Genomic DNA, 229,117 nt, shown 5'->3' on the forward strand with positions numbered 1-229,117 from the left:
TCGGGAACGAGTGGAACGACCACGTGAACGCCTTTGCCTCCGGACAGCAGCGGCCAGGATTGAAGGCCGAGCGCTTCCAGAACGCCCCGGATGTCGAGGGCTGCCTGCTTGACGTCGTTGAAACCAAGGCCCTCGTCGGGATCGATATCGAAGATCATGCGATGCGGCAGTTTCGGCTGCTGGCGCAGGCTGCCCCACACGTGGAATTCCAGCACGTTCATTTGGACGCCGGCGATCAGCCCCGCCAGATCGTCGACCCAAAGGATGCGTCTTTCCTTGCCGGACATCTTCTCCAAATGGCCGTCGTGGATGGCCTTGGGCATGCCTGGCAGCTTGTGCTTCTGAAAAAAGGTCTGCCGCAGATCGCCATCAGTGTCGCGCACCAGTGACAGCGGCCGATCCTGGATATGCGGCAACATCTTCTCAACGACCGCGGCGTAGTAGGCGGCGAGCGTAGCCTTTGTAACCTTGGTGCCGGGATACCTAACCTTGTCCGGATGCGTCAGCTTGACGCCGACCGCGACGGCGACCTCCTTGCCGATCGCCGGATCGAGATTGGCGGCGCCAGGCGTCGCCGGTGTCTTCGGCATTTCCATCGCCACCTGATCGGCTCGCTTGTCTTCGCGCATGCCCTGAAAGCTTGGATGTCGCAGGCTGCCATCTGGTGTGACCTCCGAATACGCAACCTCGGCAACAAGCTCGGGCTTGACCCATCTGGCTCGGCGCGCGATGTCCCGCGGTACGGAGGCGAAGGCCGGCTTATCGAGGCGACGCTTCTCAAGTTGCTCGAGGATGTTCTTGCGCATCGGCTGGGTGAAGCCAGTGCCGACGCGGCCACGATAGATCAGCTTGCCGTTCTCATAGGTACCCAAGATCAGCGATGCCATGCCGCGTCCGGTGTCGCTTGGGCGGTAACCGCCGACCACGAACTCCTGTCGTCTTGTGCACTTGATCTTGAGCCAGGTGGGGGCGCGGTCGCCGACATACCGGCTGTCCGCGCGCTTGGCGATGACACCTTCGTGGCCGCCGGCGCACATGGTGTCGAAGACTTTCTTCCCATTGTCGGCGATATGACTGGAGAATTGCAGGCTGTCGCCGGGCTCCCGCTTGCCCAGAAGGACCTCAAGTCTTTCCTTGCGGTCGAGGAGTGGACGGTTCGACAGATCGTCGCCGTTCAATTCGAGCAGATCGAAGGCATAGAACTTGAGCGGCATGCCCGCGGCGATGCCGGTTTTCAGCATGGAGAAATTGCTGCGACCCTGGCTGTCGATGGCCACGATCTCGCCATCGATAAGCGCGGAGCCCTTGGTCAGCGACCTCAGCGGCGGCACGATCACCTTGAACTGGCGGGTCCAGTCGTGGCCGTTGCGGGTATAGACCACGACCTCCGAGCCGGAGATCGCGGCCTGCGCGCGATAGCCATCGAACTTCATTTCGAAGAGCCAGTCGGCGCCCACCGGTATGTCGTCTGTCAGCGTGCAGAGCTGGAATGGGCGAAACTTGGGAAGCGCGTATGGAGGGATAGATTCCGAGTCCTTGCGCCGTGCGCGCTTCTTGCTGAGAGCGGCCTCTACGGCCGACATAGGGAACTCGCATACATTGTGCGATTCAATACTCTGACCTGAGATTCAGTTCCACTCCGCGCGTCTATCGATTGAACCGGAAGAGCCCGACCGCGTTGTTGGGAACTGCACGCAACCCCTTGGAGGAAGAAATGGCCACTACTCAAACAACTCGCGGACGTAGCCAGGACCGCGCGAAAGTCGCTGGTGGGCAGGATCATGAGGTGAAATACGAGGCGGGCAAGACTGGGGCCACCAAGGCTGGTGTCAAGTCGGCTGTGAAATCGGTCGGCAACAGTCGCAAGAAGGTCGAGGAAAAACTGGGCAAGAAGTGAGCCTCGGCCGCGAGGACAGATGGTCCGCATCGCCACCTTCAATGTGAACGGCGTCAATGGCCGGCTGCCCGTGCTCCTCAAATGGCTCAGGGCAAGGGACTACGACATCGTCTGCCTGCAGGAACTGAAAACGTCGGACGAGAAGTTTCCAGCCGACGCGATCCGCGAGGCGGGATACGGCGCGGTCTGGCATGGCCAGAAATCCTACAATGGAGTGGCCATTCTATCTCGGGGAATGGACCCGGTGGAACGCCGGCGCGGTCTGCCGGGCGATCCTGATGATACGCACAGCCGCTACATCGAGGCCGACGTGGACGGGCTTGTTGTCGGCTGCCTTTACCTGCCGAATGGGAATCCAGCGCCTGGTCCCAAGTTCGACTATAAGCTACGCTGGTTCGACCGTCTGATCAGCCACGGCCAAGTCCTGCTCAAAGAGGGAGCACCAACTGTGCTGTGCGGAGACTACAATGTCGTTCCAACCCCAATTGACGCTGTGGTGCCGCGACGATGGCTAGGCGATGCGGTTTACTTCCCCGAGAGCCGGCGAGCCTATGCCGAGATGCTTGAGAATGGGTGGATCGATGCGGTTCGACGCATTCATCCGGAGAAGGGCGTCTACACCTACTGGAATTTCTCCTACGGCGGTGGCTACGATAGGAGCTCTGGCTTCCGAATGGACCATCTGCTCATTAATCCCTCAGTTTCCGACAGGCTCCGCAACTCCGGTGTGGATGTCGAGTTGCGTGGTGAGGAAAAGCCGAGTGACCATGCGCCGGCTTGGATCGAACTTATCTAGCCCACGAGGCTGCGCGGGGTGCAAATAGCGCATTCCAGGCACCCCGAAGCTAACACCGGCTGAACTCATTAGTTGTTGTATGCTTGCACACGCCCAGGCAGGCATGAGGCCGCTTCATTGACAACGAGCGAAAGTAAAGAACTCCATTTCGACGATGTGGATAACAGACTCTACGGTAAGCTGCATGCTGCACGCCACGACTTGGCTGCTGCTCACAGCTACGGGCTGTTTATCTTAAAGAAGGGGTGGAATGGTCACCCGTATGGGCGCGCGTTCGGAGGGAGCAGGGGGTGGCCACAATTTCCCAAGGAGCTTCTGGATACCTACGACACAGCAGAAGCTGCGCTGCACATGAATGTCATTCGCCTGCGTCACCAAGTTTACGCTCATTCTGACTCCCAGAGCTACTATGTTCGACCCTGGCGATCCGACTACCATAGCGATATCGAGCAGGTGCCGATCTTGGAGTTCGATGCGGCGAGTACCCAAACGCTGGTTACGATGTCCCAGAAGATGATGGCGGCCATTGGCACGGCGATGCATCAGATAAAGGCTCGGTATCCTTAGATCGGTCACTGCGATGCAACCCCACGTCCGACATCCTTGCTGTCGACCCCAGTTGTAATCCTGCACCGATCCATCTGATTCGCGGCTCATTTCGCCTGTCGCCTTCCATGGCGAGATACTGGTATAGAATTTCTATTCGCGGGTTGGGGGGAGGGAGCGTGTTCTTTACAGTATTGCCTGTCGGCGGGCGGCCGCCGAGCAAGGCTCGATCGCGAGCATTTCTAATCAGCGACAACTGGGACGATTGGTTCGCATTCTCGACCATGTATTTCCTGACCTACATCGATGCCGATGGTGAGAGTCGGGACATCGGGTCCGTGAAAATCGGCCAAGTCGGGATGGAGAAACCTCAGCGGCGTCCCGACATTCCAGAGCGCTTCGAGGCCTTGGAGGAGCAATTTTTCTCTTTGGGCCAGGACGATACCTATTATGCCGCGCTGAACGAAATCGGGCCCGAGCTACGCGACCGAATCCTCGAAGGCCTCAGGGACCTCGCTTTCGATTCGGATCTTTTTGAGCGCGCGCTGCAGGAGCGTGTCACGGGACTATCGCTGCTTCGTTCCGTGTCGACGCAGGCGGTGCGTGGGCAGTACCGCCGCATGGCACGTGGTGGGGCTCGCGTCACACCCTTCGAATTCTCATACAGGATGCCTCGCGATCGCAGGTCGATTACGCAGCGGGTGGAATTGACGTTTGGGGTGTTTCCCGAAGTTCAGCCACCGACCAACATCCATGTCATCACGGGGCGGAACGGTGTGGGCAAGACCTACCTGCTAAACTCGATGACAGAAGCGTTCTTGGATGACAACGATCGCGCAAAGGGGCGCTTCGTCGTCAGTCACGACGACGAAGACGCCGGCTCATTTACAGGGCTCGTGTCGGTCAGCTTCAGCGCGTTTGACGATTTCACTCCAATCAGCGTTCCGAGGGACAAGTCCTCTGGTCCGCAATACTCAACCCACTCCCCTGTCGTGTTGCAGGAGGTGCCAATGAGTTGCGTCTGGAAGATTCGACGCAACGGACGCACTGTCGTCGCCGAACGTCCAGAAATTGAGACCTTTGGTGAGAACGTGGAAATTCTGACCCGCGAGGTCTTCGGCTTGGAGGTAACAGGGTCCGGCTTCCATAGGATGCTGCGAGATCAGGTGGCGGCGGGTGGCGACTTCGATGAGATCGTCGAACACTTCGTCGGTCAACTTGGCCTCGAAGGCCAGGCGATCGTTCGAGGCCTTATCGCTGCACGCGACGCGAATGGCGATGACTGATGTGGAAATTGCCAAAGCCCGAACAAACGGCCGAAGATGTGTTCACCACGACGATCAGCAAGGTGGCAAATGAGGACCTCAAACAGCGCCTTGTGAGCGTAACCGCTGCAATCGTTGGCGCCTCGATCGAGTTCGATGACGCGGCCTCCAACAATGAGATCCACACCATTGCACCGAGTGCGAACATCGACGGTATTGTAACAGTCAAGGAAATGTCGAGGGTCTACACTGGCAGATTGGCCGCGAAGGGGGCCCCTGGCCGGACCGTCTATGATGAACTAATGGCCGCTCCGAAGCACGGCCGATGCCCGCTCTGTGGCCAACACGTGGTCTCAACCCTCGATCACTATTTACCGAAAACTCAGTTTCCTGCGCTCGCGGTAGCCCCGTGGAACCTGATTCCGGCCTGTCATGACTGTAACAAGGCCAAGTCGGATGTCCGGCCATTGACGGCGAGCGAAGAGACTATCCATCCCTACTATGACGATATCGAAGGCGAGCCCTGGCTTGTCGCTGAAGTCGTCGAAGGTACGCCTGCGGCTCTGCGGTTCCTCGTTTCCCCACCAGCCGGCTGGAGCGAAATCTTGACCTCCCGGGTCCAGCGCCAGTTTAAGATGCTCAATCTGGCGAGCCGATATGCGGCAAAGGCCGCACAGGAACTTACCGAACTAAGCGATCTGATGAACACAAACTATGCAGATGGCGGCGCGGACGATGTGCGCTCACTTCTGCAGAGCACGGCGAACAGCTGTCGGCTGGTAAATGTGAATGGTTGGCGGACGGCCTCCTACCAGGCGTTGGCCGACAGTGACTGGTATTGCCGAGGCGGCTTCGCGGCGGGTGTAGCATGAGGAGGATTATAAACGGGGTCGTGTACGATACCGAAACCTCCGAGCGATTAGCCCGAGGCGACCACGGCGACGACAGGTCGGATGCCTCCTGGACGCTTTACCGGACACCAAGCGGCGTGTTCTTTGAGCTGCTGGCAGGTCATGATGGTGTGTTGGAGGGGTTCTTCCCCCTGACGGACCTGGAGGCGCGAAAGTTCCTAGAGCGCCATGCCAATGATCGGGTCGAGCAGTATTTCGGGCCCGCTCGCGAGGCGACGCGCTCGCTGTTTTCGCGCCGGACGATTATTGCGGCGGCTGACGTTCTGGAGAACCTGACGCAGGCTGAAATCAGTGCGCTGCTCACCGACTTTGGGCCCAGCGTTTACGAGAATATCGGAGGTGGTAGCGCAAAAGCACGGATGGTTGAACTGAAGCAGTTCATCGATAGAAATCCGAGACATCCCGTTGACGATGGACTACTTGAAAACGCGCTGGTTGAACGCGCGGCTGCGCGTCTTCCCGCCGTCAAGCCAGTATATGAATGGTCGAAGCCGACCGTTGAGAAGCCCGAGTTTCAAAGGCTCCGCTACGGACTGGAGCAAGACGGGTTCACAGTATCGGATGGCATTCTCCGGCGCAGCCTTCCCACGGACATTGGGCTCCCGCAAACCGATTCCGAGTTGCTGTTGCTTCTAAAGCAGCATCGGTTTGAGGTGTCGCGTGGTCACCTTGTTCAGGCACGGGATGCTCACGCCCGGGGAAATTGGGCGTCCGCAAACGCTGCTGTCGAATTGTGTAAGTTCGTTTGTGCTTGGGGGCCAAACGGGAAGCGATGCATACCCAAACTGAAGCAACCGCTGTCCTGTGCCGGTTTTGCGTACGGCGTCCGCCACAGCCGGCCAAACGAAGTGCGCCTTGGGCGCCGCAAAGGCGCTGACGGAAATGATGTAGTCAAAAGAATGCATGCCGCGACAGCGACTACATTGTTGTAGCCTTTTCAACAGCGTAGGAATCCGACGGTATTTGGAACGGTATTATCGAACTCATTGATAGAAATTATATAATAAATTCAATTCGTTGATGCTCCAGTTGATCATCGAGTGGGAGTAGGAGAACGGCGACAATGGCGTAATTCGGCGGCGATTTTCGCTGCCGTGCGAGTTGCCTTCCTGTCCATATCTGACTCCTATTCGACTGAGAATCTCCATCTCCGATCTGGCAGACGCGATCAGCGCCCACATCCCGGATCAAGTAAAGTGCTTTCGAACGGCGCGAGCGCTGCGGCGTAGAAAGGCGTGCGTAAAGGCGTGTCCGCTTTGCGCCTCATTCAAGCCCATGCGCACCGCATTGATCTCCGCCGAAAGCGGTCATTCGATTCGCGGGCGGAGATCGACAGTTCCGCACTCCATTTGAGATGTACAACTGGACAGTGAATGCGCATCAACCTTCGTCGGTCATGGGAAGGGGGGCGCCCTGCGCAATCAATCCGCTATCTCTGAGGTCGGTCCACAAACTGGATGGGATATCCTCGCCTAGGTAGGCCAGGTTCTGCTTGAGCTCTTCCGCCGACCGGGCGCCGGGAATGACGCTCGACACCAACGGATGGCCGAGTGGGAACTGCAGCGCCGCCGCCGGTAATGAAACCTCGTGGCGGGCGCAGACCGCCTCGATGCGGCGCACGCGCTCCAGCACCGGTTCGGGCGCCGGCCGGGTGTTGAAGGTCGCGCCCTTGACCGCGCCCGTCGCAAGGATGCCGGAATTATACGGTCCACCGATGATGATCCTGGTGCCGCGCTGCTCGCAGAGCGGCAGCAAAGTCGCCAACGGCTCCTGCTCGAGCAGCGTGTAGCGGCCGGCGAGCAGGAAATAGTCGAATTCCCCTGCGACGACGAAATCGGACAGCATCTGCCATTGGTTGATGCCGACGCCGACCGCCTTGATGACGCCCTGCGATCGTAGCTCGTCGAGAGCCGGATAAGCGCCGTCCATGGCTTCGCGAAAACGGCTCCTCGCATAAGGATCTTCGCCGGGGCCGAAATGGATCGCCTCGTCCGGATCGTGGATCGAGACCATGTCGACATAGTCGGTACCGAGCCGCTTCAGCGTGCCTTCGAGCGAACGCATCACGGCATCGCGCGAATAGTCGAACTCGGCGCGGAAGGAGCCCGGCTGGTCCCACAGCGCAGGCTTCAGCTCCTCGGGCGGGATCGGCACGAGGTCGTAACCGATCTTGGATGAGATGACGATGTCGGCGCGGGGTAGCGATTGGATCGCAAGGCCCAACCGCGTCTCGCTGACGCCGAAGCCGTAGACAGGGGCGGTGTCGAAATAACGGATGCCGCTGTCATAGGCCGCGTGCACGGTGTTGACCGCGGCATTCGTATCGACGGCGCGATACATGTTGCCGAGCCCCGTGCCGCCGAGTCCGATCGTGGTCACCTTTAGCCCGTTCTTCGCAACAGCCCTGAACTCGATTTCAGCCATTTTTCTTCCCTTGCTCTCGATCCTGCTGGCCAAGCTCCAACTCCGCATCGCGACCGGCCGCGACAGGTCCGCCGTCGATGCGGGGTCGAAAGGCCATTGACACCTAAGTTGTCATATAACAATGTAACCAGATGACACACAAGCGGGCAACGCCTGCAAATGAAAGGGAGGAACAGATGGACGACGAAACGAAGAATGAGATGGCCATGAGCCGGCGCGGCGCGTTCGCGCTGGCCGGCAAGCTCGGCCTCGGCGCTGCCGGGCTGGCGACAGGGCTGACGGGCGGAAGCTTGGCCGGCATCAGCGCGGCAAGAGCAGCCGATTCATCGGCCGGCTTGCCGAAGAAGCCGTATAAATTCCATTTCGTCTGCCATGTGACGCTGGACCAGTTCTTCACGCCGACTGTCTACGGCATCCAGGACGCCTGCGCCGCCTTCGGTTGCAGCTACCAGTGGACCGGTTCGCAGAAGAACGTCGTCTCCGAAATGGTCAGCGCCATGCAGACGGCGATCGCGCAGAAGTCGGACGGCATCGCGGTGTGCCTGGTCGATCCGACGGCTTTCGACGCCGCCACCGAAATGGCGGCGCAGGCTGGCATCCCGGTCGTCGCCTTCAATGCCGACGTGCCGGTCGGCAGCCCCAACAAGCGGCTCTCCTATGTCGGCCAGCCGCTCTACCAGTCGGGCTATAACTCGGCGCTGAAATGGCTGAAGCTGATCCCCAAGGGCGGCCACGTCATGCTGTCGATCGGCGTGCCTGGCTCGCTCAACACGCAGCCGCGCCTCGATGGCTACATCCAGGCGATCAAGGACTCTAACAGCGGCGTCACTTACGATGTCGTCAACACCGGCCCGGATCCGGCAACGGAAATCTCGCGCGTCGAGAGCTACTATCTCAGCCACAAGAACGTGAACGGCATGTTCGGCACCGGCGGCTCCGACACCTATGCCTGCGGCTTCATCTCCAACAAATATGGGCTGGTCAAGAACGGCGGCGCGGTCGCCGGCTTCGACCTGTTTCCGCAGACGCTGGACTTCATCAAATCCGGCGACGTCAACTTCACCACGGACCAGCAGGCCTATCTGCAGGGCTTCCTGCCGGTGCAGCAGATGTATCTCTACAAGCTCTCCGGTGGCCTCGTCGGCCCTGCCAACAGCGACACCAGCCAGGCCTATGTGACCAAGGACAATGTCGACGCCTATGTCGGCAAGACGCGATTCGAGGGCCGCAGCGACGCCGAGCCGACCTGAGCCCTAACGGCTTCCCTGCCACCGCCCTCGCCATCTCATCTCGCGATGGGCGGCGACGGCGTCGGCCGCGGATGCATAGCCCGCTACCGTTGAACTTGCCTCGCATTGAAACCAGGAAGACAAGCTTGCCGCCCACCGCAATACAGCCAGCGAAGAAGAACGCCGTTGGCGTCAAGGTCCCCCGGACAATGCGGGAGCAACTGCTCATCCTGTTGTCGCGCTACCGCGAGGCCAGCATCGCCGTCGTCGCCATCGTGCTGGTGATCTATTTCCAGCTCGGCAGCGACGGAGGTTTCCTGTCGCCCTCGTTCATGAGCGTGGTGCTGCGCGACACCGGCCGGCTGGGCTTGATCGCCGCGGCCGAAGTCATGCTGATGATCACCGGCGAGATCGACCTGTCGCTCAGCGCCATCTTCTCCATCGCTCCCTATGTCATGGCGCTGCTGTCGGTGACCTACGGCGTGCCTTTGGCCGTCGGTGCGGTGATCGGCGTGCTGATCGGCATCCTCGTCGGCGCCATCAACGGCATCATCACCGTGCGCTTCAAGGTGCCCTCGTTGATCACCACGGTCGGCACGCTGTTCTTCCTGCAAGGCATCGTGGTGTCGATCTACAACAGCCAGCCGATCGTGGCGCCGGTCGAGCAGCCTTTCAACGCGATCTTCGGCCAGAGCCTCTACCAGCCGACGGATGCGCTTTTGTCCTGGCACGGCGTCACCGCTTTCACGCCGTTCCTGTGGGCGGTGCTGGTCGTGCTGGTGCTGGCCCTGGTGCTCAACCGCACCACCTTCGGCCTGCACACGATTGCGACCGGAAGCAATATCATCGGCGCGCGTGAGATCGGCGTGCGCACCGATCGCATGAAGACGTACAATTTCATGATCGCCGGCGGCTGCGCCGCCTTTGCCGGCATCATCAACACGGCGCAATTCACCTCGGCCGACCCGCAGGCCGGCAGTCCGTTCCTGACGTTGCAGGCGATTGCGGCGGCGGTCATCGGTGGCACGTCGCTGCTCGGCGGCTCGGGCACCGTGATCGGCGCGCTAATCGGCGCCTTCGTCGTCGCCTCGCTCAACAACGGCCTGGTTATGATCGGCGCCCAGGCGACCGTCTCCGACATCTATCTCGGGGCGGCCATCATCGCCGCCATGATCCTTTCGATCCAGGTCGACCGGCTGCGCACACGGAGGCGCGTATGAACACGCAAACTGTTCCGCCGCTGGCGCCCGATGCGCCTGTCGTGCTGGAGATGACCAACATCTCCAAGAGTTTTGGCGCCGTCACCGCGCTGGTCGACGTCTCGATCAGGCTGCGCCAGGGCGAGGTTCTGGCGCTGGTCGGCGACAACGGCGCCGGCAAGTCGACGCTGATCAAGATCTTGTCCGGCTTCCACCAGCCCGACACAGGCACGATCGTCTCGCAGGGCAAGGAAGTGCGTTTCGCCTCGCCGCGCGACGCCCGCGCGCAAGGCATCGAGACCGTCTATCAGGACCTGGCGCTGATCGGCGACCTCAGCGTCTACCACAACATGTTCCTGGGACGCGAATACCGCAAGCGCGTGCTCGGACTGAACCTGCTCGATAACGGGAAGATGCGCGAGCAGGCGCAGCTTTATCTCGACACGCTGGGCATCTCGATCCCCTCTGTCAACAGCACTGTCGACCTTCTGTCCGGCGGTCAGCGCCAGTGCATCGCGGTTGCCCCTCGATCTATTCGTCACCAAAAATCCTGGTGCTCGACGAACCGTTGGCCGCGCTCGGCGTGCGCGAGAGCGCGCATGTCTTGGGCCTGATCCAGAACCTACGCCAGCAGCGCCGGGTCTCGGTGATCCTGATCGTGCACAACTACAACCAGATCTTCGAGGTCTGCGACCGCATCAACTTTCTGCATTCGGGCGAGATCGCGCTCGACGCCTCGACGGCCGACACCAGCGAGGAGGAACTGATCCGCATCGTCAAGTCGGGCCTCGGCCGCAAGGCGATCGATGCCGCCGCGGCGCAAGTGCGGCCGGGCTTCGTATGAGCCGCCGACAAGGCACCGCTAGAACAATCCCAGCCGGCTCGACCCCACCCACCGGCCCTTCGCATGGAGCACTCGCTTTGACCTCCTCTCCGACCGAACTGATGAAATCCCTTGGCCGCGGACTGCTGTCGTTCCCGCTAACTTTTTTCGACAAGAACGGCGCCTTCAACGAAGACGGCTACCGCGCCCATGTCGCAGCCCAGGGCGCTGCCGGAGCGAGCGGGCTTTTCGCCGCCGGCGGCACCGGCGAGTTCTTCTCGCTAACGCTCGAGGAGTACGAACGCGTCGTGCGCTCGGCCTCGCACGAAGTGCCCAAGACCCTACCGCTGCTCGCCGGCGTCGGCTATGGCACGCATATGGCGGTGGAGTTCGCCAAGGCGGCCGAGGCCAATGGCGCCGATGGCCTGCTGGTGCTGCCGCCCTATCTGGTCAAGTCCGAGCAGGAGGGCCTGCGCCGCCATCTCACCGCCATCTGCCGTTCGGTGGGTATCGGCGTCATCGCCTACAACCGCGACAATGCCATTCTGGCGCCCGAGACGCTCGAGCGCGTGGCGCAGGATTGCCCTAACTTGATCGGCTTCAAGGACGGCGTCGGCGACATCGAGCTGCTCACCGCCACGCGCTATCGCATGGGCGACCGGCTGGTCTTCATCGGCGGCATGCCGACGGCGGAGGTCCATGCCAGCGCGGCGGCCGCCATCGGCATGACAACCTATTCGTCGGCCATCTACAACTTCGCGCCCGAGGTTGCGCTGCGTTTCTTCAACGCCCTGCGGGCCGGCCGCAAGACCGAGGTCGACGATCTCATCCGCTCGTTCTTCCTGCCCTATCTCGCCATCCGCAACCGGCGCGCCGGCTATGCGGTATCGATCGTCAAGGCTGGCGCGCGCATTGCCGGCATCGACTGCGGACCGGTCCGCTCGCCGCTGCTCGATCTGACGGCGGATGAGGAACGCCAGCTCGCCGCCCTTATGCAGGTCTGCAAGATGCCGGTGGCCGAGATGGCTTAGGTCCGATGGATCCTGTGTTACCGCCTTGCCGGACCGTCGACCATGCGGCGATAGCGCTCGCGGCCCGCTTCCAGATGCTCGCGCAAGGTGAAGCGGGCGGCTTCGACATTCTGCCGCTCGATGGCCTGGTAGATGCGGCGGTGCTCCGTCTGGACCTGCTCCAGATACAGCCGCCGCTGCTCCGGCGTTTCGTCGCGCGGGCGCATCAGCTGGCGCGGAATGATGACGGGTCCGAGGAAATGCATGAAGCGTTCGAAATAGGGGTTGCCGGTGGCGGACGCGATCGCCCGGTGGAAGGCGAAATCCGGCTCGATGGCGCTCTCGCCCGCCGCGATCGAGGCGTCGATGGCATCGAGGCAGTCGCGCATGCGGGCAAGATCGTCGTCGCTGCGCTTCTCGGCGGCGATGCCGGCGGCTTCCTGTTCCACCGCCAGCCGAAGCTGCAGCACGTTCTGCACTTCGGTCAGCGAGGTGAGCTCGTCGGAGATGATGCGGAAGGTGGTGGCGGCCTGATGATCGGCGACGAACACGCCCGCCCCCTGGCGGCTGACAACAAGCCCTTCCGAGCGCAGCGAGGCCATGGCTTCGCGGATCACCGTGCGGCTCACGCCGAATTGCGCGATCAACTCCTGCTCGGTCGGCAGTTTTTCGCCGCTCGTCAAGTGACCGGCACGTATTTGGCGCGCAAACCAGTCCGCAACCTGCGCAGTGCGGCTGATCTGCGGGGGAAGGCCAAAGGAACGTTTCATCGTCGCCAAGCAATAAACGAACCGCATTTGCTGGCAAGTCATAATTTGTCTGGTGATATGATGAGATTTTCAACGGCCGTGCCGAAGGCAATCTGCGCGGTCCTTGCGGGTGCGCGCAAGTATCGGCGTAGCGACCGGGAAAGGGCAGGGCATGATGCTTTCCACAAAACCTGTGTTGTTGACCGGGGCGTCCGGCACGATCGGAAGGCTGCTCTCGGCCAGGCTGGCTTCACTGGGCTGGACGTTGCGGCTCACCGATGTCGCGCCCTTGGCGATCCCGTTGCCGGACAGGGCAAGCTTCACCCTGGCCGATCTCGAGGACCAGAAGGCGGTGGATGAACTAGCCGAGGGCTGCGGCCTGATCCTGCATTTCGGCGGCATCTCCACCGAGCAACCCTTCGAGACCGTGCTCGGCCCAAACATCCGCGGCGCCTACCACATCTACGAGGCGGCGCGCCGGGAGAAAGCGCGCGTCGTGTTCCCTTCCTCGGTGCATGCGGTCGGCCTCTACGAGCGGACCGAGATTCTCGACCAGGATTGCCTGCTCAGGCCGGACGGCTATTACGGCCTGTCCAAGGCCTATGGCGAGATGCTGGCGCGGCTCTATTTCGACAAGCATGCGGTGGAGAGCGTGCTGATCCGCATCGGTTCCGTGCTGCCGGAAGTGCCCGACGAGCGCATTCTCTCGACCTGGATATCGCATGACGATTTCGTGCGCCTGATCGCACGTTGCGCTGAAGCGGAGCGCGTCGATTGTTCCGTGATCTGGGGCCAGTCCAACAACAGCCGCGGCTTCTGGCGTAAGGATGCCCGCAAGAAGCTCGGCTGGACGCCGCAGGACAGTTCCGACGGCCAGGCCGAGCGTGTGCGCGGCAAGGTGACCGACAACCCGGTGGTCGAGCGCTACCAGGGCGGCAAGTTCATCGTCGTCGACTACAGCCGCGCGGATTTTCCGCCACGCGAGATGTTCGAGGACGAGTGAGCTATGCCGCTGGTGTCTTGCCGATGATCATATCCGCCGCCTTCTCGGCGATCATGATCACCGCTGCGTTGGTGTTGGAAGAGACGATGCGCGGCATCACAGAGCTGTCGCAGACGCGCAGGCCGGCAAGACCGCGCACACGAAGCTCGGGATCGACGACGCTGTCGGCATCGCCGCCCATGCGGCAGGTGCCGACCGGATGATAGGCGCTGCGGCCATGCTGGCGGGCAAAGGCTTCGAGCGCCGCGCGGCCCTTCGTCGCCGCTCCGGGCAGATGCTCACGGCTGATGTATTTGGCGAAGGCCGGCTGCGAGAGGATTTCGCGGCTGATCTCGATGCCGTCGATGGCGCGTTCGAGATCGTAGCGCTCGGCGAAAGGATTGGGATCGATGACCGGCGCATCGCGCAGGTCCGCCGAGCGCAGCGCCACGCTGCCGCGCGAACGCGGCCGTACATGGTAGGAATTCAGCGTGCAGCCATTGCCGCCGGGAACCGAACCGATGCCTTCCTCGACACCGGCGCCGGGCAGGAAATGGAACTGGATGTCGGGCGTCCTCTCGGCGCGATCGCCCCACCAGAAACCGCCGGCCTCGACGATGTTGGAGGCAACCGGTCCCTTGCCGAACAGCGCGTATTCGAGACCGGCAAGGGCCTGCCAGCGCTTCTTCTTGTAGCGGTCGATGCCATGTGGGCCGTTGAGTTCGGCGACGACGTCGACATCCATATGGTCGTGCAGGTTCTGGCCGACGTTTTTCAGATCATGCACCACCTTGATGCCGTGCCGCGCAAGATGCGCGGCCGGGCCGATGCCGGACAGCATCAGGAGTTTCGGCGAGCCGATGGCGCCGGACGTGACGATCACCTCGCGTTCGGCACGTATCAGCTCGGGGCGACCATTGACGATGATCTCGACGCCGACGGCGCAGCCATTCTCGACGACGACGCGGCTGACCGTGGCGTCGGTGCGCAGCGTCAGATTCTTGCGGCCCAGCGCGGGCTTGAGATAGGCGACCGCCGTGCTCGAGCGCTTCCCGTTGCGCGTCGTCGTCTGGTAGAAGCCGGCGCCTTCCTGCTCGCCGGCATTGAAGTCGGCGCGGAAAGGCAGGCCGGCCTGCTGCGCCGCCTTGACGAAGATCCTGGTCAGCGGATGCGGCGCGCCGCTGGAGACGCCGAGCGGACCCTCAATGCCGTGCTGCGGGCCGGCAAAGGTGTCGTTGCCCTCGGACCTGACGAAATAGGGCAGCACATCGGCGTAGTTCCATCCGGCGCAGCCGAAGTCGGCCGCCCAGCCGTCATAGTCCTGCGGGCAGCCTCGCGTGAACACCTGGGCATTAATGGACGAGCCGCCGCCCAGCACCCGTGCCTGCGGGTAGACCATGACGCGGCCATCGATCTCCTGGCCGGGCGCCGCGTCATAGCCCCAGATCAGCGGGCCGGACGTCATCTTGAAGAAGCCGACCGGCATGTGGATGTAACGGTCGGTGTCGGGCGGGCCGGCCTCGAGCAGGACGACCGACAGGCCTGGATCCTCGCTCAGTCTCGCGGCAAGCACGCAGCCGGCCGAGCCGCCGCCAACGATGATGTAGTCCGGCATTCTCGCTCCCTAGCCGAGGCGAAGTCAGTGCCTCGCTCTTCATGCGCGTGACGATCTCAAGTCGCTTGTGCCGCGTCAAGAGAAAGAGTATGGTTGCCGTGTTGAAGGGTTGTCATACAAGTAGAGGAGACCGATAACCCTCGCTGGAGGATCCGGCCGCGCCCTGCGCAAGCGCCGGGCGGCAAACAAATTCAATCGGGAGGTTCGAAATGAAGGACAGCAATGGTCTTGTTTTTTCCGGCAGCGTGAGCCGCCGGACGCTGATGCTGGGCGCCGCCGCCGGCGCGGTGACGCTGGCGATGCCGAACATATTGCGCGCGGCCGACAAGCCGACGCTGGTGACGTCGATCCGCTCGTTGTCCAATCCCTATCACGCGGTGTGGAAGACCGGCGCCGAGGCCTATGCCAAATGGGCCGGGCTGGAGCATGTCACGCTGGTTTCGGAAGGCAATAGCGAGAAGGGCATCGCCGACATCAAGGCGATGCTGGCCAAGACCAACGGCAATATGGTGCTCAGTTCCGATCCCAACGACACGCCCGACGCGCGCCCGATCGTCGAAGCCTGCGCCAAGGCCGGCGCCTATGTGGTGACGCAGTGGAACAAGCCGGCCGACCTGCACCCCAAGGACTTCAATCCGAACTATGTCTCGCATATCGAGTTCGACGGCATCGCCAGCGGCAAGACCATCGCCGAGATCCTGTTCAAGACCATCGGCGGCAAGGGCGGCATCGTCGCGCTCGGCGGCCTGATCTCGACCACGGCTGCGATTGAACGGAAGAAGGGCCTTGATGCAGCGCTTGCAGCCAATCCCGACATCAAGCTGCTCGACTTCCAGGTCGCCAACTGGAAATCGACCGAGGCCTTCGACCTGATGGGCAATCTGCTGACCCGCTTCGGCGACGACATCAAAGGCATCTGGGCCGCCAATGACGACATGGGCTCCGGCGCGCTCGAAGCGCTGCGCGCCGAAAACCTCGCCGGCAAGGTGCCGATCGTCGGTGTGGACGGCATCAAGACGGCGGTCGACGCGGTGCGCACCGGCGAGTTCGCCTGCACCGTCACCTCCGATCCGTTATGGCAGGGCGGCATGGGGCTCGCCATCGGCTACAACGCCAAGATTGGCAAGTTCGACCCGGCCAAGGAGCCGCCGGAGCACCGCGAATTCTATGGCAAGGCGGTGTTGATCTCGCACGACAATGTCGAGGAATATTACAAGACCAATGTCGAGTCGAAGCCCGAGATTGACTGGAACGATCTGTGGGGCCGGGTGACCGGAGCGATCCGCGCCTGACCCGTTGGGGCGGGCCGGCTTCTCCCTGGCAGCGGCCCGCTCCCTTTTTGCCGGCGTCTTGCGCCCGTGGCCACGAGCCTGTTACCAGCTGACGGGAAGCGGTTTCTTGACAATCCAGACAGAACCCCTGAAGTCCGTTTCGGACATCGAGCGGACGACGCTTATGACATTCCTCCCCGGCCGCATCGCCACTATGCTCGGCGGCAGGCGCTGGCGCAGGCTCGCGCCGCTGGCGGTGCTGGTCGTGCTGTGCATTCTGATCACCATCGCCAATCCCAATTTCATCGAGCTGCGCAATCTTGTGCGGCTGGCGAACTCCGCCGCGGTCCCGCTGACACTGGCGATGGGGCTGACATTCATCATTCTGATGGGCAGCATCGACCTTTCGGTCGAGGGCACGCTGTCGGTGGCGGCGATGGTGGTGGTGCTGCTGGCCGCCAATGACAGCAACGGCAACGATTATGGCTGGTGGGCGGTGCTGGCGGCGATCGCCTCGGGCACGATCATGGGACTGATCAGCGGTCTCGTCCAGACGATGCTGCGCATCCCATCTTTCATGGCGACGCTCGGCATGTGGTTCATCGGGCTTGGCCTGTCGGTCTATATGCTGGGCGGCTCGGCCATCCGGCTCAACGACGCCTCGATCCGCGACCTCGCCTTGCATCGTTTCCTCGGGCTGCCGCTGGCGGTCTGGGTCGCGATCGGCGCGTTCGCCCTTGCCGCCGTCATCCAGTATTACACAAGGCTCGGCCGCCACATATTGGCGATCGGCGGCGACGAGGACGTGACCAAGCTCTCTGGCGTCAATGTCACGCGCGTACGCATCGCGGCGTTTGCGCTGGCCGGCTTCTTCTTCGGCATTGCCGGCGTGCTTGCCGCCGCCCAGCTCGGTCAGTCGCACGCCGTCATCGGCGACGGCAGGCTGTTTGCCGCGGTCACGGCGGTGGTTGTCGGCGGCACGGCACTGACCGGCGGCGAGGGTGGCGTCGTCAATACGCTGATCGGCGTGCTGATCGTCACCGTTTTAGCCAACGGCATGATCCTGCTCGGCATCTCGCCTTACATCCAGCAGACGGTGCAGGGACTGATGATTATCGCCGCCGTGGCGCTGTCGCTCGACCGCGTTCGCCTCAAGATCGTGAAGTGACCGCCATGCTGCAGGCGTCGAACATCATCAAGAACTTCCCCGGCGTCCAGGCGTTGCGCGACGTCTCCATAGAGGTGCGTCCAAACGAGGTGGTGGGGCTGATCGGCGAGAACGGCGCCGGCAAGTCGACGCTGATGCGGCTGCTGGCCGGCGGCTACCGGCCGGATGGCGGTTCACTCACGCTGGATGGCGAGCCGCTCAAGCTGCGCAACGCCCGTGACGCTGCCAGGCACGGCATCGGAATGGTGTTCCAGGAACAGTCGCTGGTGCTCAATCTCACTGTCGCCGAAAACATCTATCTGGGTGAAGAAGACCGTTTCACCCGCTTCGGCCTCGTCAATTGGCGTGCCATGAACGCCGCAGCGCGACGGCAGCTTGCCAAGATCGGCGTCGACATCGATGTCACCGCGCGCACCTCCGAGCTGACCTTCGCAGCGCGCCAGATGGTCGAGCTCGCCAAGGCGCTGACGCTGGAGGAGATGGTCGAGCGTCCGTTGCTCATCCTGCTCGACGAGCCGACCTCGGTGCTTAACGCCGCCGATATCGAGGTGCTGTTCGCGCGGGTTCAGTCTTTGAAGTCTCGCGCCAGCTTCGTCTTCGTGTCGCATCGGCTCGACGAGGTGCTGTCGATTTCCGACCGCGTCTACACGATGAAGGATGGCGCGGTCGTGGCCGAGCACCGCGCCGCGGAAGTCACGGCGCCGGAGCTGCACGAGATCATGGTGGGGCGCGGGCTGCAGGCCGAATATTACCGCGAGGCGCGCCAACAGCCGCCGGGCGACAAGGTCATGGTCGAGGCCAAGGGGCTGGGCGCCAACGGGTTCTATCACGGGGTCGATCTTTCGATCCGTGCCGGCGAGATCGTGGGCATCGCCGGCGTCGTCGGCTCCGGCCGCGAAGAGGTGACCCGCACCATCGGCGGATTCCTGCCGCATGATGAAGGCGAGATGAAGATCGCCGGCGAGCCGGTGCGCTTCAGTTCGCCGGAACCGGCGGTGCGCAGGGGAATCGGTTATGTCCCGCGCGAGCGCAGGCTCGAAGGGCTGGTGATGTTCCTGTCGATCGCCGAGAACATCTCGCTGGCGGACCTCTCGAGCGTCATGCGCAACGGCGCCATCGATTACGGCAAGGAGCGGCGGCTCGCCGCCGACTGGATCAAGCGGCTCAGCATCAAGGCGCCGGGACCGGACGCCGCCTGCCGCAAGCTTAGCGGCGGCAACCAGCAGAAGGTGGTGCTGGCGCGCTGGATGACGGCCGGCTCGCGCATCCTGGTGCTCGACCATCCGACGCGCGGGCTTGATGTCGGCGCGAAGGAAGAGGTCTACGAGCTGGTGCGCGACCTCTCGCAGCAAGGCGTGGCGATCCTTCTGATCTCCGACACGCTGGAAGAGACGATCGGCCTGTCGCACCAGGTGCTGGTGATGCGCGACGGCGAGATCACCGCGCGCTTCGATGCGAGCCCAGGCAACAAGCCCAAGCAGGTAGACCTCCTGCGAGCGATGGTGTGAGCCGATGAACGAAGGTTTTTCCATCAGGCAGGTGTTCGAGGGCAAGTGGACGCAGGGCGCCATACCGCTGGTCCTGCTCGTCGCCTTGCTGCTGATCATCGAGATCGCCGCGCCCGGTTTCCTCACTGGCGAGACGCTGGCGCTGCTCTTCGCCAACACCGCCGTGCTGTTCATCCTGGCGACCGGCGTCACCTTCGCCATCCTGCTCGGCGGCATCGACCTGTCGATCCAGGCTGTGGCTTCGCTGGCAAGCGTCATGCTGGCGCAATTGCTGCCCTCGCTCGGCTTCGCCGCCTTTCCGGTGGCGATCCTGTCCGGCCTCGCCTTCGGGCTGCTGAGCGGCATCGTCCATGTCAAGCTGCGCGTGCCGTCCTTCGTCGCGACCTTGGCCACCGGCGGCGTGGTCACCGGGCTGGCACTCTGGGTTTCCAACGGCCGCGCCATCACCATCGAGGAAGCAGGCCGCGAAAAGACCGCCTGGATCAACGCCACGATTTTCGGCCTGCCGATGGTGGTGCTGATTTCAGCGCTGATCGGCATCGTGAGTTTCCTGGTGCTGCGCTATACGCGCTTCGGCCGCCAGGCGATCGCGGTCGGCGCCGGTGAACCGGCGGCCTGGGCGGCGGGCATCAATGTCGACCGCACCAAGATCATCGCCTTTGCCGCATCGGGGATGCTGGCGGCCATCGCCGGCGTCGTGCTGGCGGCCAGGCTGTCAAGCGGCTCGCCGGTGCTCGCCAACCAGCTGCTGCTGCCGGCCATCGCCGCCGTCATCGTCGGCGGCACCGCCATCACCGGCGGCTTGGGCGGGGTAGCGCGCACCGCGGTCGGCGCGCTGATCATCTCGATCGTGCGCATCGGCATGACCTTCGTCGGCGTCAACATTTTTCTGGAAAACATGGTGTTCGGCGCGGTGCTGATCGCCGCCGTCGCCATCACGATCGACCGCAGCAAGATCGCGGTCATCAAGTGACGAACTCACCCGCACCGCCTCCCAAGCAAGCGCGGACGGAAAGGGACCGCATCGGCGCGAGGCCGGTGCGGTCCGGTCCAGGATTACTGCATCGTGTCCAGGCCGATCAGCTCGATCTTGTAGCCGTCCGGGTCCTCGACGAAGGCGATGTGGGTGGTGCCGTGCTGCATTGGTCCCGGTTTGCGCGGGATCTTGGCGCCGCGCTTTTCGAGTTCGGCGCAGACGGCATAGATGTCGTTGACGCCGAGCGCCAGATGGCCGAAGCCGGTGCCGATCTCATAGGGTTCCTCGCGGCCCCAGTTCAGCGTCAGCTCGACGACCGCTTCCTTGTCCTCCGGCCCGTAGCCGACAAAGGCATTGGTGAACTTGCCGCCTGGATAATCCTCGCGGCGCAGCAAGGTCATGCCGAGCACCTCGGTGTAGAAGGCGATCGACTTGTCGAGGTCGAGCACCCTGATCATGGTGTGCATATAGCGAAAGCCCGGGGCGTCGCTCATTGGGAAAGTCCTCCGAATTCAGTGATTTGCCAGTCTGACCATCCGCACCAAACGGCTTCGGGAAGCATGCTATCGCTTGATGTTCTCAATCAGGGTTGTATGATAACACGACAAGATTGGTGGTTGTCCAGTCGTTTTCCGGAAGGGTCCAGGTTCAGTTCATGAATGCAGTGCCGCCCAATTCCGCATCGCTGATCGCCGCCCTTGCCGGCGTGCTGTCGGACGGCGGGCTGCTGACCGAGGCAGAGGACATGGCACGCTACAGCCGGGACTGGTCGGGCGACCATTTCGGCCGCCCGCTGGCGGTGGCGCGGCCCAGCTCCGTGGAAGACATGTCGGCGCTGATGCGGCACTGTCATGCCGAGAGGATCCCCGTCGTGCCGCAGGGCGGGCTGACCGGCCTTGTCGGAGCGGCGGTGGCGGCTGACGGCAACGAGGTCGTCGTCTCGTTGGAGCGCATGAACCGGATCCGCTCGATCAGCCCGATCGACTTCGCCATGGTGGTCGAGGCCGGCTGCATCCTCGAGGATGCCAAGCGCGCTGCCGAGGAGAGCGACTGCATCCTGCCGATCACCTTCGGCGCGCAGGGCAGCTGCCGCATCGGCGGCAATGTCGCCACCAATGCCGGCGGCTTCAACGTGCTGCGTTACGGCATGACGCGCGACCTTGTGCTCGGCCTTGAAGTCGTGCTGGCCGACGGCCGGATCTGGAACGGACTGAAGGTGCTGCGCAAGGACAATCGCGGCTATGATCTGAAGCAGGTCTTCATCGGTTCGGAAGGCACGCTCGGCATCGTCACCGCCGCTGCGCTGAAGCTCTTCCCCAGGCCGACGCAGATTGAAACGGCGCTCGTCGGCTTGCGTTCGGTCGAGGACGCGATGGCGCTCTATGCGCGGGCGCGGCGCGGCTGCAGCGACCTGCTCACCGCCTTCGAGCTGATCCTGCGCGGCGGCATCGAGATCACCATGCGCGAGGGCAAGGATTTCCACGAGCCACTCGGCAAGCCTTACCCTGCCTATGTGCTGATCGAGGTTTCGTCCGGAGGACTGATCGACCTTAAGGATATGCTGTTGAGTTTTCTCGCGGGCGTCGAGGATCTCGTCGAGGACGGCATCGTGGCATCGACCCGGGCGCAGGGCGAGCGACTGTGGCTCTACCGCGAGATCATGGTCGAGCGGCAGGGCCGCGGCGGCCGTTACCTGCGCACCGACGTCTCGGTGCCGATCTCGAAGCTTGCCGATTTCGTCACCGACGCGCTCTTCGAGCTGGGACGGGCACGCCCCGACGCGCTGCCGGTCACCTACGGCCATGTTGGTGACGGCAACATCCATCTCAACGTCGTGCCGCCGGAGGGCATGGCGGCCGAGGCGATCGAGCATCTGTTCGAGGAGGCGGAAGCGGAGATTTTCGCCGTCGTCGACCGCTATGGCGGCTCGATCAGCGCCGAGCACGGCATCGGCCGGGTCAAGCAGCGGGCCTTCCTCGACCGCATCGATCCAGTGACGCTCGATCTCGCGGCAGGCATCAAGGATGCGATCGATCCGCGCCATATATTGAGCAACGGCCGCATTCTGGCGTCCGCATCCGCGCTCGACTATAGGTGAGCGATGACGCTGAAGCTCGACAAGGTCAATCGCGGTCCGCATCTCTCCACTCTGGTGGCGAGTTCCATCTCGCGCGAGATCGCGCAAGGGCGCCTGAAGCCCGGCGATCAGCTGCCGACCGAACAGGCGCTGGCGACCACCTTCGGGGTCAGCCGCAACGTGGTGCGCGAAGCGATCGCCAGGCTGCGCTCGGAAGGCCGTATCTGGTCGCAGCAGGGCAGGGGCGCCTTCGTCGCCGACGCGACCAACGCGACGGTGCTGACGATCGACTATGAGACCTTGCAGCGGGCGGATTCCTTCCGCAACCTGTTCGAGCTGCGCGGCATGCTTGAAGTGCAGATCGCCGCCCTGGCCGCGACCCGCCGCTCCGATGCCGATATTGTGGCGATGGAACAGGCGCTCGACGGGATGCGCACGGCTCCCTATGGCAGCGTCGCCTGGCTGAAGAACGATCTTGGCTTCCACCGCGCCGTCGCCGAGGCGACCCAGAACCCCTATATGGGCCAGTTCCTTGTCTTCGTCTCGGAACGGGTGCGCGAGAGCATCCTGGCCGCCGGCAACCAGCAGAAGTCGGACGACATGGCGCGCACGACATTGGGCGAGCACGAGCGCATCCTGGCGGCGATCAAGGCCGGCGACGCGAAGGGCGCGAGCGCTGCCATGACGCGGCATCTTGCAGGTGCGGCTTCTCGCGTAGGACTCCCTGGAGGGAACGCTGCGGCTAAGCCAGCATCGTCGGCGCGGCATTCGAGGCTGAGGAAGGCCGTGCGCGGGCAGGCGGCGGGGTAGGCGGCGGCTCAGCTCTGTCGGTCAGCGCGAGCCGAGACCGAGGGGGTGCGCCCTGTGCGAATTCACTCAGCCGCCGGCACCACCAGCGACACCCCATTCAGCTCCGCAACGATATCCGACAGCGCCGGCACGAACTTCTCACCGTGCCCTGTTGCCACCGCCGTCGCAAAACCGTTGCGGACCACGGCGCCGACCGGGTTGGCGATGCCGGCGGCCTGGGCGAAGGAGGCGAGATAGGTCATATCCTTCAGCGCATTGGCTATGGCAAAGCGCTGGGCGTTTTCGTTGCGGTTCAGCACGAAGTCGAAGAAGGCCTGGTAGAAGCCGCAATCCATGCGGCTGCCGGAGATGACGCTGTTGAAGACCTGCGGCGTCAGCCCGGCCTTGGCGCCGAGCGTCAGCGCCTCGGAATAGATCGCCGAATAGCCCATCGAGACGAAATTGTTGAGCAACTTCATGGTGTGGCCGCTGCCGGTCGGGCCGGTGTGGACGATGCGCGCGGCGAAGGCTTCGAGCACTGGCCGCGCGCGGGCGACCACTTCCGCCGCGCCGCCGACCATGACGTCGAGCTTGCCCTCGGCGGCTTCCTTGGGGGGTGCGCGCCAGTGGCGCGTCGATCAGCGTCATGCCTTGAGTTGCAAGTTCGGCGGCGAGCGCGATCGTCGAGGACGGGTTGGAGGTCGAGCAATCGACGATCAACAGCGGCTTGCCGGCGGCGGCCAGGCCGTCAGGACCCTTCACCACCGCCTCGACCTGCGGCGAGCCGGTGACGCAAAGGAGAACGATGTCGCAGCCTTCGGCGAGCGCGCGCGGCGTCGTCGCCTGGCGGGCGCCGGCGGCGGCCAGCTTCAGCGCCGCCTCTTGGTTGCGATGCGCCCAGACCGTCAGCGGCCAGCCCTTGGCCAGAAGGTTGGCCGCCATGCCCGAGCCCATCGCGCCCAGGCCGATAAAGCCGATTTGCTGCTTCATATTGGTCTTCCCTTGCTGTTGGGCTCAAACAAACGAAAGATTGCCGTTGCAACCAAGCGGTGCGATCCTTGGCCCAAGAATCGATTCAAGGGGCCGGTGTTCCGATGACGGATCGCGAGGGAGCAATGTTCGGCGCCATTCGCCAGTCCCCCAACCTCAGGGGCGAGCTGGTCGACAAGTTTGCCGCGCAGATCGAAGCCGGCGATCTTGCGCCTGGCCAGAGGCTGCCCACCGAGCAGGAGATCGTCAACGCGACGGGTGTGAGCCGGACGGTGGTTCGCGAGGCGCTTGCCTCGCTTCGTGCGCGCGGGCTGATCACGACACGGCAGGGCCTCGGCGCCTTTGTGGCCCAGGAGCCACCGCCTAAAACCTTTTCGATCGTCCCGACGGATGTCGAATCGATCGACGAGATCCTGGCGGTGCTCGAGCTGCGCATGGGCGTCGAGGGAGAGGCGGCGGCGCTGGCAGCCACGCGCCGGACCGCCAAGGACCTTGCGCTCATTGCCAGGCAGCTCGACGCCATCGACCGGGCGATCGCCGAAACCGGCCTTGCCGCGACCGAGGATGCGGCTTTCCATCGCGCGATTTCGCTCGCCTCGCACAACGCCTATTTCAGCCGGCTTTTCGACACGTTCGGCACCGCGATGATCCCGCGCCAATGGACGCAGTTCGATCGCCTGGAGCCCGACGAGCGCGAGCGGCATTTCGAGCGCACGCGGCGCGAGCACCGGGCGATCCACGACGCCATCGCGGCCCGCGACGCCAAGGCGGCGCAGCGTGCAATGCGGCTGCATCTTTCCCGTTCCTACAAGCGCTTCGAGCAGCTGCGCGACAGCGCTGGGAAATAAATCGGGCAAGGTCGCTCGATCGGTTCGTGGCTTGTATCGATCAGCGGCGGCTGCGGCTTGACGGTCCAAATCGGGTTGGCATCGATCGGCGCCACGCTCCGATGCCAGGAACATCCCATCGCCCTCCAGCCTGCCGGTAGATCCAAAACCGCCGCTTTTCGCCATCACCTTTGCATGCTTACAGGGTTGTCATACAACTATCCGATCTGATATTCCTGCGGGCACGACCCGTCAAGACGACGTCGGCTTTCAGGAGTGGTTTCTATGCATCAAAGGCGATTTGGCCGCACCGGCTGGCAAGTGTCGGAAATCGGCTTCGGCAGTTGGGCGATCGGTGCCGACTGGGGTGACGTCGAGGAGAAGGACGCCATCGCGGCGCTCAATGCAGCGCTCGATTCAGGCGTGACGATGATCGACACGGCCGATGTCTACGGCGACGGCCGGGCGGAAAAACTGATCGCAAAGACGCTGAAGGGGCGTGGCGGCGTCAGGCCTATTGTCGCCACCAAGGCGGGCAAGCGGCTGAACCCGCATGTCGCGTCAGGCTACAATCGGCAGAACCTGACCAGCTTCGTCGAGCGCAGCCTGCGCTATCTCGAGGTCGACGTGCTCGACCTCGTCCAACTCCACTGTCCCATGACGGAGGTTTTCTACCAGCCCGAGACATTCGAGGCGTTGGAGAGGCTGGTCGAGGAAGGCAAGATCCGTCACTACGGCGTCAGCGTCGAGAAGGTCGAGGAAGGCATCAAGGCGCTGCAATATCCCGGCGTCGTCAGCGTCCAGATCATCTATAACATGTTCCGACAGCGCCCGGCGGAGCTGTTCTTCGACATGGCGCGCCAGAAGGACGTCGCCATCATCGTCAGGGTGCCGCTGGCCAGCGGGCTCTTGTCCGGCAAGTTCAAGAGCGATTCCAGCTTCAGCGCCAAGGACCACCGCAGCTACAACCGGCAGGGCGAGGCCTTCGACGTCGGCGAGACATTCTCCGGCGTGAATTATGAGGAAGGCCTGCAGGCGGTCGAGGAATTGCGGCCGCTGCTGCCGCCAGGCGCGACAATGGCGCAATGGGCACTGCGCTGGATCCTGATGAACCCGGCCGTGACGGCCACCATTCCGGGCGCCAAGTCCGTCCGGCAGGCGCAGGAGAACGCCGCCGCGTCCGACCTGCCGGCGCTGTCGCCGCAGGTGATGGAGCGCATCGCCGACATCTACGAGCGGCGCATAAAGGCCGCCGTGCACCAGCGCTGGTGAGCGCCATGGTGATCGACGGCCATCAGCATTTCTGGGACCCAGCGGATGGCTCCTGCGGCTGGATGACGGAGGATTACGCCGCCATACGCCGCGTGTTTTCGCCCGAGGACCTTAGGCCGGCCCTTGCCGCTGCCGGCGTGGACAAGACGATCCTTGTCCAGACATGGCATTCGCTCGTCGAGACGCGGGCGTTCCTGTCGATGGCGAGCCGGACCGATTTCGTCGCAGGCGTCGTCGGATGGGTCGACCTCACCGACCCCGAGGTTGCGGCCACATTGTCCGAGCTGAAGGCGCGGCCGGATGGCCCTTACCTGGTCGGCATCCGTCACCTCGTCCACAACGAGGCGGATCCGAACTGGCTCTTGCGCGAGGATGTCCAGCGCGGGCTGGGGGCTGTCGGCGATGCCGGCTTGGTCTATGACCTGCTGTTGAAGGAGCCGCAGATTCCGGCCGCCCTGGAGACTGTGGAGCGGCATCCTAACCTGCGTTTCGTGGTGGACCACATCGCAAAACCGCGCATTGCGCAGCACGCGATGGAGCCGTGGGCCGGATTGATGCAAGGCTTCACGGCGCATCGCGACCATGTGTGGTGCAAGCTGTCCGGAATGGTCACGGAAGCCGATTGGCGGCACTGGAAGCAACAGGATCTGCAGCCCTATGTGGACGAGGTCCTTTCCATTTTCGGCCCATCGCGATGCCTGTTTGGCTCGGACTGGCCGGTCTGCCTGGTCGCCGCCGACTATCAATCGGTCAAACGCGCCCTCGACGATTGCCTCTCCGGGCTGTCAGAAGAAGAACGGTCGCAAATTTTTGGCACTTCCGCCATCGAGGCGTACCGCTTGACCATACCGTCGCCGTGACGCCGTGACACGGCTCTGATCGCTTCCCGTCTTTGGCGGCCGAGCCATCCCGGACGCGTCGAGGGCGGTCCCGATCCCAACCAGTTACCCGATCCGCAAGCCGGGCGAGCCTCTCGCCTGGACCCCGACTCACACAGGTCCAATCTGAGTCCGCTGGCACCTCGCCGCAGCTCGCCTCGTGCCGGAAGTCACGTTGACAACCTTGTTACATGGTAATAGGGTTGTATGACAAGTTGGTCATGTAACGGGAGGAACATGCATGAGACAGCTAGGACTTGGGTTAGCAGTGGTGGCCGCGGGGCTCGCCATGGCTTTGCAGACGGCACGTGCCGACGAAGAACTGCCCATCGGCGTCATCGCCGCGCAGTCGGGCTCGTTCGTTTCGGCCGGCAACACCATCGTCGGTGCGGCCAATCTGGCGGCGCAACAGATCAACGACGCCGGCGGCATCAAGGTCGGCGACAAGACCTACAAGATCAAACTCTATATCCGCGACAACCGGACGGATGTGAACGTCACCATCGCGGCCGCGCGCGAGCTGGTCAACGACATTGGCGTAAAGGCGATCTGGGGCACCGAGACGCATGACTTCTCGGTATCCATGGCCAAGATCACCGGCCCGGCCAAGGTCCTGCAGTTTTCCGGCAACAGCTCGCTCGGCGCCGTGCTCGACGACAAGGCGGTCGCCGAGGACGGCTGGCTTCACTACACGTTCCAGAGCGAGCCGCAGGAATGGCAGCGCAGCGGCAGTACCGCCAAGGGGGTGCTGTCGCTGCTCACGCCGCAGCTGAAGTCGCCGCCGAAGCATTCGGTGGTGTTCGTGGGCAATGACGCGACCGGGCAGTATCTGTCGTCGCACTATGTCAAGGCGCTCGAGGCGGAAGGCCAGAAAGTCGACCTCGTGCAGTATCCGCCGGATACGACCGACTTCTCGCCGCTGCTCACCCGCATCAAGGGCATGAAGCCTGATATCGTGCATTTCTGGTACAACGGCGATTCAACCCTCACAGCCTTCCCGCAAGCCCTCAAGCTCGGCGTGGCCCCGTCCTATTTCCTGTTCGGCGTCGATCCGGGCATCTATCAGGAGCGTAGCCTGAAGGCGGACGTGCCGGTGACGATGAGCTGCGTGCCGGTCTGCTGGGGTTCCTCGCCATACCCCGAGGTGAAGCAGTATTTCGACAAGTATTTCGGCCTCGGCGCCGCCAAGGGCCCGCAGTCCTCCGTTTCGCTGCTCTATTACGATTACTTCTTCTGGTACGCTAAGGCGCTGGAGAAGGTCGGCAAGATCGATGATCCGGACGCGGTGGTCGCAGAGCTCCTGAAGTCGGACTACAAGGGCGTCGTGTCGCCTGTGCCGCTTGTGTTCAACAAGCATCATCAGGTCACCTTCGCGACCGAGGTCTGCATGGTCGAACCCAACACATCCGACAAGTTCAAATGCGCGGTCGAGCAACCGCCGGCCGCACCGCCGCCCGGCGACAACGGCGGCTGAGCCGGCCCGCGACAAAATCCAAAATCGGGATGGGCGGCTATGTTCCGCCCATCTCCTTCCCTGCAGGTTCGCCACCCGGATTTGATTATGGACATTTTTGTGCAGCAACTGGTGAACAGCCTCTCGGTTGCCAGCGTCACCATTCTCATCGGCATCGGCATCACGCTGATCTTCGGCCTGGCCGGCATCGTCAATTTCGCGCATGGCGAGTTCCTGATGGTCGGGGGCATGGCGACCTGGTTCATGGTCGGCACCGGCATGAACTTCTTCGTCGCGCTGGTGTTGGCCGGCCTGCTGGTTGGAGCGCTCGGCTTTGCCGCCGAAAGATGCCTGTTCCGCTTCACGCTCAACCGGCCGATGAACGGCTTCATCATGTCGATCGGCCTCAGCGTGATCCTGCAGCACGCCGTCATCCGCGTCTTCAACGAGTTCCAGAAGAGCATCACCGACCCGGTCGGCCTGGTCTGGACGATCGGCGGCGTAGACATCATCGCCATGCGCGCGATCGTCGTCGCGATAACGGCCGTCATCGTGGCGATAACCTATTTCGGCATCTCCCGCAGCCGCTATGGGATGGCGTTGCGGGCGAGTGTTTCGGACCGCGACACCGCCGAGCTGATGGGCATCCCGGTGCGCCGCTATGTCACCGGCGTCTTCATCTATGGCAGCCTGCTTGCCGGCATAGGCGGCGCGCTGATGATCTCGCTGTTCCCGATCACGCCCTTCACCGGCAGCGTCATCATCATCCGCGGCTTCGCGGTCTCGCTGATCGGCGGTCTCGGCAATGTCGGCGGCGCCGTCGTCGGCGGCCTGGTGCTCGGCCTCGTCGACGGCCTCAGCGCCGGTTACGGATATCCGGAATGGACCGACGCCTATTCGCTGGTCGTGATGATCCTGATCCTGGTGCTGCGGCCCCAGGGGCTGCTCGGCGGCACCCTCGGGCCGAAGGCATCGTGAGATGTCGATGCCAATGATCGACCAGAGCGCCGGCAAGACAGGCGGCGCGCCAGAAGGCGTCAGGCCACGGGATCGGCTCGCGCTTCTGACGGCGGACAACGCCGCCGTTCCGCTGCCGGCCGGCGTCCAGGCGATCACGGCAATCCTGCTGGCGGGGCTGCTCATCGCTTTGCCCTGGCTCGGCCTCGGCTACCGCTTCCTGTCGATCGCCATCACCACGCTCTACACGGCGATCGGCCTCTACGGCCTCGGTCTGCAGTTCGGCCAGGCCGGCATCATGTCGGTCGGCCATGCGGCGCTGATGGGGGTCGGCGCCTATGCCTCGGCCATCCTTTCCGTGCAGCTCGGCTTGGGCTTCTGGACCTCGCTGCCCTTCGCCATGGCCTTGTCGGCAATCGTCGGCGGCGTCATCGGTCTGCCGACGCTGCGGGTGGGCGGACAGCACTACATCATCATCACCTTCTGCTTCTGCGCCCTCTTCGTCATCGTGCTCACCAATGGCGGCACCTTCACCGGATCCGCGACAGGCCTCGATGTCGGGTCGGTGACGCCCTTGCCCGGCATCAATTTCGACAAGCTCTCCAACAACTATTACCTGGTCTTGGCGGCGCTCTTCCTGGCGCTCGCCGCGACCTATCTCATCGGCATTTCGCGCTACGGCCGGACGTTGCGGGCCATCCGCGAGAACGAGCAGCTGGCGCGTTCGGTCGGCATCAATGTCGACCTGCACAAGCTTGGCGTGCTCATGGTGTCAGGCCTGTTCGCCGGCCTCGCCGGCGTGCTGCAGCTCTATTACCTGCGCCACATCTCGCCGACGCTGTTCGGCGCCTTTCCCAGCCTTTACCTGGCGCTAATGGTCATGCTGGGCGGCGCCCGCTATCTCTACGGGCCGCTGATCGGCGCCATCATCGTCAACTTCCTGCCCGAGGTGCTGAACCTCGAGCCGGTCGATGCCCGCATCGCCTATGGGATCTGCCTGCTTTTGGTGATCCTCCTTCTCCCGGGCGGAGTCGGCGCCGGCATCAAGAACATCTATTTGGCGATTCGAGGCGGGCTCGAGACGCAAGGCGGAGGCTCGAATGGCCGCGCTTGAGGTGAGGGGTCTGCGCAAGCAGTTCGGCGGCGTCGTCGCGCTCAACGGCATCGATCTCGACATCGACACCGACCGGGTCGTCGGTATCGTCGGACCCAACGGCTCCGGCAAGACGACCTTGTTTAATGTCGTCGCCGGCGTCCATCCGGCCACCGGCGGCACGGTGCGTTGGCAAGGGCAGGACATAACCAATATCGGCGCGCACCGCATCGCGCGAAAGCGGCTGGTGCGGACGTTCCAGCAGGCGATGTCGTTTCCCGGTCTGACCGTCGACGAAAATGTCCGCATCGCCTGGGAGCAGGGCAGGAGGGACGACAGCCGGTGGGCGTCGCCCGGCATGATCCTGGACTTTGTCGGCCTGGCGCCGCTCGGCAGGGCGATAGCGGGATCGCTGCCCTTCGGCAGCCTGAGACGCCTTGGGCTGGCCGTCGCGCTCGGCGTCTCGCCTGAACTCCTACTGCTCGACGAACCCGGCGCTGGGCTGAACGACAGCGAGGCGCAGGCGTTCGCGGCGGTCATCGCGCAATTGCCGCCGCAAGGCATTGGCGTCTGCCTCATCGACCATGACATGGACATGATGGCCGACCTCTGCGACCGCCTCGTCGTGCTCGATTTCGGCACCAAGATCGCCGAAGGTCCGCCGGGAGAGGTGCTTTCTGACCCCAAGGTGCGCGAGGTCTATCTCGGTCCCGACAAGAAGGCGGCCGCGTCATGAACCTGCTTGCCGTAGAGCATGTCGACACCGGCTACGGGCCCGTCTCGGTCAATCGCGACGTCTCGCTCGCGGTCGGCCAAAATGAGATCGTCACCATCTTGGGGCCCAACGGGGCCGGCAAGACGACCCTGTTGCGTTCCATCGCCGGTCTGGTGAAGCCGCGGCGCGGCACGGTGACCTTCGAGGGCCGCAATGTCACCGCGCTGCACGCCGATGAAAAAGCTGCGCTCGGCGTCGTGATGGTGCCCGAGGGCCGCCATGTCTTCGCCGACATGAGCGTGCGCGAGAACCTTTTGCTTGGAGCCTACTGCCGCCAGGACAGGGATGCGGTCGAAGCCGACATCACCCTGATGGAGAACTATTTCACCATCCTTGCCAAGAAGCGCGGCGCCAAGGCCGGCACGCTCAGCGGCGGCCAGCAGCAGATGCTGGCCATCGCGCGCGGCCTTATGGCCAGACCACGGATCCTGTTGCTCGACGAACCCTCGCTCGGACTGTCGCCATTGCTGGTGTCGGAGCTGCAGGGCATCATCATCGACGTGCGCGAGAAGTTTGGCGCCGCTGTGCTGCTCGTCGAGCAGAACGCCGGACTTGCACTCTCGGTGGCCGAGCAAGGCTATCTGATGAATTCCGGCCGCATCGTGGCGTCTGGCGGCATCGAGCAATTGAAACTGTCGCCGGTCATGCAGGAGCTCTATCTCGGCAAGAGGGCCCGGCAGAGTTCGTAATCGCTCGAGGACGACGCGCCAGCGCGAGCAGGGGGGCAGTTCGATAGCCTTTCCCAGCGTTCAGATGTCCCTCGGCGGCCCCTGGATCGAGGTGCCTCGACCACCACGGCCGACATGACCGGTATCAGACAAGGGGTCCCCTATGTCCTGAAAGGTCTGGCTGGTGCAGCAGGAGGATGGCGCCGAAACTGGAAAACAACGCTGCAAGGACGAAGGCTGCCGCTGTCACCAGTCGATGCACACGTCAGCAAGAAACAGGGCTCGTCGCGAATTGCCGAGCGCATAGTTCTCGCGCGGGCGGACTTCCGAGGAGCGACGTTCACCGCGCCGATAGACTCTGACGGCGCTTTTTTCTTTCTGACCCGTATCGAGGGCCTCGATCTTTCCAAATCGGCGGGTCTGTCCCAATGGCAGCTCAACATGGCTTGCTGAGTTGCCTTCTGGCTTGACCAGGCCAGAAAATTGGCCCTGTCAATTCCAGCAGAAATAGCGAGCCTCGTTGGAGTAGGATGCGTCGAGGCGGCCGAGGATCCGGCCGTTCGAATCGAGCATGGGCGCGGCCGTGGCAGGCGAAATAATGCTCGCGCCCGTAGAGGCAACGGCCGCCTTGCCGGCCGCTGCCAGTTCCAAGCGCGTTGGTGCCGTAGCGAGCGACCCTATCTCCCGCCGCTCTCTCTCATCCGTGCGATGATCTCGGCCATCAGCGCAAGGTCGCGTCGTGAGTCCGCCAGGTCGGTGACCGGCTTTGTGCCCTCCATAATGTGGCGGTGGAATGTCTCCAGTTCGTTAGAGAAGGCATCGCCATAGAGCGGTCCGAAGGCCTTCGTCACTGGGCCAAGCGACCCGGCCTCCGTCACCTCCAGGCGCGTCGGCAGGCTGCGGATATAGGGCGTGTCGTAGATGATCCGTACCCGTTTGGTGTTGGAGCGAACCTCGATCATGGCGTCGAACAGGCCGAGATCGTCGACCACCGCGTCATAGAGGCAGGCGAAGTGGCCATAGTCGAAGGTGACGCTGGTATTGGCGCCGCCATTGGTGCGGTGCGCCGCCACCACGCGCCGCGGCTCGCCGATCAAGCCGCGCATGGCCGAGATGTGGTGCGAGGAGAGCGCCGTCAGGCCGCGATAGGCGCGCACGAGGTCGGCCGATGCGTCTTTTCCGACCACCTCGCGGATCAGCGCGTCGCGCTCCTCGGCACCGCGCGAAAGGATCGTAGCGTCGATATCGGCGGGGTAGAGGACGTTCTGGCTTTTCTTGAGAAAATGCCGGCCTTCCGAGATCAGGTCGAAAATGCGCACATGGGTGATGTCTCCGTGTGCCGGCAACTCGTCTCGCGCCGCCAGATAAGCCGGCGCGTAGCGGCGCATGTAGCCAACGAAGATCGTCTTTTTATAATCCTTGCTCAGCGCCATCAGCTCGTCGATCTCGCGCACCGTCAGGCAGGCCGGCTTTTCGAGCAGCACATGCTTGTTGGCTGTGATCGCGGCGCGGACGAAGCGGCTGTGCGTGTCGTCCGATGAGAGCACGAAGACCGCGTCGATGTCCGGCGAATTGATCAGCGCCTCGGCGCTTTCATGGGCCTTGGCGGTTGGGTATTGCGAGGTGATGAGTTTCACCAGGCTCGGTGATACGTCATAGGCGCCGGCGATGACCCAGCGGTCGCGCTGGTCGGCCAACACCGGCAGATGGATCGATTGCGCGACCTCTCCAAGACCCACAAGCCCGACACGGATCAGCGCCACGCCAAACTCCTTTGCTAGTTGTTTCAATCTCCAAGCGCGACGCGGCGTTCACGCCGCGCCGGTCACCATCGCCACGAGCTCGTTGCCGGTGGTTTCGGATGAGCGCACCGTCGCTACCATCTTGCCAGCACGCATCACCCAGATCTGGTCGGAGAGCCGTCGCACCTGATCAAAATTATGGCTGATCAGGATGACGCTTACACCTTGCTCGCGCAGCTTGCGGATAAGGGCCTCGACATTTGCCGTTTCCTGCACGCCAAGCGCCGCCGTCGGCTCGTCCATAACCACCAGCTTGGCGCCGGACCCAGCCGCGCGGCAGATCGAGATCGCCTGCCTCTGGCCGCCCGAGAGACGCCGGACGCGCTGGGTCACGGACGGCACGTTGATCGACAGCCGTGACAACATGGCGCGCGCCTGGTCTTTCATCGCCTTGCGGTCGAGTAGGGCGAAAGGGCCGATGCGGCGCACGATCTCACGGTTGAGGAAGAGGTTCTGCGCCACAGTCAATTCGTCGATCAGCGCCAGGTTCTGGTGCACGGTCTCGATGCCCGATTTGCGCGCCTCGTCCGGATTGGAGAACGGGTGCTGGCGGCCGTCGAAATAGATCGTGCCGCCATCGGGCACATGCACGCCGACCAGGCATCGGATGAGCGTCGACTTGCCGGCGCCATTGTCGCCGATGACTGCAGTGACCTCACCTCGCCGGGCTTGAAACCCGACATCGGTGAAGGCGCGGATGCCGCCGAAATGCTTGCTCAGGCCTTGGCAGGCGAGGATCGCCTCGGAAGGCGCGATGTGATTGACGGTGCTCATTTCTGATACCGCATGATAAGCGCCGCCAGGACCACGATCACGCCCACGGCAAGTGGTTGATAGAAGGCCGAGACGCTGAGCAGCGTCAGCCCGTTGACGAGGGCCGTCAGCATCAGCGCGCCGATGGCCGGTCCCAGGATGCTGGCGCGTCCGCCGAACAGGCTGACGCCGCCCAGCACCACGGCCGCCACGGAGTTCAGGAGCAGGCTCGTGTTGATCTGCGGTTCGGCCGAGCCGATGCGCGCCACCAGAAGGATCGACGCGATGCCGGCGCAGAAGCCGGAGATCGTATAGGCGGCGATCTTGACCCGGTTCGTGCGAATGCCGAGCGCGCTGGCGCTCTCGGCCTGGCCGCCGGTGGCAAGCAGATGCACGCCGAACCGCGTGTGGTAGAGCGCGACATGCGCGACAAGGACGGCCGCGATCGCGACCCAGACCGGATAGCCGAACGGCCCGAGATAGCCTGACGCAAGCTTGAGCAGGAACGTCGAGCCCACCATGGTCGGCTCGCCGCCTGACAGGATGAGGCCAAGACCAGTGATGCCGGAGAGCGTGCCGAGCGTCACGACGAAATCGGGAATACGCCCGGCGGTGATCAGCACGCCGTTCATCAAGCCTATGGCGCTGGTGGCGAGCACCGCGAGCACGCAGGCGGCGAAGATGCCAAGACCTGCCGCATTGACCAGGCCGAGGATGACCGCGCCGAGCATGACGGAGGCTGCGAGCGAAAGGTCAATGCCAGACGTGGCGACAACGAAGGTCTGACCGATCGACAGCACCACCAGGATCGCCGCTGCAAGCAGCATCGCCTGCATGTTGGCGACGGTGAGGAAGACCGGCGAGGTGAGGCCGAACAGGATGAGGAGACCCACCAGGCCGACGACGGATGCCCAGTCGGCCCAGAAGGAAGGATCGATGAGGAGAGCCGTCAGGGAGGGGCGGCTCTCCTCGTGGACGCCCGCCTGTCGAGAGGCGGGCGCGTTGTCGGCTGGAAGGCTCACTTCAGCATCTCGCGCAAGGGATCGGGATAGTCGCCGCCTGGACGCGGGAAGTTCTTCAGCGAGGCCTCCGCATTGTCCTTGTTGATGAGGAGCACCGGCGCAGGCACGTTGGCGGGAAGTTCCTTTCCCATGGCGGCAAGCTTGCACGCCTCGACGCCCATCGCGCCAACCACATAGGGGTATTGCGCGACGGTGGCCGAGAGTTCGCCGGCGGCGACCGATTTCAGCGCGTCGACAATGCCGTCGAGGCCGATCACCTTGACGTCCTTGCCGGACGTCCGCACGGCCCGCTCGACGCCGAGCGCCATGATATCGTTGGCGGCAAAGAAGCCGGCGAGATCAGGATGCGCGGCCAGGATGTCGGTTGCAGCAGTCAGCGCCTTCTCGCGATCCCAGTCGGCGCTCACCATAACCACCACTTCCAGCTTACCCTCGACCGCCTGCTTGAAGCCCTTGATGCGGGCGTTCGAGCCGACGTCGCCGACGATACCGGCAATCAGCGCCACCTTGGAGCCTTTCGGCACCAGCTTCAGCATCTCCTCGCCGGCCAGCGCGCCGGCGGCGACGTTGTCGGTGCCGATATAGGTTGACACGGCGAAGCCCGCGGCCTTGGCCTGCTCGGCATCTATGGTCGAGTCGATGTTGACGATCGGCTTCTTCTTCTGGGCGACCGGCACGAGCGCCTGTACCAGGTTGGAGACGCTGATCGGATTGACCAGGTAGCAATCATAATCCTGCAGGGCCATGGCCGTCAGCTTGTCGGCCTGCCCCGTCGCATCGCCCATATTGGCGGCGGCCTGCACGATGACACCGACGCCGTCGGCCTTGGCCTGTTCCTCGATGCCCTTCTGCATGGTCTGGAAGAACGGATTGTCGAGGCCTTTGACGATCGCCGCGACCTTGGCCTCTTCGGCGTGCGCAGGCACGGCGAGCGGCGTGACAAGCAGGCCAGCGCCGAGCGCCAGGCAATTGAACATGCGCATATATCTTCCTCCTCCGGATTTTTGATTGTCGGCTCGTTGTTCTGCGAACGGCATGGCTGACGAAACATACGCGAGCCCGGCGCTTGCGTTGGAAAGACAAGCTGGTGCGCGCATAAGGCGCCCGGATCGGGTTTCTTTCATATCAGGCGTTGCTCCTCCCAGAGCGCTGACGATATCACCTCAGCGTTATCGCATGTTTGGAAATAATTTTACGTACGTCAAGAATTAAAATGGAATACCGTGCATTTTAGGTCTGAGATGTGGGGAAGGCGCCCTTCGATGATCTTCGCCGATCGATAGATTTGCACGCCCTGTGCAACTTCAGCTTCGGCCGGACTTACCGCCCTCGGGGCGGCCGGGCTTCTCCGGCGAGCTCCCGGTTCAGTCGTTCTGCACCATGGCCAACGCCGTGCCCGGCTCGCCTTCCCACAGGATCAGGCTTGCCGCGCCGACCAGCCCGGCGCGGTCGCCGAGCTCGGCCGGCACGATCGGCACGTCGCGATAGGCCTGCATGGCCCGCTCCTCGATCGTTGCCCTGATCCTCGGCGCCAGCAGGTCGAAGCCGTTGGCCAGTCCGCCGCCCATGACGATCACCTCGGGCGAATAAAGATGCAGAAGATTGGTGAAGCCGACGCCGAGCCATCGCGCCTCGGCCTCGACCAATTCGCGGGCGCTGGCATCGCCGGCCCGAGCGGCTTCGACGACATGCCGGGCGGAGACATCGCCGTCATTGGAAACACGTCTCAGCACCGATCCGTCGCCAGGCGCGGTGAGCCGCGTTGCCCGGCGCCCGAGAGCGGTGCCCGAAGCGACAGCCTCGAAGCAGCCGACATTGCCGCAGAAGCAGCGATCGCCTTCTCCGGTGATCGTCATGTGGCCGATTTCGGCCGCCAAGCCGCGCCTGCCGTGATAGATGTGGCCGTCGGCGATCACGCCGCCGCCGATGCCGGTCGACACGGTGACGAAGACCAGCGAGCCGGCGCCTCGGCCGGCGCCGAAGCGCCATTCGCCGAGCGCTGCCGCATTGGCATCGTTCTCCAACCGCACCGGCAGCCCGAACTGCCGGCTCAAAATGTCGATCATAGGCACGTTGTGCCAGCCGGAGAGCGTCGGCGGTCCGATGACGATCCCTGCCTTGGGGTCGAGCGGACCAGGTGCGCAGGCGCCGATACCGATCACTTTGGCCTGCGGGTGGTCGTCCAGCAGCTTTTCGGCGAGCGCGATGATCCGGCCGATGACCGCCTCCGATCCCGCTTCAGTCATCGTCGGTTCCGAGACGCGCGCCACAACCTCGCCGCCGCGCCCGATCAGCGCGCCCCGCAGCTCGGTGCCACCTAGATCGAAGGCAAGCGCAAGCGTGCTCATCAGGCGGCGGCCCTCAGCCCGTGCAACCAGGCCATGCGCTGCGCGAGGTCGGGGTCGCCGAAGGCAAGCGAGCCGAGCACCACCGTTTCGGCGCCGGCGGCGCGCAGCAGCGGCACCGTCTCATGGCGGATGCCGCCATCGGCTGCCAAAATGATGTCGGCCTCGCGGCCGGCTTTTCGCATCAGCGCGCGCGCCTCGATCAGGCGTGGGCAGGCTTTTTCGGACAGGCTCTGCCCCTTGACGCCGATCGAGGTGCCGAGCAGCGTCACAAAGGCGACGTCAGGCAGGAACGGCGCGATCGCGGAGATCGGCGTTTCTAGCCGCAGCACCACGCCCGCCTCGGCGCCGAGCTCATGCGCCAGCTTGACCGCGCGCAACCCGGCCTCGCCGTTTTCGGCGTGGATGGTGACAAGGTCGGCGCCGGCCTCGATGAACTGGCGGGTCTGTGCCTCGACGATTTCCGCCTCGACCATCAAATGCACGTGGATCGGTTTGGCCGTCAGCTTGGCGATGCGCGCCACCAGATCCGGGAAGAACAGGAAGCCGGGCGTGAAGCGGGCGTCCGCCACGTCGATGTGGTGCAGGTCGGCATGGGCTTCGATCCGCTTCAGGTCGCGCTCCATGTTGGCGAGATCCGCCGACCACAGCGAGAATTCACCGATGAGCCGGTTGCGCGGCAGGCCGGCTATGGCCGCGGGTCCGGAGAGAGGTTTGGCGATCATGACGGAATGAGGCTCCGGGCTTTCGAGTGGGAATGAAGGAACAAGCTGATCTGCTCGTGCAGTTCGGCGAAATGCTTCGCGCTGTCGCGCGCCTTGGGCGTGATCTCGGCAAAGGTCGAGTTCGGTATCGCGACGGCCAGTGCATGTGCGGTCGACAATGGGTGCACGGCATCGATTTCGTTGCCGATGACCAGCGCCGGTATGTCGAGCCTCGCGGCATCGCTTTCGGAAACACCGGGTCCGTCGGCCGAAATATTGGCAAGCACCTGCGCGAAGGCTTTGGCGTCGGGCCGGTCGAAATAGCCAAGCAGCGAGGAGAGATTGTCGGGCGCCTCGCGATAGAGCCGTGCAGCAGTGTCCGATCGTGCGAAGATCGTCCTTGCCTCGTCGGCGCTATGTTCGAGGAGGAGCTCGGCGACCTCGGCGATCGGCTGCAGGTTCTGCGGCGCTGGCGAGAACGTCCATGCCGGCCGCACCAGGATGAGGCCGGCGACGCGCTCCGGATGGCGGCAGGCGAGGCGCAGCGCGATTCCAGCGCCCATCGAAACGCCGCCGGCGACGAAGCGGTCGAGGCCGGCCCGGTCGGCTGCGGCAAGCACGTCGTAGGCGAACATTTCGAACGAGAACGGCCGCCCTTCACCGAGGCTGGAGCCGCCATGGCCGCGGCATTCCAGCGTGATGCGGCGGAAGCCGGTGGGGAAAGTCTGCGCGACCTGCGCCTCGCCGCCGCCGAGCCCGTGCTGGAACACCACCGCCGGGCCTTCGCCCGTGTCGGTGCCTAGCAGCGTCGCGCCGTCGCGAAGAAGCGCCATCGGCCCCGCCATCACACCAGCTCCTTGAGGAAACGCGCTACCCCAGGTGCTTCCTCGGCTGATAGCCCGTGTGTCACCAGCGGCCCGTCGAAGCCTGTGGCCTTCAGGCGAGCGATGAAATCGGGGAAGTCGATCACGCCCTGTCCGGCCGTGACAAAGCGGCCGTCGGCGAAGCGATCCTTAGCATGCGCAAGCGCGACATGATCGGCGGTGCGCTCGACCGCCTCGGCAACGATGGCGCGCGCCTCGTCGAGATTGGCCTGTTCGAACAGATTGGCTGGATCGAGCACGATGCGCAGCCGCTGCGAGCCCATCTCGGCGATCAGCCGCACGGCGTCTTCGGCCGAGGTGACGATGTTGGCCTGCTCCGGCTCGATGCCGAGATCGACGCCGTGGCGCTCGGCGATCAGCAGGGCCTTCTCCATCTCGAGCGCCATGTCGGCCCAGGCTGATGGATCGGTGTTGTCGGGGTGGTGTGCCCACTGGTCCTCGGCATTGCGCGTTCCTGTGCAGAGCGTGACAAGCGGAATCGAAAGCCTGGCCGCGGTTTCGATGACGACCGCCAGCCGTCGCAGTCCATCCCCGCGCATCCGGCTGTCCGGATGCGCCATGTTGTAGGTGCCGGAGAGAGCGACGAGACCGATCCCGGTCGCCTTGGCAGCAGCACCGATGGCGTCGATTGCCGCGTCCGGAACCGCGTCGGGCATCGACGGCAGGCCGGCGCAGGCGAGGTTGAACTGGGTGACCGCGAAGCCCGCATCTCGGACAGCGGCAAGCACGCCGGTCGGCTCGCTGCCCGGGAAAGTCTTGGCAAACACCCCGACCTGCATCAGACCGCCCCCGTCACATTGGCGAGCTCGACGCGTGCGCCGCTCTCGACCGAACGGGCGATCGCCACCATGGCGCGGATGGAAGCGAGCCCGTCCTCGACCGTGGCGCCGCGCTGCGGCGCGCCGTCGAGCACCGCGTCGGCGAGCCCTTCCAATTGGCGACGGAAGAAATGGCCGTCGGCGCCAAGCGGCTTGCGCGAGGTCGCGTCCTTCTCGTGAAAGATGTCGACCTCGCTGGCGCGGAAATACCAGGGATTGAAGGTCTTCGCGATCACCGAGCCGTTCTGGCCGTAGAGCTGGAAGCCCTCGTGCCAGTCCATGCGCACGGCGACGGTGAGATCGAGATGGCCGAGCGCGCCATTGGCGAATTCGGTCTCGACGAACCAGCAATAGGCGCCGAAGCGCTCGTTGAGGCGGGCGCGAACGGCGGTAATCTCGCCGCATAGAAAGCGCGCCGTGTCGACGAGATGCGAGCCATGCGCCAGCATGAAATACTGCCGCAGGTCCGCCTTCGGATTGCCGCCCGGCTTCCTCGCCAGCTTGCTTGTGACGGGCAACGGCTGCACCGCGTCGGTGTTGGTGTAGCGATGGGTGGAATCGCAATACCAGGCCTTGAGCGCCAGGATATCGCCTATCTCGTCACGCACGAAATCGCGCGCCGCCTCCAGCGCCGGGTCGAAGCGTTTCATGTGCCCGACCTGCAGCACCTTGCCCGAGCGCCTGACTGCCTCGGCAAGCTTCTCGCCTTCCGCGACTGACACGCCGATCGGCTTCTCGCACAGCACATGCTTGCCGGCTTCCAGCGCCTTGATTGACATCGGCACGTGATAGGCGTCAGACGTGGCGACAATCACCGCCTCGAGCTGTGGATCGGCGAGCATCTCGTCATAGTCGCCATACATCTTCCGCGGCTCGTAGGTGGCGCCCATGCGCGCGAGCAGATCGGGCGCCGCATCGCAGATCGCGTAGAGGTCGGCGTTGCTTGCCTTCACGCAGGATTCCAGATGCGCGAATTGCGCGATCGGCCCGCAGCCGAGCACACCTACGCGAAGGCGACGGTCTTTCTTGGCGATCATCGTCAGGCTCCGTAGCCGCGCATGGTTTGGCGATTGGTCTTCACCGCGCCGGCCGGATCGGCGGCAGCGGTCTCGGACTCCTCTTCCAGAATCAGCCAGCCGTTGAAGTTGGGGGCGGCGCCGGCGATCTCGATCACTTTTGCCGTGTCGCAGACGCCCTTGCCAAGCATCGCCCAAGTGCCGTTCGCGTCGACATCTTTCAGATGCACGTAGCGGATGCGGTCGCGATAGGTCGTGAGCGTGTCGGCCATGTCCTTGTGGCCGCGCAATATGTGCCCCGTGTCCGGCACCCAGCCGACCAGCGAAGCGTCGATCAGGGCGAAGATGCGGTCGTAATCGGCACGGTCGAACAGCAGCGTGTTGTGGTGCGAGCTCGGATGCACCGCGACCTGGACGCCGGTCTTGCGGCCGAGTTCGCCGGCCTTGTTGTAGACTTCCGCGGCGATGGCGAACTTGTGCTCGCGCGGCCCGTCCGACACGACGGTCGCCGAGCCCATCGACACCAGCGCGCCCGGAAAGGCGGCGGCGAAGTCGATCCAGCGCTTGGCGGTGTCGATATCCTCGCCGATTTTCTCTTTGAGCGTAAAGCCGCTCCTCGAGCCGAAGGCGAAGGAAACCAGCGTCAGGCTGGACGACTTCAGCGCGGCGGCGAATTCCGATGGCTTGCTGGCGTAGCGGCCGATCATCGTGTCGGTGATCTCGATGCCGGCATAGCCGCCATCGGCGATCGCCTTGATGAGATCATCGGGGCCGCCGGAGAACCGGTCTCCCAGCATTTCCCAGGTGAAGGTCTGGCAGCCGACTTTGAGGTCTTTCACGTTCATCCTTTCAATCCTTGGTTCTCCGCGGGGCGTGCCTATTTGACCGAGCCAGCGGTCATGCCGGCGAGGAAGAACCTCTGGGCAATGAGGTAGATCAGCAAGAGCGGCAGCGAGCCGAGCACGCTCATCGCCATCATCTGGTTCCATTCGAAAGCATGCTGCCCCATCAAAAGCTGGATGCCGATCGGGACGGTGCGCATCGACGTCGACTTCGTCAGCGTCAGCGCGAAGAGGAACTCGTTCCAGCACAAAAGGAAGGTGTAAACCGACGTCGCCACGATGCCGGGCAGCGAGATCGGCACGATCACCCGCCAGAGAGCTGTCCAACTGGTGCCGCCGTCGACGGCCACCGCTTCGTCGAGATCGCGCGGCAAGGTGTTCAGATATCCGGTCATCAGCAGGATCGCGTAGGGCAGGGTGAAGACCAGATAGGTGAGGATCAGCGCGGTATAGGTGTCGAAGATGCGATACGAGACGACGAGCCCGAAGAATGGGATCAGAAGCGTGATCGGCGGAATCGTCTGCGTGCTGATGATGAGTGTGTTCAGGCTGCCCTTGCCTCGGAAATTGAAGCGGCTGAACCCATAGGCCGCGAGCAAGGCGATCAGCACCGTCAGCACGGTCACCGCGAAGGCCACGAAGTAGCTGTTGAAGAAGAAGCGCAGCTTGACCGGGTCGCCAAGGATCGCTGCATAGGCTTCCAGCGTGAAGGCCTTCGGCAGGATGGTTGGCGGCAGGGCGAAGATCTCGGTGTTCGATTTGAACGAGCTGCTCAGCATCCAGTAGATCGGGAAGGCCGCGAAAAACAGCCCCGCGACAAGCGCGATATGCAGCGCGACGGTGATCAGCCTGTCCTTCGTCGTGTGCCTTTTCCTCATGGTGATTACCGGGCCTTTTGATAACGGATGTAGAACAGCGTCAGGCCAAGCGAGATCAGCAGGATGACCACGGCGCTCGCCGACGCCTGGGACAGGTTGTAGCTCGAGAACGCCAGCTTGTAGGTGTAGGTGCTGAGCACCTCGGTCGAGTAGATCGGACCGCCGCCCGTCGTGATCCAGATCAACGGGAAGACCTGCATCGTCCAGATGAAATCGAGCAACGAGATGCTGATGATGATCGGCATCAGCTGCGGGATGGTGATGAAGATCAGCTTCTGGTAGGCCTTCGCCCCGTCGATATCGGCGGCCTCGTAGAAATCCTTGGGAATGCCCTGCAGGCCCGCGAGCAGGCTGACCATGAAGAGCGGGTAGCCTGCCCAGATATTGGCGAAGGTGACGGCATGCAACGCGGTCTCAGGCGAGGAAAACCACTCGATCTTGGAACCGATGATGCCCAACTGCATGAGAATGCTGTTCACGACACCGTTGGGCTCGAGCAGCAGGCGCCAGATCACCGCGATGATCACCGCGGTGAAGAGCCAGGGCAGTATGTAGAGCACGCGCAGGATGTTGCGCAGCGTCGGATTGATGCGGTCGCTGTTCAGCATGAGCGCGAAGATCATGCCGATGGTCATGTGGAAAATGACGCTCATGCACGTGAAGTAGAGCGTGTGCCATAGCGAGGCCCAGAACACGGGATCGGCAAAGATCGCCTGGTAGTGTTTCAGTCCGGCAAAGGATGAGTCGCGACGCAGCACCGCGCTGTTCTGGAACGAATAGGAAATCACCGTCACCATCGGCAGCAGCATCAAAAGGCCAATGATCACCAGCGAGGGCGACAGATAGAGATAGGGTGCGACCGTTCTTTTCAGTCTGTGACGGGAGCGCTTCTGCCGGGTCATATGCCAACCTTGGATACACCTTCGAGAGAAGGTGAGCTTCGCGAACACTCGCGTTGCCGGTGCGTTGCTGCCGGGAGGCCTGCCCGAAGCCAGGCCTCCCGGTCGAAGATCGTAAAACAGGCTAATCAGAATTTCGCCGTCCATCCTTTTTGAGCGTTGGCCGCGGCCTGTTCCGGAGACTGCTCGCCGGCCAGCATCTTCTGGGCTTCGACGTCGAACTGGGTCATCAGGTCTTCAGCCACCGGCAGACCCGTGAACTCGTTGGCGAGGTAACCGGTCTTGAAGATTTCGAAAGCCTTGCCGAAGGCCTTGTCCGAGGTCACGAAGTCGGGCTTGGCGTTGACGTTGCCCGGAAAGGCGTTGGCCAGCGACACCAGCTTGGCGTTGACCTTCTCGCTCATGAGATATTGGACGAGTTTCCAGGCCTCTTCCTGGTGTTTCGAGCCGGCGGAGATGCCGATGCCCCAGGAGGCATAGGGAAGGCCGCGCTTGCCCGTATAGCCCTCTACGATCGGGACCGGGATGAGGTCGAAGTTCAGCTTGGGATTGCGCTTGCGGATGAGGTTCACATGCGCGAGCGAGTCGATCATCATCCCGACGCGGTCGTTGACGAATTCCTCGACCTTTTCCTGTTCGGTCTTGGTGGCGATGCCGGGCGAGATGGTGCCTGCGTCATTGAGCGATTTGACGAAGGTGAGCATGTCCACCACCGGCTTGCCCTCGAGGGCGGGCTTGCCGTCAGCCATCATCGACTGGCCCGACGCCCAGACCCACGACATCATGTCGTTCTGGACGCCGGACGGCGACTGCATCGACAGCGGCAGCACCCAGCCATACTGGTTCTTGTCGGCATGGGTCATCTTCTTGGCGGCTTCGAGGAACTCCGCGCGTGTCGACGGCAGCTTGGTGACGCCTGCCTGGGCGGCAAGGTCCAGATTGACGAACACCGGATAGACGAAGGAAGCGACCGGAAACATCACAGCCTTGCCGTCCACCTTGATGATGTCAGCGACTTGGGCTTTGTCGAAGCCGCTCGCGTCCATCATCGGATTCATGTCGGCGAGCGCGTTCTGTGCGTTCAAATTGTTCACCCAGGCGCCGTCGAGACCGACGACGTCGCTGAGCGTTCCGGTTGCCGCGCCGACCGAGATCTGATCCCGCGTTGCTGCGTAGGGGCCGCTGACCAGCGTCACCTTGATGCCGGGATTCGCGGCCTCGAATTCGTCCATGATCTTCCGCAGCGAGCCTGCGGGCAATTCGGGTTCCCACCATTGGGTGAATTCCAGGGTCGTGTCCGCCATGGCGCTGGTCGCGCCAAGCAGCCATGCGGCCGCGGCCATCTTCAGCATCGCGGGCTTTATCCGAAACGTCATTTTCTCCTCCTTCTTTGAGATCGGCCGCACAATGCGGAAGATCGTCTGGTTCATTCAGCAGTCTTCATTCGCAGGCGCCTCGCTCCCGCCTGCTGGCCTTGCCGCAAATCTTCAGATCGCCAGATGCGTCTCGGGATCGAAGAAATGGAGCTTGGTATCATCCAGGGCCAACCGGATTTCCGAGCCGGAGCGGACTGCGCTTTCCGGCTCGAATTTCGCCACCGCGTTCGACGCCATGCCGAAATCCTGCACTGCGTCCGGGTCGCCGGAGTCCACCCGGACCGCGTCGATATTGAGATGGACGATGTGTTCGGACCCGAGCTCTTCGATCGAGGTCACCTTTGCCGGCACAGTCTGGTACTTGCGGCCGGATTCGAGGCTGCTGTCATAGAGATGCTCCGGCCGGATCCCGAACACGATTTTGCGCCCCGCATACGACTTCAAGCCCGGCCTTCGCACGAAGGCTGCATCCTGCAGCCGGATGGCAAAGGTGCCGGCTGTCAGTTCGTCGCCCGTCAGTTTCCCTTCGAAAAGATTCATCGAAGGCGAACCGATGAACCCGGCCACGAAGGCGTTCACAGGCGATTCATAGAGCCGCTTCGGTGTGTCGACCTGCTGCAGCACGCCCCCTTTCAGCACCGCGACCCTGTCTCCCATGGTCATCGCTTCGGTCTGGTCGTGGGTCACATAGATGGTCGTCACGCCGAGCTGCTTCTGCAGGCTGGTGATTTCGGCGCGCATTTGCACGCGCAGTTTCGCGTCCAGATTGGAGAGCGGCTCGTCCATGAGAAAGGCAGCCGGCTCGCGCACCATGGCGCGGCCCATGGCAACCCGCTGGCGCTGCCCGCCGGAAAGGTTGGCGGGCTTGCTGTCCAGCAGCGACGTCAGTTGAAGGGTCCTGGCGATCTCGTCCACGCGCTTCTTGCGCTCGGCCTTCGGCTTGCCCGCCAGCCGCATCGAGAAGGCGATGTTTTCGAACACCGTCATATGCGGGTAGAGCGCATAGCTCTGGAAGACCATCGCGATGTCGCGGTCCTTGGGCGGCATGTCGACGACGTCGACGCCGCCAATGCGAAGGCTGCCGCTCGTGATGTCCTCCAATCCCGCGATCATCCGCAAGGCGGTGGATTTGCCGCAGCCGGATGGGCCGACCAGGATCAGGAACTCGCCGTCCTCGACCGACAGGTTCAATCGGTCGATTGCACGGAAACTGTTCCCGTAGGTTTTGCAAATATTCTCAAGAATGACTTCCGCCATATTCCTCCCTCCACAAGTCAAGCCGATGATTTTTGTTTTTAACCTTGGCTATTTTGCTTGTGAATATTTCCTCGGATAGTTCCAGCCTATGTTCCGGTGCCGAGTTGCGCGTATTTCAGTTCGACCGCCGATGGCGCGCTCGCCGATGCCAGCAGTTCCGTGACCTGGCTGTTGGTCGGAAGAGCCTCGCGTCCGCCACGCCCGGTTATCGAAAGCGCCGCCGCAGCAGCAGCGAATGCCACCCGGCCCGCGGTGTCGGTTCCGCTCGCTAATGCATGGGCATAGGCGCCGTGAAAGCAGTCGCCGGCCCCGGTCGAGTCGACGACGGCAACCCGGTGCGGAGGCAGGTGCCAGAGGCCTCTCTCTTCGCTTCCACGATAGTAGACGCCTCGGCCGCCATCGGTCAGAACCACGGCGGACCGCGACGGTAACCACAAGGCATCGAGCATCTCGGCGGGCGATCTGCGACCCGTTGCGGTCCGCGCAAAGCCGAGCGGAAGAATGAGGTGGCCGCAGAGCGCCATCAGCCTATCTGTGGCTGGGCCGGCGCTCCATTCGATATCGCCGAGGATCGCGAGGCCGAGATCGCGAGCCCGGGCCACGACATCCAGTGAGCGGATCGCGTAGCTGTCTACGATCAGGACGCTCGCGCGGCCGAGGATCTCGTCCGGAAAGTCCGGTGCGGTGCCCAGCATCGCGTCGTCATCATAGGCGATGAAGCGGTCTCCGTCCGAGCCGACGGTGATGCGCGAGCGTACCGGGCGCGCATCGGGATGGCGTGGCGCGAACGCGGTTTCGACGCCGCTGGCGACGAGGTCGCACAACACGGCGTCGTCACCGGCGTTGCCCAGCCACCCGATGAAGCCGGCGCTCCCGCCGAGCCGCGCGACGGCGGCAAGGGCCGTCGCGACATTGCCGCCGAAAGCGCGCGTGCTTTGCAGGACCTTCCCCTTGCCCGCCGACAACGGCTGATCGACATAGACGATGTCGTCGATCGCAATGGCGCCGAAGCCGAGGATCGAGGGGACCGGAGGCATCGTTCAGGCCCCCGCCTTCGCAAGCGCTTCTTGCGCCGAAAGCCCGTCATGGATGACGCCCCGAAAGGCAAGCGCCGCCTTCTGAGGATCGCCGTGCCCCCAGAGATTGCGGCCCACCACGGCGCCGCGCGCGCCGGCGCGGATGGCGTCCGCCGTCTGCTGCAGCGCGCCAAGTAGCGTATCGGTCTTCGGCCCGCCCGCGATGACGACCGGCACCGGGCAGGTCCGGACGGTCTCCCGGAATGACTCGAAATCGCCCGTGTAGCCGATCTTGATGACGTCGACGCCGGACTCGTAGCCGATGCGCGCCGCATAGGCGATCTCGTCCGGGGTGAAGACGATCTTTGCCCCGTCGGTGAAATCGCGGGGGTAGATGTGCGCCACCACCGGCATGCCGTAGCGGGCTGCCGCGTTCACGGAATCGGTCAGCCAGCGAATGTATTTGCCTTCAGTCGCACCGCGCACCGGAATGGCCACGGCCAACGCGTCGGCGCCGGCGCGCACCGCGTCCTCTGGCGTTGCAATCAACTCGCTGATGCGGTCGTCCGGCGTGAAGCAGCCGGCCTGGATCACCAGGGCAGCCTTGCCCGCATATTGCGCCCACAGATGGCGCGCGGCGCCAGGCTGGATGCTGACATAGTCGGGCTTTCCCGCCATGACGCGGGCCAGCGCGCCGGGCAGATCGGCAAGGCCGCCTTTGCGCACGTCGCCATAGCCGACGAAGTGGTCGACCGCGCCGCCAAATAGGTTCCCCGATGGATGCGAAAAGAGGCGCGCAAGGCGCACTTTGGTCCCTAGACTCATAATTCCCTAATCTCTTGATTTACAAGGCCGGCGGCCCGTGATGCTGGGCCAGCGTTTTCATATGCTCTATAAAAATTTTACGCGCGTCAAGATTTAAAATGCGCTATAGCGAGTCACGAAAATTGTCCGTCGCTGTCGCGATGGCTTGTCTCGGGCGTCGCCGATTGGGAGGTCGAAAGGGAAATGCAAGCAAATTCAGGAGCGAAGCTCGGTATCGGCGTCATCGGATGCGGTAACATATCGATGACCTATCTGCGCAACGCGGCACTTTTTGCCGGTGTGGAACTGCGCGCTTGCGCCGATATTTCCGCCGAGATGGCTGTCTTGCGCGGGAAGGAATATGGCATCCGCGCGCTCGGCGTCGATGCATTGCTCGCCGACCCGGAGGTCGATCTCGTCCTCAACCTCACCATTCCCGCGGCGCATTTCGACATCTCGTTTTCGGCGCTCTCGGCGGGAAAGCATGTCTTCACCGAAAAGCCGCTCGCCACCTCGGCCAGCGATGGTCGCAAGCTGGTGGCGGAGGCGGCGAAACGGGGATTGCTGCTGGGCTCGGCTCCCGACACTTTCCTCGGCGCCGCCGGACGCCGCGCGCGCCGCCTGATGGACGAGGGCGCGATCGGCCGCGCCGTGACCGGCACCGCCTTCATGATGGGGCGCGGCATGGAGCACTGGCATCCCAACCCGCAATTCTACTATCAACCAGGCGGCGGCCCGGTCTTCGACATGGGGCCGTACTATCTGACGATGCTCGTCAATTTGCTCGGCCCCGTCGCCCGTGTCATGGCAATGGCGACGCGCGGCCAGGAGGAGCGGCTGATCACCGCCGACGGCCCTTACAAGAACACCAGCTTCAGGGTCGGCACGCCGACCAACATCCTGTCGCTGCTCGAATTCCGCTCCGGCGCCACCGTAACTTTCGGTGCCTCGTGGGACGTCTTCAAGCACTCCAACCACCCCATCGAGCTGCACGGTACCGAAGGGTCGCTCAGGCTGCCAGATCCCGACACCTTCGGCGGCACCGTCTCGCATTCCGCGCGCGGCGCCGACTGGAAGGATTTCGCCAGCGAAAGCGAGCTCTACGGCGCGCGCAACTGGCCCTATGCGGCGCCGAATCGCGCCAATTACCGCATGCTCGGCGTCGCTGATCTGGCGCGTTCATTGTCGCAGAAGAGAAAGCCGCGCGCGTCCGGCGATCTGGCTCTGCATGTGCTGGAGATCATGGAGGCCATCCTCGCCTCGGGCGAAAGCCGCAACTCGGTCGCCATCGCCGGCACTGTCGACCAGCCGCCGCTGCTTGGCGAGGACGAGGCTGCGAGCCTGCTGGCCTGAGCGCCCGTGTTGTCCCCGCTCGATCCGCAGGCGCGGAAGGTTCTCGAACTCGGCCGCCAGGCGCATGAGCCGCCTTTCGAGACAGGCACGCCCGAGCAGGCGCGACGCGCCTACGACAACGGTTTCCCCGGGCTGCAAGGCGAGCGCGAGCCCGTCGCTTCGGTGTGCGACCAAGCCATTGTCGGGCCGGGTGGCCCTCTCAACCTTCGAGTTTATCGAGGGCGGGGCGCGCCGACGGCCAATGCGCCGGCGCTGCTCTATCTGCACGGTGGCGGCTGGGTGATCGGCAATCTCGATTCGCATGACGAGATCTGCCGCTGGTACGCCAACATCGCCGCCTGCGTCGTCGTCTCGCCCGACTACCGGCTGGCGCCGGAGCACAAGTTTCCGGCGGCGGTCGAGGATTGCCGTGCCGTTCTCGCCTTCATGCGGGACATGCCCGGCGGGCTTGGCATCGATGCCAGCCGCATAGCCGTTGCCGGCGACAGCGCCGGCGGCAACCTCGCCGCGGTGCTGGCGCTGCTCGCCAGCGATGACAAATGCCCTTTGACCGCGCAGCTCCTGTTCTACCCCAACACCGACGCCGACCAAACGGCGGACAGCTATCGCCGCTTCGCCGAAGGTTTCGGCCTGACGGCCGCGACCATGGCCTGGTTCCGCGACCAATATGTCCGTGACGCCGCCGACATCGACGACTGGCGCGTCTCGCCGCTCAAGGCCAAGAACCTTGCCAGGGCCGCTCCCGCCTTTGTCGCCATCGCGGGCCACGACATTCTCGCCGACGAGGGCGAAGCCTATGCAAGGCGGCTCGAAATGGACGGCGTCCCGATCGTGGCCAAACGTTGGCCAGGGCAGATCCACGGCTTCGTCTCGATGGGCCGCCACGGTCCGGCGTCGCGTCAGGCGGTCGAGGCTGCTGTTGCGGCCTGGCGCGAATTCGATCCGGCGTTTGACAGAGTTTAGGCCGACTGACGCATCACCAGCGTTGCGTCGAGGCTGACCTTCGGCGTCACGGCGGCCGCATCCTCGTCGAGCATTGCAAGCAGCGTCTCGACACTGCGGCCGGCCATGGCGGCGAAATCCTGCGCCATGGTGGTGAGCGCCGGGCAGGTGTAGCGGCTCAGCGGATGGTCATCATGCGCTGCGACCCGCAGGTCGCAGTCGGTCTTGCGTCCCACCTTCAGGCCCTTCGAAAAGGCCGCCGCCATCACGCCGAAGGCGAGGCGATCGTTGGCGCATAGAATGGTTTTGCCCGGCAGGCCGCCATTGCCGATTAGCTTCTCGGTCTGCTCGTAGCCGATGCGCTCGAAGTCCCAAGTATAGTCGCTGGTGTCGCCGAAGACGGTCGGCTCGAACCCCAGTCGCTGCATCGAGGCGACATAGCTGCTCAATCGTTCCGCCGAATTGTGATTGACGTGTGGGATGTCGAAATAGACCGGGGCGTCGCCGGAACGGCAAAGGTAATCCACGATCGTCGCGACGCTCTTTTCGTTGTTGTTGCCCACGAATGGCGTGTCACCTTCCAGGAAAGTGTCGAAATAGACAATCGGGATGGTCTGCGTGAGCTTTTCCAGGGTTCTCTGATCGGATCGTTTGCCCAGCGGCGCGATCAGCGCGCCCGATACCTTCAGGGACAGGATGGTTCGGGTGGCTTCGATCTCGAGTTCGGTCGAGCCATGCGAGGAAATGACGACCGGCCAGTAGCCTTCGTCGCGTAGCCTGAGTTCGATGCGGCTGACCATCTCCGAATAGAACGGGTCGGTCACCGTCGGAACGACAATGCCGATGCTGCGCGTGCGTTTGCGGTTGAGATTGCGCGCGAAGAGGTTCGGCTGGTAGTCGGACGAGCGCAACGCATCCTCGATACGTTTGCGCGTTGCCGGCTTGACGCTGGTCGGATCGTCGAAGAATTTCGACAATGTCGGTCTGGAGACGCCGCAGGAGCGGGCGAAATCCTCCATGGTCTTGTGCGTCATCGACATTCAAAGCCCTTGCGGCGTGGAACTTCCAAATCGCCGTGTTCCTGTGTTGCCCCGGCGCCATCACTACGGTGCGCCGGCGCGCGAACGCAAGTTGAAATTTTACAGGAAGATTTACAAGTTTCAACGCGTCGAAAGAAATTATTGCATGCGTAAAACTAATTAATTGACGCGAAAAATTTCACACCATATTGAATTTGCGGACGGAGCACGCTGTGCGGCGGCGAATGCCGGAGGTCATGGATGAAGAAGCTGGTCTGCGCCGGTGAAATCCTCGTCGAGATCATGGCTGAACGCATCGGCCAGAGCTTTCTCGCGCCTGGACCGCTGGTAGGTCCGTTTCCGTCCGGCGCCCCCGCGATCTTCGTCGGCCAGGCAGCGGCGCTTGGGCAACCGGCGGGCCTCATCGGCGCCGTCGGCGAGGATGATTTTGGTCAGCTGAACATTGACCGGCTGCGAGCGTTCGGCGCCGACGTTTCGGCAATCACGTCCCACAAAGGCCATGCCACCGGCACTGCCTTCGTCACTTATCTGGCCGATGCCTCCAGGCATTTCGTCTTCAACATCCGCAACAGCGCGGCGGGCCTGATGGCCATCGATGATGCCGCAAGACACTTGCTTGCCGACGCCGACCACTTGCATGTCATGGGCTCGTCGCTGTTCTCGGACAAGGCGACCGACGTTGTGCTCGCCGCGACCGCGGCCGTGAAGGCCAGGGGCGGCACCGTGTCCTTCGACCCCAACGTCCGCCGCGAGATCCTACAGGTTTCCGGCATGCGCGCCGCGCTGGACAAGGTGCTGGCGGAAACCGACGTCTTCCTGCCCAGCGGGGACGAATTGTTCCTGTTCTCTTCGGGCGGTGACGAGAAGGGCGCAGTTGATGATCTGTTGGGCCGAGGCATTTCCTGCGTCGTGTTGAAGAAGGGCGCAGACGGTGCCGCCTATCACGACCGGCAGGGCGCGGTCGCTTTGCCAGCTTTTCCTGTCGAGGAGGTCGACCCGACCGGAGCCGGCGACTGCTTCGGCGCCGCCTTCGTTTCAATGTGGTTGCGCGGCGCCGCACCTGTCGATGCCCTGCGCGTCGCCAATGCCTGCGGCGCGCTTGCCGTTACCCGCAAGGGACCGATGGAAGGCATCCATCGACTCGCCGAGGTCGAGGCCTTCATCCTCAACGCCGGGGCGCACGCATGACGAGCGCCACCGCCCGTTTTGCCAAGATCGCTGCGCGCCGCGCCGCCGGCGGCAAGAGAGGCATCGCCTCGATCTGCTCGGCGCATCCGCTGGTGATCGAGGCGGCGCTCCGCCATGGCGCGGCGCATGGCGCCGATGTGCTGATCGAGGCAACCTGCAACCAGGTCAACCACGAGGGCGGCTACACCGGCATGACGCCGGCCGCCTTTCGCGGCCTCGTCGAAACGCATGCCAGAAGGGCTGCTCTTCCCCTCGATCGTCTGATTCTCGGCGGCGACCATCTTGGACCCAATCCCTGGAAGCACAACTCCGCTGCCGAGGCGATGCGGAAAGCGGCCGCGATGATCGACGCCTATGCGGCCGCCGGCTTCACCAAGCTGCATCTCGACACCAGCATGGCCTGCGCCGATGATCCGGTGCCGCTCCCCGACGAGACGATTGCCGCCCGCGCGGCCGAGCTTGCCAAGGTCGCCGAGGCGGCCGTCGCGCGTACCGGCGGTGAGAAACCCGTCTACATCATCGGTACCGAGGTGCCGGTCCCCGGCGGTGCCCTGGAGCCGATCGAGCATATGCAAGTGACCGAGCCGGCCGACGCGCTCCGTTCCGTCGAGCTCCACCGCCAGGCCTTTGCAAGCGTTGGGCTCGACGAGGCCTTTGACCGGGTCGTCGGCGTCGTCGTCCAGCCCGGTGTCGAATTCGGCAATGCCGATATCATTGCCTATGCGCCGGAGAAGGCGATCGAGTTGGTCGCTGTGCTGGAACGCATGCCGCAATTCGTTTTCGAAGCGCACTCGACCGACTACCAGCCGGCGGAAGCGCTGGGCATGCTGGTGCGTGACGGTTTCGCCATCCTCAAAGTCGGCCCATGGCTGACCTTCGCGCTACGCGAGGCGCTCTACGGCCTCAGCCTGATCGCCGATCAGATGGTTCCCGACCCGTCCCGGGAAAACCTGCAGGCGGCGATGGAGCGGTTGATGCTCGCCTCGCCCGAGAACTGGCGCAACTACTATTCCGGCACATCGAACGAGCAACGCCTGCAGCGGCATTTCTCCTTCAGCGACCGCATCCGTTACTACTGGCTGACGCCGGAAGCGCAGCGCGCAACCGCAGCGGTGCTGGCCGCGCTTGGCGACACGGAGATTCCCCGCCCGCTGATCAGCCAATTCATTGGCCATCTCGATGTCGAGGTCGGCGCGGGCCGCATCAGACCGACCGCGCATGGGCTTCTGCTCGGCAGCGTGACACGCGTGCTCGACATCTATCGCAACGCCACGAACGAGTAAGCGGTCTTCGCTTCCGGACTTCGGATTTGACTTAGCCCGCGTGGATCTCTCATGGAGGGATACGATGATGACCATAGGTCGCCGCGGCCGGGACGTGGTCAAATAGCGCGTCGACTGACGATCGTGATCGATCAGCGCTTGTCGGCTGGAAGCAGCCACCCGGATCAGTTTTCGCAATAAAGGGGCACATACCATGGTCCCCAGGATGTCGAAGTGCCTAACGCCTTACTGGAGCCGTGCTTTCCCTGACGATCAACCTGATCGCCAACTCGCGTTGCCTCAAATGCAGCCGCTGCGAGGGCGATGCCAGAACGTAATCTGCGGCGATGCGGCCCATATCTCGCGCCGGCACCTCCAGCGTGGTCAATTCCGGCGAGGTGAGTTCCGCGATTTCCAGATTGTCGAAGCCAACGATCGAAACCTGCCTGGGGACCGCAATCCCGGCGGCGTGGCAGCATTTGATGGCGCCGGCTGCAAGGATATCGCTGCCGCAAAACACCGCCGTCGGCCTTGTGCCTTCTTCCATCAGCCGCTCCATGCACCGCCGTCCGTCATCCAGCCTGTAGGCCCCTTCGACAACCGGAACGGTTGCGCGGTCGATGCCTGACCGCTCGAGTTCATTCAGGAAACCGTCGCGGCGGCCAGCTGCGCGATCATTGTCCTGGGTTATGCCTGCGATCATCCCGAATTGGGCGTGGCCGAGGTCGAGCAGGTAGCGCGCCGCCGTGCGCCCAGCCTTCTCATTGTCGAACCCCACCGCGGCGCCCGACTCCATCGCTTTCGACGTGTAGGTATAGACATAGTCGATACGTTTTTGCTCAAGCATCGCAAGCGTGGCCGGCAGGTGCGTGGACCCTACCAGCACCACCGACTCGACGCCGCGCTCGACCAGCAGGCGCGCTTGCTCGTATTCGAGATCGATGTCGTAGCCCGAGGTGTTGATGATCAGCGAAACGTCCTTTTCGGACAGCCTGGCCTGAAGCGCGTCGACCATTGTGGCGTAGATCGCGTGGTCCAAGGTCGGAATGATAGCTCCGACCAGCCTTGTTCGCGTGGATCGCAGCGCCCTGGCGGAACCGTTGGGGACGTAGCCAAGTTCCCGCGCGGCTCGCACCACGCGATCTCGGACGATCTCATTGACGTTCGGGTTGCCATTGAGGACGCGCGAAACGGTAGCCGGCGAGCAGTTCGCAAGCCGGGCCACGTCAATCAGTTTGGCGCTGCCGTCTTCGATATCCATTGAGTATGGCCATTGCCAAATTGAGAAACCGTTTTCTAGATCGCACAAATTCTTTCAGGTCGCCACATGTCTTTTTCGACGAAAAGTCCGGAAAACAGGATTGACAGCGCTCTGAAAAGTTGTGAAAACGATTTCACAAAGAGCGTAAGTGAAAGCGCTACATCAAGGGAAGAGACATGCTCAGCGGGATCAAGGTCGTCAGCTTTTGCCATTTCCTGCAAGGTCCCGCAGGCGCCCAGTATCTGGCCGACATGGGTGCCGACGTCATCAAGGTCGAACCGATAGATGGGGCTCACGAGCGTCGGTGGTCCGGCGCGGATGTGTATGTCGACGGCGTCAGTGGCTTCTATCTCTGCGCCAACCGCAACAAACGCTCCATCGGCATCGATCTGAAAAGCCCTGAGGGCAAGGAAGTCGCGCGCCGCCTGATCGCCGAGGCCGACGTGGTCATGGAAAATTTCCGGCCTGGCGTGTTCGCCAAGCTGGGTTTCGACGACCAAGCGCTTCGCGCGATCAATCCTACACTGATCTTCGCCTCGGCAAGCGGGTTCGGCTCCACCGGACCGATGGCGCTGAAGCCTGGTCAGGACCTTCTCGCCCAAGCGCGGTCAGGTCTCATGAGTGTCACCGGCACGCCCGATCGGGGCCCGACGCCCGTTGGGGCGGCGATCGTCGATCAGCATGGCGGCGCGCTGCTGGCGATGGGCATCCTGGGCGCGCTGGTGCGCCGACTTCGTGATGGCAAAGGCACGCGCGTTGAAGCCAGCCTGATCAACTCGGCGATCGATCTGCAGGGGGAGCCTCTCGTCAACTACTTCGCGGGTGGAATGAGCCGCGAAGTCCTGAAGCGCGAGAAGAACCTGGCTACGTGGTTCCACGCTGCGCCCTATGGCGTCTATCCCGCTACCGACGGCCATGTTGTGATCTCGCTCTGCGATCCCTCGGTGCTGGCCGAAGCGCTCGGCAGCGATGGTCTGCGCGAAGTGGCGGACGTCGACCGATACGCGGATCGGGATGAATACGCTCGCCGCCTGGCCCTGGCCACGGCGATCTTTTCTGTAGCGGACCTTGCTGACCGCTTCGATCGCCACGGCATTTGGTGGGCGCCGATTAACTACTATGACGATCTGCTGGCTGATCCGCAGCTGAGCCACGCTCAGGTGTTCCGCCAAGTCACCGTGCGGGGCCGCACCATCTATCTGGTCAATCATCCCAACCGCTATGACGGCGAGGTGCCGGCACTGCGTTGCCTGGCCCTCGAGATCGGCGAGCACACCCGCGAGATCCTGCACGAGCTCGGTTATGCCGAGGGCGAGGTCAAGAGCCTGTTGGCCTCGAAGGCAGTGGTCGCCGCGAGCGTTGTCGGCGCTGCCGTGGAAAGGAAGGCATCATGATGCTGAACCAGACTGCTCCAGCGGTCCGGGACCTGGCTGAACGGCAGTCCCCCGGCGACCGCGGTCTTGCGGTTGTCACAGGCGGCCGACGCGGCATTGGCCGCGCCATCTGTTGCGAGCTTGCACGGGTGGGCTTCGATATAGCAATCGTCGATATTGTCGATGACGAGAATGCCAGCGAGACTGTCGATCTTGTGAGCAGGCTCGGGCGCAACAGCGCTTTCTACCGCAGGGACATCTCCGAGACGTCGGGCAACGCGACCTTTGTCGAAGGCCTTGAACGCGACCTGGGCGAGATCACGTGCCTGGTGAACAATGCCGGCGTGCAGGTGAGCGTGCGCGGCGACCTTCTCGATGTCACCGAGGAAAGCTTCGACCGGCTGATCGGTGTCAACCTGCGTGGCACATTCTTCCTCACCCAAGCCGTCGCGCGCGCGATGCTCTCAAGGCCGCAGACCGCGTCGGAGCGATCGGTCGTGACGATCACCTCCGCCAATGCCGGCCTCGTCTCGCCGGAGAAGGGCCCATATTGCATATCGAAGGCCGGGCTCTCGATGGCGTCGCAACAGTTTGCGATCCGCCTGGCGGACGCCGGCATCCGGGTACACGAGATTCGCCCCGGCTTGATCCAGACCGACATGACCGCAGACGTCTACGAGAAGTATTCCTCGCAGGTCGAGGCAGGTGAGTTGTCGGCGATCCGGCGATGGGGCCAGCCGGACGACATTGCTCGCGCAGTCGCGACCTTGGCCGCAGGCGGCCTGCCGTTCAGTACCGGAGACATCTACCACATCGGCGGCGGCATGCAGATCCACCGCTTGTGAGCTTTTTTGAGCATAGCGTGAAAACGATTTCTTGAGGCTCAGTATGAAAGACGCAGTTCTCGAGATGCGCGGCATCCACAAGCGCTTTCCCGGTGTGTACGCGCTGAATGACGTCAGCTTTGCCGTGCGCAAAGGCAGTGTTCATGGCGTGATCGGCGAAAACGGCGCCGGCAAGTCGACGTTGATGCGCGTCCTCTCCGGCGCCTTCCTTGCCAACGAGGGCGAGGTGGTCATCGATGGCACCGTCGTGCCGACGCCGACGCCGGAGCGGATGCTCGAACTGGGTATTGCGGTCATCTACCAGGAACTGGCCCAGGCGCCCCATCTGACGGTTGCCGAAAACATCTTTCTCGGCCGATTGCCGAAGACCGTGCTCGGCAGCGTCGACTGGCGCAAGACCCAAGCTGCGGCTCGCGAGGTGTTGGACAGGTTGGGTTTCCGTGTTGATCCGGCCGCCCGGATCGATGCGATAAGCGTGGCCCAGCGTCAAATGGTGGAGATCGCCAAGGCGATTGCACGCGAAGCGCGCATCGTGGTCCTCGACGAGCCGTCCGCTGTCCTGGGCGACGCCGAGCTGGAACACCTGTTCGCGACGATCCGGCGGCTCAGCGCCGAACAGGGGGTATCCTTCATCTACATTACGCATCGTCTCAAGGAACTCTACGAGATCTGCGACGAAGTCACCGTGCTGCGCGACGGGCAGGTTGTCGCGTCCATGCCGCTGGCGCATACGACAACCGCCGACCTCATTCGTCACATGGTCGGACGCGAGCTCAAGGACGTGTTCCCGCCCCGTCCGAAACCGGGCCCGAATGTGCGCCTTGAAGTGCGCAATATCTCGCGAGCCGGCGTTTTAAAAGATATTTCTTTTGATGTCAGGCAAGGCGAGATCGTCGGCATCTGCGGTCTCGCCGGGGCCGGTCGGACGGAGGTGCTGCGGGCAATCGCCGGCGCCGACGCGATCGACAGCGGCGAGATCAGGATCGATGGCAAGGCGATCGCTGTCGATGGGCCACGTGCGGCGCTCGCGCATGGGATCGGCCTGTTGCCCGAGGACCGCAAGACCGAGGGCCTTTTCCTCGAACAATCGGTTGCCTTCAACGTCACCGTTTCCGAACTTGCAGCCATCGTCCAACGCGGACTGATCAGCCGCAGACGCGAGCAGGAGCAGGTTTCCCGCTTCATTCGGCAGATGCGCATCAAGACGCCGGGCACCGGCGCCAAGGTGCGAACGCTCTCGGGTGGCAATCAGCAGAAGTGCGGCATAGCCCGGCAGTTGCATGCCGGGACCGAAATCCTTCTGGTGGATGAGCCGACGCGCGGCGTTGACGTCGCCGCCAAGCGCGAGATCTACGACCTGCTTGTTGAGCTGACCTCCACGCGCGGTGCGGCCGTCGTGATGGTCTCGTCCGAACTCCCGGAAATTCTAGGCCTCTGCAACCGCATCGTCGTCATGCGGGAAGGCGCCGTCTCGGCAGTCTTGGATGGGGAGGGCGCGACCGAGGAAACCATCATGGCCCATGCGGTCTGGCAGTAGGAGCGAGATGGGCATGCGCAGCTACCAACAATTCATCGGCGGGCGGTTCGTCGCCGGCACGGGCACAGGATCAATTGAACGCAGAGCGCCAGCAAGTGGCGAGCGGGTCGCCACTTATGCGGAAGGCTCGCCGACGGATGTCGATCTGGCTGTCGAGTCGGCGCGGATCGCTTTCGAGGAGGGGCCCTGGCCGCGCTTGAGCGGCATCGAGCGAGCCGAAGTGCTCAACCGGTTCGCCGACCTCATCAGCGCCAATCGGGAGCGGCTGGTGAGGATAGAGGTGGAGGAGGTTGGCAAGCCGATAAGGTTTGCTCGTGGCGACATCGACGGCGCGATCGGCCTGACGCGCTACGCCGCTTCTCTTGCAATGCAGATGGCGGGTCTATCCTACACCAACATTGGCGAGGGCAAGACGGCGCTGGTCACGCGTGAGCCTGCCGGGGTCGTGGCACTGATAACGCCATGGAACTTTCCCGCTCTCATCCTGTCACAAAAGGTGCCGTTCGCGCTTGCCGCCGGCTGCACGGTCGTGCTGAAGCCGTCCGAGCTCACATCCGGCTCGGCCTTTGAGATCGCGGCGCTGGCGAGCGAGGCGGGGCTGCCGGCCGGCGCCTTCAATGTCGTCAGCGGTTATGGCGCCGCGGTCGGTGATCACCTGACCGCGCATCCTGGCATCGACTTCGTTTCCTTCACTGGGTCGACCCGCACCGGCAGCCGCGTCGTCGCCAACACATCGCGCCACTTGGTCAAGTCCTCGGTCGAGCTTGGCGGCAAGTCGGCCAACATCGTCTTTGCCGATGCCGATCTCGATGCGGCCACTGACGGCGCGCTGATGGGTGTCTTCTTCAACAATGGCGAATGCTGCGTCTCAGGTTCACGGCTGTTCGTTCAATCGTCTGTCGCTGACGAGTTCATCGCCAAAGTGGTCGCACGGGCGCGCACGATGAAGGTCGGCGACCCGTTCGACGACGACACCGACATCGGGGCGCTGATCGACAGCAATCACCTGGAAAAGGTGGCGGGGTTCGTTAGGGGTGGGATCAAGGATGGAGCCGAGCTCGTCCTGGGCGGCAACATTGCAAACGGAACGCCCGGACACTTCCACGAGGCAACCATCTTCGATCGCGTCGAGCCGCGCATGGCGATCTTCCGCGAAGAAATTTTCGGCCCCGTTCTGAGCATCACCCGGTTCGATACGGCAGACGACGCGGTGCGGCTGGCAAACGATACCGCCTATGGTCTGTCGAACTACATCTGGTCGAAGAACATCGACACCGTGCTGACTGTGGCTAAACGCCTGAGGAGCGGCTGGGTCCAGGCCAATACGATCATCGATGGTGCGCCACAGGTTCCGCTCACCGGCGTCAAAGGATCCGGTTTCGGCTACGAAATGGGCCAGGCCGGCTTCGAGGAATTCACGCAGCTCAAGACGCTTCTCATCCACACCGGTCCTCGTGCCCCGGTGTTTCCGATCCGAGGCGGTCAATGATCATGCCACGCCTCATTGTTTCCGACGTCGACCGGACCCTGCTCACCCACGACTACGTGCTGCCGCAGCGGGTCGCCGATGCCGTGCGCGCGGCTCAGGACAGGGGAACCGTGGTCGTTCTGGCGACCGCACGTTCTCCGCTCGGGGTCAGGCCCTTTGCCGAACGGCTGGGAATCGCCGATCTCGTCGTCGCGTTCAACGGCGGCTGGATCGGCAATGTCGCAACCGGGTCCACGCTCTCGCAGCAGCGGATCTCACGCTCCGACGCGCTGCACGCCATGGCGACCGCGCAAGCAGCGGGCGCGCGGCCTATGTGGTTCACCGGCGATGCTGTTTTCGCACTGATGAACGACCCGCTCATCGCACGCGAAGCCGCGGTGACGAGGGAGCCTCTGTTCGTAGCCGAAACGATTGAGGCGCTCCCGGGCGAACCCGGCAAGATCATGTGCGTGGCCGGCCAGGCTTCCGACCGGGAGGCCTTCGCACTGCTCCGCGAAACGCTTGGCGAACGGCTCTCCGTTTCGGGATCGCATCCGCGCCTGCTCGAGATTGGGCCGCCGGGGACATCGAAAAAGACCGCGATAAGTCTTGTCGCCGCCAAGCTTGGTATTGCGGCTGATGAATGCGCAGCCGCCGGCGATGCGGAAAACGACGTCGAAATGCTGGCCTGGGCGGGAATCGCCATGACCGTCGCAAATGCCGTGCCGCCGGTCATCGAGCTTGCGCATTTCGTCGGACCGTCCTGTGACGAAGGCGGGCTGGCCGATGCCATAGCCTGGCTGATGCAGAGCCAGCAGCCGAGATCCACTGCCGCGCAATTAATGGGAGGAAGGGATGGTTGAGATGACGACAAGACAAGCATCGGCCGCGCTTCAGCCGGGGTCGATCGGACGCCTGCGCGGATGGGCGCAGAGCCTCGGGCTGCTCTGGGTTCTGATCGTGCTGTGTGCGTTCGCCATATACCTGTCGCCGAGCTTCGTTCACATGGGCAATGTGCTGAACGTCGGTCGTCAGATCGCCCTGTTCGGCATTGTCAGCGTCGGCATGACCTTCGTCATTCTGACACGCGGCATTGACCTTTCGGTCGGCTCGATCGTCGGTGTCGTGGCTGTCTCGACGGCGCTGATGATTTCGGACGGCGTCTCAATACCGCTGGCCATGATCGCCGCGCTCGCCATCGGCGCCTTGTTCGGCGCAGTAAATGGCGCCGGCGTTGTCTTCTTCGGCATGCCGCCTTTCATCATGACCTTGGGCACATTGGTCATGGGCCGTGGCATAGCCATGACGATCGCCAATGGCGAACCGAAGGCGCTCGGCGAGGCCGCGGACGCCTTCGCTTACCTGGGCAGCGGATTTCTGCTCGGCATCCCGGTTCCGATCTGGCTCTTTGCCGCCATCGCCGCCGTGGCCTTCGTCGTCCTTCGCCATACGCCGTTCGGGCGCCAGGTCTATGCTGTCGGCTCCAACACCGAGGCCGCGCGGCTGGCAGGGATAAGTGTGTCTCGCACCTTGATGTCGGTCTATGTGATTTCTGGCCTGCTGTCGGCGCTGACCGCCCTGGTTTTCGTGTCGAGGTTGACCGTCGGCGAGCCGACGGCAGGAACCAATCTTGAGCTGGAGGCAATCTCGATCGTCGTCATCGGCGGGACCAGCCTGTTCGGCGGGGAGGGCGGCGTGATCGGCACGGTTATCGGTGCCGCGATCATTGCCGTGATGGCTAACATCCTGAACCTGCTCGGTATCTCGCCCTTCACGCAACAAATCGTCAAGGGCGCCATCATCATCGCAGCGGTGATGTTCGAGGTCTACCGCCACCGCGTGCGGTCCTGACATCCAAGCGTTTCCGGTCCCGCCGCGGCGACCGGTTGGGGCGCTTGGAACACCTTAACTTGAAGTCCAACGGAGGAGTTAACAATGACAAATCGCAGACATTTCCTACGCACGACCGCACTGGCCGCGACGCTGCTGGCAGGGGGCATGCTGTCCGGCGCCGCCTTCGCCGAGGAGAAGATCAAGATCGGTTTCAGCCAAGGTACGATGAACCACCCGTGGCGCGTGGCCATGGTGGAAGGCAACAAGAAGTACGCAGCCGAACATTATCCGGACGTCGATCTCATCATCACCGACGGCAACAACGATGCCTCCAAGCAGGTGGCCGACGTCGAAAACCTGATCGCTCAGGGCATCAAGGTGCTGATGATCTCGCCGCTGACCGAGCAGGCGCTGACACCCGTCGTCAAGGATGCCATGGATGCAGGCATCAAGGTCGTCACGCTCGACCGCAAGGTGAATACGCCGGTGACGGTCCATGTCGGCGGTGAAAATCTTCCGCTCGGCGTCGGAGCGGGCGAGTTCCTCGCCAAGAAGTTGAATGGGAAGGGCAACATCATCGAGCTTCAGGGCACCGCGGGGGCTTCCGCCACCATAGACCGCAACAAGGGCTTCGCCGAAGCGATCGCCAAGTTTCCGGACATGAAGGTCGTCGCCTCGCAGAACTGCGACTATACGCGTGACAAGGCGGTCAAGTTCATGGAGGACATGGTTCAGCGCTTCGGGCCGGGCCAGATCCAGGCCGTTTACGCGCACAATGACGAGATGGCGCTCGGCGCCATCCAGGTGCTTGAGGCAGCCGGCAGGCTGAACGAGGTGGCTGTCGTCGGCATCGACGGCCAGGAAACCGCGTTCGAAGCCGTCAAGCAGGGCAAGCTGGCGGCGACCTTCGTCTACCCATTCGTGGCCCCGGAAGGCATCGAGACCGCCTACAAGGTCGCCAAAGGAGAACAGGTCCCGCCGACCATCACGCTGCCCACAGTTTCCGTCACCGCGGACAATATCGCGCAGATGATCGGAAAGGGCTTCTGAGGCCACGATTCATTGGGACGCCGCGACTTGCGGCGTCCTGCCATTTCTGAAGGGAATCCGATGATGAGCGAGAAGAGACAATTTGTTGCCAAAGGCGTCATCCCAGCCTGCCTGATGCCGTTCAGCGCCGACCTGGCCGTCGACGAGAGCGCCTATCGCCGGCATCTTGGCGACGTCGGGTCTGTGGAAGGTATCTCGGGTATCACCATCAACGGACATGCCGCCGAAGTGCACGCGCTCACGATCGAGGAACAATTCCGCGCGATCGTCGTGACCAAGGATGTCCTGCAAGACAGGGTCCCGACCATCGTCGGCATCTATACCAATTCGAGCCTGGAGGCCGCCCGCATCGCTGCCTATGCGGAGCATGAAGGCGCCGATGCTCTGCTGGTGTTTCCCCCTGACTTCATGACGCTTGGCGGGCATCTCAGGCCTGAGATGATCTACGAGCATCTGCGGCGCATTACGGACGCATCGGGGCTGCCGATCATTCTTTTCCAGTATCCGCTCGCCTCAAATCTTGCCTATCCGTTGCCGACTTTGCTGGAGCTTTGCCGCCGCTTCCCATCCATTGTCGCCATCAAGGACCAATGCGGTGACGGCAACCTGCACGAACGTCAGATACGGGAACTGAAGGCGCTCGATCGGCCAGTAAATACGCTGACCACCCACAGTGCCTGGCTGCTCGGGTCCCTGGCTCTCGGTTGTGACGGGCTTCTTTCGGGGGCCGGAAGTGTGATCGCCGATCTTCAGGTCGCGCTTTACCGTGCCGTGCAGGCGAATGACCTGAAGACTGCCAGGGCAATCAACGATCGCATTTATCCGACAGTCAGGGCTTTCTATGACGCGCCGCTTCTCGATATGCACAATCGCATGAAGGAGGCACTTGTGATCCTCGGCCGATTGGACGAAGCCCATGTCAGGCCACCACTGATGAAGCCTGGTGTTGCCGAAATCGAAAAGATCCGCGGGCTGCTGGCTGAAGCTGGTCTCAGCGCGGGATGCAGAAAGGTCGCCTGATCGATGATCGAGGCCCTGGTGCTTACCGAGGAGCCGTCTCCCGGCATCCGCCTGCTGACACTCAATCGGCCCGAAAAGCTGAATGCGCTGTCAAAGGAATTACTCGGCGAATTGCGCGATCTGCTCGCGATCCATGATGCTGATGCAAGCGTTGGCTGCGTGGTCTTGACGGGCGCTGGACGCGCCTTTGCGGCGGGGGCGGACATTTCAGACATGCTGGAGCGGGGTGTTGCCTCCTACGGCGATCCGGAGCGGCTGACCTGCTGGCGCGCGATCGAGGGCTTTTCCAAGCCGATCATTGCCGCTGTGAACGGCTACGCTCTGGGCGGCGGCCTCGAACTTGCCCTGCTGTGCGACATAGTCATCGCTTCCGATGCCGCGAAATTCGCCACGCCTGAAATCAAGATCGGCTCCTTTCCCGGCGACGGCGGCACGCAGCGCCTGCCGCGCCTGGTTGGTAAGTCATTCGCCATGCAGATGGTGCTGACCGGAGAGATGGTCGACGCGGCTCTGGCGGAACGCAAAGGGCTGATCAGCGAAGTGGTCGCGCCTGAAAGGCTGTTGCCCAGGGCGCTGGAAATCGCAGCCTCGATCGCTGCCAAGTCGGTCGCCATCACTCCGTATGCCAAGAGGGCAGTGCTGGCGGCGTTCGAGACCGACCTGAAATCCGGGCTGGAGGTCGAGCACCGGCTGACGGTCGAGGCATTCGCGAAGGAAGACCGCGTCGAGGGCCTGCGAGCCTTCGCCGAAAAACGACCGCCTGTGTTCAAGGGCAGGTAGGCCCTTGCGATCTGGCGCGAACTAGGGTGGAGAAGTCTATGTGGGATTACATCATCGTCGGCGCCGGTTCGGCGGGCTGCGTGCTGGCCAACCGCTTGTCGGAAGATCCTGAGGTCAAGGTGCTGCTGCTGGAGGCCGGCAGTCGTGACTGGAATCCGATGATCCACATTCCCGGCGGCATCGGCAAGTTGTTTGGTCCCGGCGTCAACTGGCGTTTTCATACTGTCCCTCAGACGAATCTCGACAACCGCTCCATCTGGTATCCGCAGGGCAAGACGCTTGGCGGGTCGAGTTCCATCAACGCCATGATCTACATCCGTTGCCAGAAGGAGGACTATGACAATTGGGCGGCTCTCGGCAACGAAGGGTGGGCCTATGAGGACGTCCTGCCATATTTCCGGAAGTCTGAGGACAATGACCGGCTGGCCAATCGCTATCACGGCCAGGGTGGTCCGCTATGTGTTTCTGACCAGGTCGGCCCACACCCGCTGACCCGGGCCTTCGTGCGCGCGGTGCAGCAGTATGGCCTGCCGTACAATCCGGATTTCAACGGCGAAACGATGTATGGCGCCGGCTTCTATCAAGTTACTTGCCGGGATGGGCGCCGGCGTTCGTCGGCCGTCTCCTATCTGCATCCCGTCAGCAAGCGCGCCAACCTAACGGTCAGAACACATGCCTGGGTCACTCGCGTGGTGGTCGAGGGCGGACGCGCGGTTGGTGTCGAACTGGCGCAGGGGCGGTCGCGGCAAGTCCTGCGCGCTGGTCGGGAAGTGATCGTCTCCGCAGGCGCAATCAATTCGCCGCGCCTGCTGCTCCTGTCCGGCATCGGGCCGGCCGACGAGCTGAAAGCGCTTGGGATTTCTCCGGTGTGCGATCTTCCGGGCGTTGGCCGCAACCTGCAGGATCATCTATGCACCAACGTCCATCTGACGCTGAAGGACCCGATCAGCTATGACGGTCAGGACCGCTATCCCAAGGCACTTCTGCACGGCATGCGCTGGCTGCTCTATCGCGACGGCCCGGCTGCTTCGGTCATTGTCGAAGGCGGCGGTTTCTTTCGGACAGAGGGTGCGAACCGACCCGACCTGCAGATCCATATCGCGCCGGCCATGGTGGTGCGCGGCGGTCAGACGAGGCTTGATGGGCACGGCTTTACGATCAACTCGACGTTTCTACGGCCGCGCAGCATAGGTTCGGTCAAGCTTCGCTCGGCCAACCCCGGGGACGAGCCGCTGGTCGATCCTAACTATCTTTCGGACCCATACGATCGAGCCATGGCGCTGAAGTCGGTCCGCATCATTCGCGAAGTGTTGGCGCAGAGCGAGATCGCCAAATTCATCAAGGTCGAGCGGCTGCCTGGGCCTTCCGCGAAAAGCGATGAGGAGATCATGTCTTATATCAGGCAGTATGCCTGCTGCGACTACCATCCCGTAGGCACCTGCAAGATGGGCGTCGACGAAATGTCGGTCGTGGATCCGCAATTGCGGCTGCGCGGGATAGAGAGATTGCGGGTGATCGATTCCTCGATCATGCCGGTGCTCATCAGCGGCAACACGAATGGGCCGACGATGATGATCGGGGAAAAGGGCGCGGATCTCATAAGGGGCGTCCGATCCGCCCGCTCGCATCCCGCAATGGCGGCGGTCGCCTGAGCCTGGGGACCGATCCGTGCAATTCCTCGTTCTGTCTCGACGACGGTCTGACCAGCTCAATGACGCCAACTTCGAACATTTGGTGGTCGGCGAGGGTGCCCGGGGCCCTTTATCTGTATGGCATCGGCTTCACAAGGCAAATCTGGCATCGCAGCGATATCCCCGGCACTCGCCAGATCGTTGAAGCAAAGGATCTAAGCGAAATTCGCGAGAAATTAGCGACGCTCCCGCTGGCGAAAGCAGGAATGCTTCTCCGGCCATCGCGACCGCACCGCAGCTGTTGATTGGCGGTTACCTTGTTGGGGGGTGCGCCAGCACGAAATCATACTCGACGTCCCAGAACGGCCCGGCGAACTCGAGCTCCTTCGATCTCCCCGGGTCCACGACCCGTTTGAATTCGGCGAGCAGGCTTTCCTTCACGCCGAAGACCGCGTCCGAATTGATATAGGGGTCGTCGGGGTCGAAGATGTGCGTGGTCAGCGTCTCGAAGCCGTCTGCTTTGAGGATGAAGTGGAGATGCGCCGGCCTGTATGGGTGGCGTCCCAACGCATGCAGCAACTTGCCGACCGTGCCGTCGTCGGGGATCGGGTAGTATCTCGGCTTCACGGCGCGGAACCAGTACCGGCCGTCAGCGCCGGTGCGGAACACGCCGCGCAGGTTGAAATCCGGCTGGATGCCTTTCTGCTGTACGTCGTAGAAGCCTTCATCATTGGCCTGCCAGACGTCGAGCACCGCGCCGGCCACAGGTCTGCCTTCGGTGTCGAGGATGCGGCCATGGATCACCATGTCCTCGCCCTTGCTGTCGAGGCAGATGTTGGCGCCCATGGGCAGTTCCGGCGCGTCCGCGATGTGGAATGGGCCGAGCACCGTCGATTCCGACGCGCCGGACGGCTTTCGGTTGTTGATCGCGTCGACCAGCATCGACACGCCGAGCACGTCGGAAAGCAATATGAACTCCTGCCGCCAGTCGGTGCAGAGCTGTCCGGTCCTGGTCAGGAACAGGATCGCCTGCATCCATTCGTCCTGCGTCGGCTCAATCTCCTTGACCGCCTCGTGCAGCTTGCGGGTGATCACCTCCATCACCTGTTTCAGCCGCTCGTCCCTGGCGTTCTTGTTGCGGCCGGTGACGACCTCGATCGAGTTCGCCTCGGTGAAGAAACCCTTTTCGTGTGCGTCCATCATGCACCTCCTAAGGCCAGAACGGATTTCAGCGCGCGGCGCAGCTCCGCAACCGGATCGACCGCGATCGTCTCGCGCCGCCAGCAGACATGCTGGTCGGGTCTGGTCAGCACGATGCCGCTGTCGCGAACCTGGCGCAGATTGGCCCAGTCGCCGGTAAGGTCCTGCCAGATCTGCCGCGGTCCGATGACATGCGCGTTGATGTCGACGCCGAGCTCATGGGCGAGCAGCTTGGCGGCGTCGACCCAGCCCTTGCCGCCGATGCCGGTGAAGACGGTGAAGCGGCCCTTGCCGCAGAGGTCGAGCGTCGAGGCCTTGGCGCCGCCTTCGCCGAACACCCAGGCATGCGGCAGCCGGGCGCCCGGCCACGTCGTCGGCTGGTAGTGCAGCTCGGCGTCTTTCTCGAAGGCCGGCTCCTTCTGCCCATCGGTCAGCACCGCCCCCGAACGGTAGCGCTGGTTCATCTCGACGCCATGCGCGTCGAACTCGTAGACCTTGAAGGCGATGGTCTCGCGGATCCTGCGCCGCTGCTCCTCGGCCGCGGGCGTGTCGTCGCAGCGCGCGTCCATGTTCTGCTGCATCTTCACCGGATCGATCGAATCCAGCAGTCCCAGCGCCTTGAAGATCGGCCCGAACTCCTCGATCGACTTGTTGGCGCGCGTCACGATCTGCTTGGCGACCGGCGCCCGTTCGATCTGGAAACTGTCGAGCAGTTTCGCGCCCGCCTTGCCGCCAAGGACATAGGCGAGTTTCCACGCGAGGTTGAAGGCGTCCTGGATCGAGGTGTTGGAGCCGAGCCCGTTGGACGGCGGATGCCGGTGGGTCGCATCGCCCATGCAGAAAACGCGGCCGTTCTGCATGGTGGTGGCGTACATGTTGTTCACCGTCCAGGTCGAGACCTGGAGGATGTCGATATCGAGCTCCGGATCGCCGACCAGATCGCGCGCGACCTTGGTGGCGAAGGCCTTGTCGACGATCGGCGCTGGCTGGTTGATGTCGTAGCCCCAGACGATCAGCCACTCGTTCCAGGGCCGCACCATGCGCACCAGGCCCATGCCGATGCCGCCGACATCGGCGCCCGGCTGCACCACCCAGTAGAGCACCGAGGGGCGGTGCGCGACATATTTGGAGAGGTCCGCCTTGAACAGGATGTTCATCGAGCCGCCGACGCCCATCTTGCCTTCGAAGGTGAGGCCGGCGTCCTCAGCGACTTTCGAATTGCCGCCGTCGGCGCCGACCAGATACTTCGAACGGATGGTGAAATCCTTGCCGGTCAACCGGTCGCGGCAGGTCGTCGTCACGCCGTCCGCATCCTGGACATGGCTGAGATACTCGACCGACATGCGCCCCTGCGTGCCGCGCGAGCAGGCGGTCTTGTAGAGCAGCGGCTCCATGAAGGTCTGTGGCAGGTCGTTCATCCGCGAAGGCGAGGAAAGCTGGTGCTCGGCGCGCGAGTTGGGATGCTTGCCCCAGGTCTTCAGCCGACCGATCTCCTCGCCGGCCAGCGACGTGCAGAACACGTTCTCCCCCATCAGGTCCTGCTCGGCGGCGAACATATAGGCCTCGTCCTCGACCTCCCGGCCGAGGTCGCGCAGTACCTCCATGGTGCGCTGGTTGGTGATGTGCGCTCGTGGTGTATTCGCGAGCCACCGGTAGCGGTTGATCACCATGTTCTCGACGCCGTAGGTGGCAAGCAGCGCGGCACAGGCCGAACCGGCCGGCCCGGTGCCAATGATGAGAACGTCGGTGGTGATATCAGCCATGCGTGCCTCCCGTGATGGTCTTTGTCGTCGATGCGCCCGTCAGCATGCGACGGACGGGAAAGAGCTGGATTCCGGTGCGGTCCGTAAACAGGCCCCACAAGCCGCGTGGCGCCACCAGCATCACCAGGATGCCGATCAGGCCGAGGATGAGCAGGTACCAGGAGCCATAATCGGCCAGCACGTTGCGCAGCACGAAGAAAACGATGACGCCGACGATCGGTCCCTCGATCGTGCCGATGCCGCCGATCACCACGATGAAGATGACATAGGCCGTCCAGTCGGTGACCGAGAACGCGGCGTCGGGCGAGATGCGGGCCTTCTGCACATAGATCAGCGCGCCGGTGACGCCGCTGACCAGACCCGCCAGGAGATAGACCGTCGACTTCATCCAGCGCGGATCGACGCCTACGGCGCGCGCCGCTTCCTGATTGTCGCGCACGGCGGCGAGGCCGAGACCCTGGCGGGAGCGCAGAAGCCTGTGGATGAAGAGGATGGTGGCGGCGGCCAGAGCAAGCGCCAGCCAATAGCAGAGCACATCGGTCGCCTGCGAGGCGCGCCAGCCGAACAGATCGGCGATCCATCGCACGCCGAACATGTCGCGCGTCGCGCCCGAGGGCAGCGAGGTTCCGGTGCCGCCGCCGAGCGCCTTCCATTGCGCGAAGGAAAGCCGCGCCACCTCGGCGATCACCCAGGTGCCGATGGCGAAATAGGCGCCTTGCAGGCGGAAGACGAAGAAGCCGGTGGGCACAGTGAGCAGGGCCGCCAGCAGTCCGGCGAGCACGATGCCGACCAGCGGATCGAGGCCGAGCAGGATGACGGCGGCGAACATCGTGTAGGCGCCGAAGCCGACAAAGGCCTGCTGGCCGACGGAGACGAGGCCGGCGAAGCCGGCAAGCAGGTTCCAGCATTGTGCCAGCACCAGCATCGTCAGGATGAAGAACAGATCCTGGATCACCACGCGCGAGCTGAACAGCGGCGCGGCGAAGCCGATCGCCAGCACGGCGATTGCAACCACGAGGAAAGCCGACGACAGCCGCGTGCGCGTCTCGACCCTGAAGCTCTGCAGCGCCTCGACCGCCATATTAATCCACCGCCCTTGGAAACAGGCCGCGCGGGCGCGCCAGAAGCACCAGCAGGAAAGCGATGTGCCCGGCGAGGATCTGCCATTCCGGATTGATCGAGGCGCCGGCGGTCTGCGCCACGCCGATGATGATACCGCCGGCAAGCGTTCCCCAGAACGAGCCGAGACCGCCGATGATCACCGCCTCGAAGGCGTAGACCAGTCGCGCCGGGCCGATGGTCGGATCGAAATTGGCGCGCGTGCCGAGATAGAGCGCGGCGATCGTCACCACCACCATGGCAAGGCCGGTGGCGATGGCGAAGATGCGGTCGGGCCGGATGCCCATCAGGCCAGCGGTGACGCGATCGTCGGAGGTGGCGCGGAAGGCGCGGCCGAGCGACGTGCGGTAGAAGATGAGGTTCAAGCCCACGATCACCGCGATCGCGGACAGGAAGGTCAGAAGCGGCATCGTGCCGATATTGATCGGGCCGAGTTGCAGCGATGCGGTTTCCAGCGCGCCGGCCGAGACGCGGCGGCTGTCGGCGGAAAAGCGTTCGAGCAGCGCGTTCTGGATGACGATCGACAGACCGAATGTGACGAGCAGCGGCGGCAGGATGTCCGGGCCAAGCGTGCGGTTGAGCACCAGGTACTGCAACGCGAAGCCGAGCGCGAACATCACCGGTATGGCGACCAGCGCCGCCACGAACGGATTGAGCCCCAGCGCCGTGACCAGAACCAGGATCAGGAAGGCGGCGAGCACGATCAAGTCGCCATGCGCGAGATTGACCAGCCGCATGATGCCGAAGACCAGGCTCAAGCCGGCGGCGAACAGCGCATAGAGGCCGCCAAGCAAGATGCCCTGGACGATGGTGTCGAGCCACATCATGGCGTCTTCGTCCCGAAATAGGCGGCGTGGATGTCGTCGCGACCGATCTCGCTCGGACGACCGGACAGCGTGATGCGTCCTTCCATCATGCAGTAGACGCGGTCGGCGACTTTCAGCGCTTGGCCGATATCCTGCTCGACAATGACGATCGAGGCGCCGGCGGCGCGAATTCTCGGGAAGGCGGCATAGATGTCCTTGATGACCACCGGCGCCAGGCCGAGGCTGATCTCGTCGCACAAAAGCACGCGCGGGTTGGACATCAGCGCGCGACCGATCGCCACCATCTGCTGCTGCCCTCCCGACAGTGCCGTGCCTGGATTGCGCCGGCGCTCCTTCAGGATCGGGAAGAGATCGTAGACCCCCTCCAGCGACCACGCGCCGGCGACTGCGCGGCCATATCGGCCGATCAGAAGGTTTTCCTCCACGGAGAGCGACGGGAAGAGTCTACGGCCCTCCGGCACCATGGCGATGCCGAGCGCGACGATCTCCGGCGCCGGCAACGCGCCGACCGGCCGGCCCTCGAACAGCACCTGGTCGGCGCCATTGGCGAGCACGCCGGAGATCGAGCGCAGCAAGGTCGACTTGCCGGCGCCATTGGCGCCGATGATCGCCACCGTCTCGCCGGCGTCGAGCGCCACGTCGACCCCGAACAGTGCCTGGAAGTCGCCGTAGAAAGCCGTCAGCCTCCTTGTCTCGAGCAGCGCCATCAGACTTCTATCCCGAGATAGATCTCGCGCACCGCTTGCGAGGCCATGATCTCGTCCGGCTCGCCGATGCCGATCACCTTGCCGAAATTGAGCACCAGCAGCCGGCTGACCACCGAATTCAGCGCGTTGAGCACGTGCTCGATCCAGATGATCGAGGCGCCGCGGCGGTGGATCGCCTGGATGGTCTCGACGAGCTGATGGCATTCCGCTTCGGTCAGGCCACCGGCGATTTCATCCAACAGCAGCACTTTGGGCTGCGTGGCGAGCGCGCGGGCAAGCTCCAGCCGCTTGCGCTGCAACAGGCTGAGGCTGCCCGCCGGCTGGTTGGCGCGGCCAAGCAGTCCGGTCTCGGCAAGGATCGAGGCGCAATCATCCGAGACCTCGCCTTCGCGCTTGCGCGCACCGAAGGTCGCCGCCACCAGGAGGTTCTCGAACACCGTCAGTTTCTCGAAAGGCTGTGGGATTTGAAAGGTGCGCCCGATGCCGGCGAGGCAGCGCGCCATCGGCGGCTGCCGGGTCACGTCGGCGCCGTCGAACGTCACCTGGCCGGCATCGACACGGATGTTGCCGGTGATCAGGTTGAACAGCGTCGACTTGCCGGCGCCGTTCGGCCCGATGATGCCCAGCGCCTCGCCGCTTTGGAGCGCGAACGAAACCTTGTCGGTAACGGTCAGCGCACCGAAGCTCTTCGAGACGTTGTCGAGGGCGAGGATGGGCATGGTCAGCCTTTCTTCTCCCCGTTTACGGAAAGAAGATGCCGGCAGGCAGATGAGGGGCAGCACAAACCTATGGGACGCCGGCGCCGCCCCTCATCCGGCGCTTCGGGCCACCTTGTCCCCGTGGGCCGGGAGAAGGAAAGATCGGCGAGCGCGCTCACGCGATGGCTTCCATCTTGCCGCCGGTCGGGATGTTTGGCGCCGTTTTGTTGTCGGTGATGACAAGGTCGTAAGCGCCGCTGTCCTTCAGCCGCCATTGGCCGCCGACCAACGGCGTCTTGGCGACGTTCTTGGTCGCGAAGGGCGGCAGATTGGCGCCGTTCCAGGCGATCGGGCCGACGATGGTGTCGAGCTTGGTTGCGGCAATGGCATTGATCACCGCGGCGTTGTCGCCGGCGTCGGCCCGCTTCATCACATCGGCGGCAAGCTCGAACAGCGCATGCACGAAGCCGATCGGCTGCGTCCACGGCCTGCCGGTCGCCTTGGTGAAGCCTTCCGCCAGCTGCGCCGAGCTGTCGCCGGTCAGCGACGACTTGAACGGATGGCTGGGCGTCCACCAGACTTCCGACGACAGATTGTTGCCGGTCTTGCCGAGCGCCTCGACCGCCTGCGGGAACAGGATCGCCTTGCCGATCGAGGCGACCTTCGGCTTGAAGCCCTGCTGCTGCGCCTGGTTCCAGAAGGTGGTGAAATCGGGCGGGATCATCACGCCGGTGATGATGTCGCAGTTCGCCGACTTGAACGCGTTGATCTGCGCCGAAAAATCGTCGGTGAGGTTCTGATAGCGGCCGGGATCGTTGAGCGTATAGCCGCCCTTGTCGAGCACCGGCGGGAAGCCGACCACCTTGTCGCCCCAGGCGTTGCCGTCGCCGTCGTTGGGAAACAGCCCGCCGACATGTCTGTTCGTTTCGACCTGCGCCCACATGTTGGTGTAGACGGCGATGACGTCCTCGAGCCCCCAGAAGAAGTGGAAGGCGCTTTTGAACGGTTTCCAGGACGCCGGGTCAGCCGGATTGCCTTGCTGGCCGATGAACCATGGCTGCCAAGGCGCGACGGTAGAGATGCAGGGAACTTCTTCCGCCTCGCAGGTGGTGGTGACCGGATTGGTCGTCTCCGGCGTCGAGGCGACCAGCATCAGGCTGACCTCGTCGTCGACGATCAGCTGCTTGGCGACTTCCGCCGCGCGGTTCGGGTTGGACTGGCTGTCCTTGACGACGACCTGGTAGTCGAGCCCCGCAGCCTTTGTCGCGGCCAGGAAACCGTCGATGATGAATTTGTCCGCTTCGGCGAAGGCCGCAAGCGGTCCGGTCTGCGGGCTCACATAGCCAAGCTTGATGGTGGCGGCCCGGGCGATCGACGGCATGGCCAATCCGCCAGTGCCGGCAATGAGGCCGGTGGCGGCGGCGGTCTTCAGCAATTCACGTCTGGTAATCATCTTGTTCTCCTCCCGATAGAACTCAATGTGGTGGACGCTCTCCTTGCCATGCGCTTTGCAACAGCGAGCGGATGGCCGCGCGGTCGAAGGGCCGCGGATTGGGGTAGGGGCTTTTCGTGGCGATCTCGGCCGCGCGGTCGAGGTCGCTCTCCTTCAGCCCGAAATCGCTGAGCGCCAGCGGCGAGCCGATCGATTTGGCGAAATCGTGAAGCGCTTGCCCGGGCGAGCCGCCGAAGATCTCGGCCACCGGCCGGAGCAACTCGGGCACGGCAACGGCGTTGAAGCCGATCGTGTGCGGCAGCATGATCGCGTGCGTTTCGGCATGCGGCGTGTCGAAGCTGCCACCCAGCGTGTGGCAGATCTTGTGATGCAGCGCCATGGCGACCTGGCCGAGGACCGTGCCGCAAAGCCACGCGCCGTAGAGCGCCTTGGCCCGGGCTTCCGCGTCGTGCGGGCTGGCAACGATGACCGGCAGCGCCTCCTTCAGCGCGCGCATGCCTTCGGCCGCCATCATCGAGGTGATCGGGTTGCGGTCCTCTGCGTAGAGGCCTTCGGCGGCATGGGCGATGGCATTGAGGCCGCTGGTCACGCTCATGCCGACCGGCAGGCCAAGGGTCAGTTCGGGGTCGTAGATCACCACTTCAGGCAACACCCTGGGACTGCGCAACGTCGTCTTGGCGCCGCCTTCGGTCTGGCCGAGGATCGGCGTCACTTCCGATCCGGCATAGGTGGTCGGAATGACGACCTGGGTGATGTCGGTACGATAGGCAATCGCCTTGCCGAGTCCGGTCGTCGACCCGCCGCCGAGCGACACCACGCAGTCGGCCTTGACCTCGGCGGCCCTGGCGACGGCGCGCTCGGTGACCTCGACCGGCGTGTGCATTGTGGCGCCGGAAAACGTGCCGACGCAGAGCGCGCCGAGTCGTTCGGCCAGCGCTTCGCCGTCCTTGGCCTGCTGCGGCGTCGAGAGCACGAGCGCGCGGCGGCATCCTAGAGCTTCGATGTGGTCGGCCGCATGCGCCGACGCGCCGTTGCCGAAGACGATGCGGGCGCTGCTGCCCTGATAGGTGAAACCCAGAGTCATGCCGCCCGCCGTTCTTTCCTGGCCCGCACCATCACGAAAGTAAAGTCGAGCGCCCAATGTGCATCCTGCTTGCGGAAGGCGCCGAGCAATTCCTGCTTGACGCCGAACAGCGCGTCTTCGGCAAGCAGCGGGTCGCCGGCATCATAGACATGCGTGCTGATGGTCTCGAAGCCGTCGGCCTTGACGATGAAATGCAGATGCGCCGGCCGCCTGAGCGGATAGCCGATGCCGCCGAGCATCTGGCCGACAGGCCCGTCAGCCGGAACGGCATAGCCGCAGGGCCTGATGGTCCGGTAGTGGAAAGACCCGTCCTTGCCGGTCTCGAACACACCTCGCAGGTTGAACTCCGGCTGCAGGTCGGGCTGCTGGTTCTCGTAAAAACCCTGGGCATTGGCCTGCCAGGTCTCGATCGTCGCGCCGGCAACCGGCTCGCCGTCGAGATCGGTGACGCGGCCACGCACCTGCAGGGTTTCCCCTTTGCCGTCGAGCGAGATGTTCGCGCCGAGTGGCAGGCGCGGCGCGTCGGCGCGGTAGAACGGCCCGCGCACGGTGTTGGGGGTGGCGCCTTTCGGCCGGCGCGAGTTGATCTCCTCGATCAGTGCGGTGACGCCTAGCAGGTCGGAAAGCAGTACCCATTCCTGCCGCCTGTCGTCGCTGGCATGGCCGACGTTGGTGAGGAATTTGATGGCATGCCGCCAGTCCTCGGCGGTGGGACGCGTTTCGCGCACGGCAAGATGCAGATGCTCGACCAGCGAGGCGAGGAATTTCGGCAGCGCCCCGTTGGCGCGCCGCTTCAGCCGCTCGACGACGAGCTCGGCCGAATTCGTCTCGTTGAACCAACGGTCTGCCATGCTTCCTCCTGCGATGAAGCTAGCAGGTTGATGCGTAGCACTTGATGATTTCTTGGAGAGTTAATATAGCAATTTGCTATGAAGCTCGATGAACGGCATCTGGTGCAACTCGCTGCCGTGGTCCAGGCCGGTGGCGTCACCGAAGGCGCTGCCCTGCTTGGACTGACGCAGCCGGCGGTTTCGCGCACCTTGTCGATGCTGGAGAAGCGGCTCGGCGAGCCGCTGTTTCTGAAGGGCCGGCGCCCGTTGCAGCCGACGCCGCTCGGGCGCGCGCTGGCCGATCACGGCCAGGCCATGCTGGTGGCCTCGCGCAAGGCGTCGACGCTGGTCGAGCGTTTTCGCCAGGGCCGCACCGGCCTGGTCCGGGTCGGCGGCACGCCCTTCTTCATGGATGCGCTGATCTCCGGCATGATCGCCGAGTTCCAGAACGCCTCGCCGGATGTCCGCATCGACCAGAGCTACGGCTACCTGCCGGATTTGCGCGAGGCATTGAACGCCGACCGCATCGACCTCGCCATCTGCCCGATCGACATGCTCGACGAGGGCTCGGGCATGCGCTTCCAGGAAATCCTCCCGGGTCGCAACATCGTCGCCTGCCGCTCCACTCATCCGTTGCTTCTAAAGCGCCGGCTCAACGCTGTCGAGCTGCTCGACTATCCCTGGATCGCGCCGCCGCCAGGCAGTCCGCTGCTTGCTGACCTGCGCAGCCTTGCGTTGTCGCTAGGCGCGACCGAGATCAAGATCCGCTATGCTGGCGGCTCGCTGACCAGCGCCATCAACTACATGAAAGCGAGCGACGCGCTCACAATCCTGCCGCACAGCGTCGTCTTTGCCTTCCGCGCCGAGAAAGCGATCACCGCGCTGCCGGTCAACATCCCGCATCCCGAACGCGCGCTCGGCCTGCTCTACCGCACCGAGGATCTGCGCGCCCCGGCGGTCGAGGCCTTTTCAGCCCATATCCGCAAGAGCTTCGAAAATCTCAAGCATCTGATCAAGCGCCATGAGCAGGCAGTGGTTTGGGGGTTGTGATCCCTTGTCTCTGACACGATGGTCTCTGACACCATATTACAAGCTTCGGCGAGGCCCGATTGGAAACGGAATGACTGTTCTATTCAAAGATTCTAACTCCGGTCGAATTGACAGCCTCGTCTTGAAGGCTAACGGCTAGACCACCGTTTCTCCTCCATCGACAACCAGAATCTGACCCGTCATATACGAGGAGCGGTCAGACACCAGAAATAGCACTGCCTCCGCGATTTCCTCGACGCTTGCCCAACGGCCAAGCGGTACCCTTTCGCGGATGTAGGCTTCGATGGCTTCTCGGCCTCCCATCTGGGCGATGAAAGGAGCATTGAAGGGCGTGTCCACCCAGCCCGGGCAAAGCGCGTTGACGCGAATGCCGAAGCGGCCATAGTCGCCGGCCATCTGCCTTGTCATCGCGATCACCGCGTGCTTGGTCGTCGTATAGGCGATCATCTCGCGATCGTAGAGCACGCCGGAGCTCGACGATGTGTTGAGGATGACGCCGCGGCCTGCCTTCTTCATGAATGGCATCACGATGCGGGCACCCAGGAAGTGAGCCCGCACATTGAGAGTCCAGGAGGTGTCGAAGCCTTTCACGCTCACACCGAGCACGTCGCCTTCGACCTGTACGCCGGCATGATTGTGCAGGATGTCGATCCTGCCCTGAGTGTGGATGAAATCGTGAAAGCCGGCTTCAAGCGCCTGATCGTCGGTCAGGTCGAACACAAGTGCCTTTGCCCGGCCACCTGCGGCAAGAATTTGTTCGACGGTCGCGTTGGCGCCGTCGGTGCTCCGATCCGCCACGCCGACCACTGCACCCTCGCGCGCGATGATCAGCGCCGCAGCCCTGCCGATGCCGGATCCCGCGCCGGTGACGATTGCGGTCCTGTCCTTCAGGATCATCCCTCTTCACCCTTTCTCGCCGGCTTGTAATCCTGCATCATCCGGCGGGCGAGCCTCGGCCGCTCCGGTGCGCGCGCGTCAACCTTGAGGACAAGACAGGCATGTACGACTTCGGCCCCTTCGAGTTCGAGTCGAAGCAGGATTTTTTCGACAAGGCAATGCGTTTCTGGAATCCTGACAAGACCAGGTTCTGGCAGAAGGCCGGGATCGACCTGGTGATCGGGAGGCGGGAGGGTTATTTCCTCTACGACATGTCGGGGCGTCGCCTGATCGACCTGCACCTCAATGGCGGCACCTACAATCTCGGTCACCGCAATCCGCAGCTCGTAGAGACGCTGAAGAGCGCACTCGACTATTTCGACATCGGCAACCATTGGTTCCCTTCCGTGGCGCGAACGGCGCTAGCCGAATCCCTCATCAATGTCTCGCCCGGCATGAAATACGCGATCTTCGCGCCGGGCGGCGCGGAGGCGGTGGACATCGCCATCAAGAGCGCTCGCTATGCTACCAAGCGGCGCAAGATCGTGTCGATCATCAAAGGCTATCACGGACATTCGGGGCTCGCGGTAGCGACCGGCGACGATCGCTTCACCAAGATCTTTCTCTCCGACCAGCCGGAGACGTTCATCCAGGTGCCCTTCAACGATATCGACGCCATGGCGCAGGCGCTCGAGGGCGAAGACGTAGCGGCGCTGATTATGGAGACGATCCCCGCCACCTACGGCTTCCCGATGCCGAAGGACGGCTATCTCAACGCCTGCAAGGCGCTGTGCGAAAAACATGGCGCGATGTACATCGCCGACGAGGTCCAGACCGGCCTGATGCGGACCGGCAGCATGTGGGGCTGGCAGGCCTATGGTGTCCAGCCGGACATCATGGTGACGGCAAAGGGCCTATCCGGCGGCCTCTATCCGATCAGCGCGGCGCTGGTGAACGACAAGGCCGGCGGCTGGCTCAACGAGGATGGTGCGGCCCACATCTCGACCACCGGCGGGGCCGAGCTCGGCTGTGTCGTTGGCCACAAGGTCATCGAGATGCTGCAGCGGCCTGAACTGGTGGCCAATGTCGGCACCGTGACCGAGTTCATGACGCAGGCCATGCGCGAGATGCTGGCTCGTCACGGCGATATCTTCACCGGGGTGCGGCAGAAGGGCGTGATCCTCGGTCTGGAATTCAGCAATCACCCGGAGGGCGCCGTCTTCGCGTCGCGTGCACTCTACGAGCAGGGCGTCTGGGCGATCTTCTCGTCGCTCGACAAGCGGGTGCTGCAGTGGAAGCCTGGCGTGCTTCTGGATCCAGAAACCTGCCGGGACATCATGGATCGCTTCGACGCGGCAATGCCGCGCGCCCGAGAGTTGCTGCATCAGGCAGGCAAGGCGAGTTGACATGTCCCGAACCTGGTTGAAACTGCCAAGCGTCCGGTTCGAGCTGGCGGCCGGGCTTGCCGTGATCGCGCGGATTCTGACAGGGGACAAGGGTGCAATGATAGGGCAGGGCGGACAGTGACGGATTTCGACGCACTCACCCACGACCAGCAACTCGGCATCCTGCAGGAGACGGCGGAGGCGGCCACCGCCAACTACGATCTGCCGGCGGACGTTTCCGTCGAGATGATCAACCTGTCGGAGAATGCGACCTACAAGATTGCGGCTCGCGACGGCCGGCGGTGGGCGCTCCGGATCCATCGCGACGGCTACCATTCAAGGACAGCCATCCAATCAGAACTGGCCTGGCTGGCCGATCTGCGCCAGACCGGGATCGTCCCCACACCCGTGCCGGTGGCGGGGAAGGACGGTGAGCAAATCCAGCTTGTCGGCCATGCCAGACTGGCGCAACCCCGCCATGTCGTGTTGTCGCAATGGGAGACCGGTTCGGAGCCGGGCATAGGCGAGGCGCTTAGCGAACCTTTCGAGGTGCTGGGCGAGGTAACGGCCCGCATGCACATCCACGCCCGGCAGTGGCGGCGCCCTTCGTGGTTCAGCCGCCACGTGTGGGATTTTGAGACGAGCCTCGGCGAGGAGAGGCCGCATTGGGGACGCTGGCGGGACGGCATGGGCGTCGACGCCGCGAAAGCCAAGCTCTTTGGCCGCACCGCGGAGCTGATCGGCCGCAGGCTCGCTGCCTTCGGCAAGGGCCATGACCGCTTCGGCCTTATCCATTGCGATCTGCGGCTCGCCAACCTTTTGATCGACGGCAAGACAGTGAAGGTCATCGACTTCGACGACTGCGGCTTTGGCTGGTATATGTATGATGCCGCGACGCCCATCTCTTTCTACGAGCACGAACCGCAGGCTGCCGATCTTATCCAGTCGTGGACGACCGGCTATCGCCGCGTGCTTGATCTGCCCAAGGCGGACGAGGACGAGATCCCGACCTTTGTGATGCTGCGCCGTCTGCTGCTGGTTGCGTGGATCGGCTCGCACGCGGAGACGGACCTCGCCAGGTCGGTGGGCCTGCCCTATACCGAAGGAACGGTCGGGCTGTGCGAGGCGTATCTGAGCAAGTTTTGAACCACTCTATGCCAGCGCTTCCAGGCTCTCCGGCAGGATTTGGCCGCCGTCGACGATGATCGTCTGCCCTGTCACGTAGCCTGCTTCTTTCGACGCAAAGTAGAGCGCGGCGTAGCCGATGTCCTCCACCGTTCCGAGCCGCTTGAGCGGGATCGAGGCGGCCATGGTCTTCTGATAGTCCTCGCCCAGGCCGGCAAGGCCTTCGGTCACGATGTTGCCCGGCATGACGGCGTTGATGGTGATGCTGTATTTCGCCAGTTCGATGCAAGCCGTTCGCATGAAGCCGAGCTGTCCCGCTTTGGTGGCGCCGTAGTGCGACCAGCCGGGAAAACCGGTGATCGGGCCGGTGATCGACGACGTCAGCACGATGCGGCCCTGGTCGGATGTCTTGAGATAGGGAACCGCTGCCTTGACCGCGTGGAAGGTGCCCTTGAGGTTGGTGTCGACAACCTCGTCCCATTGCTGCGAGGTCATGTCTTCGAGCCGCGCTTGCGGAAAGATGCCGGCATTGGCGCACAAAACGTCGATACGACCGTTTCTCGCGGCTGCCACTGCAAGCGCGCTCTCGATGCTGGCGAGCGCGGTAACGTCGCCAACCACACCAAAGGCGCCATGGCCGATCTCGGCGGCCGCGGCTTCGGCCTGGTCGGGATGGCGCGCAACGATCGCGACCTTGGCACCCGAGAGTGCGAACACCCGCGCTATGCCCTTGCCGATGCCTTTCGATCCGCCGGTAACGACGACAGACCGACCCTTCAAGGACTGGGTCATGACTTGAAGCTCCAAGATGTGACGGGGACAGAGCGGATGCCCTGTCGCCGCTGTCGCAAGGATTTCTGGGCCGTAGGCGCCCTAGCCCTCGTTCACCATGTGACCGATGTTCTCATATGCCTTGGGGTTGGCCGACTTCAGCACGAAGCCCCAGATCAAGCCGACGATAAGGATAGCAAGCCCGACATAGGGGATGCTCCTGGCAAAGCCATTGGTGCCGCCCAGGGTGGCGAGATTGGCAACAAGCGTGTAGACGAGGACCAGTTGGACAATGAGTGAGATCAACGGCGCGATGACAGTCGTCAGCATGCTGCCGCCGCCGTTCTTCTTGAACCACATGTAGATCGCCAGCGAGACAACGGCTTGCAGCACCAAAAGCAGTCCGGTGCCAAGCACAGCAAACAGCGTATAGACGCCAAGCCAGGCCTGTCCGGACGGATCGTCGAAGCCGTAGGCCAGACCGTAGAGCAGCACCCATACCGCCGCCAGCACCGATTGCAGCGCCGAGGCCTTGTGTGGGCTCTTGTGGTGGTCATGCGTCTCGGCGATCGCCTGCGGCAGGACGCCTTCGCGCGCCAGCGAATACAAATAGCGGGAAGCAGTGTTGTGGAAGGCCATGCCGCAGGCGAAGGAACTGGTCAGGATGAGCAGCGACATCAGCTGGTAGCCCCAGCCGCCGACAAAAGTCTGAATGGGCGTCAGGAAGAAGTTCACGCCGTCGGAGAAAGCCTTGGCTACCATATCGGCCTCGGTCGGATAGGCCGCCACCGCGCACCAGCTGACGAAGGTGTAGAACAGGCCGAGGCCAATGACCGAGATCAGCAGCGATTGCGGAATGATGCGCTTGGGATCGCGGGATTCCTCGGCATAGTTCGGCGCCATCTCGAAGCCGACCCAGGACCAGAACGCCATGAAGATGCCGACGGCCGCCGCGCCCGCCGGGATAGCCACGGTTCCGACTGTCTGTTCGGCGACTGGCGTGAACACCTTGAACACATTGAGCGAATCGCCGGAAAAATTCGTTGCGCCATGGGCAAAAATCACGCCCAGCGAAAAGATCAGAAGCATGATCACCTCAAGAATGAGGGCTATGCCGAGCAACCGCGCCGACACCTTCACGTCGCGGTAGGCAAGTGCCGCGATGACCACGATCATGACCAGGGCAAGGACGATCCACGGTACGTTGATGCCGAAGTGCTGGGAAATCCACAAATTGCCGAAAAATGCGAACAGTCCGGTAAGGGAAGCTTCGAACAGCGAGTAGCAGGCGAGCGAGCCGATGCCCGCCGACATGCCGACCTCACGGCCGAGCCCCTGGCTGATAAAGGAGTAGAAGCCGCCGACGGAGGAGACCCGCGATGCCATCGCGGCATAGCCGACCGAGAAGATGGTCAGCACGATCGTCGCCATCAGGAAGGCTGCCGGCGTGTATTTGCCGATGCCGTAGCCTGCCGCGAACGGGACATTGCCCAGCATCGCCGACATCGGCGCCGCGCCGGTGACGGCGAGAAACAGCACTCCGGCGAGCCCCACGGCCTTCGAGTGCAAAAGATTGATGCTGTTACTTTTCGAGACGTCGATCGTCCCGCGTGCAGTTTCCATGGTCATGAAGCCCTCTCCATTCGTGACAGCTGTATGCCGTTCCCCGCACATGGCGGCCGATGTGTCCCGGCCTGCTCGTGCAGCCACGACACTACGGACGCCGCGTCACTTTGCCAAGGCCATGATTTCGCAAAGCTCGCCGCTCGACATCACGTGGCAGTAGATCATGTTGATGATTTCGAGCTCCTTGCGATGAAGCTCGTCGGTCGCCGCCGCGCAGCAATCCTCGAGCACGATGACGGCATAGCTTTCGTCGGCCAGGCTGCGCACAGTCGAAGACACGCACTGGTCCGTGAAGATACCGCAGCAGATGACATTCCGGATGCCGAGATTGTGCAGGATCAGGCGCAGATTTGTTCCCGTCAGCGCGGAATCGGTGGTTTTGGTCACCACGATTTCGTCGCCGACCGGCTGAAGTTCTGGAACGAGCTGCGACGGCGCGTCGTTCTTTGGCAACAGCAAATTGTTCCAGCCTGGCATTTTCTGCGAAAGCGAGCGGTCGCGCCCGTCCTGCGTGTGACAGGCGATGCGGGCAAAAAGGCATTCGATGCCGTTATGCCGTGCCAGCGCCAGCAGTCTTGCCGTGTTCGGTATGACCGTGCTGTGCATGCGCTCGTGGAACGGCGTCCACAGATCGTAGCGTTGCTGTTCCTGCGGCGAAAGTGACGCGCGGTCCGGCCGCTCCAGGTAGGTGTTCTGAACGTCGATGACCAGGATGGCGGTTTGCGCCGGAACCAGCACCGGATCATCCGGCTCGGGTGCGCCGAGATAGTAGAGCGAACGGAATCCGGTTTTCCAGCTCATGCGGTTCTTTCAGAAGCGGAACGTGAAAAGGCCGCGCGCCGCGTAGGTCTCGGCGGCTTCTTCGATGAAACGGGCGATGCGTTCGGCCTGATAGGTGCCGCGCATCGTGGCGGCGGCCTCGAGCAATTCTTCCTTGGACTTGGCGCGTCCGGGGCGCAGAAGTTCATAGACCTGCATGATGAAATCCTGCGGCACCTCGACAAGCTCTGCCCCACGCTCGAAGTTGAGTGCCAGTGTCGGCCGGCCGACATCGCGCGCGATGTCGGCCTGTGCCTGCAGCGCTTGTGGTGTGATGCGAAGGTCTTCCATCGTCACGTCGCCCGCAAGCACCGAATCCAGCGTTATCTCAGGAAGCGACTTGCCGCGCTTGCCCGCAACAGTGCCGGGCTGTGTTTCGGCGAGCGGATAGTCGGCGCGCGTGAGGGTCACGATTTCACCTCCGTCAGGGTGACGTCGACCTCTTCGGGAGCCGCACCGGCCTCCGTCAGTCCGGTTTCGATGGCGTAGATCAGGGCGACGCGGGCGTGGTAGCGAGACCCCATGGCCTCGCCCCGCTGCGGCACAACGATGGGCTCTGGCATTTCGCCCAGCGCATAGGCCGCCGCATTGGCACCCAGCGCGCGATAGTGCTCAAGCCTGGTGATCGGCGCATTGGAAAACAGTTCGAGGTTGTTGTGCGGCTGGCGGTCACGCTGGTGAATGACGGCCGTGCCCTTGGCCTGGATGCCGATGCCGATGCCGCTGCCGGCAAGCCGCGCAGCGGACAGGCCGAGGAAGGACGTATCGGCCGTATGGCGAAAGCGAACGACGCGCGCCTTGAGCCCGCGTGCGCGGATCGCATCCAGCATGGCGCCAAGCACCTCGGACAGCCGATGTCCGGCCGTCGTTCGGTAAAGCTTCAAGCCGAAGGCCGGGCTGATGCCGATCACCACGTCGTCGTTTGCTGGCCCGTTCGTTGCCGGCCCAAGGTTGCGATAGCGGATGTGCCTTGCCTCGTCCTTCTCGTGCAGGGCTTCCGAGCGCAGCACTTCCTTCTGGTCCAGCACATCTCGGATGTCATTGAGCTGCAGGCGCCGTTCTTCGGACACGCGATAGCCGGAGCCGGGACCGAGATAGTCGTTCGGATCGTTGACCGCACTCACGATCCGCCCCTCGCGGATCATGGCTGAGGTCTGCAGATAGTCACCGGAGAGGCGCAGCTTGACCACGTTGAGGAGGTTCTCCGCCTCTTCTCGGAACCCACGCTTGGCCAGCGCCTTGACGACGTCGATCACGGTGATGCCGCGCTCCTTGATGGCTTCGCTGATAAAGCTGACGTCGCGTGGCATCAGGCTGCGCGTGTCGTCGGAACCGGAAGCGTAGACCACGCTGCTCTTCATGTCCTCGGTCGGTGAGGAAAGGTCGAGTTCCTCGAACACGGCGGCGATCGCTTCCACCGCCCGCTCGCGCAGCTCGATCGCGCGCGACTCGGGCAGCGGCGTCAGCCCGCCATCGGCCTCGAAATCGCGCTGCAGCACAAGATAATCTTCCAGTTCCTCGCCGTTGATCAGCGACGGGTTGAACGAATTGTCGTATTTCAGGATCGACCCCATGCCGGAGCAGATCAGATCCGAGCCGGCAATCAGGTAGGGAAGGATCTTGGCGCCGACGCGAATTTCCGATTCGGTCGAGCGCGCGTCATTGCCCGAGGCGCATTCGAGATCGAGCCAGACGGCGATGAGGTTCTCGGCCATCAGCTCGCGAACACCGCCGGGTATAGTGGCGGTCAAAGGCGCTCCGTCGATACCGCCATTTTGCGTGCCTTGCACCCCCATGCCGCGCTGCAGGCAAAGGCAGCGCGCCTCAAGGTAGAGCAGCGATTTTGCTTCATGGAAGCCCATCAGCAATTCGGAGCCGGCACCCGACGTACAGCGCATCTTGACGCCGCGCGAGGCGTAGGCGGCGGCGAGAAATGCCTTGGACCACGGCGTGTCGTCGCCATCGGTGAACGACTTTTCAGTACCGTAGACGGAAACGGTTTCGGCGTAGGAGGTAAAGCCGGCCATGGCGATGCGCAGCTCTTCGGCCTCCTCACTGGAGCATTGGAACAGCGTTCCCCAGCGACCGACCGCGCCGCCTACCGCGCACGCCACCGCGTTGGACCAGGCGTTGCGCGACACACGCATCGTTGTCTCGATCTCGTCGAAGCCAAAGGCGACGGCGGTTGCGGCGTCTGCGGCGAGCTGGAGCGGGTCGTCCTTGGCGTTGGTTACATGCGCCTGGTTGCCTGGCGTCTTGCGGGCTCGCATCTTCGAGTAGGCGAAGGCGATCTCCAGCGCGTTGAGCTGCGACACGACCTCAGCGAGTTTCGCAGGCGTCATGCCGTGGGCGAGCCGCACGAGCTTTTCGCGCGGAACGTTCATGTCGACCAGCCAGCGCGCAATGGTCGCTGACTCCAGGGCCATCGCTTCGGGCGCCACTTCCGGGTCGATGTGATGGCGGGCAATGAAGCGGTCGATCATGTCGTAGTCGTGTTCGAGCACCCCATCGAGGGATACGACGCGCCCGTCCTTGATGCCGATGCCAGGCTGGGGATCGGCCGGACTGGAGAAAGCGGAGAAGCCGTTGGCAGGATCTTCCGCCGCAAACTTGTCCAGACGCAACGGGCGCTCGTCCCAGTCGGCGAAGCGCTTCCAGCGGTTCAGTTTCGGCGTCATGCGTGCGATCCTCGGCCCAGCCGAAAGACTAGTGAATGCTTACTCGCCACACAATGACCCTGGATCGACCGCCGGCCAAGGGGGTGCAGGCCACGGGCTCAAAAGCTCCTCGCCGCTGTTGGCACGGTGACGGTACTTTGAAAGACCACGCTATCGGACGCCGCAAGCTGCGAGAAATCGTCCGATTGGTCTCGATAGTTGGTGAAACGTCGAAAATATTCTCGAGTCGATTTTCCATTTAAAATCAAAAGCATAACGTTTTGACGGTCTTGATGCCGGTGTTTGGGCAGCGGCAAGAAGTATTTTGGGCGCTCTTCTCGCGGCGTCTACAACAAGGCGGAATACGAGATCCAGCGTCGCCACATGATGCAGCAGTGGTCAGACGTGGTCGAAGCTTGGGTCGAGGGGAGAAGACGCTCCATCGCGCTAATGCCCCGACGATGACGGCCTTTGAGCCCGATCCAGCGCTTTGACAGGACCGGTCTTTCGCAAACTTGCATCGCGAGCTTGGCGCGCCTGATAGGTACCGCCCGGCGAGCACGCAACCAGGCCTCGACCTCGGCCAGATCCCAAACGACGCGCTCTACAACGTGTCGAGCTCCGAGATGCTCGGGATGGTGGAAGGTCCGCGCATGCGGATGGGCCAGATCAGCGCCCAGCAAAAAAGCCCGGGCTGATCGAGCGAGCGGCCCGGGCATTTCAAATGCTGTCGAACAAAGGCCTAAATTTCTCGAACCACTATTTTCCGGTTTGGCCGGGAGGGCCGATGTGAATGTGGTTCTTGTCCCCCCAGCCGTTGCCCGGCCATCCGCCCGATTTGGCGATTGCCCTGGAGTTCAAGCTCGTGCCGAGCAGAAGCGTGATGGCTGGCGGGGTGACCGCCGCGAAGCGTCCCGCCTTCTTGAGAAAGTCACGACGCGCCTGAGCTTCGGAAACGAGAATCTCCGGTTTCCCTTCCGAAGGTTTATTTTCGATCGCCATGTCAAGGCCCTCTATTTCTGGAAAATTACTTTACAGATTGCAGAAAAATAAACCAGTACGTCAAAAGGCCTAGGCTTCGCGCGAGAGAAAACAACGCGACGTCCTTGGTCTTCTCACTCATTGCACGTCAGCTGGGCTTTTCCCATCCGCCCGGACGATCGCTGTCTCTGCCGCCGACTGCGGACCGTCGGCCGTCTGGCTGACGGTCCGCTCGACTGTGACAATGTCGCCCGGTTCGATTGGAGGGTCGCGGCCGTCATCAAACGTGAGGATACTCTGCCTGCGTCTGATCGTGAATCGAATAGCGCTTGCCGTGTGCAATGGGTTAGCGATTGCTGCCTGCGCTTGGCCCATAATGTCGCTGAGCGTCTGGATGCGGTTCACGGCCTCATGCAGGCTTGCCTCTGTCGCCTGCATATCTGCGAGAACTTCCTGCTGCTTGGAGGATTGCAAGTCGAACATGTCCTTCTCGATTTTGGAGATCTGTTCGCGCACAATGAAGATGCGGCCATTGATATCAAGCTGCTGCGACTGCAACTCAGTGTGTGCTTGCTGGAGAGTCAAGATCTGTGCCGCCGTGATCAGGCCGTTCTGGACCAAGCCCTTCGTGCGTTCGACTTGGGCCTCAATCCTTTGAGACTGATCTGCGTTCACGTCAATGCGCCCTTGAAGTGCCTTCACCTCCTCTTCGTTCAGCGCCTTCTGGCTCGCAAGTGAGTTGAGACCCTGGCGCAATGCGTTGCGCCGCTCTTCAAAAAGCTGGCGCTCTCTTTCCACGAGAGATTTCGAGTTTGCACCGAGTTCGGGTGGGAAGGAGACTGCGGACTCACCCGCAAGTTCAGCGCCAAGCCGCGCACGTTTTGCCTTGAGTTCGTCGATTCTTTGCGACAGCGTACGCGCATCGCCCGCCGCCGAAAGGAGGTCGTGCGCCGGCTGCCACACCGTTGCCCCCTGCATCAACCGGGACCCGCCGGCGATACTGTAGGCCTTCAATGCCGTGAGCCCCGGTTTGAACGCAAATTCACCGGGGTGATCGACATCGCCCATAACGTAATAGGGCCGGTACTCTGCAACATCGACGATGACACTGGGCTTGGCGATGAGGCCGACTTGGGCCTGCAGTCTGTTCGCAACATCGGCGGCGATTTCCGGCGCGCTGCGCGACGCCGCATCGACGAGCCCGATCAGCGGCAACTCCACCCGCCCATTGCTTCCGACAACGAACTCTCCATTGAATGCAGGCCACTCGCGCAATGTCCCATCCGCCTGCTGCCAGTCATAGACGCGAACGCTCAGCTTATCCTGCGGGCTGATCGTTAAGTTGAGGCCATCCTCGGCCCGCGCCGCCGCCACAGTCAAAGCCATAGCAGCGGTCAGTGAAACATAAAGCGGAACATTGCGATGCATGAACTCACCCGTTTCCAACAGAGCAGCTCCAAACAATCAGAACGAGCGACAGGCCACGGCGTCAATGCCTGATTGTGACGGCGAGATTACTTGAGGGTGAGTTTATCAACACCAGCCGCGGGTGAGGTAGTGCGCATCGGATTAAACCGGTCTACCTCTTTCGGAGTATTGTGAGGCGCATAATCAGCCAATTGGAATAGCTCGAGCCGTGCGGCTCTAGGGCTGCACCGCTGTAGACGGTTTCACGTCTTTGCCGTCCCGCTTAGTCGCGATCTTTTCGACTTGATCGGTCGCCTGATTGTGGGGGCGTATTACCTGAACCGTATTGTCGCGGCTCAATATATTGAAATAGGCGTAAGAGATTGCCATCCACAATGGGATCGACAGCAAGAGCCCAATGGCTATCCCCTTGAATGCATGTGAGGAACTCATCTCCAACTCTCGTATCTCTGCAAGTCTTGCAATACTAGTGTTTGTCGCTCAGAAGTGTGCAGCCGTTCTGGGACAACGACACGCATCAAAACAAAGGCTTAAGGCGCATCGCTTGGATCCGTTTCAGCGCGACGCACTTTAATACCAGCTACCCACAACGGAGCATGCCGCTTACCCACAACGGAGTATACCACATACCTACGACGGAGTAATGGCCTAAACGACTTTTGCAAACAATTCACTGCCCAGAGTAATTACTCCCCTTCCGAGGTTTGGCGGCAGAGTGGCTTATCGGGCTGCCGCTATTTTCATCCTGAACCGAGAGGCAAGTGCGGCATCTGTGACGTCAAGGACAAATTCGTCCGGATCGAACTCGTCGCCGAACTCTTCGACGCGTTCGGCGTGTTGGGGATGGCTAGGATCCGCCAGGATGGCCAGCAATTTCCTGACAACCCCAGACGCCGCCGCAATCTTCCGGCGGACAATTGCGCTTACCCGCGATACAGACCGGATAGACTTCCTCCTCGACCGCCGGCTCGCTTCTTTCGAATGCGCTGCCAGTTGTCTCTGAAGTCGTAAATATAGGTGAAGCGAACGACAAGAGATCTCAGCAGGCCGTTTAGGCTCACTCGATTTTCGTCGGCGACGTCATCGACACTGTGCCGATCGCCAAATTGGTCGCCCCCCGAGGTAGGTCTTGCCGTTGGCGTTGTGGGCGATCGGGTGCTGATTCCTCTCGAACTCCTCCCAGGAAATATATGCCTCATGATGGCCGCGGATCGAAACCTCCCAGTCCTTCCAGTTGCGGCGGCCATCCAGTCCGGAAGATGGAAGGTCCGCTGTGCGGCTGCCGTATAAAGAGGTGGCGGATGCCGTCAGTGATCATGCTCACCGACCACGGCAAAGTTCTGCCCGCCCAACGGATGGAATGGATGAGTGACGACCACGTCGAAGCCTGGATTCCCTCCCGGACCTTGACCCGCATCGCACGGCTGGCCCGCATTCGAAATCGACGCGACCCAAGCCTTGGACCTTCAAGACAGGCGCTATCAGCTAAGCGCTTGCGTTGGACGGAAGCCGCCAAAAGGTCCCGTTGTCGCGAGCGCGCACCGAGGGGCTGGAGACGGAAAGAGCGCCTACTGCGAGGTGTGCCTGGTCTTGCTGAGCAGAGCCCAAGTGGCGATTAGGTTGGTCGTGGCGTAGCGGACCAACAGGCGCCTTGGTTCGAGATACAGCCGGTGCGCCCACTCGAGACCGGCCGACTGCATCCATTGTGGTGCCCGCCTGTGGGCGCCGGACAGAAAGTTGAACAACCCGCCGCTGGTCTTCATCACGCCAACATTGGTCAGCTCTTGTCGCCAGCGATGGCAGAACTCGAGCTCGCGCGGAAAACCCATCGCTACCCACAGTATATCTGGTCGTAAGACATTGATCTCCTGCACTGCCAGCAGCTCTTCATCCGTGGACGCAAAGTAGCCGTTCCTCCGTCCCACAATTCGAAGGCCGGGATAGCGGGCGCGGACATTGCCAACAGCGGATCGATTCTCATCTTCCGAAGCGCCGAGCATGTAGAAGCTCGCGCCTTCGGCGGCAGCGAGCTTCGCCACATCGTGGAACAGATCCGTGGTCGCGGAGCGATCTCGCAGCGCGCCGTTTCCCAGCAACCGGGAAGCGAAGACAAGCGGCTGGCCATCGGCGCTCAGAACATGCGTGCACGCAAGGAGCTGCTGTGTGCGATGACGGTTCCGGCCAACGTATAGGTCGGCCAACACCTGTCCGTTGACTGACGAACAGATATAGGGGGCGAGTCCGCTGCCCCTGGCCTTTAGGGCCATGTCAACCACGAGTCTTGCGGTCTCAACACGGCTGAGGGTGGCAATGCTCACGCCACCAATGATCTCCGTGGGTAGCGCCTGGGAAGCGGTGCGCCCACGCATTTGCATTCGTGACGACTTACTGACGGTGTCCGCACGCATCATCGAATCCCTTTGCCGGTTGGTGCGCTGTGCAGTTGGCGGGATTTTACCAGCGCACAGGGAGTGCCGCGGGAGCGCAAAAGGTCGATGGGTCTCACTCAAAGGAGGTAAGCCGGCTAACCCGCAAGGCCCAATAACGCTGCTGTCAGATCCATGCTAGCAACTGGGGCCAGTGGTAGATTGCAGAACCGCCATCGCCGGTTTGACGTCTTAGACTCAGTTATAGTGTGTGGATGGCTATGAATCAGGTTCTAGTTCCAGGGACGTTGAGCCTCGAAAGCAAAGGTCAGAATGAGAAAGCCGTAATCCGCAGACTTTTCAGCGAACTGGACACGGCAAGGATTTCCTATTGCCATTGGAAGAGCAACTGCCGTCTTGAAGCGACCCTTGCCGGCGAGGAAGACATTGACATTCTTGTGGACCGCCGACAGGCCGCGAAGTTCCAAGGGGTGCTGAGCGTCTCGGGGTTCAAACTGGCGCAATCCGCTCTTGGAGGCGGCCACCCCAGCACATTTCACGCGATTGGCCTTGACGGTCACACGGGCGAGCTTGTCGACCTTCACGTCTGCCACGAAGTCTATAGCGGCGACAGCCTGGTGAAGAACTACCGCATGCCGATCGAGGGCGAGCTCCTTGCCAACACCCGTGAACTCTTGGGGGTGAAGGTGCCGGACGCGGCCTGCGAGTTGGTCTATTTTGTGCTGAGGATCGCGCTGAAACATCTGAGTCCCATCGAATTACTGAAATCAAACCGTCATCGCAGCAAACACGCCGACGAACTTGCCTGGCTACAACAGGCGGCCAGTCGAAGCATCGTGCCGCCCCCGGCCATTTGCGACAGGCTGTTTCCCGTTATTGGTGCTGAACTCTTTTCCGATCTCGTCAATGCTATCGCCAGACAAGAAGCAATTTTCCTCCGTATTCGGCTTGGCTGGAAAGTCGCATGGCGGCTGCGCGGCACGCGGCGGCTTTCAGCATTTGGCGCTGCTGTCTCGCGGCTCTGGCGCTTTGGCGATTTCGTCAGGGGCAGGCTGAGTGGCGCGAAGAGTTTGCACCTCGTGAGCGGCGGCGGCATTGTGGCACTGGTGGGCCCCAAGGCGACGGGCAAATCAACGACTGCGAATGAACTCGCCCGCTGCCTCGGCCGGCACCTAAACGTTTGCCGCATCCACGCTGGCAAACCGCCGCCAACGTTGATTTCCTGGATTCCGAACTGGTTCGTTCCGCTGGCGCGTCGCCTCCTGCCGCATGAACGGATGGCGGTCTATGAAGACCCCGCGCGCCGCGAGCGTCGCGATTTCTCCCTCTTCCATGTCGCACGGATGGCATTGCTCGCACACGACCGCCGCCGTCTGCTGCAGCGCGCTTTGCGCAAAGCGGCAGCGGGCGCAATTGTCATATCTGACCGATATCCCTCGTTGCAGCCCGGCACCATCGACAGCAGCAGCTTCGACAGTGTGGCCCTTGCCAGTTGCGATTCATGGCTGAAGCGCAAGTTGATGCAATACGAACGCTACTGCTACTCCGCGATACCCCGTCCCAATCTCGTAATAAAACTCACAGCGCCGATCGCTATCGCCATCGCGCGCGATGCCACACGCGACAAGGCAGGAGGACCGGACGAGGCCGCGGTACGTCGGCATTGGGAACTCGAACGTAAGACGGATTTCGGATCGACGCCTGTCGTCACCATCGACACAACCGGACCTCTGGAAGAGACGGCCAGACAGGCGGTCAATGCGGTTTGGGCGGTCTTGTGAAAAAGAAGGGTTGGATCCTTGGTGCACGATCTACGGGATGGCAACACACAGGACCCAATGCCCTGTCCGCGGCACCTCGATTCCGCCTTGCAGGTGCTCTCTGGCGGCCAGTTTGGCATGCTCCAAATGAGCCCCGCAGGCAAGGAGAACGGCTACAAAGTCCTTGAGCGCTATGCGGTATTCCCCGGGCTCGATGATCCCCGTGTGCTTATCCCACTCACCGGTGGTGCTAAGGCCCGCACTGCGGTCCTCGCGCAGTATGGGAAGGGAGCGGGTTCGCGCGTGTCGCGCCTGGCCGCCCAGATGTTGTCATTCGAAAGCCGTCTCGGTCTGCCGCTGTTGTCCTGGGGCAATCGCGTCTCCGTCGTCACAGATTCGCTTGGAGCCAAAGACACTCCGGTCCACGGCTTTCTTGCGGATGTGCTCGGAACGGGGGACTTCGTGATGAGTCTAAGGCTTGCCCCGGGCCGGCCCAATAGCAAGCCCGTCATTCAAGCGGTATCACCGCGAGGCCAGGTTTTGGCCTATGCGAAATTCGGCTGGGATGAGTTGACTCGCCGCCTGGTTCGCCATGAAGCGCAATTTCTCAGAAAACTGGCTCCGCTCTGCCGCGAGAGCGCCGTGGCCATTCCGGCGGTGCTCGGCAGCGGACCCTGGCGCGGTCTCGAGGCGCTGATCGTCCACCAGCTTCCCGGCCGGGGGCGGTCCCCCATTGTGCACACGATGTTGCCGGCCGCTGCTGCCATCGCCAGCCTCGCGCCGTCACCACCCAAAGCCCTGGCTGAGACCCGCTTCTGGCAGGAGATTCGCACATTGGCCAGCCAATCAAGTCCTCTGCTGTCTGCCAGTGTCGCCGCCGCTGTCGAACATGGTTGGAAGACCGTGGAAGCGCGCTGGGGCGGGATCGTCTTCCCGCTTGGTGTAAGCCACGGTGATTGGATCCCGCCGAATATCCAGGTTCTTGGAGGTGGCCGTTTCAACGTGTGGGACTGGGAGCGTGGCAAAATCGGAGTTCCACTCGGCCTCGATATCATGCAGTTCGTGATGTTCATTGAAATGCGCCGTTTGACCAAGCTGCCGCTGATGCCGCGCATCATCCACGTTGGCCGCGCTGCCTTGCAAAGCACGGGCTTCAATCCGGACAATGCGCAGCCGCTCGCGGCGATCAGTCTGCTGCGCTCACTTTTGTGGTTTGTTGAATCCAGGTTTGCCGGCCGTGAAGAGAGCAACTGCAATGAATTCGCGACCGCCCTCGCGTCCTGCCTTCATTTTGGCGCGGCCGGAGGCGCCTTTGAAACGGATCTTCAGAATAACGATCACGACGAGAAGACCGAGAGATATCAAGTATCATGATCAATGAGAACCCGATCGCCGAAACAAGTCGCGAAGCCACATTCAGCGACCTCTTGGCTATTTTGCGCAAGCGCACTCGGACCATCATCACCACGATGCTCGTCATCACCATGGCATCTGCCGCGTTTGCCATATGGCGCGGCCCCAGCTACACGGCGACGGTGCTGGTCGTCGTCGACCCGAACAAGAGCATCACCGGCGCCCCTGTTGAGACACAGAGTCCCACCCCGGATCCCTCACTCATGCAGACCCAGGTCAACACTGTGCTGGGTAATCCTCTTGCCAACCAGACGATCGATGCACTGGACCTCCTCAATGATCCAGAATTCCAGATCAGCGCACATGGCCGGTTCCTTGCGCGGTCCTCAAGCAAAGATGAGGAAGAGAGCGCCACCGAAGAGTTGCGCGGATATGCACTTTACATATTTCAGCGGAACCTCGCCGTCTCCAATCCCCCGGAGTCACGCGTCATTCAAATTTCGTTCACTTCCATCGATCCCGGCAAGGCGGCAGCAATTGCAAATCAGCTGGCCAACTTCTACGTGGCCAATCTTCTCGACCGCAGAAATGCTGACATCAGTGCTTGGCGGGCACGCGCCCTGAAGTCGCTTGATGCCCAGAAGGGCCAGGTGATAGAAGCCGAAGGCAGGGTCGCTGACCTGCGTGCGAAGGGCCAGATATTGACAAGCAGCAATGTCACGCTCGCAAATTCCGATATGCAAGAACTAAATAAGCTGCTGATCGAGTCGAAGGCTGACGAAGCCAATCTCCGATCGAAACTATCCGCCATCGATCAGATCAAGTTGTCCGGCGGTTCTACCAACGCGATCAATGAGGTTCTCGCCTCCCAAGCCGTGTCGCAATTGCGCACGCAGGAACTGGATCTGATGCGCCAGATTGCCGAGAACTCAGCTATCTACAACGACCACAACCCGCGTACTGCAATCCTGAACGGCCACCTTGCCGACGTCAGGCAGCGCATTTCCCAAGAGATTGACCGCATCGTCACCGGCGTTCGCAACGAACTCGCCGCGGTCACAGCGCGGTCGGCAGCGTTCGAAGAGCAGTTAAAGGGAGCCGCAGACCAAAACGGACGCGCCGAGATTTACTCCGTGCAATTGCAGGTAGCTGAGCGCGACGCCGTAGCAAGGCGCTCGGTCTATGAGGATCTGCTGCGCTCCGAACAACAAGCCGATGCAATGCTCGGTTCTGCGGATGCGGGCGCTTGGGTCATGTCGCCGGCCGAGATTCCTATCAAGCCATCGAGCCTTAGTGTCTTCATCATCGCCGCTGCTGCTGGGGTGCTATCGACTCTGCTCGGGGCCGCGATAGCACTTGCGCGCGAATCCTTGGACAAGCGGCTCGTCGGTTCACGCGAGGTCGAGGAAGCGCTAGGGGTGCCCTGCCTGGCTCTGCTGCCCAAGCCTGATCGCATCGCCGGTCAGATCCGCCACCGCTCGGCCCTCGCCCGGAAAGCGAACTCCCTCTATGCCCACGCGGTTGGCGCTCTGGAGGCGCGACTGGCCGTTGCCTCACCGCGGGCCAGGACCATTGTGGTCACCTCACCCCTGCCGAGTCGCGAAAAGGCGCAGCTCGCTGTCGATCTCGCAGTCTATTCTGCCCAGGCCGGCAGGCGCACGGTACTGGTGAATTTCGACAAGTACCAACCGGTACCAATGCGAGATTTTGGCCTGCAAGTGCCGGCCGAAGCAACCAAGCTGTTGAGCTCAAATCTGAGTTCCGACACCTCGATCGACGTGGCGCTGACCCTCGATCAGGCAACGGGCCTCGACATCTTGTCCCTCGACGGCGAGCCCCAAAGTGACGCCCATGTTTCTGCCCCCCACAACAACATCGTGACGCTGATCAAGATGCTAGCCAAGCGCTACAAATATATCATCGTCAATGCGCCGCCGCTGCTAGGGGTAAGCGACTGCCACGCCCTCGCAAGCCATGGGGATTGCGTCCTCATCGCCCTGGAATGGGGCAGGACCGAGCGCTCCGACGCCGAGGCTGGTGCCGGAGTATTGCGGCGGCTCACCACCCGTTTGGTCTTTGCCGTCATGACCGGCGTCGAAATCCGGGGCCAACAAGTCCAGTCGTCAGGCCTGCTCACACAAAAGCGTTTCCGGAGACTCTATGAGGGATGAAGACCAAGGTGCCGCGCCATCCAACCGGAGGCGCTTCCTCCTTGCAGGTCTTGCTGGAGCAGGTGCTGCGCTGCCGGCGGGGGTGAGTGCCAATGCGTCCGACGCAGGCGCGGAATTCAGTCTTGCGGCACCGGGAAGTGTTAGGCGCCGCATTGAAGATAAACTGCGGGAATTGCCGTCGCTTGACGATTTCGGTGCGCGCGGCGATGGCGTCACCGACGACTCTGAGGCTCTGCAGGCAGCACTTGACTGGGCAGGGCAAAGGCCCGGCACGCGGCTGCGTGTACCGCCTCGCGTGTTCGGTCTCGCCCGCCCAATCGCCGTTCCGCAGTCGATCGAGCTTGCTGGCGAAGTGCCGGGGGACGGCAATTCTCCGCTGAGCGGTTTTCGGGCCCTGAAGGGATTTGAGACGCCATATGTCCTACACTATTCAAGCGTTGAAGGTGTGGCTCCACTGCCGCTTGCCGCATTGCTGGTCAGCCGTGAATGGGTGGAGGGGCAAGATTTTGCAAGACGCCTTCACATGCGCGACTTGTACTTCGACGTCGATGCCGTAACAGCGCAGGGCGGTGTTCCAGTCCACGGGCTTATGCTCGCCAATCAACAGCTCGACATTCATAACATTTGGATCCGGAGCGCCACCGGCTTTGGCCTGTGGATTAATACCCAGCGCCCCGACGGTACCTTTATGGCTGCGCTCGTCGACAACCTACTCCGTCGCGTATGGGTCAAGGGCGCGGGGGTAGGCGGAGCCAGTTTCACAGGACCACATGGCGAGATGAATTTCGGCGGCATCCTGATCGGCGCTTTGCCGGGAGCCCGAGACCCCACAGGCGCGGCTGAGCCGCCATTGGCGACTGACGGCATCTTGGACTATTGCACCGTCGCCGTCGGCCCCGAAGCACTTCTGGGTTGCCGTGGTAACGGCATTCACATCACCCGATCCGCAGGATGGCGCGCCACCGGTTGCCACCTAAACGGCGCGGGGCGTAATGGCATGGTCTTCGAGCATGCCTTCCAGACGGAAATTTCAGGTTGCTACATTGATGGTTGGGGCGTCGGCGCGGGAGAGCGCGAAGGGGTTCTCTCAGCCATATCTTGCAACTCCGTCGTCGCGCTCGGCGACGGCGCCGATGGCTCGCTCATTATCTCATCCAATCGTATCGCCTGCCGCCCTGTTGCGGCCACTGCCGGAAATGATTATGTGGCAATCAGCCTCCGGGGCGGATCGATGCCCACAGCGCGTGCCGTCGTCATCGGCAACACGATTGTCAGGCGGGGCGCTGCCACCCATGCCTTTTCCACATTCGATTTCGGAAAGGCGGGGGGCGGCGAATTTGAAGCGCTAGTCATTGGAAACTCCGCCCCGGGAACCGTTACTCCCTTCTTGCGGCCTTGGGACGAAACAGCGGTCCGGCCCCGCTTCACCGGCAACAGTTTTCAGTTTGCAAGCGCTCCACCGTCACTGGGGTGGCACCCTGCGGGCCTCCGCATCGACAACGATGCACCTACTCCAGGTGCCGCGGCGGCATGGTTCTGTGTAATGCGCGGAAGCCCAGGCAACTGGCGGAGTTGCGGAAGGATCGACTCCTGAAGATGTCCGTGAATGCTGCCCCATCGCGCCTCTTTGCCGCCAGCCGCAGGCGGGAGAAGGGCTATGCTCACCTTACCGAAACAGCTTTTTCGATTTTTCTGCTCGGGCTACCGATTTGGTGGGCCTTGGGCATCGGCTTCGTGATGCCGATGTTACTCGCCCTCATCTTGTTGATCATGCGCCCTTCGGTAAACCTGCATTTCACTTTGGGGGACTGTCTGCTCGCCTTCGTCATCGTTGCGCTCACCGGATCCGCATTCGTCAATGGCTTCGTCATCGCGCAGGAACCGCTGAGATTCGCCGCGGCCATCTACAATGCGGCAATCTGGGCGAGCGCCCTCATCATCGTCCAGCAGTTTCGCGCGCTCCTCAAAGATGCCGGCGATGGGCGCCGCCGCATTCTTCATCGTGCCTTCTGGAGCTTTGTGGTTCTCATCCCCCTGACCTGGGGCGCCTTCGTGTTCGCCTATGCAGTCAGGCGATTCGACTGGCAATTCCCAAGTCTCTTTGGCGCCATCGCCGGTAACAGGATTCCAGATTCGGCTGCTCTCATCCGCCAGTCCACAACAATCACCCTCACTATTGCCGACTGGGGCTTGCACGGAACTCCGATGCCACGCATCGGCATCTATGGCCCCTATCCAAACGCCACTGCCATCATCATCGCCATCCTCGGTGTCCTGGCGCTTCTGCACCTGCATAACCGTGGAGGCCGGCGAGCCCAGCTCGCGCCATTGCTTGAGGGCCTCATCACGGCAACACTCGCCATTTCGTTAAGCCGTTCAGTTCTTGCAGGCTGGTTGGCGGGGCTCGCGGTGGCGGGAATAGCTTTCGGTTCGCCATTTCGACGCTTTGCAAGCATTGCGGCGGTTGCCGCGGCCCTTCTCCTGCCGCTACTCGCGGACTTATCGTCGCTCACGACTTATCGGGAATACAGCACCAACAGCCGCACCGACAACTACGTCCGAGCCGTCGTCGAAACGCTCGACAACAATCCCGTCTTCGGCCTCGGCATAAAGCCGCGCGAAGAAATCAGCCATATTGCCTTGGGTTCGCACTCGACTTTCATCTCCGCTTTTACAAAGGGAGGCGTTCTCGGTCTGTCGCTGGTGGCAGCCTACCTGCTGGTTCTTCCGATCATACGCTGGCTCGGTCTCGCGGCGGCCGCCAAGAGGCTGCCAGTCGTTGCCAGAACGCAGCTCCGGCTGTTGTTGACGCTTCAGATCACTTTGTGGGCGTGGCTCGTGTTCGAGGATATTGACGCACCCGCGATCGCCTCGATACTGATTTTCCTCTTCATCGCCTACAGCGAGTTTCTCGCAGCCAGCTTGCAACCCGCCCGGACGGTGGCGCTGCAGTCCCCGATGCTGCAGAGTCCCCGGTCATGACCTTCCTCCCGTCGGCGTGGCCGGAGACCGCCAATGCCGGCGCCGCTTTGCGCCGCAAGTTGAACGGGCGCATCCTGCGGGTACTCTTCGTACGCAGCGCCGGCGTTGCTGCCCTGTTCGCGCTCGAAATCGTTTTGGCCCGGTCACTTGGCGCAGCGGATTACGGCGCGTTCAATGTCGCCTTGGCGATCGCCACAGTCGCAGCGCGGCTTGCTCCGATGGGCTGGCTCAACGCTTCGACGCGGCTGCTGAGCGCTTATACCAACGCGCAACAGTTCGGTCTCATCAAGGGGGTGCTGCTGCAGGCTTATGCGACGACTATCGCCGGGCTCGCCGTATTCCTCGGGGCGCTGGGCTTCGCACGCTTCATGTGGCCAGGTATCGCGGGCAACATGGTTCCGGCCTATATGGCATTACTTGCCACAGCACTGACACTGCTTGAACTCAATCGTTACCTATTGCGCGGCTTCCACGCGGGCGACCTCGGTGAGGCTTTGCCTACCCTGATGCTGCCAATGGGCGTCATTGGCTTGGTGTTGGCACTGGGGCTCCACGATCCAGGCCGTGCGGTGGTCTATTATGGCGCCAGCTGCGTTCCGCTCCTTGCGATTTCAGCGGTTGCAGTCGCGAATTTTTCGCCGCCCGGCACCTGGAAGACAGCAGCCGAATGGCGTGTGGGCGAATGGGCTTTTGCAGCCGCCGCCATGCTGGTCGGCAGTCTTAGTGACGAACTCGTATCACGCACCGCCGTGCTGATCTTGGGCTTTACCGGCGACAACCATGGTGCGGGACTTTATCAAGCCGCGTCGCGGCTCGCGCTGATGAACGTCTTCATGCTGCGGATCATTACGCCGGTTGCGGCGCCGTGGATTAGCGTGATGTTCAACGATGGCCGCCTCGAGGAACTGAGGACGTCATATTTGCGCCTTTGTCTGTTGTCGCTCGCTGGTGCACTGCCGCTTGCCATGGCGTTCTGGGCAGCGCCAAGTCTTGTGCTCGGCTGGTTCGGCAACGAGTTTATTGGAGCGGCCGCTATCCTCCGTCTCCTTGGTCTCGGCTACCTGATCTCTGCCGCCGTGGGCCCTTGCGCCACGGCACTGATGATGGTTGACAAGGAGCGGACCTACGGCAAGCTGGCACTGGGCTTCGCGGTATTCAATTTCGCAGCAACCTTCATCCTTTCGGCACTTTACGGTGCCGATGGCGCCGCCGTTGCGACCGCGGGTACCCTAATCGCTGCCAACATCACCTATTTCATATGTTTCTGGCGAACGATCAAACCTTGAGCACTTGGTAGCCGTCCCATTAGCGCCGTCCTCAATTGATCGTGAAGGGAAACACCGGCAAGCCGGAATTGGTGGAGCCGCGCATTGCAATCGCTTTTGACGATCAGCCGGTGTGCGCCAGAGGCAGCGCCCACTCCCGCAGGAACTCATGACGGGCCAAAGCTTCCCGCGGCCTCTACAATCGTGACGCCAGCAATCCCGTTGTGGAAATCAGCATCGCGCAGGGCGATCGAATGGGTCTGGGCCACCGGCTTCTCCCACCACCGGCGAATAGGGCGTCTAACAAGGGAGCCCGGCACTGGCTGGCGCAGGCTCACTTCGCAATGGCGGGTGACGTCATCCTGCGGTTTTCCATTATCGATGTAAGTCTGGGGGAGGGGCCGCAGACCGGCTCAGTAGGCGGAATCTGATTCGAACACCTCACGGAGCGTCTGAAGGAAGATCAGGCAATCGACTGGCAAACTGGCGTTCTCGATATACTCCAAATCAATGTCCACACGCCGCCGCATGTCCTGTATTCGCGGGGTGCCCCCGCGCGCGCCGCTGATTTGCGCAAGCCCAGTCAGGCCTGGGCGAACTTCAAATCTCCGCACATAATGTGGGATGCGCGCCATATAGAATCGGTCATGCTCAACGGCATGTGGCCGCGGGCCGACAAGTGACATCTCACCGCGCACCACGTTGAAGAGCTGTGGAAGCTCATCGAGGCTCGTCGCCCGGAGGAACCGGCCCAATGGGGTGACTCGTGAATCCCCCCGGATCGCTTGCTCGACCGTTCCCGCCCGCGTCTCCGCCCAATACATCGTACGGAACTTGAGGAGCATGAACGGCTTCATGCCTATTCCGCTCCGCCGTTGCCGGAAAAGGATTGGTCCAGGCGATGTTATTGAAATACCGACGGTTATGAGCCCTATCACCGGGATCAGGGCAACCAACAAGAGTACAGCTACCAACGTATCCAGCGAGCGTCTGAACCGGCTGTTAAGATAACTGCGGGATAGATCTATAATAACCCGATCAGTAGTTTGTTCTAACACACCCATGCCGACCCCTACAAACGACATGGCTTCATTGCAATAAGAACAACGTTCCAGACTAAACACACCGTCTGGTGGGTATCGCTGCGTCCTTTTTACTCAGCATCGCCGAGATAACTAGCGCATCTCATACACCGCCGTGCGTCCAGATTGCAACTGCGCCTCCGGGAAGATTTACTGCAAATAATTTTACAAAATTTGGATTAAAGAGTCGAGCGAAATTAACTCTCGCAACGCGACTGACGTTAGCCTGCCGATGCGAAAATGGGCCGGACGATATTGTAGTCGCGGAGCCGTTCTTCAAGTGCGGCGCACCTGGGCGAGTGAGGTGAACAGGGTCTCGTTCAGGAACGCGTCGCACGGCTGGTCACTGAAGTTTTCCATCAAGGGGTCGGAACAAGAACTGTTCCCACCGACACCCTAGGACCGGAGGAGCACGAACTTGCGTGATTGATCTGTAGATGAAGCTGCCGGCCGGTTGAAAGCATTTGGCTGATGGCGACCAATTTCCCCTTGAAGTCCGTGTGTGCCAAGGGAGAAGGCGAGTGGGTGGAAGAAGGCTCGTCAGCTCAAGGAAGCTGCGATACTCGTGGGTATTGCGACGGACGAGGATAGCCCGGTCGGTCACTTTACACTGGACCCGGCAGATCGTTTGGAATGCGAACTCCGCCGCCGACCGCAGTATAAGCTGGGCTTCGCGGTTCGGCCTTGCACTATGCGCCAGACGGGGACGTTCGCCGGCAACGGACACGGATCTACGGAATTCCTTGCGCCCCGGTACTCCTTTAGGATGAATCTAAGGCTGGCACTCGAAGTGCTAAGGTAAATATTGTCCCTTTGAAGTAAACTTGTCGGTTTTTGGGAGTTGTCATCATGGCATCAGGAAACACAAGCCGCTCGAAGAACAAGTCCGAGGGCATTGTCTCCCATGCGCCGCATAAATAAACCGCCTCGAAGGTGGGCGGGCGTTTATCACTGGTTAAAGCGCGTCGCGTGAATTTGTCAAACGCGACGCGCTTCAAGGGAGCTTCGTACGATCTACCAGCACGACGCTGGCTTACGCACGATCCCGAGGTTCGATGAATTGGCTGGCGGGACGACAATCCGATGAAGCAGGACCAGGCAGTTGATGGAACCATGGCGGCAGGTCGTGTCGACTGCAGCCCGGCCAGCTTGGTGATCGAGGGTCGGCTGGCGCGCGTCGGGGGGCAGAACATCCTGTTCGGCTCGTCCGGGCAGGCCATCTTTGCCGTCAACGATACCGCTGCCGACATCTGGTGCTCTGTGGAAGAAGGCATGCCGCCGTCGGCCATTGCGTTCGAGATTGCGCGCGGCGGCATCGATAGGCATGAGGCAAACAGGTATGTCGAGGCAGCCCTCGAGGACTGGGAACGACTGGGTCTGATACGGCCCCGTGCGCCTTTGTCTCCGCCGTCGGCATACGACCATGTGAGTCGGGTGGTCGCCATTGCTGGCCTTCATATACGCATCGCCTATCCGGCGGCCTGGGCCTTTCCGGCCATCGCCGTATTTCGGCATCTCGAAGTTCAGACAGATGCTGCAGATATTCTGTTACATCTGGCCGAGCACCGCGGACGGATTCATCTGTTCCGGGATTCCGACTGGATCCAGTCCTGCTCGCCCGACGAACTTCCCGTCATGCTGAAAGGGCACTTGCTTACAGAGATTCTCGAGCACGGCGCCTATGAACTTGCCGTCCATGCGGCTGCACTTCTCGGAAGAGAACGCGTCGTGCTCCTCTGCGGAAATCCGGGCGCGGGCAAGACGACGTTGACCATGGCATTGGTCCATGCAGGCTTCGGCTTCGCCGCGGACGACGTGACGCTTTTGGACTCGAAAGGGCTCTGCGTGGGTCTTCCGTTTGCTCCCGCTGTCAAGGCGGGAGCATGGCCGCTTCTGGCCGAATACTGCGCCGATCTCCATGCCATTCCAATCTTTCGCCGTCCGGATCGCCGACGCGTGCGGTTTGCCGTGCCGAGGACGTTCGCACCGCATTCTCCTCATTCCGTCGGCAGTGTGATCCTGCTCCGTCGAGGTCACGACGCGAAAGCCTGCCTGGCGCCGGTCGATCCGGCGAGCGCTTTGCGCGGCCTGCTCAACGGCGCTTTTGCGCCCGGCAGGGAAGTAACCGGAGCCGCGTTTGATGCGCTGAGCAAAATCATCGGATCGGCGCAGGCCTACTGCCTGACCTATTCCAGACTCGACGACGCGGTGGAACTGATCGCGAAGGCATGCCGATGATGCGCGCCGGCGCCACGCTCGATGCGTTGATCGCGGGACTTCGCGGCCGGCCACCCGCCGGCGCCGACTGGCAGGCGGTGATCGCGCTTGCGAACCATACTCTGCTCACACCCGCCTTGTTCTCCTCCCTCGCGCATGCCGGCCAGATCCACGGCCTGCCGCACGACGTGCGCGAGTACCTCCGGTTCGTTCACGACTGCAACCGGGAACGGAACCTGCGCTTGCGCGCCCAACTGGCTGAAGCCGTCGCAGCGCTGAACCGGCGCGAGATCGTTCCGCTCCTGCTCAAAGGGGCAATACCCTTGTTTCTTTCCGTCCCTGAGCGCGTCCCCAGCAGGATGACCAGTGACCTCGATTTGGCTGTGGAGCCGACCGAAGAGGCGAGCGCCCAAGCTTGCCTGGAAGCGCTTGGCTACGCGCCGGTGGCGAGCGGTCGGGGCTTGGCCCGCCGGCAGGACGCTGGAATGCTGGAATTGCGGACCAGTCAGACAAGCGCATTCGGCCCGTCCAGTCCCGTCGAAAGAAATGGTTTGCGCGTTAAAATTCCTCCGGCACATTCTCGCGCCCTGCACTGGATGATGCATGACCTTCTCAAGGAGGGGGACTACTGGCGCGGACGGATCGATCTCAGGCACCTTCATGATCTGGCGCAACTGGCCGAAAGCGACGACATGGATTGGACGGCTTTGGGGGCAGCCATGTCGGATCGAGGCGCCCGCAATGCGCTCGACACCCAACTCCTGGCCTTGCACCATTTCTTCGGGACGAGGATCCCGACGAGCGGCGCACCGCGCCCGATGGTTCGCTTCCAGCACTGGAGGCGGGTTTTCACGGCGAGACATCCCTTCCTCGGCGCCCCCTTGCGTTTGGCCGCCAATCTGGCGTGGGGCACATGGCGGTTCTCGCGTGCCGACGATTTGGCGCGGCGCGGTCCGTCTGATCTCGGACGTCGTGTTATTCGCACTCTTTTTTTCTCTGGCGCGAAAGTCTAAGCCTTTGGGTGGCGTACTAGTTTATTTTTCTGCAATCTATAAAGTAATTTTTCAGAAATAGAGGGCCTTGACATGGCGATCGAAAATAAACCTTCGGAAGGGAAACCGGAGATTCTCGTTTCCGAAGCTCAGGCGCGTCGTGACTTTTCTCAAGAAGGCGGGACGCTTCGCGGCGGTCACCCCGCCAGCCATCACGCTTCTGCTCGGCACGAGCTTGAACTCCAGGGCAATCGCCAAATCGGGCGGATGGCCGGGCAACGGCTGGGGGGACAAGAACCACATTCACATCGGCCCTCCCGGCCAAACCGGAAAATAGTGGTTCGAGAAATTTAGGCCTTTGTTCGACAGCATTTGAAATGCCCGGGCCGCTCGCTCGATCAGCCCGGGCTTTTTTGCTGGGCGCTGATCTGGCCCATCCGCATGCGCGGACCTTCCACCATCCCGAGCATCTCGGAGCCGGCCACCATGACATGTGGCCGTGGTGTGGTTGGAATTCTCCCTACGCAAGCAGCAGACTGCTCACGAAATTGTCGTTCTGGAACTGCTCAACATGAGTCCAGTTGTCAGGACAGCAGCCAGTCCGAGCCCAGATGGATTTCGAACAACCGGCCATCAGCGACCTGGTCGACGCCGTAGTCGGCGACATAGAGGCTCATTTGCTGTCCGTCGTTCGGGTCGGAACTTGGTGCTAGCTCCAGACCCTTAGGCCTCACCGCCACCCCGGTAATCGGGTTTGTGTAGGCCGGCGAGTTGAGGACGCTGATTGTCGAGATGATGTCGCCGGCCTGATCCATCTCCCAGATATTCGGGCTCAATCCGGAGGCGACGAAGAAGATGCCGTGAGTTGGATCGTAGGCCAGTGCCTCCGCGTCATGCATCACCGAGGGGAGATTTATGGTTCTCACCAGTGCCCCATCGCCAGTCAATTCGTACATCAGTTTCTGGTGGCCATCGAGCTCGAAGATGTGGCCGGTCGTCGGATCGAACCGCAAGTCCTCGCTGTCGTCCTGCCCCAGGGATGCCGTGTCGAATGATCCAAGCTTGACCGTTGGATTGGCCGGGTCGACCCAGAACACCTCCAGCTGATCGTCATCGGAGATATACATATGACCGTTGGACGGATTGATCCCGAGGCCGGTGGGCTCGAAGGTGAATGACTCCAGGCTGTATCCCTGAGTAGCACCGGTGGGACCGATCGAGAACAGGTTGGTCTGGCTGAACCACGGTCTCTCATCATGTTCCGAGTCGGCAATGAACAGCTTGTGAGAGACCGGATCATAGGCCAGGCCGGAGGGATCGCCGATACCAGCCCCTGCCGCATCGACATCGCGGAAAGGGGCCGTGGTGAGGTCGGTCACGGCGACGACACTGGCTTGAATGACGGGGTTTGGATCATTGTCGTAAATCGTACCAGTCGCCGTATTCTCTGCGATGAAGGCACCGTTTGCGGAGTTCAACTTGAGGCTAAAGGATTCCGTGTTCTCGGTGAACGTGTCGTCCTTGAGCGTGAGCGCAAGATCCAAGGAAGTCTGGCCGGCAGAAATGGTCACTATACCGGTCGCGGGGCCGAGCAGGTCATTGGCGACGGTGGCGGTGCCGTCGATGATCGAGTAGCTGATCGGAATGTCTTGAGACGCAGCGTGGTCGAGACTGAGGTGGAAGGTAATATTGGCGCCCGGGCCTTCGGTTTGCGCGGCATCGGAAATGCCCAGGACCGGCATGGAACTGGTGCCGATCAAGTAGGTCACGGCGAGCTTCGGGTGCACTGAACCCTCGGAGGAGTCAAACCTCCAGGCGTCGGTAGAACCTGTGCTGATCAGCCAGCCCTGATTTGCAGCATTGAGTTCAGCAGCAGTCGTACCCGCGGTTGCCCAGGCGCGCAGGCTTGCGGTGACATCAACCGTGGTTGGTCCGATAGCGGTCTGCCCCACAGTCACGTCCGCCACGGACAGGGCCTCGACGCCATTGGCCTGGACGCCTCCAACCATCGAGTTCCAAGTCGCGCTTTCGGTCCAGTCAACCAGCATGCGATAGAACGCACCATTGGCCGCCGACGCAGATTCGTTGTTCGTCTGTAAGGTGAGGGTTGCCGAGGTGATGGTGGCACCCACTGGGATCTGCCCCGGGCCCGAACCAAACAAATTGTCGAAACAGAGCAGCGCTTGCTTGGCATTGGCGACGCCGGCATCGGCTTTGTCGACACTCACTGCGATGTCGGAGCCGAAAGACGTCGTGGGCTTTGCCTGATCCAAGGTGGTGTCCAGGGTGGCCGCATAGCCGTTCAATCCATCCTGGAATACTACGGTCGTGGGGGTGGGAATGGCGTTCACCGTCAGTTCGGCCGATGCCGCTGCGCTGTAGTCGTGGCCATCGAATGCCCGGTAGGTAAAGCTGTCGGTTCCGGTGAAGCCGGCAATGGGCGTGTAGGTGAATGAGCCGTCCGCGTTGAGCGCCAACGTGCCCTTGCTGGGGCCGACGAGCAGCACCGCCTGCAGCACGTTGTTATCGGCATCGCTGTCATTGGCGAGGACGCCATTGGCAGCGCTCTTCGTCAGGGTCGAGCCGGCATTCAAGCTGTAGACATCGTCACTGGCTACTGGAATGGCGTTGGGCGAACTGACCACCAGACTGACAGTTGCCGTGTTGCTATAGGCTGTCCCGTCGAAGGCCTTGTAAGTAAAGCTGTCGGTTCCGGTGAAGCCGGCAACTGCCGTGTAGATGAACGAACCATCGCTATCGAGGGTCAGGCTGCCATTGGCAGGCCCCGTCTGCAGGACGGCCTCGAGTGGGTTGCCGTCGGCGTCGCTATCATTGGCGAGGACGCCCCCCGCCCTGACGACGCTAAAATCCGTCCCGGCCGTGACATTGTAGCTGTCATTGGCGGCAACAGGTGGCGTGTTGCCGGACGTGACCGAGAGCGCGACGGCGGTAGCGGCGCTGTACGCAGCCCCATCGAAAGCCTCGTAAGTAAAGCTGTCCGGGCCAGTGTAACCGGCGGCGGCAGTGTAGTCGAAGGACCCGTCGTCCAGCAGATGGAGCGTCCCGTGCGACGGGCCTGAAATCAACACGGCATGGAGGGCGCTGCCCTCTGCGTCGTGATCAGTGGCTAGGACGCCTTGCGCCACCGACACATTGAGTTGCACGCCGGCTTCGGCTGCATAGGCGTCTGCGCTAGCAACCGGCGCGTCGTTGGTGCCGGTGATGGCGACATTGATTTGCTGGGTGGCCGACCCGCCATGACCGTCCGACACCGAAATCGTGTAGGCGATGGTCAAGACCTGGCCCTGTCCCAGGAAGTCAAAGGCTTGCGATCCGGAGTTGAATTGCCAGCCGAGGTTATGCGAGTCGCCGGCGTTGGCAGCAAGCCCCGTGGCCGGAGTGAGCGTCAACAGTCCTTTGACATCGGCTTCGACGAGGCCGCCGGTCGCGCCAGTCAGAACCGCCTTGGTCACAGTTGAACTGACGGTGTCGGAGGTATCGACATCGGTCACCGTAAGGTTGCCGGCAGCCGTAAGCGTGGCATTGGTTTCGGTCAGGTTGGCGCCTGCACTGTCGCCGCTGCCGATCGAGATCACCGGATTATCGTTAACGCCAGTGATGGTAAAGGTAAGCGTGCTGCTGCTGGTATTTCCGAGTTGATCGTTAGCCGTATAGCCGAATCTCTCGGTTACGACCGCTCCCGCGGCCAAGGCCTCGGCCTTCGCCAAGTCGGCTGTGTAGCTGTAGCTTCCATCGGCATAGACCGTAAGGGTCCCGTAGAGGCCCTGAATGGTAGTCGTCGAGCCCACCAGCTTGGAGGTGTTGCCATACTTGATCCACTTTAACGCGAATGTTCCCGTGTCGTTGGCAAGCAAGTTACCATTGACCGTGGTATCTTCGAGAAGACTTGCGGTGTCCGCCTTGGCTTTTATTGTCATTTACCCTCACCCCTCGGGATTGAAGCCACGCGGTTGATAAGTTTAATCCTTATCCGAGCCGGTTTAAAGGCAGCGTGCATCCACCAAAGGAGGTATGGCAATTGGACTGGGGTTTCCGAAACTGTCATCAGCCGACCAAGTCATTATTGCAGCTGTAATTTTTGAACCTCTGCAAACTCTACAGGTCCTGCAACTGCCTTTAGCAGCGTTTGTGCAGCCCCCGATGCTCTGTCCTGCACAGTCGGGAAAACCCTGCACAAGCAGTTGTCGGGGCATGCCGCAACGCCCGCGACTCCACCCGGCTATTCAAGCCGGCGCGGCCTCGTCCGGCCGGCCGTGAACGTGCGATGCAAATCGTAAGACCCAAGCCGCGCGCTTGAAGATCCAGCAATGGTTGGACCGGCTGAGCATGAATTCGACTGTATGTCGAACGGTGACGTCATCCGAACGAGCGACCGTCGCGGTCGGCGATTGCGCATTGTTCCCTACGTGAACCCGACCCACCCACGCAGCTTGCAAAGAGCGAGGCAGACGTAATTCAGGCAACGCATCTAAAAGCCGTGGGCACGCGAATTACAAGCATCGCTCCTCCAAAAGAAGTACCTGCAGGCACATCCTCGGGCGTAGCAACAGGTATGGATTTATGCACAAAAATTAGCTAAATCTATATTAGGGTCGGCGACAATGTAGACAGGGTGGGTCGGATGTCGACCAACAAAGGCGGCATGTTCAATTTGCTGCTGTTGTGGTTGTGGCCAATGGCACGATCAAGGTCCCGGTGATCCAGTTCAGCGTCCTGCAGGCGTTCGTGCCGCAACCGCTCACCATGAACCTGACGGCGACTCTCACCGATGGCGATAACGACACCAAGTAGGACCCGTTCTCGATCACTCTCGCCTGACGGTGCACTCTCCGCGGCCGGGCACTCGCCCGGGCCGCCCTGCTCGTAGAACTGGGGGTGGGCAATGGACGCGGTACCGGAAACCTTTGTCGACGCGTTTGGCGAGATCTCGTTGAAGCACGGCATGATCCGTATCGAGCTGGTCTCGCTGTCGGGCTCCGAGCCGCGCGTGACGCAGCGGCTGATCACCAGTCTGCAGGCCTTTTCTCAAATGCTGCAGGCGCAGAACGGCATGCGCGAACAGCTCGAGAAAGCGGGCGTGATCCGGTCACTCCAGCCATCGCCGGTAGCCGAGCCGGGCTCCCAGCCCACGTCTCCCCCGCCAGCGGGGGAGGAAATGGGCGGAACTGGAGCGACGTTAGTAAGGCTGATGCCGCAACAGGCATGGCCTGCCGCGGCAACGCCCGCGGCGCTGCAGCTGCCGAAGTCGCCAAATTTTAGCGACGAGCAATAGCCGAAATGCGTCAGTGCCTCATGCCGAACAGAGCTGCTCTCCGCCTTTCATGGCGCGGCGGAAGCACGCCGAGGCCCGTTAACGTCACGGCGCCTGTTCACGCGCCGACCAGCCAGCACGCCGCGGAGCGAGAGCTATGAACGATCTCTACGGCGAACTGAATAGCTGGTTGTCCGATGCGCTCGCCACTGTCGTTGCCGCCGGGCACGGGCCGATCGCCGAGTGGCTCCACAAGCCGAGCCCCCCGGTTCAGTTCCTGCTGTCTACGCTGCTGGTATGGCTCGTCCTCACCTGGATGACCCGAACGCGCTCCTCCACCCTCCGCGCCGCCAAGGCTGACAATCTGCGCGGTACCGTGGAAGGATCTCCAGTCGAAACAGCACTGCAGTGCCTTGTCGCCATCGGGCGGCATTACGGCATCGATCTTTCCCCCGAGCGCATCAAGCACGACTTTGCCCTGAGGCCGGACGACGACATCGACCGGCTGCTGCCGAAGATCGCCCGCAGCAGCGGCATGCGCAGCCGCAAATTGAAAGTCGGCTGGGATGATCTCCAACGCCTCGGCGAGGCCTATCCGGCGATGGCCCGGCTCACAAACGGCAACAGCGTCATTCTGCTCGGATACAACGAGAACAAGGTTGGGGTCCTCGACCCCCTCGCCGACCGCCTGGCGGTATTGCCCCTCGACCAGGCGACGTTCTGCAGGAAGTGGACCGGCGAGCTCCTGCTGCTGCGCCGCTCATTCGCGCTGACGGATGAAAGCCGGCCCTTCGGCTTTACCTGGTTCCTCCCGGAAGTCGTCCGCAATGGGGCGATGTTCCGCGACATCGCGGTCGCGGCGGTCGCGCTGCAAGTACTGGCGCTTGCCCTGCCGATCTTTATCCAGATCACCGTCGACAAGGTGCTCGTGCACCAAGCCTATACGACACTCGCAGTGCTCGCCATAGGGGTCAGCGCCGCGGTCGTGTTCGACGCGATTTTCAACTATCTGCGGCGTATCCTGCTGGTCTACGCCTCGGCGCGGATCGATGTGCGCACCTCGATCCGCACCTTCGCGCGCCTGCTGTCCTTGCCGATCGATTTCTTCGAGCGCGCCTCGGCCGGCGTCATCACCAAGCACATGCAGCAGGTCGAGAAGATCCGGGAATTTCTGACCGGCCGCCTCTTCCTGACGTTGCTCGACGCCACCTCGCTGCTGGTCATCGTGCCGCTGCTGTTCCTCTACAGCGGTCGCCTCGCCACAATGGTGCTCGGCTTTTCCGCCCTCACCGCTTGTGTGATCGGCGGGCTGATCCCGCTCTACCGCCGCAAGTTGCGCGTCCTTTACGAGGCCGAAGGGCAGCGTCAGGCCTATCTCGTCGAGACCATCCACGGCATGGAAACGGTCAAGGGCTTGGCGACCGAGCCCTTGCGCCAGCGCGACTGGGACGCCCTCTGCGCCCAGGCCGCCGAGTCGCGGTTCGACGTCGGGCGGATTTCGACCTCGGCGCAGGCGGTGATCGGGCTCCTCGAAAAGCTGCTGACGGTCGCGGTCGTCGGCTTCGGCGCCCTGCTGGTCTTCGACAGACAGATAACAATCGGCGCGCTGATCGCGTTCAACATGCTGTCGGGGCGGGTCACCACGCCGCTCTCACAGATCGTGGGGTTGGTGCAAGGCTACCAGGAGGCCGGACTCTCGGTGCGAATGCTCGGCAACATCATGAACCGCAGTCCCGAGCGGCCATCGAATGTGCGCGGCCTGCGCCCGCCGATCGCGGGCACCGTCGAGTTCGAACATGTGATCTTCCGCTACAGCGAAAGCGCTCCGCCGGCCCTGAACGACGTGTCGCTGACCATCCCGGCCGGTTCGGTTTTCGGCATCGTCGGGCGCAGCGGCTCGGGCAAGTCGACATTGACGCGGCTGATGCGCGGCACGTACCCGATCCAGCACGGCTCGGTACGGGTCGACGGTCATGAAATTCGCGAGCTAGACCTCCCGCATTTGCGCAGCAACGTCGGCGTCGTGATGCAGCAGTGCTTTCTGTTCCGCGGCACCGTACGCGAGAACATCGGGGCGACCAAGCCGGATGCGACCCTGGAGGAGATCGTCGACGCCGCGACGATGGCGGGCGCCGACGAGTTCATCAAGCTTCTGCCGCAGGGCTACGACACCTTGCTCGAGGAGGGCGGCACCAACCTGTCGGGCGGCCAGCAGCAGCGCCTATCGATCGCCCGTGCCTTGCTGCGCCAACCGCGCATCCTCATCCTGGACGAGGCGACCTCCGCGCTTGATCCCGAGAGCGAGGCGATCGTCCAGGCAAACCTTGCCCGCATTGCCGAGGGGCGAACCGTGGTCATGGTTTCGCACCGTCTGTCCTCGCTCGTCGCAGCGGACGCCATTGTCGTGCTCGATCGCGGCCGGATCGTCGATCACGGGAAACATGGCGAACTTCTGTCCCGCTGCATGACTTACCGACAGCTGTGGAACCAGCAGAACAGGCATCTTGCCCGATGAGCACGCTCCTTCCAGCGGTTAGAGACTTTCAAAGCGACGCTCGCAAGATCGACGAGCGACGCGTGCCCTGGGTCGTGGGGGCCACGCTGTACGTACTTGTCGCGCTCATCATGGTCGCAGGCATCTGGGCGTCGGTGGCCAAGGTCGACCAGATCGTGGTCGCACCAGGCAAGCTGGTGACGACGGCCTCGACGATTGTGGTGCAGCCACTCGAGATCTCGACCGTGCGCAGCATCGACGCCAAGGTTGGCGGCATCGTGCGGAAAGGTGACGCATTGGCGACCCTCGACGCCACTTTCAGTGAAGCCGATGCCGACCAATTGCGGGGAAAGGTCGCGAGCCTCGCCGCGCAAATCGAGCGGCTCGAGGCCGAACTCGACGACCGCCCGTACAAGCCCCAGAACCTGGATGACGAAGCGCGCCTGCAGTCGACGATATGGATCCGGAGGATCGAGGAGAACAAGGCTAAGCTGGCTTCTTACGATCGGCAGATCCGTAATGTTCAAGCCCAGATGGCGACCAAGAGCGCCGATCGGGAGGCATTGGAGGTACGCCTTGGCGTCGCGAAGGATCTTGAGACGATGCGCGACGTTCTGCTGAAGAGGGAGGTCGGCTCGAAGGTCGACTATCTGTCTGCCAAAGGTCAGCGGCTGCAGGTCGAGCAGGAAATGCTGCTTGCGGGCAACAACATGGCTGAGCTCGAGGAGAATGTGGAACGCTTGAAGGCCGAGGAAGCGGCTTACCTCGCAGAGTTCCGCCAGAAGACCGCCGAGGAACTGGTCCAAGCGCGCCGCGATCACGATGCCGCGGCGCGGGACCTCGACAAGGCGGTGCGGCGGAAGGCTGTCACGGTGCTAACCGCACCCGCCGACGCGATCGTGCTCGAAGTGGCGCAGCGCTCTGTTGGCTCGGTCGTGAAAGAAGCTGAGCCGCTCTACACCCTCGTTCCTCTGGGCTCCCCGTTGGAGGCGGAAGTCTCTGTCGAGGGGCTCGATGTCGGACACGTCGAGCCCGGCAGTGAAGTTCGCCTGAAACTCGAGGCGTGGCCCTTCCAGAAGCACGGTACCCTGTCCGGCAAGGTTCGAACCGTCTCGGATGACACCTTCACGCCGGATCCGAAGATTGGTGGGCAGCAGCGTCCTTACTACAAGGCACGGGTGGAGTTGACCGCGACCGACCTGCGTGATGTGCCGCGCAGTTTCCGCTTGATCCCCGGCATGGCAGTGACCGCGGAGATCAAGGCCGGCGATCGCACGATCTTGTCATATATCCTCTATCCGCTCCTGCGTGGTCTCGACGAAAGCATCCGCGAACCCTGAGTCACGAAGCTAACGCGAACCGACGTCCGCCGGAGTCGAATTGGCGCGCGCTGCCGTCGCCCGTGGGAGAAAGACGCGACCCTGGGTCAATATTGAGGTTAACTTTTTGCCATCCGGGGTTAAAAGACGAAATGCCCAGATTTTTCTTCGATCTCTGCGACACTGGAGATGTCTATTACGATGCACGCGGGGCCTGCTACTTGGACCCGAAACGGCGAAGGAACGAGCGCTCGAGATGGTTCGCAAACTAGTGGCTGGCCCACCACCCACTAACTACCGCAACCTAGTTTCCACAGTCCGGGATTTCGACGGGACTCAAATCATACAACTCAGATTTGAGTTCACCAATCAGGCGATAATGGCAGAGCAGCGCCAGACCTGGGCGCCTTGCCTTGAGTCGCAGTCGTGCCTGGCTCAATCTTTAACGGACTACAAAATACACCATTAACGGTGCTCGGTAACGGTTGATTCAACCATTGCTAGTATACAGAAGGTGGCGGCTTCGACCGTGGCGCGGGGTGTGCTATACGTGCCGAAGCCGCCTGCGCGGGCGGGTGGCCCCGCGCTGTCTCAGAATAGGACAGCGTGGTCTACAATTAGTTAAGGCTAAAATGACGAGGCGGTGATCAGCGCCGATCTTGTGCGTGCCAGCGGGCGAGCGATGGTCAGATTTGAATGGCTGCCTGTATGTCTCGGGCGGCCCAGCAAGCATGGGTGTGACTTGGATCGCCGCTGGGCCTAACCGGCGTGTTGGCGGCACCGGCTGGAACAACAGGATACTCCTGTTCCGGGAGTTGCTGATTCAGCAAAAAGGGGATGCTCCAGAAGCGTTAGCCACCCAGTCGACTGCGGCTGAACGACACTGAGCGGTCGTCGCTGTGAGGCTGGGTTTGCGAGATCGGAGCAACGCGCTCTGGACAGACGTCCACGGGTACAGTCCGCGACAAATGCGGAGACAATAGCGTGCAGGCAGCCAAGTGCGACGGATTGGCCGTATCACGCGTAGACGCGTCTGGCCGAGAACTTGCCCGTTTCCGAAACGGGCGGTCGGAACGGTTCGACCTGTCCGCCGATCTTTTCCAAATACTGCATCAACGCGGTCAGCAGATGATAGAAGATGCTTGCAGGAACTTCGGTCGCCACCGATCTTTCGATCCACAAGCCGACCGGCGCCGGATCGATATGCCATCTGAAGAGGCGGGCGACGCGAGTTTCGATCTCGGCTTTCGGGTCCGGGCCCGCGAATGCCGTCCAAGGCGGCGGCAGCCTTGATCGCCTCACATTGCTTCGGGAGCCGCAAAGCGTCCCGATGAGCGCATTGGCGCATGGGCAAGCGCGAGCAGCACGCAGGAATGGTCACCAGAAACCGGCCATCAAGGCTATATCGGCTCGGTGATGGTGCCGATGCTGCTGCGTGCGGGGCATTCGCTCTGCGGCTATGACAGCGACCTCTACCGCCCCTGCACCTTTGCCTCGGGAGACGAGCAGGTTGCCAGGAGCGGGTGGGCCTCGTCGACCACGGGTGGTGATGTCCTGCGTGGGCGACGCCGCGGCCCCGGCCTACAAGCGCAGCCGTCGCGGCGAGCAATTCTAGGAATGTGGGAACGGTTTTGCGCCGGGAATTGCGTAGAAACAAGAGTTAGAGCGGGTTACTGTTTACGTGAAACGGTGAACCGCACTAGGAACGCAGGTTCTTCAGCAGCGGCCAGTTTAAGTCCCTTTCCGACATTGCGGTCGGCATCAAAGGCCAGTTTATCGAGAAGGCAGGGTCGTTGTAGCGCAGGCCCGTCGATGCATGCGGCGTGTAGAACTGAGATATCAAGTAGGAGACTTCGGCATCATTCGTGAGGGTCTGAAGTCCATGGGCGAATCCGGTAGGGATGTAGACCTGACTCATATTCTCGGGAGTGAGCTCGAAGGCGAGCCAATTGTGGTGTGTCGGCGAGCTCGGGCGCAGGTCGACCACGACGTCGAAGATCGCGCCGCGGACACAGGAAACCAGCTTCACCTCCGCGTATGGATCCTGCTGATAATGCAAACCGCGCAACGTGCCTCTTTTGACCGAATGTGACCGGCTGTGCTGGACAAAGCGTGTTGCAAGCCCGCAATCGGCCATCTCCTTTTCGCAGAACAGGCGCGTGAAGGAACCGCGGTCGTCGACAATGGGCGTTGGCTCGATCAGCCAGACACCGCTCAGCTTCGTCTCTGTGAATCGCATGTCGACCTTGGCTTCGAGGTGGCAAAGACAGCCGATCGGATTGTCGATAGCGCGTGCCTGGGCTGGAAGAGCTACCAAAGCCTTATCGGAACCTCCGATCGCGGTACGCCTGGCCAATCGCACTACCCCTTCGATGGGTTGGCCAGGGCGATGGCCCGCGCGGTTTCTCCATAAGGCTTAGGGCGCCCAACGGATTGGCAAGTCGAAATCTGCAACCAGTCATCTAAGTTGTTTTTATCCAACTGGGGAGACGCGGCAGGCGCAGGTTCATAGTCAGGCCACCGCGTTTCCTTCTTCAATTCAATCGGGCCGGAGCAGGAAGGAACATTCGCGCGATCGAAGTCGTCCGCGATCATGACATGGGGCGCCGGCCGGTCGGCTGCCGGCTCCGCGGACCGCATCTGCGCCACACGCCGGTCGACGGGCTTCTCAGCGAGCACTTCGGGACGCAGCGCTCCAAGGACTGGTTCGACCGCGAGACCTTCTTCGGGCTTGCCAGGTTGCGCTGTATGGAATGCCGGGCACCGGAGCATTTCGCGGAGGCCTTCACGCTCCGAAAAGCCAGAATTTTTTAGCGGAACGCCCACCAGAAAAACCAACGGTGGATGACGAGCGAAAGGGCCTTGAACGTACCCGGCGATCTGCTAACAACCTTACCGTCGTCCCAATTTGGACGACGTTTGCAGCAAAGACGGACAAAAAAGACCCTATTCAAGCCAGACGCATTTCTTGCCGTGCGTGTCGAGTTCGGAGGGGACTCTTCAAGGTGAGCCAAGCCGCATTTGCTCCTGGATTTTCGCTCGACGAAGCTCGAATCGCAACGGTCGCGGGCGGAGAATCCGGTGTTCTGGTCTGGAAGTTCGGCCAGCTGGTCGCAATCCTCACCGAGATCGATGAGGAAGCCTATTCAACGAAAGGCAAATGGTTCCTCGAGACAGGTTTCGGACTGCTGAGCGGACTGCATAAGAATTTTGATACGATCGAGGAAGCCGTAAGTTGGGTGGGTCAGCACACCTTTCCTGACCTAATCCGCTCTTCGGATTGATCGGCGGACCCGGCGGCGGCGCCGTCCAAAGGTCTCAGACTCGCTTGTGGGTGCGGAAGATTCCGCTCCAGCGAGAGGCCAGCATGATCTGATCTGCGCGGAAATCGCTGGAACGGAAATCGTTTGGTTCACTTCTCGGCCGGAGTCCCTTCCGTGAAGAGATCGTTGACCTTATAGGCGACTTCCGTGCGATTGGTCGCCTTCAGCTTCTTCATGATGTTCCGGATGTGCACCTTCACGGTGCTCTCACGCAGGTTCAGTTCGTAGGCGATGATCTTGTTCGCCTTCCCACGCCGGAGCGCCTGGGCGACCTCGGTTTGCCTCATCGTGAACAACCTCGACAAGGGCTGCGTGTCGCGGTTGTCCGAGCCGATCAGATGCCGCATGGAAAGAACGCTGCTTGCCGGCACAAAGATGCCGCCGGCCGCCGCAAGGTTGATCGCCTCGACGCATACATCGATGCCGACCGAGGTCGGAATGTAGCCTCGTGCGCCGCATTCGAGAGCTGCCAGTATCTGCGCAAGGTCTTCATTGTCGGCCAGGAGAACCACGGGAACCGACTGGAACTCAGATGATATGCGCCTGATCTCGTCTGCCGTGGGGTGATCAGTGACCTTCCGGCCGCCGAGGTTGAAGAGTATGGCGACCAGCGGCGGTGCCGAACTCTTCTTTATGCGCCATTCTTCGATAGAGCCCATGGCGGCGACCGCCATGCCCAGTTTGTGATCTACCAGGGCCGACGCTAGACATTCTCGGTCCAAGGCCCGACCGTCCAGTATGAGAAGGCATTCCTTATCAGGAGCTGTTCCGTTGCTCGGAACGCTTGGCTGACTTGAAGACGCGTAATTAGGTAGTCCTGCTGAAGAACTCATATTACCCACCCTTTTGCACACGTGCCGCGTTCCGGCGGCCGCCATCCCTCTTATTTCACGAGTTGGAAAAAATCCCGCGCCGTCTTAGGCTGGATCGTTCATTCCCCAAAGCGGTCCTGCCTACCCCGACAAGGACCCGCCAACCCCAGTCTAAGGCTGAATTATTAGGGGTCGCTAACTTAGGTTAATTTTTGGTAAATTTGAATAAAAGGGGAAGCGGGCGGCAACGCGGCACTTGTTCGCGGACACGCCCAGTATTTGTCGCCTGACGCCGGAAGCGATCACGGTCCTGAACGATCAATCTAGCTGAGATATTCCTTTTCGAACCCCGCCAGTTTGACAAGGTTCTTGCGGTTGAGCATCTCCACGTGGCCGGTTTTGAACGAGACGAGTTCGGCCCTGCGGAGCTCGCGCAATGTCCGGTTCACGTGAACGGGGGTCATGCCAAGAATGTCTGCCAGCTCATTCTGGGTTAGTGGACAATCATATCCCCCCTCGGCCGAAAGGCCGACTTTGGTGAGTCTTTCCTCCAGCTCTAGCAGGAAATGAGCGGTCCGGCTCATGGCATTACGCCGCCCGACGTTCACGAGATGCTCGGCAACAATGGCGTTTGTCCGCGCCAGGGAGCGGGCGATCTTCCTGCCGAAACTTCCTTCCGACAAGATGAGATCAGTCAGGGCCTTCCTTGGTATTGGGTAGACAGCAGCGTCGGTTATAGCGGCTAGCGAAGCGAAGCGAGGTCCGGGCACGGAACGGAAGCCGACAATGTCGCCTTGAAGAGGCGTGTCGATGATCTGACGATCTCCGTCGGGCAGTCCGCGATAAAGTAAGGTCCAGCCCGACTTGATAATGAATATCGTGTCGTCTTCGTCATCCTGACGGCATAAGATTGAATGGGGTTTGTAGGGTCTTGCGGCAACCCCGAGGATATTGTTGATGCCCCATATAGCCTGTGATGGCGTCCCCCCAAGGGGACGCGGCGCTGGGTACTGCGACAGCGTTTGCATGGAGACCGCCCGAGTTTCTCCAAATCCACCACAGCCTACAATAATTAACTTTTGAAAGCCAGATGTGAGCCGGCTCACAGAGAAGTCCCTTATGATTGAAATCGACAGAAGTTTGTCCTCAATGCTGCAACGAGTCGAAGTTCCGTTTCGGGCGCCCAAGAAATTGAACGCCGACGTCCTCCCCGAAGAATCGCGTGGGCTGTTCAGGCTAAGAGCAATTCCAGGAAAAATGTCAGCAGTTTTCCGTCCGGAATTGCGTAAAAACAAAGGGATAGAGCGGTATCTATCTCCGCACTTTCGCGTGCAAGCGGTTCTCGGCCGCTTGTTGAAGGCCGCTACCGGATTCGTCCGCAAGGCCTGAGAATGCGAGACACAAAGGAATGGGTTCATTTCATCCGCTGCCTTTGCGCGCGCATGATGACGTTCGGCCTTCAGGCGTTCCCCCGGGGGGCGGCCTTGCTCAGCCATTGAGGATCGACTTCCGTATCTTCGGGGTCGTTTTCGGCTTCGAACGCATCGATCAGCGTTTTTGCGGCTCTGCTCGCGATGTGTGACTCCGAGCACTTGGCTTGAACGGCTCGGGCCCGGTCGTAAACTTCCTTGAGCTGTTTTATCTCCTTGTGCCCCAGCGTTCCTCGCGTAGCATGCTTAGTCATATCGCTCCTCCTTGTGCTGGAACGCCAACCAATCCCCCGCCTGGGCCAGAATTACGAATGCGCGATTGTGATCGCCCTCGATTAGTTCAGCCACGCACGGGTGGGGACCTATCCCGGGGATCGCCGCACCTGCGCAAGCGATGAGGCAGATCACTTGCGCCGCGGCCTTCATTGACGGACAAAACCAACGCGTTCGGTTTTTTCGGTTAGTTGCTCCCGGATTTTGCGAGCACATTCAGCACTGGCATCCAGAGGGCCGACCCGAGTCAGGAATCGAGCTTACATCGGAGCGAGGCCGTCAGTACACCCGTCCTCATTAAGCTCTATTGGGTACCGCCGGGGCGATCCTCCACAAAGTCCTTCGGAAGGGGGCTTGCCGTCATCCTACCGCTGCCGGAGGATCGGCTACTTCCTTTGGATCAAGCGGAGCATCGATTGCCGTCCCCGAACGGGGCGTGCGAAGCCCACTCTTTCGGGGTCAATCATAATGCCACCGTCTTTATTTGTATCTGATCTGCTGATACATACGCCGTGTGACGAGTGCGGGGCGATATGTCGAATGAAATCATGGTTGTCGATCCGCTTGAGCGGCTCGACTTATTGAAGAGCCTCGCGAGCGAGGTCCGGGTCCGGATTCTCGATCTGCTGCACCGCAAGGGGCCGAAAAACGTCAATCAGGTGGCCGAAGAACTGGGGCTGCCGCAATCGACGATTTCCGCCAACATCCAGGTTCTTGTCGATGTCGGTTTGATCGAGACGAAATCACAGAAGGCGCGCAAGGGAAGCCAGAAGGTTTGCTATTCGACCTTCTCTGAGTTGGTTGTCGTCTTTAAGGACCGCGCCCCGGCGCAGGATCTCGGCGTCATAGAAGTGGCGATGCCGCTTGGACTCTATACGAGATGCGAAGTCTCCGCTCCCTGCGGCCTGTGTTCAAAGGACGGCGTCATCGGACTTCTCGATGTGCCCGACACCTTCCTTGATCCTGACCGTATGCGGGCAGGGCTGCTGTGGTTCACGCGCGGCTTCGTCGAATACCAGTTTCCCAACAATGCGACGCTTGCCAATGCCAAAGTCGGCGGGTTGGAACTAGCGATGGAGCTTTCGTCAGAGGTGCCGGGCACGTCGAAGGATTGGCCATCAGACATCACCGTAGCGATCAACGGACACGAGATAGATACCTGGACCGCGCCAGCCGATTATGGGGACAAGCGCGGCAAGCATACGCCCGGCTGGTGGAAGCTGGCCGGATCGCAATATGGCGACCTCGCACACTGGCGCGTCACGAACAATGGCACCTATCGCAACAATGAGAAGGTTTCCAAATGCTCGCTGGCTGATCTTGAGCTCGGGCGGCACCGCTCGATCCGGATCAGAATCGGCGTGAAGGAAGATGCGCGTCACCCCGGCGGCATAAATATCTTCGGCAGCGGCTTCGGCAACTACAGCAAAGACATCGTTCTGCGCCTGCTGAAGGCTTGAGGCATCTTAAAGCGCGTCACGCTGAACCGGATTCAGGCGACGCGCTTTAAGTCATTTGTTTTGATGCATGTCGTTGTCCCAGACCCGCGCACACTTCTGGGCGACATGCTTTAGGCCCTTGACGGGCGAACGAACTCCGCCATTAACTGATCCAGAGACCCGGATATAGACCGGACAGTCGGATTGAAAATCCGCAGTGGGAGGGATCATGAAGGCCAGAGTCACGGCGAACGCGGCCTATGCCGTCGCGGATATCGACAAACGTCTTTACGGCTCGTTTCTCGAGCATCTTGGCCGGGCGATCTACACGGGCATCTACGAGCCCGGACATCCGCAAGCGGACGCGCAGGGGATGCGCAAGGACGTGATCGAGTTGGTGCGCGCGCTCGACACTCCGATCTGTCGCTACCCGGGTGGCAACTTCGTGTCGGCCTACAATTGGGAAGACGGCATAGGCCCAAAGGAGAACCGCCCGCGGCGGCTCGATCTTGCCTGGCGCACCACGGAGCCGAACCTGGTTGGAATCCACGAATTCGCCGACTGGGCCGAAAAGGCCGGCACCCAGACGATGCTTGCGGTCAATCTCGGTTCCCGCGGCCTCGACGAGGCGCGGGCCCTCGTTGAATACGTCAACCACCCGGGCGGCAGCTACTGGTCCGACCTCAGGGCCAAGAATGGACGCGCGCAACCCTGGAACTGCCGCCTCTGGTGTCTCGGCAATGAAATGGACGGTCCCTGGCAGGTCGGCCACAAATCGGCGAGCGAATACGGCCATCTCGCCAACGAGACCGCCAAGGCGCTGCGCGGCCTCGACCCGACGGTGGAACTGGTCGTCTGCGGCTCGTCGCACTCCAATATGCCGACCTATCCGCAGTGGGAAGCAACCGTGCTGGAAGCGACCTACGAGCAGGTCGACTACATCTCCCTCCACATGTATTTCGAGAACTACGAGAAGAACACGGCCGAATATCTCGCTCTTCCAGCCAAGCTCGACCGCTACATCGGCACGGTCTCCGGCATCATCGACTACGTGAAGGCCAAGACCCGCTCGAAGCGGGATGTGAAGATCTCCTTCGACGAGTGGAACGTCTGGTACCATCAGCGCAAGCAGGACGCGGAGCGCATGCGTGGCTGGGACTGGCCGGAAGCGCCTAGGCTTCTCGAAGACATCTACAATTTCGAGGACGTGCTGCAGGTTGGCTGCATCATCAACACCTTCATCCGACGGTCGGATATTGTTCGCATCGCCTGCATTGCGCAGTTGGTGAACGTTATCGCGCCTATCATGACCGATCCCGGCGGCAGCGCCTGGCGGCAGACGATCTACTGGCCCTTCATGCTGGCCTCCAGGCACGGCCGCGGCACCGCGCTGCAACTCGCGGTCGAGGTACCCACCTATGACGCAGCCGCGGCCGACAAGGTGCCGTGGCTCGACATTGCAGGCGTGCACGATTCGAACGCCGGCACGCTGACCTTCTTCGCCATCAACCGACATGGATCCGAGACGATAGAGGCCGAAATCGCCCTCGAGCGGTTCGCCGCCAAGTCCATCGAGCATACGATTATCCGTCACGACGATCTCGAGGCCTGCAACACGAAAGACGCGCCGGACAACGTATCGCCGGCCAAAGGCAACGGGGCAGCGCTCAGCAGCAAGGGAATGACACTGAACTTGCCGCCGCACTCCTACTCGATGGTGCGTGTGACGCTCTGAGTTAATATCCGATTGTCAGATATATACCGTAAAATCCGTTGCGGGCGGATGGGTTTGGTGTAGCATTGAAACGTTCAAGGCGGATCTAACCGCCGTGCTCGGGAGGAAGCTGAGATGAACTTTCGCAGGATGATAGCCGTAGCGGTGGTTGCGGCCGCAGGATTCTGGGCCGTCGCGGCCCAGGCCGAGGAAACCGTCATATGGTGGGATTTCCTCGGCGGCGGTGACGGTGTGCGCATGAAGCAGATGATCTCCGACTTCAACGCCGCCCACGCCGGCAAGATCAAGATCGACGCCACGACGCTGGAATGGGGAACGCCCTTCTACACGAAGGTGCAGACCTCGGCCGCGGTCGGTGAGGCGCCAGACGTCATGACCTATCATGCCAGCCGTATCCCCTTGGCGGTGAGCCAGGACATTCTCGAAGAAATCACCGCCGACGACATGAGCAAGATGGGCCTCTCGGCCTCGGACTTCAGCAAGACGACGATGGACGCCGTGACGGTCGACGGCAAGCAATACGCAGTGCCGCTCGATACCCATCCAATCGTCCTTTACTACAATCGCGACCTCCTGAAGAAGGCAGGCGTGCTCGGCGCGGACGGCCGTCCCATGGGCATGAAGAACAAGGAGGAATTCACCGCGACACTCAAGAAGTTGAAGGATGCCGGCGTAGAGTTCCCGCTGGGCAGCGTCACCGCCGACGGCAACTTCATGTACCGCACCATTTATTCGCTGGTGTGCCAGCAAGGCGGCGAGCTTCTGACGGGCAACGAGTTCCTCGCCGGCGACAACCCTGAAAAGCTGGAGAAGGCGCTAGCGGTTCTGCAAGGGTGGACGAAGGCAGGGCTGCAGTCGACCTACACGGACTATCCCGCAACCGTCGCTCTCTTCACCTCGGGCAAGGCCGCAATGATGATCAACGGCGTCTGGGAGGTTCCCACGATGACCGACTTGGCCAAGCAGGGCAAGCTGTTCGACTGGGGCGCCGTCGAGATCCCGGTGATCTTCGACAAGCCATGCACCTATGCGGACAGCCACTCGTTCGCAATCCCGAAGAACAAGGGCAAGGAGATCAGTCCGCAAAAGCGTGCCGCTGTCCTCGAGGTGATCTCATGGATGGACAAGCACTCGCTGTTCTGGGCCACGGCAGGCCACATCCCGGCCTACAAGCCAGTCACTGAGACGGCCGAATACAAGGCAATGGAGCCCAATGCGACCTACTCGACGCTGACGGCCAACATGATCTTCGACCCGAAGTCGACCAAGGCCGGTGTCGCCGGGCCGATCTTCGACATCATGTCCAATTATTTCGTGCCGACCCTCAACGGAGAGATGGACCCGGCCGACGCGGTGAAATCCATCAAGGAAGAGCTGAACAGCATGTAGAAGCTCAAAGGCTGGGACAATCCCGCCCGGAACGGTCCCAGCCTGTTTGAGGAAGAACCATGCTTCGCAACTCCCGCACTGAACGTCTTGTCGCGCTGGTGCTGGTCGCTCCCTTCCTGGCGATCTACCTGCTGGCGTTCGTCTATCCGACGGTTCAGATGTTCCGGATCTCCTTCACCGATGCGCCGCTGATCGGCGCGGGCCAGTGGGTTGGTCTCGACAACTACCTGCGGCTCGACAACGACCCGATGTTCCGGCGCGCGCTCTGGAACACCGCTTACTTCGTGCTGATGACGGTCGTCCCCGGGACGCTCATCGCGCTGTTGATCGCGCTTGGCGTGTCGCGCCTCAAGGGCCGCTTCCAGTCAATCGTTCTGGCGCTTTTCTTCCTGCCCTATATCCTGCCGGTATCGGTGGTGTATCTGATCTGGGACTGGACGCTGAACTTCCAGTTCGGAATCGCGATGCATGTGCTGGACTGGCTGGGCATCCCGCGCGTGCCGGTCTTCAAGTCGCGCGTCTGGTTCTTGCCGGCTGTGGCCGGAGTGACGATCTGGTGGACCGCTGGCTTCTCGATCCTCCTCTTCCTCGCCGGACTGCGGTCCATACCAGCGGAGATCTACGAAGCCGCGGCGCTCGACAACTCAACGCGATGGACCACGTTCCGGCGTATCACCTGGCCGCTGCTGTGGCCGGTCACCTCGCTGGTGTTCACCATCCAACTGATCCTGCAGCTCAAGATCTTCGACCAGGTCTATCTGTTCTCGATCGGCGGCCGACCGAACGACAACATGGTGCTCGTCTACTACGTCTTCCAGAAGGCCTTCCAGCAGAACCAGGGGGGCAGGGCGGCGGCCGTCGCCGTCACCCTCTTCATGCTTGTGGTCGTCGTCTCGGTCCTGCAATTCCAGCTGCTCCGGTTCGCCGAAAGGCGGCGCCGATGAAGGTCATGGCTGCGCAACGCTGGAACTTTTGGGGCGGGATCATCACGGCGCTGACGCTCGTCTGGGCCGTCCTCTGGGCGTTCCCTCTCTACTGGGGTGTGATTTCATCGCTCAAGCCGGACGACGAGGTCGTTCGGCCGTACATCGAACTCTGGCCCCAGACGCCGACGCTGGAGAACTACATCAGCGCCGTGACCACCACGCAGATCGGCGCCTGGTACGTCAACTCGGTGGCGGTGGCGGTCGGCGTAACGGTCATCACCATCTTCATATCGACGCTGTGCGGCTACGCGATCTCGCAGTTGCGGTTCCCGGGGCGGATCGCGCTATGGTGGCTGATCCTTGCCTCCTTCATGGTGCCGATCTCAGCGCTTATCATCAATCACTTCGTGCTGGTGGCCAACCTTGGCCTGATCAACAGCTGGGCCGGAATCATGTTGCCGCAGCTTATCCACCCCGTCATTATCATCGTGTACAAGCAGTTCTTCGATCAGGTCCCGAAGGACTTCCGGGAGGCCGCGGTCATGGACAACGCGTCCGAATTCGGGATACTCTTCAAGATCTACATGCCAATGAACTGGGGGGTAACGACGGCGCTGTCGATCGTTTGCTTCATCTGGACGTGGAACGCTTTTCTGTGGCCGTTCCTTTCGGTGACCCGCACCGAGATGATGACGATCACCGTCGGCATCACGCAGGTCAACGACGCCTTCGGTGTCTACTACGCGCGCCAATTGTCGGCAGCTGTGCTGGCCGGCCTTCCGGTGGCACTGGCCTACCTCTTCTTCCAGCGCCGAGTAACCGAAGCGATAACGCTCTCTGCAGGCATCAAGGGTTAAAACGCGTCGCGCAGAACCGGATTCAGCCTGGTGGGCTCAGGCCCCGCCAGCATGCGCGTGCCAGGTCGATCCGTCCGCAGCGAACAGATGCAGGGCCGTGGTGTCGAACTTCAGCCGGACGGCGTCGCCCGGTTTGACGCTCGAAAGCCCGCGATCCTGTGCCGTCACCTGCGTCCCATCCGCGAGCCGCGCATAGACGAGCGTTCGCTCGCCAAGGCGCTCGACAACGGTGACCGTGGCGGATGCGTCCCCGCCCTCCGCGACCACAGTCAGCGATTCCGGCCGCACTCCGAGTTCGCGCCAATCCATGTCGACCGGCGCGCCAGGAAGTCCGACGAGCGATCCATCCGTCAAGCGCGCACTGAGCCTGTCGCCCGAGCCCGAAACCGTAACAGGCAGAATGTTCATCGCCGGAGACCCGACGAAGGCCGCGACGAATCGCGACGCCGGACGCGTATAGACCTCGACGGGTTTTCCCATCTGCTCTATCCGGCAATTGTTGAGGATCACGATGCGGTCGGCGAGCGTCATCGCTTCCACCTGGTCGTGGGTGACGTAGATCATCGTCGACTTCAAGCGCTGATGCAATTCGGCGAGCTCGACGCGAGTGCGGGCCCGAAGTGCTGCGTCCAGATTGGAGAGCGGCTCGTCGAACAGGAATGCCTTGGGCTCCTTGACGATCGCCCGCCCAATGGCAACGCGCTGGCGCTGCCCGCCGGAGAGCTGCGACGGCCGCCGGTGGAGCAGCGCTTCGATCTCCAAGACACGCGCAGCCTCAGCGATCCGCTGGCGTATGACATCCGGCGCGACCCGAATGTTCCTTAGCCCAAAGGCCATGTTCTCCGCGACGGTCATATGCGGGTAAAGCGCATAGTTCTGGAACACCATCGCAACGTTGCGCCTGCCCGGCGCAAGGTTTTCCGAGCGCACCCCGTCGATCGTCAGCGTGCCCTCGTCAATGCTTTCGAGGCCGGCGATCATCCGCAGCAGCGTCGTCTTGCCAGAACCGGACGGACCGAGAAACACGACCAGCTCTCCTGGCTCGATGTCCAGGCTCACGTCGCGGATCACCTGGACCGCGCCAAAGTGCTTTGATACGCCCGATAGCGCGATTCCCGTCATGCTTGCGATCCTTCTTTCCTGCATAATTTCGGATAAATACCCGATGTCAAGGAATGTGGAGCTACGGCACAATGGGCGCGGTGCCGGCGCCCGGATACTCGTAACCATCATCGAGGCGGTGAAGGCTCAGGGCATCCCTCGGCTATCCCTTGAAACTAACAGCGGTCCATCATTCGAGATGAGGAATGGTTGAATTTGGCTACGAAACACAATCCAGAGTCTTCTGATCCGAAACTGTCCTAACCGGTGCGATCGAGCCGGTCCCGCAGCATGCTCCAAGGCAGCAGCATGTTGGGCGCGTAGCGCAGCAGGCCGTGAAAGGGGATCGGCGCCGGTGGCGAGAATGGCAGCGGCAGGTCGCGCGCTTCTGTCCCCGCCGCCCAGTCGGCCAGCACCTTGCCCATGGCCGTGGTCATGGCGATGCCGCGTCCATTGCAGGCGCGGGCCGCCATCAGACCTGGGCCGAGGTCGATCAGGTGCGGCAAGAAATCCGGCTCGACGGCGGCGATCCCCGACCAGCCGTATTCAATCGGCGGCAGGTCGGGGAGTTCCAGGCGCTTCGCCAGCCGCCGCCAGATTGTCCGCGGCACGCGCCACTCGGCGCCCGCGCTCACGACATGCATGCCGCCGCTGATCAGCCGGTTCTGCGCATCGAAGCGGAAGGTGAGGAGATTGCGTCTGGTGTCGGAGAACCCCTGGCCGCCGGGCAGCAGGCGCTCACGCGTCTTCGACGGCAGCGGCGCCGTCGCAATCTGGAAAACCCTCAGCGGAAAATAGGTGCGCTGCAGTGTCGGGTTGAGCGCTCCGCCATAGGCGTTGGTGGCGATCAGCACCTTGCCGGCACGCAATGAACCCGACGGCGTCGTCACTGTCCAGCCGTCGGACGAACCGTCGATCGATGTGACACGCGTGTGCTCGAAAATCCGCGCGCCGGCCCTTTCGGCCGCATCGGTCAGTCCGCGCGCGAATGCGACCGGATTGAGCACGCCGCCTGAGCGGTCCATCCAGCCGCCGGCATAGCCTCGCGCGCCGGTCAGCGCCTCGGCCTGCTGGCTGTCGAGCATCACCGCCGGCCTGCCGCGCTCCAGCCATTGCCTGGCGCGGGATCGGATTCTTTCGAGAGCAGCCGATGAGTGCGCCGCTTGTATCCAGCCGTTCTGGACGGCGTCGCAGGCGATGTTATGCCGGTCGATCAGGTTGAACACGAGGTCGGCGCTACCCGCGGCGACCCCGATCAGCCGCTCGCCGCGCTCCGCGCCGAGATGGGCCACTATGGCGTCCGGATCCATCTTGGCGAAATTTGGCACGACGAAGCCCGCGTTGCGGCCCGTGGCGCCCCAGGCAATGATCTCTGCTTCGAGCACAGCCACCGAAAGGCCTTTGCTGGCCGCATGCAGTGCGGTCGACAGGCCGGCAAAGCCGCCGCCGACGACAGCAAGATCGACATCGATGCTATCTTCCAGCGCCGGTCGGAGGCCGTGGTCGCGGCTGGCCGCGTGCCACAGGGAAAGCGCTTCATGCCGCGCCATCGCGCTCAGGATCCGCTTTCGCTGGCTGTGGCTTTCGTCCGCTTGCCGAAACGCACCCGTCGTGGCCGCTCACCGAATATGCCGTTCGGCCGAACCAACAGGATAACGCACAGCATGACGCCGATGGCGACGATCTGCAGAGATGCGGCTCGCGCCTGCTGTTCCGGCGCGAAAAGCACGCTGGTGAGCGCGCCCGAGCCCGCCCATATCGCCCAGACCAGTACGCTGCCCGCAATGGCGCCGGCGTTGCTCCCGGAGCCGCCGACGATCAGCATCACCCAGACCTGAAAGGTGAGGATCGACAGGTAGTTGTCGGGAGCGATGAAGCCGATGAAATGCGCCTGCAGCGCGCCGGCAAGCGCCATGATCGCGCCGCCGACGGCAAAGGCCTGGACGCGATAGAAACGCGCGCTCTTGCCGAGCGAGATCGCGGCGCGCTCATCTTCGCGCAGCGCTTTCAGGACCCGGCCCCACGGACTGCGCGTCAGATGTTCGAGCGCCAGATATGCGGCGAGCGTCACCGCCGAGACAATGGCCAGGTTCGACAGGTTGAAGAGCAGCGGCGTTTCGGCGAGGCCGCCGAAGGGTCGCGGGATGAAGCCGATGCCGAACGGGCCGCCGGTCAGCTTCTGCGCGTTGAGCGCGACCAGTTGCACGACGACCGCGACACCGAAAGTAGTGATTGCCAGATAATCCGATCTGAGCCGCAGCGTGGCGATGCCGGTCAGCGCGGCGGCAACCCCGCCAACGAACATCGCCCCCAGCCAGCCGATGAGGATCGGCAGGCCGAAGCCGCCCAGCCGGGCGGGGTCGTCGGGGGTGGTGAGCAGCGCCGAGGTGTAGGCTCCGATGGCGACGAAGCCGGCGAGGCCGACATTGAACAGCCCGGTCAGCCCCCATTGCAGGTTGAGGCCCAGCGTGACCAGCGAGAAGATCAGTGCCGTCGTCAGGAAGAAGGCGCCGTAGCCCACCAGATCGATCATCTTTCACGCACCCCGAAGAGCCCGATGGGGCGCACGACCAGAACTGCCATCAGGGTGACGAAGGAGACCGCGGCGCGCCATTCAGCGCCGATCAGCTGTACCGCGCCGGCCTCGGCGAGCCCGATGATCAGGCCACCCAGCACCGCGCCCGGAATGCTGCCGATGCCACCCAGTATGGCGGCGGCGAACATCGGCAACAGCATGTCGAAACCCATCAGTGGACGGATCTGGACCAACACGCCGATCATCACGCCGGCGACGCAGGCCAGTGCCGCGCCGATGACCCAGGTTACGCGCACGACGCTGGCGACGTCGATGCCGGCGATGCGGGCAAGCGCCGGGTTCTGACTCATCGCCTGCATGGAGCGGCCGGTCTGGGTGCGTGTCGTCAGAACATGCACGCCCAGCACCAGCGCCGCGGTCAGAATGAGGAGCGCGATCTGATCGGGCGTGATGCGGATGCCGAAGCCGACCGGCATCGCGATCTGGATCGCGCGGCTGAAATAGGTCGGGCGCGAGGTGAAGATGAATTCGAGCAGGCTTCTGAGCGCCATCGAGGCGCCAAAACTTCCCATCACCGCGATGATCGCCTGCTCCTGCTTGCGCAGCCGCGAAAACAGCACCTTGTCGAGCAGCAGCGCGAGCAGGGCCGTAAACGCCGCGCCGACGACCAGCGCGACGATGAGCGGCCAGCCGAAGGACAAAGGCGCGATCGGCGCCACCTTGCCGAACATGGCGGCAATGGCGCCGACGACGGCCAAGGTCGCATACGTGCCCCAGGCCATGAAATCGCCATGGGCGAAGTTCGAGAAGCGCAGGATGGAATAGGTCAGCGTCACGCCGATGGCGCCAAGTCCGATCATCGAGCCGGTGAGCAGCCCGTCGACGACGAATTGCAGGCTCATGCCGCGCCTCCCGTCTCAGTATGCCGGGCGCTGTCCTTACGGAGCGGCCGCTGGCCGAGATAGAGCTCCGCGATGACCGGATCGTCCCATAGCGTGGAGGCGATGCCCTCGTGCCGCTCCTTGCCCTCGACCAGCACGTAAGCGCGATCGCCGATGGCGAGCGCTGCCTTGGCGTTCTGCTCGACCAGCAGGATGGTGACGCCGGACTTGCGGATGGCCGAAAGCATCTCGAACACCATCGACACGAATTTCGGCGACAGTCCGGCCGAGGGCTCGTCGAGCACCAGCACCTTCGGATGGACGATCAGCGCCCGCGCCACCGCGAGCATCTGGCGCTGCCCGCCCGAGAGGTTGCCGGCAGGAGTTCGCCGCTGGCGCAGAAGGTCGGGGAAGGCCGCGTACATTTCTTCGATGCGGGCAGGCGCCTGGCGCCGTTCGAGGATGCCGCAGGCGACCTTCAGATTGTCCTCCACCGACATCCGGGGAAAGACGTTTTCGGTCTGCGGCACGAAGGCAAGGCCGAGGCGGACCATGGTGTGGGCGGGCGCCCCGGTGATGTCCTTGCCATCGAGCAGCACCTTGCCCCGGCTGATCGGGACAAGGCCGGCGATGGCCTTGATCAGGCTCGATTTGCCGGCGCCGTTTGGCCCGAGCACGACGACGATCTCACCCTTGTTGACGGTGATCGAGGCGCCGCGCACGATCGGCACGCCAGGCTCGTAGCCGGCTTCGAGGTCGCTGACGTCCAGCACGGTTTCGGTCATGCCGTGCCCCCGAGATAGGCCTCGATGACACGCGGGTCCCGCGCCACCTCGTCGGCGGTGCCCTCGCACAAGAGCTCGCCGCTGGCCATCACCAGCACGCGGTGGCAAAGCCGCGTCACCATGTCGATATTGTGCTCGATCAAGAGAAAGGTGATGCCACTCTCGTTGATGTCGCGGATGCGCTCGATGATAACCTCGAGCAGCGTGGCGTTGACGCCGGCCGCCGGCTCGTCGAGCAGGATGATCGCGGGATCGGCCATCATCACGCGGGCGAGCTCGAGGAGCTTGCGCTGGCCGCCGGAAAGCACCCGCGCCGGCTCGTGCGCCAGGCGGGTCAGCGAGACGAGCTCCAGCAGCTCGGCGGCTTTCTTCGCGGCGGCTTTCTCTTCGGCGGCGACCCGCCACGGCGTGAGGAAATTGGCAAGCAGCCGCTCGCCGGTCTGCCCTTGCGCGGCAAGCATGACGTTCTCGATCAGCGTCAGGTTGGGGAGCGGCCGTGGGATCTGGAACGTACGCCCGAGGCCGCGTCCGATGCGGCGGTGCGCGGCCTCGCCGGAAACGGGCACGCCGCCCAGATAGATCTCACCGCTGGATGGCAGAATGCTGCCGGCCAGAAGGTCGAACATTGTCGTCTTTCCCGCGCCGTTCGGACCGATCAGGCCCAGTATCTCGCCAGGGCGGACGTCAAACGAGACATTGTTCACGGCAACGAGCCCGCCGAAGCGCCTGACGACGTTTTTTGCCGCCAGCACCGGCTGCTGGGTCTCAGCCCCATGCCGTTTCACTGCGTCTCCCATCAGTCCCTCGGGCCGGAAGCGTTTTTCGTTTCCTGATTTTGATATGTGATCACACTTGCTTTGATCACGCTAATCAGCTTTAATTTTCTCCGCAAGCCGAAAACGGGCAGGTCGGCCAAAAAAGGTCGCCAGAAAAAGGGCTGGAGTCGGGAGCGCATGCACAAGGCAGCCGTGGAGCGGACCAATGACGTTTTCGCCGCGCAACTTGCGCCGGTCGGCCGCGAGACCGTGCAGGACCGCGTCTATTCGGAGCTGCGCCGCGCTCTGATCGGCGGCCTGTTCGAGCCAAGCCAGGTACTGACCATTCGCGGCCTTGCCGACGCGCTGGTCACCTCGACCATGCCGGTGCGTGAGGCGCTCGGACGGCTGATCACCGAAAAGGCGCTTGAGGCGCTGCCCAACCGCTCGGTGCGCGTGCCGCCGATCACGCTGGAGCGGATCGACGACCTGCTGCGCGCGCGCATCCTGATCGAGGGGGAGGCGATCTCGCTCGCCGCAACGCGCATGGGGCCGCGTGGAATCGCGACCGTCGAGGCGCTGCTGCGCGAATGGGACGAGGTCCGGGCGCTGAAGCAAAAGAAGGATGTCGATCGCGAGGTCACGCTCAACCAGAGCTTCCACTTCGAGATCTACCGTGCCTGCGGGTCAGCCGTGCTGATACCGATGATAGAGAGCCTCTGGCTGCAATCCGGCCCATGCATCCGCGTCGCCATCTACGCCTTTTCCGAAGCCGGCGAGGTGGACACCGCGCATTACCATCGCAGCATCGTTGCCGCGCTTGCGGCGCAGAACGCACAGGCCGCGCGCGAGGCATTGGTGGCCGACATCAGCCGGCCCTTTGCCTTTCTTCGCGACAAGCTGCAGTCCAAGGCTCGAACGGAGTGACATGACAAAGGCCGCCATAAAAATCACCGAGCCGCGTTCCGGCCTGTCGGCGACGGCGCTGCTGCTGCCGGAAAAGGCGCCGGACAATGCTGCCTTTCTCTGGAGCTATCTGGAAGCGCCGCGCGTGGTCGCCGGCATCCACGCGATGTGGACCGGTCCTGAAATCTCCTGTCCGGTGCCGTCGTCGCATCTGGAAGGCCAGGCCTATGCCCAGCCGTTGCCGGCCGAGAATGCGACGCTGACGCCTCAGCCCGGCGACATCGTGCTCTCCTATGTGCCGCCGCGCATGTGGGGCGGCAATACGAACGCGATCTTCGACATCGGCCTGTTCTACGGGCAGGGCGCGCGGCTCTTGTTTCCGATAGGCTGGCTCGCTGGAAGCGTGGTCGCGCAGGTGCTGCCGGAGCAGCGGGAACAGCTCGCCGCCGCCTGCGGGGTCATTCGCCGCAATGGTGCCTGCGACGTCACCTTCACGCGGGCGGAGTTCTGAGATGGCCGAGCGCGACGACAGTTTCGAGCTCTTCGATCTCCGCGTCGAGGCGGTCATTCCCGAGGGCAAGCCGATCTATTGCGGCGCCAAGGCCGGCGACTATTTCGAACTGAAGGGCGAGATGCTGTCGCTGCCGGCGGGGCAAGGTCTTTCGATCTATTCCATTGCCGCCGTGCTGCCGCTGCTGGCGGCCAAGCAGCGGCCGACGCACGCCAATGACTGGATGACGTCCGACGCCGAGATCGCCTGTCCAGATCCCAACTGCGCCAGCCGGCTCAGGATCGTCAGGGTGGCGACGCGGCGGTTCAGCCATGCCGAAACGACGGCGGTGCCGTTGCCGGCGGAAGGTCAAGAGAAATGACGACCGCCGAACTCAGCCCCGGCTATACGATCTCGCGCGTCATCCGCGGCGGTTGGCAGCTCGCCGGCGGGCACGGCGCGATCGATCGCGAACAGGCGGTGAGCGATTTGATCGCGACCTTCGATGCCGGCATCTTCACCTATGACTGCGCCGACATCTACACCGGCGTCGAGGAGCTGATCGGCGCCGCGCGTCTGCGGCTCGGCAACGAACGCGGCCTCGATGCCGCCGCCCGGATGAAGGTGCATACCAAGCTGGTGCCCGATCTTGAGCGGCTGGCCGGCATCAGCCGCGACTATATCAGGGGCATCATCGACCAGTCGCTGCGCAGGCTGAAGACCGAGCGCATCGACCTCGTGCAATTCCACTGGTGGGACTATGCGCAGCCTCGTTATGTCGAGGCGATGGGCTGGCTCGACGAGCTCCGCCGCGAGGGCAAGGTTCGCAATCTCGGCACCACCAATTTCGACACCCAGCGGCTTGCCGAAATCCTGGCGGCGGGCATTCCGCTGGTCAGCCAGCAGCTGCAATATTCCGTGCTCGACCAGCGCCCTGCCCAAGGCCTCGCCACGCTGGCGAAGCAACATGGCATGCATTTCCTATGCTACGGTTCGGTTGCCGGCGGGTTCCTCAGCGATCGATGGCTTGGTGCTGCCGAACCGGCGACGCCGCTCGAAAACCGCTCGCTGGTCAAATACAAGCTCATCATCGACGATTTTGGCGGCTGGGACCTGTTCCAGCAATTGCTGCAGGCATTGAAGACGGTCGGCGATCGCCACGGCGTCGACATAGCCACCATCGCCAGCGCCTGGGTGCTGGAACAGCCGCAGGTCGCGGCCGTCATCGTCGGCGCCCGCAACCAGTCGCACGCGCTTGCCAATGCGGCAATCATGGACGTCCAACTGACCCGTGACGACAAGGCGGCGATCGGCGCCGTGATCGCGCAAAGCCCCGGTCTCGAAGGCGACGTCTACACGCTTGAGCGTGACCGCCATGGCCGCCACGGCTCAATCATGCACTACAATCTGAATGCGGGCCGGGTGTGAGCGCCATGAACCAGGAGACCTCGCTGTTTTCCCGCGCCAGCACCGAGATCGTCGATCTGCACCGCTTCTTCGTCGACTGGTTCGTCGCCGCGCGCGCCGATGCGGTCGACTTCGGTCGCTTTGAAGCCGCCATGGGTGAAGGCCTGACCATGATCGCGCCGAGCGGCGCGGTCCTCGGTCGCGATGCGGTCGTCGACCATGTCAGGCAAAGCCGCGCCACCTGCGATGACGGCTTTGCCATCGCGATCGAGGACATCAGGGCCGGCTGGCAAACCGACGACACCATCGTCGTCCTCTATGTCGAGGCGCAGCTGCGCGGTGGCAAGCTCAGCCGCCGCCAGTCGAGCGCCGTCTTCACCACCAGTTCATCGGCGCCCAACGGCGTCGAATGGCGGCATCTGCATGAGACCTGGCTGCAGGTGCCGGAACGCTGAAACAGGCTCAAGAGATCAAAGCAAAGCCGAGTAACTCAAGGGGAACAACAATGAGAAACACGATCCTGAAATTCACCACCGCGCTCGCTCTCGTAACGCTGGCCGGCGCAGCGCATGCCGCCGACTGCAAGATCACCGTCGGCCTCGTCATGGAGTTGACCGGCCCGGCCGGCGAATACGGCCAGGCGGGTGCCAAGTCGGTCGAGATGGCCTTCCGCGATATCAATGCCGCGGGCGGCGTGCGCGGCTGCGATCTCGCGACCGACACGCGCGACAGCCAGAGCCAGGGCAATGTCGCGGTCGACGCCGCGACCCAACTCGTCCAGGTCAAGAAAGTGCCGGTGATCATCGGCGGCATCATCTCTTCGGTGTCGATCCCGATCCTCACCTCGGTCACCGCGCCGGCCAAGATCGTCCAGGTGTCGCCGGCGTCCTCTTCGCCGACGCTGACCGCGCTCGGCCGCGACGGCAAGACCAACGGCATCTTCTTCCGCACCATCACCTCGGATGCGCTGCAGGGCGTGGCCGCCGCCAAATACGCCATCGACAAGGGCTTCAAGAAGCTGTCGATCATCCACGTCAACAACGACTTCGGCGTCAACATGGTGGCGGAGTTCTCGCGCGCCTATAAGGCGCTCGGCGGCACCATCGTCTCCGACACGCCCTACAATGAGAAGCAGTCGAGTTATGCCTCGGAAGTGACGGCGGCGATGGCCGGCGAACCGGATGGACTCTATCTCGTCAGCACGCCGGTCGACGGCGCCACCGTCGCCCGCACCTGGATCTCGCAAGGCGGCGTGCAGAAGTTCCTGCTCAATGACGGCATGAACAGTCCCGACTTCATCGAATCCGTCGGGGCCGATTATCTCAAGGATGCCTATGGCACGTCCTCCGGCACCAGCCCGACCGCGTCGACCGACTATTTCAACAAGAACTACAAGGAATTCTCAGGCATCGAGCCATCCAACCCGGCCGCCGACCGCTCCTATGATGCGGGGGCCATCGTCGGGCTTGCCATCGCCATCGCCGGCTCCGACGATCCGGCCAAGATCAAGGACGCCATGTACAAGGCGGTCGATCCGGCAGGTACGCCGATCTTTGCCGGCAAGGAGGAATTCGCCAAGGCGCTCGGCCTGATCAAGGACGGAAAGCCGATCCGCTACGAAGGCGTGATCGGCCCGGTCTCTTTCGACAAATTCGGCGATATCACCGGTCCGTTCCGGCTGTGGAAAATCGTCGACGGCAAGGTGACGACCGACGGCGAGATGACGACGGATGACGTCAACGCGCTGCAGGCGAAGCTGCAGTAACGTCGAAATACTCGCCCGGCGGCGATCCTTTAGGCTTGGATCGCCGCCGACCAACAGGCAATGACTGCGCGCCGCGCTATGCCGAGCGGCGCTATCTCGTTCCGTCTAGACTGGCTTGAAGTGCATCGCTCCAAGTCACGATGGTTGCCTTCCTTCGTTGGCTTGGCTCCGCTAACGCCTCGTTTTGCGCCACGCCTCATATTCTCCGCGAGCATCGTCGTGCAGCGGATAGTAGCGCTGCAAGGGCGCGCCCTGCATGAGCTTCTCTCGGGAAAACTCTTCCCAATCATGGTGCTTCTGCGCCTCCTCGATCACCATGGGCGCCATCGAGACGGGAACCACCACGGCGCCGTCATCGTCGGCGACGATGATATCGCCGGGAATCACCGTGACACCGCCGCAGGCGATCGGCACGTTGACGGCATTGGGATAGATGCTGGTCTGCACATGATAGTTGGGCGTCCAGCCGCGCAGCCATAGCGGCAGGTCGAGCTTCTCGACATTGGGCCGGTCGCGCATGCATCCGTCGATGACGATGCCCGCGCCGCCCCGGCCCTTGAAATAGGTCGACATCATATCGCCGAAGACGCCCGACCTCATGTCGCCGCGCGCATCCACTACGACCACATCGCCCTCCTGCGCGTGGTAAAGCACATGCCGGTGCAGCTGTGTTTCCGGATCGGCATATTCGCCTTCGTTGAAGAGGTCGGGCCGCTGCGGCAGGAACTGCAGCGTCAGCGCCGGCCCGACGACCGACTTGCCGTGGTTCTGCGCCACCGGGCCGACCATATGCGGGCTGCGGAAGCCCATATGGCCAAGCGTGCCGGCAACCGTCGCGGCGCCGATCTCCTTCAGCGCGTCGATCAGGTCCTTGGGCGGCCGGGTGATGTCGGTTGTATGCGTCATTGTCGGGACTCCGGATGAGATGGAATTACCAGTTGGTGACGGAACCGTCGCGGCGCTTGAGATGCGGCGCTTCCCAGAAGCGAAAGCTCTGCGCCTGGATCGCCGCCTCGTTGACCTCGACGCCCAGTCCCGGCAGATCGCCGACCAGGTAATGGGTGCCGTCCAGGCGAGGCTGCACGGGGAAGAAGTCTGAATTGTCGAAGCCCAGCTTCCTTTCGGGCACCCTGGTTTCGAGCCAGGCGAAGTTCGGCACCGCGGCGCCCAGATGGATGGTCGCGGCCGTGCAGACCGGGCCAAGCGGATTGTGCGGCATCAAGTCGACATAATGCGCCTCGCTCCAGCCCGCGACCTTCATCGCCTCGGTGAGTCCGCCGAGATTGCAGACATCGAGCCGGTTGAACTGGTGGATGCCGCGCTCGATGTAGGGCAGGAACTGCCACTTGCTGGCGAACTCCTCGCCGATGGCGAAAGGGATGTCGGTCATCCTCCGCAGGCTCTCATAAGCCTCCGGCGTCTCGTCGCGGATCGGCTCCTCGAGGAAATCGAGCACGCCGCGGCCGAGCTTGTTGCAGAAGCTCGCCGCCTCGGCCACCGACAGCCGGTGATGATAGTCGATGCCGAGCACGACCTCGTCGCCCAGCGCCTCGCGCGCCTTATTCAGCATGGCAGCGGTGGGACCTATGGACTCCCGCGGCTCGAAAATGTCCTTGCTGCTCTGCCCGGTTGGGAAGAAGCGGATCGCCTGCCATCCTTCAGCGCGCAACTCGCGCGCCCGTTCGACTGCGGCGTCGCCCTCGGCCTCGTCTCCGGTCGAGGCGAAGGTCGGAATGCGGTCGCGCTGCTTGCCGCCGAGCAGCTCGTAGACCGGCACCCCCAGCGCCTTGCCCTTGATGTCGTGAAGGGCGATGTCGATGGCGGAGATCGCCGCCTGCAGAACCCGCCCGCCTTCGAAATACTGGCTGCGATAGAGTTCCTGCCAGATGCGGCCGATCTGCATGGCGTCGCGGCCGATGAGAAATTCGCGATAGTGCTCGACCGCGCCGGCCACCGCCTTCTCGCGACCGCTCAAGCCGCTCTCGCCCCAGCCGAAGATGCCCTGGTCGGTCTCGACCTTGACGAGCATCTGGTTACGGGTCCCGACCCATACCGGATAGGGCTTGATCGCGGTGATCTTCATCTTCGTCGTCATTCCCCCCTCATGTTCCATGCGCTCACTGTCTCAGTTGGCCTCGAGCGCCATTTGCGTTTCGCTGTCGAACAGGTGCATGCGCTCCTGGTCGAACTCGAGCCAGATCTGCTCGTCGGGTGCGACGGCGACATTGGGGGAGACGCTGATGTTGACGATCGCGCCGGAGAGGAACGCCTGCACGAAGGTGACGTCTCCGGTCGGCTCCACCGTATAGGCCTTGGCCGGAATGGCGCCGGCAATGGCACTCTTGTGCAGCTTGATCGTCGAATGGCGCGCGCCGAGCACGACCTTCCTGGTCGTTGCTCGCGCGACCTTCTGGGCGTTGCGCGGCGAGAGCGCGAGGCTCCAGCCTTCCGCGCTCGTCAGAACGGCGCCGCCGTTTGCCGTCGATGCCTCCAGCGGGATAAGGCTCATCGCCGGGCTGCCGACGAAGCTTGCGACGAACATGTTGGCGGGGTGGGCGAAAACCTGCGCCGGTGAATCATACTGCTGCAGGTAGCCGCCATTCATCACCGCCATCCTGTCCGCCATGGTCACGGCCTCGAGCTGGTCGTGCGTCACATAGATGATGGTTGCCTTGAGGTCCTGATGGAAACGCTTGATCTCGGACCGCATCTGCACCCGCAGCTTGGCGTCGAGATTGGAGAGCGGCTCGTCCATCAGGAACACCGCCGGATCGCGCACGAGGGCGCGGCCGAGCGCCACGCGCTGCTGTTGCCCGCCCGAAAGCTCGCGCGGCTTGCGTTCGAGCAGCTGCGTCATGTCCAGCACGCGCGCCGCTTCCCTGACCTTCCTGTCGATCTCGTCCTTGGGCAGCTTGCGCATCTGCAGCGGGAAGGCGAGGTTCATATAGACCGACTTCTGCGGATAGAGCGCGTAGTTCTGGAACACCATGGCGATGTCCCGGTCCTTGGGGTCGAGGTCGTTGACCACCCGGTCGCCGATGACGATGTCGCCCGATGTGACCGAGATCAGGCCCGCGACGAGATTGAGCGTGGTCGTCTTGCCGCAGCCGGAGGGCCCGACCAGCGCAACGAACTCGCCGTCATTTACCGTCAGCGAAACGTCGTTGACGGCTTTGAAGCTGCCATAGGTCTTGACGAGATCTTTGAGGACCACATGGGCCATGCAGGCAGCTCCCTAGTGCTTGACCGCGCCTTCCGTCAGGGCGCGCACGAAGTATCGTTGCAGGAGGAGGAACAGCACCACGACGGGCACGCTCATCATGAAGCTGGCCGCCATGAGGCCAGGAAAGTCCGTCGTGTTCTCCGAGAAGAAGCGCTGGATGCCGACCGGCAGCGTCAGCTGTTCGTTCTTGGAGAGGAAGGTGTAGGCATAGATGTACTCGTTCCAGGCGCCGATGAAGGAATAGATAGCGGTGGCGATGATGCCCGGCGCCGAGAGCGGCATCACGATCAGGACGAAGGCCTGGAACCGTGTTGCCCCGTCGATGCGCGCCGCTTGCTCGAGCTGCACCGGGATGTTGTCGTAGAAGCCCTTGAGCAGCCAGATCGCCAGCGGCAGGCCAAAGGTTAGGTAGGTCAGCACAAGCGACCCGTGCGTGTTCACCAGCCCGATCGCACGCATCAGGATGAAGAGCGGCACGAGGAAGATCACCGCCGGGAACATGTTGCGCAGCAGGACGGCGAAGAACAGGAAGTTGCGGCCCGGGAAGGTGAAGCGCGAGAACGCGTAGGCTGCAGGCACCGCCACGATCACCGAAAGGATGGTCGTGGCGGTCGAGACGATGAGACTGTTCCAGAAGAAGCGCAGGAAATCCTGGCCGACGCTGTTCTGCGGATCGAGCAGCTTCTGGTAGCTGTCAAGGGTAGGCTGGTCGGGCCACCATTGCGGCGGAAACTGCATCGCCGCGAAGCCTGATTTGATGGAGGTGAGCAGCATCCAGATCATCGGCAGCGCCGTGTAGAGCAGCATGAACACCAGGAAGGCGCGCCCGCCCCACCGCCATCCATCGATGCGCACGCGGCGGGCCGAACGGCCCCGTGAGATTGTCTCGGAAACCGTGCTCATGCGCCGCCATCCTTCCGTTCGTTGCCGCTCAGCGCGCGGACGTAGAAGTAGCCGAGCGTCATCAGGATGATGAACAAAAGCACCGAATAGGCCGATGCCACGCCCCAGCGCTGGCGGCCGAAGGCGAGCTCATAGATGTGGGTGATCCAGATGTGCGAAGCGTTGGACGGGCCGCCGCCAGTCATGATCCAGGGGATGATGAAGGAGTTGAAGTTGGCGACCGCGAGCAGCAGGATCGTTACTGTCGAGACATTGCGCAAATGTGGGAAGGTGACGTGCCAGAAGCGTTGCCACGCGTTGGCGCCATCGACTTTGGCGGCGCGCAGCAACTGCTCGGGAACGGTCTGCAGGCCGGCCGTCATCATGATCATGGCGAAAGGGAACTCGCGCCAGATGTTGACGACGATCAGCGAGGGCAGCACCGTTGAGACGCTGTCGATGAAGTTCGGTGGTCGCTCGGCCCATCCGAGCTCGACCAGCACCGCGCCGATGATGCCGAAATCCGAATGGTAGATCCACTTCCAGATATAGGAGGCGGCGACGGCGCTGATGACCCAGGGAATGATCAGGATGGCGCGCAGGACGCCGCGGCCGATGAAATCGCGATGCAGCGCCAGCGCCGCGGCAAACCCCAGGACGAAGGAAAAGAAAGTGGATGCGATTGTCCAGATCAGGGTGTTGAAGGTGACCTGCCAGAACACCCCGCTGGTCAAGATGGCTGTGTAGTTGTTGAAACCGACGAAGATCTTGTCGCGGAGCTGCAGGCCGGGCGGCGTGTTGAAGAACGACAATTCGATTGTGTAGTAGATCGGATAGGCGATGACGATGAGCATCACGGCGATCGCCGGAAGCACATAGGCATAGTCGGCGCGATGCTCCCACATCTTGCGAAGCACATCGGACCTGGCGGATTGCAATGTTCGGCGAGCCTCGGCCTTGCCGCTCACGATCGTCACTTTGGCGTGCCCTTGTTCATCGGAACGAACCGGCTGCGTTGTCGGCGCAGCCGGTGAGATCGCAGGTCGGGCTTTGCTTAAAGACCGCCGCCCATCAGGTCCTTGACCTTCTTGGCCGCGTCATCCGCCGCCTGGTCGACGGTCATCGCTCCGGTCAGGGCATTCTGCAGCATGTCCGGGACGATGATGTTCATGATCTCGGGCGACTGCGGCAGGGCCGGGAAGGGGATGCCGTATGGCAGCATCGACGTCGTGACATCGAGGAACTTGATGCTGTCCAGACGCTCCTTCATCCATTTGGTCTTGAAGCCGTTGAGGTTGCCGGGGTTCGAGCCGGCATAGGCCATCTTCAGCGACCATTCGGGGCTCGTCCACATGCAGATGATGGCCTTTGCCGCCGGCTCGTCCACCTTGCCGCCCTCGACATATTCGGGCTTCAGGATGTGAATGTTCGAGCCGCCGAAGACGACGGCGCGCTTGCCGTCGGGACCGGTCGGAATGAGACCGTAGCGCATGTTGTCGATGACGGTCTGCGCCTTGTCCTTGTCGGTGCCCGTCGCCTTCTTCTGCAGGTCGAGCATGACGTTGTAGTCGGATGGATGCGAGATCATCATGCCGAGCTGGCCGGCCAGGAACAGCGGCTGGTTGTCGGCCTGCTGGTTGGTGAGCGCAGAAACCGGAACCGATTTGTCGCGGACATACATGTCATAGGAAGCCTGCAGCGCCGCCTTGCTCTGCGGGCTGTTGAGCTCGATCTCCTTATAGGTCGGGTTCGCCTTTGCTTCGTCGAAGACGCCGCCGCCATAGGCCCACAGCTGCGGCATGAAACGGTAGGGCGTGTTGCCGGCATTCTTGCGCGCCACGAGGCCGTAACCGGCAATGCCGAGCTTGTCGTGGATCTGCTTGGAATATTTGACGACGTCGTCCCAGGTCGCCGGAGGCTTGTTCGGATCGAGGCCGGCGCGCTTGAAGATGTCGGCGTTCCAGATGAAAGCCATCGTCTCGTTGTTGGTCGGAATGCCGTAAGTCACGCCGTCCCAGGTCACCGCCTTCATGGCGCCGGGCCAGAAATCCTCGGTCGAATAGCCGACGTCCTCGGGCTTCAGCGGCTGCAGATAGCCCTTCGAGGCGAACTCGGTGCCGCCCAGGATCTGCAGGCGGACCGCCATCGGCGCCGCATTGCCCAGGAGCGCGGTGCGGAACTTGTCGAGCAGGTCGTTGTAGGTGAGGGCCTGTTCCTCGAGCTGGATGTTCGGATAGGTCTTGCGGAAGGTCGCGAAGAAATCCTTGTAGTATTGGCGCAGGAGGTCGGGGTCGCCCTCGAAGACACCCTGGTACCAGAATGTCAGTCGCCCCTTGTAGTCAAGCGGGGTGACCTTGGCGCAATCGCCGGCTGTGTCGAAATCCTGCGTGCCGGCAATCGAGCGCACATATTCCGGCGACCACTTGCTCAGGTCGACCGGGGGCGCGGCAAGCGCCGAACCCGACATCAGCGATATCGTCAATGCAGTGGAAACAGCGCCGCGCAGGGCGGCACCGCCGACTGTGATCCTCCTCATAGGTCTCCTCCCAGGTTGTCCTATGCCGCTCTGCGCCTAGGCAAGCGGTCCTTGGTCGTTTCGATCGCGGGGATATTTCTCCGCCCTAATGTATCCCTTCGATCACTTTATACGTTTTCAGATCGCAGAATAGCTGTCAACGCAACAAATCGTACATTGTTTGTCGAAGATGTGCATGATATCGGTCGGATTGTGTATTGGACTAGGGGGACGGCCTTGGCGGAAACGAACGATTTCAAAGCAGAGCCACCGGAGGGGATCGACGCTCTCGGGGCATCGAGCGAGGGCGCCTCGCTTTACGAGCAGATAAGGGAAGACATCATCGAGGGGCGGCTGGCCGCAAACGAGCGGCTCGTGGTCACTGACCTCGCCCGCCGTCACGGCACCTCGACCAATCCCGTGCGCGAGGCGCTGCAGCTGTTGCGCGGCGAGGGCTTCGTCACCTTCGTTCCCAACCGGGGCGCGCGCGTCCGGCCCATCGATCAGGATTTCGTGCGCGATATCTACGAGATCGGCGTTCTCATCGAGCCCGCCCTGACGCGCTGGTTTGTGGGAATGGCGACCGAGGAGGACATTGCCGAGCTCGAACGTCTCCAGGGCCTGATCGAAGAGAACAACTTCGCCGACACGTTCAGGCACAGCGAGCTGGATACCGCGTTCCACACCGTGATGTACCAGCGGCACTACAACCGCCATGCCGCCGAGCTCTGGTGGAAGCACCGCGAGGTGCTTCGGGCGGTCAGCCGGCGTTTCAACTTCACGCTCGCCCGGCGCGCCGCGATCATCCGCGAGCACCGCGAGCTCATCGCGCTCGTGAAATCGGGAGAGGCCGACAAGGCGGCCGAACTTATTGCCCGCCATGTCGAGGGCTCCGGCCGGCACGTCCTCGAACACATGCGCGCACGCAGCGCCGCCCGGGCAGGGTAGCGAATCCGCAACATCGTCAGCCTGGCCGTTTCAGGGAGGATAGTCCAGATGAAAATCACGAGCATTCGGCCATGGCTGATCAAGTCCGACGCTTCCTACTGGGGAGAGTATCTGTTCGTCGAAGTGACGACTGACGAAGGGGTCAGCGGCTGGGGCGAGATCACCACCACGACGAAGCTCGCCAACCGCGCGCTGTGCACGATCCTGCGCCAGATCGGCGCCGCCGTGACAGGCGAGGATCCGGCGCGCATCGAGCATCTGTGGCACAAGATTTTCCGCAGCTTCACCTATATGGGCAGCCGCGGCGCCGCCGTGGAATGTGTGAGCGCCATCGACATCGCGCTTTGGGACATCCGCGGCAAAGTGCTGGGCAAGCCGATCTACGAATTGCTGGGCGGACCGGTGCGCGATGAAATCGCGCTTTACACCCATCCCAACCAGGCCAAATTCACCAGCAAGGAAGCCGTGGTCCGCGAAATTCGCGACATCGTGGAGTCCGGCCACACCGGGCTCAAATTCGATCCGTTCCCGCACCAGGGTCCGAGCGTCGATGGCGTGGCCCGCGAAAGGCGGGACGGCTATCTCGACGGCAGCATGACCCGCAAGGACGAGCGCGAAGCCGCCGAACTGACGGCGCTGATCCGCGAGACGGCGGGGCCCGATGTCGACATCCTCATCGACGCGCATGGGCGCTTCGACGTGCCGACCGCCATCCGCCTCTGCCGCAGCCTCGAGGAAGCAGGCCAGATCGACTGGTTCGAGGAGCCCTGTCCGCCCGAGAGCCTCAACGCCCTCAAGCAGGTGCGCGACAAGGTCAGCGCTCCCATCTCCTGGGGCGAGCGCGGCCACACGAAATGGGATTTCGTGCCGGTTCTCGAAGACAAGCTCGCCGACTACATCATGCCCGACGTCACCTGGACCGGCGGCATCACCGAGCTCAAGAAAATCTCTGCCTTGTGCGAAGCCTATTACGTCCCGGTCTCGCCGCATGACGCCGCCGGACCGATCAATGTGGTCGCGGGAGCGCAGGTGATGATGACCGTTCCCAATTTCTACAAGCTCGAAACATCGGAGTGGGACCTCTCCAAATACGATCACCTCATCGACAGACCGCTCGATGTTTCGAACGGCAGCCTCAAGCTAACGTCGAAGCCCGGCCTCGGTGTCGAGATGAACCGCGACTACCTGCAGGCCCACGAGATCGAACTGGGCTAGCGCTGCTTAAAGCAGGCCGGCGGGCGGGGCCACTCCCAGCGGAACGAGGACAAATCATGCCAAAGACGGATGGAGCCGACGAGGCTCTCAATCGCATCAACACGAATTCCAGGCCATCCGACCTGCGCATCACCGACATGCGTGTGGCCGAGATTGTCGGCGCGCCGTTCACATCGGCGCTGCTCAAGATCTACACCAACCAGGGCATTGTCGGGCTCGGCGAAGTGCGCGACGGCGCCAGCGCCACCTTTGCGCTGGTGCTGAAGAGCCGGCTGCTCGGCGAAAACCCCTGCGATGTCGATCGCCTGTTCCGACGCATCAAGCAGTTCGGTGGCCATGGGCGGCAGGGCGGCGGCGTGTCGGCGGTCGAGATCGCGCTCTGGGATCTCGCCGGCAAGGCCTATGGCGTGCCGATCTACCAGATGCTCGGCGGCAAGTTTCGCGACCAGGTGCGCGTCTATTGCGACACGGACGCCGAGAAGCCGAGCGGCACGGAGACCGGCAAGCGCCTCAAGGCGCGCATGGAGCGCGGCTTCACCTTCCTCAAGATGGATCTGGGCCTGATGCAGATCGCCCACATTCCGGGCGCTGTCACGGCGCCCGCCGGCGCGCTCGAAGGTTTTCACGCCAATCCGCGCGGCCGCGGCGGGACGTTGGAGGAGCGCAAGGCCCGCAATCTTGCCTACGATGCGCAGAATGTGCAGCACCCATTCACGGGCCTGCATTTCACCGAGAAGGGCATCGACCTGCTCGAGCAATATATCCACGAGGTCCGCGAGGTCATCGGCTACGAGATCCCGTTGGCCATCGACCATGTCGGCCACATCTCGCTGCAGGACGGCATCCGCCTGTCGCGCCGTATCGAGAAATATGTGCCGGCATGGCTAGAGGACGTGATCCCCTGGCAGTACACCGAACAGTACCGGCAATTGCAGCAGGCGACGTCGGTGCCGATCTGCACCGGCGAGGACATCTATCTCAAGGAGGGCTTCGAGCCGCTGCTGAGGAGCGGCGGTCTCTCCATTATCCATCCGGACCTGCTTACAAGCGGCGGCATCCTCGAGACCAAGAAGATCGGCGACATGGCGCAGGATCACGGCGTCGCCATGGCGATCCACATGGCGGAAAGCCCGATCGCCGCGATGGCTGCGGCGCATGTCGCGACGGCGACCGAAAACTTCATGGCGCTCGAATACCACTCCGCCGATGTCGACTGGTGGGACGATATTGTCACGGGTCTTCCCAGGCCGCTCGTGAAAGACGGCTTCATCACCGTGCCCGATAAGCCGGGGCTGGGCATAGATGATGTGGTCGACGAGGTGATCTCGCAGCATCTGCAGCCCGGTGTCACAGGGATATGGCAATCCACCGAGCATTGGGACAATGAACATAGCTGGGACCGGACCTGGAGTTAGTCCAGGCCCTCTGCTCTCATTCCCTCAGGCTCACAGGGCCAACAACCGACCATTCGTGTCGACCTCTCCCGAGGGAGAGGCGAAGAAAGAAACGGACGAAACGATGATCTACGAACTGCGCATCTATGACTGCCTGCCGGGCAGGCTGCCGGCCTTACTCAAGCGCTTTTCCGAGCAAACGCTGGCCATCTGGGAGGGGCATGGCATCCGCCAAGCCGGGTTCTTCACCACGGTGATCGGCGAAAACAACAATCGCCTCACCTATTTCCTCGCCTGGGAATCGCTGGCCGAGCGTGAGGCGAAATGGACGGCTTTCGTCACCGATCCGGCATGGCACAGGGCCCGGGACGAGTCTGAGCGCGACGGGCAGATCGTTGCCAATATCAGCAGCCAGCTGCTCACGCCGACAGCTTTCTCGTCTGTGAAATAGGACCGCGCCATGAAGATCACCGACCTGCGCTGCGCCGTCATCGGCAAGCACCCGATCGTCCGCATCGTTACCGACGAGGGCCTTCATGGCCTGGGCGAGGTCGAATACACAAAGACCTACCTGAAACCCTTCGTGCTGCATTTCCGCGAGGCGCTGATCGGCGAGGATCCGACAGATGTCGAGCGGGTGATGCTGAAGATCCGCCAGCGCGGCTCGTTCAAGCCCTATGGCGCGGCGGTGAGCGCCATCGAGCACGCGCTGTGGGACATTGCCGGCAAGGCCGCGGGCGTGCCGGTCTACAAGCTGCTTGGCGGCAAGGTGCGCGACAAGGTGCGCGTCTATAACGGCTCGATCCGCCGCAAGCGCACGGGCGACCGTCCGGAGGATTACGCCGCCGACGTCAAATGGATGATGGAGCAGCCGCAGAACTTCTTCATGGTCAAGCAGGGCATCTCGTTCCACTCCAACATGAAGGACAGCGTCGAGGGTTTCCATTACGGCCTGACGCAGAAGAAGGCCGGCTATCACGGCGCCATGGATCAGGGCGTGATCAGCGAGCGCGGTTTCAATCACATGCTCGACTGTGTGGCGGCGATGAAGGAGGTGCTGGGCGACAAGGTCAGCCTGGCGCTCGACTGCGGCCCGGGCTGGATGCTGCCCGATGCGATCAAGTTCGCCCGCGCCGTCGAGACGTACAATCTGATGTGGCTCGAGGACATGCTCACCGGCGACTATGTGCCCTGGGTCAATCCGCAGGCCTATCGCGAGCTGACCACCTCCACCTCGACGCCGATCCATACCGGCGAGCAGATCTACCTGCGGCACAATTTCAAGGAGCTGATCGAGACGCAGGCGGTGCGGGTCATCGGCCCCGATCCGGCCGATATAGGCGGCATCGCCGAGCTGAAGTGGGTCGCCGAGCACGCCTATATGCACTCGATCCTGATGGCGCCGCACGGCACCGCGAACGGCCTGCTCGGCCTTGGTGCGCTGATCAACGTCTGCGCCACCTTGCCCGCCAACTACATCGCCTTCGAATATCCGAGCGCCTCCGACCCTTGGTGGGAGGACCTCGTCATCGGCTTGCCGAAGCAGATCGTGAAGGACAGCATGGTGGATCTGCTGGAAGCGCCGGGACTCGGCCTCGATATCGACGCCGAGGCGGCGAGAAAATATCTTAAGGAAGAGGATGCTGGCTTCTTCGACTGAGCTTCCCAGCTGCCCTCCCTTTGGGCGCCGGCATCAGGACGACTGTGAGCTCGCCGATCGGCTCACTGTGTCCGCCAGTCATGTTCTTGCCGGAACCCAAGGACGTCGCGCAGCTTCCGGTTCGAGATCGGTCCCTCGAATGCGTCCATGGCGCGGGTGACCGGTATGTTGGGCGCATGCTTCCTGAGGAACTCCGCCGTCGGCAATTCAGACACGATGTTGTCGTTGACGGCGTTGAATATCTGGAACCCCAGGCCGTCCTTTTCGATGCACAGGTCGACGATCTGGCCGAGATCGCGCGCGTCCATATAGGTCCAGGCGTCGCGCCGCCGCTTCGAGGGATCGGCCAGGAATTCCGGAAAACGGGCATAGTCCTTCGGTTCCACGACGCCGCCGATCCGCAGCGCATAGATGTCGGCTCCGGTGCGAGTGGCGAAGGACCGCGCGATCTTCTCGCCCAGAAGTTTGGAAAGGCCGTAGCTGTCGGTCGGATCGACGTCGTACTCCTCATCCACCGGGAACGACGAGAAGTCGCGTTCGCCTTCGGCAAAACAGATGCCGTAGACCGTCTCGCTGGAGGCCGTGACGATCTTGCGGATGCCGAGCTTGGTGGCGGCCTCGATCACATTGTAGGTCGACTGCACATTGGCGGCGAACATGGCGTTGTCCGGCCGCAGGAATATGCGTGGGAGCGCAGCGAAATGGATCACGGCGTCGACCGGGGCGCGGCCCTTGCCGCCGAAATACTCACTGAACCCGAAATGCAGCGTCAGCGCATTGTAGGCTTCGCCGGCATCCGCAAGGTTGGTGATGACTGTGTCGACGCCTGGCACGTCCAGCGGCGTCAGGTCGAGGTTGAGAACCTCATGCCCGCGCTTGAGAAGGTAAGGTATGACGTGACGGCCGATCTTGCCGCTGCCGCCGGTGAAGACGATCCGCTTGCCCATGGCTTCCTCCGAGCGAATTTGGGTGATCGGGCGGCGGATCCCGCCAGCCGGCTGGTCATCCGCTATTCAAAGATGCCGTAGCCGGGCACGGCGTGCTTGCGCACACCCTCCATGTCGAGTTCGACGCCGATGCCGGGCACGTCGGACACCGCGATGTGGCCGTCTTCCACGATGGACCTGGCGCCGTTCGGCAGGCGCACGTAACTGTCCCAAGCGTCGCGCTCTTCCAGCGCGTGCCATTCCAGCACCAGGAAGTTCGGAACGCTGGCGCAGACATGGCATGTCGCCATCGTGCCCAGCGGTGTCGACACCAGATGCGGCGCGAAGGGCACGTAGTACATCTCGGCGAGGTTCGCGATCTTGCGGCTCTCGGCAAGGCCGCCGCATTTTGGCACGTCGGGCATGACGACGTCGGCGCCGTAATTCTGGAACAGCTCCCGAAAACCCCAGCGCAGATAGAGATTTTCACCGACACAGATCGGCGTCTTGGTCCGCATCCGGATCTGCTTCAGGGCCTCGACATTTTCCGCCGGGATCGGCTCTTCGAGCCACAGAAGATTGAAGCGCTCCATCTCGGCGGCGATGCGACTGGCGCTGAGCACATCATAGCGCGCATGCAGATCGATGCAGAGATCGACGTCGGGACCAACAGCGTCGCGCACCGCCGCCACACGCTCCACCATGAAGCGAAGTTCCGCGCCGTTGATGGTGTGGTTCATCCGGTCGAATTTTGTTGGATGGTGCAAATTGTCGATATCGAACTTAAGCGCCGTGAATCCTTCCGCCACCATGCGGCGCGCGCGGGCGGCACAGCCCTGCGGCGATCCCGATTCGTCATCGCCGTCGCCGCAATCGGCATAGAGCCTTATCCGGTCGCGGAACTTGCCGCCGAACATGCGGTAGAGCGGCTGGCCGGCGGCTTTTGCCGCGACGTCCCACAGCGCCATTTCGAGCCCGGTGAGGGCGATGAGAAAGATGCCGGCCTGCGCGCCGGAAAACACATGATCGCGGCGGATCTTGTCCCAGCAATATTCGACATTGCGCGGATCTTGGCCGATCAGTTCCGACTTCAGCTCCGAGATCAGCCCGACGATCGCGGCCGCGCCCGCGTCGGGATTGGCTTCGCCATAGCCGGAAATGCCTTCGTCAGTGTCGATCCGGATCAGGGTCGCCTTGCCGTGATAGGCGACGACCGCCGTCTTGATGTCCACGATCTTCATCGGACCCTTCTCCCCGTGATGGCGCAACGCTTACAAGCGCGGATCTCTGCCTAACGGCAAACTTGTCTAATAAGCATACAAGATTGAATAATGTGCCGTAAACCCCTTTAGGTGGATTTTGCATGGGATGGACGCTCAATGGATCGCCGATCCTTGTTTTGTTTGAGAAATTCCGAGTCGCCGATCAGGTATCGCAAATCTCGAAGAACGCACTTGTTAGACGAGTATATAAGCGTATAAATTGGGTGACCGCAGAGCTATGGCTCATGCGTGTCGTCAATCGGGAGGAACAGGATGCAACAGCGACAGCTCGGATCGTCGCCGGTGAAGGTATCGGAAATCGGCCTCGGGACTTGGGGGATGTCGGGCGCGTTTTGGGGGGCGGCCGACGACGAGGAGTCGATCCGGGTGGTCAGACGCGCGCTCGAGCTCGGCATCACGCTGATCGACACCGCCGAGGCCTATGGACACGGCCATGCCGAGGAGGTTGTCGGTCAGGCGCTGGCCGGCCGCCGCGACAAGGCCGTCATCGCGACCAAGGTCGCGCCCAATCATCTCGAACCGGCCGCGATCGAGGCGGCGCTCGATGGTTCGCTGAAGCGCATGCAGACGGACCATGTCGACGTCTATTTCGTCCACTGGCCGAACTCGGATTTTCCGATCGGCCCGACCATGGAGATGATGGAGCGGCTGCGCTCATCAGGGCGCATCAAGGCCGTCGGCGTCTCGAATTTCAGCATCGCCGACATGGACAGCGCCCGTCAGCATGGCGTGATCGACGTGCTGCAGCCGCCCTACAACATGCTATGGCGCGAGGTTGAGGCCGAGACGCTGCCCTATTGCCGCAAGCACAATATCGGCGTCATGCCCTATAGCGGCCTGGCACAGGGACTGCTCACCGGCACGCTGTCACCGGACACCAAATTCGTCGAGGGCGATGAGCGGCGCACAACGGTGCTGTTCCAGCCGGGCACCTATGAGCGGGCGGTAAGCGCCGTCGACCGCCTCAAGCCGATCGCGGCGCGCTACGGCAAGACGGTTCCCCAGCTTGCGATACAGTGGCTCACCAGCAGGCCAGGCGTCAGCTCGCCGCTGGTCGGCGCCCGCACCGTCAAGGAGCTGGAGGAAAACGTCCAAAGCGCCGGCTGGACGATTTCGGACGCGGACATCGCCGCCATCGACAGGATCACCGCGCCGGTCTGGGCGGAAATCCAGGACAAGGGCGACATGTTCGGTTTCCGCGCACGCCAACGCCAGGAACAACAAGCGAAAAGAGCCTAGCTCAAGCCGTGTCCTCCCGGCACGCAGCGGCGCGGCCAGCGCGAATGCTGGCTGCGCCGCTCCTTCAGCGAGGCAGGCCAACCGCGGTGGTTTTCTTGAGGTGCCGGCGCATCGCTTCCTCGGCTCGCTTTTCGTCGCGCGCCACGAGCGCCTCGTAGATCGCCCTGTGCATTTCGGTCGCGGAGGGAAGCGCATGAGGCATCTGGTTGCTGATGCGCCTGCTCGCCATCTGCCACCACCGGGACGAATACATGAAACGGTCGAGGATCCTGTTCTGCGCCGCCCGGCAAATCTCCATGTGGAAATCCAGGTCGAGCTTCAGATAGGCGTCCGGATTGTCCTCGCTGGCCGACATCGCCGCCAGCAACGTGCCAAGGCGCTCGAGATTTTCCTTGGTCATGTGCTTGGCCGCGATGGCGGCGATGGCCGGTTCGATAATGATCCGCGTCGCGTGCGCTTCGGCCAGGATCTCGCGCATCTGTTCGTGCGGCAGCCAGTCGATGAGCAATGGGCTGAGATAGTCCCACTCCTCGGCTGGGCGCAGCACCACGCGCCGTCCCTGTGCGATCTCGATCATATCCAGCGACGCCAGGATCTTCAGCGCCTCTCGCGCGACCGCGCGCGAGACCCCGAATTCCTGAAGGATCTGCTGCTCCGACGGCCCCTGGGCGCCGGCGACACCGCTGCCGGCGATGCGACGCGCCAGCACACCCGCCACCTGCTTGGGCAAAGTTTGAAGCTTGACCTCAACCGTATCCATCATTAACATCCACTTGTCTGATAAGCTTATAGGCTGATAGCTAGATATGCAGTCAACTTATCTCATAAAAACGCTCACTAGCCTATAACACGGCGTGCGGGAAGGGAGGATCGAGCGGTGTCCAGCCGCCGTGCCCCGTTGCCGCCGTCCGAGATCACGATCGATACGCCCTCGCAACCGAGCGAGGCGTGTTGGAGCGCAAGTGCCCGATCGCCCGGAGGCTCGCAAGCGTCGTCCGGGAACCAATCCAGGCAGTCTCGCGGCGGGAGGAGCACGCCGGTGGACTGCCGAGGCTGAAAGTCGTCGGCCGTCTCTGGATGGACCGACCAGTCAAACCAGGAGGAGATTGTGATGTCCGGAAGTTTATCGAGACGCAAATTCCTGGCCGCGAGCGCAGCGGTGACGGCCGGCTCGCTTGCCGCGCCGTGGGTTGCCAGGGCGGACGCCCAAGAGATCACCGCCTTGCTGATCACCGGCGGCCCGCTCTATCCCAAATATTGGGAGAAGATCGTTCAGGATTTCACCGCCAAGACCGGCATCAAGGTTCGCTACGACCTCCTGGAATTCACGCCCTTGACGGCGAAAGTGGTCACGCTGAGCGCGGCGCGGTCGAGTCAGTACGACGTCTACAGCACCCACACGGCGCAGATCGATTCCTACTTCAACCATTTCGCGCCGCTGAACAGCTATTTCAGCGACTCCGAACTGGCGGACTTCTATCCCGTCGCGGTCAAATATTTGCGCGATCCCAAGACCGGAAATCTGGCGGCGATTCCGCGCAACATGGATGCGCGCGTTCAGTATTATCGCAGCGACATCTACCAGGAAAAAGGCCTGAAGCCGGCCGAGACCTGGGAAGAACTGGTCGATGTCGGCCTGAAACTCACCGGCAACGGTCACTATGGCCTTGTCGTGCCGGGGCAGGGCGATCCTGCCCAGCGCACCTTCAGCGACCTGCTTTGGCAGGCTGGCGGCGACTGGGTCGACCAGGCCAACAAGCCGGCCTTCAATTCCGAAGCCGGCATCAAGGCGCTCACCTTCTATCGCGATCTGATCCAGAAGCACAAAATCGTGCCGCCCGACGCAGTTGGCTATCAGTGGAACGAGAACTCGACCGAATTCTCGTCCGGCACGGTCTATGCCACTTTCGATTGGCCGGGCGCCTTCGCCACCCTGTCCAATCCGGAAACCTCGCGCGTCGTCGGCAAATGGTCGACAGCGCCCTATGTGCGGGACAAAGCGGCGATCTCATGCGCCATCTCCCATGCCATGGCGCTGAACGGCCAGTCCGGACGCAAGGAAGCCGCCGTCGAGTTTATCAAATACACGGTCAGTACCGACGCCCAGCGGCTGCAGTTCGACCAGTTCACCAACTTTCCGAGCAGCCAGAGCCTGGCCAAGGAAGTGATCGCCGCGGCGAAGGGCCCGCAGGCGGCTTGGCTGCAGCAGCTGGAGACGACGATCGCCAACGGCAAGGAATGGCCGAAGCTTGCCGGCTTCTCGAAGGTCTGCACCTTGATGTTCTCGGCCATCGAGCAAGCCCTGTCCGACCAGGCTTCACCCGCCGACTCACTCAATCAGGCGGCGACCGAGGCGGAGGACATCATGCGCCGGGCCGGAGCTTACGACTGAGCATGGCGCCCGCTGCGCAGGCTCCGGTGTTGGGGCGCCGGCGGCGTTCGCCGCTGCCCTACACCTGGCAGAGAGGATACCTGCTGGCGAGCCCGGCGCTTCTAGTCATGCTGGCCATCCTCATCTATCCGCTCGGCTACTCCTTCATCATGAGCTTCTTCCGCTGGGACCTGAGCGGCTCGGCGCCATTCATCGGGACGGGAAACTACACCGACGAGCTCTTCGGCCGCCAGTTCAACCAGGCGCTGCGAAACCAGACCATTTTCAGCGTCGTTTCCATCACGATCGAAGTTGTGGCCGGCATGGCGATCGCGCTGCTCGTCAACGGCAAACTGCGCGGCATGCGCCTTGCGCGCACCTTGCTCCTGGTCCCGCCGATGATCGCGCCCGCCGTCGTCGGGCTGAACTTCCGCTGGCTGTTCAACACACAGTACGGGTTGGTCGACGCGCTGCTGCGCATGTTCAACCTGCCCGACATTCCCTGGCTCAACCATCCGGCCTGGGCGCTCGTCTCGGTGATTATCGCCGATGTCTGGCAGAACACGCCGCTGATGGTGCTCCTGTTCCTTGCCGGCCTGCAATCCTTGCCGCAGGAGCCGCTCGAGGCGGCTACCGTGGACGGCGCCACGCCATGGCAGCGCTTCTGGCATATTGTGCTGCCGTTGATGCGTCCGGTCATCATGATCGCGCTGATGCTGCGCATCATCGACACGTTCCGCACCTTCGACGTCGTCTGGCTGATGACGCAAGGCGGCCCGGGCGGTGCCACCAACCTGCTCACGGTCTATTCCTATCTGCTGGCGTTTCAGGCGGTGGATTTCGGACACGCGGCGGCGGTCTCCTACATCGCGCTGGGCATGTCGCTGTTCGTGCTCGGCCTGCTCTACGGGGTGCCGTGGCTCGTTGCGAAACGGAGGGCGATATGACCGAGGCCGTCATTGTCGGCGCACGTCCCATGCCAAAGCGCCGGCGCCGCCGGCTCACGGCGGGGATCGCCAGTCAGTATTTGGCGCTGGTCGTGACCGTCGCGCTCACCGTCTTCCCACTGGTTTGGCTGTTCCTGACCTCGATCCGCAGCTCGGCCGACATCTTCTCGGTTCCGGTGCATATCATCCCCGAGACCGCGACGCTGACGCAGTATGTCGCGGTCTTCGCCCAGTACGACACCATGGGCTATGTCTGGAACACCGTCATCGTCTCGGTGGCGACAGTCATCCTTGTCCATCTGCTGGCCATACCCTGCGCCTATGCGCTGTCGCGCTTCAGGATACCGGGCGCCATGCTGATCTTCGGGCTGCTTTTGATCATGCGCATGATCCCGGTCATCGCGCTGGCGATTCCGCTCTTCGCGGTGTTCGCCGCTTTGGGCCTGCTCGACACCGTCTGGGCGCTGATCCTCAGCCATACCGCAGCCAAGCTGCCGGTCGCCATCTGGCTGCTTCTGGGCTTCATCCAGGATGTGCCGAAAGAGATCGAGGAGGCGGCCCAGTCGGATGGCGCCGGCACCGTGCGTACGCTGGTCCAGATCGTGGCGCCGCTGATTGCGCCCGGCATCGGCGCCAGCGCCGTGATCACCTTCCTCTTCACCTGGAACGACCTCTTGCTCGCCTTGACCCTGACCTCGAGCAAGGCCGCGCAGACGCTGCCCGTCGGCCTCACCAATTTCGTCTCGCAGTACGGCATCGACTGGGGCGCCATGTCGGCCGCGGGCGTGCTCATGGTCATCCCGACTTTGGTGTTCGTCTGGTTCGCCCAGGGGCTGCTGGTCAAAGGCCTGACCACCGGGGCCGTTCGCGGCTGAAGGGCGGATGGGCTTCGACGACGGTTGAACGCAACTGAGTGACGATTGGCGAGGTTGGCACCTCGCCGCGCATTGGAGGAAACGGAATGGAAGCTGACCAGATACCGGCGATAGAGGACATTTCCCGGCCGCCACGAGAACTGGTCGACGCGCTGGCGGCGATCGGTTCGGCGACACTGGCCAGCGAGCTTTATCACAAGATGGGCATTCGCGATCCGCAGATCCGTGGGCCTCGCCCATTGCGTTCTGGCAGCACGGCAGCAGGGCCGGCGCTCACGCTCCAATGCATGCCGAAGCGCGAGGATCTGTACAACGAGACGGAGTATGAGGAGCCGGAGCGGCAACTGCACCGGCACGTCCTTTATCCCACCAAGCCGGGCGACATGGTGGTGGTCGATGCCCGCGGCGATATGGGCAGCGGCATCTTCGGCGAGATGATGCTGACCTATTTCGCCGGGCGGGGCGGCGCCGGCGTCGTCGTCGACGGCTGCATTCGCGATTCCGCTCAGGCGGCGGCGCTCGATATCGGCATCTGGGTGAGGGGCGTCACGCCGAATTTCCACGCCCAGACCAACATCGTCCCCTTCGCCGTCAACGTTCCCATCGCCTGCTCGAACGTGCTGGTCATCCCCGGCGACATCATCGTCGCCGACGACGATGGTGTGGTCGTCGTGCCGGTCGCCCTTGCCCCCAGCCTGGTCGAGCTCGCCGGCGCGCATGTCGAGTGGGAGGAATTTTCTCGCTCGCGGCTCGCGCAAGGCGGAGACCTGCGGAAATATTATCCGTTGAGCCCCGAGGGCGAGGCCGAATACCGCGCATGGCGGCAGGCCCAGGGAAAATGAGCCGCGCCGGTACGGGAGAAGAATAGGTGTCCGCAATCGAGATAGAACAGCTCGGCAAGAGCTTCGGCGCGGTGGAAGTCCTGCGCAGCGTCAACATCGAGATCGCCAGCGGCGAGTTCGTGGTCCTGGTCGGCCCGTCGGGCTGCGGCAAGTCAACGCTGCTGCGCATCATCGCGGGGCTCGAAGAGCATACTACTGGCGAGATCCGCATCGGCGGGCGCGTCGTCGACGAGATGCCGGCCAAGTCGCGCGACATAGCCATGGTGTTCCAGAGCTACGCGCTCTATCCGCATATGAGCGTGGCCGACAATATGAGCTTCGCGCTTCGGCTGGCCAAGGTTCCCCGGGAGGAGATCGTCTCCAGGGTGAAGGCGGCTGCCGAAATCCTCGGTCTGCAGGACCTGCTCGGCCGCATGCCGCGTCAGCTGTCCGGCGGCCAGCGCCAGCGTGTCGCCATGGGCCGCGCGATCGTCCGCGCCCCCTCGGCCTTCCTGTTCGACGAGCCGCTCAGCAATCTCGACGCCAAGCTGCGCGTGAAGATGCGTGCCGAGATCAAGAAGCTGCACCAACGGCTCGGTCGCACCAGCATCTACGTCACGCATGACCAGACCGAGGCGATGACGCTCGCCGACCGCATCGTGGTCCTGAACAAGGGCCGCATCGAACAGATCGGCACCCCGTCCGAACTCTACGAGAAACCGGCCAATCTGTTCGTCGCGGGCTTTATCGGTTCCCCGGAAATGAATCTCATCGAAGGTCGCGTCGACAACGGCGCGTTCGAAGCCGGTTCAGGCCTTCGCCTGCCCCTGCCCAAAGGGTTGCAGTTCCGCGGCGCACAAGAGGTGATTTACGGGATCCGTCCCCAGCACATCATCGTCGGGGGCGATCATGCGAGGGCAAGCGTCCAGGTGGTGGAGCCGACAGGGGAGGCTCAGGAGCTGACATTGAGGACAAGCGGGGTCGAGCTCGTGGCCGAAGTTCGGGATCACCAGCCGTTCAAGCCCGATCAAGAGGTTGGGTTGGAGGTACTGGTTTCGAAGGTCCACCTGTTCGACGCGCAAAGTGGCAAGAGGATAAATCAGGACGAGCGGGTTAGAGGGTAGGCGGAACTGCTCGCCCATGGAGCTGAAAACCTCCAGCTCCAGCCAGGCGCTCAACGTCGACGGTGGCATCTGCTACCACTGTCGCCTGTAGCGGGCTCTCGCAGGCACCCTACAGCCTCGGTCCTGCCACCATGCGCGCGACGCGCGCCATGTCGGCACTCATCTCGCGATCGTCGTCGAGCGGGGCGACGAGCGCCCGCACGGCTTCATAGCTGCGCCGCGGGCCTTCGCCCATGGAGTCCAGCACGCCACGCAGCTCCACGCCCGTCGCCGCGAAGATCAATTCCATCGCCACCAGATAGCGCAATCGCTCGATGATGCCTGCCGTCTTGGCTACCACGCGCGGCGCCATCGACGACTGGTCCTCGACGCCGTCCGAGATCGCCAAGGGGCTGAGCGACATCGGATTGGCGAGGTGCCGGATCTCGGCCTCGAGTGCCGCGACCGGCTTCTGCAGTTCCGCGTATCCCTGGCGGCTGCCGCCCCTGGCCGACAGGAAGCGCGGCAGCTCCGCAACGGTCGGCGACATCAGCTTCATCGAGCGGTTGGCGGTGCCGACCGCGCAATGCGCCAGCGCCTGGCCGAGATTTTCCCAGGTCAGCGTGAAGGCCGTCAGGTCGAAATTGCCGTTGGAGACGACCCGCTCGGCCTCAGGCAGGATGACCGGATTGTCGCCGGAATGGCCAAGCTCGATCTCCGTCGCCAGCCTAGCCTGCTCATAGGCGTGGAGCAGGCCACCCCACACCTGCGGCACGCAGCGGAAGCTGAGCGGATCCTGCAGGCGCCGCGCGGCGTTGTCCTGCCACAGCCCGGAGCCTGAAAGCTCCGTTCGCAGCCGCGCGCCGATCTCCTGCTGGCCGAAGGCCGGACGCGCCGCAAGCGCATCCTCATCGATGGCCTTGAGCGACGCGCGGAAGGCTTCGTAGTTCAGCGCCACCGCCGCCAGGGACCAGTCGATCAGGCACGCGATCTCCTCGAGCGCCAGGCATGCCGTTCCGGTCGAAAGGCTGTTGGCGACGATGATGGCGTGGCCGTCCTTTTCGCGCAGGTCGAGCGGTTCGAGCCCGGCGAGCTTCAGCGCCTCGGCCGACGGCATGATCCTGCCTTGATACTCGCTCTCGCCGTCGCCGCGAAGCGCCCGTGCCAGATGGCCGAGCGGCGCGAGATCCGCGGCGCCCACCGATCCCCAGCTCGGAATGACGGGATGGACGCCGGCGTTGAGCGCGGCGAGCAGGCCGAGCACCACGCCTTCCGAAGTGCCGGTGCCGCCCGCCGCCATGCCGCAGATGCGCGCGACCATCAGCGCCCGCACCGCCTCGGTCGGCAGCGACGGGCCGGCGCCCATCGAATGGCTGAGCGGAACGCTGTGCTGGAAGGCAATCAGGTCGGCCTCGGCGAGCGGCGTGTCGACGCAGGCGCCAAGTCCGGTGGTGACGCCGTAAAGCGGCTTGCCGAGCTGGGTGAGATGCTCGATCAGGGCGCGGCTTGCGCGGATGCGGCGCATAGCTTCCTCGCCGAGCACGAGCCGGGCATTGCGCCGCGCGATCTCGGCGACGTCTTCCGTGCTGAGCGGCTTGGCGTCGAGGACGATCACTCTGGCTGTCATCGGTCTATTCCTTGGGCCTCCGGGAATGGTGGCCGAACGAATGCAGGATATCCGGCATCGGAGCCGGCCATTGTCGAAAATCCGCCGTCGCGATTGCCGTTATCTTTCTTCAGCTGGCTGTACGGCGCGAGAAATGCTCCATACGGGAACTTTTGCGCCGCCAGCGATTTTGGATATGCTGCGAATCCAACTGCCGAAAGGTTGCCGTCGATGATGAAGTACCTCGCCCTCTCTGCTCTCGTGCTGGTCACGGCCGCCAGCATGTCCGCCTCGGCGGTCGCGGGCGAATGGCATCATCATCGCTACCATCGTCATCAGCCGCCGGTCGAGCATGAGCGCTACGTTCCGGCCAGTGATGATATCCTCTACCAGCTGTTCGGCGGTCCGCGCTATTACGACCAGCAGCTTTTCACAACCGCCGCGGGCGCCTGTTCCTACGACGGCGTCGGACCGGACGCGAATGCGATAAACAAGATCAACGACCACCATTGCGGGAAGTAGCCGTCGTCCGCCACGCCTCGCCCTGCGATAGATAGCCTTCGACCATTTCACTGCGTTCGCGGACGATTGATGCCGTCAGCAAGGGCTTGCGTTGGTCGCTGCTGGCGCCGAGGGAGGTTCGAACACATTCCTTCGAAACATTGTATACAATACCTAAGAAAGATGTTGACAATCCGCCCTAGGCAGTTTCCCTTAACGCCATCCGCGCAGCCTATGAGCAAAACACAAAGCGCGATAACCAAGGGGAACTGCCAATATGATCAACCGTCGCTCGACTCTGAAATCCATGGCGCTCGGCGCCGTCTCGACCCTGGCCATTGCCGCTGTCGGCATTGCGTCCGCGCAGGCCGAAAACAAGGAACTGAAAATCGGCTTTGTCGGCGTCACCAGTGGCCCGGCCGCCGCCTGGGGCACCTCGAACGTGCGCTCGATGCAGACGCGCGCCGCCTGGCTCAACGAGACCGGCGGCGTCAAGATCGGCAACGACACCTACAACATCAACATCGTCACCTTCGACGATCAGAAGGACCCCAAGCGCGCCATCGCCGGCATGGAGAAAATGGCGCAGGAAGGCATCCACTATGTCGTCGGCCCGAATGTCGATGACGGCGCCGCCGCGGTGCGCCCCGTCGCCGAGGCCAACGGCATCATCTATTTCCCCTACGCCTTCCCCAAGGCGCTCTATCAGAAGCCGGCTTCCAATGCCGTGCTGGGCATGATCGCCAACTATCAGTCCGGCCCAGCGATCTACAAATATCTCAAGGAAAACAAGGGCGTGAAGAAGATCGCCTTTGTTGCGGCGAATGAATCCGACCCGCTCAGCCAGCGCGACTCCGGTGTCGAGGCGGCAAAGGCTCTCGGCCTGGAAGTCGTCGCCCAGAACGACACCTACCAGAACGACACGCGCGACTTCACCCCGGTGCTGACACCGATCGTTGCCTTGAAGCCCGACCTGCTCGTCCTGTCGGGCGTAGCACCCGCCAACGCGCCGCTGCTCATCCGCGCCGCCCGCGAGCTCGGCTATGAAGGCCTGATCTCGACGGAAACCGCGCAGGACGCCAAGGTGCTGGAAGAGGGCGCCGGCGAATATGCCAACGGCTTCATCTCCGTCGGCGGCGCCTCCACGCCGGAGATCGCATCGGACGAGATGAAGGAATTCGTCACCCGCTACACCAAGATGTTCGGCGAATACAACGACGAGTCCAACACCAAGGTCTATGCGCTGGAATACATCCTCGACACGCTGAAGGCCAATCCGGCGGCCATCAACGACGTAGCGGAATTCAAGAAGACCATGGACAGCTTCTCGGCGCCCAATCCCTTCCTGAAGGGCGACGCGAAGCTGAGCTATGTCGGCGCGACGTCGTTCGGCCAGAAGCGCCAGCTCTCGGTGCCGATGGTGGTCAACGAATACAAGGACGGCGCTTTCCAGACCCTGTTCGTCGGCTCCGTCGACTAGCATTACCTTCGAGCGTATTTCCTCAAGCTTGCCGCGGGGTCCGGTCGATAGGCCGGACCCGGCGGAAGATCGAAGGTATCCATGGAACAGGTCATCGCCAACGGACTGTATCTCGGTGCCCAATACGCGCTGATCGCGCTGGGGCTGACCCTGATCTTCGCCCTGATGAACGTGCTCAATTTCGCCCACGGCCAGATGTATGTGTTGGGCGGATTCATCACCTACACCGTCTACGGCCAGCTCGGCCTGCCTTTCGTGGTGGCGCTGCTCGCCTCCGGCGTCACGCTCGCCGTCATCGGCGCGCTGATGGAGAAATTCCTCTTCCGCACCGTCATCCGGCGCAGCCATCGCGAGGAAAGCACCATGCTGCTCGCCGCCGCGACCGCCTTCTTCTTCGATGCCGTCATCCTGCTTCTGTTCGGCGAAAAGCAGCGCGGCGTTCCCAAGATCGTCAAGGGCGTCTTCAACGACGTTGGCATCATTATGCCATACGACCGCATCGTCGTCGGCGCGCTGGCGATCGTCTTCATCGCCGCCTTCGTCCTCTACATGCAGTACAGCCGGGTCGGCCGCGCCATGCGCGCGCTTGCCCAGGACCGCGTCGCCGCCCAGCTGATGGGCGTCCGCGTCGACCGCTATTCGATGATCGGCTTCGCCATGGGCGCCATGCTCGCGGGTGTCGTCGGCGGGCTGCTGGTCACCATCACCGGCGTCAATTCAGGTATCGGCGGGCCGATCTCGATCAAGGCCTTCCTGATGGTGATGATCGGCGGAGCCGGCGTCGTCGGCGGCGCGATCGCCGGCGGCTTCATCCTCGGCATGATGGAGTCGGTCGGCCTCACCGTGCTGCGCGAATATGGCGACGTGACCTACCTCGTCATCTTCGCCGCCCTGATGGTGTTCCTGTCGATCCGCCCCAACGGGCTGATGGGCAAGCCGTGGGGTTGATCGTGCCATGACCTTCAATCGCAACACCAGGGTCGCCGCGGTCGTCGCCTTCCTCGCGATCGTCTTTGTCGTCGTGCCGGCCGCGATTTCGGCCAGCGGCCGCTTCGACCTCTATTACACGCTGACCTCGGTGGCGCTGCTCAGCATCGCCAGCGCCGGTGTATGGCTCACCTTCTACATCGGCCGCATCAACATCGGCCAGGGCGCCTATGCGCTGACGGGCGGCTATGTCTCGGCCATCCTGGTCATGAACCATGGCTGGTCGTTCTGGCCGACGCTCCCCGTCGCAGGACTGTTCTGCGCCGCCGCCAGCGTGCTGATCGGCCTGCCGATCCTGCGCCTGCGCGGCGTCTATTTCGCCATGGTCACGCTGGTGCTGACCGAGGTCGCGCGGCTGCTTGCGCTGGCCTTGCCGATCACCAACGGCGCCAAGGGCATCGTCAGCATTCCGCTGCCCGGCGCGCTGTCGGTCTTCGGGATCACGCTGATCCCCGATTTCGCCACGCTGCAGAATTCGCGGCTCGCCTTCTATCTGCTGGCGGTCACGCTGATGGTGGTCTGCTTCGCGATCATGTACCGGCTGGTCAATTCGCGCATCGGCAAGCTTTGCCAGTCGCTGCAGCAGAACGAGGAGCTCGCCTCCTCGATCGGCGTCAACATCGCCTATCTGCGCGTCATCGCTTATGCCGTCTCATCCTTCTTCGGCGGCGTTTCCGGCGCCATCTTCGCCGCCATCTCGCAGTCGATCTACCCGTCGAGCTTTACCGTCACCGATTCCGTCAACTTCATGCTGAACTGCTTCCTCGGCGGCCTCGGCTATGTGTTCGGTCCGATGCTCGGCACGCTGGTGCTCTATTTCGGCTGGGACCTTCTGTTCCAGACCGGCCAGTTCCAGTTGCTCATCTATTCCGGCCTGATGATCGTCCTGATGCTGGTGCTGCCCAACGGGTTGCTCAGCCTTGCCGAAACGACCCGGAAGAAGGGTTGAGCTATGGCCGAAATGCTCGAGGTCTCCGGCATCACCAAGCGCTTCGGCGGTCTGGTTGCGGTCAACAACGTGTCCTTCTCGGTGCGCGAGAAGGAGATCCTGTCGGTGATCGGGCCGAACGGCGCCGGCAAGTCGACTTTGTTCAAGCTGATCTCGTCATTCCTCAGGCCGACAACGGGCGAGGTGCGGCTGAAGGGCGAACGCATCTCAGGTCTCGCTCCGCACATCGCGGCGCGCAAGGGCGTGGTGCGCACCTTTCAGGAGACGACGATCTTCAAGAACATGAGCGTGCGCGACAACGTCATCATCGCGCACCATCTGCGTTCGAAGGCGAGCCTCTTCGGCTTCTTCCTCGGCACCGGCACAGCGAAGGCGGACGAGGCGGCCTTCGGCCAATCGGCCGACGACATCTTGGCGCTGCTCGGCCTCTCCTCGCTCGCCCATGAGATCGCCCGCAACCTGCCGCATGGCCATTTGCGCGCGCTGGGCATCGCCATCGGTCTGGCTACCAACCCTTCCATCCTGCTGCTCGACGAGCCCTTCGCCGGCATGAACCATGACGAGACGATGCGCATGGTCGAGATGGTGCGGCGCCTGCGCGAGCGCGGCCTGACCATCCTTCTGGTCGAGCACGACATGCCGGCCGTAATGAAGATCTCCGACCGGCTCGTCGTGCTCAATTTCGGGCAGAAGATCGCCGAGGGAACGCCGTCGGAAATCCAGGCCAACGACAAGGTGATCGAAGCCTATCTCGGCAGCGAAGACGAGGCGATCGGCCTATGAACCGGATCCTGAACTTCGCCAATGTCGAGCTCTATTACGACCATGTCTATGCGCTGAAAGGCGTTTCGCTCGAGGTCAACGAGGGCGAGACCGTCGCGCTGATCGGCGCCAACGGCGCCGGCAAATCGTCGATCCTTCGCGCCATCACCGGCCTGCGCAAGATCAGGTCCGGCGAGATCCATTACGGCGGCAAGCGGATCGACGGCGCCGCCCCCGACGAGATCGTCAAGATGGGCATCGCCATGGTGCCGGAAGGACGCCGCGTCTTCCCCTACATGTCGGTCAGGGACAACCTCCTGATGGGCGCCTTCACCCGCACCAGCAAGGCCGAGATCGCCGCTTCGATGGAGATGGTGCTGGGGCGGTTTCCCCGGCTCAAGGAGCGCTTCTCGCAGGCCGCCGGCACGATGAGCGGCGGCGAGCAGCAGATGCTGGTCATCGGCCGCGCGCTGATGGCGAAGCCGAAGCTGCTGCTGCTGGATGAGCCATCGCTGGGCGTCGCGCCAAAGCTCGTCCAGGACATCGCCCGCTCGATCGTCGCCATCAACCGCGACGAGAAGGTCAGCGTGCTGCTGGTCGAGCAGAATTCGCGCATGGCGCTGCGCATCTCGCAGCGCGCCTACGCGCTGACCACCGGCAGTGTCGCGCTCAGCGGCAACTCCGCCGAACTGCTGACCGACGACCGGGTCAAGCGTCTTTATCTGGGCGGCGAGATCTGAGGCTGAATGGAATGCGCATTCTCGTCATCAACCCCAACACCACAGCCTCGATGACCGCCAAGATCGGCGAGGCGGCGGCAAGTGTCGCCTCCGGCGCGACGGAGATCGTCGCCGTCAATCCGGTCGACGGACCGCCCAGCATCGAAGGCTATTTCGACGAGGTCTTCGCCATTCCCGGCATCATCGCCGAGATGGGCAAGGCACAGGCCGACGCCTATGTCATCGCCTGCTTCGACGATACCGGCCTCGATGCCGCGCGCTGCGCGACGGAGGCTCCCGTCATCGGCATCGGCGAGGCGGCCTTTCATATGGCCAGCCTCGTCGCCGGCAAGTTCAGCGTCGTCACCACGCTTGCCCGCTCGGTTCCGGCGATCGAGCACAATCTGGCGAAATACGGCCTCGCCTCGCGCTGCGCCAAGGTGCGCTCGTCGGACGTCGCCGTGCTCGAGCTCGAACGTCCGGGATCGAATGCAAGACATCGGATTTCGGAAGAGATCGCGCGCGCCATCAGCGAGGACAGGGCCGAGGCGATCGTGCTCGGCTGCGCCGGAATGGCCGACCTTGCGCACAGCCTGTCCGAGGAGCACGGCGTCCCGGTGCTGGATGGCGTCGTCTGCGCCGTCACGCTGGCCGAGAGCCTGTTAAAGGTCGGCTTGAAGACATCGAAGATCGGCGGCTATGCGGCGCCGCGCGGCAAGCAGTTTGCCGGCATGTTCGCACCGCTGTCGCCGGCCGACTGAGACAGTCGTGTAAGGCAGGCTGCCCGGGATTGACCACCGCGCAAGCCATATTAGATTGAACCGACCTCTACCAATGGAGGCAAATCAGGCGTGCTGCGCCTGCGCGTTGAAGAGCATGTTGACGGTACTCAGGGAAGACGATCGAGAAGACAAGCCGGCGGCGCGCTGGTCGCCGATCTATTATGGGCTGAGGGACGCCATCGTCAGCCATCGCCTCGCGCCGGGCACGAAGCTGCCGGAGGACGAGTTGGCCTCGATCTATTCGGTGAGCCGCACCGTCGTTCGAGCCGCCCTGCAGGCGTTGGCGCACGACCGGCTTGCACGGCTGGAGCCCAACCGCGGCGCCTTCGTCGCTCAGCCATCGAAGATCGAGGCGCGGGAAGTGTTCGAGGCGAGGGCGCTGATCGAGCCCAAGGTGGCGGCGCTTGCCGCCAGGGCGGCGGTGCCGTCGGACATCGTGCAATTGCGCCACCATCTCGAAAAGGAGCATGAGGCGCTGCATGATGGCCGCGACAGCGACGCCATCATGCTGTCGGCGCGCTTTCATGTCGGCATCGCCGAAATCGCGGCGCATTCGGTCTTCACCAACTTCGTGCGTGACCTCGTCTCGCACTCCTCGCTGATTATCGCGCTCTACTGGAAGCGCCGCGACGCCACCTGCGAGAAGCATGCCCATCATGCGCTGGTCGACGCCATCGAGGCCGGCGACAGCGCCGACGCCGCCGCCCTGATGAACAGCCATCTGGTCGACCTGCTCTCCGGTCTCGACCTAACCGACAAGGTGGGTAAATCCGACAGCCTGGCGGATTTGTTGCAGACGGCGGTCCAGCCGGGTCGCTGAACCGCCGGAGGACTGGCTAGGCTGCGGCCGCCTGCGAATAATCCATCCGCTCGAGATCGGCGATCAGGCCGGGTCCGGTCGGCTGCCAGCCGAGATGCTGGCGCGTCCATTCGCTCGACGCCGGCATGTCGAGACCGGCGAACATGGCAAGCCATCCGAAATGGTCCGCCGCCTCTTCCTGCGACAGCGAGACCACCGGCACGTTGAGGCCGGCGCCGATCACTTCCGCGATCTCGCGCACCGGGATGCCTTCCTCGGCGACGGCGTTGTAGCGCACGCCGGCGTCCTGCTTGTCCAGCGCCAGACGGTAGAGCTTCGCGACATCCAGCACATGCGCCGCCGACCATCGGCTGCGGCCTTCGCCGAGATAGGCCGACACGCCCTTGCCCCGCGTCTGCGCGATCAGCGGCGTGATCAGGCCCTGCTTCACCGTGTCATGCACCTGAGGCAAGCGCACCACCGATACTTTGACGCCCTTCTCGGCCATCGCTTGGCCGGTCAGTTCCGACAGGATACGCGGATTGGGATGCTCTGTGTTGAAGACGTCTTCCCTCGCCGGTTGTCCATGTTCGGCGGAGCCCATGCCGACGCCCGACGTGATGATGAGCAGCCGGTCCGAGCCGGCGAGCGCGCCGCCCAGCGCTTCGATGACGCGCTTGTCCTTCTCGCAATTGGCGACGAAGTTCGAGAAATTGTGGTCGAAGGCGGTGTGGATCACCGCGTCCGATTTCGCCGCGCCGTCGCGCAGGCTGTCGAGGTCTTCGAGGTCGCCGCGATGCGGCTCGGCGCCGGCGGCGACAAGCGATCGCGCGCCGGCATCGGAGCGGGTCAGGCCAAGCACCTGATGACCGGCGGCGAGAAGCTCAGGCACGATCCTGGAACCGATGAAACCGGTCGCGCCGGTAAGGAATACACGCATGGGAGGTCTCCTGTGGTTGTTTGGAGGCCTTATTTGCGCTATAGCTCATTCTGTTAAAGTAGTGATCTTATCATGGTATAATTGCCAACAGGATCGCAATGCCCATCGACACGTGCAACAGGCTTGGCACCTTTTTGCGAGATCGCCGCATGCGCCTCGATCCGACGGCGTTCGGCTTCGCCACGGGGCGACGGCGCACCCAGGGCCTGCGGCGTGAAGAGGTGGCGCAGCGCGCCAATATCAGCCCGACCTGGTACACCTGGCTGGAGCAGGGGCGAGGCGGCGCCCCGTCCGCTGATGTGCTCAACCGCATCGCGACCGGGCTGATGCTGACCGAGCCCGAGCGCGAGCATCTGTTCATGTTGGGTCTCGGGCGGCCGCCGGAGGTCCGCTACAGAGGCGTGGACAGCGTGACGCCGCGCCTGCAGCGTGTCCTCGACGCCTTGGACCCCAGCCCGGCAATCATCAAGACCGCGACCTGGGATGTGGTGGCCTGGAACCGCGCCGCCGCGGCGATGCTGACCGACTATTCCAAGCTGCCGCGCGAGCAGCGCAACATCCTGCGCCTGATGTTCGGCAATCCGCGCGTGCGGGACGCGCAGGACGACTGGCAGAGCGTCGCGCGTTTCGTGGTTGGCTCGTTCAGGGCTGACGCCGTCCGTGCCGGCGCCGGCGCGGAGGTCACCGAACTCGTCGAGGAGCTTTCGCGGGTGAGCCCCGAGTTCGCCGCGCTCTGGCGCGACAATGATGTCGTCCCGGCGCATGGCGAAGGCGTGAAGCGCCTGCGGCATCCTGAGATCGGACTGATCGAACTGGAGTTCTCGGTCTTTGCCGTGGACGGTCGGCCCGAGCTCGGCATGATCGTCTACAATCCCGTGACGCAGGCGGACGCGGAACGCATTCAATCGCTGATCGCGTCTCGATCCGGCTGACGCCGTGCCCTTTGTCTTTGCCTCACGGCGCGTCTGAGATTGGCTGCAGGACCAGGGAGCTATTCCATGAACTTCGATCTGAAATGGTCTCCGTCCGAAAAGAAGGTTGCTCGCGCTGCTTTCGATGCGGCGCTGGAGGTGGCGCTCGGCAAGAAGCTGGCCGAATTCAAAAAGAAGGCCAGCGATGCGGCGACCTTTTCCGATATGTGGGAGATCGAAGATTATCTGAGACAGCAACGGCGAAACCTTGAGCAGATGTTCGACTATCGCTACTCGCAGCTGACCGTTGTCTTTGGCGGTCTAATCCGGAAAGGGTATCTGGACGAGAAGCTCCTTGCCGGTTTGTCGCAAGACAAACGGGAAGAGATAAGCAGGTTCCTTGCTTGGCATGAGAGAAACTAGTGGCACCGCACAGGGATTTTGAGCGGTCGGCTCTGTTTGCGTTGGCAGCCGGCATGCGTTGGAGATTGGCCGAAACGCCCATCGCGATTGTCATTCTAGGGCGAAGCAGGAGCGAAGCTCCGTCGCGAAGACCCTAGAATCCATGCCGTTACCTTCGCCAAGGCGTGCAACGGAACAGAATTCTGCACCGCGGCAACGCTTCGAAGTCACGGCATGGATTCTATGGTCTACGCCGCGTCGCTTCGCTCCTTGCTCCGCCATAGAATGACGAGGTTGGGGCGGCTTCGACCAATCCCCGGCGTTTGCGCTGATTTCACGCAAATGAACGGAAAATCCTGCGCCAAGACAAACGGCAACCTTTCAAAATCCCTGTGTCGGGGAATTAGCGCGCCAGGACTACCTTGCCGCGCGCCTGAGCGCCTGCGGCGGCTGGCCGAAGCTTCTCATGAAGGCGCGGCGCATGCGGCCGGGATCGCCGAAGCCGGTTTCCCCGGCGATGCGGCCGAGTGGCGCGTTGCTGGTTTCCACAGCCATGCGCGCCGCTTCCAACCATGCATGCAGCTCAAATATCTCAGACACAGCCGGCCCGGTGAACCGTCAGACTCGAAGCGTCAGCGTGGCTGCCGTTTGCCCGACCGCTTCGGGGAAGGGTCTGTGTCAGCCGGCTGCCTTATGTGGTCGATGAAAGCGCGCAGCTTGGGCAGCACCTGGTGCCGTTCCGGATAATAGAGAAAAACGCCCGGCGTGGTCACCGCGAAACGGCCAAGCAGCGCCTGCAGGCGCCCGTCGGCAATCGGCGCGTCGGCGATCGGGCTCGGCACCTGCGCCAACCCGACACCTTGGATCGCCGCGCCGAGCAGCGACGGATAGTCGTGCGCGATCAGCGGTCCCGAGACGATCGCCTCTATCGTCTTGTTGCCGTCGACGAAGGACCAGGGCGCGACCGAACCGTTGGAGCGGCGCAGGCGCAGGCAGGCATGGTCGCGCAGTTCCTCGATGCGCTCGGGTACAGCGCGCCGGCGCAGATAATCGGGACTGCCGACGACCACCATCGGAAAGGACGGCGTCAGGCGCACCGCGACCATATCGGGCGCGATCAGATCGCCGATGCGGATGCCGGCATCGAAGCCTTCGGCGGCGAGATCGGCCAGTTCGCCGCTGGCGACGATCTCCAGCTCGATCTCAGGATAGGCCTGGCAGAAGGAGGCGATCATCGGCTCCAGCAGCACCGGCACCACGGCCGGCGGCACCGAAAGGCGCAACAGCCCCGCCGGCCGCTGGCCCATGTCGCGGGCGATCTCGCTCGCGGCGATCAACTCCTCGAAGGCCGGCCGGGCGCGCGCGAAAAAGCGCTCGCCGGCTTCGGTGAGGCCGACGCTGCGCGTCGTGCGGATGAAGAGCGCGGCACCTATGCGCGCCTCTAACGTGCGTATCGCCTGGCTGATCGCCGACGGGGTGACGGCAAGCTCGGCCGCGGCCTTGCGGAAATTGCGGTGCCTTGCGACGCTCAAGAAGGCCTCGACGCCGTCGAGCGCGCCGTGTCGGACTGTGAAGTTCTGCTTCATGACCCATCGACATTATCGCTGATAGTCGCTGGCCGAAAGTGGCCGTATTTCTTGCGCGACGAGGAAGCCTGAAGGGAAGTGCAATGACCGACGAACTCGATCGCGTGCGCGATCACTACCGCGCGACCGGCCTCACCGATCGATTGAAGACGGCGCTGGCGGTATTTGGGCCGGAGGAACAGCGGTTGAAGCCCGAGCAGCTGGCTACGCTGGATCAGTTCCACACCCGCGGGCTGGCCGCGACAGCGGAGCTTGCCAATCTGGCCGTAATCACAGCCGGCATGTCGGTGCTCGACGTCGGATCGGGCGTCGGCGGGCCGGCCCGCTTTCTTGCGGAGACCTATGGCTGCCACGTGACGGGTGTCGATCTCAGCGAACCCTTCGTCGAGGCCGCGCGCTATCTGACCCGGCGAACCGGGCAGGACGGCAAGGTGTCGTTCGAAACCGGCAGCGCGCTGGAGCTGCCTTTCGAAGACGGCCGCTTCGATGCCGCGCTTTTGCAGCATGTGGCGATGAACATCGCCGACCGGCCGCTGCTCTACCGCGAGATCAGGCGCGTGCTGAAGCCGGGCGGAAAATTCGCGACCTTCGATGTCGTGCTGAGCGGTGGCGATCCACTCTATCCGGTGCCGTGGGCGAAGACGCCGGGCGAAAGCTTCCTGTTGACCGCCGAAGCGACCTGCGAGGCGATCGAGGCCGCCGGCTTCGGCGCGCTGGTCCGCCGCGACGACACGGCCATAGCCAAGGCCTGGTTCGCCGAACTCCGCGCCTCCGGTCCGCCGCCGCTCAATCTCGGCGTCGTCATGGGGCAGGGTTTCGCCGAACTCACCACCAATCTCGGACGCAATCTCATGCAGGGACGGCTGGGTATCCTCACCGCGGTGTTCGAAGCTGTTCCGGTCAACTGAGCAATTCCAGGAAAAGTGTTCAGCGGTTAGGCTCGGCGACTTCGCCGTAGCCTTCCGTCCGGAATTGCGAAAACTAACATTGAAAGGAGGCGCGGATGTCACCGGCGATGATCCTGAACATCCAACTTGGGCTTGGCTACGTGCCCTGGCTGCTTTGCTTTGCCGCCTATATCTGGCCGAGACTGGGGTCGATGGAGCCGATCGAGGCGCAGCGCGCCATCGCCACGCTGCACAGCTTCCGCTTCTTCGGGCTGGTCTTCCTCATCCCCGGCGTGGTCGGCCCTGATCTTGCTCCCGGCTTCGCAAGCTTCGCCGCCTATGGCGACTTTGCGACCGGACTCCTCGCCATGCTGGCGCTGCTCGCAGTGGCGAGGCCCGCTATCTTCTGGCCCTTCGTCGTCGCCTTCAACGTCGTGGGCGTGGTCGACCTTGTCGGCGATTACTATCACGGCGTCATGCTCGACCTTCCCGGTCATGCCGGGCAGTTGGGCGCGACCTATGCGATCCCGGTCATCTACGTGCCGCTTTTGATGATCACGCATGTCGCGGCCTTTTATCTGCTGGCGCGATCCAGGCGCCATCAGCCGGCAACGGCCTAATACATAGGGTTCGCCATGTGCTTGGGCGCCGGCCATTCGCCGGTGATCTCCGGCTGCACCGGACGCTCGAGATAGGTCGACAGCACCACATAGCTGCGCGTCGAAGTGACGCCGGGCGTGTCGTAGAGACGGGCAAGCAGCCCTTCGAGCGCCCGCGTGTCCTCGGTGCGCACCTTGAGCAGCATGCAGGTGTCGCCGGCGACCGTATGGATCTCCTCGACCTCCGGATATTTGGAAACCGCCATCAGTTCCGGCGTCTTGCCCCAGCCTCTTGTGTCGATATGCACGAAGGCCAGCAGCGGCTTCTTCACTGCCCGCGGATCGATGATGGCCGATGTGGCGCGGATGGCGCCGCTGCGCTTCAGCCGCTTGACCCGCTCATGCGCCGCCGGCGGCGACAGGCCGACGCGCTCGCCCAGATCGGCATAGCTGATGGTCGCGTCCTCGACGAGAACGCCTAATATTTTTCGGTCGATCGGGTCGATCTCACGGGCCGGCTGCTTGTTCGGCTGAATGTCATCTGTTTCTGCGTCCATATGGAAATTCTCCGTTGATGCGGAATTTAATTCGGCCATTATGATGATATGTCGAACAGCAATCAATCAGCAATTATGACTGAGGCGCCCCGCGCGCCGATCCCGGCCTCAGCCTATCTGCTGACCGGCTGCATCGCCGTCATCGGCTCCAATTCGCTGGTTCTGGGACCGATCGCGCCGGCCGTCGCGGCGTCGTTCGGCGCCAGCGTGCCGGCGGTGATGACGGCGGCTGCCGCTTTCGGCCTCGGCACCTCGGCCAGCGCGCTCTTCCTTGCCCGCTACATCGACCGTATCGGCGCGCGCCGCATGCTGCAGGGCGCATTGCTGCTGCTGGCCCTGGCGCTGGTCGCCAGCGCGCTCGCGCCGACCGTCGCTTTGCTCGTGACGGCCCAGCTCGTCGCCGGCATTGCCGCCGGTATCGCCATGCCGGCGATCTATGCCAGTTCGGCCGCGATCGCGCCGCCCGGCCGCGAAAGCGGCACCATCGGCGTCGTGCTGACCGGCTGGACGCTTTCCATGGTCGCCGGCGTCTCGCTGTCGGCGGTGCTCGCCGATCTCATCCACTGGCGCGCTGTGTTCGCCGTGGTAGCACTGCTGGCGGCAGCGGCCGTTGCCGGCCTGGCGATGAGTTCGTTGCACGATGCCAGGAAGAGCGGCCCCGCGCCGTCGCCGCTCGGCGCGCTCACGGTTCCCGGCATCCTGCCGCTGCTCATTGCCTGCGGCGCCTTCATGACCGCCTTCTATGGCGTCTACGGCTATCTCGGCGATCATCTCCATGAAGCTCTCGGCGAGCCGGTCAGCGCCAACGGCCTGGCGGCCGTCGCCTACGGTCTCGGCTTCGGCGCGGCCGCCTTGCTCGATGGTGTCATCGATCGCCTCGGCGCGCGCCGTGTCATGCCCTTCGCCTATCTTCTGGTCGCCGCTGTCTATGTCGCGATCGCGCTGGCGAGTGGTAGCTTCGGCCTGCTGATCGCGACGATCTCCGTCTGGGGCCTGGCCAACCATTTCGGTCTGAACGTGCTGGTCATGCGCCTCACCGCCCTCGACCCGTCGCAACGCGGCACCATAATGGGCCTGAACAGCGCGGTCACCTATCTCGCCGTCACTGTCGGCACCGCAGGCTTCGGCCCGCTCTACACGAGCCTGGGCTTCGCCAACTGCGCCCTGATCGCCGCGGGATTGATGCTGGTGGCGGCATCGGCCGCGGCATGGCGATCAGTCGGTCCTCGGTAACAGGTCTGCCTCACTCCTCGCTTACGGACGGAAAACCGTTTCGCAGTTTCCTTGCATTGCTCTAAGGCTGGCTTGCGAACCGGAGCCGCAGCCGATGAAGACGAGCCTTGAGATCACCGCGGAACCCTTGCCACAGGACCTCGCTCTCCTGAGCGGGAACCTCACCGCCTTCAACGACGCCGATGTCGGCGCGTCAGGTCGAAAGCCGCTGGCGGTTTTGGTGCGCGACGAGCATAGCGTCATCGTCGCCGGCGTTTCCGGCTACACCGCCTGGGGCTGGCTCTACGTGCAGTGGCTTTGGGTCGACGAAAAGCTGCGCGGCCGCCGCACGGCCGCCGATATGCTCGACGCCGCCGAGCAGGAGGCGATTGCGCGTGGCTGCCACGGCGCCTGGATCGACACCTTCAATCCGACCGCCGAGAAGGTCTATCGGCGTCAGGGTTATCAGCCGTTCGGCGAATTGCCGGATTTCCCGGTCGGCCGCCGCCGCGTCTTTCTGCAGAAGAAGCTGCCTTAGAGCGCTTCCAGGAAAAGTGTGGAGCGGTTAGGCTCGACGTATTCGCCGTAGCCTTCCGTCCGGAATTGCGCCAAAAACAAACTAGCCCGCGAGCTTCCCGCCGCGCAGCGGCTCAGGTGCGCCGGTGGTGCTTGGAAAGCTGATCGGCAGGCCGCGCAGCACGCGCACGGCGAGGAAAGCGAAACACTCCGCCTCCACGGCGTCGCCCTTCCAGCCAAGCGCCTCGGCCTGCACCACTTCGACGCCGGCGCGGCTTTCGAGCATCGCCATCATCGTCGGGTTGTGGCGGCCGCCGCCGCTGACCGCCAGCCGCTTCGGCCTTCGCGGCAAAAGGTCGAGCGCCTTGCCGACGGCGGAGACGGTGAAGGCCGTCAGCAATGCTGCGCCATCCTCGGCGTTCAGCCCGTCGGCCATCGCCGCGGTGAAGTCGAAGCGGTCGAGTGATTTCGGGTAGGGTTTTGTCAGATACGGATGCGCAAGCAGCCGCGCGAGCCTTTCCTCGTCGACCGTGCCTGCAGCCGCCAGCCTGCCGTCGCGGTCCATCTCGCCGAGGCCCTTCGCCTTGATGAAATCGTTCACCGGCGCATTGGCCGGCCCGGTGTCGAAGGCGACGATATTGTCCTTGCCGTCCCACCAGGTGATGTTGCCGACGCCGCCGAGATTGAGCACCGCGGTTTCACCGCTGGCGTCCGCTTGCTTGAGCAGCGCCGCATGATAGGCGGCCGCAAGAGGCGCGCCTTGCCCGCCGGCCGCCACATCGGCCGAGCGGAAATCGTAGGCCACCTTGGTGCCGAGCAGCGAGGCCATCAGCTCGCCATCGCCGAGCTGGCGCGTCCGGCCGATCCGTCCCGGTTGCGGCGCGCGATGCAGCACGGTTTGGCCGTGGAAGCCGACGATGCCGATATCGGCAATGCGCATGCCCTGGCTCTCGACCAGATCGTTGACCGCCGCCGACTGCGCCCGCGTCAGCGCCTCCTCGGCCTCGCGAAAAATCGCCGGCTCCGGTCCCTCGAAATCCCAGGCGCGCGCCTGGCGCAGCGTCTCTTCGAGCAACGTGCGGATCGATTGCGGGTAGGGGGCCAGCGTGTAGGTGCCGGTGTCGGCGATGCGCTCGCCGTCCGTCCTGATCAGCGCCACGTCAATATTGCCGTCGAGCACCGTGCCGGTCATCAGGCCGACGGCCCAGATTGGTTTCATGGTCTTGTCCCCGAATCGTCGTCGAACCACGTGTCGGACGGATCGGCGCGGCAGGCAAGTCTTTCGCCGCGCCCATCCAGGCGGCGTTTTGCGCCAAATGGCGAAAATCGAGCAACCACGTTCTTGCCTCTTGCCGCCGAAGGCGCGAGCCTGCACGACCGACATCAAGCTATCGCAGGAGAAGACCCATGGCAGCCAATGTTGCAGTGATCGCGGGCGCCGGCTCCGGGCTGAGCGCCTCGCTGGCGCGGCTTCTCACCAAGGAAGGTTTCCGCCTCGTCCTTGCCGCGCGCAATGTCGACAAGCTTGCCGCGCTGCTGAAGGAAACCGGCGCGGTGGCCGTGGAAACCGACGTGTCGGACCCGGCTTCCGTCGAGCGGCTGTTCGAGGAGGCCGACAAGGCGGGTCCGCTCGAAATTGCCGTCTTCAATGCCAGCGGCCGCACGCGCGGCCCGATCGCCGAACTCGACGCGGAAGCGGTCAAGCAGGCCCTGCTCGTCGGCGCCTATGGCGGCTTCCTGGTCGGCCAGCAGGCGGCGCGCCGGCTTCTTGCGCGCGGTTCCGGCTCGATCCTGTTCACCGGCGCTACGGCTAGCCTGAAAGGCTTTCCGGGCTCGGCCGGTTTCGCCATGCCCAAATTCGGCTTGCGCGGGCTGGCGCAATCGATGGCGCGCGAGCTCGGCCCGAAGAACATCCATGTCGCTCATTTCATTATCGACGGCCAGATCGCGTCGCCCGCGAGGACGCCCGAGCGGCCGGACAGCCATTTGTCACCCGATGCGATCGCCGAGGCCTATCTCGCCGTCCATCGCCAGCATCGCAGCGCCTGGAGCTTCGAGGTCGAGCTGAGGCCCTGGGTCGAGACGTTCTGACGGCCCACTGCACCAAGCGCACAATAACGCGCACTGCCGTGGACATGTTATTTTAGAAAGTCTGCATATTTACTGATGCCATTTTAGCGATCCGCAATGTAAAAAGGCGAAAAATAAAAGATACCTTTACTTAACTTCGGCGTGCATACTGCGGAACGGTCAGATCTGTTGTCCGGCTCTCCTGCGCGAATTGAGAATAGGCATGCCGCTTACACGTCGTACGCTGTTTGCAGCCGGAGGCGGAGGGCTGCTGGTCGCGCAGGCGCAAGCCCTGGCCACGCCGGCCCAGGCGCAAGACGCTCCGAAACCCATCGTCAGCGACAACAGGCTGCGCATCGCCATGCCGGCCTTCGCTTCCGATCCGTTCTTTCCGGCCGATGGCTCAGGGGACAAGGGCATAGACATGGACCTTGCGCGCGGCATAGCCGCGGAGCTTGGCGTCGAACCGGTGTTCGACCGGTCCGCCGTGACCTTCGATGCCATGGTGCAAAAGCTGGCCTCGGGTGAGGCCGACCTGGCGATCGGCAAGCTCAGCCGCACGCTTAAACGCGGCCGGTCGATTCTCTATTCCCGGCCCTACGCCATGCTGCACCAGGGTCTGCTCGCCAATCGCGTTAACCTGGCGCGCATCACACAAGGCAAGCCGCCCGAGCAGATCATCCGCGATTTCTCCGGCGAGCTCGGCGTGATCGAAGGCTCGTCCTTCGCTACCTATGCAGCGGTGACCTTTCCGCATGCCACCATCCAGCGCTTCGCGGGCTGGAACACCGTCATCGATGCGATCCGCAACGGCACGATCGACCTCGCCTATCGCGATGATTTCGAGATCAAGAAGCTGATGGTCGACGATCCGTCGATGACGGTCGTCGCGCGCTCCATCACGCTGACCGACAAGGTCGACACCATAGCGGTTGGCGTCAGCCCGGCCAATCCGCATCTCGCGGCCTTTGTCGATCTCTATCTCGATCTGGCAAGGGGCCAGCAGGTCCTCAACACCGACGAGATCATCGCGCGCTATCGCCAGGGGAGCAAGGCCTGACAATGGCCGTCTCGGATGCAGCCGCACCCATGCCTCTCGATTGGCGCCTGGCGCCGAAGCGCATCCTGCGCTCGCCGTTGACGACGATCATCATGATCCTGGCCGGGATCTTGTGCGGGCTCTACTATCCAGCCTTCGCCCATGCGATCAGCCCCGTCGCGCAGGTGTACCTGAATTTCCTCAAGATGGTCGTCCTGCCTTACCTTGTCTCGTCCGTCATCTTCTCGATCACCGCGATGGTCCAGGACCCGAAATCGGTCCGCTACCTCGGCAAGGTCGGCATAGCCGTGCTGGTCGTGTCGTTCCTCGCCGTGCTGGTCAGCGGCACCTATTCGCTGATCCTCAAGCCCGGCCAGATCGAGAACCCGCAATCGCGTATCGAGCTTGGCGAGTTCATCAATTCGCAAGGCAGCGTTTCCACCGATCTCGCATTCCCGTTCCAGCCGCCGCCGCCCACCGGCGATGCGAACAGCGGCCATTCGATCTTCCTGGATCTTGTGCCGAACAACGTCTTCAACGCGCTGGCCTCGGGCCAGACCATTCAGGTGCTGTTGTTCTGCCTGCTTTTCGGGCTGGCGATGGGCAAGATCCCGCAGCCCTCGTCGCTCAGCCTCTCACAGGCGCTGAACGCCGTGTACCGGGCCTGCACGGTGCTGACCAACTGGTTCGTCTGGGGATTGCCTTTTGCGACCTTCATCCTGATCGCCGACCAGACCGCCTCGACCGGCACCAAGCCGCTGATGCTGATGGGCGGCTATCTGCTGGTGATGGGCCTTTCCTGCCTGACATTCCTCGCCGGCGCGTTTGCTATCATCGCCATACGCTCGCGGCGAAGCTACTGGGCCACGATCAAGACCCTTCAGCCGCTCCTGATGGTGGCCATCACGACGCGCTCCACGGTCGCCTCGCTGCCCTGGGTCATAAACCTTTTAAGCGAACGGCTGCGCTTCAACCTGGTGGTGGTCGAGCTGCTCGTGCCGCTGCAAGCGGCGCTGCTGCGGACCGGCCCGGCGCTGGTCTACACCTCGGGCGCCCTGTTCATTGCCCAGCTCTACGGCCATCAGCTGGCGATCCCGGACCTCTTGCTTGTCGGCGTCGTCTCCGCGCTTCTGGCGCTGACGACAGGCGGCATGGGCAGCCTGCTCATCCTATCGCAGATGTCCATCGTCTGCGGCTATCTGAAGCTTCCCTTCGAGGCGGCGTTCGCCCTGTTCGTCGCGGTGGACGCGGCCGTGGACACGCTGATGACGCTGTCCAGCGTCTCCACTGTGGCGGCGAGTACAGCAATGATAGCGCCCAGCCACAGGGAGACGACGCAGTCTGACGAAGCCGTCGCGCAAGAGTTCGAAGCCGAGCCGGCCCGATGATCGACGACGGCGTCCGCCCGCAGCTCGGCATCATCGGCGGCCTCGGACCGCTGGCGTCGGCCGACTTCTATTTCAAGCTGACCCGGATGACCGAAGCGTTGCGCGACAACGAGCATGTGCCTTCCGTCATCCTTAGCGTGCCGCAATTGCCCGACAGGACCGAAGCGATCCTCAGCAACCATGACGGTCCGCTGGCGCCGCTGCAGGCCGCGGTCGCAACGCTCAACGCGCTCGGCGTTGCCTGCATCGCCATGCCCTGCAACACCGCCCATCATTGGTACGACAGGCTGGCGGCGGACTCGCGAGCCGAGATCATCCACATCGGCGACGCCGTGGTGGCGGAAATCCGCCGCAGCCTGGACCGGGGCAGGGTTGCCAACCTCGCAACCCGGGGCACGCTGGTTTCCGGTTTCTATCAGCACAGGATATCGGCGGCGGGGTTCGACCTCTGCCTTCCGCCGGACGCCGAGTTTCAGGAACGCGTCGACAGCGCGATCATGCTCGTCAAGGCCGGGTCGATCGCGCAAGCCGCTGCCGAGACCGAGCGCGCGCTTCATCTCGCGCAAATGGCCGGCGCCGATGTCGCCCTGCTTGGCTGCACGGAACTGTCCGTCGTGGCAGCCAGCCTCAACGACACGAACGGATTGATCGTCATCGACAGCAATGCAGCCTTGGCGCGGGCCAGCCTGATGCGGCTGGGCTTCGGCGTACAGGAAGCGCGGGGCCTGCCGACTGTGCCTCGCTTGCGGGGAAGCGATCGGTTGAGCTGGCGAGTCGCGCAGCAGGCCTCCTGAGCGCTTGCCGCTTGATCGCGTAAAACCGGCTGCCAGCAGCCAATGTTCTCCAAGTCATAAAATCTTTGAGAGAATATTTTCCGCCTCCCGTCTGAGAGGAAATGCGCTTCTTTGCCCGAGCGGGCAGCATTGGTGATGCTTGAGATCAAGGCTTCGCATCCCGCCGGGCCGAAATGATTTCAAGATTGCAAGGAACGCATCATGTCAGAACGCGGCAGCGCTTCAAATTCTCTCGTTACGTCAATCACCAGGCGCGCCGGACTGGCGGCACTTCTCGCCACGACATTGGCCGTCATCGGCCTGACTGCGCCGTCGCCCTCCTTCGCCGAGGACAAGAAGGCGATCAAGGTCGGCATCATCAGTGGCGAGGACGAGGATGTCTGGCGCGTCGTCACCGCCGAGGCGGCCAAGAAAGGGCTGACGATCGAGACCATCGTCTTCAACGATTACACCCAGCCCAACGAAGCGCTGGAGCGCGGCGAGATCGATGCCAACGCCTTCCAGCACAAGCCCTATCTCGACAACCAGATCAAGACGCAAGGCTATCACATCGTGCCGGTCGGTTATACCGGCGTCTGGCCGATCGGCCTCTATTCGAAGAAGCACGCCAAGGTTGCCGACCTGCCGGAAGGCGCCGTCGTCGGGCTTCCGAACGATCCGTCGAACGAGGGCCGCGCGCTGCATGTGCTGGAGCATGAGGGCCTGATCAAGCTCAAGGACGGCACCGGCATCCTGGCGACCACCGCCGACATTGCCGACAACCCGAAGAAGCTTGAGATCAAGGAGCTCGACGCCGGCATTGTCGGCCGTTCGGTCGACGATCTCGACGCCGCCGTCGTCAACACCGACTGGGCGCTGAAGAGCGGCCTCGGCCCTGAAAACCGCATCGCGCAGGAGCCGGTGGCGGACAATCCCTACCGCAACTTCATCGCGGTCAAGGCCGGAAGCGAGAACGAGCCCTGGGTGAAGACGCTGGTCGCCTCCTACCAGAACGAAACGGTCAAGGCCGAGTTCGACAAGGTCTACAAGGGCACCGGGATCAGCGCCTATTGACCGGCGCCTGGCTATCTGAAGTTGGCGGTCCGCTTTTGAGCGGGCCGCCCTCGCATTTGAGCGGTACGGAAACAGAGATGAATCAGCATGTCACGGCTGAGACGGGCGACCCGGTCGCTGTCGAACCAGCCGCGTCGCAAGACGTTGTCCGCCTCGTAGACCTGAAGCGCCGCTTCGGCGCGACGGCGGCGCTCGACGGCGTCTCGCTTACTGTGAAGAAGGGCGAGATCCTCGGCATCATAGGCCGCAGCGGCGCCGGCAAGTCGACGCTGATCCGCTGCCTGAACGGGCTGGAGCGGCCGGATTCCGGCGAGGTCTTCATCGAGGGTCGCGAGATCAGTCGTCTGAGCGAACACGAGCTGCAGCCGTTGCGCCGCCGCATTGGCATGGTCTTCCAGCACTTCAACCTTTTGTCGGCGAAGACCGTCGAAGACAATGTCGCGCTGCCGCTCAAGATCGAAGGGCGGACGCGCGCCGAGCGCATGGCCCGCGCGGCTGAATTGCTGCAGCTGGTCGGCCTGTCGGAGAAGGCCAAAGCCTATCCCGCTTCACTGTCGGGCGGCCAGAAGCAGCGCGTCGGCATCGCCAGGGCTTTGGCCGCGCGGCCGGCGCTGCTCTTGTCGGACGAGGCGACATCGGCGCTCGACCCGGAGACGACGCGCTCAATCCTCGCGCTGCTCAAGGACATCAATTCCAGGCTCGGCCTCACCATCCTGCTGATCACGCACGAGATGGAGGTGATCCGCTCCATAGCCGATCGCGTGGCGGTGATCGATGCCGGCCGCATCGTCGAGGAGGGCGCCGTCTGGCAGGTCTTCGCCGATCCGAAATCAGAGATCACCCGCAGCCTGCTCGGCGGCATCCGGCCCCAACTGCCGCCCGAGATCGCCAGCCAATTGGTGGCGGGCGAAGGCACCGAAACGATTCTCAGGATCGATGTCGCCGGAGAAGCCGCGCGTCGCCCGCTGCTGTCCGAACTGAGCGCCGGCGTGCCCGGCGCGTTCCGGCTTGTGCACGGCGGCATCGACCATGTGCAGCAGCAGCCGGTCGGCACGCTGTTCGTGGCTGTTCCTGGAGCCGATGCCAGGCATCTGGCGGCGGTTATCGCATTCCTCAAAGACCGCGGCGCGCGGGTGGAGGTGCTTGGCCATGTCGCCGGTCCTGTTTGAACTCCTGCTTCGCTCGATCTGGGAGACGGTGCTGATGACCGGCGCGTCCGGTCTCATCTCGCTTGTCTTCGGCCTGCCGCTTGGCCTTGCCCTGGTCGCCACCGATCGCGGCGGCATCGCCGAGAGCCTTTGGGTCAACCGCATCCTCGGCGCCGTCATCAACGGCTTCCGCTCGGTGCCCTTCATCATTCTGCTGGTGGCGCTCATCCCGGTGACGCGGCTGATCGTCGGCACCTCGATCGGCACCTGGGCGGCCATCGTGCCGCTGTCGATCGCGGCGACGCCCTACTACGCGCGCATCGCCGAAGTGTCGCTGCGCGAGGTCGACCTCGGGCTGATCGAGGCGGCGCGCGCCATGGGCGGCAACCGCTGGACGATCATCCGCGAGGTGCTGGTGCCGGAGGCGCTGCCCGGCATCGTCGCCGGCTTTACCGTGACGCTGGTGACGCTCGTCGGCGCCTCGGCCATGGCCGGCGCCATCGGCGCCGGTGGTCTCGGCGATCTCGCCATCCGCTACGGCTACCAGCGCTTCGAAACCAGCGTCATGGTCGCCGTTGTCGTCGTGCTCATCGTGCTGGTCTGCGGCATCCAGTGGATCGGCGACCGGCTGGTCGCTCGTCTGGACCACCGCGGGTAAGGGCAGGCGCCGGAGGCGAACGCAATTTGCCGCAAAAGCCGGGAATTGAGCGCCGGCTTGCTCCGTTTGCAATGAGATTGGTCGGTGTGTTTCTTCACCAGCAATGCCGCTGATGTCATCGTGCGGCTGGGGTTGCCAGAGCAATTCCAGGAAAAGTGCGCGGCGGTTTTCCGTCCGGAATTGCGAAAATAGAAAGTTGCCGCCAAGAGGAGCCTGTCCATGCCAAGAATAATTCCGGTGCTCGATCTCGACCGCCTGGAGCAGGGTCCATCCGAGCTTCGAACTTTCTTGTTTGATTTGCGCACCGCCGCCCGCGATGTCGGCTTCTTCTATCTGAGCGGCCACGGCATCACCCAGCCGGAGATCGACTCGGTGCTGGGTGCCGCGCGCGGCTTCTTCGCCTTGCCGGAAGCCGACAAGCTCGCCATCGAGATGGTGAAGTCGCCGCAGTTCCGCGGCTATACGCGCGCCGGCGGCGAGCTGACCAGGGGCAAGGCCGACTGGCGCGAGCAGCTCGACATCGGCGTCGAACGCGCGACCATTGCGCAAGGGCCGGGCGTGCCGCCCTGGACGCGGCTGCAGGGCCCGAACCAGTGGCCTGCCGCGCTCCCCGATCTGAAGCCGGCGCTGCTCGCCTGGCAAGCCAAGGCGACCGATGTGGCGATCCGGCTGCTCAAGGCCTTCGCGCTGTCGCTCGACCAGCCGGAGGACGCTTTCGATGCGATCTATCGCGGCGAGCCGAACCACCGCATGAAGATCGTGCGCTATCCCGGCCGCGACACGACCGGCGACGACCAGGGCGTCGGCGCGCACAAGGATGGCGGCTTCCTCACCCTTCTGCTGCAGGACGAGAACAAGGGCCTGCAGGTCGAATATGACGGCAGCTGGGTGAACGTGGACCCGATCCCTCAGACGCTCGTCGTCAACATCGGCGAGCTGCTCGAACTCGCCTCGAACGGTTATCTTAGGGCGACCGTGCATCGTGTCGTCACGCCGCCCGCCGGCGTCGAGCGGATTTCGGTGCCGTTCTTCTTCAGCGCCCGGCTCGACGCCACAATCCCGCTGCTCGACCTGCCGGAGGAACTGGCGGCCGAGGCGCGCGGCCCGGCCAGGGACCCGGATAACCCGCTGTTCCGCAACGTCGGCGCCAATGTGCTGAAAAGCCGGCTGAGGTCCCATCCCGACGTGGCTCGGCGCCATTATGCGGATCTGTTGGAAAAAGCATCGGCCGCCGGCTGACGATTGAGACGCGTCAGGGCGAGATTTTCCGCATTCTTGCTCTTTTTTGGAATTTCGTTCGTGGAAAATACACCGCGGTGACCCCAAATAGGCATTGTCGCCCGGTGTTTTCCTCCCATTGCGCCGGGTGATGTTCCCCTCTGAAGGTTATGACCTTCATGCTTGGCCGGGCCGCTTTCGCGCCCGGCCTTTTTCTTTCAAATGCCTGGGGATGCCCGGACTAGGCAAAGACGATATCGACCAAGCGGCCTAGCTCATCAGCTTCGGCAATCCCGCCGCCAGCGCATGGATGGCCAGCCGCACCTTCAGCGGCAGATGCGGCACCTGCAGCCAGAGTGCGTGGCAATCGTAGAGATAGTCCGGCTGGTCGGGCAGCACGCGGATGAGCTTGCCCGCTTCGAAACGCTCACGCACCAGCCAATATGGCAGCCAGGCCAGTCCCATGCCGTCGGTCGCCGCATCGGCGATGGCGTCGAGGTCGTCGAGCCGCAGCCTGCCGACGGGCGCGATCTCGGTTACCGAGCCATCCTCGCGCGGGAACAGCCATGGCTGCAGTGCCTGGCCGAGACGGCGGTAAACAATTGCCTGGTGGCTGGCGATGTCCTCAAACTGAACCGGTCGGCCGGAGGTCTCGATGTAGGACGGCGAAGCGCAGACAACCATGCGCTGGCGCGCGACTCGGCGCCCGATGATGCCAGCCCGGTCATCCAGTGCGCCGGTGCGGATCGCCAGATCGAAGCCGTCCTCGACGAGATCGGCGAAGCGGTCGCTGAGCGACAGGTCCAACTCCAGTGTCGGATAGTGCCGGGCAAGGGCGAGTAGGATCGGCGTGACGCAGTGGCGACCGAAATGTGTCGGCATCGTCACGCGCAGTCTTCCGCGCGGCTCGGACAACTGGTCGGCTGCCAATGCATCGGCCGCCTGCGCTTCCGCCAGCACGATCCTGCAGCGCTCATAATAGGCGCGCCCGAAATCGGTCGGGCTCTGCCGGCGCGTCGTACGGTTGATGAGCCGTGCGCCAAGGCGTTCCTCAAGGAAGCGGACATGCTTGCCGACCATCGGCCCCGAAAGGTCAAGCGCCGCCGCAGCGGCGGTGAAAGAGCCGAGGTCGACGGCTTTCACGAACACTTCCATGCTTTCGAGGCGGTCCATATTGAAAACCCGGCGTTTCGACTGTTCTGCCTGCACAGCGATTTATCGGCTCTTCACGCCTCTGCATAGTTCCATTCCATCGATTCGATTTGGAGTTGCATGGATGGCAAGGGTTGTTCGCTTTCACAGTCACGGTGGTCCCGAGGTGCTTCGCAGCGAGGAAAAAGAGGTTCCGTTGCCAGGTCCTGGCGAGGTGCGGATACGCGTCAGGGCACTGGGCTTGAACCGCGCCGAAGCCTCGATGCGCAACGGCACTTACATCGAAACGCCGCCGCTGCCGTCAGGCCTAGGTCTTGAGGCGGCCGGCATTGTCGAGGCGATCGGCGAGGGCGTCGGTGGTTTCGCGACGGGCGATGCGGTCAGCATCATCCCGCCGCGCTCCATGGCTCGCTGGCCGGCTTATGGTGAGTTCGTCACCTTTCCGGCTGAACTCGTCGTCAAACATCCGCCATCGCTTTCGTTCGAGGCCGCCGCCGCGACATGGATGCAATATCTCACCGCTTATGGCGCGCTGATCGATATCGCCCGTCTCCGTCGTGACGAGCCCGTCGTCATCACCGCCGCGTCGAGCAGCGTCGGGCTCGCCGCAATCCAGATCGCCAACAGAATTGGCGCCGTGCCGATCGCCGTCACCCGGACATCGGCCAAGAAGACGGCGCTGCTCGATGCCGGCGCTGCGGATGTGGTGGCCTTGGCTGAAGACGATCTCGAGGCGCGGCTGAGAGCGATCGCGCCGCAAGGCGTGCGCGTCGTGCTCGACCCGGTCGGCGGCCCGATCTTCACGCCTCTTGCAGCCGCGATGGCACGCGGCGGCATTCTCATCGAATATGGCGGCCTCAGCCCCGAGCCGACGCCGTTCCCGCTGTTCGAGGTCCTGGCGAAGACGTTGATGCTGCGCGGCTACCTTGTTCACGAGATCACCGGCGATCCCGGCCGGCTGGAAGCCGCCAAGACCTTCATCCTCGACGGGCTCCAATCAGGCGCCCTGAAGCCGATCGTCGCCCGGACGTTTCCGTTCGAGGCGATCGTCGAGGCGCACCGCTTTCTCGAGGCGGGCGAACAGTTCGGCAAGGTGGTGGTCGTGGTTTGAGGCGCGCTTCGCCCGCTCGGCCAAAGGCTTAATAGGCTTCGGCCGAGCCGGGTATAGCCTGAAGGCGCTCGATGTCCTGACGGGGCGGGGCGCCGAACAGGCGCCGATATTCGCGGCTGAACTGCGAAGGGCTGTCGTAGCCGACGGCGAAGCCGGCTGTGCCGGCGTTGGCTCCGTCAGCCAGCATCAGCCTTCGCGCTTCCTGCAGGCGTAGCTGTTTTTGATACTCGAGCGGGGTCATGCGCGTGATCGCTTTGAAGTGGGCATGAAGCGACGACGCGCTCATGCCTGACGCCGCGGCAATCTCGTCGATGCGCAACTGCGCCTGGAAGCCGTTCCGGATCGTGGCGATGGCGCGGCTCACCTGGTTCAGGTGGCTGTCGACGGTTCCCATTTGACGAAGCGTTGCGCCATGCGGACCGGTGAGCAGACGGTAGAGAATTTCGCGCTCCACGAGCGGGGCCAGAACATCGATGGTTTCGGGGCGATCGAGCAGCTTCACCAATCGGCACGCGGCATCGATCAGGTCCGGGTCGCTTGGATAGACGGCAAGCACGGGCACGTCCTTCTCGGAAGAAACCCGCCGCTCCGTCACCAGCAGGTCGGCAAGTGCCGCGGGGTCGAAGTCGATCTTGCAGCACAGATATGGCGCGGCCGGACTGGCCTCGAGAACATGGCCGACCAGAGGCAGGTCGACCGAAACAAGAAGATAGCTCGATGCATCATAGACCACGCTCTGGCCGGCCAGCGAAACGCGCTTCGACCCTTGGGCGATTATGCAAAGCGAAGCTTCATAGACCGCCGGCACCGGCGCGCTGGGATGGTCGGCGCGAATAAGCGACAGCCGAGGCACCGCGGTGCCGGACATGCCGGAAGCCGGCGCGAACCGCGCGATCATCTGAGCCAGGTCGGCAATTTTGTTCATGCCGCATAAATCTGCATCGCGCGCGATGTTGCAAGGCTTGGTCGGCTTATTTGGAGGATCGTGCAAACTCTTTGGACGATCGCGCTACCGCTCTCCGCCTTCGCGCCACCATTTTGCGTCCCGTCACCGCAAGCGAAAAGGAAACGATCATGACGGGACTGAAAGACAAGGTTGTATTGATCACCGGCGCCTCGAGCGGCATCGGCGAAGCGACGGTTCGCGAGCTTGCCTCGGCAGGCGCCAGGCTGTTTATCGGCGCCCGCCGCGCCGAGCGTCTGAAGGCGCTGGCCGAGGAACTCGGTGAAGGGGTTGCCTGGCGCGAACTCGATGTGACGGATGCGGCAAGCTTCGCCGCATTCGCCGATGCCGCTCAGGCGCAATTCGGCCGGATCGACGTGCTGGTCAACAATGCCGGCGTCATGCCGCTGTCGCCGCTTGCCGCGCTGAAGCGCGATGAGTGGGCGCGCATGATCAACGTCAACATCTTCGGCGTGCTGAACGGGATCGCTTCGGGGCTGCCCCGCTTCGTCGCTCAGAAAAACGGGCACGTGGTCAACGTGGCGTCCGTCGGCGCGCATCTCGTGCTGCCCACCGCGGCGGTCTACTGTGGCACCAAATATGCGGTATGGGCGATCACCGAAGGCCTGCGCCAGGAGCATGACGACATCCGCGCCACGATCATCTCGCCCGGCGTGACCGCGACCGAATTGGGCGACGACATCAGCGATCCTCAGGTGGCCGCGGCTTTGAAGGAGTGGCGGCAGAAATCGCTGACGCCGGACGCCATTGCGCGGGCGATCCGCTTTGCCCTCGAACAGCCCGACGGCGTCGACGTCAACGAAGTGATCGTGCGCCCGACGGCAGCAAATATGTAGAACGTCGTGCCGCCGAGTCAGCCAGATGCGAACAGGCCGGCGTTTCGCGCCGGCCCGTTCGCCTATCCTCGTCACGCCGCCTTGACCTTCAGCTCTTCTTCGCCGCGCACCATCCTGATCACGCCGGCGAAGTCGAGCTTGCCGGAACCGAGCACCGGCACCTTCGGCACGACACGCACCTCGGCCGGCACCATCAGGTCCATGGCGCCATTCGCCTTGGCGAAGGCGAGAAAGTCCGCGCGGGTTGCGCCGGAAGCTTCCGTGATCAGGATAAGCTTCTCGCCCTTGCGCGCGTCCGGTACTGTGGCGACCGCTGACAGCGAGCCTTTCCAGAGTTCTCCGGCCAGCGCCTCGACCGCCGCCAGCGAAATCATCTCGCCGCCGATCTTGGCAAAGCGCTTGGCGCGGCCGCGGATCGAGATGAAGCCGGCGTCGTCGACGGTGACGATGTCGCCGGTGTCGTGCCAGCCGTCTTTCAGCGGCTCGATCACGCCCGGGTTCTCAGCGCGCAGATAGCCCGACATGACATTCGGACCGCGCACGAAGAGCCGCCCGCCCTCGTCGACGCCAGGCACCGGTTCCAGGCGGTATTCCATGCCAGGCATGATTTTGCCGACGCTGCCCGCCTTGTTATACATCGGCGTGTTGATGGCGATCACCGGTGCTGCCTCCGTCACGCCGTAGCCCTCGAGGATGCGCAGGCCGAACTTCTCCATATAGGTCATGCGCGTTGCGGCCTTGACCGGCTCGGCGCCGGCGAAGCAGTAGCGCACCGAGCGGAAGTCGTAGGGGTGCGCGGTGCGCGCATAGCCGGCGAGGAACGTATCGGTGCCGAAGATGATCGTCGCGTTCGACCCGTAGATCAGTTCCGGCACGATGCGGTAGTGCAGCGGCGAGGGGTAGAAATAGACCGGCACGCCAGAGATCAGCGGCAGCACCGTGCCCGCCGTCATGCCGAAGGAGTGGAAGATCGGCAGCACGTTGAACACCTTGTCGCCCGAATGGAAGTCGATCCGCGAGGCCGCCTGGGCGGCGTTGGCCAGGATGTTGCGGTGGGTCAGCACCACGCCCTTGGGCGTGCCTTCCGAGCCCGAGGTGAACAGGATCGCCGCCGGGTCGTCCGCCTTGCGCGCCACCCGCGGCGTTGTCTTGCGCAACAGGCCGAGCAGCTTGTCCTTGAGGCCGATCGTGGCGCGCAGGTCGTCGAGCCAGACGATGTCGACCGAGCGGCCGATCTCTTCCACCACCGGCCCGAGCTTTGCCTGCTCGACGAAGGCGCGGGAGGTGAGCACGGTTTTCACTTCGGCCGCCCTGCATGCCGACAGGATGTTGGCCGCGCCGGCGGTGAAGTTGATCATCGCCGGCACCTTGCCGGCCGACATGACGCCGAGCAGCGCAGCGCAGGCGCCGTTGGCGTTGGGCAGCATGATGCCCAGCGTCTCTTGACCCGCATAGAGATGCTCGAACTTCTCGCCCAGCACCGCGGCGGCGGTGAGCAGCTTACCGTAGCTCAGCGAGCCGGTGACCGGATCCTGCACGGCAAGCTCCTTCATGCCGCGCTCGTGGGCCGTCTCGATGATCTTCTGAAGCACCGTCTTGTCAATGTTTTGGGTGCGGAAGACGAGGTCCGACATCACCTGATAGAGCGCCGAGCCCGCCGCCGCGCGGCGCTGGCGCCCCTTCAGTTCCTGGGGCACTTCGAGCTTCACCGGCTCCAGGATGGTCACCTTGACCTTCGGGAACAGGCGGTGGCGCACATGCTGCGAGGAGAGCCGTGAGAAATAGCTCTTCTCCAGCCCCTCGATGCGCACCGGCACCACCATCGAGCCGGTCTTGTCGGCGACCATGGCGGCGCCGTCATAGACCTTCATCAGGCCGCCTGTGACGGTGATGCGTCCCTCCGGGAAGATGACCAGCGGATCGCCGCCCTGCACGATCTTGATCAGGGTGCGGGTCGACATCGGCTTCGCCGGATTGAGCGGCAGCGCCCGGGCGAGCTTCATGAACGGCTTCATCCACCAGGCCTGGGCGATCGTGTAGTCGATGGCGAAGACCGGCTCCTCGTCGGTCAGCGTCAGCGCCAGCGGACCATCGAGGAAGCTGACATGGTTGAGCGCCAGGATCGGCGCCTTGCCGGCCGCCTTGAGGTTGTCCAGGCCTTCGACCTCCAGGCGCAGGAAGGCGCGGAACAGGATTGAGACGAAGTCGCGGAACGGATTGGTCGGCAGGAATTTCAGCATCAGCCAGGCGGCGATAGCGTTGGCGACGACGAGGCCGAACAGGATGCCCGCGATCGAGACGCCGGCAGCCTGGATGGCCGCGACAAGGATGCCGCCGACGGTCATGAAGCCGGCGTTGACGATGCTGACCGCCGCGACGACGCGGGCGCGGCGCGCTTCCGGCGACCAGGCCTGCACGGCGGCGAAGGTCGGCACCACCAGGAAGGCGGCGGCGATGGCCATGCCGGCGAGGTCGATGGCGACACGGATGGTGTTGGGGCCGGCGAAGAAGGCGGCAAGCGTCTCGGCATGGGGCGAGGGCTGCATGCTGCCGATGGTCCAGGCCAGATGCAGGCCGAACAGCGCCAGCAGCGCGGTGCCGACCGGCGCGGGCAAAAGCACCATGCGGCCCTGCGACATCCAGGCGGCGATGGCCGAGCCGATGGCGATGGAGACGGCGAACACCGCGAGATAGGCGGTGACGGCGATCTCGTTGCCGCCGAGCGAATCCTTGATCATCGCCGGCAGGATCGAAAGCACGATGGCCCCGACCAGCCAGAACCACGAGGTCATCAGGCCGGCGCGCCAGATGCGCATGTCGGTGCGCAAGTCGGCGACCTGCCGCCAGGTCGAACGAAAGACGTTCTTGTCGATGGTGAGGTTGGGGGCGGCCGAACCGGTGGAAGGGATATAGCGGCTGACGAACCAGCAACCGACGGCCAGCGCCATCATGATCGGCCCGAACACCGTGACGCCGATACCGTCGGCGGAGACGACCCCGCCGGCAATCGTGCCGCCCAGGATCGCGGCGAAGGTGGCCGACTCGATCCAGGCATTGGCCTTGGGCAGTTCCTTGCGCTCGAGATGGTCCGGCAGGATGCCGTATTTGATCGGTCCGAACAGCGCCGAGATGATGCCGAACATCAAGAGCGCCGTCATCAGCACGGGAATAGAGGACAGCGCGATGCCGACGACGGCAACGGCGGCCGCGGCGATCTCGGTGAATTTCAGGCGGCGCGCGATCAGCGCCTTGTCGAAGCGGTCGGCGATCTCGCCGCCAAGCGCCGAAAGCAGCAGGAAGGGGGCCATGAAAATGGCGCCGGCCAGCGTCACCAGCGACGCCGCCTGGTCCTTCGCCAGCGTGAAGAGAATGAGGAACACCAGCGTGTTCTTCAGGAAATTGTCGTTGAAGGCCGAGAGGAATTGCGTCCAGAAGAGAGGCGCGAAGCGCCGCGACATCATCAGATGGGTGTTCATGGCAATTTCCATTGGGCAAGCCCGACTGGCAATCCGTTTGGACTGAGCGGACACTTGCGCGGTTTGAGCCTTGTTTACCGGGAAGCGGTTAAACTTCGTTACTGCGATTTATTCCAATCCATTGTTTCTTGCCCTTGGCGCCCCGCATCTGTCGTCCGCGATCGGTCTCCAGGGCTTGCAGGCGCTTGAATATTTGCGGGCATGGCTGTCGGTGAGCATCGATATGATCCTTTCGTTTCAGGCTTAGGCTGCGTCGGCCTGGGCTTGTTTCAGGCCAGATACAATTCAGTGAACATTGTTCATGTTCGCAGCATAGCATATCGTGAACGGCGTTCAAGAGAAAAATGAACAGCGTTCACAGATCGAACTGTTGAATGGGAACACGCTGGATGCGAGCTTCGCGCGACCCGGCGTTCAGGAGAACAACGAAACGTTAGACAAGCTCTCATTTTGCGGCGACTGGAGCTACACCAGCCGGCCGCAAACGGCTATCAATCGTCGCGAAGTCATGCTTCGGGGTGGTGAGAGGCGCGCGGCTTGCAGCTGGATTTGAAGACAATCGAGGCTTTGGCCCCCGATCAGGCCTCGCTTGGCGCCGCCGCCAAGCTGACCAAGCGGTCGAACTGGCCCAGGCTTGAAGCGCATGAGCAGTTGCCGCTGATCTGGGGCGAATGCCAGGGCTCGGGCTCCAACCCTTACCGGGTCGCGTTCGACACCTCCGACTACGGCTATAAATGCACCTGCCCGTCGCGGAAATTTCCGTGCAAGCACATTCTGGCACTGGCCTGGATCGGCGCCACCGCGCCGGCCAGCTTCGCCCGTGTCGACCAGACGCCCGATTGGGTGAACGACTGGCTCGGCCGGCGCCGCAAGCCTGGGCAGCCGCCGGCCACGGCGCCAGCTCGCGCGGAAGGCAAAAGCATTGACGAGGCATCGCGGCCGGAAGAGGCACCTCCTGTCGAGGACGCAGCTGCCGCCGAACGCCGCGAGGCGGCGCAGCGCAAGCGGGCGGAGGACACGCGCAGCGCGGTCTCGGCGGCGCTCGACGAGCTCGACCAGTGGATCGCCGACCAATTGCGGCTCGGCCTTGCCGGCTTTGTCGATGCCTCGAGCGAGCGCTGCCGCCGCATCGCGGCACGGCTTGTAGACCTCAAGGCGGCGGCACTCGCCGGTCGTATCGACGAATTGCCCGCGAAGCTGATGGCGCTGCGCGGCGAGGAGCGGCCGGACGCCGCGATCCGCGAGCTGGGCAAGCTGGTGCTGCTCGCGAAGGCCTGGCGCGCCGCGCCGGACGATGCCGAATTGAAACGCCTGGTCTCGACATCGGAGACGCGCGACCAGATACTCGCCAACCCCGACGCCGTTCAGGTCGAGAGCGACTGGGAGGTGCTTGGCGAAAAGATCGAGACCCGCCGCGACGGGCTGGTCAGTCACGCCACTTGGCTGCTCGATCTGAAAAGCACGACACCGCGATTTGCGGTGCTGCTCGATTTCTTCCCCGCCTCGGCCGGACGCCGCTCCGGCGCCTTCGCGCCGGGCGACCGCTTCAGAGCGAGGCTGGTGTTCTATCCGTCGCGCAATCCGCTGCGCGCGCTGGTCGCGGACCGACTGGGCGACGTGGCGCCTGGCGCGTGGCCGGCATTCGTCCCGGATGCAGCAGGCGATCCGCTGGCCGCCTACGCCGCGTTCCAGGATGGCGCGCCCTGGCTGTCCGATTGCCCTGTCATCCTGCCGGCCGGTGCGATCGCGCTGGACGAAAAGGACGGCGCCTGGTGGCAGGCGGCCGGCGATCCGCACGGCATTGCCCTGCCTGTTGCCGGCTCCGTCAACCAGACCTTGCTCGGCCTCGATCTCGCGGCGACGGCAGCGCTTTGGAACGGCGCCAGGCTCGAGCTGCTGGCATCGCAAAGCAGCATCGGGAGGCTCGATCTGTCATGAACGAGCTCGATCAAGCAGGGCTGGCACGATTGCGCGACGGCTGGATTTCGGGCGGCGGCGCTTTCGAATTGGCGCCCGCCGAATGGAAGGAAGTCGCGGCGGCATCCAGCCCGGACGAGCAGGAACGGCGGCTGCTGGCCGTCGCCGCGCAGGCGCTGGACGTCGCGCTCCGCCCGGCGGCGCCGAAAACCTTGAAGCGGCGCCCGCCGCTGCCGGTGCTGGCTTTGCCGATGCTCCCTGAACGGTTGCGGCCGTCGCTGCGCGCCGCGCTGAAATATGCAGCCGATGCGAGGCTCAAGACACGGGTGGCCACGCTCGTCGCCGGCCGCGGCTTCGTGCTGCATCCGATGGACTGGATGCCTGCTGCGACGGACCAGGAAAGCCCGGACATCTACGCCCCCTGGGTCGACTGGCAGGCAGGCGCGGACAGCGAAAAGCAGTCGCGGCGCGAGGATTTGACGGCGGAAACCTGGGATGATTTCTATCCCGCCGCGCGCCGCAGCGCGCTGATCGATTTGCGGCGCTCCACACCCGCCTTGGCGCGGGCCCTTATCGAGACAAAAGGGGCAGGCGAGCCCGCCGAGGTGAGGCTTGCGCTCATTGAGCTCATGCGCTTCGGCCTTGGGGCCGACGACGTTCCGTTCCTGAAGAGCCTGTCCGCCGATCGCTCAGGCAAAGTGCGCGAAATGGCGGGCCGGCTGCTGGCAAGGTTAGGGGAACGCGGAAATCCGGCTGGCGGCGGGTCGGAAGATCCGACAGCCGAGCTCGCCGCTTTCATCGAGGAAGGCAAATCCGGCTTCATCCGCCGCCGCGCCACCTACGCGCCGATAAAACCCAAGTCACAGGCGCAGCAAGCACGTCGCGCCGACTTGTTCGCGACCTGTTATTTCGGCGATCTCGTCGCCCGCTTCGGCAAGACGGAGGCCGATTTCATCGGCGCATGGCAGTTCGGCGTCGATGACGGCGCAGATCTGTTTCTGGTTCGAATGATCTCGGTGTCCGGCGGCGATGCGGCGGTGGCCTGTCTGGCGGATCTGCTTGCCGCAGCCGGCGGCAGGCTGGCGATTCTCGGCCTCCAACTCACGGCGCGTTTGGACAGCGGCAGGAAGCGTGTCCTGATCAGGCAGATCCTGAATGATGCGCAAAATCTGGCCGCGCTCACCCTGGTCGAAGGCGCTGAAGCGGGCTGGCTGGAATGGGGCGACCTCGCAAAGGGCAAGACGCTTCCAGCGCTGCGTTCCGCCGTCTCGGGTGACAATGACGTCACGAGACGAAACGCCGAGCAATATCTCGAAGCCATCGGCTTTCTGGCCAGTCCGGTGGCGGCGGAAAAATTGATCGGTGAGGTCGTCGCCGCCGGCCTGCCGCCGGCATCCCCATCGCTTAGCCTGCTGCGCCTCAACGCGGCGCTGAGCGGAAATCCAACCAAATGATCAACCCGGAGAAGATCGCATGAACGCAGCCATCCGCCTCCCGGCCGAACAGGTCTACGCCGCCGAACTGCAGGCGCTTGCGCGCGGCGACGACCGGCAAAAGCCTGCCGGCTGGAGCCTGTCGCCGAAAGCCGTGCTCACCTATCTGATGGGCGGCAAGGCGAGCGACGGCACGGTGATTTCGCCGAAATATGTCGGTCGCCGGCAATTGATGGAAACGGCGGTCGCCACGCTTGCGACCGACCGGGCGCTGCTTCTGCTCGGCGTTCCCGGAACGGCAAAATCCTGGGTATCGGAACATCTCGCCGGCGCCACCATGGGCAATTCGACGCTGGTCGTGCAATGCACCGCCGGCACCGACGAAAACCAGATCCGCTATGGCTGGAACTATGCCCAGCTGCTGGCCAAGGGCCCGAGCCAGGAAGCGCTTGTGCCGACGCCGCTCTACCGCGCGATGCAGGACGGCAAGCTTTGCCGGCTGGAAGAGCTGACGCGCATGGGCTCCGATGTGCAGGACACGCTGATCACCGTACTGTCGGAAAAGATGATGCCGGTGCCGGAGCTGAACACCTCGATCTACGCGCAGCGCGGCTTCAACATCATCGCCACCGCCAACAACCGCGACAAGGGCGTCAACGAACTCTCCTCGGCGCTGAAGCGCCGCTTCAACGTCGTGGTGCTGCCGCTACCGGAAGATATGGCGGAGGAAGTCTCCATCGTCTCCCGGCGCGTCGGCGAGATGGCCGGCGGGCTGGACCTGCCGGTGCCGAAGAATGTCGGCGAGGAGATCGCCCGCGTCCTCACCATCTTCCGCGAGCTGCGCTCGGGCGCGACCGCCGACGGCAAGGTGACGCTGAAGACGCCATCGGGCTCTCTGTCGACCGCCGAGGCGATCGCCACCATGGTCAGCGGGCTTAGCCAGGCGGCATGGTTCGATGACGGCAAGCTCCACGCGGAAGGGCTGGCGCCAAGCCTTGTCGGCGCCATCGTCAAGGACCCGGTGCAGGACAAGGTGGTGCTGGAGGAATATCTGGAGACGGTGTTGAAGAAGCGTCCGGACTATGCCGGCTACTACGCGGCGCTCAACGCGGCCATCTGAGCCATGACGCAAGGCGGCATCATCAGCTATTTCGGCATTCGCCACCATGGGCCGGGCTCCGCCGGGAGCCTGGTCAAGGCCTTGCAGGAATTGCGGCCGGTCGCCGTGCTGATCGAGGGGCCGGTGGATGCCTCGCCGCTGCTGCCGTTGCTCGCCAGCCCCGACATGAAGCCGCCGGTGGCGTTGCTCTGCTATCCCGAGGACGACCCCGCCGCGACCAGCTTTTGGCCCTTCGCCGAATTCTCGCCGGAATATCAGGCAGCACTTTGGGCCGTCGCCAACAAGGCGGCGCTGCGCTTCATCGACCTGCCGTCGGCCGCGCGGCTTGCGGAGAAGGCGCCTGAAGGTTCGACCGATGGTGATGCCTCCGAAGCAGAACCTGCAGAAGAACAGGGCGAAGAACCCACGCGCATCCAGGATCCGATCGGCACCTTGGCGCGCGCTGCCGGCTATGAGGACGGCGAGAGCTGGTGGTCCGACATCATCGAGCAGAATCCCGAGCCAGGCCCGATCTTCGCGGCCATCGCCGACGCGATGACGACGCTGCGCGACGGCGAGGGCGCGATCGCCAAGTTCGAGGCCATGCGCGAGGCGCATATGCGGTTGGAGATCGCTGCCGCGCGGAAGGAATTCGACGGGCCACTGGCCGTCGTCTGCGGCGCCTGGCATGTGCCGGCCTTGCGGGCCGCTCATACGCAAAAGAGCGACCAGGCGCTGCTCAAGGGCATCGGCCGACGCAAGACCACGATGACTTATGCGCCGTGGACCGGACCGCGCCTGGCGCTGGGCTATGGCTACGGCGCCGGCGTCGTCGCGCCCGGCTGGTGCAAGCATCTGTGGCAGACACGTGGGCAGGACGACGCCTCGGTCCTGTGGTTGGCGCGGATCGCCTCGGTGCTGCGGGCGAAGGGCCACATGATCTCCACCGCCTCGCTGATCGAGGCGGAGCGCCTGGCGCGCGCGCTTGCCGCAATCCGCGAACGGCCGAAGCCGGGTTTCGAGGAACTTCGCGACGCCTCGGTCTCGGCGCTCTTCAACGGCGAGACTTTGCTGTGGAAGATGGTCGAGGCCGAGCTGCTGCTGGGCGCCGATGTCGGCGAGATCCCGCCCGACACGCCGCTCGCGCCGCTGATCGACGATCTGCAGCGCAACCAGAAGGCCGCGCGGCTGAAACCGGAAGCGCTGGAACGAGAGCTTTCCGTTGACCTGCGTAGCGAGAGCGGGCTGTGTCGCTCGACATTGCTGCACCGGTTGAACGTGCTCGGCGTCAATTGGGGCAGGCTGACCGATGTCGGCCGCAGCCGCGGCACGTTTCGCGAGCGCTGGATGCTGGCCTGGCAGCCGGAATATGCCGTCCGCCTTGTCGAGAACCTGGTCTACGGCCCGACCATCGAGAAGGCCGCCAATGGCAGGCTGATCCAGATGATCGGCGCCGCCGCGACGCTCGATGCGCTGGCCACGCTGGTGCAGAGCGCCATCACCGCCGCCTTGAGCGAGGCGTCCGCCGCCGGTCTTGCGGCGCTCGAGGAAAAGGCAGCGCACAGCAGCGAGTGCCTGGAGCTGCTGGCCTCGGTGCCGCCGCTGGCCGACATCATCCGCTACGGCGAAGCACGCAAGACCGAGACCGAACGCCTCGCCGGCCTGCTGGAGCGGCTGATCATCGAGGGCTCCATCGCGCTGCCTTACGCGGCGCGCGATCTCGACGCGCAGGCCGCCGCCGCGCTGATGGCAGCGCTTCGCAAGGCCGACGAGGCAATCAAGCTGGTCGAGCCGGACGAGCATGTCCTGGAGGCCTGGCGCAACGGGCTGGCGGCCGTGCTGGATTCGTCGCGTTCCACGGCGCTCGTCGCCGGCTGCGCCGCGCATCTGCTCTACGAGGCTGGGCGGCTCTCAGCCGATGAGACCGCCGATCTCCTGGCAAGGCGCCTGTCGCCGGGAACGCCTGTGATCGATGCCGCCGCCTTCTTCGAAGGCTTCTTCAGCGGCGCCGGCCAGCGGCTGATCTATGACGAAGGTCTGCGCGGTGCCGTCGACGCCTGGCTGGCCTCGCTCGACGAGGAGGCTTTCGTGGCGCATCTGCCGCTGCTGCGCCGCGTCTTCTCGGACCTTGACAGCATGGAGCGTCGCCGCCTGATCGAGGCGGTGCTTGGCAAGAGAGTGAACCTGCCTGCCGGGCTGACTCTGGCGCCGGACGGCGGCGTGGCATGGCGCAGGCATTTTGGTCTGCTCGGCAAGTTGCTCGCGGGGGAGGCCAATCATGGCTGACGAAGCGACCGGGCCGGACCTTGATCCGACCATGGACAATCGCGAGCGCCGTTGGCGGCTGGCGATCGGCGCCGACGACGAGACATCATCGGCGCTGTCGGCCGAGGACCGAAAACTGTCGGCGGCGCTCGATGCGCTTTATGGCGACGGCAGCGGCGACACCGCCGGCGATGCGCGCAAGCGGCGCGGCGGGCTCGGCCGCTCGGCGCCCCGCGTCGCGCAATGGATGGGTGACATCCGCTCCTTCTTCCCCGAGCAGGTCGTCCAGGTCGTGCAGAAAGATGCCTTCGAGCGGCTCAACCTGAAGCAGATGCTGATGGAGCCGGAATTCCTCAAGGCGATCGAGGCCGACGTCAATCTCGTCGCCGACCTCGTCTCGCTGCGCTCGGCGATGCCGGACAAGACCAAGGACATCGCCAGGTCCATCATTTCCGACATTGTCGCCAAGCTGATGCAGCGCCTGGAGCAGAAGACCGCGGAGGCGATCCGCGGCGCGCTCGATAAGTCGCGGCGCACCAACCGGCCGCGTCAGCGCGATATTGACTGGCCGCGCACGATCACGGCGAACCTTCGCCACTACCAGCCGGACCATAAGACCGTCGTGCCGGAAAAGCTGGTTGGCTTCATGCGTCGTCAGCGCCGACTGGTCGATCTCGACGAGGTGACGCTCTGCGTCGACCAGTCCGGCTCGATGGCGAGCTCGGTCATCTACGCCTCGATCTTCGCCGCCGTGATGGCCTCGCTGCCGGTCGTGCGGACGAAACTCGTCTGCTTCGACACGGCGATCGTCGATCTGACCGAAGAGCTCAGCGATCCGGTCGAGGTGCTGTTCGGCGTCCAGCTCGGCGGCGGCACCGACATCAACCAGGCGGTCGCCTACTGCGCCGAGCGCATCGAGCGGCCAACCAAGGCGCATTTCGTTCTGATCACCGATCTCTACGAAGGTGGCAACGGCAAGGAGCTCCTGCAAAGGCTGGCGGCGCTTGTCCGGTCGGGCGTCAACGTCGTCGTGCTCTTGGCGCTCACCGATCAGGGCCGTCCCGGCTACGATCCGTCGATGGCCGGGTCGGTCGCCGCACTCGGCATTCCGGTCTTTGCCTGCACGCCCGACCATTTCCCCGAAATGATGGCGGCGGCGCTGCGCCGCGAGGACATCGGCGCCTGGGCGGCAGGCGCCGACATCAAGCTCGTCCGCGCCGATACGGAGGCGCCGGGCGCGGCGGAGTAGGCTTGCCGCCCGAACTCAGAACGGCTTCTCGCCGGTCACTTCAAAGCGCTCGACCGCGCAGTGCTCGGCAATCACCGCCAGGATGTCCGTCGAAGGCTCAAGCGCGTCGGGCTGCTTCCATTGAACGTCGAAGGAAAAAACAAAGCGGTTGCGGTCGACATCGTGCTCCATGCCGACGAAACGCACGTCGTAGCCGAGCGGTCGTACCAATTCCCCGATGTCGGGCGGCGAGTTCTTCGGCCATGAGACCGACAGGATCGCCTTGTGGTCGCGCGGGATTTTCAGATCGACCCATTTCAGCGCCTGCAGCGTCACCAGGGTCAGCACCGTCGCGATCATGCCGAGGCCATACTGGCCACCGCCGAAGGCGAGGCCGATCATCGTCATGATCCACATCGTGGCGGCGGTGGTGACGCCGGTGACGAGATCGCCGCGCCGCAGGATGGCGCCGCCGCCGATGAAGCCGACACCGGTCAGCACGCCGAGCGCGAAGCGCATCACATCCATGCGCACGAAAGAGTCCGGCCCCTTGCCGGCGACGTCGAGCAGCATGTTGGCCTGGACCATGGCCACACAGGCCGCCAGACCGACCAGTATGGTTGTGCGCAGCCCGGCGGAATGGCCGCGCGCCTCGCGGTTCAGGCCGATGAGGAAGCCGGCCAGCAGGGTCAGCAAGAGCCGCCCGACAAGGTCCAGCCAGGTCGGATGAAGCGGCATGTCGCAGCAAAGTGTCTCGAACATTGTCTCGACAAGGGGGTGTAAATTCACCGCGCCTCAATTTCGTCAGCGACGTTCAACCGGGCAGAGCCGGGAATGGTTCCGTGACCGATGTCTGAAGAAATCAGGGCTGTCTTCAATGCGCGGCGAGGCTGACCACCAACGCCAGCACCACGATGCCCACCAGCCCGGCGATGAAAATGATGCGGCGGGTGCGCGTGCGCAGGATGATTTCACCCTGTCGTGCGTCCTGGCCCGAGAAGACCAGTCCTTCGCTATCGCGATCCTTGCTCATGAATTGCTCCTTCCTTTGGAACGGATCCGGAAGGTCTCTGAGCAGGAACCGATTTGTCGGTGCGAAGTTCCGCCGTATTTTGGCAGGAGAAATGCCCGCGACCGGATTGAACCGGTCGCGGGAGATTTCGCTTTAGCCGAATTTCGGGTCGAGGCTGCCCGACTTGTAGCGCTTGGCCATCTCCGCCAGCGGGATCGGCTTGATCTTCGGCGCGTTGCCGGCGGTGCCGAACTGCTCGAAGCGCTCCTTGCAGAGCTTCTTCATGGCAGCCATCGCCGGCGTCAGATATTTGCGCGGATCGAACTCCGACGGGTTCTCGGTCAGCACCTTGCGGATCGCGCCGGTCAGCGCCATGCGGTTGTCTGTGTCGATGTTGATCTTCCGCACACCATGCTTGATGCCGCGCTGGATCTCCTCCACCGGCACGCCCCAGGTCGGCTTCATCTGGCCGCCATATTTGTTGATGATCTCCTGCAATTCCTCCGGCACCGACGACGAGCCATGCATGACCAGATGCATGTTGGGCAGGCGGCGATGGATCTCCTCGATCACGTTCATCGCCAGCACCGCGCCGTCCGGCTTGCGCGAGAATTTATAGGCGCCGTGGCTGGTGCCCATGGCCACCGCCAGCGCGTCGACATGCGTGTCGCGCACGAACTGCTCGGCCTGCACCGGGTCGGTCAAAAGCTGGTCGTGGCTGATCGCGCCTTCGACGCCATGGCCGTCTTCCTGCTCGCCGCCGCCGCTTTCCAGGGAACCCAGCACGCCGATCTCGCCTTCCACCGAGACACCGCCCCAATGCGCCATGTCGACGACGCGGCGCGTGATGCCGGAATTATAGGCGTAGTCGGCCGGCGACTTGCCGTCCTCCTTCAGCGAGCCGTCCATCATCACCGAGGTGAAGCCGTACTGGATCGCGGTGACGCAGGTGGCTTCATTGTTGCCGTGGTCGAGATGCATGCAGACCGGGATGTCGGGATGGATCTCGACCAGCGCGTCGATCAGCTTGGCCAGCACCACGTCATTGGCATAGGCGCGCGCGCCGCGGCTGGCCTGCAGGATGACCGGCGACTTGGTCTCCTCGGCCGCCTCCATGATGGCGAGGCCTTGTTCCATATTGTTCATGTTGAAGGCAGGCACGCCATAGCCATGTTCTGCGGCATGGTCGAGCAATTGTCTCAGTGTGATGCGAGCCAACGAATAGTCTCCCGTATCTGGTTCGAGCCCGTTTGAAATGGCCGCCCGGCGTCGGGCGGCCCCGTTGCTTCTGGCTGGATTTCCGACGCACCGCAACCACTCTCGTCGCGGTCCTGAAATCCAAATCGGTTTAGTTCTGGTGCACCGGTTGCTCAGGCGGCAATCTTTGCACGCGCGGCGAGGATTTCGGCGCAGGCCTTCGCCGCTTCCTTGCCCTTCACGGTGAAATGCTCGTGAAAGAAGCGGCGGTGCTCGGCGCTGTCATGATAATTGTGCGGCGTCAGCACCGCCGACAGCACCGGCACGCCAGTTGAAAGCTGCACATTCATCATCCCGTCGATGACGGCGCTCGCCACGAAGTCGTGCCGGTAGATGCCGCCGTTGACGACGAAGGCGGTGCCGAGGATCGCGGCGTAGCGGCCTGTCTCCGCAAGCGTCTTGGCGTGCAGCGGGATTTCATAGGCTCCCGGCACGTCGAAGACCTCGACGGCAAAGCCACCGAGCGCGGCAAGCTCCGCCTCGAACGCCGCCACGCACTGGTCGACGATATCGGCGTGCCAGCGCGCCCGGATGACGGCGACACGGCGGACAGTATGGTCTTTGGGGAAATGCTGATTCATGGGTCCTTCCTTCCGTTTCGAACCAGAATCAGGACGCACGACGCAAAAACACGGCCCGCTTCAGCGGACCGTCTTCTGCGTACGTTCTCTTCCATCCGGACTGTAACCGTCGGCCCCGGAATCGCACCGGATCTGCTGACCCTTCCGATAGGGCCGGAAGGCGCTCGCGGGCTTGGGTCGAGACCCTTACCGCCGGTGGGGACTTTCACCCCGCCCTGAGAACAATGACGGTGCAGGTATGGAGGGGGAGGCAGGCGCTGTCAATTGGCGACTAGCCAATCTCTCCGTTGTGGGGGATGACCGGCAGGTAGACGGGGGCGCGGCGTTGCAGGATCAAGGTTCCTCGCCCCACGAAGTGGGGAGAGGTGGCTCGGCGAAGCCGAGACGGAGAGGGGAGCGCCCTACGAAGGCCCCCTCTCCGTCCGCTTCGCGGCCACCTCTCCCCCGCCTTGGCGGGGCGAGGAACCCAAGCATAGATACGCCGGCGGGACCGCGCCCCCTCTGTCGCCATTGGCGACGGAGGGGATTAGCTTCGCTCCGGAAACATCGCCTTCAGCCCCTCGCGCGAGGCCTTTGCCACGCCGCGTTCGGTGATCAATCCCGTCACCAACCTTGCCGGCGTCACATCGAAGGCCGGGTTCGCCGCCGGCGTCTGATCCGGCGACACGCGCACCTGCGCGATCTTGCCGTCTGACGTCTTGCCCCAGACCAGCGAAACCTCGTCGCCGGAGCGCTCCTCGATCGGGATTTCCGCAAGCCCGTCGGCGACCGTCCAGTCGATGGTGGGCGAGGGGAGCGCGACGTAGAAGGGCACGTCGTTGTCGGCCGCGGCCAGCGCCTTCAGATAGGTGCCGATCTTGTTGCAGACGTCGCCATTGGCGGTGGTGCGGTCGGTGCCGACGATCACCATGTCGATGTCGCCATGCTGCATCAGATGGCCGCCGGCATTGTCGACGATCAGCGTATGCGGCACGCCGTGCCCGGCCATCTCCCAGGCGGTCAGCTGGGCGCCCTGGTTGCGCGGCCTGGTCTCGTCCACATAGACGTGAACCGGAATGCCAGCCTCGGTCGCCAGATAGATCGGCGCGGTGGCCGTGCCGTAGTCGACGGTCGCCAGCCAGCCGGCATTGCAATGCGTGAGGATGTTGACGGTCTCGCCGGGCTGCTTCCTCGCCGCGATTTTCTTGATGATCTCAAGCCCGTTCTCGCCAATGGCGCGGTTCAACCCGACATCCTCGTCGGCGATCTCGGCGGCCCGCTTGTAGGCAGCCTCCGCGCGTTCCTCCGGCGCGAGCGGCTTAAGATGCCGCCGCATCTCATCCAGCGCCCAGCGCAGGTTGATCGCGGTCGGCCGCGTCTTGTTGAGCGTCTCCCACACCGCATCGAGCGCTTCGTCCGACGGATCGTCCATCATCTGGATGGCGACGCCATAGGCCGCGGTGACGCCGATCAGTGGCGCGCCGCGCACCCACATGTCGCGGATCGCGGTGGCGATGCCGGCGACGTTTCCGATCGTCTCGATCCGGAACTCATGCGGCAGCCAGCGCTGGTCGATGATCTCGACCGAGCGCTCATCGTCGCTGAGCCAGATGGTGCGGTAATGGCGTTCGCCGACATTCAAAGGGAGTTCTCCTGTTCGATCAGCGCGGCCAGATTGTTGACCTCGTCGATGCTGTGGATCTGGCGCCGGTTGACGGCGATGTGGCGGCCGAAGCGCAAAGCCTTGGCCTCACATGTGGCGCGCAGGTCTTGATCGGCAATGGTTTCGAAATCGGCATTGTGGGCGAGGCCGAGAATACGCCGGTGCACCTCGATGCCGGCGAAGCCGAGCAGGTCGATCCAGATGGAATGCAGCACGTGGTCGAGCGCCTGTTCGGCGCCGAGCTGGTCGCCCTGATCCTCGAACAGGCTTTTCTGGTAGAGGATGCCGGTGCGCTCGGTCCGCCACAGATGCGCGAACTCGGCGCGGAAGGTGGCCCAGGTCTCAGCGGTGACGCCGAGCAGATAGGCGCGCATCGAGTCGCGACTGCCTTTTTCCTCGTGCCCGCGCTGCGAGAAGAAGGCCATCCAGAAATTGGCAAGCAGCATGCCGACATCGAAGGCGATCGGGCCGTAGAAGGCGAACTCCGGATCGATCATCCGGGTCTCTGTGTCCGTCACCATGATCGAGCCCGAATGCAGGTCGCCATGCAGCAGCGTCTCGGCATTGGCGGCGAAGAGATGCTTCAGCCGCTGCGCCTCGACCTTGAGGTCGCGATCGGCCCGCAATTCGGCGACAAGGCCGTCGAGCTGTGGCGAGGTGTGCCGGTTCATCTTGGCGTCGAAATAGGGATCGGAGAACACCAGGTTCTCGGTGATGTCGCAAAGCTCGACATTGTCGGCGAATAAAGCCAGATCGGCTTTGCGATCCTTGGCCACCATCGACAGGTCAGAGCCACGGAACAGCGTGCGGGCCATGAACAGGCCGATGTCGCGCGCAATGTTCGGCAATTCGCGGCCGTCGATCAGCGCGCGCCGCAGGATGACGTGCGGCGGCGCCAGATATTCCATGATGATCAGCGCCTGGGTCTCGTCGAAATGGTAGATCGCCGGCACTGAGCCCGGCGCGCGGCGCTCCTGTCTGGTCAGCGCATGATATTCGAAGAAGGAGCGCTTGAGCGGCAGCGGCCAGCTGTCGCCGACCAGCCGCACATAGGGCAGCGCCTGCTTGACCACCGCGGCGCCCTGGTCGCCCTCGACGATAAACACGAGGTTGAGATTGCCGTCGCCGACCTCGCGTACTTTCCAGCGGCTGGTGTCCTTGCCGATGCGCTCGGTCAGCGCCGCGGTCTCGCCAAGGCGCTTCGGGAGCGTTTCCACCGACAATGCTTCGAACTTCCCGGTCATGCTCTCCCCTCCTGCGCGTGATCTCCGACGATAGCGGAGCCACGGCGGCGGGGCCAAGCTAGGAAGCGCTCTGGCAAATGTCAATCGTGTTGACAATTGACGAATGAGCCCATAGCGTCACGGGCTAGGGAGGAAGGAATGGGCGCAGATGCCGTGTTCCATGTGGAGGGCCTGAGGAAATCCTTCGGCCAGAACGAGGTGCTTGGCGGCATCTCGCTCGAACTGCATTCAGGCGAGGTGACGGTGCTGATGGGCGCCAATGGCGCCGGCAAATCCACCCTGGTCAAGATCGTCAGCGGCGTCTATGCGCGCGGTGCCGGCACGATGCGGCTCGCCGGCGAGGCGTTCGACCCGCAGACCCCGGCCGAGGCCATCCGCGCCGGCGTCGTGACCGTGCACCAGAACATCAATGACGGCGTGGTCGCCGACCTCGACGTCGCCACCAATCTGACGCTCGACCGGTTGAGTGGCAAGGGCGCATCGATGCTGTTCAGGCCCGCCAATGTCCGGGCCGAAGCAAGGGCTGTCGCCGACCGCATGGGGCTCACAATCGACCTCAAGGCGCGCGTCAGCGATCTGTCACTGGCCGACCGGCAGATGGTGGCCATCGCCCGCGCCATGGCGCACCAGCCCAAGGTGCTGATCCTCGACGAGCCGACCTCGTCGCTGTCGAGCGCCGAGGCCGACCGGTTGTTTTCGCTGATTGACCGGCTGCGCGGTCATGGCGTTGCCATCCTCTACATCTCGCACCGCATGTCCGACATCAGGCGGCTCGCCGACCGCATCGTGTCGATGCGCGACGGCTTGATCTCCGGCGCCTTCGATAAAAAACCGCTCGATTACGAGGGCGCGGTCAACGCCATGCTCGGCCGCAAGATCCATCTCGACAGGGTCGTCGCCAGAAGCTCGGCGCGCGCGGTCTTCATGGCCGAAGGCCTGCAGCTCGCGCACGGAGCAAAACCGATCTCGATGACGCTCGGCGCCGGCGAGGTGGTGGCGATCACCGGCCTTGTCGGCGTCGGCAAGACGGCGTTGGCCGAAACGCTGTTCGGCGTGCGCAAGCCGCTTGCCGGCACCATGCATATGGACGGCAAGCCCTACGCGCCTGGCTCGGCGCGCGAGGCGATCGCCGCCGGCGTCTTCCTGGTCGCCAAAGACCGCGCCGAGAGCGGCATCGTCGGCGGCTTCAACATCGAGCGCAACATCAGCTTGCCGTTCCTCAAGCGCATGTCGAGCCTCAGTGTCATGAAGAAGCGCGCCGAGCGCGTCGCCGCCCGCCGCCAGATCGACGAGCTCGGCATCGTCTGCCGCTCGGAGAAGGACGAGCTTTCGGCGCTGTCCGGCGGCAACCAGCAGAAGGTGATGGTGGCGCGCTGGATGTCGCAGGCCTCGCGCCTATTCATCCTCGACGAGCCATTCCAGGGCGTCGACATTTCGGCGCGCCGCGACATCGCCGCCAAGCTGAGGGCCAGCGCAGACGGCCGCGCGACGCTGATCTTCGTCACCGAGATCGACGAGGCGCTGGAGACCGCCGACCGCATCCTGGTGATGTCGGAACACACAATCGTCGGCGAGCATCGCAATGCCGATATCGACCTCGACCGGCTGCTGGCGGAAGTGGCCGGCGGACCGTTTCACAGCGCTGCGTGAGGGGGACAAATTGCAGGGAGTGGACTGGGAATGCGTTTGAGTTCGAATGCCGCGCGGCGGGGCGCTGAATGATGCGCGACTACGCCATCCGCTACGGCTTCATCGTCCTGCTGGTCGGGCTGATCGCCTATTTCGCTGTTGCAGCCGACGGCTTCGTCTCGCCGCAAAGCGCGGTCTTCATCTTCCAGTCGGTGGCCATCACCGGCGTGCTGGCGCTCGGTGTCACCGCGACGCTGGTCGTCGGCGGCTTCGACCTGTCTATTGGCTCAGTCGCCACCAGCGCCATGATGGCGGCGTCTTACGCCATGGTGGTGCTGGAGCAGAACGCTATCGTCGCCGTCATCGCCTGCCTGGTCATCGGCGTCATCGTCGGCCTGATCAATGGCTGGCTGATCGTCTATATGCGTGTGCCCGATCTGCTGGCGACGCTCGGCATGATGTTCCTGCTGCTCGGCCTGCAGCGCATTCCGACGGAGGGACGCTCGATCGCGACCGGGATGACCATGCCCGACGGCTCGGTCGCCAACGGCAAGTTCTCGGAAGCTTTCCTGGCGCTCGGCCGCCATCGCATCGACTTCTTCATCCCGAGCCTGATCCCGGTCTCGGTGGTGGTGCTCGTGGTGCTCGCGGTGCTGATCTGGTTCTTCCTCGAATACACCCGCTTCGGCCGCATGATGTATGCGGTCGGCTCCAACGAGAGGGCCGCTGAACTCGCCGGCGCGCCTGTCAAGGCATACAAAATCTGGGCCTATGTCATTTCGGGAGTTTTTGCCTCGATCGGCGGGATTTTGCTCGCCGCCCGGCTTGGACGCGGCGACATCGCCTCGGGTAATAATCTGTTGCTCGACGCAGTAGCGGCGGCGCTCATCGGCTACGCGGTGCTCGGCGCGGCCAAGCCCAACGCTTTCGGCACGGCCGTCGGCGCGGTGTTCGTCGGTGTCCTGCTGCAAGGCCTGACGATGATGAACGCCCCTTACTACACGCAGGATTTCGTCAAGGGCGCGGTGCTTGTCGTCGCCCTTGTCTTCACCTTCGCCCTGTCCGGCAGGGGCAAGAGATAGTTTCGACCGGGGTATTGAGACAAAACGGAGGAAAACGAAGTGAACATCACGAGAAGACTTTTGGGGAAGGCGGCACTCGGCCTCGCCGGCGCGGCGCTGCTGATGCAGGGCACGGCATCGGCGGCGGACAAGCCGGCGCCGTTCGACAAGCCGGGCGTCAAGATTGCGCTGGTGCGGTATCTATCGACCGGTGACTTCTTCCAGGCCTATCTGTCCGGCGTCGAGGCGCAGGCCAAGGCGCTGGGCGTCGATCTGCGCGTGCTCGACAGCCGCCAGGATGCCGCGCTCCAGGCCGACATGGTCGACCAGGCCATCGCCCTCGGCGTGCAGGGCATCATAATCCAGCACGGCCTGACGGAATCGATGAAGGACGCCGCCCAGCGCGCTGTCGACGCCGGCATCAAGGTCGTCGCCTTCGACGTCAATGTCGAGAACCCGAAGATCCCGCAGATCGAGCAGTCGGACAAGGACCTTGCCAAGCTGGCGCTCGAGCAGGCGGTCAAGGACAATGGCGAGAGCTGGAAGGCCGGCTATGTCTATGTCGCCGGCATCGCCCCGCTCGACCGCCGCAACGAGACCTGGGTGGACGTGAAGAAGAAATATTCGGGCATCAGCGAGGTCGCCCAGTTCGGCACGCTCGACAACCCGATCGCCAACTCCGTCGCCAACCAGGCGCGCTCGGTGCTGCAGGCGCACCCCGACATCAAGGTGATGTTCGCGCCCTATGACGAGTTCGCCAAGGGCGTGAAGATCGCGGTCGACGAGGCCGGCCTGAACAAAGGCATCAAGATCTACTCGGCCGACATCTCGACCTCGGATATCGCGGCGATGCGCGAGCCGGACAGCGCCTGGGCGGCGACCGCCGCCACCAACCCGGCCGTCGTCGGCCAGGTCTCGGTGCGCGCGCTGGCGCAGCTGCTTGCCGGCGAGGATCCCGGCCACAACGTCATCGTGCCGCCGACGCTGATCACCCAGAAGGAGCTGATCGACAAGGACATCAAGAACATGGAAGACCTGTCGGCCAAGCTGCCGCAATTCGCCCATGCCAATGTCGCGATGCCGGCCTGGATGCCGAACCCCAACGCCAAGTAAGGTCTCTGGCGGTCACGAAATGAAGAGAGCGGTCCAAAGGGCCGCTCTCTGTCTTTCCAAGTCTGCTGTTGCGGCCTCATCGCTGCCAGAAGGGCAGCTTGGCGATCTCGGCCTCGACCTCTTTTTTCGTCAGCCCGATATCGTCGATCAGATGCGGATTGTCCCTCGCCATCCGCTTGAGCTCAAAGCGAAAATAGGCCTGCTTGCGGTGTTCCGCGATGAGGCTGCGCAAAGCAGCCAGGCTGTAGCGCCGGCGGCCTTTTTGCATTGCCGGCGCCATCGCCAGACATGTGGAAGGCGCAAAGCTGTCGTTCATGGCAACCTCCATCGAAATGAGGGTTCCGAAGGCCCTCGACCAGATTGAGATTGCACTGTGCCGCAGCCGGCCGGCGGCGTAATTAAGCCCTGCCAAATAGTTCTCAAAACTTCCAAATCGGCTATAGATCGCCGCATGCACGGATCGCGCTTTGCTTTTGGACCGTTCGTGTTTGATCCTGGCGCGGGAACGCTGCTTCGGGGCGACGTCCCTGTGGCCGCCGGTCATCGCGGACTGAAGCTGCTCGAGGCCCTCGTCGCGCGTCCCGGCGAAATCCTGGCCAAGGCAGAGCTGATGGACGCGGCCTGGCCGGGTACCGCCGTTGAGGAAGGCAATCTCACCGTCCAGATCGCGCAGCTCAGGAAGCTGCTTGGCCCGGCGACCGGTGGCGGCGAGTGGATCGCCACCGTGCCGCGTGTCGGCTACCGCTTCACCGGTACCGTCGAACAGGCCGACGCCACGCGCAAACTCTTGCCGCTGCCCGACAAACCGTCGATCGCCGTGCTGCCCTTCATCAATCTGAGCAACGATCCCGAGCAGGACTCTTTCGCCGACGGCCTGACCGAAGACCTCATCACCGATCTCTCGCGGATTCCGGGCCTGTTCGTCATCGCGCGCAACTCGGTCTTTGCCTACAAGGGCAGGGCCATGGATGTGCGCGCCATCGCCGGGGAGCTTGGCGTGCGCTATCTGCTGGAGGGCAGCGCCAGACGTGTCGCCGGACGGGTTCGCATCAACGCCCAGCTGATTGATGCGCTGAGCGGCGAGCATCTCTGGGCGGAGCGTTTCGATCGCGGCCTGGAGGACATCTTCGCCGTTCAGGATGAGGCTACCAGTAAGATCGTCGAAGCGCTGCTTGGGAGGCTGCGCGCGCCGCCAGAGCGCAACCGGCCGAAGAGCCTCGAAGCTTATGATCTCGTCGTGCGGGCACGCAAAATGTTCGACGAGTCGCCGCAAATGGCGCGCGAAGCGCATCTGATGCTGACGCGCGCGATCTCGCTCGATCCGGACTATGCCGAGGCCTATCGCTGGCAGGCGATGAACCACTGGATGGGCTGGGTTCATTGGGGCGAACCGTTCGAGCCTGCCCGCAGCATCTCACTGGAGCTGGCGCGCAAGGCCGTGGCGATCGACCCCAACGATGCCGGCTGCCGCTGGGTGCTCGCCAATTTGCTTGCCTATGAACGCGATTTCGAACAGGCCGAGATTGAGTTCGCCAAGGCGATCGAACTCGATCCGAATGAGGCCGATATCTGGGCGACATTGTCCGACATCGAGGTGCTGGCCGGCCAGGTGGACTTAAGTCTCGAACACATCCGCAAGGCGTTCCGGCTCAATCCCTTTCCGCCGAGCTGGTATTATCTGACGCTCGGCCAGGCGCAGTATGCGGCCCGTGACTATGAAGCCGCCGTCGAGACGCTGCGCCGCGACGAGACCTACCGCACCAGCTCGCGCCGCTTCCTGGCGGCGGCCCTTGCTCAACTCGGCCGGCTCGACGAGGCGCGCACCGAGGTCGCGCTGTTCCTCGTCGGCAACTCGCATTTCTCCACCCAGCGCTGGGTCGACACGGAGCCGTTCCGCGACGACGCGACACTACGGCATTTCGTCGACGGCTTCCGCAAGGCCGGCCTTCCGGAGTAATGCGGCGTAACCTCAGCGGCCGGCGCGGGCCAGCCCATGTGCCACCAGCCGGTCGATGACCTCCGGATAGCTGATGCCGCTTGCCGCCATCGCCTTGGCGTACATGCTGATATTGGTGAAACCCGGAATGGTGTTGAGCTCGTTGATAAGGAACGACATGTCCGGCATCAGGAAGAAGTCGACGCGGGCCATGCCGTCGCAGCCGAGCGCCCTGAACGCCCTTGCGGCTGCGCCCCGCATGGCTTCCTCGACCTGCGGCGGCAATTCCGCCGGCACGATCAAGGCGGCGCCGTTCTCGTCGATATATTTGGCGTTGTAATTGTAGAAGCCGTGGCTCGCTGCGGGCACGATCTCGCCCGGTCGCGAGACGAAGAGTTCGCCCGAGGGACTCTCCAGCACGCTGAATTCGATCTCGCGGCCGCGAACGAATTCCTCCGCTAGCAGCTTGCGATCGTGCTGGAAGGCTTCCTCGAGTGCTCGATCGAATTCCTGGCTGGCATTGACCTTCGAGACGCCGACCGACGATCCCTGCCGCGCCGGCTTGATGAACAGCGGCAGGCCGAGCTGCTCTTCCAGCTCGGTGAGGGCAGGCGCCGCACCCTCTTCGATTGTCACTGAGCGTGCGACGGGCAGTCCGGCCGCCTTCAGCAGCCGCTTGGCAATGTCCTTGTCGAGGGCCGTGGCGGAGCCGAGGATGCCGCAGCCGGCGAGCGGCACGCGCGCCACTTCGGCCAGTCCCTGCACCGCGCCGTCCTCGCCATGCAGGCCATGCAGCACCGGAAACAGGATATCGATGGCGGGAATGTCGTGGGGGGTGCCGCCGGCGGGTATCGCCAGCATCCGCCCATGACCGCCCGGCACCAGGGCAGAGCTGCGTGCCGGCCGACGGCGTCGCCAGCGCGCCGCTCTCGAATTGGCTTAGCAGCCACAGTCCTTCGCGCGTGACGAAGATCGGAACGGCATCGTATTTCGCCGTGTCCAGCGCGGCCATGACGTTGGCCGCCGATAGCAGCGACACCTCATGCTCGGCGGAGCGCCCGCCGAGCAGCACACCGATACGAAGTCTTTTCGCCGCCATCTGGAGCTCCACCAATGATTAAGGTTGGGCTCGCATGCGAAACACAAGGCGTTCCCTTCAACCGTAGTAAGCGGAGGATTGGAGTGGGACTTTGACCGGTTGCAGCAGTTTTTCAGCAGAAGCGCGAGAGGCTGTCCGACCTGAACGGCGTCATGTCAGATGTCCAGATCCTTGAACAACGCGTCGGCCGAAGCGAACCGCTTGCCCTTGCCCTTCTCCAATTCGGCCATGGCCTTTCGTGTGGTTGCGTTCGGCACTTTCACCGGAAAGGGAAATTCCTTGTCCGCGGCGACACGGACCAACAGCAGGCGAATGGCGTCGGAAACCGACAACCCCATGGCCGCCAAGGCTTCCGTAGCCTGATCCTTCGTTGCGGTATCGATGCGAGCACGAACTACCGTATCTGATGCCATATGCGACTCCTCTGGAGCCACAATGTAGCTACAGAGGAGCATTCCTGCAAGCAGGTACCTTTACAAGATAAACATCACCGCAGCGCCGCCGCTATGTTGCCGCCGTCTACCGTCGTCACATCAGCGGTGGTGCGCTCGGCCAGCGCTTGATGCAGGAAGGCCTGCGCCACGTCGTCGGCCGTCACCTCCTGTCCGAGCAGGTTGCCGGACATGTATTCCTTCTCCGAGACGCCGCGCGCGCCGGAGCGGCTGGCGATCATGGCATCGGTGAGAAGCCCGGAGCGGATGCGGTCTGCATTGACAGCGTTCGAGCGTATGCCAAAGGCGCCGTAGTCCAGGGCGTATTGCCTGGACAGGAACAGCGTCGCCGCCTTGGGAATCCCGTAGGCGCCGAATTTCGGGCCGGGATTGATCGCCTGCTTCGAGGTGTTGAAGAGCAACACACCTCCCGTGCCCTGTTCCAGCATGATGCGCACTCCATTCTGCGCTGCCGACTGGTGGGCGAAGAAATTGAGCTCGAAGCTCTTGCGCAGTGTCGCGTCGTCCAACTCGCCGATGCGGCCTTCCCAGGCCGCTCCCGCATTCGAAACCAGGATGTCGACGCCGCCATAGACCGCGACCGCCTTGTCGAAGGCGGCGCGCATCTCGGCCGGCTTGGTGATGTCGGCGCCGACGCCGATCGAGTTGTTGCCGGCCGCCTTGGCCGCTTCCGCGGCCTTGGCCGGATCGAGGTCGACGATCACCGCATGCGCGCCATTGGCGGCGAACAATTTTGCCGTCGCGGCGCCGATGGCGCCGGCGCCGCCGGTGATCAGCACCACCTGGCCGGTCAGCGGCTTCGGCTTGTTGGAGGCAAGCTTGGCCTGTTCCAACGACCAGTATTCGAGCGGGAAGAGGTCGGCCTTGGACAGAGGATGGAAATTGCCGACGGCCTCGGCGCCGCGCACTGCCTCGATCCACATCTCGCCGACATCCGACGCGATCTTGGCGTCCTTCAGCGTGCGGCCATGGCCGAACATGCCCAGACCCGGCACAAGCGTCAGGCGCGGCATCGGGTCGAGCATGGTGCGCTTCACGTCGTCCAGCGCGTCATTGGTCTCGAAATAGGCGGTGTAGTCCTTGACGAAGGTCTCGACATGGCTGCGCACCACTGCCTTGTAGTCGCCGAGCTTGTCGGCGTCCGGCGCCGGTACCGCCATCGGCCCGGTCTTGATGCGGATCGACAGGTCCGGAGTCGAGACGCCGCGGCCGGCATAGTCGGCGATCTTGGCCGAATTGATGAAATCGACGATGGCGTCAGAGGTGCGGAAGTCGCTGATCATGCGGTCGAAACGGCCTTCGCCGCGCGCCACGGCCACGGCGCCGCGCAGCGTCGGCGCGATGTCGCCCGGCCTGGCGAGCTTTGCCGGCAGCGCCGCCTTGGCCGCCTGCGGCTTGCCGTTCCTGGCGACATACTCCTCGGCCACAGTCACGTAATGGATCATGCGGTCATAGGCCTGCCTGGCATCATCGCCGAAGGTGAAGATGCCGTGCTTGTCGAGGATCAAACCCTCGACGCTCGGGTCGGCGTCGAAGACTTCCGCCGCGACCTTGGCGAGGTCGAAGCCGGGCTTGATGTAGGGCACGTAACCCATCTTGTCGCCGAACACGGTCTTGATCAGCGGCTTGCTGTCTTCCTGGTCGACGATAGCCAGGATCGCGGTCGAATGCGTGTGGTCGACGAATTTGTGCGGCAGAAAGGCGTGCAGCAGTGTTTCGACCGACGGGTTGGGGGAGGACGGATCAATCAGGTTGGAGCGCTGCAGCGCCACCATGTCCTCGTCGGAGAGCTTGGTAAGCCCGCGCGCCTTGAGCAGCGCGCCCATCTTCACCGCCGGCAGGCCTTGCGGCTCAATGACGGCCATGTCCCAGCCGCTGCCCTTGACGCACAGCACGTCCCACTCGTCGCCGAGGAGATCAGTGGCCTTGGTCTTGCAGGACGTGTTGCCGCCGCCATGCAGCACCAGCCGTGGCTCGCCGCCGAGCAGGCGGGTCGTGTAGACGCGCAACGCAAGGTCGCCACCGACGCCCTTCCTGGCATAGTCGGCAACCATCTTCTCCGCGTCGGCGTCGTTCCAAAGGTTCTTCATGTCGTTCCGTCCGATACTCGTCTTTTTGCTCATGAACAGAAAGCCGCGACGTCTGTATGACAGAAGCGGCGAGGGTGGTTTTTCTAGGAGGCCTTTTTGGTTGCCGCCTCGGCGTATTGGAGCAGGCGCCCGGCCATATGCGCGCCGATCACCAGATGCGTGCAGAGCCCGCCGGCGATGGCTGAAAGCAGCGGCTCGAACTTGGTGTCTTCCTGCACCACCATCAGCCGCTTCTCGATGGCGCGCAGCGAAGCGAGCTCGGCGGAGATGACGCGCCGGTTGTAGCTGCAGTCGAGCACCTCGCCCCCGGCGTCGATGATCTGCCCGGCGATGACGCCGGCGGCGCCCTGGCTGCGCAGCCCTTCCATCTCGGCCGGCGACAGCGCGCCGCATTTAACCAGATGGCTGTCGGCATCGACCGCGCCGACGGAATAGAGCGCCAGGTCGCAGTTGGCGATGCCGGCAAGCTGGTCGCGGATCACCGGCTCGGCGCGCAGGCTCTTCGCCAGCTCTTCCGTCGACAGCACCAGCGGCGCATAGAAGTTCAGACCTTTGGCGTTCAGCCGCCGCGCGATCTCCATCGTGCACTGGTCAGGCCGGTAGGAATAGGGCGCGCCGAGATTGCCGCAGAGCTGCACCACGGTGACGTCCTGCAGGTCGGCAAAGGACATGATATCGGCGATGGTGTAGACGGTGCGGCCCCAGGCGACGCCGATGCGGTCGCCCTTTTTCACCAGCTCAAGAAAGACGCTCGCCGCCAGCACCGCGATGTCGGTCGAGGGGTCGGCGAGATAGGCATTTTCCGGCGCGATCCAGACGGCGTCGAGCCCGAAGGCGTCTTCAACCTTGCGCGCCATGACATCGTCGGTGAAGAGCTGGGTCGAGGTCGAGATGTTGACGATTCCGGTCTCGCGCGCCTTGCGCAGATACATGGCGACCGAGGCCCGCGAAATGTTGAGCTGGCTCGCCACTTCGTCCTGGCGCAGGCCATGGGCGTAGTAAAGCCAGGCGGCCTTGTGGATGAGCTGTTCTGCCGGTCTGATCGCCATGCCGCCTCCTCGGCTGACATTAGTCACGGCTCTCGACAAAAGTCAAACTTGGTTGGGCGGAGGGGCAATCACCTCCCGGCAAGGCGTATCCTGGATCGCCGTTCTACCAAGCCGGCGCAGCATAGCATTTTCAGACGCCGGAGGGGGATAGCGCGACGACGAGCCTAAGGTTAGAAAGTTCGAAAAGAACTTTGGGGAGAACGGGATGGCCAATCCCTACGAACAGGATCTCGACAGGAACGCCGCCAACCATCAGCCGCTGACGCCGCTGACCTATCTCGAGCGGGCGGCCAAGACCTACCCCGACCATGTCGCCATCATCCATGGCAGCCAGCGCATCACCTATCGCGATTTCTTGCGCCGGTCGCTGAAGCTCGCCTCGGCGCTTGCGAGGCACGGCATCGGCAAGGGCGACACGGTGACGGTGATGCTGTCCAACACGCCGCCGATGCTGGAAGCGCATTTCGGCGTGCCGATGACCAAGGGAGTGCTGCATTCGCTGAACACCCGTCTCGACGCCGCCGTCATCGCCTTCCAGCTCGACCACGCCGACGCGAAGGTGCTGATCGTCGACCGCGAATTCTCGGGCGTCGTCAGGCAAGCGCTGGCATTGGCCAAGGTGAAGCCATTGGTCATCGACTATGACGACCCGGACTACGCCGCCGACGCGCCCTATCCGAAGGGCGAGCGGATCGGCGTGCTCGATTATGAAGACTTCGTCGCCGCGGGCGACGAGGCGTTCGCATGGTCGATGCCGGACGACGAATGGGACGCCATCTCGCTCAACTACACGTCCGGCACGACAGGCAATCCGAAGGGCGTCGTCTACCACCATCGCGGCGCCGCCCTGATGGCTTATACCAACACCATCCATGCCGGCATGGCCAAGCACGCGGTCTATCTGTGGACGCTGCCGATGTTCCATTGCAACGGCTGGTGCTTCCCCTGGACGCTCGCCGTGCAGGCCGGCACGCATGTCTGCCTGCGCTGGGTGCGGGCGACGCCGATCTATGACGCCATCGCCGACCACGGCGTCACGCATCTCTGCGGCGCGCCGATCGTCATGTCGGTGCTGATCAATGCGAAGGACGAGGACAAGCGCGCGTTCCGGCAGACTGTCACTTTCAACACCGCCGCGGCACCGCCACCGGAGGCCGTGCTGTCCGGCATGGCCGATGCAGGCTTTGCCGTCACCCATCTCTACGGCCTGACCGAGACCTACGGCCCGGCGGTCGTCAATGAATGGCACAATGAGTGGGACGGATTGGAGAAAGGCCCGAGGTCGGCCAAGAAGGCGCGCCAGGGCGTGCGCTACGCGTCGCTCGAGGGTCTTACGGTGATGGACCCTCAGGCGATGATCGAGACGCCGGCCGATGGCGAGACCATCGGCGAGGTCATGTTCCGCGGCAACATCGTCATGAAGGGTTATCTGAAGAACCGTAAGGCGACCGACGAGGCCTTCGCCGGCGGCTGGTTCCATTCCGGCGATCTCGGCGTCATGCACCCCGACGGCTACATCCAGCTCAAGGACCGCTCCAAGGACATCATCATCTCGGGCGGCGAGAACATCTCGTCCATCGAGGTCGAGGACGCGCTCTACAAGCATCCTTCCGTCGCCTCGTGCGGGGTGGTGGCTCGCGCGGATGACAAATGGGGCGAGGTGCCGGTCGCCTATGTCGAGCTGAAGCCCGGCAAGAGCGCAACCGAGGCCGAGATCATCGAGCACTGCCGAGGGTTGCTGGCGCGTTTCAAAGTGCCGAAGGCCGTGGTGTTTGCCGAGATTCCGAAGACGTCGACGGGCAAGATCCAGAAGTTCAGGTTGAGGGAAATGGCGAAGGGGGCGTAGTTCGCTCCTCCCAACATGGCTTTGACGTCGACAATTTGCGCCAGCGCCCGCGACGTCGTCATCCACGGGCGGAGCGGGAGCGAAGCGGACGCGTAGACCCGAGGATCCATGCCGTGACTTTGCGGCCGCGCTCCGGCGGTTGAGAATGGCTTGCGGCGAATGTCAGGTGCAGATCGGCCTAACTTATTGATCCGTCTCGTTCTTCGGTCGATGTTCCGGCATGGATCCTAGGGTCTGCGCGCGTCGCTTCGCTCCTTGCTCCGCCCTAGGATGACGACGGCACGGGCGTGAATGGCTAATCGCCAACGTCGCTCATTGCACCACGGCTCGCTGTCACCATCTGTCACCAACTATACGTGTACGTCGATTTCACGTTGACTCCTTCTTCCTTTCGTTTTACGACTGACGAAAATTGAAATTCGTCACTTGTCAAACGAAAGCGCCATGTCAGAAGCCGCCAACATCGTGGCAGACCCCGCCAGGCAGGAGAATGTGACCCGCATTCTCGACTGCGCCGAGCGCCTGTTCCGCCACTACGGCTACGGCAAGACCAATGTCGCCGACATTGCCCGCGAGCTTGGCATGTCGCCGGCCAACATCTACCGCTTCTTTGCCTCCAAGGTCGAAATCCACCAGGCCGTCTGTGGCCGCATGCTCGGCGCCAGCTACAAGATGGCCTACGAGATCATGCACCTGCCGATCAGCGCCGAGGAGCGGCTGCGGCGCTACATCCATGCCCAATACAAGATGACGCTGGAAGTCATGCTCGACCAGGAGAAGGTGCACGAGATGGTCATCGTCGCGATGGAGCGCGACTGGGGCGTCATCGACAAGCATGTCAACAGCATCCACGACCTGTTCGCCGAGGTGATCCGCGAGGGCATCGAGGCCGGTGAGTTCAGGGAACAGGACCCAGAAACAGCCTCGCGCTGCTTCGGCGCCGCGACCGTCATTCTATGCCACCCGCAGATGGTGGCGCAGTGCCTTGCCAAGACCAACCGGGCGATGCCCGACGAACTTATCGACTACGCCATCAGAGCCTTGAAATAGAAGCCGTCCGCCGGGTGCGGTTTTGAAGATCATCTCCAGTTCGGGAGCGCTAAGGTGTCTTTGTCCAGTTCCATCCTCCGCAAGCTGCCGGCCGCAGGCCTCCCAACCGCCGCCGTCGTCGCGGCAATGCTCGGCCTTGCCGGCTGCAGCCAGGAGAAGGCCGAGGTCGTCCAGGAAGTCGTCCGGCCGGTGAAGGTTGTCGAGATCGGCGAGGCGCAGACAACCCGCCAGCTCGATTATTCCGGTTCGGTGCGCGCCCGCACCGAGATGAATCTCGGCTTCCGCATCGCCGGCAAGGTCACCGAGCGCCTGGTCGATATCGGCCAGCATGTGAACGAGGGCGACGTCCTCGCCCGTGTCGACCCATCCGACTACGAGCTGTCGGTGAAGAGCGCTGCGGCCAGCCTCGACGCCGCCGAGCGCCAGGTCGAGACCGTCGACCTCGCCAGGAAGCGCGCCGAGCAGCTCTATGCCAAGAATTTCGCGCCGAAGTCGCAGCTCGACCAGGCGCGGCTGACCTACGACCAGGCCGTGGCGACCCGCGATGCCGCCCGTTCGGCGTTGGCCCAGGCGCAGAACCAGGTTCAATATGCCGATCTGAAGGCCAGCAAGAACGGCATCGTCACCGCCATTTCCGCCGATGTCGGCCAGGTGGTCGCCGCCGGCACGCCGGTGATGACCGTCGCGGTCGACGGCGAGAAGGAAGTTTCGATCGCGGTGCCGGAGATGGATATCGCCGGCTTCAAGCCCGGCAAGGAGGTCAAGGCGAGCTTCTGGTCTGACGAAGGGCTCACCCTTGACGGCAAGGTCCGCGAGGTCGCCGGCAGCGCCGATCCGCAGTCGCGCACCTTCGCCGTCCGGGTTTCGCTGCCCAACGATCCGCGCGTGCTGCTCGGCATGACCGCCAATGTCCAGGCGACCGTCGGCAGCAAGGCTGAGCTCGTGTCGATCCCGCTGACCGCCATGACCGAGAAGGACGGCAAGCAGATCGTCTGGACGGTCGATCGCGCCTCCGACACCGTGCATCCGCGCTCGATCAAGGTCGCCAGCTTCACCGCCGACGGCGTCACCGTGGCCGACGGCCTGAAACAGGGCGATGTCGTGGTCGCGGCAGGCACCCAGTTCATGACCGAAAACCTGAAGGTCAAGCTTTCCGGCGACGCCCAGCAATCCGCCTCGGCGGAGGACGTCGCAACCACCACCAGCCTGCACTAACCAGGCGCGACAGACGCCTTTCCCGCTCTCGCTGCATCGAGCCGCGAGCCGGGGAAGGGCATGGGTTCCGGGCGGCGGCCGCCCAATCGCGGGATGCCGGCATGTTGGCTCCCCCCGCGGCAGTGCCGCGTCGTCCCGCGTGATTTGCGAGTCTCTCTCCGCTTGAGCGTCTCGCCGCCCGGAAACCCGATCGAGAATTCACGGGCAATGCCAGGTGTGCATTGCCGGCCAATTGGACTGGACTTGTGCCATGACCACGACCGACAGCAGCACTGAAAAGCGGCCCTTCAACCTTTCGCGCTGGGCGATCGGACATCCGAGCATCGCGCGCTTCCTGTTCGGGTTGATCATCCTGGCCGGCGCGCTCGGTCTGATGCGCATGGGCCAGAAGGAAGACCCGGACTTCACCTTCCGCGTCATGGTGGTGCAGGCTATCTGGCCCGGCGCCTCGATCCAGGACATGGAAGACCAGGTCGTCAACAAGATCGAGCGCAAGCTGCAGGAGACGCCGCATCTCGATTTCGTGCGCTCCTACACGCGTGCCGGCAGCGCCATCATCACGCTCCAGGTCAAGGGCGACACCAACCCTGAACAGGTCAAGGACGCCTTCTACCAGGTGCGCAAGAAGGTCGGCGACATTTCCAACGAGTTGCCGCAAGGCCTGCTCGGTCCGTATTTCAACGACGAGTTCGGCGACACTTTCATCACGCTGCATTCGATCAGCGGCGACGGCTTCACCTATCCGGAGCTGAAGAAATTCGCCATCCAGGCGCGCGACATGCTGTTGACGACACCGGGGGTCGAAAAGGCGGTCATCATCGGCGACCAGCCGGAGAAGATCTATATCGACGTCTCGTCCAAGGCGCTGGCTGAGCGCGGCCTGACGATTCTCGATCTGCAGAACGCCGTGAAGGGACAGAACGCCGTCGATCCGGCGGGCTCGGTCGACACCGGCCTGCGCTCGGTGCGCATCTCGGTCGAGGGTGACGTCACCAAGGCCGCGGATATCCGCGAGCTCAGGCTGCGCTCCGGCAGCCAGGTGACGCGCCTCGGCGACATCGCCACCGTCTCGTCCGGCCTCGAAGACCCTTATGAGCGCAAATACCGCTTCAACGGCCATGAGAGCGTCCAGGTCGGCGTCGTCATGGCCAAGGGTTTCAACGTCAGGGACGTCGGCAAGGATGTCGAGGCGACTTATCAGCGCTTCGAGGCAGGGCTGCCCTACGGCGTTTCGGTCGACCAGATCTCTGATCAGCCGGAGGTGGTCAAGGACGCGGTGAGCGAATTCATGGAAGCGCTCGGCGAAGCGCTGCTCATCGTGCTCGCCGTCTCGCTGCTGTCGATCGGCTGGCGCTCGGGCCTGGTGATCGCCATCGCCATCCCGCTGGTCCTGGCCGCGACATTCGCTATCATGTACGAGATCGGCATCGACCTGCAGCGCATCTCGCTCGGCGCTTTGATCATCGCGCTCGGCCTGTTGGTCGACGACGCCATGATCGTCGTCGAGATGATGGAGCGAAAGCTCGAGGAAGGATTGGTCAAGATCGAGGCGGCGAGCTTCGCCTTCACCTCGACCGCCTTCCCGATGCTCACCGGCACGCTGATCACCACGGCGGGCTTCATCCCGGTCGGCTTCGCGGCGTCCACCGCCGGCGAATATGTGCGCACGCTGTTCTACGTCGTCGGCATCGCGCTCGTCGTGTCGTGGTTCGTCGCGGTCTATTTCACGCCGTGGCTGGGCTACATGATCCTCAAGCAGCGCAAGCACGCCGGCACCCACCACGATGTCTTCGACACCCGCTTCTATCGCCGCCTGCGCGCGACGGTCACCTGGGCCGTGCGCCACCGCATCATCGTTCTGGTGATGACGCTGGTGACTTTCGCAACCAGCCTGTGGGCCTTCCAGTTCATCCCGCAGAATTTCTTCCCGCAATCCTCGCGCCCGGAAATCCTTGTCGATCTCTGGCTGCCCGAAGGCACCTCGATCAAGGAGGTCGAGAACCAGGCCAAGGCGCTGGAAGCCAGGATGATGGACGATCCCGACAAGCGCTTCATCGCCACCTATATCGGCGAAGGCGCGCCGCGCTTCTTCCTGCCGCTCGACCAGCAGCTGCGCAATCCCAACTTTGCCCAGCTCCTGGTGATGGCCAAGGACGAGCCGGCGCGCGAGCGGCTGATCATCAAGATGCGCGGCATCCTGGCCAAGGACTTCCCGTCGGTCCGCGGCAAGGTCGACCGTCTGTTCCTCGGACCGCCGACCGGCTGGCCGGTGCAGATGCGCATCATGGGTCCGGACCGCAAGGAGGTGCGCCGCATCGCCGACGAGGTGAAGGCGAAGTTCCAGGCCAACCCGCTGCTCGGCGCCATCCATGACGACTGGCTGGAGCCGGTGCCGGCGATGAAGCTGGTGATAGACCAGGATCGCGCCCGGGCGCTCGGTGTAACCTCGCAGCGCATCCGCCAGGTGCTGCAGGCCACCATGTCCGGCGCGCCGCTCGACGACTTCCGCGACGGCGAGGAGACGGTCTCGATCGTCGCCCGCGAGCCGGAGGCGAGCCGCCATCTCCTGTCCTCGGTCGACTCCGTCTACATCCCGACCGATTTTGGCGGCTCGGTGCCGCTCTCGCAGGTGGCCAAGGTCGTGCCGGTCATGGAGCAGGGCGTCGAATGGCGGCGCGACCGGCTGCCGACCATCAGCGTGCGCGCCACGCTGCCGGACGGCGTGCAGTCGAACGACGTCGTCACCAAGATGTACAACGACATGAAGGACCTGCGCGCCAGCCTTGCGCCCGGCTACAAGGTCGAGATCCAGGGCGGCGCCGAGGACTCGGCCGAAAGCCAGGCCTCGATCGCCGCCAAGGCGCCGATCATGCTGGCGATCATCGTCGTGCTTCTGATGGTCCAGCTGCAGCATTTCGGCAAATCGATGCTGGTGCTGGCAACCGGTCCGCTCGGCATCATCGGCGCCGCCGCGGCGCTGCTGATCAGCGGCGCGCCCTTCGGCTTCGTCGCCATCCTCGGCGTCATCGCGCTGCTAGGCATCATCATGCGCAACTCGATCATCCTCGTCGACCAGATCGATCAGGACATAGCGGCAGGCATGGACCGATCGGAAGCGATCGTGGGTGCTGCCGTGCGCCGCTTCCGGCCGATCATGCTGACCGCGCTCACCGCCGTGCTGGCGCTGATCCCGATCTCGCGCGCCGTCTTCTGGGGGCCGCTCGCCTACGCCATGATGGGCGGCATCCTGGTCGCGACCGTGCTCACCATTCTGGTTCTGCCGGCCGGCTACGCGCTGTTCTTCGGCCGCGCGCCGAAGAAGGCCAAGACCGACGAGCAGGCGCCGGAGCCGGAGAAGATCGAAGGCATCGAACGGCCGCAACTGGCACTGGCCGCGGAATAGAGCATGATCCCGAAAAGTGCATAGCGGTTTTTGCTGCACGGACCTTCGGTTCGCAAGAGATCATGCTCAAACGATAAGGTGGCAACCTCGGATCATCCGCCATCGGCGAAAGCCGGTGGCGGATGATCCGCATCAAGGGTCAGCCGGGCGAAAATGCTCCGCGGCAAGGCTTCGGCAAAACAGAATTCCTTTTCAGCGGCGCGATGCAGGCCGATCCTGCGCTAATATCGGAGCGGCAACGCTCGTCATCGCTGGATCATTTCCCATGTCAGAAAAACGGCAATTGCGACTCGGCGCCTTCATGCGCCCCGTCAGTCTTCACACCGGCGCCTGGCGCTATCCGGGCGCCTATCCGGACGCCAACTTCAACTTCGCGCACCTGAAGCGTTTCGCCCAGACGCTCGAGGCGGCGAAGTTCGACGCCTTCTTCATGGCCGACCATCTGGCTGTGCTCAACATGCCGATCGAGGCGCTGCGGCGGAGCCATACAGTAACGTCCTTCGAGCCGTTCACGCTGCTCTCGGCGCTTGCCGCCGTCACCGATCATATCGGCCTGGTGGCGACCGCTTCGACCACCTTCGACGCGCCCTACCACATCGCCCGGCGCTTCGCCTCGCTCGACCATATCAGCGGCGGACGCGCCGGCTGGAACATCGTCACCACGTCCAATCCCGACGCGGCGCTGAATTTCGGCCTCGACGAGCATGTCGAGCACGACGAGCGCTACCACCGGGCGCGCGAGTTCTACGATGTCGTGACCGGACTGTGGGACAGTTTTGCCGACGACGCCTTCATCCGCGACGCCGAAAGCGGCCTCTATTTCGATCCATCGAAACTGCATGTGCTCGATCACAAGGGCGAGCACCTGTCTGTGCGCGGCCCACTCAACATCGCCAGGCCGGTGCAGGGCTGGCCGGTCATCGTCCAGGCCGGCGCGTCCGACGTCGGGCGCCAACTGGCCGCCGAGACGGCGGAGGTGATCTTCGCCGCGCCGCCCGACCTGGCATCCGGCCGGCGCTTCTTTGCCGACGTGAAGGGCCGGGCGCAAAAACTTGGCCGCGCGCGCGACGACATCAAGATCCTGCCCGGCGCCTTCGTCGTCGTCGGCGACAGTGTCGAGGAGGCGCGGGCCAAGCGCGCGAAGCTGGACAGCCTGGTCTATTACGAGAGCGGCATCGCCTCGCTGTCGATCGCGCTTGGCCATGATGCGTCGGGTTTCGATCCGGACGGGCCGTTGCCTGACATTCCGGAGACCAATGCCTCGAAGAGCAGCCGCGAACGCGTCATCGAACTTGCGCGCAATGAAAATCTCACAGTCCGCCAGTTGGCACAGCGGCTCGGCGGCTTTTCCGGCCTTGCCTTTGTCGGCACCCCGAAGACCATTGCTGACGGGATGGAGGAATGGCTGCTGACGGAAGGCTCCGACGGGTTCAACGTGATGTTCCCCTATTTGCCGGCAGGACTCGACGATTTCGCCGAGAAGGTGGTGCCTGAGCTGCAGCGGCGCGGGATCTTCAGGCGCGAATATGAAGGGTCGACGCTGCGCGAGAATCTCGGCCTGAAGCGACCGCCGAACCGGTTCTTCGAAGGAGCGGCCGTCCGCAAGGCCGGCTGATCTCAGCTTCGATAAACTCGCCAAAAACAAACGGGCGCGCCGAAGCGCGCCCGTTTCCATTCAGGTTGCCACGTCAGATGACGAACACCCAGTTGGCGATCAGCATCACGACCACGCCGGCGGCGAGCGTCAGGTAGGGTAGCATGCCCGCCTTCTTGACGGAGAGGTCTGCCCCCGCCATGCCGAGATCGGCCAGCATATGCTCGGGGAACTTGCCGCCATCCTGGATGTAGTGGCGGAAGCAGAACACCGGGATGATCAAGGCAGCCGTGATCAGGCCGGCCCACAGCGCCATCGGGTTCCACACCTTGGCGCCGGCGCCCATGAAGACCGCGTTGAAATAGGCGAAGATGGCGCCGATGCCGAGCAGCCAGGTCGGCGCCTTCCACGGCCGGTTGATATGGCCGTTGTCGATGCGGTGGATCCAGCCGGCGTTGAGGTTGAGGAAGTTGAAGATGATGTAGCCGCAATTCGACACGGCGAGGATGAAGAAGAAGCTCGTCGCGTCGGCCGAGGCGATCGCCAGAACGGCCAGGTTGAAGCAGAGATCGGTCCACATCGCCCGCGTCGGCGCGCCATGCTCGTTGACGTGGCTGAGATAGCGCGGCAGCCAGCCGTCGACCGAGCCCTGGTAGAGCGTGCGCGAGGAGCCGGCCATCGCCGTCATGATGCAAAGCACCAGCGCCAGGATCATCAGCATGACCAGCAGGCTGTGGATGATCTTGCCGCCGCCGACCATGCCGGCCAGCGCGTCGGCGACGCCGGAGCCGTCGACGATCGGCGTCGCCAGCATGCCGTTCAGGCCCAGCACGCCCTGGAAGGTGAAGGGCACCAGGATGAAGAGCAGCATGCAGAGCAGGCCGGAATAGAAGATGGCCTTGAACGTGTCGGTGCCGGGGTTCTTGAATTCCGACGTGTAGCAGACCGCGGTCTCGAAGCCGTAGGTCGACCATGCGGCGATGAACATGCCGCCCAGCACCAAGGTCCAGCCGGCGATGTTCCACGAACCGGGATCCGGCGCGTAGGCCGCGGCCAGCGGCACCAGCGGCGAGAAATTGGCATAGTCGATCTGGCCGGTGATGATCGGCACCACACCGACGATCAGCATCGGGATGATGACCAGCAGGCCGATATATTTCTGCACATTGGCCGTGCCGAGAATGCCGCGATGCTGGATGGCGAAGATGACCAGCATCAGCACCGCGCCGATGAAGAAGGTGGCGTTGAGCGTGAAGGAGACCGGGCCGAGCGTGTGGCCCCACAGCGTCCAGGTGCGGATCGCAGGTGTTGCGGCGGCGGTGACCGCGGCGATGGCGTCGGCAGGTGCCGTCCCCGCGTGTGCGGCGATATAGGCGACAACCTCCGGCGAGGTCTCGGAGAAGACCGGGATCGGCGCCAGCGCGTTGAGGATATAGGCGGCGGCGATGGAGCAGCCGAGCGACAGCACCGGCGACCAGGCAAACCAGTTGCACCACACCGACAGCGGCGCGATGAATTTCGAATAACGCAGCCAGGCGGTAGCGCCGTAGATCGAGGCGCCGCCCGACTTGTTCGGAAACAGGCCGGCAATCTCCGCATAGGTGAAGGATTGCAGGAAACCCATGATCATGGACACCGTCCAGATCAGAAAGGCCAGCGTCCCGGTCGTGCCGGCAATGCCGCCGATCGAGAACAGGACCAGCGCCGGAACGCCGCTTGCCACCCAGAAGGCGCCACGCCAGTCGATATGCCTGAGCAGCTTGCTTTCGGCAGGCTGCTCCAGGGCCGTGCTTATCGTGCTCATTTCTTGTGTCTTCCCCTTTTTTCTGTTCCCCGCCGGCGACGCTTCGGCTCTCGCGAAGCTTGCTCCCCGGCCACTATGGTCCGACCGTCGTGTTTCCACTCAGTCGTATTTTTTTCTTTAGAGTGAACATTGATCCGGCGCGCTTTCGCGTCAAGCGTTTTGTGGATGTCATGCACATCACGCTTTCGAAACATTGATCCGACCGCCGCCGGCGGCGGCCGGTGAGGGTCGGATCTGGCCTTGGAGGCGTATCAGGATCGCGGCTTTGACTTCTGCGGATCGTAATGGGCAAAAGCCACGACGTGTGCCGGCAGCCGCTTGGCATGGCCGTCGAGCTTGCCGATCTCGACCTCGGTGCCGATGTCGGCATGGGTGACGTCGAGCCTTGCCAGCGCGATGGTCTTGCCGAGCACCGGCGAGCGCATGCCGGACGTGACCACGCCGATCTGGGCGCGGCCGACATGGACGCAGTCGCCATGGCCGACCGGAATGTTGGCATCGATGTCGAGCCCGACGAGCTTGTGCTGCGGGTGCTCCTTGCGCCGGATCAGCGCGTCGCGGCCGATGAAGTCGTCGGCCTTGGTCTTGAGCGGCACGGTGAAGCCGATGCCGGCCTCGAACGGATCGGTCTGGTCGGAGAATTCGTAACCGGCGAAGATCAGCCCGGCCTCGATGCGCACCATGTCGAGCGCCTGCAGGCCCATCGGCTTCAGCCCGTGCGGCTGGCCGGCTTCCCAGACGGCGTCGAACACCTTTTCCGCGTCGCGCGGATGGCACCAGATTTCATAGCCGAGCTCGCCCGTATAGCCGGTGCGCGAGACCACGACCGGCACGCCATTGCCGCCGCCGATGCGCGCGACGGCGAAGCGGAACCATTCGAGCTCGCGGATCGAGGGCTGCACTGGCGAAGTCCAGATCACTTCCTTCAAAATGTCGCGGCTCTTCGGCCCCTGCACGGCGATGTTGTGCATCTGGTCGGTGGACGAGCGCACCAGCACGTTGAGGCCGAGCTTCTTGGCGGTCTCGCGCAGCCACTCGCCGGACAGATCGTCGCCGCCGACCCAGCGGAAATTGTCCTTGCCGAGTCGAAGCAGCGTGCCGTCGTCGATCATGCCGCCATGCTCGTAGCACATCGCGGTGTAGACGACCTGGCCGACGCCGAGCTTCTTGACGTCACGGGTCAGCGTGTATTGCAGCAGCGCCTCGGCATCGGGTCCGGTGACCTCGAACTTGCGCAGTGGCGACAGGTCCATGATCACAGCGTCCTGCCGGCAGGCCCAGTATTCGGCGATCGGCCCTTCCTTGGCGAAGGAATTGGCCAGCCAATAGCCCCTGTATTCGACGAAGTCGCGCGTGTGCTTGGCAAAGCTCGAATGAAAGGCTGTCTCGCGGGTCATTTTCGGTTCCGAGTCGGGCTTCATGCGTCTGGCGATCGCTCGCGAGAATTTGTGCTGGCCGGAGTAGCTGCGCACATGGATGTCGGTGAGGTCCCAGCCATTGGATGGCGTGGTGTCGTCCGGGCAGGCCGAGGACACGCAGACGATGTCAGTCAGGGCCCTGAGCAGCACATAGTCGCCCGGGCGCGACCACGGCTCGTCCGACACCATCACGCCATGCGCGTCGATCGCCGTGTTGAAGAAGAAGTTGATCGCCATCCACCCGGCGCGGGGCGTTACGCCCTTGTCGGCAAGCGCCTTGTTGAAATTCTCCGAGCAGTTGGTGTGGCCGGGATAGCCGATGTCGTCGTAGTATTTGGCGGCGCAGGCGAGCGCGAAAGCGTCGTGCCGACCGCATGTGTCCTGCACCACCTCGACCAGCGGCTCCATGTCCTGGTCGTAATATTTCGAATGCAGGCCGGGCATCGGATAGGCCGAGCCCATCAGCGTGCGGGTGGTGGTGACGTCGAGCGGCAGGTCGCGGCCCTTGTCCAGCTTGCGCGCCGAA

General features: G+C 63.2%; 204 protein-coding genes, 7 pseudogenes and 1 riboswitch (2 of these 212 only partly in view). Of the genes and pseudogenes, 122 read left to right on the forward strand and 89 right to left on the reverse strand.

Annotation, left to right across the window (positions count from 1 at the left end; all coding sequences use genetic code 11):
- Window positions 1–1,583 carry the 5' portion of a DNA ligase D gene (ligD, locus tag EN862_RS10705; RefSeq protein WP_126101818.1) on the reverse strand. 358 nt of this gene lie to the left of the window's left edge, so 1,583 of the gene's 1,941 nt are visible here — the first part of the coding sequence; its start codon is at window positions 1,581–1,583; its stop codon lies beyond the left edge, outside the window.
- A gap of 131 nt (window positions 1,584–1,714) precedes the next feature.
- On the opposite strand from ligD, the gene EN862_RS10710 reads away from it, so the two are divergent.
- The 6 genes from EN862_RS10710 (at window position 1,715) to EN862_RS10735 (ending at window position 6,347) form a co-directional block, all read left to right on the forward strand.
- Complete coding sequence (locus EN862_RS10710; RefSeq protein WP_126101817.1) at window positions 1,715–1,897, forward strand: DUF3606 domain-containing protein; 183 nt, start codon at window positions 1,715–1,717, stop codon at window positions 1,895–1,897.
- Window positions 1,898–1,916: 19 nt separating this feature from the next.
- Window positions 1,917–2,693: an exodeoxyribonuclease III gene (xth, locus tag EN862_RS10715; RefSeq protein ID WP_126101816.1), complete on the forward strand. Its 777-nt coding sequence runs from the start codon at window positions 1,917–1,919 to the stop codon at window positions 2,691–2,693.
- A gap of 117 nt (window positions 2,694–2,810) precedes the next feature.
- Window positions 2,811–3,260 (forward strand): hypothetical protein, encoded by a 450-nt coding sequence (locus EN862_RS10720; protein WP_126101815.1) that lies wholly within the window; start codon window positions 2,811–2,813, stop codon window positions 3,258–3,260.
- A gap of 158 nt (window positions 3,261–3,418) precedes the next feature.
- Complete coding sequence (locus tag EN862_RS10725) at window positions 3,419–4,525, forward strand: hypothetical protein (RefSeq protein WP_126101814.1); 1,107 nt, start codon at window positions 3,419–3,421, stop codon at window positions 4,523–4,525.
- A complete protein-coding gene (locus EN862_RS10730; protein ID WP_126101813.1) occupies window positions 4,525–5,376 on the forward strand; it encodes an HNH endonuclease in 852 nt (283 codons plus the stop codon). The genes EN862_RS10725 and EN862_RS10730 overlap by 1 nt, the downstream gene beginning before the upstream one ends.
- Window positions 5,377–5,396: 20 nt before the next feature.
- On the forward strand, window positions 5,397–6,347 hold the full coding sequence (locus EN862_RS10735) for a hypothetical protein (RefSeq protein ID WP_126101812.1): 951 nt from the start codon (window positions 5,397–5,399) through the stop codon (window positions 6,345–6,347).
- Window positions 6,348–6,795: 448 nt separating this feature from the next.
- Here EN862_RS10735 and EN862_RS10740 read toward each other — a convergent pair whose 3' ends face one another.
- On the reverse strand, window positions 6,796–7,839 hold the full coding sequence (locus tag EN862_RS10740; protein ID WP_127868432.1) for an aldo/keto reductase: 1,044 nt from the start codon (window positions 7,837–7,839) through the stop codon (window positions 6,796–6,798).
- 176 nt (window positions 7,840–8,015) lie between these two features.
- On the opposite strand from EN862_RS10740, the gene EN862_RS10745 reads away from it, so the two are divergent.
- The 5 genes from EN862_RS10745 to kdgD all read left to right on the forward strand — a co-directional run bounded on the left by EN862_RS10745 (window position 8,016) and on the right by kdgD (window position 12,121).
- The gene (locus EN862_RS10745; protein ID WP_127868433.1) at window positions 8,016–9,089 is read left to right on the forward strand and encodes a sugar ABC transporter substrate-binding protein; all 1,074 of its coding nucleotides are present in this window, start codon (window positions 8,016–8,018) and stop codon (window positions 9,087–9,089) included.
- 188 nt (window positions 9,090–9,277) lie between these two features.
- The gene (locus EN862_RS10750; RefSeq protein WP_193771561.1) at window positions 9,278–10,288 is read left to right on the forward strand and encodes an ABC transporter permease; all 1,011 of its coding nucleotides are present in this window, start codon (window positions 9,278–9,280) and stop codon (window positions 10,286–10,288) included.
- Entirely contained in the window at window positions 10,285–10,881 is a 597-nt protein-coding gene (locus EN862_RS10755; protein WP_245519551.1) for an ATP-binding cassette domain-containing protein, read from the forward strand. The genes EN862_RS10750 and EN862_RS10755 overlap by 4 nt, the downstream gene beginning before the upstream one ends.
- On the forward strand, window positions 10,836–11,111 hold the full coding sequence (locus EN862_RS36815) for a hypothetical protein (protein WP_245519552.1): 276 nt from the start codon (window positions 10,836–10,838) through the stop codon (window positions 11,109–11,111). Before EN862_RS10755 ends, EN862_RS36815 begins: the two co-directional genes overlap by 46 nt.
- A gap of 77 nt (window positions 11,112–11,188) precedes the next feature.
- Complete coding sequence (kdgD, locus tag EN862_RS10760; RefSeq protein ID WP_127868435.1) at window positions 11,189–12,121, forward strand: 5-dehydro-4-deoxyglucarate dehydratase; 933 nt, start codon at window positions 11,189–11,191, stop codon at window positions 12,119–12,121.
- A gap of 17 nt (window positions 12,122–12,138) precedes the next feature.
- On the opposite strand, the gene EN862_RS10765 is transcribed toward kdgD, so the two are convergent.
- Window positions 12,139–12,870 carry a FadR/GntR family transcriptional regulator gene (locus tag EN862_RS10765; RefSeq protein WP_189401950.1) on the reverse strand — a complete coding sequence of 244 codons (732 nt, stop codon included), beginning with the start codon at window positions 12,868–12,870 and terminating at the stop codon, window positions 12,139–12,141.
- A 151-nt stretch (window positions 12,871–13,021) separates the two neighbouring features.
- On the opposite strand from EN862_RS10765, the gene EN862_RS10770 reads away from it, so the two are divergent.
- Window positions 13,022–13,852, forward strand: coding sequence for an NAD(P)-dependent oxidoreductase (locus tag EN862_RS10770; RefSeq protein WP_127868437.1), 831 nt, complete (start codon window positions 13,022–13,024; stop codon window positions 13,850–13,852).
- A gap of 1 nt (window position 13,853) precedes the next feature.
- Here the strand turns inward: EN862_RS10770 and EN862_RS10775 are convergent, their stop codons facing one another.
- The gene (locus EN862_RS10775) at window positions 13,854–15,446 is read right to left on the reverse strand and encodes a GMC family oxidoreductase N-terminal domain-containing protein (protein ID WP_127868438.1); all 1,593 of its coding nucleotides are present in this window, start codon (window positions 15,444–15,446) and stop codon (window positions 13,854–13,856) included.
- 209 nt (window positions 15,447–15,655) lie between these two features.
- On the opposite strand from EN862_RS10775, the gene EN862_RS10780 reads away from it, so the two are divergent.
- From EN862_RS10780 to EN862_RS10795, 4 genes are all read left to right on the forward strand, one after another.
- Complete coding sequence (locus tag EN862_RS10780) at window positions 15,656–16,738, forward strand: sugar ABC transporter substrate-binding protein (protein WP_127868439.1); 1,083 nt, start codon at window positions 15,656–15,658, stop codon at window positions 16,736–16,738.
- Between the two features lie 163 nt (window positions 16,739–16,901).
- A complete protein-coding gene (locus EN862_RS10785; protein WP_127868498.1) occupies window positions 16,902–17,885 on the forward strand; it encodes an ABC transporter permease in 984 nt (327 codons plus the stop codon).
- A gap of 5 nt (window positions 17,886–17,890) precedes the next feature.
- A complete protein-coding gene (locus EN862_RS10790; RefSeq protein WP_127868499.1) occupies window positions 17,891–19,393 on the forward strand; it encodes a sugar ABC transporter ATP-binding protein in 1,503 nt (500 codons plus the stop codon).
- A gap of 4 nt (window positions 19,394–19,397) precedes the next feature.
- Window positions 19,398–20,366 carry an ABC transporter permease gene (locus EN862_RS10795; protein ID WP_127868440.1) on the forward strand — a complete coding sequence of 323 codons (969 nt, stop codon included), beginning with the start codon at window positions 19,398–19,400 and terminating at the stop codon, window positions 20,364–20,366.
- Window positions 20,367–20,449: 83 nt separating this feature from the next.
- On the opposite strand, the gene gloA is transcribed toward EN862_RS10795, so the two are convergent.
- Window positions 20,450–20,863 (reverse strand): lactoylglutathione lyase, encoded by a 414-nt coding sequence (gene gloA / locus EN862_RS10800; protein ID WP_095080570.1) that lies wholly within the window; start codon window positions 20,861–20,863, stop codon window positions 20,450–20,452.
- A 161-nt stretch (window positions 20,864–21,024) separates the two neighbouring features.
- On the opposite strand from gloA, the gene EN862_RS10805 reads away from it, so the two are divergent.
- Both EN862_RS10805 and EN862_RS10810 read left to right on the forward strand, forming a co-directional pair.
- On the forward strand, window positions 21,025–22,467 hold the full coding sequence (locus EN862_RS10805) for an FAD-binding oxidoreductase (protein ID WP_127868441.1): 1,443 nt from the start codon (window positions 21,025–21,027) through the stop codon (window positions 22,465–22,467).
- A 3-nt stretch (window positions 22,468–22,470) separates the two neighbouring features.
- Window positions 22,471–23,256, forward strand: coding sequence for a FadR/GntR family transcriptional regulator (locus EN862_RS10810; protein ID WP_127868442.1), 786 nt, complete (start codon window positions 22,471–22,473; stop codon window positions 23,254–23,256).
- Between the two features lie 62 nt (window positions 23,257–23,318).
- Here the strand turns inward: EN862_RS10810 and EN862_RS10815 are convergent.
- Window positions 23,319–24,225, reverse strand: a pseudogene (locus EN862_RS10815) (NAD(P)-dependent oxidoreductase).
- Window positions 24,226–24,329: 104 nt separating this feature from the next.
- Between EN862_RS10815 and EN862_RS10820 the strand changes: the two are divergent.
- The 9 genes and pseudogenes from EN862_RS10820 to EN862_RS10860 all read left to right on the forward strand — a co-directional run.
- Window positions 24,330–25,073 (forward strand): FCD domain-containing protein, encoded by a 744-nt coding sequence (locus tag EN862_RS10820; protein ID WP_127868443.1) that lies wholly within the window; start codon window positions 24,330–24,332, stop codon window positions 25,071–25,073.
- A 264-nt stretch (window positions 25,074–25,337) separates the two neighbouring features.
- Complete coding sequence (locus EN862_RS10825) at window positions 25,338–26,324, forward strand: aldo/keto reductase (protein WP_127868444.1); 987 nt, start codon at window positions 25,338–25,340, stop codon at window positions 26,322–26,324.
- Window positions 26,325–26,329: 5 nt separating this feature from the next.
- The gene (locus EN862_RS10830; protein ID WP_127868445.1) at window positions 26,330–27,184 is read left to right on the forward strand and encodes an amidohydrolase family protein; all 855 of its coding nucleotides are present in this window, start codon (window positions 26,330–26,332) and stop codon (window positions 27,182–27,184) included.
- 259 nt (window positions 27,185–27,443) lie between these two features.
- Window positions 27,444–28,676 carry an ABC transporter substrate-binding protein gene (locus EN862_RS10835; RefSeq protein WP_127868446.1) on the forward strand — a complete coding sequence of 411 codons (1,233 nt, stop codon included), beginning with the start codon at window positions 27,444–27,446 and terminating at the stop codon, window positions 28,674–28,676.
- A gap of 87 nt (window positions 28,677–28,763) precedes the next feature.
- Complete coding sequence (locus EN862_RS10840; protein WP_127868447.1) at window positions 28,764–29,633, forward strand: branched-chain amino acid ABC transporter permease; 870 nt, start codon at window positions 28,764–28,766, stop codon at window positions 29,631–29,633.
- Window positions 29,634–29,640: 7 nt separating this feature from the next.
- Window positions 29,641–30,726, forward strand: coding sequence for a branched-chain amino acid ABC transporter permease (locus tag EN862_RS10845; protein WP_189522734.1), 1,086 nt, complete (start codon window positions 29,641–29,643; stop codon window positions 30,724–30,726).
- On the forward strand, window positions 30,713–31,441 hold the full coding sequence (locus EN862_RS10850; protein ID WP_127868449.1) for an ABC transporter ATP-binding protein: 729 nt from the start codon (window positions 30,713–30,715) through the stop codon (window positions 31,439–31,441). The genes EN862_RS10845 and EN862_RS10850 overlap by 14 nt, the downstream gene beginning before the upstream one ends.
- Entirely contained in the window at window positions 31,438–32,169 is a 732-nt protein-coding gene (locus EN862_RS10855) for an ABC transporter ATP-binding protein (RefSeq protein WP_127868450.1), read from the forward strand. Before EN862_RS10850 ends, EN862_RS10855 begins: the two co-directional genes overlap by 4 nt.
- 288 nt (window positions 32,170–32,457) lie before the next feature.
- Window positions 32,458–32,659: pseudogene (locus EN862_RS10860) on the forward strand (pentapeptide repeat-containing protein); the annotation flags it as partial.
- Here the strand turns inward: EN862_RS10860 and EN862_RS36095 are convergent.
- The 17 genes from EN862_RS36095 to EN862_RS10940 all read right to left on the reverse strand — a co-directional run bounded on the left by EN862_RS36095 (window position 32,641) and on the right by EN862_RS10940 (window position 48,585).
- Window positions 32,641–32,799, reverse strand: coding sequence for a hypothetical protein (locus tag EN862_RS36095; RefSeq protein ID WP_189401948.1), 159 nt, complete (start codon window positions 32,797–32,799; stop codon window positions 32,641–32,643). The pseudogene EN862_RS10860 and the gene EN862_RS36095 sit on opposite strands and share 19 nt — an antisense overlap.
- A 26-nt stretch (window positions 32,800–32,825) precedes the next feature.
- On the reverse strand, window positions 32,826–33,911 hold the full coding sequence (locus tag EN862_RS10865; RefSeq protein ID WP_127868451.1) for a Gfo/Idh/MocA family oxidoreductase: 1,086 nt from the start codon (window positions 33,909–33,911) through the stop codon (window positions 32,826–32,828).
- A gap of 48 nt (window positions 33,912–33,959) precedes the next feature.
- Window positions 33,960–34,724, reverse strand: a complete 765-nt coding sequence (locus tag EN862_RS10870; protein WP_127868452.1) for an ATP-binding cassette domain-containing protein — start codon at window positions 34,722–34,724, stop codon at window positions 33,960–33,962.
- Window positions 34,721–35,725, reverse strand: coding sequence for an ABC transporter permease (locus tag EN862_RS10875; protein WP_127868453.1), 1,005 nt, complete (start codon window positions 35,723–35,725; stop codon window positions 34,721–34,723). Before EN862_RS10875 ends, EN862_RS10870 begins: the two co-directional genes overlap by 4 nt.
- Window positions 35,722–36,708, reverse strand: a complete 987-nt coding sequence (locus tag EN862_RS10880; RefSeq protein ID WP_127868454.1) for a substrate-binding domain-containing protein — start codon at window positions 36,706–36,708, stop codon at window positions 35,722–35,724. The genes EN862_RS10875 and EN862_RS10880 overlap by 4 nt, the downstream gene beginning before the upstream one ends.
- A 381-nt stretch (window positions 36,709–37,089) precedes the next feature.
- Window positions 37,090–38,073 carry an ROK family protein gene (locus EN862_RS10885; RefSeq protein WP_127868455.1) on the reverse strand — a complete coding sequence of 328 codons (984 nt, stop codon included), beginning with the start codon at window positions 38,071–38,073 and terminating at the stop codon, window positions 37,090–37,092.
- Window positions 38,073–38,795, reverse strand: a complete 723-nt coding sequence (locus EN862_RS10890; protein WP_127868456.1) for a ribulose-phosphate 3-epimerase — start codon at window positions 38,793–38,795, stop codon at window positions 38,073–38,075. Before EN862_RS10890 ends, EN862_RS10885 begins: the two co-directional genes overlap by 1 nt.
- The gene (locus EN862_RS10895) at window positions 38,792–39,619 is read right to left on the reverse strand and encodes an alpha/beta hydrolase (protein ID WP_127868457.1); all 828 of its coding nucleotides are present in this window, start codon (window positions 39,617–39,619) and stop codon (window positions 38,792–38,794) included. The genes EN862_RS10890 and EN862_RS10895 overlap by 4 nt, the downstream gene beginning before the upstream one ends.
- On the reverse strand, window positions 39,619–40,437 hold the full coding sequence (locus EN862_RS10900; protein ID WP_127868458.1) for a sugar phosphate isomerase/epimerase family protein: 819 nt from the start codon (window positions 40,435–40,437) through the stop codon (window positions 39,619–39,621). The genes EN862_RS10895 and EN862_RS10900 overlap by 1 nt, the downstream gene beginning before the upstream one ends.
- Window positions 40,437–41,513 carry a Gfo/Idh/MocA family oxidoreductase gene (locus EN862_RS10905; protein WP_127868459.1) on the reverse strand — a complete coding sequence of 359 codons (1,077 nt, stop codon included), beginning with the start codon at window positions 41,511–41,513 and terminating at the stop codon, window positions 40,437–40,439. The genes EN862_RS10900 and EN862_RS10905 overlap by 1 nt, the downstream gene beginning before the upstream one ends.
- Window positions 41,514–41,515: 2 nt before the next feature.
- On the reverse strand, window positions 41,516–42,337 hold the full coding sequence (locus EN862_RS10910; protein WP_127868460.1) for a sugar phosphate isomerase/epimerase: 822 nt from the start codon (window positions 42,335–42,337) through the stop codon (window positions 41,516–41,518).
- Window positions 42,338–42,369: 32 nt separating this feature from the next.
- Entirely contained in the window at window positions 42,370–43,212 is an 843-nt protein-coding gene (locus tag EN862_RS10915; RefSeq protein ID WP_127868461.1) for a carbohydrate ABC transporter permease, read from the reverse strand.
- A 5-nt stretch (window positions 43,213–43,217) separates the two neighbouring features.
- The gene (locus tag EN862_RS10920) at window positions 43,218–44,114 is read right to left on the reverse strand and encodes a sugar ABC transporter permease (RefSeq protein WP_127868462.1); all 897 of its coding nucleotides are present in this window, start codon (window positions 44,112–44,114) and stop codon (window positions 43,218–43,220) included.
- Between the two features lie 125 nt (window positions 44,115–44,239).
- Entirely contained in the window at window positions 44,240–45,487 is a 1,248-nt protein-coding gene (locus EN862_RS10925; protein WP_127868463.1) for a sugar ABC transporter substrate-binding protein, read from the reverse strand.
- A gap of 111 nt (window positions 45,488–45,598) precedes the next feature.
- A complete protein-coding gene (locus tag EN862_RS10930) occupies window positions 45,599–46,744 on the reverse strand; it encodes an ABC transporter ATP-binding protein (protein WP_127868464.1) in 1,146 nt (381 codons plus the stop codon).
- Window positions 46,745–46,830: 86 nt separating this feature from the next.
- The gene (locus EN862_RS10935; protein ID WP_127868465.1) at window positions 46,831–47,781 is read right to left on the reverse strand and encodes a PfkB family carbohydrate kinase; all 951 of its coding nucleotides are present in this window, start codon (window positions 47,779–47,781) and stop codon (window positions 46,831–46,833) included.
- 3 nt (window positions 47,782–47,784) lie between these two features.
- Window positions 47,785–48,585 (reverse strand): class I fructose-bisphosphate aldolase, encoded by an 801-nt coding sequence (locus EN862_RS10940; RefSeq protein WP_127868466.1) that lies wholly within the window; start codon window positions 48,583–48,585, stop codon window positions 47,785–47,787.
- A gap of 183 nt (window positions 48,586–48,768) precedes the next feature.
- Here EN862_RS10940 and EN862_RS10945 point away from each other — a divergent pair, with 183 nt between their 5' ends.
- Window positions 48,769–49,917: a Gfo/Idh/MocA family oxidoreductase gene (locus EN862_RS10945; RefSeq protein ID WP_127868467.1), complete on the forward strand. Its 1,149-nt coding sequence runs from the start codon at window positions 48,769–48,771 to the stop codon at window positions 49,915–49,917.
- Between the two features lie 6 nt (window positions 49,918–49,923).
- Window positions 49,924–50,880, forward strand: a complete 957-nt coding sequence (locus tag EN862_RS10950; RefSeq protein ID WP_127868468.1) for an alpha/beta hydrolase — start codon at window positions 49,924–49,926, stop codon at window positions 50,878–50,880.
- Here the strand turns inward: EN862_RS10950 and EN862_RS10955 are convergent.
- Window positions 50,877–51,899, reverse strand: coding sequence for a LacI family DNA-binding transcriptional regulator (locus EN862_RS10955; protein ID WP_095769692.1), 1,023 nt, complete (start codon window positions 51,897–51,899; stop codon window positions 50,877–50,879). The two genes, EN862_RS10950 and EN862_RS10955, sit on opposite strands and share 4 nt — an antisense overlap.
- A 240-nt stretch (window positions 51,900–52,139) precedes the next feature.
- Here EN862_RS10955 and EN862_RS10960 point away from each other — a divergent pair, with 240 nt between their 5' ends.
- Together EN862_RS10960 and EN862_RS10965 are read left to right on the forward strand one after the other, a co-directional pair.
- A complete protein-coding gene (locus EN862_RS10960) occupies window positions 52,140–53,087 on the forward strand; it encodes a sugar kinase (protein WP_127868469.1) in 948 nt (315 codons plus the stop codon).
- Entirely contained in the window at window positions 53,084–54,370 is a 1,287-nt protein-coding gene (locus EN862_RS10965) for a D-tagatose-bisphosphate aldolase, class II, non-catalytic subunit (RefSeq protein WP_127868470.1), read from the forward strand. The genes EN862_RS10960 and EN862_RS10965 overlap by 4 nt, the downstream gene beginning before the upstream one ends.
- A gap of 217 nt (window positions 54,371–54,587) precedes the next feature.
- Here the strand turns inward: EN862_RS10965 and EN862_RS10970 are convergent, their stop codons facing one another.
- On the reverse strand, window positions 54,588–55,610 hold the full coding sequence (locus EN862_RS10970) for a LacI family DNA-binding transcriptional regulator (RefSeq protein ID WP_127868471.1): 1,023 nt from the start codon (window positions 55,608–55,610) through the stop codon (window positions 54,588–54,590).
- 176 nt (window positions 55,611–55,786) lie between these two features.
- Here EN862_RS10970 and EN862_RS10975 point away from each other — a divergent pair, with 176 nt between their 5' ends.
- The 10 genes from EN862_RS10975 to EN862_RS11020 all read left to right on the forward strand — a co-directional run bounded on the left by EN862_RS10975 (window position 55,787) and on the right by EN862_RS11020 (window position 67,168).
- Window positions 55,787–57,004 carry a CaiB/BaiF CoA-transferase family protein gene (locus EN862_RS10975; protein WP_127868472.1) on the forward strand — a complete coding sequence of 406 codons (1,218 nt, stop codon included), beginning with the start codon at window positions 55,787–55,789 and terminating at the stop codon, window positions 57,002–57,004.
- Window positions 57,001–57,828 carry a 3-ketoacyl-ACP reductase gene (locus tag EN862_RS10980; protein ID WP_127868473.1) on the forward strand — a complete coding sequence of 276 codons (828 nt, stop codon included), beginning with the start codon at window positions 57,001–57,003 and terminating at the stop codon, window positions 57,826–57,828. The genes EN862_RS10975 and EN862_RS10980 overlap by 4 nt, the downstream gene beginning before the upstream one ends.
- A gap of 64 nt (window positions 57,829–57,892) precedes the next feature.
- On the forward strand, window positions 57,893–59,365 hold the full coding sequence (locus EN862_RS10985) for a sugar ABC transporter ATP-binding protein (protein WP_245519553.1): 1,473 nt from the start codon (window positions 57,893–57,895) through the stop codon (window positions 59,363–59,365).
- 13 nt (window positions 59,366–59,378) lie between these two features.
- A complete protein-coding gene (locus EN862_RS10990; RefSeq protein ID WP_245519554.1) occupies window positions 59,379–60,854 on the forward strand; it encodes an aldehyde dehydrogenase family protein in 1,476 nt (491 codons plus the stop codon).
- Window positions 60,851–61,696, forward strand: coding sequence for a Cof-type HAD-IIB family hydrolase (locus EN862_RS10995; RefSeq protein ID WP_127868475.1), 846 nt, complete (start codon window positions 60,851–60,853; stop codon window positions 61,694–61,696). Before EN862_RS10990 ends, EN862_RS10995 begins: the two co-directional genes overlap by 4 nt.
- A 1-nt stretch (window position 61,697) precedes the next feature.
- Window positions 61,698–62,684 (forward strand): ABC transporter permease, encoded by a 987-nt coding sequence (locus EN862_RS11000; protein ID WP_245519555.1) that lies wholly within the window; start codon window positions 61,698–61,700, stop codon window positions 62,682–62,684.
- An 84-nt stretch (window positions 62,685–62,768) separates the two neighbouring features.
- Window positions 62,769–63,716 (forward strand): substrate-binding domain-containing protein, encoded by a 948-nt coding sequence (locus tag EN862_RS11005; RefSeq protein WP_127868477.1) that lies wholly within the window; start codon window positions 62,769–62,771, stop codon window positions 63,714–63,716.
- Window positions 63,717–63,779: 63 nt separating this feature from the next.
- The gene (locus tag EN862_RS11010; RefSeq protein WP_245519556.1) at window positions 63,780–64,736 is read left to right on the forward strand and encodes a dihydrodipicolinate synthase family protein; all 957 of its coding nucleotides are present in this window, start codon (window positions 63,780–63,782) and stop codon (window positions 64,734–64,736) included.
- 3 nt (window positions 64,737–64,739) lie between these two features.
- Complete coding sequence (locus EN862_RS11015) at window positions 64,740–65,516, forward strand: enoyl-CoA hydratase-related protein (RefSeq protein WP_127868479.1); 777 nt, start codon at window positions 64,740–64,742, stop codon at window positions 65,514–65,516.
- A gap of 38 nt (window positions 65,517–65,554) precedes the next feature.
- Window positions 65,555–67,168, forward strand: coding sequence for a choline dehydrogenase (locus EN862_RS11020; RefSeq protein WP_127868480.1), 1,614 nt, complete (start codon window positions 65,555–65,557; stop codon window positions 67,166–67,168).
- A 291-nt stretch (window positions 67,169–67,459) separates the two neighbouring features.
- Here the strand turns inward: EN862_RS11020 and EN862_RS11030 are convergent, their stop codons facing one another.
- The 9 genes from EN862_RS11030 to EN862_RS11070 form a co-directional block, all read right to left on the reverse strand.
- Window positions 67,460–68,347 carry an intradiol ring-cleavage dioxygenase gene (locus tag EN862_RS11030; RefSeq protein ID WP_127868501.1) on the reverse strand — a complete coding sequence of 296 codons (888 nt, stop codon included), beginning with the start codon at window positions 68,345–68,347 and terminating at the stop codon, window positions 67,460–67,462.
- Window positions 68,347–70,110, reverse strand: coding sequence for an FAD-dependent monooxygenase (locus EN862_RS11035; protein ID WP_127868481.1), 1,764 nt, complete (start codon window positions 70,108–70,110; stop codon window positions 68,347–68,349). Before EN862_RS11035 ends, EN862_RS11030 begins: the two co-directional genes overlap by 1 nt.
- Window positions 70,103–71,191 (reverse strand): branched-chain amino acid ABC transporter permease, encoded by a 1,089-nt coding sequence (locus tag EN862_RS11040; protein WP_127868482.1) that lies wholly within the window; start codon window positions 71,189–71,191, stop codon window positions 70,103–70,105. The genes EN862_RS11035 and EN862_RS11040 overlap by 8 nt, the downstream gene beginning before the upstream one ends.
- Before the next feature lies 1 nt (window position 71,192).
- Window positions 71,193–72,056: a branched-chain amino acid ABC transporter permease gene (locus EN862_RS11045; protein WP_127868483.1), complete on the reverse strand. Its 864-nt coding sequence runs from the start codon at window positions 72,054–72,056 to the stop codon at window positions 71,193–71,195.
- Entirely contained in the window at window positions 72,053–72,763 is a 711-nt protein-coding gene (locus EN862_RS11050; RefSeq protein WP_127868484.1) for an ABC transporter ATP-binding protein, read from the reverse strand. The genes EN862_RS11045 and EN862_RS11050 overlap by 4 nt, the downstream gene beginning before the upstream one ends.
- Window positions 72,763–73,482, reverse strand: a complete 720-nt coding sequence (locus tag EN862_RS11055) for an ABC transporter ATP-binding protein (RefSeq protein WP_127868485.1) — start codon at window positions 73,480–73,482, stop codon at window positions 72,763–72,765. Before EN862_RS11055 ends, EN862_RS11050 begins: the two co-directional genes overlap by 1 nt.
- A 154-nt stretch (window positions 73,483–73,636) precedes the next feature.
- Complete coding sequence (locus EN862_RS11060; protein WP_127868486.1) at window positions 73,637–74,914, reverse strand: ABC transporter substrate-binding protein; 1,278 nt, start codon at window positions 74,912–74,914, stop codon at window positions 73,637–73,639.
- Between the two features lie 22 nt (window positions 74,915–74,936).
- Window positions 74,937–75,998, reverse strand: a complete 1,062-nt coding sequence (locus tag EN862_RS11065; protein WP_127868487.1) for a maleylacetate reductase — start codon at window positions 75,996–75,998, stop codon at window positions 74,937–74,939.
- Complete coding sequence (locus EN862_RS11070; protein ID WP_127868488.1) at window positions 75,995–76,849, reverse strand: dioxygenase; 855 nt, start codon at window positions 76,847–76,849, stop codon at window positions 75,995–75,997. Before EN862_RS11070 ends, EN862_RS11065 begins: the two co-directional genes overlap by 4 nt.
- Window positions 76,850–76,927: 78 nt before the next feature.
- On the opposite strand from EN862_RS11070, the gene EN862_RS11075 reads away from it, so the two are divergent.
- Window positions 76,928–77,878 (forward strand): LysR family transcriptional regulator, encoded by a 951-nt coding sequence (locus tag EN862_RS11075; protein ID WP_127868489.1) that lies wholly within the window; start codon window positions 76,928–76,930, stop codon window positions 77,876–77,878.
- Window positions 77,879–78,013: 135 nt separating this feature from the next.
- Here EN862_RS11075 and EN862_RS11080 read toward each other — a convergent pair whose 3' ends face one another.
- Complete coding sequence (locus EN862_RS11080; RefSeq protein WP_127868490.1) at window positions 78,014–78,775, reverse strand: SDR family oxidoreductase; 762 nt, start codon at window positions 78,773–78,775, stop codon at window positions 78,014–78,016.
- A 101-nt stretch (window positions 78,776–78,876) separates the two neighbouring features.
- Between EN862_RS11080 and EN862_RS11085 the strand changes: the two genes are divergently transcribed.
- Both EN862_RS11085 and EN862_RS11090 read left to right on the forward strand, forming a co-directional pair.
- On the forward strand, window positions 78,877–80,160 hold the full coding sequence (locus EN862_RS11085) for an aspartate aminotransferase family protein (RefSeq protein WP_127868491.1): 1,284 nt from the start codon (window positions 78,877–78,879) through the stop codon (window positions 80,158–80,160).
- Window positions 80,161–80,277: 117 nt separating this feature from the next.
- Window positions 80,278–81,285 (forward strand): phosphotransferase enzyme family protein, encoded by a 1,008-nt coding sequence (locus tag EN862_RS11090; protein ID WP_127868492.1) that lies wholly within the window; start codon window positions 80,278–80,280, stop codon window positions 81,283–81,285.
- Window positions 81,286–81,291: 6 nt separating this feature from the next.
- Here EN862_RS11090 and fabG read toward each other — a convergent pair whose 3' ends face one another.
- The 5 genes from fabG to EN862_RS11115 all read right to left on the reverse strand — a co-directional run bounded on the left by fabG (window position 81,292) and on the right by EN862_RS11115 (window position 87,158).
- The gene (gene fabG, locus EN862_RS11095; RefSeq protein WP_127868493.1) at window positions 81,292–82,056 is read right to left on the reverse strand and encodes a 3-oxoacyl-ACP reductase FabG; all 765 of its coding nucleotides are present in this window, start codon (window positions 82,054–82,056) and stop codon (window positions 81,292–81,294) included.
- 81 nt (window positions 82,057–82,137) lie between these two features.
- Complete coding sequence (locus tag EN862_RS11100; protein ID WP_127868494.1) at window positions 82,138–83,664, reverse strand: APC family permease; 1,527 nt, start codon at window positions 83,662–83,664, stop codon at window positions 82,138–82,140.
- Window positions 83,665–83,763: 99 nt separating this feature from the next.
- Window positions 83,764–84,462: a cysteine hydrolase family protein gene (locus tag EN862_RS11105; protein WP_127868495.1), complete on the reverse strand. Its 699-nt coding sequence runs from the start codon at window positions 84,460–84,462 to the stop codon at window positions 83,764–83,766.
- Window positions 84,463–84,471: 9 nt separating this feature from the next.
- The gene (locus EN862_RS11110) at window positions 84,472–84,891 is read right to left on the reverse strand and encodes a diol dehydratase small subunit (protein WP_127868496.1); all 420 of its coding nucleotides are present in this window, start codon (window positions 84,889–84,891) and stop codon (window positions 84,472–84,474) included.
- Window positions 84,888–87,158 carry a propanediol/glycerol family dehydratase large subunit gene (locus EN862_RS11115; protein ID WP_127868497.1) on the reverse strand — a complete coding sequence of 757 codons (2,271 nt, stop codon included), beginning with the start codon at window positions 87,156–87,158 and terminating at the stop codon, window positions 84,888–84,890. The genes EN862_RS11110 and EN862_RS11115 overlap by 4 nt, the downstream gene beginning before the upstream one ends.
- 306 nt (window positions 87,159–87,464) lie before the next feature.
- Between EN862_RS11115 and EN862_RS36820 the strand changes: the two are divergent.
- Window positions 87,465–87,602: pseudogene (locus tag EN862_RS36820) on the forward strand (integrase); the annotation flags it as partial.
- Between the two features lie 294 nt (window positions 87,603–87,896).
- Here EN862_RS36820 and EN862_RS11130 read toward each other — a convergent pair.
- The 3 genes from EN862_RS11130 to EN862_RS11145 all read right to left on the reverse strand — a co-directional run bounded on the left by EN862_RS11130 (window position 87,897) and on the right by EN862_RS11145 (window position 91,954).
- A complete protein-coding gene (locus tag EN862_RS11130; RefSeq protein ID WP_127866844.1) occupies window positions 87,897–88,139 on the reverse strand; it encodes a hypothetical protein in 243 nt (80 codons plus the stop codon).
- Window positions 88,140–88,256: 117 nt separating this feature from the next.
- Window positions 88,257–89,564: a polysaccharide biosynthesis/export family protein gene (locus tag EN862_RS11135; protein ID WP_127866845.1), complete on the reverse strand. Its 1,308-nt coding sequence runs from the start codon at window positions 89,562–89,564 to the stop codon at window positions 88,257–88,259.
- Window positions 89,565–91,114: 1,550 nt separating this feature from the next.
- A complete protein-coding gene (locus tag EN862_RS11145) occupies window positions 91,115–91,954 on the reverse strand; it encodes a WecB/TagA/CpsF family glycosyltransferase (protein WP_127867269.1) in 840 nt (279 codons plus the stop codon).
- A 266-nt stretch (window positions 91,955–92,220) separates the two neighbouring features.
- Here EN862_RS11145 and EN862_RS11150 point away from each other — a divergent pair, with 266 nt between their 5' ends.
- The 6 genes from EN862_RS11150 to EN862_RS11175 all read left to right on the forward strand — a co-directional run bounded on the left by EN862_RS11150 (window position 92,221) and on the right by EN862_RS11175 (window position 101,485).
- Entirely contained in the window at window positions 92,221–93,714 is a 1,494-nt protein-coding gene (locus tag EN862_RS11150) for a hypothetical protein (protein ID WP_127866847.1), read from the forward strand.
- 87 nt (window positions 93,715–93,801) lie between these two features.
- On the forward strand, window positions 93,802–95,067 hold the full coding sequence (locus EN862_RS11155) for a phosphotransferase (RefSeq protein WP_189402016.1): 1,266 nt from the start codon (window positions 93,802–93,804) through the stop codon (window positions 95,065–95,067).
- A complete protein-coding gene (locus tag EN862_RS11160; RefSeq protein ID WP_127866849.1) occupies window positions 95,064–97,217 on the forward strand; it encodes an exopolysaccharide transport family protein in 2,154 nt (717 codons plus the stop codon). Before EN862_RS11155 ends, EN862_RS11160 begins: the two co-directional genes overlap by 4 nt.
- Window positions 97,207–98,811, forward strand: coding sequence for a right-handed parallel beta-helix repeat-containing protein (locus EN862_RS11165; RefSeq protein ID WP_127866850.1), 1,605 nt, complete (start codon window positions 97,207–97,209; stop codon window positions 98,809–98,811). Before EN862_RS11160 ends, EN862_RS11165 begins: the two co-directional genes overlap by 11 nt.
- 8 nt (window positions 98,812–98,819) lie before the next feature.
- Window positions 98,820–100,199 (forward strand): O-antigen ligase family protein, encoded by a 1,380-nt coding sequence (locus EN862_RS11170; protein ID WP_210235660.1) that lies wholly within the window; start codon window positions 98,820–98,822, stop codon window positions 100,197–100,199.
- The gene (locus EN862_RS11175) at window positions 100,196–101,485 is read left to right on the forward strand and encodes a lipopolysaccharide biosynthesis protein (RefSeq protein WP_127866852.1); all 1,290 of its coding nucleotides are present in this window, start codon (window positions 100,196–100,198) and stop codon (window positions 101,483–101,485) included. Before EN862_RS11170 ends, EN862_RS11175 begins: the two co-directional genes overlap by 4 nt.
- A 392-nt stretch (window positions 101,486–101,877) precedes the next feature.
- Here the strand turns inward: EN862_RS11175 and EN862_RS11180 are convergent, their stop codons facing one another.
- Window positions 101,878–102,549, reverse strand: a complete 672-nt coding sequence (locus EN862_RS11180) for a sugar transferase (protein WP_127866853.1) — start codon at window positions 102,547–102,549, stop codon at window positions 101,878–101,880.
- A gap of 556 nt (window positions 102,550–103,105) precedes the next feature.
- On the opposite strand from EN862_RS11180, the pseudogene EN862_RS11185 reads away from it, so the two are divergent.
- The 3 genes and pseudogenes from EN862_RS11185 to EN862_RS11195 form a co-directional block, all read left to right on the forward strand.
- Window positions 103,106–103,270, forward strand: a pseudogene (locus tag EN862_RS11185) (DUF4158 domain-containing protein); the annotation flags it as partial.
- Between the two features lie 359 nt (window positions 103,271–103,629).
- Window positions 103,630–104,784, forward strand: a complete 1,155-nt coding sequence (locus EN862_RS11190) for an aldolase (RefSeq protein ID WP_127866855.1) — start codon at window positions 103,630–103,632, stop codon at window positions 104,782–104,784.
- On the forward strand, window positions 104,781–105,776 hold the full coding sequence (locus EN862_RS11195; protein ID WP_127866856.1) for a nucleotidyltransferase family protein: 996 nt from the start codon (window positions 104,781–104,783) through the stop codon (window positions 105,774–105,776). The genes EN862_RS11190 and EN862_RS11195 overlap by 4 nt, the downstream gene beginning before the upstream one ends.
- Before the next feature lie 51 nt (window positions 105,777–105,827).
- On the opposite strand, the gene EN862_RS36100 is transcribed toward EN862_RS11195, so the two are convergent.
- A complete protein-coding gene (locus EN862_RS36100; protein WP_193771563.1) occupies window positions 105,828–106,058 on the reverse strand; it encodes a hypothetical protein in 231 nt (76 codons plus the stop codon).
- 281 nt (window positions 106,059–106,339) lie between these two features.
- Window positions 106,340–109,693: an Ig-like domain-containing protein gene (locus tag EN862_RS11200; protein ID WP_127866857.1), complete on the reverse strand. Its 3,354-nt coding sequence runs from the start codon at window positions 109,691–109,693 to the stop codon at window positions 106,340–106,342.
- Between the two features lie 745 nt (window positions 109,694–110,438).
- On the opposite strand from EN862_RS11200, the gene EN862_RS37380 reads away from it, so the two are divergent.
- The 4 genes from EN862_RS37380 to EN862_RS11215 all read left to right on the forward strand — a co-directional run bounded on the left by EN862_RS37380 (window position 110,439) and on the right by EN862_RS11215 (window position 114,861).
- Window positions 110,439–110,567: a hypothetical protein gene (locus tag EN862_RS37380; RefSeq protein WP_281035845.1), complete on the forward strand. Its 129-nt coding sequence runs from the start codon at window positions 110,439–110,441 to the stop codon at window positions 110,565–110,567.
- A 91-nt stretch (window positions 110,568–110,658) separates the two neighbouring features.
- Window positions 110,659–111,048 carry a hypothetical protein gene (locus EN862_RS11205; RefSeq protein ID WP_127866858.1) on the forward strand — a complete coding sequence of 130 codons (390 nt, stop codon included), beginning with the start codon at window positions 110,659–110,661 and terminating at the stop codon, window positions 111,046–111,048.
- A 136-nt stretch (window positions 111,049–111,184) separates the two neighbouring features.
- The gene (locus EN862_RS11210; RefSeq protein WP_245519558.1) at window positions 111,185–113,542 is read left to right on the forward strand and encodes a peptidase domain-containing ABC transporter; all 2,358 of its coding nucleotides are present in this window, start codon (window positions 111,185–111,187) and stop codon (window positions 113,540–113,542) included.
- Entirely contained in the window at window positions 113,539–114,861 is a 1,323-nt protein-coding gene (locus EN862_RS11215; protein WP_127866859.1) for an HlyD family type I secretion periplasmic adaptor subunit, read from the forward strand. The genes EN862_RS11210 and EN862_RS11215 overlap by 4 nt, the downstream gene beginning before the upstream one ends.
- 996 nt (window positions 114,862–115,857) lie before the next feature.
- Here the strand turns inward: EN862_RS11215 and EN862_RS11220 are convergent.
- The 3 genes and pseudogenes from EN862_RS11220 to EN862_RS11230 form a co-directional block, all read right to left on the reverse strand.
- Window positions 115,858–116,146: pseudogene (locus EN862_RS11220) on the reverse strand (AGE family epimerase/isomerase); the annotation flags it as partial.
- 393 nt (window positions 116,147–116,539) lie between these two features.
- Window positions 116,540–117,079: a dTDP-4-dehydrorhamnose 3,5-epimerase gene (gene rfbC / locus EN862_RS11225; RefSeq protein WP_127867271.1), complete on the reverse strand. Its 540-nt coding sequence runs from the start codon at window positions 117,077–117,079 to the stop codon at window positions 116,540–116,542.
- Window positions 117,080–117,201: 122 nt separating this feature from the next.
- Window positions 117,202–117,435 (reverse strand): hypothetical protein, encoded by a 234-nt coding sequence (locus EN862_RS11230; RefSeq protein WP_127866860.1) that lies wholly within the window; start codon window positions 117,433–117,435, stop codon window positions 117,202–117,204.
- Between the two features lie 60 nt (window positions 117,436–117,495).
- Between EN862_RS11230 and EN862_RS11235 the strand changes: the two are divergent.
- Together EN862_RS11235 and EN862_RS11240 are read left to right on the forward strand one after the other, a co-directional pair.
- Window positions 117,496–117,654, forward strand: a pseudogene (locus EN862_RS11235) (PIG-L family deacetylase); the annotation flags it as partial.
- 191 nt (window positions 117,655–117,845) lie between these two features.
- Window positions 117,846–118,124: a hypothetical protein gene (locus EN862_RS11240; protein ID WP_189401709.1), complete on the forward strand. Its 279-nt coding sequence runs from the start codon at window positions 117,846–117,848 to the stop codon at window positions 118,122–118,124.
- Window positions 118,125–118,252: 128 nt separating this feature from the next.
- Here EN862_RS11240 and EN862_RS11245 read toward each other — a convergent pair whose 3' ends face one another.
- Window positions 118,253–118,903: a response regulator transcription factor gene (locus EN862_RS11245; protein ID WP_245519616.1), complete on the reverse strand. Its 651-nt coding sequence runs from the start codon at window positions 118,901–118,903 to the stop codon at window positions 118,253–118,255.
- Window positions 118,904–119,298: 395 nt separating this feature from the next.
- Window positions 119,299–120,003 carry a Crp/Fnr family transcriptional regulator gene (locus EN862_RS11250; RefSeq protein ID WP_127866862.1) on the reverse strand — a complete coding sequence of 235 codons (705 nt, stop codon included), beginning with the start codon at window positions 120,001–120,003 and terminating at the stop codon, window positions 119,299–119,301.
- Window positions 120,004–120,094: 91 nt separating this feature from the next.
- Between EN862_RS11250 and EN862_RS11255 the strand changes: the two genes are divergently transcribed.
- Window positions 120,095–120,364 carry a hypothetical protein gene (locus EN862_RS11255; RefSeq protein ID WP_127866863.1) on the forward strand — a complete coding sequence of 90 codons (270 nt, stop codon included), beginning with the start codon at window positions 120,095–120,097 and terminating at the stop codon, window positions 120,362–120,364.
- 70 nt (window positions 120,365–120,434) lie between these two features.
- On the opposite strand, the gene EN862_RS11260 is transcribed toward EN862_RS11255, so the two are convergent.
- Window positions 120,435–120,659 carry a hypothetical protein gene (locus EN862_RS11260; protein WP_127866864.1) on the reverse strand — a complete coding sequence of 75 codons (225 nt, stop codon included), beginning with the start codon at window positions 120,657–120,659 and terminating at the stop codon, window positions 120,435–120,437.
- A 552-nt stretch (window positions 120,660–121,211) separates the two neighbouring features.
- Here EN862_RS11260 and EN862_RS11265 point away from each other — a divergent pair.
- The 5 genes from EN862_RS11265 (at window position 121,212) to EN862_RS11285 (ending at window position 127,024) form a co-directional block, all read left to right on the forward strand.
- Window positions 121,212–122,138, forward strand: coding sequence for a transcriptional regulator (locus EN862_RS11265; RefSeq protein WP_127866865.1), 927 nt, complete (start codon window positions 121,212–121,214; stop codon window positions 122,136–122,138).
- A gap of 208 nt (window positions 122,139–122,346) precedes the next feature.
- A complete protein-coding gene (locus EN862_RS11270) occupies window positions 122,347–123,852 on the forward strand; it encodes an alpha-N-arabinofuranosidase (protein WP_127866866.1) in 1,506 nt (501 codons plus the stop codon).
- Window positions 123,853–123,966: 114 nt separating this feature from the next.
- Window positions 123,967–125,241, forward strand: coding sequence for an extracellular solute-binding protein (locus EN862_RS11275; protein ID WP_127866867.1), 1,275 nt, complete (start codon window positions 123,967–123,969; stop codon window positions 125,239–125,241).
- A gap of 59 nt (window positions 125,242–125,300) precedes the next feature.
- Complete coding sequence (locus tag EN862_RS11280) at window positions 125,301–126,185, forward strand: sugar ABC transporter permease (RefSeq protein ID WP_127866868.1); 885 nt, start codon at window positions 125,301–125,303, stop codon at window positions 126,183–126,185.
- Window positions 126,182–127,024 (forward strand): carbohydrate ABC transporter permease, encoded by an 843-nt coding sequence (locus EN862_RS11285; protein ID WP_127866869.1) that lies wholly within the window; start codon window positions 126,182–126,184, stop codon window positions 127,022–127,024. Before EN862_RS11280 ends, EN862_RS11285 begins: the two co-directional genes overlap by 4 nt.
- 36 nt (window positions 127,025–127,060) lie before the next feature.
- Here EN862_RS11285 and ugpC (EN862_RS11290) read toward each other — a convergent pair whose 3' ends face one another.
- The 6 genes from ugpC (EN862_RS11290) to EN862_RS11315 all read right to left on the reverse strand — a co-directional run bounded on the left by ugpC (EN862_RS11290) (window position 127,061) and on the right by EN862_RS11315 (window position 133,124).
- On the reverse strand, window positions 127,061–128,146 hold the full coding sequence (ugpC, locus tag EN862_RS11290) for a sn-glycerol-3-phosphate ABC transporter ATP-binding protein UgpC (RefSeq protein ID WP_127867272.1): 1,086 nt from the start codon (window positions 128,144–128,146) through the stop codon (window positions 127,061–127,063).
- A 239-nt stretch (window positions 128,147–128,385) separates the two neighbouring features.
- Window positions 128,386–129,675, reverse strand: coding sequence for an FAD-dependent oxidoreductase (locus EN862_RS11295; RefSeq protein WP_189401711.1), 1,290 nt, complete (start codon window positions 129,673–129,675; stop codon window positions 128,386–128,388).
- Window positions 129,676–129,680: 5 nt separating this feature from the next.
- Window positions 129,681–130,658 (reverse strand): branched-chain amino acid ABC transporter permease, encoded by a 978-nt coding sequence (locus EN862_RS11300; protein ID WP_189401714.1) that lies wholly within the window; start codon window positions 130,656–130,658, stop codon window positions 129,681–129,683.
- Complete coding sequence (locus EN862_RS11305) at window positions 130,655–131,563, reverse strand: branched-chain amino acid ABC transporter permease (RefSeq protein ID WP_127866871.1); 909 nt, start codon at window positions 131,561–131,563, stop codon at window positions 130,655–130,657. The genes EN862_RS11300 and EN862_RS11305 overlap by 4 nt, the downstream gene beginning before the upstream one ends.
- The gene (locus EN862_RS11310) at window positions 131,560–132,327 is read right to left on the reverse strand and encodes an ABC transporter ATP-binding protein (RefSeq protein WP_127866872.1); all 768 of its coding nucleotides are present in this window, start codon (window positions 132,325–132,327) and stop codon (window positions 131,560–131,562) included. The genes EN862_RS11305 and EN862_RS11310 overlap by 4 nt, the downstream gene beginning before the upstream one ends.
- On the reverse strand, window positions 132,324–133,124 hold the full coding sequence (locus EN862_RS11315) for an ABC transporter ATP-binding protein (RefSeq protein WP_127866873.1): 801 nt from the start codon (window positions 133,122–133,124) through the stop codon (window positions 132,324–132,326). The genes EN862_RS11310 and EN862_RS11315 overlap by 4 nt, the downstream gene beginning before the upstream one ends.
- 156 nt (window positions 133,125–133,280) lie before the next feature.
- On the opposite strand from EN862_RS11315, the gene EN862_RS11320 reads away from it, so the two are divergent.
- Genes EN862_RS11320 through EN862_RS11345 form a run of 6 tightly spaced genes read left to right on the forward strand, consistent with a single transcriptional unit; the run spans window position 133,281 to window position 137,650 of the window.
- Entirely contained in the window at window positions 133,281–134,009 is a 729-nt protein-coding gene (locus tag EN862_RS11320) for a GntR family transcriptional regulator (protein WP_127866874.1), read from the forward strand.
- Between the two features lies 1 nt (window position 134,010).
- Window positions 134,011–134,499 (forward strand): DUF3830 family protein, encoded by a 489-nt coding sequence (locus tag EN862_RS11325; RefSeq protein WP_127866875.1) that lies wholly within the window; start codon window positions 134,011–134,013, stop codon window positions 134,497–134,499.
- Window position 134,500: 1 nt separating this feature from the next.
- Window positions 134,501–134,860 carry a TIGR04076 family protein gene (locus tag EN862_RS11330; RefSeq protein WP_127866876.1) on the forward strand — a complete coding sequence of 120 codons (360 nt, stop codon included), beginning with the start codon at window positions 134,501–134,503 and terminating at the stop codon, window positions 134,858–134,860.
- The gene (locus EN862_RS11335) at window positions 134,857–135,906 is read left to right on the forward strand and encodes an aldo/keto reductase (RefSeq protein ID WP_127866877.1); all 1,050 of its coding nucleotides are present in this window, start codon (window positions 134,857–134,859) and stop codon (window positions 135,904–135,906) included. Before EN862_RS11330 ends, EN862_RS11335 begins: the two co-directional genes overlap by 4 nt.
- A gap of 5 nt (window positions 135,907–135,911) precedes the next feature.
- A complete protein-coding gene (locus tag EN862_RS11340) occupies window positions 135,912–136,340 on the forward strand; it encodes a hypothetical protein (RefSeq protein ID WP_127866878.1) in 429 nt (142 codons plus the stop codon).
- 50 nt (window positions 136,341–136,390) lie between these two features.
- Complete coding sequence (locus EN862_RS11345) at window positions 136,391–137,650, forward strand: ABC transporter substrate-binding protein (protein ID WP_127866879.1); 1,260 nt, start codon at window positions 136,391–136,393, stop codon at window positions 137,648–137,650.
- 171 nt (window positions 137,651–137,821) lie between these two features.
- Here EN862_RS11345 and EN862_RS11350 read toward each other — a convergent pair whose 3' ends face one another.
- The 6 genes from EN862_RS11350 to EN862_RS11375 all read right to left on the reverse strand — a co-directional run bounded on the left by EN862_RS11350 (window position 137,822) and on the right by EN862_RS11375 (window position 144,291).
- A complete protein-coding gene (locus tag EN862_RS11350) occupies window positions 137,822–138,556 on the reverse strand; it encodes a ribonuclease activity regulator RraA (protein WP_127866880.1) in 735 nt (244 codons plus the stop codon).
- Window positions 138,557–138,581: 25 nt separating this feature from the next.
- Entirely contained in the window at window positions 138,582–139,745 is a 1,164-nt protein-coding gene (locus EN862_RS11355) for a mandelate racemase/muconate lactonizing enzyme family protein (protein ID WP_127866881.1), read from the reverse strand.
- A gap of 30 nt (window positions 139,746–139,775) precedes the next feature.
- Window positions 139,776–140,873 carry an ABC transporter ATP-binding protein gene (locus tag EN862_RS11360; RefSeq protein WP_127866882.1) on the reverse strand — a complete coding sequence of 366 codons (1,098 nt, stop codon included), beginning with the start codon at window positions 140,871–140,873 and terminating at the stop codon, window positions 139,776–139,778.
- A gap of 12 nt (window positions 140,874–140,885) precedes the next feature.
- Window positions 140,886–141,776 carry a carbohydrate ABC transporter permease gene (locus tag EN862_RS11365; RefSeq protein ID WP_095818911.1) on the reverse strand — a complete coding sequence of 297 codons (891 nt, stop codon included), beginning with the start codon at window positions 141,774–141,776 and terminating at the stop codon, window positions 140,886–140,888.
- On the reverse strand, window positions 141,773–142,732 hold the full coding sequence (locus EN862_RS11370) for a sugar ABC transporter permease (protein WP_127866883.1): 960 nt from the start codon (window positions 142,730–142,732) through the stop codon (window positions 141,773–141,775). The genes EN862_RS11365 and EN862_RS11370 overlap by 4 nt, the downstream gene beginning before the upstream one ends.
- Window positions 142,733–142,809: 77 nt before the next feature.
- Complete coding sequence (locus EN862_RS11375) at window positions 142,810–144,291, reverse strand: sugar ABC transporter substrate-binding protein (RefSeq protein WP_127866884.1); 1,482 nt, start codon at window positions 144,289–144,291, stop codon at window positions 142,810–142,812.
- 216 nt (window positions 144,292–144,507) lie between these two features.
- Here EN862_RS11375 and EN862_RS11380 point away from each other — a divergent pair, with 216 nt between their 5' ends.
- From EN862_RS11380 to EN862_RS11400, 5 genes are all read left to right on the forward strand, one after another.
- Complete coding sequence (locus EN862_RS11380; RefSeq protein WP_127866885.1) at window positions 144,508–145,218, forward strand: GntR family transcriptional regulator; 711 nt, start codon at window positions 144,508–144,510, stop codon at window positions 145,216–145,218.
- Window positions 145,219–145,266: 48 nt separating this feature from the next.
- Complete coding sequence (locus EN862_RS11385) at window positions 145,267–146,433, forward strand: mandelate racemase/muconate lactonizing enzyme family protein (RefSeq protein ID WP_127866886.1); 1,167 nt, start codon at window positions 145,267–145,269, stop codon at window positions 146,431–146,433.
- Between the two features lie 56 nt (window positions 146,434–146,489).
- Window positions 146,490–147,848, forward strand: a complete 1,359-nt coding sequence (locus EN862_RS11390; RefSeq protein WP_127866887.1) for a mandelate racemase/muconate lactonizing enzyme family protein — start codon at window positions 146,490–146,492, stop codon at window positions 147,846–147,848.
- A 103-nt stretch (window positions 147,849–147,951) separates the two neighbouring features.
- On the forward strand, window positions 147,952–148,278 hold the full coding sequence (locus EN862_RS11395) for an NIPSNAP family protein (protein ID WP_127866888.1): 327 nt from the start codon (window positions 147,952–147,954) through the stop codon (window positions 148,276–148,278).
- A 9-nt stretch (window positions 148,279–148,287) separates the two neighbouring features.
- Window positions 148,288–149,487, forward strand: coding sequence for a mandelate racemase/muconate lactonizing enzyme family protein (locus EN862_RS11400; protein ID WP_127866889.1), 1,200 nt, complete (start codon window positions 148,288–148,290; stop codon window positions 149,485–149,487).
- Between the two features lie 62 nt (window positions 149,488–149,549).
- On the opposite strand, the gene EN862_RS11405 is transcribed toward EN862_RS11400, so the two are convergent.
- Both EN862_RS11405 and EN862_RS11410 read right to left on the reverse strand, forming a co-directional pair.
- Window positions 149,550–150,434, reverse strand: a complete 885-nt coding sequence (locus EN862_RS11405) for an NAD(P)-dependent oxidoreductase (protein WP_127866890.1) — start codon at window positions 150,432–150,434, stop codon at window positions 149,550–149,552.
- Between the two features lie 62 nt (window positions 150,435–150,496).
- Window positions 150,497–151,654, reverse strand: a complete 1,158-nt coding sequence (locus EN862_RS11410) for a mandelate racemase/muconate lactonizing enzyme family protein (protein ID WP_127866891.1) — start codon at window positions 151,652–151,654, stop codon at window positions 150,497–150,499.
- A gap of 294 nt (window positions 151,655–151,948) precedes the next feature.
- Between EN862_RS11410 and EN862_RS11415 the strand changes: the two genes are divergently transcribed.
- The gene (locus tag EN862_RS11415; RefSeq protein WP_127866892.1) at window positions 151,949–152,935 is read left to right on the forward strand and encodes an aldo/keto reductase; all 987 of its coding nucleotides are present in this window, start codon (window positions 151,949–151,951) and stop codon (window positions 152,933–152,935) included.
- A gap of 64 nt (window positions 152,936–152,999) precedes the next feature.
- Here the strand turns inward: EN862_RS11415 and EN862_RS11420 are convergent, their stop codons facing one another.
- Complete coding sequence (locus EN862_RS11420) at window positions 153,000–153,695, reverse strand: FCD domain-containing protein (RefSeq protein ID WP_042638970.1); 696 nt, start codon at window positions 153,693–153,695, stop codon at window positions 153,000–153,002.
- A 351-nt stretch (window positions 153,696–154,046) separates the two neighbouring features.
- On the opposite strand from EN862_RS11420, the gene EN862_RS11425 reads away from it, so the two are divergent.
- The 5 genes from EN862_RS11425 to ugpC (EN862_RS11445) all read left to right on the forward strand — a co-directional run bounded on the left by EN862_RS11425 (window position 154,047) and on the right by ugpC (EN862_RS11445) (window position 159,073).
- Window positions 154,047–155,327, forward strand: a complete 1,281-nt coding sequence (locus EN862_RS11425) for a sugar ABC transporter substrate-binding protein (RefSeq protein ID WP_127866893.1) — start codon at window positions 154,047–154,049, stop codon at window positions 155,325–155,327.
- A gap of 2 nt (window positions 155,328–155,329) precedes the next feature.
- Window positions 155,330–156,253: a sugar ABC transporter permease gene (locus tag EN862_RS11430; protein WP_189401716.1), complete on the forward strand. Its 924-nt coding sequence runs from the start codon at window positions 155,330–155,332 to the stop codon at window positions 156,251–156,253.
- On the forward strand, window positions 156,250–157,128 hold the full coding sequence (locus EN862_RS11435) for a carbohydrate ABC transporter permease (protein ID WP_127866895.1): 879 nt from the start codon (window positions 156,250–156,252) through the stop codon (window positions 157,126–157,128). The genes EN862_RS11430 and EN862_RS11435 overlap by 4 nt, the downstream gene beginning before the upstream one ends.
- 86 nt (window positions 157,129–157,214) lie before the next feature.
- The gene (locus EN862_RS11440; protein WP_127866896.1) at window positions 157,215–157,970 is read left to right on the forward strand and encodes a ribonuclease activity regulator RraA; all 756 of its coding nucleotides are present in this window, start codon (window positions 157,215–157,217) and stop codon (window positions 157,968–157,970) included.
- Window positions 157,971–157,996: 26 nt separating this feature from the next.
- Entirely contained in the window at window positions 157,997–159,073 is a 1,077-nt protein-coding gene (gene ugpC / locus EN862_RS11445; protein WP_127866897.1) for a sn-glycerol-3-phosphate ABC transporter ATP-binding protein UgpC, read from the forward strand.
- Between the two features lie 109 nt (window positions 159,074–159,182).
- Here the strand turns inward: ugpC (EN862_RS11445) and hutH are convergent, their stop codons facing one another.
- Complete coding sequence (hutH, locus tag EN862_RS11450) at window positions 159,183–160,679, reverse strand: histidine ammonia-lyase (protein WP_127866898.1); 1,497 nt, start codon at window positions 160,677–160,679, stop codon at window positions 159,183–159,185.
- A 210-nt stretch (window positions 160,680–160,889) separates the two neighbouring features.
- Between hutH and EN862_RS11455 the strand changes: the two genes are divergently transcribed.
- From EN862_RS11455 to EN862_RS11490, 8 genes are all read left to right on the forward strand, one after another.
- Window positions 160,890–161,180, forward strand: coding sequence for a hypothetical protein (locus tag EN862_RS11455; protein WP_127866899.1), 291 nt, complete (start codon window positions 160,890–160,892; stop codon window positions 161,178–161,180).
- 256 nt (window positions 161,181–161,436) lie between these two features.
- The gene (locus EN862_RS11460; RefSeq protein WP_127866900.1) at window positions 161,437–162,639 is read left to right on the forward strand and encodes an ABC transporter substrate-binding protein; all 1,203 of its coding nucleotides are present in this window, start codon (window positions 161,437–161,439) and stop codon (window positions 162,637–162,639) included.
- An 81-nt stretch (window positions 162,640–162,720) separates the two neighbouring features.
- The gene (locus EN862_RS11465; protein WP_127866901.1) at window positions 162,721–163,587 is read left to right on the forward strand and encodes a branched-chain amino acid ABC transporter permease; all 867 of its coding nucleotides are present in this window, start codon (window positions 162,721–162,723) and stop codon (window positions 163,585–163,587) included.
- Between the two features lie 7 nt (window positions 163,588–163,594).
- Window positions 163,595–164,575, forward strand: a complete 981-nt coding sequence (locus EN862_RS11470) for a branched-chain amino acid ABC transporter permease (RefSeq protein WP_127866902.1) — start codon at window positions 163,595–163,597, stop codon at window positions 164,573–164,575.
- A gap of 3 nt (window positions 164,576–164,578) precedes the next feature.
- Window positions 164,579–165,358, forward strand: coding sequence for an ABC transporter ATP-binding protein (locus EN862_RS11475; protein ID WP_127866903.1), 780 nt, complete (start codon window positions 164,579–164,581; stop codon window positions 165,356–165,358).
- On the forward strand, window positions 165,355–166,077 hold the full coding sequence (locus EN862_RS11480; RefSeq protein ID WP_127866904.1) for an ABC transporter ATP-binding protein: 723 nt from the start codon (window positions 165,355–165,357) through the stop codon (window positions 166,075–166,077). Before EN862_RS11475 ends, EN862_RS11480 begins: the two co-directional genes overlap by 4 nt.
- An 11-nt stretch (window positions 166,078–166,088) precedes the next feature.
- A complete protein-coding gene (locus EN862_RS11485; RefSeq protein ID WP_127866905.1) occupies window positions 166,089–166,817 on the forward strand; it encodes an aspartate/glutamate racemase family protein in 729 nt (242 codons plus the stop codon).
- 115 nt (window positions 166,818–166,932) lie between these two features.
- Entirely contained in the window at window positions 166,933–167,658 is a 726-nt protein-coding gene (locus tag EN862_RS11490) for a GntR family transcriptional regulator (RefSeq protein WP_189401719.1), read from the forward strand.
- Window positions 167,659–167,674: 16 nt separating this feature from the next.
- On the opposite strand, the gene EN862_RS11495 is transcribed toward EN862_RS11490, so the two are convergent.
- Window positions 167,675–168,577 (reverse strand): SDR family oxidoreductase, encoded by a 903-nt coding sequence (locus EN862_RS11495; RefSeq protein WP_127866907.1) that lies wholly within the window; start codon window positions 168,575–168,577, stop codon window positions 167,675–167,677.
- A 98-nt stretch (window positions 168,578–168,675) separates the two neighbouring features.
- Here EN862_RS11495 and EN862_RS11500 point away from each other — a divergent pair, with 98 nt between their 5' ends.
- Together EN862_RS11500 and EN862_RS11505 are read left to right on the forward strand one after the other, a co-directional pair.
- A complete protein-coding gene (locus EN862_RS11500; RefSeq protein WP_127866908.1) occupies window positions 168,676–169,509 on the forward strand; it encodes a helix-turn-helix transcriptional regulator in 834 nt (277 codons plus the stop codon).
- Between the two features lie 66 nt (window positions 169,510–169,575).
- On the forward strand, window positions 169,576–169,911 hold the full coding sequence (locus EN862_RS11505; protein WP_127866909.1) for a hypothetical protein: 336 nt from the start codon (window positions 169,576–169,578) through the stop codon (window positions 169,909–169,911).
- 396 nt (window positions 169,912–170,307) lie between these two features.
- Here the strand turns inward: EN862_RS11505 and EN862_RS11510 are convergent, their stop codons facing one another.
- Both EN862_RS11510 and EN862_RS11515 read right to left on the reverse strand, forming a co-directional pair.
- Window positions 170,308–170,490 carry a helix-turn-helix domain-containing protein gene (locus tag EN862_RS11510; protein WP_348632072.1) on the reverse strand — a complete coding sequence of 61 codons (183 nt, stop codon included), beginning with the start codon at window positions 170,488–170,490 and terminating at the stop codon, window positions 170,308–170,310.
- A 32-nt stretch (window positions 170,491–170,522) separates the two neighbouring features.
- Window positions 170,523–171,476 (reverse strand): LysR family transcriptional regulator, encoded by a 954-nt coding sequence (locus tag EN862_RS11515; RefSeq protein WP_127866911.1) that lies wholly within the window; start codon window positions 171,474–171,476, stop codon window positions 170,523–170,525.
- A gap of 83 nt (window positions 171,477–171,559) precedes the next feature.
- Between EN862_RS11515 and EN862_RS11520 the strand changes: the two genes are divergently transcribed.
- Both EN862_RS11520 and EN862_RS11525 read left to right on the forward strand, forming a co-directional pair.
- The gene (locus EN862_RS11520) at window positions 171,560–172,384 is read left to right on the forward strand and encodes a class I SAM-dependent methyltransferase (protein WP_127866912.1); all 825 of its coding nucleotides are present in this window, start codon (window positions 171,560–171,562) and stop codon (window positions 172,382–172,384) included.
- A 95-nt stretch (window positions 172,385–172,479) separates the two neighbouring features.
- Window positions 172,480–172,983, forward strand: coding sequence for a hypothetical protein (locus tag EN862_RS11525; RefSeq protein WP_127866913.1), 504 nt, complete (start codon window positions 172,480–172,482; stop codon window positions 172,981–172,983).
- Here EN862_RS11525 and EN862_RS11530 read toward each other — a convergent pair.
- On the reverse strand, window positions 172,980–173,519 hold the full coding sequence (locus EN862_RS11530; RefSeq protein ID WP_127866914.1) for an Lrp/AsnC family transcriptional regulator: 540 nt from the start codon (window positions 173,517–173,519) through the stop codon (window positions 172,980–172,982). The genes EN862_RS11525 and EN862_RS11530 overlap by 4 nt on opposite strands.
- Window positions 173,520–173,567: 48 nt before the next feature.
- On the opposite strand from EN862_RS11530, the gene EN862_RS11535 reads away from it, so the two are divergent.
- Window positions 173,568–174,752 (forward strand): MFS transporter, encoded by a 1,185-nt coding sequence (locus EN862_RS11535; protein ID WP_127866915.1) that lies wholly within the window; start codon window positions 173,568–173,570, stop codon window positions 174,750–174,752.
- 94 nt (window positions 174,753–174,846) lie between these two features.
- Window positions 174,847–175,269, forward strand: coding sequence for a GNAT family N-acetyltransferase (locus EN862_RS11540; RefSeq protein ID WP_127866916.1), 423 nt, complete (start codon window positions 174,847–174,849; stop codon window positions 175,267–175,269).
- Window positions 175,270–175,350: 81 nt separating this feature from the next.
- Here the strand turns inward: EN862_RS11540 and EN862_RS11545 are convergent, their stop codons facing one another.
- Complete coding sequence (locus EN862_RS11545; protein ID WP_127866917.1) at window positions 175,351–176,466, reverse strand: anhydro-N-acetylmuramic acid kinase; 1,116 nt, start codon at window positions 176,464–176,466, stop codon at window positions 175,351–175,353.
- A gap of 188 nt (window positions 176,467–176,654) precedes the next feature.
- On the opposite strand from EN862_RS11545, the gene EN862_RS11550 reads away from it, so the two are divergent.
- The 8 genes from EN862_RS11550 to EN862_RS11585 all read left to right on the forward strand — a co-directional run bounded on the left by EN862_RS11550 (window position 176,655) and on the right by EN862_RS11585 (window position 184,636).
- Window positions 176,655–177,338 carry an SDR family NAD(P)-dependent oxidoreductase gene (locus EN862_RS11550; RefSeq protein WP_127866918.1) on the forward strand — a complete coding sequence of 228 codons (684 nt, stop codon included), beginning with the start codon at window positions 176,655–176,657 and terminating at the stop codon, window positions 177,336–177,338.
- Between the two features lie 202 nt (window positions 177,339–177,540).
- The gene (locus EN862_RS11555) at window positions 177,541–178,377 is read left to right on the forward strand and encodes a transporter substrate-binding domain-containing protein (protein WP_189401721.1); all 837 of its coding nucleotides are present in this window, start codon (window positions 177,541–177,543) and stop codon (window positions 178,375–178,377) included.
- 29 nt (window positions 178,378–178,406) lie between these two features.
- Window positions 178,407–179,744 (forward strand): cation:dicarboxylase symporter family transporter, encoded by a 1,338-nt coding sequence (locus EN862_RS11560; RefSeq protein ID WP_245519559.1) that lies wholly within the window; start codon window positions 178,407–178,409, stop codon window positions 179,742–179,744.
- On the forward strand, window positions 179,741–180,538 hold the full coding sequence (locus EN862_RS11565; RefSeq protein WP_127866920.1) for an amino acid racemase: 798 nt from the start codon (window positions 179,741–179,743) through the stop codon (window positions 180,536–180,538). Before EN862_RS11560 ends, EN862_RS11565 begins: the two co-directional genes overlap by 4 nt.
- Before the next feature lie 201 nt (window positions 180,539–180,739).
- The gene (locus EN862_RS11570) at window positions 180,740–181,591 is read left to right on the forward strand and encodes a MetQ/NlpA family lipoprotein (protein ID WP_127866921.1); all 852 of its coding nucleotides are present in this window, start codon (window positions 180,740–180,742) and stop codon (window positions 181,589–181,591) included.
- Between the two features lie 77 nt (window positions 181,592–181,668).
- Window positions 181,669–182,760, forward strand: coding sequence for a methionine ABC transporter ATP-binding protein (locus EN862_RS11575; RefSeq protein ID WP_127866922.1), 1,092 nt, complete (start codon window positions 181,669–181,671; stop codon window positions 182,758–182,760).
- Window positions 182,741–183,397 (forward strand): methionine ABC transporter permease, encoded by a 657-nt coding sequence (locus EN862_RS11580; protein WP_127866923.1) that lies wholly within the window; start codon window positions 182,741–182,743, stop codon window positions 183,395–183,397. Before EN862_RS11575 ends, EN862_RS11580 begins: the two co-directional genes overlap by 20 nt.
- A 219-nt stretch (window positions 183,398–183,616) precedes the next feature.
- Complete coding sequence (locus tag EN862_RS11585) at window positions 183,617–184,636, forward strand: isopenicillin N synthase family oxygenase (protein WP_127866924.1); 1,020 nt, start codon at window positions 183,617–183,619, stop codon at window positions 184,634–184,636.
- A gap of 249 nt (window positions 184,637–184,885) precedes the next feature.
- On the opposite strand, the gene EN862_RS11590 is transcribed toward EN862_RS11585, so the two are convergent.
- Window positions 184,886–185,788: a LysR family transcriptional regulator gene (locus tag EN862_RS11590; protein WP_127866925.1), complete on the reverse strand. Its 903-nt coding sequence runs from the start codon at window positions 185,786–185,788 to the stop codon at window positions 184,886–184,888.
- A gap of 103 nt (window positions 185,789–185,891) precedes the next feature.
- Between EN862_RS11590 and EN862_RS11595 the strand changes: the two genes are divergently transcribed.
- Entirely contained in the window at window positions 185,892–186,878 is a 987-nt protein-coding gene (locus EN862_RS11595) for a zinc-dependent alcohol dehydrogenase family protein (protein WP_127866926.1), read from the forward strand.
- Between the two features lie 28 nt (window positions 186,879–186,906).
- Here the strand turns inward: EN862_RS11595 and EN862_RS11600 are convergent, their stop codons facing one another.
- Window positions 186,907–187,803: an AraC family transcriptional regulator gene (locus tag EN862_RS11600; RefSeq protein WP_127866927.1), complete on the reverse strand. Its 897-nt coding sequence runs from the start codon at window positions 187,801–187,803 to the stop codon at window positions 186,907–186,909.
- 149 nt (window positions 187,804–187,952) lie between these two features.
- Between EN862_RS11600 and EN862_RS11605 the strand changes: the two genes are divergently transcribed.
- Window positions 187,953–188,678 (forward strand): SDR family oxidoreductase, encoded by a 726-nt coding sequence (locus tag EN862_RS11605; protein ID WP_127866928.1) that lies wholly within the window; start codon window positions 187,953–187,955, stop codon window positions 188,676–188,678.
- A gap of 71 nt (window positions 188,679–188,749) precedes the next feature.
- Here EN862_RS11605 and EN862_RS11610 read toward each other — a convergent pair whose 3' ends face one another.
- Window positions 188,750–192,154, reverse strand: a complete 3,405-nt coding sequence (locus EN862_RS11610; RefSeq protein ID WP_127866929.1) for an acyl-[ACP]--phospholipid O-acyltransferase — start codon at window positions 192,152–192,154, stop codon at window positions 188,750–188,752.
- A 322-nt stretch (window positions 192,155–192,476) separates the two neighbouring features.
- Between EN862_RS11610 and EN862_RS11615 the strand changes: the two genes are divergently transcribed.
- From EN862_RS11615 to EN862_RS11640, 6 genes are read left to right on the forward strand one after another with little or no spacing between them, the layout of a single operon-like run.
- Window positions 192,477–192,707 (forward strand): hypothetical protein, encoded by a 231-nt coding sequence (locus EN862_RS11615; RefSeq protein ID WP_127866930.1) that lies wholly within the window; start codon window positions 192,477–192,479, stop codon window positions 192,705–192,707.
- Entirely contained in the window at window positions 192,692–194,092 is a 1,401-nt protein-coding gene (locus EN862_RS11620) for an SWIM zinc finger family protein (protein ID WP_127866931.1), read from the forward strand. Before EN862_RS11615 ends, EN862_RS11620 begins: the two co-directional genes overlap by 16 nt.
- Window positions 194,089–195,525, forward strand: coding sequence for a DUF5691 domain-containing protein (locus EN862_RS11625; protein ID WP_127866932.1), 1,437 nt, complete (start codon window positions 194,089–194,091; stop codon window positions 195,523–195,525). The genes EN862_RS11620 and EN862_RS11625 overlap by 4 nt, the downstream gene beginning before the upstream one ends.
- 19 nt (window positions 195,526–195,544) lie before the next feature.
- Window positions 195,545–196,624 carry an AAA family ATPase gene (locus EN862_RS11630; RefSeq protein ID WP_127866933.1) on the forward strand — a complete coding sequence of 360 codons (1,080 nt, stop codon included), beginning with the start codon at window positions 195,545–195,547 and terminating at the stop codon, window positions 196,622–196,624.
- Window positions 196,625–196,627: 3 nt separating this feature from the next.
- Complete coding sequence (locus EN862_RS11635; RefSeq protein WP_127866934.1) at window positions 196,628–198,889, forward strand: DUF5682 family protein; 2,262 nt, start codon at window positions 196,628–196,630, stop codon at window positions 198,887–198,889.
- Entirely contained in the window at window positions 198,882–200,117 is a 1,236-nt protein-coding gene (locus tag EN862_RS11640; RefSeq protein ID WP_127866935.1) for a VWA domain-containing protein, read from the forward strand. The genes EN862_RS11635 and EN862_RS11640 overlap by 8 nt, the downstream gene beginning before the upstream one ends.
- Window positions 200,118–200,132: 15 nt before the next feature.
- On the opposite strand, the gene EN862_RS11645 is transcribed toward EN862_RS11640, so the two are convergent.
- The 6 genes from EN862_RS11645 to mtnK form a co-directional block, all read right to left on the reverse strand.
- On the reverse strand, window positions 200,133–200,858 hold the full coding sequence (locus tag EN862_RS11645; RefSeq protein ID WP_127866936.1) for an MgtC/SapB family protein: 726 nt from the start codon (window positions 200,856–200,858) through the stop codon (window positions 200,133–200,135).
- 112 nt (window positions 200,859–200,970) lie between these two features.
- Complete coding sequence (locus EN862_RS11650) at window positions 200,971–201,129, reverse strand: peptide ABC transporter permease (protein WP_127866937.1); 159 nt, start codon at window positions 201,127–201,129, stop codon at window positions 200,971–200,973.
- Window positions 201,130–201,261: 132 nt separating this feature from the next.
- Window positions 201,262–202,326, reverse strand: a complete 1,065-nt coding sequence (gene fba / locus EN862_RS11655) for a class II fructose-bisphosphate aldolase (protein WP_040998092.1) — start codon at window positions 202,324–202,326, stop codon at window positions 201,262–201,264.
- A gap of 152 nt (window positions 202,327–202,478) precedes the next feature.
- The gene (locus EN862_RS11660; protein WP_127866938.1) at window positions 202,479–202,946 is read right to left on the reverse strand and encodes a 6,7-dimethyl-8-ribityllumazine synthase; all 468 of its coding nucleotides are present in this window, start codon (window positions 202,944–202,946) and stop codon (window positions 202,479–202,481) included.
- A 79-nt stretch (window positions 202,947–203,025) separates the two neighbouring features.
- Window positions 203,026–203,173, reverse strand: a riboswitch (FMN riboswitch).
- Window positions 203,174–203,472: 299 nt separating this feature from the next.
- Window positions 203,473–204,567: an S-methyl-5-thioribose-1-phosphate isomerase gene (gene mtnA / locus EN862_RS11670; RefSeq protein WP_127866939.1), complete on the reverse strand. Its 1,095-nt coding sequence runs from the start codon at window positions 204,565–204,567 to the stop codon at window positions 203,473–203,475.
- Window positions 204,564–205,832, reverse strand: coding sequence for an S-methyl-5-thioribose kinase (gene mtnK, locus EN862_RS11675; RefSeq protein ID WP_127866940.1), 1,269 nt, complete (start codon window positions 205,830–205,832; stop codon window positions 204,564–204,566). The genes mtnA and mtnK overlap by 4 nt, the downstream gene beginning before the upstream one ends.
- Window positions 205,833–205,970: 138 nt before the next feature.
- Between mtnK and EN862_RS11680 the strand changes: the two genes are divergently transcribed.
- The 3 genes from EN862_RS11680 to EN862_RS11690 all read left to right on the forward strand — a co-directional run bounded on the left by EN862_RS11680 (window position 205,971) and on the right by EN862_RS11690 (window position 209,635).
- Complete coding sequence (locus EN862_RS11680) at window positions 205,971–207,482, forward strand: sugar ABC transporter ATP-binding protein (protein ID WP_127866941.1); 1,512 nt, start codon at window positions 205,971–205,973, stop codon at window positions 207,480–207,482.
- A gap of 68 nt (window positions 207,483–207,550) precedes the next feature.
- Entirely contained in the window at window positions 207,551–208,543 is a 993-nt protein-coding gene (locus tag EN862_RS11685) for an ABC transporter permease (protein ID WP_127866942.1), read from the forward strand.
- Between the two features lie 39 nt (window positions 208,544–208,582).
- Entirely contained in the window at window positions 208,583–209,635 is a 1,053-nt protein-coding gene (locus EN862_RS11690; protein ID WP_127866943.1) for a substrate-binding domain-containing protein, read from the forward strand.
- A 76-nt stretch (window positions 209,636–209,711) separates the two neighbouring features.
- Here EN862_RS11690 and EN862_RS11695 read toward each other — a convergent pair whose 3' ends face one another.
- Complete coding sequence (locus tag EN862_RS11695) at window positions 209,712–209,903, reverse strand: DUF1127 domain-containing protein (RefSeq protein WP_245519618.1); 192 nt, start codon at window positions 209,901–209,903, stop codon at window positions 209,712–209,714.
- Between the two features lie 183 nt (window positions 209,904–210,086).
- On the opposite strand from EN862_RS11695, the gene EN862_RS11700 reads away from it, so the two are divergent.
- Window positions 210,087–211,592, forward strand: a complete 1,506-nt coding sequence (locus EN862_RS11700) for a winged helix-turn-helix domain-containing tetratricopeptide repeat protein (RefSeq protein ID WP_127866944.1) — start codon at window positions 210,087–210,089, stop codon at window positions 211,590–211,592.
- Between the two features lie 12 nt (window positions 211,593–211,604).
- Here EN862_RS11700 and EN862_RS11705 read toward each other — a convergent pair.
- The 4 genes and pseudogenes from EN862_RS11705 to EN862_RS11720 all read right to left on the reverse strand — a co-directional run bounded on the left by EN862_RS11705 (window position 211,605) and on the right by EN862_RS11720 (window position 216,261).
- Window positions 211,605–212,670, reverse strand: a pseudogene (locus EN862_RS11705) (D-alanine--D-alanine ligase family protein).
- Window positions 212,671–212,825: 155 nt separating this feature from the next.
- Window positions 212,826–213,083, reverse strand: a complete 258-nt coding sequence (locus EN862_RS11710; RefSeq protein WP_127866945.1) for a type II toxin-antitoxin system RelB/DinJ family antitoxin — start codon at window positions 213,081–213,083, stop codon at window positions 212,826–212,828.
- A gap of 74 nt (window positions 213,084–213,157) precedes the next feature.
- On the reverse strand, window positions 213,158–215,212 hold the full coding sequence (locus EN862_RS11715; RefSeq protein ID WP_127866946.1) for a bifunctional aldolase/short-chain dehydrogenase: 2,055 nt from the start codon (window positions 215,210–215,212) through the stop codon (window positions 213,158–213,160).
- Window positions 215,213–215,295: 83 nt separating this feature from the next.
- Entirely contained in the window at window positions 215,296–216,261 is a 966-nt protein-coding gene (locus tag EN862_RS11720; protein ID WP_127866947.1) for a sugar-binding transcriptional regulator, read from the reverse strand.
- 205 nt (window positions 216,262–216,466) lie between these two features.
- On the opposite strand from EN862_RS11720, the gene EN862_RS11725 reads away from it, so the two are divergent.
- The 5 genes from EN862_RS11725 to EN862_RS11745 all read left to right on the forward strand — a co-directional run bounded on the left by EN862_RS11725 (window position 216,467) and on the right by EN862_RS11745 (window position 225,390).
- Window positions 216,467–218,107, forward strand: a complete 1,641-nt coding sequence (locus EN862_RS11725) for an acyl-CoA synthetase (protein ID WP_127866948.1) — start codon at window positions 216,467–216,469, stop codon at window positions 218,105–218,107.
- A 444-nt stretch (window positions 218,108–218,551) separates the two neighbouring features.
- Window positions 218,552–219,157 (forward strand): TetR family transcriptional regulator, encoded by a 606-nt coding sequence (locus EN862_RS11730; RefSeq protein ID WP_127866949.1) that lies wholly within the window; start codon window positions 218,552–218,554, stop codon window positions 219,155–219,157.
- A gap of 72 nt (window positions 219,158–219,229) precedes the next feature.
- Window positions 219,230–220,372 (forward strand): efflux RND transporter periplasmic adaptor subunit, encoded by a 1,143-nt coding sequence (locus tag EN862_RS11735; protein ID WP_245519619.1) that lies wholly within the window; start codon window positions 219,230–219,232, stop codon window positions 220,370–220,372.
- A gap of 250 nt (window positions 220,373–220,622) precedes the next feature.
- Window positions 220,623–223,775, forward strand: coding sequence for an efflux RND transporter permease subunit (locus tag EN862_RS11740; protein ID WP_127866951.1), 3,153 nt, complete (start codon window positions 220,623–220,625; stop codon window positions 223,773–223,775).
- A gap of 265 nt (window positions 223,776–224,040) precedes the next feature.
- The gene (locus EN862_RS11745) at window positions 224,041–225,390 is read left to right on the forward strand and encodes an LLM class flavin-dependent oxidoreductase (protein WP_127866952.1); all 1,350 of its coding nucleotides are present in this window, start codon (window positions 224,041–224,043) and stop codon (window positions 225,388–225,390) included.
- Window positions 225,391–225,463: 73 nt separating this feature from the next.
- On the opposite strand, the gene EN862_RS11750 is transcribed toward EN862_RS11745, so the two are convergent.
- Together EN862_RS11750 and EN862_RS11755 are read right to left on the reverse strand one after the other, a co-directional pair.
- Window positions 225,464–227,173: an APC family permease gene (locus EN862_RS11750; RefSeq protein WP_127866953.1), complete on the reverse strand. Its 1,710-nt coding sequence runs from the start codon at window positions 227,171–227,173 to the stop codon at window positions 225,464–225,466.
- Window positions 227,174–227,424: 251 nt separating this feature from the next.
- Window positions 227,425–229,117 carry the 3' portion of an aminomethyltransferase family protein gene (locus EN862_RS11755; protein ID WP_127866954.1) on the reverse strand. It continues 677 nt past the right edge of the window, so the window shows 1,693 of its 2,370 coding nt (coding positions 678–2,370); its start codon lies beyond the right edge, outside the window — the gene reads right to left on this strand; its stop codon occupies window positions 227,425–227,427.

Origin of the sequence: Mesorhizobium sp. M2E.F.Ca.ET.219.01.1.1, from assembly GCF_004016445.2 — a bacterium.
Classification (GTDB): Bacteria; Pseudomonadota; Alphaproteobacteria; order Rhizobiales; family Rhizobiaceae; genus Mesorhizobium.

Coding starts and splice junctions, on each gene's coding strand:
- EN862_RS10710 (WP_126101817.1), top strand. CDS start 1,715: ATGGCCACTACTCAAACAACTCGCGGACGTAGCCAGGACCGCGCGAAA.
- xth (WP_126101816.1), top strand. CDS start 1,917: ATGGTCCGCATCGCCACCTTCAATGTGAACGGCGTCAATGGCCGGCTG.
- EN862_RS10730 (WP_126101813.1), top strand. CDS start 4,525: ATGTGGAAATTGCCAAAGCCCGAACAAACGGCCGAAGATGTGTTCACC.
- EN862_RS10740 (WP_127868432.1), bottom strand. CDS start 7,839: ATGGCTGAAATCGAGTTCAGGGCTGTTGCGAAGAACGGGCTAAAGGTG.
- EN862_RS10745 (WP_127868433.1), top strand. CDS start 8,016: ATGGACGACGAAACGAAGAATGAGATGGCCATGAGCCGGCGCGGCGCG.
- EN862_RS10750 (WP_193771561.1), top strand. CDS start 9,278: ATGCGGGAGCAACTGCTCATCCTGTTGTCGCGCTACCGCGAGGCCAGC.
- EN862_RS10755 (WP_245519551.1), top strand. CDS start 10,285: ATGAACACGCAAACTGTTCCGCCGCTGGCGCCCGATGCGCCTGTCGTG.
- EN862_RS10765 (WP_189401950.1), bottom strand. CDS start 12,870: ATGAAACGTTCCTTTGGCCTTCCCCCGCAGATCAGCCGCACTGCGCAG.
- EN862_RS10770 (WP_127868437.1), top strand. CDS start 13,022: ATGATGCTTTCCACAAAACCTGTGTTGTTGACCGGGGCGTCCGGCACG.
- EN862_RS10775 (WP_127868438.1), bottom strand. CDS start 15,446: ATGCCGGACTACATCATCGTTGGCGGCGGCTCGGCCGGCTGCGTGCTT.
- EN862_RS10780 (WP_127868439.1), top strand. CDS start 15,656: ATGAAGGACAGCAATGGTCTTGTTTTTTCCGGCAGCGTGAGCCGCCGG.
- EN862_RS10785 (WP_127868498.1), top strand. CDS start 16,902: ATGACATTCCTCCCCGGCCGCATCGCCACTATGCTCGGCGGCAGGCGC.
- EN862_RS10790 (WP_127868499.1), top strand. CDS start 17,891: ATGCTGCAGGCGTCGAACATCATCAAGAACTTCCCCGGCGTCCAGGCG.
- EN862_RS10795 (WP_127868440.1), top strand. CDS start 19,398: ATGAACGAAGGTTTTTCCATCAGGCAGGTGTTCGAGGGCAAGTGGACG.
- gloA (WP_095080570.1), bottom strand. CDS start 20,863: ATGAGCGACGCCCCGGGCTTTCGCTATATGCACACCATGATCAGGGTG.
- EN862_RS10805 (WP_127868441.1), top strand. CDS start 21,025: ATGAATGCAGTGCCGCCCAATTCCGCATCGCTGATCGCCGCCCTTGCC.
- EN862_RS10810 (WP_127868442.1), top strand. CDS start 22,471: ATGACGCTGAAGCTCGACAAGGTCAATCGCGGTCCGCATCTCTCCACT.
- EN862_RS10820 (WP_127868443.1), top strand. CDS start 24,330: ATGACGGATCGCGAGGGAGCAATGTTCGGCGCCATTCGCCAGTCCCCC.
- EN862_RS10825 (WP_127868444.1), top strand. CDS start 25,338: ATGCATCAAAGGCGATTTGGCCGCACCGGCTGGCAAGTGTCGGAAATC.
- EN862_RS10830 (WP_127868445.1), top strand. CDS start 26,330: ATGGTGATCGACGGCCATCAGCATTTCTGGGACCCAGCGGATGGCTCC.
- EN862_RS10835 (WP_127868446.1), top strand. CDS start 27,444: ATGAGACAGCTAGGACTTGGGTTAGCAGTGGTGGCCGCGGGGCTCGCC.
- EN862_RS10840 (WP_127868447.1), top strand. CDS start 28,764: ATGGACATTTTTGTGCAGCAACTGGTGAACAGCCTCTCGGTTGCCAGC.
- EN862_RS10845 (WP_189522734.1), top strand. CDS start 29,641: ATGCCAATGATCGACCAGAGCGCCGGCAAGACAGGCGGCGCGCCAGAA.
- EN862_RS10850 (WP_127868449.1), top strand. CDS start 30,713: ATGGCCGCGCTTGAGGTGAGGGGTCTGCGCAAGCAGTTCGGCGGCGTC.
- EN862_RS10855 (WP_127868450.1), top strand. CDS start 31,438: ATGAACCTGCTTGCCGTAGAGCATGTCGACACCGGCTACGGGCCCGTC.
- EN862_RS10870 (WP_127868452.1), bottom strand. CDS start 34,724: ATGAGCACCGTCAATCACATCGCGCCTTCCGAGGCGATCCTCGCCTGC.
- EN862_RS10880 (WP_127868454.1), bottom strand. CDS start 36,708: ATGCGCATGTTCAATTGCCTGGCGCTCGGCGCTGGCCTGCTTGTCACG.
- EN862_RS10885 (WP_127868455.1), bottom strand. CDS start 38,073: ATGAGCACGCTTGCGCTTGCCTTCGATCTAGGTGGCACCGAGCTGCGG.
- EN862_RS10890 (WP_127868456.1), bottom strand. CDS start 38,795: ATGATCGCCAAACCTCTCTCCGGACCCGCGGCCATAGCCGGCCTGCCG.
- EN862_RS10895 (WP_127868457.1), bottom strand. CDS start 39,619: ATGGCGGGGCCGATGGCGCTTCTTCGCGACGGCGCGACGCTGCTAGGC.
- EN862_RS10900 (WP_127868458.1), bottom strand. CDS start 40,437: ATGCAGGTCGGGGTGTTTGCCAAGACTTTCCCGGGCAGCGAGCCGACC.
- EN862_RS10905 (WP_127868459.1), bottom strand. CDS start 41,513: ATGATCGCCAAGAAAGACCGTCGCCTTCGCGTAGGTGTGCTCGGCTGC.
- EN862_RS10910 (WP_127868460.1), bottom strand. CDS start 42,337: ATGAACGTGAAAGACCTCAAAGTCGGCTGCCAGACCTTCACCTGGGAA.
- EN862_RS10915 (WP_127868461.1), bottom strand. CDS start 43,212: ATGAGGAAAAGGCACACGACGAAGGACAGGCTGATCACCGTCGCGCTG.
- EN862_RS10920 (WP_127868462.1), bottom strand. CDS start 44,114: ATGACCCGGCAGAAGCGCTCCCGTCACAGACTGAAAAGAACGGTCGCA.
- EN862_RS10925 (WP_127868463.1), bottom strand. CDS start 45,487: ATGACGTTTCGGATAAAGCCCGCGATGCTGAAGATGGCCGCGGCCGCA.
- EN862_RS10930 (WP_127868464.1), bottom strand. CDS start 46,744: ATGGCGGAAGTCATTCTTGAGAATATTTGCAAAACCTACGGGAACAGT.
- EN862_RS10935 (WP_127868465.1), bottom strand. CDS start 47,781: ATGCCTCCGGTCCCCTCGATCCTCGGCTTCGGCGCCATTGCGATCGAC.
- EN862_RS10940 (WP_127868466.1), bottom strand. CDS start 48,585: ATGAGTCTAGGGACCAAAGTGCGCCTTGCGCGCCTCTTTTCGCATCCA.
- EN862_RS10945 (WP_127868467.1), top strand. CDS start 48,769: ATGCAAGCAAATTCAGGAGCGAAGCTCGGTATCGGCGTCATCGGATGC.
- EN862_RS10955 (WP_095769692.1), bottom strand. CDS start 51,899: ATGTCGATGACGCACAAGACCATGGAGGATTTCGCCCGCTCCTGCGGC.
- EN862_RS10960 (WP_127868469.1), top strand. CDS start 52,140: ATGAAGAAGCTGGTCTGCGCCGGTGAAATCCTCGTCGAGATCATGGCT.
- EN862_RS10965 (WP_127868470.1), top strand. CDS start 53,084: ATGACGAGCGCCACCGCCCGTTTTGCCAAGATCGCTGCGCGCCGCGCC.
- EN862_RS10970 (WP_127868471.1), bottom strand. CDS start 55,610: ATGGATATCGAAGACGGCAGCGCCAAACTGATTGACGTGGCCCGGCTT.
- EN862_RS10975 (WP_127868472.1), top strand. CDS start 55,787: ATGCTCAGCGGGATCAAGGTCGTCAGCTTTTGCCATTTCCTGCAAGGT.
- EN862_RS10980 (WP_127868473.1), top strand. CDS start 57,001: ATGATGCTGAACCAGACTGCTCCAGCGGTCCGGGACCTGGCTGAACGG.
- EN862_RS10985 (WP_245519553.1), top strand. CDS start 57,893: ATGCGCGGCATCCACAAGCGCTTTCCCGGTGTGTACGCGCTGAATGAC.
- EN862_RS10990 (WP_245519554.1), top strand. CDS start 59,379: ATGCGCAGCTACCAACAATTCATCGGCGGGCGGTTCGTCGCCGGCACG.
- EN862_RS10995 (WP_127868475.1), top strand. CDS start 60,851: ATGATCATGCCACGCCTCATTGTTTCCGACGTCGACCGGACCCTGCTC.
- EN862_RS11000 (WP_245519555.1), top strand. CDS start 61,698: ATGACGACAAGACAAGCATCGGCCGCGCTTCAGCCGGGGTCGATCGGA.
- EN862_RS11005 (WP_127868477.1), top strand. CDS start 62,769: ATGACAAATCGCAGACATTTCCTACGCACGACCGCACTGGCCGCGACG.
- EN862_RS11010 (WP_245519556.1), top strand. CDS start 63,780: ATGAGCGAGAAGAGACAATTTGTTGCCAAAGGCGTCATCCCAGCCTGC.
- EN862_RS11015 (WP_127868479.1), top strand. CDS start 64,740: ATGATCGAGGCCCTGGTGCTTACCGAGGAGCCGTCTCCCGGCATCCGC.
- EN862_RS11020 (WP_127868480.1), top strand. CDS start 65,555: ATGTGGGATTACATCATCGTCGGCGCCGGTTCGGCGGGCTGCGTGCTG.
- EN862_RS11030 (WP_127868501.1), bottom strand. CDS start 68,347: ATGGACGCACACGAAAAGGGTTTCTTCACCGAGGCGAACTCGATCGAG.
- EN862_RS11035 (WP_127868481.1), bottom strand. CDS start 70,110: ATGGCTGATATCACCACCGACGTTCTCATCATTGGCACCGGGCCGGCC.
- EN862_RS11040 (WP_127868482.1), bottom strand. CDS start 71,191: ATGGCGGTCGAGGCGCTGCAGAGCTTCAGGGTCGAGACGCGCACGCGG.
- EN862_RS11045 (WP_127868483.1), bottom strand. CDS start 72,056: ATGATGTGGCTCGACACCATCGTCCAGGGCATCTTGCTTGGCGGCCTC.
- EN862_RS11050 (WP_127868484.1), bottom strand. CDS start 72,763: ATGGCGCTGCTCGAGACAAGGAGGCTGACGGCTTTCTACGGCGACTTC.
- EN862_RS11055 (WP_127868485.1), bottom strand. CDS start 73,482: ATGCCCATCCTCGCCCTCGACAACGTCTCGAAGAGCTTCGGTGCGCTG.
- EN862_RS11060 (WP_127868486.1), bottom strand. CDS start 74,914: ATGATTACCAGACGTGAATTGCTGAAGACCGCCGCCGCCACCGGCCTC.
- EN862_RS11065 (WP_127868487.1), bottom strand. CDS start 75,998: ATGACTCTGGGTTTCACCTATCAGGGCAGCAGCGCCCGCATCGTCTTC.
- EN862_RS11070 (WP_127868488.1), bottom strand. CDS start 76,849: ATGGCAGACCGTTGGTTCAACGAGACGAATTCGGCCGAGCTCGTCGTC.
- EN862_RS11075 (WP_127868489.1), top strand. CDS start 76,928: ATGAAGCTCGATGAACGGCATCTGGTGCAACTCGCTGCCGTGGTCCAG.
- EN862_RS11080 (WP_127868490.1), bottom strand. CDS start 78,775: ATGATCCTGAAGGACAGGACCGCAATCGTCACCGGCGCGGGATCCGGC.
- EN862_RS11085 (WP_127868491.1), top strand. CDS start 78,877: ATGTACGACTTCGGCCCCTTCGAGTTCGAGTCGAAGCAGGATTTTTTC.
- fabG (WP_127868493.1), bottom strand. CDS start 82,056: ATGACCCAGTCCTTGAAGGGTCGGTCTGTCGTCGTTACCGGCGGATCG.
- EN862_RS11100 (WP_127868494.1), bottom strand. CDS start 83,664: ATGACCATGGAAACTGCACGCGGGACGATCGACGTCTCGAAAAGTAAC.
- EN862_RS11105 (WP_127868495.1), bottom strand. CDS start 84,462: ATGAGCTGGAAAACCGGATTCCGTTCGCTCTACTATCTCGGCGCACCC.
- EN862_RS11115 (WP_127868497.1), bottom strand. CDS start 87,158: ATGACGCCGAAACTGAACCGCTGGAAGCGCTTCGCCGACTGGGACGAG.
- EN862_RS11130 (WP_127866844.1), bottom strand. CDS start 88,139: ATGGCGATCGAAAATAAACCTTCGGAAGGGAAACCGGAGATTCTCGTT.
- EN862_RS11145 (WP_127867269.1), bottom strand. CDS start 91,954: ATGCGTGCGGACACCGTCAGTAAGTCGTCACGAATGCAAATGCGTGGG.
- EN862_RS11160 (WP_127866849.1), top strand. CDS start 95,064: ATGATCAATGAGAACCCGATCGCCGAAACAAGTCGCGAAGCCACATTC.
- EN862_RS11165 (WP_127866850.1), top strand. CDS start 97,207: ATGAGGGATGAAGACCAAGGTGCCGCGCCATCCAACCGGAGGCGCTTC.
- EN862_RS11175 (WP_127866852.1), top strand. CDS start 100,196: ATGACCTTCCTCCCGTCGGCGTGGCCGGAGACCGCCAATGCCGGCGCC.
- EN862_RS11180 (WP_127866853.1), bottom strand. CDS start 102,549: ATGTCGTTTGTAGGGGTCGGCATGGGTGTGTTAGAACAAACTACTGAT.
- EN862_RS11190 (WP_127866855.1), top strand. CDS start 103,630: ATGAAGCAGGACCAGGCAGTTGATGGAACCATGGCGGCAGGTCGTGTC.
- EN862_RS11195 (WP_127866856.1), top strand. CDS start 104,781: ATGATGCGCGCCGGCGCCACGCTCGATGCGTTGATCGCGGGACTTCGC.
- EN862_RS36100 (WP_193771563.1), bottom strand. CDS start 106,058: ATGTGGTTCTTGTCCCCCCAGCCGTTGCCCGGCCATCCGCCCGATTTG.
- EN862_RS11200 (WP_127866857.1), bottom strand. CDS start 109,693: ATGACAATAAAAGCCAAGGCGGACACCGCAAGTCTTCTCGAAGATACC.
- EN862_RS11205 (WP_127866858.1), top strand. CDS start 110,659: ATGGACGCGGTACCGGAAACCTTTGTCGACGCGTTTGGCGAGATCTCG.
- EN862_RS11210 (WP_245519558.1), top strand. CDS start 111,185: ATGAACGATCTCTACGGCGAACTGAATAGCTGGTTGTCCGATGCGCTC.
- EN862_RS11215 (WP_127866859.1), top strand. CDS start 113,539: ATGAGCACGCTCCTTCCAGCGGTTAGAGACTTTCAAAGCGACGCTCGC.
- rfbC (WP_127867271.1), bottom strand. CDS start 117,079: ATGCGATTCACAGAGACGAAGCTGAGCGGTGTCTGGCTGATCGAGCCA.
- EN862_RS11230 (WP_127866860.1), bottom strand. CDS start 117,435: ATGATCGCGGACGACTTCGATCGCGCGAATGTTCCTTCCTGCTCCGGC.
- EN862_RS11250 (WP_127866862.1), bottom strand. CDS start 120,003: ATGCAAACGCTGTCGCAGTACCCAGCGCCGCGTCCCCTTGGGGGGACG.
- EN862_RS11255 (WP_127866863.1), top strand. CDS start 120,095: ATGATTGAAATCGACAGAAGTTTGTCCTCAATGCTGCAACGAGTCGAA.
- EN862_RS11260 (WP_127866864.1), bottom strand. CDS start 120,659: ATGACTAAGCATGCTACGCGAGGAACGCTGGGGCACAAGGAGATAAAA.
- EN862_RS11265 (WP_127866865.1), top strand. CDS start 121,212: ATGTCGAATGAAATCATGGTTGTCGATCCGCTTGAGCGGCTCGACTTA.
- EN862_RS11270 (WP_127866866.1), top strand. CDS start 122,347: ATGAAGGCCAGAGTCACGGCGAACGCGGCCTATGCCGTCGCGGATATC.
- EN862_RS11275 (WP_127866867.1), top strand. CDS start 123,967: ATGAACTTTCGCAGGATGATAGCCGTAGCGGTGGTTGCGGCCGCAGGA.
- EN862_RS11280 (WP_127866868.1), top strand. CDS start 125,301: ATGCTTCGCAACTCCCGCACTGAACGTCTTGTCGCGCTGGTGCTGGTC.
- EN862_RS11285 (WP_127866869.1), top strand. CDS start 126,182: ATGAAGGTCATGGCTGCGCAACGCTGGAACTTTTGGGGCGGGATCATC.
- ugpC (WP_127867272.1), bottom strand. CDS start 128,146: ATGACGGGAATCGCGCTATCGGGCGTATCAAAGCACTTTGGCGCGGTC.
- EN862_RS11295 (WP_189401711.1), bottom strand. CDS start 129,675: ATGGCGCGGCATGAAGCGCTTTCCCTGTGGCACGCGGCCAGCCGCGAC.
- EN862_RS11300 (WP_189401714.1), bottom strand. CDS start 130,658: ATGATCGATCTGGTGGGCTACGGCGCCTTCTTCCTGACGACGGCACTG.
- EN862_RS11305 (WP_127866871.1), bottom strand. CDS start 131,563: ATGAGCCTGCAATTCGTCGTCGACGGGCTGCTCACCGGCTCGATGATC.
- EN862_RS11310 (WP_127866872.1), bottom strand. CDS start 132,327: ATGACCGAAACCGTGCTGGACGTCAGCGACCTCGAAGCCGGCTACGAG.
- EN862_RS11315 (WP_127866873.1), bottom strand. CDS start 133,124: ATGGGAGACGCAGTGAAACGGCATGGGGCTGAGACCCAGCAGCCGGTG.
- EN862_RS11320 (WP_127866874.1), top strand. CDS start 133,281: ATGCACAAGGCAGCCGTGGAGCGGACCAATGACGTTTTCGCCGCGCAA.
- EN862_RS11325 (WP_127866875.1), top strand. CDS start 134,011: ATGACAAAGGCCGCCATAAAAATCACCGAGCCGCGTTCCGGCCTGTCG.
- EN862_RS11330 (WP_127866876.1), top strand. CDS start 134,501: ATGGCCGAGCGCGACGACAGTTTCGAGCTCTTCGATCTCCGCGTCGAG.
- EN862_RS11335 (WP_127866877.1), top strand. CDS start 134,857: ATGACGACCGCCGAACTCAGCCCCGGCTATACGATCTCGCGCGTCATC.
- EN862_RS11340 (WP_127866878.1), top strand. CDS start 135,912: ATGAACCAGGAGACCTCGCTGTTTTCCCGCGCCAGCACCGAGATCGTC.
- EN862_RS11345 (WP_127866879.1), top strand. CDS start 136,391: ATGAGAAACACGATCCTGAAATTCACCACCGCGCTCGCTCTCGTAACG.
- EN862_RS11350 (WP_127866880.1), bottom strand. CDS start 138,556: ATGACGCATACAACCGACATCACCCGGCCGCCCAAGGACCTGATCGAC.
- EN862_RS11355 (WP_127866881.1), bottom strand. CDS start 139,745: ATGACGACGAAGATGAAGATCACCGCGATCAAGCCCTATCCGGTATGG.
- EN862_RS11360 (WP_127866882.1), bottom strand. CDS start 140,873: ATGGCCCATGTGGTCCTCAAAGATCTCGTCAAGACCTATGGCAGCTTC.
- EN862_RS11365 (WP_095818911.1), bottom strand. CDS start 141,776: ATGAGCACGGTTTCCGAGACAATCTCACGGGGCCGTTCGGCCCGCCGC.
- EN862_RS11375 (WP_127866884.1), bottom strand. CDS start 144,291: ATGAGGAGGATCACAGTCGGCGGTGCCGCCCTGCGCGGCGCTGTTTCC.
- EN862_RS11385 (WP_127866886.1), top strand. CDS start 145,267: ATGAAAATCACGAGCATTCGGCCATGGCTGATCAAGTCCGACGCTTCC.
- EN862_RS11390 (WP_127866887.1), top strand. CDS start 146,490: ATGCCAAAGACGGATGGAGCCGACGAGGCTCTCAATCGCATCAACACG.
- EN862_RS11395 (WP_127866888.1), top strand. CDS start 147,952: ATGATCTACGAACTGCGCATCTATGACTGCCTGCCGGGCAGGCTGCCG.
- EN862_RS11400 (WP_127866889.1), top strand. CDS start 148,288: ATGAAGATCACCGACCTGCGCTGCGCCGTCATCGGCAAGCACCCGATC.
- EN862_RS11405 (WP_127866890.1), bottom strand. CDS start 150,434: ATGGGCAAGCGGATCGTCTTCACCGGCGGCAGCGGCAAGATCGGCCGT.
- EN862_RS11410 (WP_127866891.1), bottom strand. CDS start 151,654: ATGAAGATCGTGGACATCAAGACGGCGGTCGTCGCCTATCACGGCAAG.
- EN862_RS11415 (WP_127866892.1), top strand. CDS start 151,949: ATGCAACAGCGACAGCTCGGATCGTCGCCGGTGAAGGTATCGGAAATC.
- EN862_RS11420 (WP_042638970.1), bottom strand. CDS start 153,695: ATGGATACGGTTGAGGTCAAGCTTCAAACTTTGCCCAAGCAGGTGGCG.
- EN862_RS11425 (WP_127866893.1), top strand. CDS start 154,047: ATGTCCGGAAGTTTATCGAGACGCAAATTCCTGGCCGCGAGCGCAGCG.
- EN862_RS11430 (WP_189401716.1), top strand. CDS start 155,330: ATGGCGCCCGCTGCGCAGGCTCCGGTGTTGGGGCGCCGGCGGCGTTCG.
- EN862_RS11435 (WP_127866895.1), top strand. CDS start 156,250: ATGACCGAGGCCGTCATTGTCGGCGCACGTCCCATGCCAAAGCGCCGG.
- EN862_RS11440 (WP_127866896.1), top strand. CDS start 157,215: ATGGAAGCTGACCAGATACCGGCGATAGAGGACATTTCCCGGCCGCCA.
- hutH (WP_127866898.1), bottom strand. CDS start 160,679: ATGACAGCCAGAGTGATCGTCCTCGACGCCAAGCCGCTCAGCACGGAA.
- EN862_RS11455 (WP_127866899.1), top strand. CDS start 160,890: ATGATGAAGTACCTCGCCCTCTCTGCTCTCGTGCTGGTCACGGCCGCC.
- EN862_RS11460 (WP_127866900.1), top strand. CDS start 161,437: ATGATCAACCGTCGCTCGACTCTGAAATCCATGGCGCTCGGCGCCGTC.
- EN862_RS11465 (WP_127866901.1), top strand. CDS start 162,721: ATGGAACAGGTCATCGCCAACGGACTGTATCTCGGTGCCCAATACGCG.
- EN862_RS11470 (WP_127866902.1), top strand. CDS start 163,595: ATGACCTTCAATCGCAACACCAGGGTCGCCGCGGTCGTCGCCTTCCTC.
- EN862_RS11475 (WP_127866903.1), top strand. CDS start 164,579: ATGGCCGAAATGCTCGAGGTCTCCGGCATCACCAAGCGCTTCGGCGGT.
- EN862_RS11480 (WP_127866904.1), top strand. CDS start 165,355: ATGAACCGGATCCTGAACTTCGCCAATGTCGAGCTCTATTACGACCAT.
- EN862_RS11485 (WP_127866905.1), top strand. CDS start 166,089: ATGCGCATTCTCGTCATCAACCCCAACACCACAGCCTCGATGACCGCC.
- EN862_RS11490 (WP_189401719.1), top strand. CDS start 166,933: ATGTTGACGGTACTCAGGGAAGACGATCGAGAAGACAAGCCGGCGGCG.
- EN862_RS11495 (WP_127866907.1), bottom strand. CDS start 168,577: ATGCGTGTATTCCTTACCGGCGCGACCGGTTTCATCGGTTCCAGGATC.
- EN862_RS11500 (WP_127866908.1), top strand. CDS start 168,676: ATGCCCATCGACACGTGCAACAGGCTTGGCACCTTTTTGCGAGATCGC.
- EN862_RS11505 (WP_127866909.1), top strand. CDS start 169,576: ATGAACTTCGATCTGAAATGGTCTCCGTCCGAAAAGAAGGTTGCTCGC.
- EN862_RS11515 (WP_127866911.1), bottom strand. CDS start 171,476: ATGAAGCAGAACTTCACAGTCCGACACGGCGCGCTCGACGGCGTCGAG.
- EN862_RS11520 (WP_127866912.1), top strand. CDS start 171,560: ATGACCGACGAACTCGATCGCGTGCGCGATCACTACCGCGCGACCGGC.
- EN862_RS11525 (WP_127866913.1), top strand. CDS start 172,480: ATGTCACCGGCGATGATCCTGAACATCCAACTTGGGCTTGGCTACGTG.
- EN862_RS11530 (WP_127866914.1), bottom strand. CDS start 173,519: ATGGACGCAGAAACAGATGACATTCAGCCGAACAAGCAGCCGGCCCGT.
- EN862_RS11535 (WP_127866915.1), top strand. CDS start 173,568: ATGTCGAACAGCAATCAATCAGCAATTATGACTGAGGCGCCCCGCGCG.
- EN862_RS11540 (WP_127866916.1), top strand. CDS start 174,847: ATGAAGACGAGCCTTGAGATCACCGCGGAACCCTTGCCACAGGACCTC.
- EN862_RS11545 (WP_127866917.1), bottom strand. CDS start 176,466: ATGAAACCAATCTGGGCCGTCGGCCTGATGACCGGCACGGTGCTCGAC.
- EN862_RS11550 (WP_127866918.1), top strand. CDS start 176,655: ATGGCAGCCAATGTTGCAGTGATCGCGGGCGCCGGCTCCGGGCTGAGC.
- EN862_RS11555 (WP_189401721.1), top strand. CDS start 177,541: ATGCCGCTTACACGTCGTACGCTGTTTGCAGCCGGAGGCGGAGGGCTG.
- EN862_RS11560 (WP_245519559.1), top strand. CDS start 178,407: ATGCCTCTCGATTGGCGCCTGGCGCCGAAGCGCATCCTGCGCTCGCCG.
- EN862_RS11565 (WP_127866920.1), top strand. CDS start 179,741: ATGATCGACGACGGCGTCCGCCCGCAGCTCGGCATCATCGGCGGCCTC.
- EN862_RS11570 (WP_127866921.1), top strand. CDS start 180,740: ATGTCAGAACGCGGCAGCGCTTCAAATTCTCTCGTTACGTCAATCACC.
- EN862_RS11575 (WP_127866922.1), top strand. CDS start 181,669: ATGAATCAGCATGTCACGGCTGAGACGGGCGACCCGGTCGCTGTCGAA.
- EN862_RS11580 (WP_127866923.1), top strand. CDS start 182,741: ATGTCGCCGGTCCTGTTTGAACTCCTGCTTCGCTCGATCTGGGAGACG.
- EN862_RS11585 (WP_127866924.1), top strand. CDS start 183,617: ATGCCAAGAATAATTCCGGTGCTCGATCTCGACCGCCTGGAGCAGGGT.
- EN862_RS11590 (WP_127866925.1), bottom strand. CDS start 185,788: ATGGACCGCCTCGAAAGCATGGAAGTGTTCGTGAAAGCCGTCGACCTC.
- EN862_RS11595 (WP_127866926.1), top strand. CDS start 185,892: ATGGCAAGGGTTGTTCGCTTTCACAGTCACGGTGGTCCCGAGGTGCTT.
- EN862_RS11600 (WP_127866927.1), bottom strand. CDS start 187,803: ATGAACAAAATTGCCGACCTGGCTCAGATGATCGCGCGGTTCGCGCCG.
- EN862_RS11605 (WP_127866928.1), top strand. CDS start 187,953: ATGACGGGACTGAAAGACAAGGTTGTATTGATCACCGGCGCCTCGAGC.
- EN862_RS11610 (WP_127866929.1), bottom strand. CDS start 192,154: ATGAACACCCATCTGATGATGTCGCGGCGCTTCGCGCCTCTCTTCTGG.
- EN862_RS11625 (WP_127866932.1), top strand. CDS start 194,089: ATGAACGAGCTCGATCAAGCAGGGCTGGCACGATTGCGCGACGGCTGG.
- EN862_RS11630 (WP_127866933.1), top strand. CDS start 195,545: ATGAACGCAGCCATCCGCCTCCCGGCCGAACAGGTCTACGCCGCCGAA.
- EN862_RS11635 (WP_127866934.1), top strand. CDS start 196,628: ATGACGCAAGGCGGCATCATCAGCTATTTCGGCATTCGCCACCATGGG.
- EN862_RS11640 (WP_127866935.1), top strand. CDS start 198,882: ATGGCTGACGAAGCGACCGGGCCGGACCTTGATCCGACCATGGACAAT.
- EN862_RS11645 (WP_127866936.1), bottom strand. CDS start 200,858: ATGTTCGAGACACTTTGCTGCGACATGCCGCTTCATCCGACCTGGCTG.
- EN862_RS11650 (WP_127866937.1), bottom strand. CDS start 201,129: ATGAGCAAGGATCGCGATAGCGAAGGACTGGTCTTCTCGGGCCAGGAC.
- EN862_RS11660 (WP_127866938.1), bottom strand. CDS start 202,946: ATGAATCAGCATTTCCCCAAAGACCATACTGTCCGCCGTGTCGCCGTC.
- mtnK (WP_127866940.1), bottom strand. CDS start 205,832: ATGACCGGGAAGTTCGAAGCATTGTCGGTGGAAACGCTCCCGAAGCGC.
- EN862_RS11680 (WP_127866941.1), top strand. CDS start 205,971: ATGGGCGCAGATGCCGTGTTCCATGTGGAGGGCCTGAGGAAATCCTTC.
- EN862_RS11685 (WP_127866942.1), top strand. CDS start 207,551: ATGATGCGCGACTACGCCATCCGCTACGGCTTCATCGTCCTGCTGGTC.
- EN862_RS11695 (WP_245519618.1), bottom strand. CDS start 209,903: ATGCAAAAAGGCCGCCGGCGCTACAGCCTGGCTGCTTTGCGCAGCCTC.
- EN862_RS11700 (WP_127866944.1), top strand. CDS start 210,087: ATGCACGGATCGCGCTTTGCTTTTGGACCGTTCGTGTTTGATCCTGGC.
- EN862_RS11710 (WP_127866945.1), bottom strand. CDS start 213,083: ATGGCATCAGATACGGTAGTTCGTGCTCGCATCGATACCGCAACGAAG.
- EN862_RS11715 (WP_127866946.1), bottom strand. CDS start 215,212: ATGAAGAACCTTTGGAACGACGCCGACGCGGAGAAGATGGTTGCCGAC.
- EN862_RS11720 (WP_127866947.1), bottom strand. CDS start 216,261: ATGGCGATCAGACCGGCAGAACAGCTCATCCACAAGGCCGCCTGGCTT.
- EN862_RS11725 (WP_127866948.1), top strand. CDS start 216,467: ATGGCCAATCCCTACGAACAGGATCTCGACAGGAACGCCGCCAACCAT.
- EN862_RS11730 (WP_127866949.1), top strand. CDS start 218,552: ATGTCAGAAGCCGCCAACATCGTGGCAGACCCCGCCAGGCAGGAGAAT.
- EN862_RS11740 (WP_127866951.1), top strand. CDS start 220,623: ATGACCACGACCGACAGCAGCACTGAAAAGCGGCCCTTCAACCTTTCG.
- EN862_RS11745 (WP_127866952.1), top strand. CDS start 224,041: ATGTCAGAAAAACGGCAATTGCGACTCGGCGCCTTCATGCGCCCCGTC.
- EN862_RS11750 (WP_127866953.1), bottom strand. CDS start 227,173: ATGAGCACGATAAGCACGGCCCTGGAGCAGCCTGCCGAAAGCAAGCTG.